The following is a 222,541-nucleotide window of genomic DNA, read 5'->3' on the forward strand; positions in this document are numbered from 1 at the left end:
TCATCAAGGCCTGCGGCGAATACCTGGACGACGTGACCTTGTCGGACCCGACGGTGAAGGTCTTGAACACCCGGGAGCTGTCGGCCGGGATGGTCCTGGCGCGCAACCTCAATGCCGACAACGGCATGTTGCTGCTCAACGCCGGCAAGGTCCTGAGCGGTCCGCTGGTGGAAAAACTCATCGCCTTCGAAGCGATGGAGTGCGCCCGCTACAGCGTGTTCGTCAAGATTCCCGAAGACGCTTCGGCGCCCAGGCCGATCCTGGGGTGAACACAGCTCAACCTGTGGGAGCGGGCTTGCTCGCGAAGGCGGTGTGTCAGTTAAGGATGTATTCCCTGACACGCCGCCTTCGCGAGCAAGCCCGCTCCCACAAGAGACAGTGTTGATCTTGAGGCTTTGCTCCAACCGCTGCGATCTGTAATCTCCCGGGCATTTTTTGCCCGAGGCCAATTCCCATGACCGATTCGCTCATCCGCATCGCCGCCGCCCTGTTGATCGGGCCGGACGGTCGGACCCTGCTGGTGCGCAAGCGCGGCACCCTGGCCTTCATGCAGCCGGGGGGCAAGATCGAGCCCCATGAGCAACCGGTCGAGGCCCTGGCCCGGGAGCTGGAGGAAGAGCTGGGCCTGGTGATCGATCCTGCCCAGGCGCGCTACCTGGGCGCCTTCAGTGCGCCGGCCGCCAACGAGCCAGGCTTTACCGTCCAGGCGCAGGTGTTCCTGCTGGAAATCGACGCCGCTGTTTCACCGGCTGCCGAGATCGAGGAAGTGCGCTGGATCGATCCGGCCGGCGAGCACGACCTGCTGCTGGCGCCGTTGACAGGCGAGGTCATCCTGCCGTTTTATCGAGCGTCGCCTTCCGTGGCCTGCTGATTCCAGGAACAACGCCCATGATTGCACTGCCAGACCTGCTGATTTTCGCCGCCGCCGCGTTGCTGATGGTGCTCACGCCCGGTCCGAACATGATCTACCTGATTTCCCGTTCGATCTGCCAGGGCCGCAAGGCCGGCGTCACTTCCCTGCTGGGAGTGGTGGCGGGCTTTTTCGTGCACATGTTCGCGGCGGCAGCGGGGCTGACGGCGGTGTTCCTGGCGGTGCCTCTGGCCTATGAAATCCTGAAGTGGGCCGGTGCGCTGTACCTGCTGTGGCTGGCCTGGCAGGCCGTGAAGCCCGGTGCTCGCTCACCGTTCGAGGCGCAGCAGTTGCCGGCGGACTCTACGCGCAAGTTGATCACCATGGGCTTTCTCACCAGTGCCCTGAACCCCAAGATCGCGGTGTTCTACCTGTCGGTGTTCCCGCAGTTCATCAGCCCGGAGCACGGCTCGCTGTTCACCCAGAGCCTCATCCTCGGGCTGACCCAGATCAGCATCAGTTTCAGCGTCAACCTGCTGATCGCGCTGTTTGCCGCCGGGATTGCGTCCTGGTTCGCCCACAACCCGACCTGGCTGGCGGTGCAGCGTTATTTCATGGGCTTTGTGCTCGCTACGTTGGCGCTGCGCCTGATGCTTGAGCAACGGCGCGGGGCATGAACATCCGGCGGCTGCGGGCCGGCGATGCCAGCGCGTATCGCGAACTGATGCTCCAGGCCTACGCGCAGCATCCGCAGGCCTTCACTTCCAGCGTCAGTGAGCGGGCGGCGCTGCCGATCAATTGGTGGGAGTCGCGGCTGACCAGCCGGCTGGACGTGGTGCTGGGGGCGTTCGAGGCGGGGCAACTGGTGGGGATGGTCGGTCTGGCCCTGGAGCCTCGGGCCAAGGCCCGGCACAAGGCGACCCTGTTCGGCCTGTACGTCAGCGCCGCCCATGGCCGCCAGGGGCTGGGCCAGCAGTTGCTGCAAGCGGCCCTCGACGAAGCTCGCCGCCACCCTTTCCTGCGTCTGGTGCAGTTGACCGTCACCGCCGGCAACGATCCGGCGGTCAAGCTCTACCAGCGTTGCGGCTTTGTGCTGTATGGGCTGGAGCCGATGGCCATCCGGGTAGATGACGAATACTTCGACAAGATCCATATGTGGCTTGAACTGTAGGGCCCCTTCGCGGGCAAGCCCGCTCCCACAGGGGGTGGTGGTGTCCACAGAGTTGGGTTTTGCAGCAGATCTTCCCACAGGGGGGCACAAAATTGGCTTTGCTGCGGATCCTCTGTGGGAGCGGGCTTGCTCGCGAAGGGCTCGCCGCCATCAGCGCACCGCACTGACCCCATCGAGGGTGGAAAACGACGTGTCCTTCGCCGTCAGCAGGAAGTCGCGCATGTACGGTGCATCGAGCATGTCGGTGCGGACCGCTGCGTACAGGGTGGCGAACAGGCCTTTTTCGCCCAGGCGCTTGGCCTTCACGTAGCCCCGTGAGCTGTATTCATGCAGCGCCCAGTGGGGCATGCCGCAGACGCCGCGGCCGCTGGCCACCAGTTGCATCATCATCACCGTCAGTTCGGACGTGCGCACCTGGGCCGGTTCGATGTCGGCCGGCTCCAGGAAGCGGGTGAAGATGTCCAGCCGATCCCGTTCCACCGGGTAGGTGATCAGGGTTTCGCTGACCAGGTCCTCCGGCACGATGAACGGCTTGCCCGCCAGACGGTGCTGGTTGGCCACGGCGAGCATCGCTTCGTAGGTGAACAGCGGCACGTAGGTGATGCCGGCCAGTTCCAGCGGGTCGGACGTGACCACCAGGTCCAGGTCGCCCCGGGCCAGGGCCGGCAACGGCGCGAAGGCGAAGCCCGAGGCCAGGTCCAGTTCGACTTCGGGCCAGGCGTCGCGGAACTGGTCGATGGTGGGCATCAGCCACTGGAAGCAGCTGTGGCACTCGATCGCCATGTGCAGGCGCCCGGCGGTGCCGCCCGCCAGGCGCGCGATGTCCCGTTCGGCGCCGCGCAGCAGGGGCAGGGTGGCATCGGCCAGTTGCAGCAGGCGCAGGCCGGCGCTGGTGAACCGTACCGGTTTGGTCTTGCGCACGAACAACTGCATGCCCAGGCGTTCCTCCAGTTCCTTGAACTGGTGGGACAGCGCGGACTGGGTCAGGTGCAGGCGTTCGGCGGCTTCCACCAGGCTATCGGCTTCGCGCAGGGCATGCAGGGTCTTGAGGTGACGGAGTTCAAGCACCGGAGGCTCCATGAGAAAAACTTGTGATCAACACGAAAAGGTTGAGTTTGTCTCATGAAGGGTCGGCTGTCGACAATGGCGCCATCTTTTACAGGAGGACGCACACCATGGCCCTGGCCCACACCCTCGGTTTTCCCCGCATCGGCGCCGACCGCGAACTGAAAAAAGCCCTCGAAGCCTACTGGAAGGGCGACCTGGCACCGGACGCGCTGCAAGCGGTGGGACGTGAGCTGCGGGCCCGGCACTGGCAATTGCAGAAAGACGCCGGCATCGACCTGCTGCCCGTCGGCGACTTCGCCTGGTACGACCAGGTGCTCAGCCACACCCTGGCTTTGGGCGTGGTTCCATCGCGTTTCCACGACACCCTCAATGGCCAGGGCCGGCCTACCCTCGACACCTTGTTCGCCATGGCCCGTGGCGCCACCGCCAGCTGTTGCGCCGGTCACGGCCAGGCGCAACACGCCCAGGAGCTGACCAAGTGGTTCGACACCAACTACCACTACCTGGTCCCGGAGTTCTCCGCTGACCAAGCGTTCACTCTGAGCTGGGAACAGCTGTTCGACGAAGTGGACGAGGCCCACGCCCTGGGCCATCGGGTCAAGCCGGTGCTCATCGGCCCGCTGACCTACCTGTGGCTGGGCAAGGCCAAGGGCGAGGACTTCGACAAGCTGGACCTGCTGGAGCGGTTGCTGCCGGTCTACGGTGAAATCCTCAATCGTCTCCAGCGCCAGGGCGTGGAATGGGTGCAGATCGACGAGCCGATCCTGACCCTCGATTTGCCCCAGGCCTGGAAAAACGCCTTCGAGCGGGCCTATCACATCCTTCAGTATTCGCCGCTGAAAAAACTCGTGGCGACCTACTTCAGTGGCCTGGCCGACAACCTCGGCCTGGCGGTGAGCCTGCCGGTGGATGGCTTGCACATCGACGCGGTACGTGCGCCGGAGCAATTGGGCCAGGTGCTGGACCGGCTGCCGAGCTACAAGATCCTGTCGGTGGGCCTGGTCAATGGCCGCAACGTCTGGCGTTGTGAGCTGGAACAGGCGCTGGCGCAGTTGCAACCGGCCCAGGAACGTTTTGGCGACAACCTCTGGGTCAGCACGTCCTGCTCGTTGCTGCACAGCCCGGTGGACCTGGAGCGTGAAGACAAGCTCGATCCCGAACTCAAGAGCTGGCTGGCCTTCGCCGTGCAGAAGTGCGGTGAAGTAGCGGTGCTGCGCGACGCGTTGAATGACCCTCACGCCCCCGGCGTCCACCAGGCCTTGGCCGACAGCCGTGAAGTGCAGGCCCGTCGCGCCGCCTCGGCACGGATCCACAAGCCTGAGGTCCAGGCCCGACTCGACGCGATCAGTCCCCAGGACAGCCAGCGGCAATCGCCCTTCGCCCAGCGCATCGAACGGCAGCGTGCCAGGCTGAAGTTGCCGGCGTTTCCGACCACGTCCATCGGTTCTTTCCCACAGACGTCGGCGATTCGCCTGGCACGTCAGGCCTATAAACAGGGCAAGTTGTCGGCCAACGATTATCAGGACGCCATGCACACCGAGATCCGTCATGCCGTGAAGATCCAGGAGCGCCTGGGCCTGGATGTGCTGGTGCATGGCGAGGCCGAGCGCAACGACATGGTGGAGTATTTCGCCGAGCAACTGGACGGCTACGCCTTCACCCGTTTCGGCTGGGTGCAGAGCTATGGTTCGCGTTGCGTGAAGCCGGCGATCATCTACGGCGACATCAGCCGGCCCAAGCCCATGACCGTCGATTGGATCTGCTACGCCCAGCGCCTGACCGACAAGGTCATGAAGGGCATGCTCACCGGGCCCGTGACCATGTTGATGTGGTCGTTCCCCCGCGAAGATGTGTCGCGCCAGGTCCAGGCCCGCCAACTGGCCCTGGCCCTGCGGGACGAAGTGCTGGACCTGGAGAAAGCCGGCATCAGCATCGTGCAGATCGACGAGGCGGCGTTTCGCGAGGGTCTGCCGTTGCGCCGCGGCCAATGGCAGGAATACCTCGACTGGGCGGTGGAGGCCTTCCGCCTGTGCGCCTCGGGCGTGGGCGATGAAACCCAGATCCATACCCACATGTGCTACAGCGAGTTCAATGACGTGATCAAGGCCATCGCCGACATGGACGCCGACGTCATCACCATTGAAACCTCACGTTCGGACATGGAATTGCTGGAGGCTTTCGAAGCGTTCGATTACCCGAACGATATCGGCCCGGGCGTCTATGACATCCACTCGCCCCGGGTGCCGGACACGGCCGAGATGGTTTCGCTGATGAGCAAGGCGGTCAAGCGCATCGCTCCGGAGCGGTTGTGGGTCAACCCCGATTGCGGCTTGAAAACCCGGGCGTGGCCGGAGACGGAAGCGGCGTTGGTGAACATGGTGGCGGCGGCGCGGCAGTTGCGCAGTCAGTTGGCTTGACGCTGTAACGGATGAACGCAAGCGTCCCTGTGGCGAGGGAGCTTGCTCCCGCTGGAGTGCGAAGCACTCCCAAACATCTTTCGCCTGGAAGTAGGGTAAAGGCTCGAAGATCTGGGGCGGCTGCGCCGCCCAGCGGGAGCAAGCTCCCTCGCCACGGTGTTCGGTTGCAATACCACTCGGCAATCTTCATCAAACTGTCACGCAACTGTGGCAGCGCGCTTGAACAAACTTCATCAGACTCGCGCTCTACTGGGGTTCTGCGTTTTGGTGTTTCTTCATGCGTGTATTCATTTTCCTGGCCGCCTTGTTGTGCGGCCTGCCGTCGATTGCGGCTTCTCGTTGTGATGTGAATGTGCCGACCCAACGGGTCGATCTGGATCAGGTCAGCGTGGCGTACCAGAGCGTGGGCCGCCCCTCCGATCCTGCGCTGTTGCTGGTGATGGGGCTGGGTGGGCAATTGATCCACTGGCCGGACGAAGTGGTGGTGGCACTGTGCGAACAGGGTTTCCGGGTGATTCGCTACGACAACCGGGACGTCGGCCTGTCCACCTGGCGCCAGGCGCCCGGCAGCGCCAACCTGGCCTTTGAAGCGCTGCGCTATAAACTCGGCTTGCCCGTGGCATCGCCCTATACCTTGACCGACATGGCCGAGGATGGCCTGGGCTTGATGGATGCCTTGCAGGTGCAGCGTTTTCATGTGTTGGGTGTGAGCATGGGCGGGATGATCGCCCAGCACATGGCTGCCATGGCTCCGCAGCGGGTCGAAAGCCTGACGCTGATCATGACCAGTTCCGGCGCCGAAGGCCTGCCGGCACCCAGCGCAGCATTGGTCCAGCTGTTGTCGCGGCGCAGCGCGCCGAATCGCGAAGTGGCGCTGGAGCAACAGGCCGACCTGCTGGCCGCCTTGGGCAGCCCCATGGTGGTCGACGATCGGCAGGCGCTGCTGCACCAGGCCGCGGTGGCTTATGACCGGGCCTTCAACCCCGAAGGCGTGCAGCGCCAGATCATGGCGATCCTGGCGGAGCCCAGCCGCGTGGCGTTGCTCAATCAACTGCGGGTGCCAACCCTGGTCGTCCACGGCACCGCCGACCCGTTGCTGCCGGTGATGCACGGCGTGCACCTGGCCGCACACATCCAGGGCAGCCAATTGAGGCTGATCCCAGGCCTGGCCCATCGTTTCCAGGAGGCGTTCAAGGCGCCGTTGCTGGGCGCGGTGCTGCCTTACCTGCAGCAGCATCGTGACGATACTTCGCATTGGGCGCAGATCGAACCGGTGCAGGCGCCGAATGTGCTTTAACAAGCATGCAGTTTTCTCAAGTTTCGTAGAACCTGTGGCGAGGGGATTTATCCCCGTTGGGCTGCGTAGCAGCCCCATCTTGCCGACTCAATTTACCTGACACGGCGAGCGGCACTCTTAGGGGCTGCTGCGCAGCCCAACGGGGATAAATCCCCTCGCCACAGAGGCCTGCTGCTGTAGGCTCATCGCGCCTTGGCCTGCGCCACCAGCCATTCCATCAAGGCCTGCAACGGCGCCGCCACCTCGGCCTTGCGCGGGAACACCAGGTGATAACCCAACCCGGTTCCGACCTTCAGTTCGAACGGCATCACCAACCTTCCGGCGCTCAGGTCGTCGCCGATCAACGACCAGTCGCCAATCGCCACGCCGGTGCCTTGTGAGGCCATGGACATCGCCAGGTCGAGGGTTTCGAAGTGCTGGCCCTTGGCGGCGCTGCCCAGGTGCACCCCGGCGGCGTCCAGCCAGGTGGTCCAGTCGCGCCCGTCGGGGGTGGGGTGCAGCAACAGATGTTGTTGCAGGTCGTCGGGCGAGTGCAGCGGCACGGGGCCGTCCAGGAGCGGGCGCGAGCAGACCGGCGTCAGTTGTTCATCGAACAGGTGCAGGCTGGCCAGCGAGGCATCCGGCGGCGGGCCGTAGACCACGGCGGCGTCGAAGGCCTCGCGCTGGAAATCCACGCCGTGCTTGACCGTGGTGGTCAGCTCCACCGGCACATCCGGCCGCGCCTTCTGCCATTGCAGCAGGCGCGGCAACAACCAGCGCAGCACGCACGTCGGGGCCTTGAGTTGCAGAGCCCGGTGCTTGTCACCGATCTGCTCCACCGCCTCGCCGATCAGGTTGAACACCTGCTGCACCCGCGGCAGCCACGCCGCGCCTTGCGTCGTCAGGCTCAAACCCCGGGCCTGGCGCTGGAACAACGCATAGCCTAGATGAGCTTCCAGCCCGGCGATCTGCCGGCTCACCGCGCCCTGGGTGATGTGCAACTGTTCGGCGGCCCGGGTGAAGTTGCAGCACTGGGCGGTAACCAGGAAGGTGTGCAGGGCCGGAAGCGGCGGAAGGCGTTTCATCGGTGCGAGCCATGACGTGAGGACATGGCGAGTATGACTTTTTATCGATTGTTGCCGCCATGGCCTGACCGTTCAATGACGCCATTCCAAGAGAAAAAGGGCAGTGGCGATGGCAACGTGCGGCGAAGTGTTGGTCAAGTTACTCGAAGGCTATGGTGTGGAACAGGTGTTCGGCATTCCTGGCGTACACACCGTCGAGTTGTATCGCGGGCTGGCCCGTTCAAGCATTCGCCATGTGACGCCGCGCCATGAACAGGGCGCAGGTTTCATGGCCGACGGTTATGCGCGGGTCAGCGGCCAGCCTGGCGTGTGTTTCATCATCACCGGCCCCGGCATGACCAACATCACCACCGCCATGGGCCAGGCCTACGCCGATTCGATCCCGATGCTGGTGATCTCCAGCGTGCAGTCGCGCAGCCAGTTGGGGGGCGGGCGGGGCAAGTTGCATGAGCTGCCGAACCAGGCGGCGCTGGTGAGTGGCGTCGCGGCATTTTCCCACACGCTGCTGTCCGTCGCCGAGTTGCCCGGCGTGCTGGCGCGGGCGTTCGCGGTGTTCCAGGCCGGGCGCCCGCGGCCGGTGCACATCGAAATCCCGTTGGACGTGCTGGTCGAAAACGCCGACGCCTTGCTGGCCTGTGCACCGGTGAACATCAGCCGCGCCGGGGCCGCACCGGTTGCAGTGCAACAGATGGCGGCGATGCTGGCCACGGCCCGCCGGCCACTGATCCTGGCCGGTGGCGGCGCCATCGACGCTGGCGCCGAGGTGACCGCGTTGGCCGAACGCCTTGGCGCGCCGGTGGCGTTGACCATCAACGCCAAGGGCTTGTTGCCGTCCTGTCATCCGTTGCTGATCGGCTCGACCCAGAGCCTGGTCGCCACCCGCGCGTTGGTCGCCGAGGCGGATGTGGTGTTGGCCATCGGCACTGAACTGGCCGAGACCGACTATGACGTCACCTTCGCCGGTGGTTTCGAGATCCCTGGCGCGCTGCTGCGGATCGACATCGACCCGGACCAGACCGTGCGCAACTATCCCCCTCGGCTGGCGCTGGTGGCCGACGCCCGCAGCGCCGCCGCAGCCTTGCTCGATGCCTTGGGTCGGCAACCCATGGCTGAGCGCTACCAGGACTGGGGCGCGGCGCGGGCTGCCCGGTTGCGGGCCGACCTTTCGAAGCATTGGGACGCGGCGACCCGTGCCCAGACGGTTTTCCTCGACAGTGTCTTGCAGGCGCTGCCGGACGCAGTCTTCGTCGGTGATTCGACCCAACCGGTGTACACCGGCAACCTGACCTTCAACCCCGAACAGCCGCGCCGCTGGTTCAACTCGTCCACCGGCTACGGCACCCTGGGCTATGCGCTGCCGGCGGCCATCGGCGCCTGGCTCGGCGGCAAGGACCAAGGGCACGGACGCCCGCCGGTGGTGTGCCTGATCGGCGATGGCGGGTTGCAGTTCACCCTGCCGGAGCTGGTCAGCGCCGTGGAGGCACGTGTGCCGGTGATCGTGCTGCTGTGGAATAACCAGGGTTACGAAGAGATCAAGAAGTACATGCTCAACCGCGCCATCGAGCCGGTGGGCGTGGACATCTACACCCCCGATTTCATTGGCGTGGCCAAGGCTCTGGGCTGCTTTGCCCAGGCTGTGGAGAATACGGCGTCACTGCGCGCGGCGCTGCTTACGGCTCGTGAGCGGCAGGGGCCGACGCTGATCGAGATTGACCAGGAGGTTTGGACATCGAAGTGCTGAGGTGTTTTTTACTGGCCCTTTCGCGAGCAAGCCCGCTCCCACATTGATCGCTGGTGAACAGACATTCTGGTTCACTGGCATTCCTTGTGGGAGCGAGCTTGCTCGCGATGGGATCGGCCCAGTCAACGCAACACCGCCGGTCAAACCGTCAACCGCAACCGCGCCAGATCCCGCAACGGCGGCGCGCCAAACAGTCGGCTGTACTCGCGGCTGAACTGCGAAGGGCTTTCATAGCCCACCCGATAGCCCGCGGCGGAGGCTTCCAAGCCTTCGGCCAGCATCAGCCGCCGGGCTTCTTGCAGGCGCAGTTGCTTCTGGTATTGCAGCGGGCTCATCGCCGTCATGGCCTTGAACCGGTGGTGCAGGGTCGAGACGCTGAGGTTCACTTCCCGGGCCAGTTCGTCGATGCGCAGCGGTTGTTCGAAGTGGCGGTTGAGCCATTTGATCGCCTGGCTGATGCGATGGCTCTGACTGTTGGCGATGGCGATTTCGTACAGGCGATACCCCTGTGGACTGCGCAGCAGGCGATACAGGATCTCCCGGCGCACCAATGGCGCGAGCATGGCGATGTCTTTCGGGCTGTCCAGCAATCGGGTCAGGCGCAAGACGGCATCCAGCATTGGCGTGTCCAGGCGCTCGACATACAGGCCGCGTCCGGCCGGGCGGGTCGGCACGCCCAAGGGGCCTGCGTCGGCGATCAGCGCGGTGATTTCCGCCGGGTCGATGTCCAGGCGCAGTGCCAGGATCGGGTGCTCGGGCGACACGTTGGCGATGCAACCGCTCAATGGCATCGACACCGACACCACCAGGTAATGCAGCGGGTCGTAGTTGAACTGTTCGTCTGCCAGGCGCACCTGTTTGCTGCCCTGGGCCATGATGCACAGCGCCGGTTGCGCCAGCACGGGGGCAAACTCGTTGGGTTGGCTATGGCGCGACAGGTTCAGCGAGGCGATCGCCGTCGCGTAGGTGCCGTCCTCGCAGGTATTGCGCTGGATGATCGACGCCAGTTCGGCGCGCTGTTGTTCCAGGTACGTGTCCAGCGGGACGTGGGCGTGATCGAGTGGCGTCATGCCGGAATCCTCGGGAAATAGAGAGCGGTGGGCAAAAGCTTATGTTTGTGCAAGCCGCAGCGGTAGCCACATCCTGTTGAAAGCTTGCCTGATCCTGCACGGCGTGACAGGGGGCGGCCGGGCCATGCTGGCGAAACTTGCTTGAAACCTTTTGTTTCAAGTTCTCCGGATTCAGTCGACGACTCGGCGAATTTTGTAACGCTCTGGCGCAGGATTGTGCAATGGGTCGGCAGGAATCGACTAACGAGGCTGGTGCCGTGGCGCTTAACCTTTGATCCTGTCGCAGCCTGTCACCGGCTGCACCACGGATGACCTGGGAGGGTTGAACATGACGACACAGATCCCCGTCAGTCACATGGTTTTCGTGCGGGCCCGCAGCGGTTGCTCCAAGCAACTGGGGGCACGCCTGAGCACACTGGTCGCGCCCTCGCGCCAGTCCCCTGGTTGCCTGCACTTTGCGTTGCAGCAATCGCAATGCGACGCCGACTTGTGGCTGGTGTCGGGGCTGTGGACCCATCAGCAGGTGATGGAGGCCTACTTCAATTCCCCGGCCATGGCGATTTTTTCCGCATTGGTACAGGACTTGGTGGTCAGCAGCCTGGATTTCCACACCTTTCGCGAAGTGTCCGCCGCCCAGGCGACTGAAGGCTGCCTGGCGACGGTACACAAACTGGCCGGTTGAAGGTTTAATGACGGTTATTTTTCATCGCCAGGAAGCTTGAGCATGGCACGTAAAGCCTTTGAAACCTTTGAAGCTGTTTCCGCCGTCATGCCCCGGGAAGGGGGCGGCTATTTCGCGGCCATCGCCACCAAAGCCCTCGGTGGCTCGGGGGCGCCGCGTTTCAACAAGGTGCTTGAAGAGCAATCCTTCGACACCGCCGCCAAGGCCGATGAAGCGGCCGCCGTGGAACTGACCCGCCTGCAGGATGTGGATGAAGAGGGTGGGCTGGTGTGGCGAGTTGACTGATCATCGACACAGAGCGCCCTCGCCAAGGGTCGAATCGCTATTGCCTTACGTCGGGCGATGCATCTTGAACAGCGCCTCGGGGCCCAGCTGGAAATAGTCTGCCGGGCCGCCGCCGCGCAAGATCGGCTCGGCGGCAGCAGTGTCGTAGATCCCGTCCTTCAACAGCCATTTGGCGATGTGCACGGCAACCACTTCACCCAGGATCAGCCAGCTCGGCACCAATGCCTGGTCCGCCCGTTGCAGTTGAATGATCTGGGTGACCTTGCATTCGAAGGACACCGGGCTTTCAGCCACCCGCGGCACCTGGATCACCCGTGAGGCCGCGGGGGTCAAGCCTGCCAGTTCGAACTCGTCGACCTCAGGCGCGACCATCGCGCAGCTCTGGTTCATCTGCTCAGCCAGCGGGCGCGTGGCCAGGTTCCAGGCGAACTCGCCGGTCTGTTCAATGTTGTTCAGGCTGTCTTTGCGACCGACGCTGGAAAAACCAATGATCGGTGGGATGTAGTTGAAGGCGTTGAAGAAACTGTAGGGCGCCAGATTCAGGCGGCCCTCGGCATCCTGCGAAGAAATCCAGCCGATGGGGCGTGGGCCGACGATGGCGTTGAACGGGTCGTGGGGCAGGCCGTGGCCGTGGGCAGGTTCGTAGAAGTGGATCTCATCGGGCATGACAGCGTGTTCCTGGAAGGCATGGGTCGGCGACTCATAGTGCAAGGCCCGGCCTTTTAATTCCAGATGGATGAACGCAGAAAAATCGCAGCCTCCGGCATTGCCGAAGGCTGCGATCCTGTTTCCCGACCGTCAACCGATGGCTTCGGCGGTGCCAGTCTTGTCAAAACCGTCGGCCGCGATGGCGTCGGCGGTGCCGGTCTTGTCGAAACCGTCAGCCGCGATGGCGTCGGCGGTGCCGGTCTTGTCGAAGCCGTCAGCGGCGATGGCGTTGGCAGTGCCGGTCTTGTCGAAACCGTCGGCGGCGTAGCTGCCCGAGTGGCTGCGTTCGATGGCGGCGCTGGCACCGGCGCCGAAGGCGGCCGATCCGGTCTTTTCATAGCCGTCCGCGGCGAAGGTGTTGGCGGCCAGTACGGACAGGGTCAGGGCGAGCATCAGTTTGGTTTTCATGTCGGTTACTCCAGAGTCGTTGGCGATGTGTCTTGCATGGGTTAAATGCTACGCCAAATAAGTTGATTGAAAAGTTCAAAATAATGCTAAAAAAGATCGATTAAGTAGATGTTAAGAGCGGCGCATTTCAATCGCTCTCGTCGTCGGAGCGAACGTCGCGCAGGTCATCGATCAAGTGAGGTCAGGGTGAAGGGCGGGCATTAACGTGCGATTAATCGCTGATTTCCCGTGAGTGACAGATTTTTCATACATTCCCAACCTGTTTTTCACCGCCACAACGCCAGTCTGCCGTACGGCCAGAAGTACAAGAGCTGGCCGCCACACACTGGAGCGTTCCCCGCGATGAATAAATTGCCCCAAATCACCCTGGCCTTCTGGGTCATGAAAATCTGCGCGACCACCCTGGGGGAAACCGCCGGGGACCTGCTGTCGATGACCCTTAACGTCGGTTACGCCATCAGCTCGCTGATCCTGATCAGCGTGTTCGTCCTGACACTGGTCACGCAGCTCATGGCCAAGACCTACAAGCCCTTGCTGTACTGGATTGTCATCTTGTCCACCAGCACCGCGGGCACCACCATGTCCGATTTCATGGACCGCACCCTCGAACTGGGCTACGCCACCGGGTCGCTGATCCTGATTGCGATTCTGCTGGCGATCTTCGCCGCCTGGCGCCTGAGCGGTGATTCGCTCAACGTCACCAAGGTGCAGACCTTCCGCGGCGAGATGTTCTATTGGATGGCGATTCTGTTTTCCAACACCTTGGGCACGGCGCTCGGCGATTACCTGGCGGACGATTCGGGCCTAGGCTTTGGCGGCGGTGCGTTGTTGATCGGCTCGGCCATCGCCGTGGTCGTACTGCTCAAGTACCTCACCCGGATTTCCACGGTGGTGTTGTTCTGGATCGCCTTCGTACTGACGCGCCCCCTGGGTGCGACGCTGGGCGACTTGATGACCAAGTCCCATGAAAAAGGTGGCCTGGATTTCGGCACCATCGGCTCGTCGGCGGTGCTGGCAGGCATCTTGGTGGTGATGATCGCCGGGGCGGCGTATGCGCAGAATCGCTATGGCAACCGGGAGCGTGCAGCGCAGGTGAGCTAAACCGAGTCGTTCCCTTCGCAAGCAAGCCCGCTCCCACAGGTTCAGCGTAAATCCTGTGGGAGCGGGCTTGCTCGCGAAAGGGCCCTTGCAATCACCAGAGCAGTGACTGCCAAAACACCTGTCAGTCAGTCACGATCCGCGAATGCTTGCGGGTGTCTTTCATGGTGATGTACACCAGCAGCGAGACTGCGATGCAGCCCGTCACGTACCAGTAGTAGCCGGTTTCCATGCCGATGCTCTTGAACCACAGTGCGATGTACTCGGCGGTGCCGCCGAAGATCGACACGGTCAGTGCGTAGGGCAGGCCGACACCCAGGGCGCGGATTTCGGTGGGGAACAGTTCGGCTTTCACCACGGCGTTGATGGAGGTGTAGCCGCTGACGATGATCAGCGCCGCCATGATCAGGAAGAACGCGCCCCACCAGGTCTGGATGGTGTGCAGGGTGGTGAGGATCGGCACGGTGCACAACGTGCCCAGGATACCGAAGGCGATCAGGATCGGCCGGCGTCCGACCTTGTCCGACAGGCCGCCGATCAGCGGTTGCAGGCACATGAACAGGAACAGGGTGGCGGCGGAAATGGTGGTGGAGTCGGAGATGCTCATGCCGACGGTGTTCACCAGGTATTTCTGCATGTAGGTGGTGTAGGTGTAGAACGCCAGCGTACCGCCCATGGTCAGGCCGACCACGGTCATCAGTTCCTTGGGGTGGCGCAGCAAGGTGCGCATGGCGCTTTCCTTGGACTTTTCCTTCTTGGTGAACGACTCGGTTTCTTCCATGCCGCGTCGCAGGTACAGCGCGACGATCGCACACAGGGCGCCGATGGCGAACGGAATGCGCCAGCCCCAAGCGTACAGCTGTTCGCTGGTGAGGAATTGTTGCAGCACGATCAGCACGCCCAGGGCGATGAGCTGGCCGGAGATCAGGGTCACGTACTGGAAGCTGGAGAAGAAGCCGCGACGTTCCTTGGTCGCCATCTCGCTCAGGTAGGTAGCCGAGGTGCCGTACTCGCCACCCACCGACAGGCCCTGGAGCAGACGGGCGAACACCAGGAGGATCGGGGCGCCGACGCCGATGGTTTCATAGCCGGGGCTCAGGGCGATGATCAGCGAGCCGAAGCACATCAGGTAGACCGAGGCCATCAGCGCCCGCTTGCGGCCGGCGCGGTCAGCGTAGAGGCCCATCAACCAGCCGCCGATCGGGCGCATCAGGAAGCCCACGGCGAAAATCGCAGCGGTGTTGAGCAACTGGGCGGTGGTGTCGCCCTTGGGGAAGAAGACTTTGGCGAAGTACAACGAGAACGCGGCGTAGACGTACCAGTCATACCACTCGACCATGTTGCCGACCGAGCCGCTGAAAATCGATTTGATCCGGCTGGCGGTGGTCCTTTCACGGGCGGGCGCAGCAGCCGACCCAAGGGGCAGGGCGTTGGAGTTATCCATTGAAGGATCCTTCATTTAATTGTTGTTGTGGAGCGCGTGTGAACGCAGCCTGCCAGGGCTATAGCAGGAGCTGTGCCACGTAGCTCAGGGCCGTTCTAGAGGGGTTTGCTGCGCTGGATGAGCGGAAATCCGCTTATTTGCGGTGAGCGGTGAGCGAAAATTCGCTCATTGGGGGTGTTCGCGAGCAAGCTCGCTCACACAGGGGGAGTGGTGTGGCGCTGGTTTTTCGGTTGGCCCGGATCAATGAGGGGGCGGCTTGCTCGCGAAAGCGGCACCCCGATATCCAACTAACCCCGATACTCCGGCCGCTCGGCCAACCCTTCCTTAAGGAAATCCACCAGCTTGCGCACTTTCGGCGACAGGTGCCGCTGTTGCGGGTACAGCGCCCAGACGGCGGTGTTGGGCGGTTGATGGGCTTGCAGCAGCGAGATCAGCGCACCGCTGTGCAAGTGCTCCAGCACGTAATAGTCCGGCAACTGGCACAAGCCCATGCCTTGCAAGGCTGCGTCCAGTACCGCTTGCCCACTGTTGCAGCGCCAGTTGCCCTGCACCCGCTGGGAAAATTCCCGCCCGTTCTGTTCCAGTTGCCAGATGTCGGAACTGCCCACCAGGCAGTTGTGCCGGCTCAATTCCGACAGGCTATGGGGGCGGCCGTAGCGTTCCACGTAGGACGGCGACGCGCACAAGTACATCCGGCGCGGTGCGAGACGAGTGGCCACCAGGCGAGAGTCCTGCAGGCGACCCAGGCGAATCGCCAGGTCCAGGCCCTCGTGAACCAGGTCGAGGGGCCGGTTGCTCAACTCGATGTCCACCCGCAGTTGCGGGTAAAGGCTCATGAAACGGGTCACCAGCGGCACGATAAAGCGTTCGCCGTAGGCCACGGCGCAGGTCATGCGCAGCATGCCCTTGGGTTCGCTGGTGAGATCGCCCACCGCCCGAAGTGCTTCCTCACGCCCATCCTGAAGACGCTGGCAATGGTGCAGGAAGGTTTGTCCAGCCTCGGTGAGGGTGACCCGGCGGGTACTGCGATAGAGCAGTCGCGTCTGAAGACGCTCTTCAAGCCGTACGATTTGCCTGCTGATGTGGGAGGACGACACCCCCAGGCGTTCGGCCGCCGCCGTGAACTGGCTGCACTCGGCCACGGCGACGAACTCGTCGATCCCTTCCCAGCGGTTCTCGGACATGAAGGATTATCCCTGTACAGCAATAATGTTTTGCTTTTGGCTGGATTATTCATCGTCCGGTGGCGGATTACACTCCCCGTCTTGTTTTTATTTGCTGGAGAACCCGAATGATCAAGTCACGCGCTGCCGTTGCCTTCGAGGCCAAGAAACCCCTGGAAATCGTTGAAGTCGACGTTGCCATGCCCAAGGCGGGCGAAGTGCTGTTGCGCGTCGTGGCTTCCGGTGTCTGCCACACCGACGCCTACACCCTGTCGGGTGCCGACCCGGAAGGAATCTTCCCGGCGATCCTCGGCCACGAAGGCGGCGCCATCGTCGAAGCCGTTGGCGAGGGCGTGACCTCGGTGGCGGTGGGCGATCACGTGATCCCGCTGTACACGCCGGAATGCGGCCAGTGCAAATTCTGCAAGTCGGGCAAGACCAACCTCTGCCAGGCGATTCGCGCGACTCAGGGTAAAGGCCTGATGCCGGACGGCACTTCGCGTTTCTCCTACAAAGGCGAGACCATTTTCCACTACATGGGCACCTCGACGTTTTCCGAGTACACCGTGCTGCCGGAAATTTCCGTGGCCAAGATCGCCAAGGACGCCCCGCTGGAAAAAGTCTGCCTGCTGGGCTGCGGCGTGACCACCGGCATCGGCGCGGTGCTCAACACCGCCAAGGTCAAGCCGGGCGATACCGTGGCGATCTTCGGCCTGGGTGGCATCGGCCTGTCCGCGGTGATCGGTGCGGTGAAAGCCAAGGCGGCGCGGATCATCGCCATCGACATCAACCCGGCCAAGTTCGAGATCGCCAGGCAACTGGGCGCCACCGATTGCGTCAACCCGAAGGATTTCGACCGTCCGATCCAGGAAGTCATCGTCGACATGACCGACGGCGGCGTGGACTTTTCCTTCGAGTGCATCGGCAATGTCCAGTTGATGCGTGCCGCGCTGGAGTGCTGCCACAAGGGTTGGGGCGAGTCGGTGATCATCGGCGTGGCCGGGGCCGGGCAGGAAATCGCCACCCGTCCGTTCCAACTGGTGACGGGGCGCGTCTGGCGCGGTTCGGCCTTTGGCGGCGTGCGCGGTCGCAGCGAACTGCCAAGCTACGTGGAAATGGCCGAGAAGGGTGAAATCCCGCTGGATACCTTCATTACCCACACGATGGGCCTGGAAGATATCAACAAGGCGTTCGACCTGATGCATGAAGGCAAGAGCATCCGCACCGTCATTCATTTTTAAGAGCAGCGGCAAGCACCAAGCGGCAAGCTGCAAGTGAGGCGCGTGCGTTTTTCTTGCAACTTGAAGCTTGCTGCTTGTAGCTGAGGTGAAGCTATGAACCTCGAAAATCTCTCCTGCCAGAAAAGCTTCGGCGGCTGGCACAAGCGTTACCGGCACCGATCCGACGTGCTCGGCTGTGACATGGTGTTTGCCGTGTACCTGCCACCCCAGGCCGAGCAGGGTGCGAAGCTGCCGGTGCTGTACTGGCTGTCCGGGCTGACCTGCACCGACGAGAACTTCATGCAAAAGGCCGGCGCCCAGCGCATGGCCGCCGAACTGGGGCTGATCATCGTGGCCCCGGACACCAGTCCCCGTGGCTCTGACGTACCGGGTGATCCGGACGGTGCCTGGGATTTTGGCCTGGGGGCGGGGTTTTATCTGAATGCCACGCAGGATCCTTGGGCGCGGCACTATCGGATGCATGACTACGTGGTGCAGGAATTGCCGGCACTCATCGAGGCGCATTTCCCGGCGTCGGATCAACGCGGCATCAGCGGGCACTCCATGGGCGGTCATGGTGCGCTGGTCTGCGCGCTGCGCAACCCCGGGCGTTACCGTTCGGTGTCGGCCTTTTCCCCGATCAACAACCCGATGGATTGCCCCTGGGGTCAGAAGGCCTTCTCCCGTTACCTGGGGGAAGACCGCTCGAAATGGCGTGAATGGGACGCCTGCGCGTTGATCGCCGAGGCGGATGAGAAGCTGCCACTGCTGGTGGATCAGGGCGATCGCGATGATTTCCTCGCCAACCAGCTCAAGCCCGAAGCCCTGCAACAGGCTGCCAAGGCCGCCGCTCACCCGCTGACGCTGCGGCTGCAACCGGGCTACGACCACAGCTACTTTTTCATCGCCAGTTTCATTGACGACCACTTGCAGCATCATGCGCGCGCTCTGAACGCCTAATGCAGGTAGAATCACGCCCTGACAGAAATCAGGGCGTTTTTTTATGCGTATTGGCCACGGCTACGATGTTCACCGTTTCGCTGAAGGCGACTTCATTACCCTGGGCGGCGTGCGTATTGCGCACGGCTTCGGGCTGCTCGCGCATTCCGACGGTGATGTCCTGCTGCACGCCCTGAGCGATGCATTGCTCGGTGCGGCAGCCCTGGGTGACATCGGCAGGCATTTCCCCGACACCGATCCCCAGTTCAAGGGCGCCGACAGCCGCGTGCTGCTGCGTCACGTGGTCGCGCTGATCCACGCCAAGGGCTGGAAAGTCGGCAATGTCGATAACACCATCGTCGCCCAGGCGCCGAAAATGGCGCCGCACATCGAGTCGATGCGCCAGTTGATTGCCGAGGACCTCCAAGTTGAGCTGGACCAAGTGAACGTGAAAGCCACCACCACCGAAAAACTCGGTTTCGTCGGGCGCGAAGAAGGCATTGCGGTCCATAGCGTCGCCTTGTTGCTGCGCTCATGACCGAATTGGAACTGTTGGGGCCACGGGCCTATGGCGAGTCGCTGGGCAGTGCGGTGCTCAAGGCCACGGCGGAGGATTTCCAGGTTGATGAGGTGCTCGACATTCCGTTGACCGGCGACGGCGAGCACCTGTGGATCTGGGTGGAAAAACGTGGCTTGAACACTGAAGAGGCCGCTCGGCGAATCGCCAAGGCTGCCGGCGTGCCGTTGCGCACCGTCAGCTACGCCGGGCTCAAGGACCGCCAGGCCCTGACCCGCCAGTGGTTCAGCGTGCAGTTGCCGGGCAAGGCCGATCCGGACCTGTCGGTGGCCGAGAACGACACGTTGAAAGTCCTCAAGACGGGACGCCACAAGCGCAAGCTGCAACGCGGCGCGCATTCGGCCAATGGCTTCACCTTGCGCCTGACCCAATTGCAGGGCGATCGGGCGGCCATCGATGCGCGCCTGCAACAGATTGCCCAGCAGGGTATCCCCAACTATTTTGGTGCCCAGCGGTTTGGCCATGACGGCGGCAATGTCGTCGATGCCCGAGCCTGGGCCGCGCGCAAGGCCTTGCCGGAGCAGCGCAATGTACGTTCGCGGCTGTTGTCCGCGGCGCGCAGTTACCTGTTCAACCAGGTGCTGGCGGCCCGGGTGGCCGACGGCACATGGCAGCACGCTCAGGTCGGCGATTTGCTGGCGTTCACCGACAGTCGCAGCTTTTTCCCGGCCGGAGAGGCCGAGTGCAGCGACCCGCGCCTGGCCATCCTCGACCTGCACCCCACCGGCCCGCAGTGGGGCGAAGGCCCTTCGCCGGCCGCGGGGGCGACCCACGCGCTGGAACAGGCCGTTGCCGAGCGCGAGGCGGATCTGCGCGATTGGTTGATAAACGCACGAATGAGTCACGAACGTCGCATCCTGCGACTGCCCATTGGCGGGCTGTCGTGGCATTATCCCTCGCCTGACATTCTGCAACTGGAATTCGTCCTGCCGGCCGGATGCTTCGCCACTGTCTTGGTGCGCGAACTCGTCGATCTGGTGCCGGTAGGGCAGACGGACAGCCCATGCGTATTCTGATTTCTAACGACGACGGGGTGACAGCACCCGGTCTTGCCGCGCTTTATGCTGCGCTGGCGGATTTTGCCGAGTGCGTGGTGATCGCCCCGGACCAGGACAAAAGCGGCGCCAGCAGCTCGCTGACGCTCGACCGTCCGTTGCACCCCTGCTACCTGGATAACGGTTTCATCAGCCTCAACGGCACGCCGACCGATTGCGTGCACCTGGGCCTCAACGGCTTGCTGGAACGCGAGCCGGACATGGTGGTGTCGGGCATCAACCTGGGCGCCAACCTGGGGGATGACGTGCTGTATTCCGGCACGGTCGCCGCCGCCCTGGAAGGTCGTTTCCTGGGCAACACGTCGTTTGCCTTTTCGTTCGTTTCACGGCAAGTCGACAACCTGCCGACCGCCGCCTATTTCGCCCGCAAGCTGGTCGAGGCCCATGGCGCGCTGGACCTGCCGCCGCGCACGGTGCTGAACGTGAACATTCCGAACCTGCCGCTCGACCACATCCGTGGCATCCAGCTCACACGCCTGGGCCATCGGGCCCGCGCCGCCAGCCCCATGCACGTGGTCGACCCGCGCGGCAAGGCCGGCTACTGGATCGCCGCCGCCGGTGACGCCGAGGATGGCGGGCCGGGCACTGACTTCCATGCAGTGATGCAAGGTTATGTCTCGATCACGCCGCTGCAGCTCGACCGGACCTTCAACGAGGCCTTTCGAAGCCTCGATGGCTGGCTGGAGGGGCTGCATTGATGCGTGAGCAAGACGATATGTTGCGTCGCGGCATCGGCATGACGTCCCAGCGCACCCGGGAGCGACTGATCCAGCGGCTGTACGAAGAAGGCTTGTCCAATGCCCAGGTGCTGGAGGTGATCCGGCGTACTCCACGGCATTTGTTCGTCGACGAGGCCCTGGCCCATCGCGCCTATGAAGACACGGCGTTGCCGATCGGCCATAACCAGACCATTTCCCAGCCTTATATGGTGGCCCGCATGAGCGAGTTGCTGCTGGAGGCCGGGCCGCTGGACAAGGTACTGGAGATCGGCACCGGTTCGGGTTACCAGACCGCGGTGTTGTCACAGTTGGTGGAGCGGGTGTTCTCCGTCGAGCGGATCAAGGTGCTGCAAGACCGTGCCAAGGAACGCCTGGTCGAGCTGAATCTGCGCAACGTGGTGTTTCGTTGGGGCGATGGCTGGGAAGGCTGGCCGGCCCTGGCGCCGTACAACGGCATCATCGTGACCGCCGTGGCCACTGACGTTCCCCAGGCTTTGCTGGACCAACTCGCCCCTGGCGGGCGGCTGGTGATTCCAGTGGGAGCGGGGGAGGTCCAGCAACTGATGCTGATCGTGCGCGAAGAACATGGCTTTTCACGCCACGTGCTGGGCGCGGTGCGATTCGTGCCGTTACTCAACGGGCCATTGGCCTGAGCATTTATAAACAGACGCTGAATTCCTCGGCTGCGGTTGTGTCTTACAGCGGCAGCGATGGATTGAACGGCTTTCAACGGCGTCGAGCAAACGTGTGCGGAGACGCATCGCGCTTCATTAATAGAAGCGTGGTCGCGGCCAGCTATATTTGTATGACGTTTGCCAGGTCGGGCAGGCGTCGATTTTTCAGCCACCACAAAGGGAGCGGCGGGTGAGTCTCACAGTCATTGCGCAGCGTATGGGTATCACGAGCTTTCAGCGCCTGGTGACTGGCCTTGTCTTGAGTGTTTTGCTGGTCGGTTGTTCCAGTACGCCGTCAGGCAACGTGCGAGTGGTCGATCGCAACAATGCAACGCCCCAGCGTCCTACCGTCACCACCGGTCAGTATGTAGTCCGTCGCGGCGATACGCTGTTTTCCATCGCTTTTCGCTATGGCTGGGACTACAAGGCTCTCGCGGCACGCAACAACATTCCTGCGCCTTATACGATTCACCCCGGTCAGACGATTCGCTTCGATGGACGCAGCGGTTCAACGCCAACCGCCGTCGTGACACAGTCGGGATCGACGCCGTCGTCCTCGAGCAAAACCACGGTGATTCGCCGTCCGGCGGGCAACGAAACGGCCACGGTACCGTCCGTCGCGAGCAAACCTGCACCCGCGCCAATGCCTCCCGCAGGCCCCGCCCCGACAGGCTGGGGGTGGCCTTCTAATGGCGTTCTTATTGGAAAATTCTCTTCAAACGGTAGTTTGAATAAAGGAATTGATATCGCCGGGGATTTGGGACAGCCTGTTTTAGCTGCGTCTGATGGCACGGTTGTGTACGCCGGGAGTGGTTTGAGGGGCTACGGCGAACTCGTCATCATCAAGCACAGCGATACCTACGTCAGTGCCTACGGTCACAACCGCAGGCTGTTGGTTCGGGAGGGGCAGCAGGTCAAGGTCGGGCAGACAATTGCCGAGATGGGATCGACGGGAACAGACCGGGTGAAACTGCATTTTGAGATTCGCCGCCAAGGTAAGCCAGTCGATCCGCTGCAATTCCTGCCACGTCGTTGATGTGCTTGTCAGCCTGTTCCGTCACGTAGAGGGAACAGGCTCCAGCGTTGCCAAGGATAAAGGCGTCGCTTGAGCTTGAGGTCGAACTCACCAAAGGACTATAACAATGGCTCTCAGTAAAGAAGTGCCGGAGTTTGACATCGACGATGAGGTGCTCCTGATGGAGACCGGCATCGCTATGGATTCGATGTCGAATGATGAAGGGGCGACTCCACCTTCCGTTCGTGCCAAATCCAAACACTCCGCTTCGCTTAAACAACATAAGTACATTGATTACACCCGGGCGCTGGACGCCACTCAGCTGTACCTCAACGAAATCGGTTTCTCGCCACTGCTCTCCCCCGAGGAAGAAGTTCATTTTGCGCGTCTGTCGCAAAGTGGCGACCCGGCCGGTCGAAAACGCATGATTGAAAGCAACCTGCGCCTGGTGGTGAAGATCGCCCGACGCTATGTCAATCGTGGGCTTTCCCTGCTGGACCTGATCGAGGAGGGCAACCTGGGCCTGATTCGCGCTGTCGAGAAGTTCGACCCCGAGCGGGGCTTCCGGTTCTCGACCTACGCGACCTGGTGGATCCGCCAGACCATCGAACGGGCAATCATGAATCAGACCCGGACCATCCGGTTGCCGATTCATGTGGTCAAGGAGCTGAACGTCTACCTGCGGGCCGCCCGCGAGCTGACGCAAAAGCTCGACCATGAACCCTCACCCGAAGAAATCGCCAACCTGCTGGAAAAACCGGTGGGTGAGGTCAAGCGCATGCTGGGGCTCAACGAGCGGGTTTCCTCGGTGGACGTCTCGTTGGGGCCGGACTCGGATAAAACCCTGCTCGACACCCTCACCGATGATCGCCCCACCGACCCGTGCGAGCTGCTTCAGGACGACGACCTGTCGCAAAGCATCGACCAGTGGCTGTCCGAACTGACGGACAAGCAACGCGAAGTGGTGATTCGCCGCTTCGGCTTGCGTGGCCACGAAAGCAGCACCCTTGAAGATGTCGGCCTGGAGATTGGGTTGACCCGTGAACGGGTCAGGCAGATCCAGGTGGAGGGCCTCAAGCGCTTGCGGGAGATCCTGGAAAAGAACGGCCTGTCGAGCGAGTCGCTGTTCCAGTAGCACCTGCTCCACCCCGTGCATCGCAACGAATGAAAAAGGGCGCCAAACGGCGCCCTTTTTCAGTTTGTAGAGCCGAGATCTGTTCCCCTCTCAAGGCTGGCGAGTTATCCGTCGCGAGGGAGCTTGCCCCGTGCAGGTCCGTCCTTGCCCCATTTCCGGTTCAGTTTGTAAGCCTTTGCCTACTCTTGCGTAAGCGTTCGGTTCACCACCGTATCGACGCAAAACCATTTTTGTTGTTGGAATTTTTTATTCCATTGATTTAAATGGAATTTTTCATTTATGAACAGCCCGTGATAACCCTTTGGACCGGCATTGGGCGAATTGCACTTGTTCGGGAAAAAACTAATATCAGTCCTGTGTCGACGGACAGACACACCCGTCAAGGACGATGGGAATGGAAGGACATCGCAGGACGCGATTCATCAGGACGATGAAAAGGATTAAAGGGATTAGGGAAAAAATGTGGGCGGGTCAAACCGCCCCTTTTTTTTGCCTGGAGAAAAGCAAAAAGGCCCGCAAGGGCCTTTTCAATACAGCAGGGCGATCAGCGTTCGAGGTCGGCGATCTTGCCTGGCTTGCCATCCCACTCTTCAGCGTCTGGCAGTGCGTCTTTCTTCTCGGTGATGTTCGGCCAGATGTCCGCCAGCTCGGCGTTCAGCTCGATGAAGTTCTCCTGGCCAGCCGGCACTTCGTCTTCCGAGAAAATGGCGTTCGCCGGGCATTCCGGTTCACACAGGGCGCAGTCGATGCACTCGTCCGGGTGAATCACCAGGAAATTCGGGCCTTCGTAGAAGCAGTCCACCGGACAGACTTCTACGCAATCGGTGTATTTGCACTTGATGCAGTTGTCGGTGACGACGAAGGTCATTTCTAATTTTCTCCTCAGGCGCGGCGTGCTGCGCCCCTTCACGGTTAGGGGCGCCGGGTTCGGGAGCGATAGTCTGCGAACCAGGCTAATAGTTCGCAGCATCCCAAACCGCGCGAGATTCTAACAGCTTGAGCGCCCGTGCGTTAGATCCGTGTCTTCAATGTGTAGAGTAAATCCAGTGCCCGCCGTGGGGTCAGGTCGTCCAGGTCGAGTTTGGCCAGTTCGTCGAGGACCGGATGGGGCAGGCTGGCGAACAGGTCGCTTTGCTGTGGCGCGGCCGGTTTGCCCTTGGCAGGACGTGGCGCTTCGTGAGGCAGGCTGGTGGTTTCCAGGCGGCTCAGGTGCTCGCGGGCCCGGGTGATCACCTCGGTTGGCACTCCGGCCAGTTGCGCGACCGCCAGGCCATAGCTCTGGCTGGCCGGGCCGGGCAGCACGTGGTGCAGGAACACGATGCGCTCGTTGTGCTCGGTGGCGTTGAGGTGGACGTTGGCGACCAGCGGCTGGCTTTCTGGAAGCACGGTGAGTTCGAAGTAGTGGGTGGCGAACAGCGTGTAGGCTCGCAGGTGAGCCAGGCGCTCGGCTGCGGCCCAGGCCAGGGACAGGCCATCGAACGTACTGGTGCCGCGTCCGACTTCGTCCATCAGCACCAGGCTGCGCTCGGTGGCGTTGTGCAGGATGTTCGCGGTTTCGCTCATTTCCACCATGAAGGTCGAACGCCCGCCGGCCAGGTCGTCGCTGGAACCGATCCGGGTGAAGATCCGGTCCACCAGGGACAGCTCGCAGCTCGCCGCCGGGACGAAGCTGCCGATGTGAGCCAGCAATACGATCAACGCTGTTTGCCGCATGTAGGTGGACTTACCGCCCATGTTCGGCCCAGTGATCACCAGCATGCGGGTGTTGTCGTCCAGGCTCAGGTCGTTGGCCACGAACGGCGTCGTCAACACTTGCTCCACCACTGGGTGGCGACCCTGGCTGATACGCATGCACGGCTCGCTGACGAACCGTGGGCAGTTGAGGTCCAGGTTCAGCGCGCGCTCGGCCAGGTTGCTCAGCACGTCCAGTTCCGCCAGCGCGGCGGCGGTGTCCTGCAGCGGCGGCAGTTGGCTGATCAAGTCTTCGAGCAGCGCGTCGTAGAGCATCTTTTCCCGGGCCAGGGCACGGCTCTTGGCCGACAGCGCCTTGTCTTCGAACGCTTTGAGTTCCGGGGTGATGAAGCGCTCGGCGCCCTTGAGCGTCTGGCGGCGGATGTAGTCGGCTGGGGCCTGCTCGGCCTGCTTGCTCGGCAACTCGATGAAGTAACCGTGGATGCGGTTGTAGCCCACCTTCAGGTTGGCCAGACCGGTGCGGGCCTTTTCCCGGGCTTCGAGTTCGATCAGGAACTGACCCGCGTTCTCGCTCAATGACTGCAATTCGTCGAGTTCGGCGTCGTAGCCGGTTTTCAGCACGCCGCCGTCACGAATCACCGCCGGCGGGTTGTCGATAATGGCTTTTTCCAGCAGCGCGGCCAGTTCCGGGTGGGTGCTGGTGGTGCGCGCCAGTTGTTGCAGGTGCGGCGCGTCGAGGTCGGTCATCGCCTGCTGGAGTTCGGGGAGTGCGCCGAGGGCATCCCGCAGGCGGGCCAGGTCCCGTGGCCGGGCGTTGCGCAGGCCGATCCGCGCGAGGATCCGCTCGATGTCACCGATTTCCTTGAGCTGCGGTTGCAGTTGCTCGAAGCGATAACGGTCCAGCAGGCAGGTAATGGACGATTGGCGCGCCAACAGGACAGTCAGGTCGCGCAGCGGACGGTTCAGCCAGCGGGTCAGCAACCGGCTGCCCATGGCGGTCTGGCAACGGTCGACCACCGATTGCAGGGTGTTGTCACGGCCGCCGGCCAGGTTGGTGTCCAGTTCCAGGTTGCGGCGGCTGGCGCCATCCAGCACCACCGTGTCATCCAGGCGCTCGTGACGCAGGCTGCGCAAATGGGGCAGGGCGGTGCGCTGGGTTTCCTTGGCGTAGGCCAGCAGGCAGCCGGCGGCGCCGATGGCCAGGGTCAGGTTCTCGCACCCGAAGCCCTTGAGGTCCTGGGTGGAAAACTGCTGGCAGAGGCTTTTCAACGCCGAGTCGCGCTCGAAATCCCACGGCGCCCGACGCCGCACGCCACGGCGTTTTTCCGCCGGCAGGTCCTTGGGCCAGTCATCCGGGATCAGCAACTCCACCGGGTTGACGCGCTCCAGCTCGGCCAGCAGGTTCTCCCAGCCCTTGATCTCCAGCACCGAGAAATTGCCGCTGGTGATGTCCAGCACCGCCAGGCCGAACAGGCGCTCGTCTCCCAGCACCGCAGCGATCAGGTTGTCGCGACGCTCATCCAGCAACGCCTCGTCGCTGACCGTCCCGGGCGTGATGATGCGCACCACCTGGCGCTCCACCGGCCCTTTGCTGGTGGCCGGGTCGCCGACCTGCTCGCAAATCACCACCGACTCGCCAAGCTTGACCAGCTTCGCCAAGTAGCCTTCCGCCGCGTGGTAAGGAATCCCACACATCGGAATCGCCATGCCCGCCGATTGCCCACGCGCCGTCAGGGTGATGTCCAACAGCTTGGCGGCCTTCTTCGCATCCTCGTAAAAGATCTCGTAGAAGTCGCCCATGCGGTAGAACATCAGCTGATCGGGGTGCTGATTCTTCAGGCGCCAGTATTGCTGCATCATCGGCGTGTGGGAGGACAGGTCGTTCACGGCTGTATTCATCGGTGTCAGGCAAGCTCGTTGAAAGGTGTGGGGCAAAAGGAGGGGCATCGGCCCGGCTTTTCCGCGATGGGCGCAAGGTTAACATGGGCGGTCTGGTGGGACCCAGGGATGAGCGTCTTCCATCGCATTGGTAAAGCTGGTTTTCTGAGCCTGGGGTATTTCCTGCCAGCGGAGTGCTTGCAATCGCCTTACGGAGCATGAGCTGGGGATAATAAAAAACCCGACGCTTGGTCGGGCTTCTCTTAAAATCCGGATATTAGGTTCGTTTCGCCTCGGCTTGCATCATCAGCTGATTTTGCTGCTTGGTAGCTTCAATCAAAACCTCGCTGTAAACACGCTTCTTTTGGTCCGATTTTGCATTGCGAATGAAATCGGCAAAGGTGCTTTTGGCCCCTTTAGTCAAGCCTAGCTTGATCGAGATCATAGGTGCGCTCCTGATGGTGGCCCGAGCGTGGCCTTTAGGTCGGCCCGCGTGTGTCGCTCAGGGATATGGTAGTCAATTTTATCGACACCAGCTTTGTAAAGTCGTCCCGAGTTGTCGATATGCTTGAGCAATAGATCCACATGCACGTCGCCTTGGTACTCTAGCTTAAGCGCGTTCACTACGTCACGTGCGGCGAAGTAATGCTCGATGAAGTGTTCTTTGCGAATTCTCCGGCCTTCAGCCGCTTCACGAGCGTTGACGAATCCCCATGCAAGCACCGGAGATTGGTAGACATACAAAATCTGTACGAATCGGCCTTTTTTCAAGGAGCGATCTACGTTCCGTCTTGCTACGTCTATGTTGGAAAACGTTCCGTCGAGGATGAAGGATTGCCTTTGGTCTAACGCAAAATCTAATATTTTTTCGACCAGAATTGACACGCCACCCTGAAAAAGCCAGGAGTTTGCTCCCGTGTACGCGGGAAACTCGCTTCGCAACTCATCGGGATCTATGCGTAGGATGGCTGCATCCGCAAATAGATTCACCAAGGCTATGGAGGCCTCGGTTTTACCTGCGCCCGGAGAGCCTGCCATGAAAACTGATACTGGTGCCTCTTCTGGCGGATAAATCAGCTTATCTGTGAGTCTTCTCGCAATTATTTTTTTATTGGATCGAGCGAAGCGCAACGCGCTTTCACAAGCGTCTTGCTCCGCTGGTGTCATTATCTGGTTACGTGAATCGGCATCGTCCGTCATTAATCCAGCTCCTTCTCGATAATGCCTGCTGTCTGAGCCGAGCTAGGCGGCCTAGTGCTGTTTAATGATGTGGGCGAGCCCGTGGCGAGGGGCACGTCCCCCTCGCCGGGACTGCATCATGAATGCCTACCTCACCTCAACCACATCCAACGCCCGATTCGCCAGCAATTGCCCTAGCTCAATCATCTGCTGGACCCCCCAGCGCGATATGTCGCCGCGAGCCCTCCAGGTCGAACGCCAGGTCACTGACCATGACGTTGGCCGAGGCCAGGGTTTCGCTGAGGTTGGCGAGCAGGCACTCGGCATCGATGTTCGGGGCGATGATGAAAAGGGTGTCGAGGGTGTCGCAGGTTTCTTTGTCGGCTTTTGGTTCGAGGTAATAGTCCAGGGCGCGGGTGGCGGCTTCGTCGAGTTTCTTGGCGTTGGCCGATTGGCTGCGGGAGAAGTGATCGTCAGGGAGATTTGGAGTGTTCTTCGGCATTCTATGGATCCTTGGAGTTGAGCCACCACACACTCGCGACTAAACGAGGGGTGGCAGCTGTACGCAGGTTAGTCGACCGGGGATCCAAGGAACCGGCGCGCCCGAGGGCGCCCTGCGCACAGCCACCATCAAGTACAGGGATGGGATACCTGACTAATGGAGCAGTGAGCACCTTGGAGTACCGAGCGACTAAACCCGATCACTGATGGGCAGTGACGAGAACTAAAGTACCGATGGGATCCAAGGTGGACGAGCCGGCGGATTCTGGCGTAGTTGTAGGCCGAGGCGCAAGGCGATGTAGCCTGGTGCCGCGCATTTGAAGGACGGGGGCGGAGCCTTTTCCTAAGGGTATGTAGGGCGATTCCGTAGCGAGGGAGCTGAACTGGCCTAATGATTTTGGACACTTCAATCGGGCGCTATGATGGCGCCCAAATCTGAGGTGTTTGGCTATGCGTAAATCTTATTCCAGTGAGTTCAAGCTCAAAGCTGCCAGCATGGTGCTGGACGAAGGCCAGTCAGTTCCTGAGGTCTGTGCCACTCTGGATATTGGCCCTACTGCCTTGCGCCGTTGGGTCGACCAGGTTCGCAAAGAGCGCTTGGGTTCGACCCCGGAAGGGGCCAAGGCGATTACCGCCGATCAGCGAGAGATCCAGCAGCTCAAAGCGTTGCTCAGGCAAAAAGACCTGGACATTGAAATCCTAAAAAAGGCCAGTGCTCTCCTGCTTTTGGACTCCAAAGATCATTCTCGTTGATCAATGAGCTGGACGAGCAGTACGGCGTTAACAATTGCTGTCGGGCGTTTGGAGTCAACCGCAGCAGCTTTTACGCCTGGCGTCAGCGCCAAGGCAAGGTGAAGCCTGAGCGGGAGAAACTTAAAGCCGTGCTGGTCGAACATCACAAGGAATCCAGAGCGTCCGCAGGGTCTCGCACCCTTTCTAAGGAGTTGCAAGCAAAGGGGCATCGCGTCGGGCGACATATGGCTCGCAGCTTGATGCGCGAAGCCGGTGTTGCCAGTCATCAGCGGCGGCGGCACAAGTACAAATCTTCCGGCGTGGAGGCCCTGGTGGCGCCGCACGTGCTCAAGCGCAAGTTTGATGTCACGGCGATCAATCAGGTGTGGTGTGGTGATGTGACGTACATCAAGGTGGGTAAGCGCTGGATGTACTTCGCGGCAGTACTGGATTTGTTTGCTCGCAGGATCGTGGGGTGGTCGTTTTCAATGATTTCCGATGCCACGCTGACCTGCGAAGCGTTGCGGATGGCGGTGCAATTGCGAGGCCGTCCAAAAGAGGTGCTGTTTCATTCTGATCAAGGTTGCCAATACACCAGCCACAAATTCAGGAATGAGATGCGCAAGCATGGACTCCTGCAAAGCATGAGTCGCAAAGGTGAGTGCTGGGACAACGCCCCGATGGAGCGTTTCTTTGGGAGCCTGAAATCAGAGTGGGTGCCAGAAGATGGCTACAGCTCGGAGCATGACGCCCGCGTGGATGTGCAGCGTTATGTGATGCGTTACAACAACGTCAGGCTCCATAGCTACAACGACTATCGGTCGCCGGTAGCTATGGAGAAACTGGCGGCGTGAAACCTTAACTGGTGTCCAGAATTACTTGACCAGTTCAAGCTTGCTCCCGCTTGAGTGCGAAGCGCTCCCAAAAGGGGGGCTGCTTCGCAACCCAGCGGGAGCAAGCTCCCTCGCCACAATGAATGCAAAGGCTGCAATTGCATATTTATGCGAAACAGCATTTGTTTTCTGCAAAAAGAACAAGCACTATGCGCGTTATGCAAAAACGCAACGTTTCGACCGTATTAAGAGCACTGCTCGACCAGCACGGGATCTCCCCCACGGAGCTTCACCGGCGTACAGGCGTGCCCCAGTCCACCCTCTCGCGGATCCTCAGCGGCAAGATCGTCGATCCTTCGGATAAACACATCTCGAAGATCGCCGAGTACTTCGCCGTGAGTACCGACCAGTTGCGCGGGCGCGCGGATGTGGCCGCTGCCGGCGGCAGTCGTCGCGACGAGTCCCATGCCGAGCTCAAGGACATAAGCCTGTGGGACGACGAGACCCCCGTCGAGGAAGACGAGGTGTCGATCCCTTTTCTGCGTGAGGTTGAATTGGCTGCTGGATCAGGAAGATTCGTCATCGAAGAGAGCGAGCGCTCAAGCCTGCGCTTCGGCAAGCGCAGCCTGCGCCATAACGGCGTGCAGTTCGACCAGGCCAAATGCGTGACGGTACGCGGCAACAGCATGTTGCCGGTGCTGCGCGACGGCGCCACGGTCGGGGTGAATGTGGCTCGATGCAGCATCGGCGACATCGTCGACGGCGACCTCTACGCCATCAATCACAATGGCCAACTGCGGGTCAAACAGCTTTATCGACTGCCCACCGGTATCCGCTTGCGCAGCTTCAATCGCGATGAACATCCGGATGAGGACTACAGCTTCCAGGACATGCAGGAAGAGCAGATCGTCATCCTTGGCCATGTCTTCTGGTGGGGCATGTACGCCCGCTAACCCTTCCCCTGTCAGATAAAACCCGCCGTTGTGCGGGTTTTTTTTCGCTCCCGAAAACCCTCTGAGCCCTGCATTCGCTGGCCTTTGATGCGTTGGTGCATTTATGCTGCATAAATAAATGCATTTGTGCATTGACTGTATATGCATACATGCATAACCTGTGTCCAAGCCGCTCGACAAAGCGGCTGGCGACAACCGCTCTTTAGTTTCACCAAACAGGCAGCGATGAACCGGCCTCAACGGTTCAGAGGGTTGGCAACTGGCCCGGGTGTGCAGCGTAAAGCACCAGAAGCAGTTATCCGGCGGGCAGGGGCCGCGGTCGGAGGAACAATTTGAATGGATCCGTACCGCGCCAGTCGCGCCGAAAGATCAAGCGCATTACTGAAAAGCCTGGGCAACCGGGCTTTTTGGAATGCCTGCGCCGTGAGGCGCGTTCAACACATCACCGCCGCCAATGGAGGGCTTTCCATGCTGAAGGATTTCAGGTGCGGTCACTGCAAACGACTTCTGGCCCGTGTGGGCGAGAACACCGAACTCCAGATCAAATGTTCCCGATGCGGGACGTTGAATCATGTGAAGGCCGTGAGCCTCGAGTCATCGCCTTTGAGCGAAATGAATGCGCAATGCTGCGCGCAAAAACATCGACTCTTTGGGTGAAAGCATGAAAAAAATCAAACGTCTTATCGGTTCGCTCGTCTTGTCCACCGTGCTGTTGGCGGCGAGCGGTGCCGCCTTCGCGGCCAACCTGGTCGTGAACGGCAGTTTTGAAACCCCTGGTTGTGGCAATGATTGCGTACTCAATACCCCGGCCCAAGCCGACTTCGTGAACGGTTGGACCACGTTCCTGTCGGGCGTGGAATACATCAATGTCAGGGCTGCCATCGGCAGTTCGGTCGCCGCTGAAGGGGCCATGAGCGTCGACCTCGCCAACTACACCTATCAAAACGGCGGTGGTATCCAGCAAAACATCGACACGGTGGCAGGTGCACGATATCGCCTGACGTTCAGTGCCGGCAGTTCCAAGTACGTGGGCCGCACGGGGACCGGCATCATCAACGTCAAGGTAGCCGGCCAGACCACCCGTTTCGACACCCCTGTCGCCACCAGTGACGCGACCGTATGGGAAACCCGAACCTACGAGTTCACCGCGGTGAGCGCTCAAACCACATTGAGCTTCTGGAATGAGCAGGATCCGAATGCTCATTTCGCCTTTATCGACAACGTCATTGTCGAGCGGCTGTAAAACACCGTCCGCGCCGCAATTGCCCACCCCATCAACCATCACCCCCCGGAGGCGTGAATGACAAACGAGCAACAAGCGTTGCTGGACATGCCGATCTGGCTGGTCATCGTGCTCGCCCTGGTGGGCGGGGTGTCCGGCGAGATGTGGCGTGCCGACAAGGAGGGGGCCCGCGGCTGGTCGTTGCTGCGCCGCGTGGTCCTGCGCTCCGGCGCCTGCGTGGTGTGCGGCGTCTCGGCGACGATGCTGCTGTATGCCCTGGGCATGTCGATCTGGAGTGCCTGCGCCTTCGGCTGCCTGACCGCCATGGCCGGGGCCGATGTGGCCATCGGTCTTTATGAGCGTTGGGTAGCCAAGCGCATTGGGGTAGCGGGGCCTGCCGACCGCGACTCTCATCCCGATCAGCCGTAGACACAAAACACCTCCAACCTCTGCTCCAACTGCCCCACCGCTCGCGCAAGCAAGCCCTTCCACCGCGTTCTGACTTTACTTGCCTATCACTGGAGCACTCTCCATGAAGATCACGCCGATCCTCACGCAGTTGCGTGAGCAATGCCCGACGCTTGCCAATCGAGTGTTCGCGGCCCTGGACCTCGCCGCGCTGCAAACGGGCGCCGCCGTGCCGGTCCCTTGCGCCTATGTGCTGCCGACCACGGATGTGGCCAGCCCGAACACCGCGCAGAACGTCACGCTGCAAACGGTGCGTGATGGTTTCGATGTTGTGCTGGTGCTCGAGGCCAGTGACGTGGCGACCGCATTGGATGGCCAGCACGACCTGCGTGCCGAGTTGTGGCGTGCGCTGGTGGGGTTCAAGCCCGGCGCCGATTACACCGGCATCGAATACGACGGCAGCGAACTGATTTCCCCCATTGGCGGCCACGCGTTGTTCCGGCTGCGCTTTTTCGCGCAGTTCCAGCTGGGCCGCAACCTGACGAGCCAGCTTGCCGAAAGCTGGCACGAACGTGAACTGGACGGCTTGTCGTCCTTTACCGGGGCCACCGTGCGGGTCGATGCCATCGACCCGGCGGACCCCAACCTCAAACGTCCCGGCCCCGACGGGCGCCTGGAACTGACTTTCTCTGGAGACGTAACCCCATGAGCAAACGCATCACCGTGCTGCCGGCCCCGGGCCGTGCCGTACCGGACCCGGAAGCGGACGATCTGTTGCCCCTCGAGGGCCGTGAAGTGCCGGACAACGCCTGGTGGCGTCGACGTCTGGCCGATGGCGATATCACTACCAAAGCCGTGAAAGCGGCCAAACCACAGGGAGCCAAATAATGGCGATCGGATTCAGCAACATCCCCGCGGACATTCGTGTTCCGCTGTTCTACGCCGAGATGGACAACTCGGCCGCCAATAGCGCGTCGTCGTCCATGCGCCGATTGATCGTCGCCCAGGTCAACGACAACGTTGCCCCGGAGCAAGTCGGCAAGCTGGTGCTGGTCTCCAGCGTTGCCCTGGCCAAAAGCATCGGCGGGCAGGGCTCGATGCTCGCCTCGATGTACGAGACCTGGCGCAAGACCGACCCGCTCGGCGAAATCTGGTGCCTGCCGCTGCACAACGTCGAAGGCGCCATCGCCAAGGGCGTGCTGACCCTCACCGGCACCGCGACGCAAAGCGGTGTGCTCAACCTGTACGTGGGTGGCGTACGCGTCCAGGCGGCCATCGCCAACGGTGCCACCGCCGCCCAGGCTGCGACGGCGCTGGCCTTGAAAGTCAACGCGACGGCCGACCTGCCGGTGAGCGCTGCGGCCGTCGACGGTGTCGTGACCCTCAACGCCAAATGGACCGGCGACGGCGGCAACGATATCAGCCTGCAATTCAATCGCCTGGGCAAGAGCAATGGCGAAGATACCCCTGCGGGCCTGACCACTGCCGTCACCGCCATGACCGGCGGCGCTGGTGTGCCGGACCAGACCGCCGCCGTCGCGGCCCTGGGCGACGAGCCGTTCGAGTTCATCGCCATGCCGTGGTCCGATCTGTCGAGCCTGAATACCTGGCAAGCGGTCATGGACGACAGCACCGGTCGCTGGTCCTGGGCCAAGCAGTTGTTCGGCCATGTCTACAGCGCCAAGCGCGGGACCATCGGCACGCTCGTCGCCGCCGGCCAGGCGCGCAACGACCAGCACATGACCATCCAGGCCCTCGAGCCGGGCGTGCCGCAACCGTCGTGGGTCCAGGCCGCCGCGCTGGCCGCCCGTACCGCTGTGTTCATCTCGGCTGACGCCAGCCGTCCGACCCAGAGCGGCAGCTTGCCCGGCCTGGACCCGGCGCCGGCCAGCGAGCGTTTCACCCTGACCGAGCGCCAGTCGCTGCTCAACTACGGCATCGCGACGGCCTACTACGAAGGCGGCTACGTGCGCATCCAGCGCTCCATCACCACGTATCAGAAAAATGCCTTCGGCCAGGCTGACAATTCCTACCTGGACAGCGAAACCCTGCACCAGTCGGCCTTCATCGTGCGCCGTCTGCAAAGCGTGATCACCAGCAAGTACGGTCGCCACAAACTGGCCTCCGATGGCACGCGTTTCGGCGCCGGCCAGCCCATCGTGACCCCGAGCACGATTCGCGGCGAGCTGATCGCCCAGTACGCCAAGCTCGAACTGGAAGGCCATGTGGAGAACGCCGAGCTGTTCGCCGAGCACCTGATCGTCGAGCGCGACAGCCAGGATCCGAGCCGGGTCAATGTGCTGTTCCCGCCGGACTACATCAACGGCCTGCGGGTGTTCGCGCTGCTCAACCAGTTCCGTCTGCAGTACGACGCCGCCGCTTGAGTGTCGGGTTTGATTGGATGATTCCAGCCCACCGCGCGTGGGCTTTTTATTTGAAGGAGAAACACCATGGGTCAACTGATTGCGGGTACCTGCTACGTCAAAGTGGACGGTGCTCAACTGACCATCAACGGAGGCTGCGAAGCGCCACTGATGTTCACCAAACGCGAAACCGTCGTGCCGGGTTTCTACAAGGAAACCGACATTGCCCCGTCCTTCAAGGTGACGGCGCTGCACACCGCGGATTTCCCGCTCAAGCAACTGGTGGCCGGCACCGACATGACCGTCACCTGCGAGTTCAACAACGGCAAGGTCTACGTGCTGGCCGGCGCCTACCTGGTGGAAGAGCCGGTGTCCAAGGGTGACGACGCCACCCTTGAGCTGAAATTCGAAGGCATCAAGGGGACCTGGCAATGACCGATGTCATGACGTTGCACGTGGCCATCGAGGCCCACGGCGAACCGTTGAACGAACTGACCTTGCGCCGTCCGACGGTGCAGGAGGTCCGGGCGATCAAGGCGCTGCCGTACAAGATCGACAAGAGCGAGGAGGTGAGCCTGGACATGGATGTCGCGGCCAAATACATCGCAGTCTGCGCCGGTATCCCGCCGTCGTCGGTCAACCAGTTGGACCTGGCCGACCTCAACGCACTGAGCTGGGCCGTCGCGAGTTTTTTCATGAGTGCGGCGTCGCAGCCATCGGCGACCTGATCGCCGCCGCCTATGACCTGGCCTGGTTCTGGACGGTTGACCCCGAACAGATGATGGCCAGGCCACTGGATGTGCTCCGTGAGTCGTTGGAGCACGCGCAACGGATCAATGCGATGCAGCAGGTGCAGTGATGGCAGACACACAAAAGGTAGAGAAAAAAGCGTTGCTGCTGACCGGCATCGACGAGCTGTCGCCCAAGCTGGCCAGCCTGCGGGCGAAGGTCCAGGGCTTCAAGCAGAACCTCGATGCCACCGGCCTCGGCAGCCTGGATATTTCCGGACTGCTGCCGGACGGCGGGATCGCCAAGCCATTCATGGAAGGCCTCCGATCGGCGGCGGCTTTCAAGGGTGAAGTTGCTGGGGTGAACGCGGCGGTCGGCGCCGTCCAGGCGCCCGCCGCGCCTGGCGTGGCGGCACAGAGCCTGGATGGATTGAAGACTTCCATCAGCAATGTGTCGTTGCAGTTCGGCACGGCGCTGGGGCCGGCGGTCAATGCGATGACGGTCGGCCTGCAGCCGATGATCAGCGGCGTGACCCAGGTGCTGCAGGACAACCCGCAACTGGTACAAGGCCTGGCGGCGGGCGCCGTGGCGTTCAGCGCGATCCAGACCGCCGTCAACGGGGCGAGCCAGGCTTTCGAGGTGGTCAACCTGGCCTTGAAGATGAACCCCATCGGCCTGATCGCCATGGGTATCGCCTTGGCGGCCGGGATGATCATCGCCTACTGGGAGCCGATTTCGGCGTTCTTCGCCGGGCTCTGGCAACGGCTTGCGCCCATCGTCGTGCCGATGGCCGAGTTCTTCAAGACAATGTTCGCCTTCACCCCGCTAGGGCAGGTGATCAGCAACTGGGGGCCGATCAGCAGTTTCTTTGGCGCGCTGTGGAATGTGCTGGTGGCGGCGGCGACGCCGGTCATCGGTTTCATGCAGACGCTGTTCGCCTGGTCGCCCCTGGGCTTGATCGTCAACAACTGGGGGCCGCTGACCGGATTGTTCTCGGCCATCTGGGATCTGCTCAGGGCCTTGACGGTACCGGTGATGGACGCGCTCCAAGGGCTGTTCAACTGGACGCCGTTGGGCCTGATCATGGCCAACTGGGGCACCCTCGTGGACGTCTTCGCCGGGATCTGGGAAGGCCTGCGCAGCCAGGTGTCGATGATGCTGACGGTGTTCGGCGGGCTGTTCGACTGGTCGCCCATCGAGGGCCTCATGAAACAGTGGGGGCCGGTGGGGGAGTGGTTCAGCCAGTGGTGGGACCAGCTGCAGGGCGTGCTCGCGCCGATCAAAGCGTTTTTCAACACAGGTTTTGGCGAAGTCATCACCACGTTCACCGGTAAGGTTCAAGGGCTGACCGAAGCGCAACGCAAGACCAATGCCGAGGGCAAGGGCGAGCTGGCGCCGGCGTTTTTTGGTGGCGCCCGTGAACCGGCCCCGGGGCTGTCCTCCAGCCTGGCACCGGTGCCTGGCAACCTCCCGGCGAACGCCTCGCTGACGCCCGGCGCACTGGGGCAAACCTCCAGTGCGTTGGTGCAACAAAGCGCGGCGAACAACCGCACGCAACTCGAAGGCGGCTTGACCGTGCGCTTCGAAAATGCGCCGGCCGGGTTGCGCGCCGAGCCACCGCAAACCAATCAACCCGGCCTGGCGGTGAGCTCGCGCATCGGTTACCGCTCACTTTCCACAGGAGGCTCCAATGAGCTGGCGTGACCGTTTGTTGCCGGCGTCGTTTCGCGGCGTCGGATTCTGGGTCGACCAGGCGAAAACCCCGGTCGGCCACAAGGGCCAGTTGCATGAGTATCCACAGCGCGACCAGCCGTTTTTCGAAGGGCTGGGCCAGCAGGCGAAGATTCATGAGCTGACGGCGTTCATTGTCGGCGCCGATTGCCTGGAGCAGCGCGACAAGTTGCTCAAGGCTCTGGAGCAGGGCAGTGGCGAGCTGGTGCATCCGTGGTTGGGACGAATGCAGGTCAAGGTGGGCGAGTGCGACATGACCCAGACCCGCCAGGACGGTGGGCTGGTGACGTTTGCCTTGAAGTTCTATCCCGACCAGCCGCTGCAATTCCCTTCGGCGGCGATCAACAGCCAGAAACTGTTGCTGGTGTCCGCCGACAGCTTCCTGGGTTCGGCGGTGCGCCGTTTCGAAGACGCGATGAGCCTGATCAAGGCCGCGCGGATCGGCGTCGCCGACCTGCGCAACAGCCTCAAGGAGGTGTACGGCGTGATCGAGCAGGAACTCAAGCCGTTGATCGAGACCTATCGGCAGATCAACGACCTGGTCAAGGCCGTGAAAGCGTTGCCCAAGGAGGTGGTGGCCGAGTTCAAGGGGTTGTTGGGGGATGTTCGCCAGTTGAAGGATTTTGCCCGTGACGGCTACCGCGGCGTGATTGCCAGCGTGTCGCAACAGGTAGAAGCCATCCGCCAGGCGGACGCGCCCAAGCTCACCACCGGCAAGGACACCACGGCGGCGGCCCAGGCCCTGGCCGACCTGGTCCAGGACACGCTGCTGGTGCAGGCCGCGCAATGGATCGCGGCGATGCCCGTGGCGGCGCCGGTGGTCAAGCTGGGGGCCACCCCGTCGGTGGCGCAGCAGGCCGTGCAGCCGATCCAGCGGCGGGACGTGCCGGTGGCCGATGATGTGCTGGCCCTGCGCGATGCTCTCAACGAAGCGATCTGGCAGGCCTCTCTCAAGGCGGACCCGGAGCATTACCAGGCCCTCAACCAGCTGCGTCAGCAAATGGCCGCGCACCTGACGGCAGTGGCGTCGTCGGGCGTACGGCTGATCAATTTGTCGTTCAAGCAAAGCCTGCCGGCGCTGGTGGTGGCCTATCAGCAATTCGCCGATGCCACCCGGGTCACCGAAGTTATCCAGCGCAACGGCGTGGCCCACCCCGGTTTCCTGCCGCCCAACAACCTGAAAGTCTCGGGGGAGTAAGCCATGAGCGAGCTCGACAATAGCGTCACGCTCACCGTCGGCGGGCTGGACTACGGCGGTTGGAAAAGCGTGGAAATCAGCGCGGACCTGGAGCGTCAGTTCCGCACCTTCAAACTCGACATCACCTGGCAATGGCCGGGGCAGACCCAGGCGGTGCCGATTCGTCCCGGTGATGAATGCCAGGTGCGCATCGGTGCCGACCTGTTGCTCAGTGGCTATGTGTTCAAGGCCCCGATCAGTTATGACGGGCGCCAGATCACGCTGAGCATCGAAGGCGGGTCCAAGACCCAGGATCTGGTGGATTGCGCGGCGATCAACCGTCCGACCCAATGGCGCGGGCAGACGGTGCTGAGCATCGTCCAGGCCCTGGCGTCGCAATACGGCGTGGGCGTGGTGAGTGAAATCCCGGAAACCGCGCGGTTGAGCGAGCACAGCATCGTGCCGGGAGAAACCGTCTTCCAATCCATCGACCGCTTGCTGACGTTGTTCCGGGTGTTTTCCACCGACGACGCCGAGGGCCGCGTGCTGCTGGCCAAGCCCGGCAGCGGCGGGCGGGCCAGTGATGTGCTGGAGTTGGGCAAGAACATTCTCTCGGGCAACGCGCCGAGGGACTACAGCCAGGTGTTCTCCGAATACCGGGTCATCGGCCAGCACAAGGGCAATGACCAGCGCAGTGGAACCGCCGTGAGCGAGGTGTCGGGCACGGCCACTGACTTGAGTTTCAAACGTAAGCGGGTGACGGTGATCAGCGAAAGTGCCCAGTTGACCTTTGAATTGGCCCAGCAGCGGGCCGACTGGGAAAGCGCCATCCGTACCGGCCGGGCCCTGACCACCACCTACCGCGTGCAGGGCTGGCGCCAGGCCAATGGCGACCTGTGGCGGCACAATACCCTGGTGCGGGTGATCGATCCGGTGTTGGGGTTCGACGGCGACCTGCTGATTTCAAAGGTGACGTACTCACTGTCTGCCCAAGGCTCCGTCACCACCTTGCAAGTCGCCCCGCCCCATACCTTCGACGCGAACCCGGTCAAGCCCAAATCCTGAGCACAGTTTCCGTCCAGCACACCTCTTCTGTGGGAGCGGGCTTGCCCGCGAAGGCGGCGGTACAGCCACCGCCCACCCTGACCGGCGCCCAAGCCGCTCTCACCCGATTTCCGAAGGAACCCCAATGAGCCTACTGACCCGCCTCCTGGCGCGCGGCACTGTCGTGCTCGCCAATTCGGCTTCCAAGTTGCAGTCGCTGCAGATGCGCCTCACTGCCGGCGAAGTGAACGACGACATGGAGCACTTCGAACCCTACGGCTTCACCAGCAACCCCCTCGCCGGCGCGGAGGGCATTGCGACTTTCCTGGGCGGCGACCGGTCCCACGCGGTGGTATTGGTGGTTGCCGACCGCCGCTTTCGTCTCAAGGCGCTGGCCCCCGGCGAAGTGGCGATCTACACCGACGAGGGCGACAGGATTCACTTCAAGCGCGGCCGTGTGATCGACATCGACACCGCCACCCTGAACATCCGCGCCAGCCGCGCGGTGAACATCGACAGCCCCGTCATCAACCACACCGGCAAGATCGTTTCCCAGGGCGACCAGATCGCCGGTGGCATCAGCCAGATCAAGCATGTGCATGTCGGCGTACAGGCCGGCAATGGCCAGACCGGTGCGCCGGCGGGAGGCCAATGATGTTCATCAGCCAGAACCTGCACGCCGCGTTGACCCGCTCGGTGCTGATCAGCCTGTTCACCTGGCGCCGCGCCGCTGACGACGACGCCGTCGATGACGAGGAACGTTTCGGCTGGTGGGGCGACACTTTTCCCACGGTCGCCGATGACCGTATCGGCTCGCGGCTGTGGTTATTGCGACGGGTCAAGCTGACCCGCCAGACCCAGCTCGACGCCGAGTTCTATGCCCGCGAGGCGCTGCAATGGCTGATCGACGATGGCCATTGCAGCGCTGTCGAGCTCATCAGCGAACGCCTCGACGCCCAGCGCCTGAACCTGCGCACGGTCCTGACCCTGGCCAACGGCGAGCGCCTGGATATCAACCCCGATAACAGTTGGCAGGTGACTTATGCCGTTTGAAACCCCTTCGCTGCCGGTGCTGATCAAGCGCGCCCAAAGCGACCTGGCCAGCGATTCGCTGCGCCAGTCCGATGCTCAGGTGCTGGCCCGCACCCTCGGTGGCGCCGCCTATGGCCTGTATGGCTACCTGGACTGGATCGCCGAGCAGATTCTGCCGGACAAAGCCGACGAGTCGACCCTGGAGCGCATTGCCGCCCTGCGCCTGAACCAGGCGCGTAAAGCTGCCCAGGCGGCCAGCGGCACAGTCAGCTTCACGGCGAACGCCGGTGCGGTGCTGGATGCCGACACGCTGCTGCAAACCACCGATGGCCGCACCTACAAAGTGACCGCCGCCCGCACCACCGGCAATGGCCTGAACAGCACCACCGTTGTCGCACTGGAGGCCGGTAGCCTGGGCAATGCCGACGCCGGCCTGGTCCTTGCGCCGGTGCAGCCGATCCTCGGCATTGGCAGCAGCTTCACCGTGCTGGCGCCGGGGCTGACCGGCGGGGTCGCCCGGGAAAGCCTGGAGTCCCTGCGGGCGCGAGTGATCCGTTCCTACCGCATCATTCCCCACGGCGGCTCGGCGCAAGACTATGAAACCTGGGCCCTGGAGTGCCCCGGTATCACCCGCGCCTGGTGCCGCGGCAGTTATCTGGGACCCGGCACCGTCGGCCTGTTCGTCATGCGTGACGATGATCCGCAGCCGATTCCCAATGCCGAGCAACTGGAAGAGGTCCGGGCCCATATCGAACCGCTGCGCCCGGTGACCGCCGAAGTGCATGTGCTGGCGCCGACGCAGGTGCCGATGACCTACCGGCTGCGCATCACCCCTGACACCAGCGCGGTTCGCGCGGCGATCGAGGCTCAATTGCGCGACCTGCACAACCGCGAAGCCGGCCTCGGCGAAACGCTGTTGCTGACCCACATCGCCGAAGCCATCAGCAGCGCCACGGGCGAAACCGATCACAAGTTGAGCGCGCCAAGCGCCGATGTGACCGCGGCCAGCAATCAACTGCTGACGTTCGGGGGCTGCGTATGGCTGGAATAAGAACCGCCGGCGAGTACCAGGCCCAACTGCGCAGCCTGCTGCCCAGCGGCCCCGCCTGGGACCCGGAACGAGTGCCGGAACTGGAGCAGGTGCTTGACGGCATCGCCCAGGAACTGGCGCGTCTCGATGCGCGTGCTGCTGATCTGTTGCATGAAATGGACCCGGCGGGTGTGAGCGAACTGGTGCCGGATTGGGAGCGGGTGATGAACCTGCCAGACCCTTGCCTGGGCGCCACGCCGTTGTATGACGATCGCCGCCTGGCGGTGCGTCGACGCTTGCTGGCGGTTGGCAGCCAGGCCATTGCGTACTACGTGGAAATCGCCAGGAGCCAGGGCTACCCCAACGCCACCATCACCGAGCACAAGGCCCCTCGCATGGGCCGTGCACGGTTCGGCGAAGCCCATTTCGGCACCTGGCAGGCACAGTTCATGTGGACCCTCAACACCGGCGGTCGCCTGCTGCTCGGTCGGCGTTTTGGTGCCAGCTACTGGGGCGAGCGCTTTGGCGTCAACCCGGGCTCGGCCCTGGAGTGCCTGATCCACCGCAGTGCGCCAGCACACACGAAGGTTCACATCAATTATGACTAGGGAATAGAAAGATGGATTATCCAAAAAGTGTACCCAGCGCTGGGTTGGTCAATGGCAAGTTCGTTGATGAAAACCCGCTGACCGGCACGCCCGGCTCCTTGATTCCGGCAGCCTGGGGCAATGGCGTGACCCAGGAAATCGTGAATGTCATCAAGGCGGGGGATCTGACGCCAGATGAAACCCAGAATGATCAATTGCTCGAGGCGATTCAGTCGGTCACGGCCAAGGGCTGGAACCAGGACCTCGCTCTTCCGATCGCCGCTTTACCGCTGCCAACGATTGCCACGGCGGACGCCCGACTGGCCATAACCCCGGTAGCACTGTCTACCAGCGGCGGTCGTGTCTCGATTCCGGCGGGTACATACATCAGCCTCGGACAAGAGGTGCTGAGTGGGCGGTTGGGGCGAACACGTACCTACCTGACGGCAAACTGGAGCAGCGCCGATTTGTTGCCCAGCAGCAGTTATTTTCTACGAGCGCAGGTCATAGGCGGTGTGCTGACGTTCTATATGCAGCGTGGCAGCCTGTATGACCTTCCTCCGGAATCCTTGAAGGGCACTGTCAATGGCGCGTCCGGCGGCGGATTCGCGTCCACCCCCCTGGACATGTGCCTGGCGTGGGTCATGACCGGGACGCCAGGTTCCGCGCCGACTGTCCGCGCCATCTACAACCGCGCTCAATTGACCTGGACGCAAACGGTCAATGGCACGGGGGTGGTGTATCTGCCACTGGATCCGCATGCTCGTGCAGCGCGGCTCGTGGCCGGCAATCCGACCCCCGCGTCGAACGCCGTCACCTCGCTGGCGTTCGTCCAGACTGGATGGCTTGGGGGCAACTACAGCTACCTGTCTCCCGTTGCGACAACGCCTGGCAACAATGCCGTGGGTTGGGCAACCCCTTCAAGCCCGTACATGTGCGTGTTGTTCTCCAGCAACGTCGTCAATGATGTGAGTGTGTCCACGGTCACGGCCAGTTTTGACCATACCCAGTCGCGTTCGCTGTGGCAGTCGTACCAGGCCGAGCACACATTAGGCGCAACGATCGCTGACAGTGACGAGCTGCTATTGAGCATGGGGATCAAGGGACACCAGGCGCTGACGGATTACAGCGTGGGTATCGGCGTCAACTTCACCAACGCAGTCAATGTCCACCTGTCCTGGGAGATCATCCGATGAAAGTCATTCAAGAACTGCATGAGTACGAAGATGGGCTTCGTCCGCCTCCGCCTTCTCCCGCCCATGCCTGGGAGGACGGCAAGTGGGTGTTCAATGACGAGTGTGCGGCCGAGCTGTTGCGCCAGGAAGTCGAGCGCCTGAGCGCCTGTGTCGATGCCGCTGCCGACAGCGCACGGCGCACACTGGTCGGCGATCCGTTGCGGGCCTTGGAGTACCAACAAGCCGCCGTGCAAGCGCAGGCCTTCAAGGATGAAGGCTACCCGAAGAAAGCCGTCCCGTTGGCCGTTTCTGCGTGGGTTGTCAGAGGGCGCACCGCCAGGCAGGCGGCCGATCAGATACTCGCCAAAGCCACTGAATGTGAAGCGACCCTGCTGGCGCTACGTGAGGTGCGCCTCAAGGCCAAGGCGCGGATCCAAGGGCACCTTGCCAAAGGTCATGCGGATCTGGCCAACCAGGCCGCTGATGAGGTGCTGGCGGCTATCCGGGCGCTGACAGTCCGCGCCTGAGCCTGATCTTAGAGAGAGCAATAACATGGATTATCCAAAAAGTGTGCCCAGCGCGGGTTTGGTGGGCGGCAGGTTTGTCGATGAAAATCCCCTGACGGGTACACCGGGGTCCTTGATTCCGGCCAGTTGGGGGAATGGCGTCACGCAGGAAATAATCAATGTGATCGAGGCCGCGGGGATCACGCCATCGGAAGAAACCTACAATCAATTGCTATCCGCGCTGCGTGGCGGCGGGTTGTTTCTGACCGCCCCGCAGTTCGATAACGACAAGAGCGTGGCCACCACGGAGTTTGTCGTTCGCAATGGGGTACAGTATTGCGGTTTTGACGTGTATGCCGGCAGTACCACGCTGACGCTCAAGGATGTGGGGGGCGTCGCCAGCTTCGCCAGCGAAACCCCGGTGACTGCCAAGTTGCCAGCGACCGCGGGAATCCTGCAGGGCGCTACGGTCCTGATTGTCAACGCGGGCAATGGCGTCGTAACCGTTTCAACGTCTTCGGCGGCCGACAGATTGTCCGGGTCCAATGGCGCGGAGGGCGTCATCAGCATTGGGCTGGGAGAAACGGCAGCCTTCATCAAACTCAGCAACCAATGGCGCCTGATTGGCGGCACGGCGGCCCTGAAGTATTCGGCCATGTCGTCTTCATCGTTGCAGCCCAATGGCTGGAAGCGGATTCCCGATACCACCAGCCCGACGGGCTACGTGATCGAGCAATGGGGCGTTTCATCGAGCGGCGCGGATGCCAATGGTGTGCTGGTGACGTTTCCGATGTCGTTTCCCAACGCCGTCAGGAACATCACCGTGACCGACGGGGGCCCCACCTGTGCGGCCTTCGGTGTCTCCATCGCTTCGCTGAGTCAGTTCAGGCTGTATGGTCGGGACTATAACGGCGCCTACTCAAACTGGACTGGCCTCTGGCGGGCGATTGGCTACTGAAAAGGAGATCGTCATGTTGCTTTTTTACGCTCCATCCACGGGTGGCTTTTACAACTCCATCGACCATTTCGGGAAGCTTCCTGAAGATGCCGTCGAGATTTCGGAGCACACCTACAACGGGTTGTTCGCAGCGCCTTTTTTAAACAGGTCCATAGCGTCGGATACCAACGGGCATCCGGTCTTGTCCGAGCGTTTGGTCAACAAGGTCGAGGCACAAATCATCAGCGAGACACACTGGCGCGATGCTCAGCTCAACGCCACCGACCGGCTCGTGGCTCGCGATCGCGATGAGATGGATGACGGAGGCGGCACAACGCTGGACCAGGCCCAGTACACACAACTGCAGGCCTATCGACGTGCCCTGCGAGAGTGGCCGCAGGACGAGCTGTTTCCGGCGGCCGAGCACCGACCTGTTGCGCCGCCCTGGCTGGCGACGCCATTTCAGTAATGTTTTTTCGATGGTCAGGCTATGGACATCACACAAGCACAACTTGCCCTCATCATGCCCAACGCCCGCTCCCAAGCGGGCGTTTTCATTCCAGCCCTCAACACCGCCATGTCCCGCCACCGTATCGATACGCCTAAACGCATTGCTGCGTTTTTGGCGCAGATCGGCCATGAGTCGGGGCAGTTACGGTACGTGCGCGAACTCGGCAGCGAGGCCTATCTAAGGCAATACGACACTGGCGCGTTGGCCGCTCGCCTGGGCAATACGCCGGTGGCGGACGGCGACGGCCAGAAGTATCGCGGCCGAGGTCTGATCCAGATTACCGGCCATGACAATTATCTTCGCTGCAGTCAGGGGCTGTTTGGCGATGCACGTTTGCTGGCCTTGCCTGAGCTTCTTGAACAGCCGCAATGGGCCAGCGAATCCGCCGCCTGGTTCTGGGAGCAGAACGGCTTGAACGAGCTGGCCGATCGCGACCAGTTCAACAGCATTACCCGGCGCATCAACGGTGGTTTGAACGGCCTGCAGGATCGTCTGCAGCTCTGGGCACGGGCGAGGGCGGTGCTATGCCAGTCTTCGGCCTGATGCCGTTTTCCTTGCGCACCTTCGGCGTCGTTGCCTTGCTGGTGCTGCTGGCCGGTGGGCCGGCGGCCCTGGCATGGCGGCTCCAGGATTGGCGCTATGGCCGCCAGTTGGCGCAAATGGCCCAGTCCCGGGCCGAGACGCTGAATCAATTGGCCCAGGCGGCAGCGACGCAACACAAGGCCGAGCAAGACAAGCGCCTCGTCCTGGAACAACGGCTTGCCGCCAGCGAACAAACCCACTACCGAGCCTTGAGCGATGCCCAACGTGACCAGGATCGCCTGCGCGATCGCCTTGCTACTGCCGATGTCCGGCTGTCAGTCCTCCTCGACGCCAGCGATGCCCCCGGTGGCTGTGCGCTGCCTGCCGCCGCCGGCGCCAGCGGCATGGATCATGGCGCCCCACGCGCCCGACTTGACCCGGCGCATGCTCAACGAATTATCGCCATCACCGACGCCGGCGACCGCGGATTGATCGCCCTGCAGGCTTGCCAGGCCTACGTCAGGGCCCTGGGTCGGTAATTCGGCGAGCCTTGCAAGCGTCGACCGCTCGTGTACGGTAGACCTTCATCGCGTCGAATCTGGAGAGCACCGTGGACGACATTACCGAACTGGCCGCTGAATTGGGTCGGCGCTTGCAGTTGCTCAATGCCCATGTCACCACCGCCGAGTCCTGTACCGGGGGCGGGATTGCCGAGGCGATCACGCGGATCCCAGGGAGCTCGGCCTGGTTCGAGGCCGGTTACGTGACTTATTCCAATCGCCAGAAGACCCAGCAACTGAATGTACCCAGCGGCTTGTTCGAGACGGTGGGGGCGGTCAGCCGCGAGGTGGTCGAGGCCATGGCCCAGGGCGCCCAGCATAAAAGCCTGGCGCGGTTTGCCGTGGCGGTCAGCGGCGTGGCCGGGCCCGACGGGGGCTCACCGCACAAACCGGTGGGCACCGTATGGCTGGCCTGGGGCGTTGGCGCGACGGTGATCAGTGAGCAGCGCTTTTTCCCGGGCAACCGCGATGAGGTCCGCCGACAAACGGTGAAGGCCGCGCTAGAGGGGCTGCTGCAGCATGCCTCGGTAGAAATCTCAAATCAGGGGTAGGCGATCTTCAATCCCTGTGGAATAATACTGGCTACTTATACAGGTGTTGGCCGCCAGGCCTTATTGATTACGTGAGGACTTTAATGGACGACAACAAGAAGAAAGCCTTGGCTGCGGCCTTGGGTCAGATCGAACGTCAATTCGGCAAGGGTGCCGTAATGCGTATGGGCGATCAAGACCGTCAGGCTATTCCTTCCATCTCCACCGGCTCCCTGGGCCTGGACATTGCGCTGGGCATCGGCGGCCTGCCAAAAGGCCGGATCGTTGAAATCTACGGCCCTGAGTCGTCCGGTAAAACCACGCTGACCCTGTCCGTGATCGCCCAGGCCCAGAAAGCCGGCGCGACCTGCGCTTTCGTCGACGCCGAACACGCCCTGGACCCGGAATACGCCGGCAAGCTGGGCGTCAACGTCGACGACCTGCTGGTTTCCCAGCCGGACACCGGCGAACAGGCCCTGGAAATCACCGACATGCTGGTGCGTTCCAACGCGGTTGACGTGATCATCGTCGACTCCGTTGCCGCCCTGGTGCCAAAAGCTGAAATCGAAGGTGAAATGGGCGACATGCACGTGGGCCTCCAGGCTCGCCTGATGTCCCAGGCCCTGCGTAAGATCACCGGTAACATCAAGAACGCCAACTGCCTGGTGATCTTCATCAACCAGATCCGCATGAAGATCGGCGTGATGTTCGGCAGCCCGGAAACCACGACCGGCGGTAACGCGCTGAAATTCTACGCCTCGGTTCGCCTGGACATCCGCCGTACTGGCGCGGTGAAAGAAGGCGACGAAGTGGTCGGCAGCGAAACCCGCGTCAAGGTTGTGAAGAACAAGGTGGCTTCGCCGTTCCGTCAGGCCGAGTTCCAGATCCTCTACGGCAAGGGCATCTACCTCAATGGCGAAATGATCGACCTGGGTGTGTTGCACGGTTTCGTCGAGAAGTCCGGCGCCTGGTATGCCTACAACGGCACCAAGATCGGTCAGGGCAAGGCCAACTCGGCCAAGTTCCTGGCGGACAACCCGGAAGTCGCTGCGGCCCTCGAGAAGCAACTGCGCGACAAGCTGCTGAGCCCGGTTGCCGACGTCAAGGCAGTGGCCAGCCGCGAGACCGCTGACGACCTGGCTGACGCTGACATCTGATCGATTCGATGACCGTCGTACTCGATACCCTCGTCGCGGTGCGGCGAACGGCGATGGATCTGCTTGCCAGGCGCGAGCACGGGCGGGTCGAGCTGACGCGTAAGCTGCGTCAGCGCGGAGCGCCCGATGAATTGATCGACACGGCCCTCGACCGTTTGACCGAGGAAGGCCTGCTGTCGGAAGCTCGCTACCTTGAAAGCTTTGTCTCGTATCGCGCCCGCTCCGGTTACGGTCCGTTGCGAATTCGCGAGGAGCTGGGCCAACGGGGTTTGCAACGCCCCGATATCGAACTCGCCCTGCGCGAAAGCGGTATCGATTGGCAAGAGCAATTGACGGACACCTGGCGCCGCAAGTTTTCCGGGCATTTGCCCATCGATGCACGGGAACGCGCTAAGCAAGGGCGATTTCTGGCATATCGGGGGTATTCCATGGAGATGATCAACCGTTTGTTCAGCGGTCGCGGTCTGGATGATTGAACAAAAAGGCCCGCTATTTCGATAGCGGGCCTTTTTTTATGGGCTCAAGTCGCCTTGATCGGCTCCCATGTAAGGGGTTGGACCTTCTGGGTGGGTTCGGCCCAGTTCTCTGCCAGGTTGATGTAGTCCACCAGTTCCCTCAAACGACCGTGATCGCGGGCGTTGAAGGTAAAGGCCAGTCGCGTCAGATGGCTGAAGCGGGCCTCATCGTGTTCTTCGTCGCTGTAGTCATGCTGATGAAAGCAGTCATTGAGGCACAGGTCGGCGAAGGCCACCTGCATCTGTTGGAGCGCCTGTTCGCTGAGCTTGTGGTTCATGCGAATCACGAACTGGTGCTTGAGCCAGCGGCTGGAGTGGAAGTTGCGATAGAACTGGTTGATCTCCTCCACGGCGTCTTCGGCGTTGTACACCAGGCGCATCAGTTTCATGTCCGTGGGCAGGATGTAGCGGTTCTCCTCCAGTTGTTCACGGATGAAATCCAGGGCGCCTTGCCAGAACTTGCCGCCCGGCATGTCCAGCAGGACCACCGGCACCAGCGGGCTCTTGCCGGTCTGCACCAGCGTCAATACCTCAAGGGCTTCATCCAGTGTGCCGAAGCCGCCCGGGCAGAGCACCAGCGCGTCGGCTTCCTTGACGAAGAACAGTTTGCGGGTGAAGAAAAAGTGGAACGGCAGCAGGTTCGGCGTGCCTTCGACGGTCGGGTTGGCGTGCTGTTCGAAAGGCAGGGTGATGTTGAACCCCAGGCTGTGGTCGCGTCCCGCGCCTTCATGGGCCGCCGCCATGATGCCGCCGCCGGCACCGGTGATGACCATCATGTCCGAGCGCGCCAGCGCCATCCCGAGTTCCCGGGCCAGGCCGTACAGGGGATGCTCGATCGGCGTCCGAGCCGAGCCGAAGACGGTCACCTTGCGCCGTCCCTTGAACTGTTCGAGCGTGCGGAAGGCGTGTTCCAGTTCCCGCAGTGCCTGGAGGGTGATCTTGGCATTCCAGCGGTTGTGATCTTCCTGTGCCATACGCAGTACGGTCAGGATCATGTCGCGATAGATGGGAAGGTTCGGGCTGTTGGGTGAGACCAGGTTGAGTTGTTCTTCAACCTTGTGGATGAGGTCGTGGCCGTGGTTTTCAAAATGACGACTGAGCAGGTCATTCGGTTTATAAGGCATTCAACTTCTCCTTCTTGGCAGGACGAATCCAGATCCTCGCCCCGATCGTTGCTGTCTTGATCATGGCGCTCAAAAGTGACAGTTGGCAACCGCTGGATGCAGGCGTGGATGCGCTGCGCCGCTCGTCAGATGACCAGCCAGGCGTACAGGGCTCTGATTTACTGAATATCAAGCGTGCCCATGCAAGCAGATGCCCAGGGGTGGGTGCCACGCGGTGGATTGAGGACGGATCGTGCAGGGAGGCGTGAAAGATGAGGGTGACACTGGAACTCGACAGGCAGTTGTATCTGATGCTGCTGGAGTCGGCCCAGGCCAATCGAGTGAGCCTGGAGGAAGAGTGCTGCCGCCGGTTGGAAGGGCGGGCCTGGCGCTCGCGCTACCTACAGGCGCTGGTGGAGGAATTGCGCGCCGATGATGAGCAGCGGCGCGACAGTGGCCTGTGTGGTTGATGCCTACAGGCCACGGGGCCGGCAGGGTTACTTCTTCGGCTTGGTCGCTTTCGGGCAATCCGATTCCTGGAAGCGTTCCGTGGCGACCGGGCGGTTGGTCTTGACCTCGGTAAACTCGTAACGCATCGTCGCGCCCTTGGCCATCAGCTTACGGAAACCCGGGTTGGTGCACACCGTGGAACCCAGCTGGAAATACACGGCCTTGGGGTCTGCACGCATTTTCTGGGCGTGGCTGCTCTGCACACTGAGGTGGTTGATCAGCTCGGTGCCTTCGACGGTGTAGCCCTGGTCGAGAATATCTTCGTTGATCGCCCGCGGCGTACCGATGCTGCTTTCCTTGGCAACGTTCTGCAGCATCTTGTTCAGTTCGAGTTCTTTCAGCGAGGCAGCCTGAGCGCTGAAGGACGTCGCCAGCAGAACGGCAACGGTAGGGACGATAAGGCGCAGCATGAAACTCTCCTGGTTCAGTGACGGTTTGTTCGACCGATCACATGACTGTGCGTTCAGTGGCCGGGAATTATAGGGGAGCCAGGGTGGACGGTACAGGCTTGCGCGCTCTGGTAGACTGCCGGCCTTTATTGCCCTGCCGAGTGTTGTTCGTGTCCAGTTCCCTTGTACGTCGGTGTCGTCCCCGATGAAACATGCCCCCAACGCCGTCGCCTGCCTGCGCGACCAGCGTATCGATGAAGGCATCAAGCCGCTCCAGGCTCGTGGCTGGCGGGCTCCCCGTTGCAGCGCCTGCCGGGTGATCGAGAGTCATTGCCTGTGTGCCTGGCGGCCGACTGTCGAGACCCGTTCCGGGGTCTGCCTGATCATGACCAACAAGGAAGTGTTCAAGCCGAGTAACACCGGTTGGCTGATTGCCGACGTGGTGCGCGACAATCACGCGTTCATCTGGTCGCGTACCGAGGTCGACAAACAACTGCTGGCGCTGCTGAACGACCCGCAATGGCAACCCTACCTGGTGTTTCCGGGCGAGTACGTCGAGCCTTCCCGGGTGACCCACACAGTTGACCTCGATCACGCCAGGCGCCCGTTGTTCATCCTGCTGGACGCCACCTGGACGGAAGCGCGGAAGATTTTTCGCAAGAGCCCGTACTTCGACCGGCTGCCGATCCTGAGCCTGCTGCCCGACCGGTTGTCGCGCTACCGCTTGCGCCGTTCGACCCGCAGCGAGCACCTGTGCACCGCCGAGGTCGCGGCGTTGTGCCTGGAACTGGCAGGAGACAGCGATGCCGCGTCGGCCCTGGACGCTTATTTCGACGTGTTCAGCCAGCACTACCTGGGGGCCAAGCGCCAGCAGGCGGTGAATGTCTCGACCCCGGCCCACGCCGAGTTGCAGCCCTTCATTCGCACTGCACCTGCCGTGTTGGCGCAATAGTGGCCCATACTGGACGCAGGGGCGGCCGTGCTGCTTGACCACCCTGGCTTCGCTGGGCATGCTTGGCGCCGACCCGGGTGCGGCCAACGGCTAAGATGCTGTGTTTGGCGCTAAATGTGCCCCTGTGGACTTGAGTTGTTTTGGCAGGGCGCGAATGCATCGGCCCGCCATTAAAAACAGGATCATTGAAAAAATGGCCACATACGAAATCCTGATTGCCGACGACCACCCGCTCTTTCGCAGCGCGTTGCGTCAGGCAGTGACCCTGGGCCTCGGCCCGGATGTCCGGTTGACGGAGGTGGCCAGTATCGCGGAGCTGGAAGCCCGGCTGACTGAAAAGGCTGACTGGGATCTCGTCCTGCTGGACCTGAACATGCCAGGTGCCTATGGTTTTTCAGGCCTGGTGCTGTTGCGCGGCCAATACCCGCAGATTCCCGTGGTGATGGTTTCGGCCCAGGAAGAAGCTTCGGTGATGGTCAAGGCGCGCGAATTCGGGGCCAGTGGGTTCATTCCCAAGTCCAGTTCCCTGGAGATGATCCAGAAGGCCGTGAAGGCGGTGCTCGATGGCGATGTGTCCTGGCCATCGCAGGCATTCGAAGCCGTGAGTGTCTCCGAAGAGGCCAAGGCCGCCAGCGAGGGCCTGGCCAGCCTCACGCCACAGCAGTTCCGGGTATTGACCATGGTGTGCGAGGGGCTGCTGAACAAGCAGATCGCCTATGAGCTGAACGTGTCGGAGGCCACCATCAAGGCCCACGTCACGGCGATCTTTCGCAAGCTGAACGTGCGCACCCGGACCCAGGCGGCCTTGCTTTTGCAACAACTTGAGTCAATTTCGCCGCAGGCTTGAAGGACGGCTTCACGCTTTTTTGACCGGACTTGAATTAGCTTCTCCACTCCTTTTCGATCAGTGCCTACTCTATGTCACCTTTTAAAGGCCAAACCGGCCTGAAACGCATCCTCAACGCCTCCGGCTATTCCCTGGACGGGCTGCGCGCCGCGTTTGTCGGTGAAGCGGCTTTCCGTCAGTTGGTGCTGCTCAATGTCGTGCTGATCCCGTTGTCGTTCTTCCTGAACGTCAGCCGGGTCGAGCAGGCGCTGTTGATCGCGGTCTGCCTGTTGGCATTGATCGTGGAGCTGCTCAACTCGGCAGTGGAAGCGGCGATCGACCGCATTTCCCTGGAACTGCACCCCTTGTCGAAAAACGCCAAGGACATGGGCAGCGCTGCCCAACTCGTCGCCCTGACGATGATCGCCCTGGTGTGGGGCGTGATCCTGCTTTAACCCTTCAGGCAATGGCCGGCAGCACGATCTCGTCGCTGCGCTGGACCCCGGCGGTGAAGGCTCGGCACAGCTCCAGGAATTCACGCATGGCCGAGGTCTGGTACTTCTGCTTGTGCCAGATGAAGTAGAACTGCCTTGCCAGGTCCATGTCCGGGGTTTCCACGGCCACCAGGCTGCCACGGCGGAAGGCGTCGCGCAGGGCCAGGCGAGAAATGCAGCCGATGCCCAGGCCCGACTCCACGGCGCGCTTGATCGCCTCGGTGTGTTCCAGTTCCAGGCGAATGTTCAGCGCGCTGCGATGATGACGCATGGCCTGGTCGAAGGTCAGCCGCGTGCCCGACCCCTGTTCGCGCAATATCCACGCTTCGTGGGTCAGCTCCTCCATGCTCGCCTGACCGCGCTTGGCCAGGGGGTGCTGCGGCGCGCAGAACACCACCAGTTCATCCTCGACCCAGCTCTGCACCTCGATGTCCGGGTGGTTGCAATCGCCTTCGATTAGACCCAGATCAATTTCATAATGGGCCACTTGGTGCACGATATTGGCAGTGTTCTGCACATGCAGCTTCACCTGGCTTTCCGGATGACGCTGCATGAAGCCGCCGATCAGCAGGGTCGCCAGGTAATTGCCGATGGTCAGGGTCGCGCCGACCGCCAAGGAGCCGAAACCGGACTTGCCGTTGAGCAGGTCTTCGATCTCCTTGGCCTGGTCCAGCAGCGCTACGGCCTGGGGCAGCAGTTGTTTGCCGAGGGCGTTGAGGCTCAGGCGCTTGCCGGCACGGTCGAACAGTTGGCAGCTCGATTGCCGCTCCAGTTCGGTGATGGAAGTGCTGGCCGCCGATTGCGACAGGTTGAGCAGGCCCGCAGCGCGAGACACGCTCTCTTGCTGGGCGACGGCGACGAAGACTTGAAGTTGACGTAGAGTAAATCGCATATCTATATAACCGATAACCCTTATCTTAATAATTCAGTTAACAGATATTGTCGTCGCCATTAGAATGCGATGCAATTGCGCACCTTGACGACGCAGGCAACATTCCCAGGAGTCCCCGTACATGAGCAACATGAACCACGAGCGTGTCCTCAGTGTTCATCACTGGAACGACACACTGTTCAGCTTCAAGTGCACCCGCGATCCGGGCCTGCGCTTCGAGAACGGTCAGTTCGTGATGATCGGCCTGCAGCAGCCCAACGGCCGCCCGCTTATGCGCGCTTACTCGATCGCCAGCCCGAACTGGGAAGAGCATCTCGAATTCTTCAGCATCAAGGTTCCCGACGGTCCGCTGACTTCCCAGTTGCAGCACCTGAAGGAAGGCGACGAGATCATCATCAGCAAGAAACCCACCGGCACCCTGGTGCTGGACGATCTCAAGCCTGGCAAGCATCTGTACCTGCTCAGCACCGGTACCGGCCTGGCGCCGTTCATGAGCGTCATCCAGGATCCGGAAACCTACGAGCGTTTCGAAAAGGTGATCCTGTGCCACGGCGTTCGCTACGTCAATGAAGTCGCCTACCGCGAATTCATCACCGAGCACTTGCCGCAGAACGAGTTCTTCGGCGAAGCGCTGCGCGAGAAGCTGATCTACTACCCGACCGTGACCCGCGAGCCGTTCGAGAACGAAGGCCGCCTGACCGACCTGATGCGCAGCGGCAAGCTGTTCCGCGACATCGGCCTGCCGCCGATCAACCCGCAGGACGACCGCGCCATGCTGTGCGGCAGCCCGAGCATGCTCGACGAGACCAGCGAAGTGCTCAACAGCTTCGGCCTGACCGTTTCGCCGCGTATGCGCGAGCCGGGTGATTATTTGATCGAGCGGGCGTTTGTAGAGAAGTAAGCTGTATTTGTGGAGCCTGATAGATCGCTATCGCGAGCAAGCTCGCTCCCACAGGGTTTGTGTTGAGTCATATTTGGTGAACAACCCAGATCAAGTGTGGGAGCGAGCTTGCTCGCGATTGCAGCGACTCGATCCAACAGTTACCCGCAAAAAAGCCCGCGCCGCCTGATAAAGGCCGCGCGGGCTTTTTCGTTTCTGGTGTTTACGGTTCCGCCGGAACCACTTCCAACACCCGAATCAACCCCATCTGCGGGTAATGCCAACGAACGTCCAGGTCCCAGAATTGCGCGCCATATTCCCGTTCGGCGGTAGGCATCTGGTACGCCGGGCGCGGGTCTTGGGCCAGGCACTGCTCAATCAGCTCCACCAGGGGCTCTCCCAGACGCGTGGCGTGCTCGTGGGCTTGAAGCAGGGCAGTGTCCGCCCACTGCACTGGAATCAATTCAGGCGCCGCACTGGCGATGCCGTTGGACGCGCAGTCGATGATGTCGGCATAGGGCACGTAGGGCTTGATGTCCAGCACGGGAGTACCGTCCAGCAGGTCGATGCCCGAGATCCACAGGCGCCCGGCTTCTACCCGTTCCAGCTTCACCACCGACTGGCCGATGCCGTTGGGGCGATGGGTCGCACGGGTGGCGAACACGCCCATCGACTTGTTGCCACCCAGGCGCGGCGGGCGCACTTTCAATCGCGGCTTGTCTTCCAGGGCCTGGTGGAACAGGAACAGCAGCCAGACATGGCTGACCTGCTCCAGGCCCTGCACCGCATCCCCCAGGTCGAACGGCGCCACCAGCTCCAGCACGCCGCGTGCGGCGGGGGCCAGCTGCGGTTGCCGGGGGATGGCGAACTTCTCCTTGAAACAGGAGCGGACGAAGCCGATGGGGGAGACGTTATAGGTCATTGCGGCCTCAAGCTTCAAGTTCCAAGCTGCAAGTGAAAAGCTTGCAGCTTGAAGCTTGGAACTGTTGTTTAAGCTCTGACGCGCAGCGTCAGGCCCTTGAGGAAGTTGCGCAGCAACTGGTCGCCACACGGGCGGTAGTTGGTGTGGCCGAACTTGCGGAACAGCGCGCTCAGTTCCGGCTTGGAAACCGGGAAGTCGGCCGCCTTGAGGATGGCGTGCATGTCGTCTTCCTTCAGCTCGAAGGCCACTCGCAGCTTCTTGAGGATGATGTTGTTGGTCACCGGCACTTCGATCGGTTGCGGTGGACGGCTGTCGTCCTTGCCACGCTTGAAGATCACCAGGCCATCGAGGAAATGCGCCATGACCTCGTCAGGGCAGAACACGAAGCCTTCTTCCTCGTCTTTCTTGAGGTAGCCGGCCAGATCCGCCAGGGCCACTTCCAGGCCGCCGAGCTTGATGATCTCGATGACTTTCTTGTCGCTGATGTCGAGCATGTAGCGCACGCTGCGCAGTACGTCGTTGTGAATCATGTGTGCAATCCTGATCAATCGGCAGTGGGCGCCCGGCTCGGTGCGGCGCCGTAGAATTAGAACTTTTCTTTTGCGGACAGGTAACGCCATTGGCCCAGCGGCACCTTGCCGATGGACACGCCGCCGATGCGAATGCGGCGCATGGCGACCACCTTGAGGCCGACGGCCTGGCAGAACAGCGCGATCACGCCCGGTTGCGGGTTCTTCATGGCGAAGCGCAGACGGTTTTCGTTCTGCCAACTGGCCTTGACCGCCGGCAGCTCCTTGCCCTTGTAGGTCAGGCCATGGTTCAGGCGGTTGAGGCCGTGGGCGACCATCTCGCCTTCGACTTCCACTACGTATTCCTGTTCGATCTTGGCGGCATCGGCGGTGAGCTTGCGCAGGACTTTCCAATCCTGGGTGAACACCAGCAGCCCGCTGGCATTGGCTTGCAGGTCGGCGCTGGCGGTCAGGCGCAGGAAGTGGCCCTTGAGCGGCCGCTTGCCGAAGCGATGTTCTTCGCTCAGGGTCTGCGGCCCCAGGGATGCCATGGCGGTGTCGACGTCCAGGCCGGCGGGAACGTTCAGCAGCAGGGTGACCGGCTCCGGCGCGGTGGCCTTGGCCTCGGGGTCCAGTGCGACCTTTTCGGTGGTGACCTTGAACTGCGGTTCATCGATCACTTCACCGTCCACGGTGACCCAGCCGCCCTCGATGAACAGCTCAGCCTCGCGACGAGAACAGCCGACGAGTTCGATGAGGCGTTTGGAGAGACGAATCGGGTCAGTCATGACAGGGCCGTAACAAAAAGAGGGTGGGCATTGTACCTGCCTGGCGCCGGTTAATCGCGGGTCCATTTGCGCTGTGTGGCTTTTAGCCGCGTCGCGCCTTCAGGTCGGATTGCTTGTAGCGCATGTGCAGCAACGGGTAGGGCTGGTTCATGCCGTCCCGTTCCGAGCGGCCGATGACTTCGAAACCTTGCTTGAGATAGAAACCCAAGGCCTGGGGGTTCTGCTCGTTGACGTCCAGCTCGTCGGCGTTCAGGTGTTCCATGGCGTAGTGCAACAATTGCTTGCCCAGGCCCTGGCCGCGGTGTTGCGGGTCGATGAAGAGCATTTCGATCTTGCCGGCCGCCACGCCGGCGAAGCCGGTAATCCGTTGGCGGGTGTCCCGGGTGCAAATGAGCATCACCGCGTCCAGGTAGCGGGTGAGCACCAGGTTCTTGAGCAACTCGATGTAGCTGTCCGGCAGGAAGTCATGGGTCGCGCGCACCGATGCCTCCCATACCTGGGTCAGTTCCTGGTAATCGCTCGATTTCGGTGTATGGATGACCGAATGCTGCCGCATGCCCGCCTGTTCCTTGTGCTGGATGACCTGATGTTCTCCATACGATAGCCGTAAAAAAGCCCCGCATCTTGTCGCAAGGGCGGGGCTTTTCAATTTTTACCGGGTTTCAAAAAATTGTGGGAGCAGGCTTGCCCGCGAAGGCGGTGTGTCAGTCGAAATGACGGTTAACTGATACGCCGCTTTCGCGAGCAAGCCCGCTCCCACAAGGTATTGCAGTGGCTCGATCAGTTGATCTGCTCAGCCCACAAGTCGTACTCATCGGCGTCGGTCACCTTGCACCAGACCTTGTCGCCTGGCTTGAGGTGGCTGCCGTTGTCGATGAAGACGTTGCCGTCGATTTCCGGGGCGTCGAAGAAGCAGCGGCCCACGGCACCCTGTTCGTCGACTTCATCCACCAGCACTTCGATTTCACGGCCGATGCGCATTTGCAGGCGGGCCGAGCTGATGGCCTGCTGGTGCGCCATGAAGCGCTCCCAGCGGTCCTGCTTGACGTCGTCCGGCACCACGTCCAGGTTCAGGTCGTTGGCGGGCGCGCCTTCGACCGGGGAGTACTGGAAGCAGCCGACGCGGTCGAGCTGGGCTTCGGTCAGCCAATCCAGCAGGTACTGGAAGTCTTCTTCGGTTTCGCCGGGGAAGCCGACGATGAACGTGGAGCGGATGATCAGCTCCGGGCAGATTTCCCGCCAGTTCTTGATCCGGGCCAGGGTCTTGTCTTCGAACGCCGGGCGTTTCATGGCCTTGAGCACTTTCGGGCTGGCGTGCTGGAACGGGATGTCCAGGTACGGCAGGATCTTGCCGGCGGCCATCAGCGGGATCAGTTCGTCGACGTGCGGGTACGGGTAGACGTAATGCAGGCGAACCCAGACGCCGAGGGTGCTGAGGGCCTCGCACAGTTCGGTCATGCGGGTTTTCACCGGCGCGCCGTTCCAGAACCCGGTGCGGTACTTCACGTCGACGCCGTAGGCGCTGGTGTCCTGGGAAATCACCAGCAGTTCCTTGACGCCGGCCTTGACCAGGCGCTGGGCTTCATCGAGCACGTCGCCCACCGGGCGGCTCACCAGCTTGCCGCGCATCGACGGGATGATGCAGAAGCTGCAGCTGTGGTTGCAGCCTTCGGAAATCTTCAGGTAGGCATAGTGGCGCGGGGTCAGCTTGATGCCTTGCGGCGGCACCAGGTCGATCAGCGGGTTGTGGTCCTGTTTCGGGGGCACCACCTCGTGCACGGCGTTGACCACCTGCTCGTACTGCTGCGGGCCGGTCACCGCCAGCACGCTGGGGTGCACTTCGCGGATGTTGCCTTCTTCCACGCCCATGCAGCCGGTGACGATGACTTTGCCGTTTTCCTTGATGGCTTCGCCGATCACTTCCAGGGACTCGGCCTTGGCCGAATCGATGAAGCCACAAGTGTTGACCACTACCACGTCGGCGTCCTGGTACGTGGACACGACGTCATAGCCTTCCATGCGCAGCTGGGTCAGGATGCGCTCGGAGTCGACCAGAGCCTTCGGGCAACCCAGGGAAACGAAGCCAACCTTCGGGTTGGCTGGCGCGGTAGTGGTGGACATGTCTAACCTCGGTGTAGGGGGATCGTCTCTTGCCGAGACAGGACGCCTGACGCGCCTCTGATCAAAAAGTGAGCAATTCTAGCGGTGGACGAGGCCGTTGACCAGCTTTATACCGGGAAAAACGACGAGTGCTGCGCTATGCTTCGCGCCTTTGCGCTTTACCGGTTTTTACAGTCAACAAAACACCTGTTACGAGATGTTAAACAGTGCATGCTGCGTCAGGTAGCAGAGTGCTTTCGTTCAAGCAGACAGGTCTGGGAATCAGGAGTGTTGGATGGGTCATGCAAGTAGTCAGGCGGCGGGTGCCGAGCATTCGGCAGCGAAGCCGCTGAGCATGCTGGTGGCGGCGGTCGGAGTGGTTTATGGCGACATCGGCACAAGTCCCTTGTACACCCTCAAAGAAGTGTTTTCCGGCGGCTACGGCGTGGCGGTCAACCATGACGGCGTGCTGGGCATCCTGTCGTTGATCTTCTGGTCGCTGATCTGGGTCGTGTCGATCAAGTACATGATGTTCGTCCTGCGGGCCGACAACCAGGGCGAGGGCGGGATCATGGCGCTCACTGCCCTGGCACGGCGGGCCGCAGCGGGGCGGGCGCGGTTGCGGACCTTTCTGGTGATCTGCGGCCTGATCGGCGCAGCGCTGTTCTACGGCGACAGCATGATCACCCCGGCGATCTCCGTGCTCTCGGCGATCGAAGGCCTTGGCCTGGCGTTCGAGGGCATCGACCACTGGGTGGTGCCGCTGTCGTTGGTGGTGCTGGTGGGGCTTTTCATTATCCAGCGTCACGGTACGGCGCGGATCGGCATCCTGTTCGGCCCGATCATGGTGACCTGGTTCCTGGTGCTCGGCGCCCTGGGGGTCTATGGCATCAGCCAGCACCCGGAAGTGCTGCAGGCGGTTAACCCGGCCTGGGCCGTGCGTTTCTTTCTTGTGCATCCCGGCATGGGCGTGGCAATCCTCGGTGCCGTGGTGCTGGCGCTGACCGGCGCCGAAGCGCTGTACGCCGACATGGGCCATTTCGGTCGCAAACCGATCGCACGCGCCTGGTTCATCCTGGTGCTGCCGGCGCTGGTGCTCAACTACTTCGGTCAGGGTGCATTGCTGCTGGGCGACCCGGAAGCGGCGCGCAACCCGTTCTACCTGTTGGCGCCAAGCTGGGCGTTGATCCCGTTGGTGGGCCTGTCGACCCTGGCCACGGTGATCGCTTCGCAAGCCGTGATTTCCGGGGCGTTTTCCCTGACGCGCCAGGCGATCCAGCTCGGCTACATCCCGCGCATGTACATCCAGCACACCTCCAGCGCCGAACAAGGCCAGATCTACATCGGCGCGGTGAACTGGTCGCTGATGGTGGGCGTGGTCCTGCTGGTGCTGGGCTTCGAATCCTCCGGTGCCCTGGCGTCGGCCTATGGCGTGGCGGTGACCGGCACTATGTTGATGACCACGATCCTGGTCTCGGCCGTGATGCTGTTGTTGTGGAAGTGGCCACCGCTGTTGGCGGTGCCGGTGTTGCTCGGTTTTCTCCTGGTGGACGGCCTGTATTTTGCCGCCAACGTGCCGAAGATCATCCAGGGCGGCGCCTTCCCGGTTGTTGCCGGTATTGCCCTGTTCGTGCTGATGACCACCTGGAAGCGCGGCAAGCAGTTGCTGGTGGAGCGTCTGGACGAAGGCGCGCTGCCGTTGCCGATCTTCATCAGCAGCATCCGCGTGCAGCCACCGCACCGTGTGCAGGGCACCGCCGTGTTCCTGACCGCGCGGTCCGACGCGGTGCCCCATGCGCTGTTGCACAACCTGCTGCATAACCAGGTGCTGCACGAGCAGGTGGTGTTGCTGACGGTGGTCTACGAAGACATTCCCCGGGTTCCGCCGCAACGGCGCTTCGAGGTCGATGCCTATGGCGAAGGGTTCTTCCGGGTGATCCTGCACTTTGGCTTCACCGACGAGCCGGATGTGCCGCTGGCGCTCAAGCTCTGCCATCTGGATGACCTGGACTTCAGCCCGATGCGCACCACCTACTTCCTCAGCCGCGAGACGGTCATCGCCTCCAAGCTCGAGGGCATGGCCCGCTGGCGCGAGTTGCTGTTCGCCTTCTTGCTGAAGAATGCCAACGGCAACCTGCGCTTCTTCAACCTGCCGGTGAACCGGGTGATCGAGCTGGGGACGCAGGTCGAGATGTAGCTCCGATCCACAATAAGCCCCCGTTGTCTTGCGGCAGCGGGGGCTTTTTTGTGGACGCTGTGACGAACTGTTTTATCAGGACAAAGATGTACTTTTGTGGTGAGGAGGTTTATCTGTGGCGAGGGGATTTATCCCCGTTGGGTTGCGAAGCAACCCTCAATGTCGGCGAAAAACAAGCGAGTGCTTTGCACTCGGACGGGGATAAATCCCCTCGCCACAAAAGCATGCGCTATATATAAAAAGCCCTTGCGGTCCTAGGACGGCAAGGGCTTTTTTGTCGGGCTCGATCAGCTCACTGCTCGGACGTTGTCGCGTTCTGGCGCTTGTTGATCTCGTCGATCAGCCGCTTGGCCAGGGCCGGGTAGTTCTCGTCGAAGTGATGGCCACCAGGCAGCTTGATGGCTTCGCCCACGGCGGTCTTGTCGGTGCAGCCACTTTCGTCGGCTTCTTCGCCACCGTAGATGCACACCACTTTCTCGGCCGGCAGCTTGGCCATTTCCGGGCCGGTGGCGGCTTCGGTGCCGGCGTTGCCAAGCCAGCCCTCGACCTCGATCTCGAAACTGCCGGTGCGGGCGAAGGCCAGCAGGATAATCGCGTCGACCCGCTGCTGCTCGGTTGCTGGCAGACGATTGTAGATCGCCGGCAGCACGTCGGCGCCAAAGGAATAGCCGGTGAGGATGAAGCGCTTGGTGCCCCAGATCTGGCGGTAGTGCTGCATCAACTCGGCGAGGTCCACCGCGCTCTGCTCGGGGCTCTTGTGCTGCCAGTAGTAACGCAGGGTATCGATGCCGACCACCGGGTAGCCGATCTTGGCCATTTCATCGGCCACGTCGCGGTCCAGGTCGCGCCAGCCGCCGTCGCCGGAAAGGAACAGGGTCACGGTGTCCCGTGCCTGGCTGGCGGGCACTTCGACCACCGGAATGGCCAGGCCACCCTTGCCCTTGTCGGCGCCGACCAGGATCTTGCGCAGTTCGTTGTTCAGCACTTGCGGCAGGCTGATGTCGTAGTCGCTGATGCTGGTTTCGGCATTCTTCTGGTCCCGTACGAAACCGGCGCTGGTGTCGTCGGGGTTGTCGTTCCAGGCCACCAGCCAGTGACCGTGGGCCGCGCTTTTCGGCAGCAGGTGGGTGCAGCCGGGTTTTTCCAGGGCCAGGTCCACCGACACGGCCTTGACGTTGTCGTCCTTCTGCTCGGCCAGCCAGCGCCAGGCGAGCACGGCACCCGGGCCGATGCCGCTGACCAGCGTGGCCGGGCCTTGGAGCTCGCGCAGGCCCGCTTGCAAGGCACGCCCTTGCTGCATGCAGTCCTTGGGCAGGATCACCTGGACAATCTGGGCCGAGCCACTGCGGCTGAGGGTCGTCAGTTGGCTGTCGCTGAGCTTCTGGTCTTCGTTGACCGCCACCAGCACCTGGGCACGGGGCTTGGTACCGGGGATGACCCGGGTCATGGCGGCGCCCTCGGCGGGCGTCAGTTGTTCCAGGGTGGGTTGTGGGGCAGGGCGGTTCCAGTACCAGTAACCGCCACCGAGAGTCACCGCCAGCACCAGCAGGGCGGCCACTACGTATCGCCAGGAGCGTTGCATCATCAGCGTTTCACCAGTCCAGTCAGGCCGCCTGCAATCAGGGCGGCGGTATCGGCCAGGGCCACCAGCGGATCGAGTCCGGCGGGCACGGCCATGTAGCGAGGTTCCCAGTCAGGCTGGAATTTGTCTTTGAAGCGGCGCAGCCCCTGGAAGTTGTAGAGCTGCTCGCCGCGGCGGAACACCATCGAGCCCAGGCGCTGGGTCAGCGGCGCGCCACGACGCGGTTGCAGGCCCGACAGTGGGACCATGCCCAGGCTGAAACGGGCGAAATCATGGTTCTTATAATGCTGGATCAGGCCGACCATCATGAATTCCATGGTCAGTTTCGGTGCCTCGGGGTGAGCGCGCATCAGGTCGAGGCTGGCCAGTTCATGGCTGTGGGTTTCCAGCAGGTTGGCGAACGCCACCGGGCGACCCTCGAAGCGAATCACCGCGATGCGGAAATGCTTGAGGTAGTCGTCGCTGAAGCGACCCAGGGAGAAGCCCTTCTCGCGCACGTTCTTGCCGGTCAGCCAGGCATCGGAAATGACCTTGAGCTCATCCATCGGCGCCTGGCCCGGCTCGTGGATTTCCAGCGACAGGCCGTCGCGGCTGCCACGGTTCCAGGTGTAGCGCAGATCCTTCATCTCCTTGCCCTTGGCCTCGAGATCGAAGCGCTTGAGGTCGACCCGCGCTTCTTCACCGAGCTTGATCGCTGTCAGGCCGATGTCCATGTAGTAGGGCAGGTTTTCGGCGCGCACTTGGTAGAACACCGGGCGGGCGTGGTGGATGTCGCACAGGTCGCGAAACTGCCAGATCATCTCGGCCCGTTGCTGGGTGGGGCCGATCGGGTCATACAGCGCCACCAGGCTGCGGCCGCGGCGCGCGTACATCAGGAACGCCGCGTCGTTGGGATGGAACAGCAGCGCCTTGTCGCCGGTCAGTGCCAGGCCGCCGTCGGGCTGTGACGAGGCCATGAGGATCGTCCTGGCGCGCTCCAGTTCTTCCGGGGTCGGCAAGTGGATCACCGGCCGTGCGGTGCGCAGCAGCCAGGTCAGGGACACCACCACCAGCAGCACCGCGGCCCCCAGCAGGGAGCGCAAACCGCGCGGGGCGTCGGCGTCGAGGGTGAACTGCCACCACAGTTGGTGGCTGTAGGGCACGTCCTGGTAGGCAAACAGCAGCAGCCAGATCGAGGCGCCGAGCACGCAGAGGCTGGCGATCAGGAACAGTGGCGAGAAGGGCAGCTCAGTCAGGCGACTGGGGCGATAGAACGAGCGCCGGAACACTGCCAGCAGGGCGGCGGTCAGGGTCAGCAACGTGGCTTCTTCCCAGTCGAAGCCCTTGAGCAGCGAAAGCAGGGCACCCATCAGGAGCAACACGGTGGTCAGCATCCAGGCGGCGGACAGGCGCCGGCGCAGGCCTTGGGCGAGCAGCAGGCACAACACGCCCACCAGGCTGGCGCCAAAGTGCGAGGCATCCACCAGGCGATGGGGGATCAGGAAGCCGATGTGCTCCAGCCGGGTGTCGATCTCCGGGGTCACGCCGGAAAACAGCAGTACCACGCCCGACAGGAACACCAGCACCGCCAGGATCGGCGCGGCGAAGCCCGAGGCGGCGCGTAACGTCTGGCGCGTCTGGAACAGCCGTTGTGCCTCGTTGACCAGCAGCAGGACGCACGCCACCAGCATCGGCAGCAACACGTAGATCAGGCGATAGAGCAGCAGGGCGGCGGCCAGCGGCGCGGCCCCCAGCTTGTCGGCGAACGCGGCCAGCAGGATGGCCTCGAACACGCCGACGCCACCCGGTACATGGCTGAGCACGCCGGCCGCCAGGGCCAGCAGGTACACCAGCAGGAACGCGCCGAACGGTGGCGCCTCGGGCAGCAACAGATACAGCACGGTGGCGGCCGCCGCGACATCCAGTGCGGTGATGACCAGTTGCAGGAAGGTCAGGCGGCGGCCCGGCAGGCGCAGGGTGCGGCGCCCGGCCTTGACCAGCAGGCTGTCGCGATGGGGCTGGTCTGGCAGGCGCCGACGATAGATGCCGATGGCCAGCACGCTGGTGAGCAGCAACACCGCCACGGAAATCGCGCCGAGCAGGGTGGCAGGCAGGCGCAGCGCGGCCGAGGCGGAGGGCAGGTCGCTGAGGGTGGCCAAGGCTGCCAGAGGCGGCAGTGCGCAACCCAGGGACAGGCTGGCGAACAGCGTCATGTGGGCGACGTCCGCTGCGCCCAGGCCATGGCGTGCGTACAGGCGGTAGCGAACCGAACCGCCCGACAACAACGACAGGCCAATCGCATTGCCGATGGCGAATGCGCTGAACCCGCCCAGGATCAGCGTCTGTGGAGGCAGCGTCACTCCCGCGTAGCGGCTCGCCGACCATTCGTAGCCCAGCAAAATGACGAAGCCGACCGCCGTGGCGGCGAAGGCTCCGAGCAGGGCCGGGCGAGGCACGTCCAGGATCGAGTCGTGCAACGCGTACAGATCGAGCTCGCTAAGCAAGTGGCGGCAGGCAATCAATGCAATCGCAAACAACAGCAGCGTGATGGCGAGACCGATAGGCTGACGGTACTGGCTGATCCGATCCAGCCAGCGCAATCGCTCGGCCTTGATCGGTTGTGTCGCGGTAACAGAGTCTTGCGGGTCAGACGAGTGGGCGCGCATCAATCACCTCTTGAGCTATGCGCGACAGGATGGGGGTATCCAGCCAAGTTACCAATCCCTGCGGCAGAAAATAATTACAAAAAATTTGTAATGTAGCCTTTTATAGCAGACACAAAAAAGGCCGCTCTTTCGAGCAGCCTTTCTTGATATTTGGTTGCGGGAGCCGGATTTGAACCGACGACCTTCGGGTTATGAGCCCGACGAGCTACCAGACTGCTCCATCCCGCGTCTGTGTGGCGGCATTCTACAGGCGAACGCCTGAGTGTCAACCGTTAAACGAGGTTAGGGTCAAACAAGTGGCCAGTTCCCATGCGATGCAGGTAAATGCGCGAAATCAAAAAGGAAATTTTCCTGCAGCCTGGGTTTCCAGGTGAGCCCCAGTCCCTTGTGGGCGCGGGCTTGCTCGCGAAGGTAGCGTGTCAGTCAGCGATGATGTCAACTGACGGTCCGCTTTCGCGAGCAAGCCCGCTCCCACAGGGAAGAGTACCCGCCTGCAAAACTAACAGGCACAAAAAAGGCCATTCTTTCGAATGACCTTTTTTGATGTTTGGTTGCGGGAGCCGGATTTGAACCGACGACCTTCGGGTTATGAGCCCGACGAGCTACCAGGCTGCTCCATCCCGCGTCTGTGAGGCGGCATTCTACAGGGGAACGCGTAGGTGTCAACCCCGACGTTCAAAAAATCTCTTCAGCTTCAAGCGCTTAGCCAGGCTGCGCGGACGCCGACCGCGCTGTGACGCAGGCCTGGCAAGGGCTCGCGCTCTATCGAGGCGTTTGTTGCGATTAAAAAAACACATTTATGTAGGGCTTTTCGAGTTCCGGCGAACGATCTTTCCGTACTACTGGTGCTATATACAGGTATGGGTGCGATACTGGTGGCCCGACTCGTCCCACGCTCCGCTTCGCTATGACGCAACGTAAGATCATCCACGTCGACTGTGACTGTTTCTATGCCGCCATCGAAATGCGCGACGACCCGCGGCTGGCCGGAAAACCCCTGGCGGTGGGCGGCTCGGCGGATCGGCGTGGGGTGATTGCCACCTGCAACTACGAAGCGCGAGCCTATGGCGTGCGCTCGGCGATGTCGTCCGGGCATGCCTTGAAGCTCTGCCCGGACCTCACCATCGTCAAGCCGCGCATGGATGCCTATCGCGAAGCGTCGAAGGAGATCCATACGATCTTCAGCGACTACACCGACCTGATCGAACCACTGTCGCTGGATGAGGCCTATCTGGACGTTTCCGCCAGCGCCCATTTCGGCGGCAGTGCCACCCGCATCGCCCAGGACATCCGGCGGCGTGTTTCCAATCAGTTGCACATCACGGTCTCTGCCGGTGTGGCACCGAACAAGTTCCTGGCCAAGATCGCCAGCGACTGGAAAAAGCCCAACGGGCTGTTCGTGATCACCCCCGACCAGGTCGAGGACTTCGTGTCGGCCCTGCCGGTGAGCAAGCTCCACGGAGTCGGCAAGGTCACCGCCGACAAGTTGAACAGGCTTGGCATCATGGATTGCCTGCACTTGCGTCAGTGGGACAAGCTGGCGCTGGTGCGCGAATTTGGCAGTTTCGGCGAGCGACTCTGGAGCCTGGCCCGTGGGATCGACGAGCGCCTGGTGCACAATGACAGCCGGCGGCAGTCCATCAGTGTGGAAAACACCTACGATGTCGACCTGCCTGACCTGGCGAGCTGCCTGGACAAGCTGCCCGAGCTGATGCAAACCCTCAGCGGCCGAATGGCCCGGATCGACAGCAGTTACCGCCCGGGCAAGCCGTTCGTCAAAGTCAAATTCCACGACTTCACCCAGACCACCCTCGAACAGGCCGGGGCAGGGCGGGATCTGGGCAGCTATCAACTGCTGCTGACCCAGGCCTTCAACCGTGGCGGCAAGCCGGTGCGGTTATTGGGGATAGGGGTGCGGCTGGAAGATTTGCGTGGAGGGTTCGAGCAGTTGGAGTTGTTTGAGCGGTGAGGTTGCCGAACAGAGCGCAGAGGCGCTTTTGTGGTGAAGGAGCTTGGTCCCGCTGGGCCGCGTAGCGGCCCTCAACCCGATCACCGGGATGTTTCAGATAAGTTGGGTCATCTGTTTTAGGGCTGCTGCGCAGCCCAGCGGGAGCGAGCTCCCTCGCCAAAGAGAGGTCAATGGGCTCCGGGATCCGCCACCAGCCGGCCGCCATCCTTGGTCAGTGCCTTCATGAACTCGGTCTGCAGTTCCGGATCGTTGCGCGTCAGTTCGATCAGGCTCTGTTCCAGTTCGCTGGCTTCTTCTTCAAGCCCCAATTCCGACAGGCGCTTGACCCGATGCACCCACTGGCTCACCTCGTCGTCTTCCAGATCGTCGTAGATCAGGACATGAGCTTCCACCAGCTTGCTGCGCAACGTGCTGCTGATGCTCAGGGATGAGTCGGTATGGACCTCGTCCTGGGCGTCGGTCACGCTGATCTGCAACTTGCCGAACTGGCTCAGGTCCTGCTCGGCGAACGGGCTTTCCAGCAGGTTCAGGCGCAGCACGCCATTGCGGTCGGTGCTCAGCTCGAAGGTCTGCCGGGCGGCCTTGACCTCTACCGGACGTTCGCTCCAGGGCAGGCTCGAGTGCTCCGTGCGCTTGTCGCGCTGGACTTCGTCGATGCCCGCCAGGTTCTGCTGGGCGCGGCCGTGGGAGGGGACGTTCATGAACGGGTTGAGACCGGCGACACCGTAGCTGAGCCAGTCACGGGTCACGGTGTCCGGCAGGTTGCCCAGGGCGAACACGTTGACCACGTTCGCGCCGATACCAGCCACCACGGCCACCGCGCCCAGCGGGATCTCGTAGACCTCCCGCCAGGGTTGGTAAGGCGTATAGCGGTCGTAATGGCGCGTGACCTCGAACTCGGTGACTTCGAAGGTCTTCTGCTCATTGATGCGCACCCGACGCTGCGGCAGGTCGAGCACCTTGGGTTCGCCCACGTCGATCTGCAAGCTGTGGTCGAGCAATTTGCGCTCGACCCGCTCTTCGTGCTCGCTGCGTTGTGACATCTGGTTGGCACAGCCGCTGACCAGCAGGGCGCCGCACAGGGCGGCGCCACCGAGGCCTAAGGTGTTTCGCTTGAACATGACGTCTCTATCTGGTCTCAGCGGCGGATACGGGCCTGGAGGAAAGACAGCACGTCGGCGACCGGCAGCGCTTGCGGCTCGGCCTCGGTGCGGCTCTTGTATTCCAGGTTGCCTTCGGCCAGGCCGCGGTCGCTGACGACGATCCGGTGCGGGATGCCGATCAGTTCCATGTCCGCGAACTTGATGCCGGGGCTGGTTTTTTTGTCGCGATCATCCAGCAGCACTTCGAAGCCGGCAGCCGTCAGTTCGGCGTAGAGCTTGTCGGTGGCTTCGCGAACCAGGTCGGTCTCGTAGCGCAGCGGCACCAGGGCAATCTGGAAAGGCGCCAGTGTGTCGCTCCAGATGATCCCTTTGTCGTCGTTGTTCTGCTCGATGGCGGCGGCGACCACGCGGGACACGCCGATGCCGTAGCAACCCATTTCCAGGGTGACCGGCTTGCCGTTCTCGCCCAGCACTTCGCACTTCATCGCCTTGCTGTACTTGTTGCCCAGCTGGAAGATGTGCCCGACTTCGATGCCGCGCTTGATTTCCAGCGTGCCCTTGCCGTCCGGGCTCGGGTCGCCGGCCACGACGTTGCGCAGGTCGGCCACGGTGGGCACCGGCAGGTCGCGTTCCCAGTTCACGCCGAAATAGTGCTTGTCGTCCTGGTTGGCGCCGATGGCGAAGTCGCTCATCAGTTCAACCGAGCGGTCGATGATGATCGGCAGCGGCAGGTTCAGCGGGCCAAGGGAACCGGCACCGGCGCCGATGGCGTCGCGCAGTTCGGCCTCGGTGGCCATGACCAGCGGGCTGGCGACGCCTGGCTGGTTGGCTGCCTTGATTTCGTTCAGCTCGTGGTCGCCACGGACAATCAGGGCAATCAGCTTGCCGGCTTCTTCTGCCCGCACGATCAGGGTCTTGATGGTGCGTTCGATCGGCAGGTTGTAGCCTTCCACCAGTTGGGCGATGGTCTTGGCGTTCGGCGTGTCCACCAGGCGCAAGTCTTCGCTCGGCGCGGCGCGGGAGGTTTCCCGTGGCACGGCTTCGGCTTTCTCGATGTTGGCGGCGTAGTCGGAGCCATTGCTGAAGACGATGTCGTCTTCACCAGACTCGGCCAGCACGTGGAACTCGTGGGAGCCGGCGCCGCCGATCGAGCCGTTGTCGGCTTCCACTGGGCGGAATTTCAGGCCCAGGCGGGTGAACACGTTGCAGTAGGCCTGGTGCATGCGGTCGTAGGTGACTTGCAATGAAGCCAGGTCGGCGTGGAACGAATAGGCGTCCTTCATGATGAACTCGCGGCCGCGCATCAGGCCGAAGCGTGGGCGGATCTCATCGCGGAACTTGGTCTGGATCTGATACAGGTTGATGGGCAGCTGCTTGTAGCTGCTCAACTCGTTGCGCATCAGGTCGGTGATCACTTCTTCGTGGGTCGGGCCTGCACAGAAGTCGCGACCGTGACGGTCCTTGATGCGCAGCAGCTCAGGGCCATACTCTTCCCAGCGCCCCGATTCCTGCCACAGCTCGGCCGGTTGGGTGCTCGGCATCAACACTTCCAGAGAGCCGGCGGCGTCCATTTCTTCGCGGACGATGGCTTCGACCTTGCGCATGACCCGCAGGCCCATCGGCAGCCAGGTGTACAGGCCCGAGGCGAGTTTGCGGATCATGCCGGCACGCAGCATCAACTGATGGCTGATCACGACGGCGTCGGAAGGCGTTTCTTTCTGTGTGGCGAGCAAAAATTGACTGGTGCGCATGGTTGGCCGTTGTCGGTTGCTGAGACGAGAAGTGACGGAGCATTGTACGGGCGAGATGCCCTGGCGTACAGGCGCGTGGGCGGTCGCCGGGTGCAAACGCCGGTTTCAACGGCGTCTGCTGACGTTTCCTACGACTCTTGCGCCGGGCGGGTCGGCGTCGGCTCCGCGGCTGGCGCCGCCTGCTGGCGCCGGTTCTCCTGAAACCAGTGCAGGGCGATCAGCACCAGGGTTGGCACGCCGAGCAGGGCGGTGATCAGGAAGAAGGTGTGGTAGCCGAACTTCTCCACCATCACCCCCGAATAACCACCGATCAGGCGCGGCAGCAACAGCATGATCGAGCTGAGCAGGGCGTACTGGGTAGCGGAGAATTTCAGGTTGGTCAGGCTCGACAGGTAGGCGACGAAGGCCGAAGTCGCCAGGCCGGAACTGAAATTGTCCAGGGAGATGGTGACGATCAGCATCTTCAGGTTGGCGCCCATGTCGGTGAGCATCAGGAACAGGATGTTGGTGGCGGCCGACGCCACGCCGCCGATGAACAGGATCGGCAGGATGCCGAAACGGACGATCAGCAGGCCGCCCATGCCGGCGCCGACCAGGGTCATGATCAGGCCGAAGATCTTGCTGACGCTGGCGATCTGGTCCTTGGTGAAGCCTTGGTCGATGTAGAAGACGTTGGCCATGACCCCCATCACCGTGTCGGACATCCGATAGGTCGCGATCAAGCCCAGCAGCAGCAAGGCCTGCCAGCGGTAGCGCAGGATGAAGTCGTTGACCGGCGTGAGCACGGGCGCCAGCCCGCGTCGGCCCATGGCCGACAGGCACAGGGAGGTCAGGATGATATAGAGGATGGCCCGCAGGAAGGCGCGGTCTTCGAGCAGCAGGTCGAGCAGGCTGACGCCCTCGAACAGCACGCTGGCAAAATCGGTGTTGTAGAGCTGGGTGAACATCGCCGGCACCGACACCAGCAAGATGATCAGCACGAACACCGACGCCAGTTGATGGGCAAAGGTGTAGCGCCCGGCTTGCAACTGGGTGCGCAACGGCACCGGCGGTTCGCGCATGAACAGCGAGGTGAGCAGCGCCGGCACCATCAGCACGCCGAACAGCAGGTAGGTGCCGGCCCAGGCCGAGTGCTTGTAGCTGAAGCCGGTGGAACCGAAGCCTTCGGCGAAGAACAGCGCGCCAGCGGTGGCCAGCAGCGCGGCGACGCGGTAGCCGGACATGTAGCTGGCGGCGAGGGCCGCCTGGCGGGTGTCGTCGGCGATCTCCAGGCGGTAAGCGTCGACGGCGATGTCCTGGGTGGCCGAGGCAAAGGCGACCAGCACCGCGATCGCGATCAGCCAGGACAGGTGTTTTTGTGGGTCGCAGAAGCCCATGCCCACCAGGCCCAGGATCACCAGTGCCTGGGAGAGCACCAGCCAGGAGCGGCGGCGCCCGAGCTTGCCCAGGAGCGGCAGGCGCCATTGGTCGAGCAGCGGCGACCAGACCCATTTGAAGGCGTACGCCAGGCCGATCAGGCTCGCGTAACCGATGGTTTCGCGAGCCACGCCGGCCTCGCGCAACCAGACCGAAAGCGTGGAAAACACCAGCATGTACGGCAAGCCGGCAGCGAAGCCAAGCAGCAACAGCACGAGCGTCGAGGGACTGGCATAGGCGGCGAGGGCGGCGCGCCAGGTTTTACGGGGCATGGGCTGGAGTCTGCCTCAAAAATTGCGAAAACAAAGCGCGCACTCTAACCGCTGTGCTCTACCGGGCGCCAGCCATGGCGCTGAATATCAACACGATTGTTCAGGACACTGATCCCTTCCGTGCGCAGGCGCGCGCGTTGTTCGTCCCCTGACGCGCTGCCCACCGGCAGGCTGATCCGACCGCCGGCGCCCAGGACCCGGTGCCAGGGCAGCTTGGTGTCGTCCGGCAGTTGGCTGAGAGTGCGCCCCACCCAGCGCGCAGCCCGGCCCAGGCCCGCCATTTCAGCCAGTTGACCGTAGGTGACCACCTTGCCGGCGGGCACTTGGGCCAGGGTCAGGTACAGGGTGGTGCGGCGAATCTGGGCGGCATTCTCGGGCGCCGCTGGGGTATCGGTCACGGGTTGGATTCCTGATGAGGTAGTGCCCGTCTGTAGATTAATTCCTACAGGGACGATTGAGAAATGAACTCATTCGAAATACTCGGGTCAGTCGTTCCTAAGGTGTCGTCCTGGGGGATAATGCCGCCTTTTTATCGCAAACTTGAGCTCTTTATACGCTTATGTTGTCCAGAACCCTGCTATGCCTAGCTGTTACCAGCGCCTCCATGCCCTTGCTCGCCGACACTGTCTGGTTGAAGAACGGCGACAAGCTCAGCGGCAAGATCACCGTTTTCGATGGCGGCAAATTGCTGATCCAGACCGATTACGCCGGGGCGGTTCCCATTGATTGGAAACAGGTCAAGACCCTGGAGAGCGACCAGCAACTGCTGGTCAAACAGGATGCCTACACCGGCGAGAAGGCCAAGGCGCTGCACGCGGCCGAGGATGGCAAGGTGACGCTGGCCAATGGCGAGGCGCCCAAGACCGTCGAGCTGGCCAGTATCCAGCAGATCCTCAAGCCCAAGCCGGTGGTCGAAGACCTCGTCTGGAAAGGCAATATCGATGCCGCGCTGGATTACAAGCGCGCGGAAAACGATACCGACGATTACGACATCGACTTCAAGACCTCGGCGCGCCATGGCCGATGGCGGCATAACGCCGAAGGCGAATACAACCGCGAGTTCCAGGATGACGTGGTGTCGACCGACAACTGGCGCCTGGAATACTCCCTGGACCGGTTCCTGACGGATAAGTGGTTCTGGCAGGGGCGACTCAACTACAAGCGTGACAAGGTCGAGGACCTGGCCCGTCAACGCGTGGTGGGTACCGGTCCGGGCTACCAGTTCTGGGACGACGAGCTGGGGGCGTTCTCGCTGGGTTCGCTGCTCAACCGCACGGACTACGAGTACCGGGACGGTGGCAAGGACAACTTCTATTCCGTGGCCATGAAGTGGGACTACAACCGCTACCTGATTGGCAAGCGTGTCGAGTTCTTCACCAATGGCGAGGTGGGCAAGCCGCTGTCCGGCGTGGCCGAGTACGCCTACGACGCCGAGATGGGCCTGCGCTACAAGGTCACCGATTGGGCGTCGCTCAACCTCAAGGCCGAGAAGGATGTCATCGACGGGACCGAGGACAGCGACCTGAGCAAGACCCGCTATACAGCGGGGTTTGGCGTGACCTGGTAACGCCGGCCTGAAGCCATCCTCTCCTGTGGGGGCGGGCTTGCTCGCGAAAGCGTTCGATCAGTACCTTTTATGGTGGCTGGTACAACGCTTTCGCGAGCAAGCTCGCTCCCACAGGTTTTTTATGCGCTTGAACAAAACACTCGGGCACAAAAAAGCCCCGCTTTTGAGGGCGGGGCCTTTTACTAAAGCAAGGACAAGTTAGATAACTTGTACTTCTTCAGCTTGCATGCCTTTCTGACCGCGGGTAGCGATGAAAGAAACCTGTTGGCCTTCTTTCAGGCTTTTGAAGCCGTCGGATTGGATAGCTTTGAAGTGAACGAACAGGTCGTCACCGGATTGTGGAGTGATGAAGCCGAAGCCTTTTTCATCGTTGAACCACTTAACGGTACCGGTTTGGCGATTAGACATGGTGTAACTCCTTGAACAAAGATAACTGCGACTCAGGAAGAACCCTGGCCGAGACTGAGTGCAAAGAGCAGGAAAAATTCTTGTAGATGGTTGGATCGAAATTCAACATATCGTGTAGAGATTCTCAGTGACACAAGCAGCACAGTGACGCCACCTTAACCCTTTTTCCGGAACGTGCCAATGGTCTTTGCGAAGGTTTCTCGGTTTTGGTGACTGACGGCCAAGGCGCGGGGCGCCAGCCCTTGGAAATCCCGGCGGATCGGCGAGATTTGCGTCCCGCGCTTTGAACCCGGCCCCATGCCCCGGTAAGATGCCGGACGTCTTTTTTCCACCTCGCTATTCAGGAACCCGCCATGAGCATCAAATCGGACAAGTGGATTCGCCGCATGGCGCAAGAGCACGGCATGATCGAGCCCTTCGTCGAGCGCCAGATGCGTGGCGAAGGCCCCGACCGGCTGATTTCCTTCGGCGTCTCCAGCTATGGCTACGACGTGCGCTGCGCCGACGAATTCAAGGTGTTCACCAACATCAATTCGGCCACCGTCGATCCGAAGAACTTCGATGAGAAAAGCTTCGTCGACATCAAGAGCGACGTTTGCATCATCCCGCCGAACTCCTTCGCCCTGGCCCGTACCGTCGAGTACTTCCGCATTCCGCGCAATGTCCTGACCATCTGCCTGGGCAAGAGCACCTATGCTCGCTGCGGCATCATCGTCAACGTCACGCCGCTGGAACCCGAGTGGGAAGGCCACGTCACCCTGGAATTCTCCAACACCACGACCCTGCCGGCGAAAATCTATGCCAACGAGGGTGTGGCGCAGATGTTGTTCCTCGAATCCGATGAGGAGTGCGAAGTGTCCTACAAGGACCGTGGCGGCAAGTACCAGGGCCAGCGCGGCGTGACACTGCCGCGGACCTGATTCTGACGAACAGTGGGAATTCCTGGGCGGGCAGACACTCTATTGGGTGTACTGCCCGTTTTTGCGTCAGCGAAACGGGCCTTCGCTCAGGAGTTGCTCTATGAAGATCGATCCGCGAATCAGTGCCGAACTGGCAAGGCTTGAGCCCAATCAGATTGGCGTCATGGCCTGGTCATTGCTAGCCCATCCCGTTGAAGCGGCGGGTGGTATCCCCGGCCAGCCTGATCCCGATACTCCCAACGAACAGCCCACCGAGCCCGGCGAGCCCACCCTGCCGGATGAGCCGCCTCCAGCGCCCGTTGCCTGATCCGTATGGCCCGTCAATTGACGGGCCATACTTCGTTATCGCCAATGACGAAAATCCTGCAATCGTTGTCCTGCTCGACCCGATAGCCCCCCGTGAACGCGCCGAAGGCCGGTAGCAGGCTGATGTCGCTGCCCAGCCGGAAGCAGGCCAGGCGCAAGCGTTGCCGGCCCTTGCCCCTCAAGTGATAGACCGGATGCACATGCCCGGCCAGGACGTGTCGGCTGGGATGGGGATCGGGTTCGTGCTGTACGGCGAAAGGGCCCAGCAGCAAAGGCTCCGGCACCACGCGGATGTTCAGCGCGGCGGGCGGGTCGCCGGCCCGCTTGTCATGGTTGCCGCGAATCAGCGTCATCGCCAGGTGCGGATGCTTGCCGCGCCAGTCGGCCAGGGCGTTGAGGGTGCCTGGCGCGTGGGAGCCCGGGCCGTGGAGAAAATCCCCGAGGAAGATCAACTGCCGGCAGGGCAGGCGCGCCAGCAGGTCATCCAGAACCTCGATGTTGCTGGCGGTGGTTCCATGGGGCACCGGCTGGCCGAGGCTGCGGTAGGCGGCGGCCTTGCCGAAATGCACGTCGGCCACCATCAGGGTTTCCTGGGCGGGCCAGTAGACGGCTTTTTCCGGCAGCAGCCAGAGTGCTTCACCGGCCAGGTTGACGGGGTAGGGCGCGGGCATCAGGCGTCACCGCGATCGGCGGTTTTTTCGAGTTCGCTCACCATCCGGCGGATGCGATCGGCGAGTTTTTCCGAGCTCATGCTTTCCCTGAAACGCTCCACCAACAGCGGGAATCCCAGCGGGGTAGGGCGCTTGATGACATGCAGGTCCAGCGTCAAGGCGTTGAGGCGTTCCAAGGTCTGCTCCAGTCGACGGATATCCAATTCTTCACGCAAGACTTCTTCCGCGGCCTGGGCCAGCAGCAGGTTGTCGGCGTCGTATTGCTTGAACACTTGAAAGAACAGGCCGCTGGAGGCCTGGACTTGGCGCGTGCTCTTGGGCGCGCCGGGGTAACCGGCGAATACCAGCCCGGCGATGCGGGCAATTTCACGAAAGCGGCGCAAGGCCAACTCGCCGGCGTTCAGGCTGGCGAGTACGTCGGCCAGCAGGTGATCAGTGCTCAACAGCCCAGGCGTCAGGCACACCGACCAGTCCACCGGCGTGGCACTGAGCAGTTCCAGGCCGTAATCGTTCACGGCAATGGAAAACGTCACCGGCTGTTGCCGGCTCACCCGCCAGGCCAGCAGGCTCGCCAGCCCCAGATGAACCTGGCGGCCGGCGAACGGGTACAGGAACAGGTGCCAGCCTTCCCGGGACTTGAGCGCCTCCGCCAGCAGCGAGCCCTGCGTGGGCAAGCCGGACCAGCGTTGTTGCGTCAATAGCAACGGCTTCACGGCTTGCATCTCCGGGCCTTCGAAACGGCCTTGGGCCGCTTCGCTCAGGCGGGCCACGACAGCAGCGGCCAGTTCACTGGAAAGCGGCATGCGCCCGCCGTTCCAGCGCGGCACGGCGGCTTTTTTTGCCTGGCTGCGGCGCACATAGGCGGTCATGTCTTCGACCCGGACCAGTTCCAGCAGGCGCCCGGCGAACAGAAAGCCGTCACCGGGCCGCAAGCGGGCGATGAAGCCTTCTTCCACGCTGCCCAGGGTCTTGCCGCCACCACCCTTGCTCCAGAATTTCAATTGCAGGCTGGCATCGCTGACGATGGTGCCGATGCTCATGCGATGGCGCCGGGCCAAGCGGGCGTCGGGGACCCGCCAGATGCCGTGCTCATCCGGTTCGACCCGACGGTAGTCGGGGTAGGCGGTCAACGACAGGCCGCCGTGGCGCACGAAGGCCAAGGCCCAGGCCCATTCGGCCGGGTTCAGGTCGCGATAGGCCCAGGCGCCGCGCACTTCCTCGAACAGCGCTTCGGGCACGAAACCGCCGCCCAGGGCTATGCTGACCAGGTGTTGCACCAGCACGTCCAGGGGTTTGTGGGGCGATTCGCGGGGCTCGATACGCCGTTGGGCCACGGCGTCCTGGGCGGCAGCGGCCTCGATCAACTCCAGGCTGTGGGTCGGCACCAGGGTGACCCGTGAGGTCCGTCCCGGCGCATGGCCGGAGCGTCCAGCCCGTTGCATCAGCCGGGCCACGCCCTTGGCCGAGCCGATCTGCAGCACCCGTTCCACCGGCAGGAAATCCACCCCCAGGTCGAGGCTGGAGGTGCAGACCACCGCCTTGAGCTGGCCTTCCTTCAGTGCGCGTTCCACCCAATCCCGGGTGTCGCGGGACAGCGAACTGTGGTGCAGGGCGATCAGCCCGGCCCAGTCGGGCCTGGTTTCAAGGATGGCCTGGTACCAGATTTCCGATTGGGCGCGGGTGTTGGTGAAGACCAGGCAACTGCTGCTGGCGTCGATCTCTGCCACCACTTGGGGCAGCATCTTCAGGCCGATATGCCCGGCCCAGGGAAAGCGTTCCAAGGTAGGCGGCAGCAGGGTGTCGACCCGCAGGGCCTTGCTGTCGGCGCCCTGCACGTTGATCCCATCGCCCCGGGGGATCAACACCTGCTCGGCGTGTTCCTGATTCCCCAGCGTGGCGGACACGCCCCAGACGATTAGGTCGGGATGCCAGTGGCGCAAACGGGCCAGCGCCAATTGCAACTGCACGCCACGCTTGTTGCCGATCAACTCGTGCCATTCATCCACCACCACCATGCGCAGCGTCGATGTGGCCGCCTGGGCATCGGCGCGGGCGAGCATCAGCGTCAGGCTCTCGGGCGTGGTGATCAGGGCCGTGGGCAGGCGCCGGCTTTGCCGGGCCCGCTCGCTGGCACCGGTGTCGCCGGTCCGCAGGCCGACGCTCCAGGGCAGTTGCAAATCCACCAACGGCGCTTCGAGGGCCTTGCCGGTGTCGGCGGCCAGGGCGCGCATCGGCGTGATCCACAGCACTGTCAGCGGTTCGGCCGGCGGTTTGCGCTTGCGCGGCTTGTCGGGCGGTGGCGCGGGGCGGGCGAAGCGGTTGAGGGCCGCGAACCAGACGGCGTAGGTCTTGCCGGCACCGGTGCTGGCGTGCAGCAACCCGGACTCCCCTCGCTTGACCGCGGTCCACACCTGTTTCTGAAAGGCGAACGGTTTCCAGCCCCGGGCACTGAACCACTGTCTTGCGAAGTCGTTGGATGTCGCCATGCCTGCCGCGCGCGCCCTGGAAGTCCTGTTTCAAAGACCACGGCGGCGGTGGAAAGGTTTAATGCTTCCTGCGTGGCGGAGAGCTCCGGCAATTTCCAGCCACAACAAAGGACCTGTGGCGAGGGGATTTATCCCCGTTGGATTGCGAAGCAATCCCAAACGCTTCGCGGCGGAGCGGTCCTGAAGCGAGTGCTTTGCACTCGAACGGGGACAAATCCCCTCGCCACAGGACTGTGTTCCAAACCAACAGAGTGAATTACTTCAGGTTGCCACTGAGAAACTGCTTGAGCCGTTCGCTCTTGGGGTTGCCCAGCACGTCTTCCGGCGCGCCTTCCTCTTCCACCAGGCCCTGGTGCAGGAACAGCACCTGGTTGGAGACTTTGCGGGCGAAGCTCATTTCGTGGGTCACCATGATCATGGTCCGGCCTTCCTCGGCCAGGCCCTGGATCACCTTCAGGACTTCACCCACCAGCTCCGGGTCCAGCGCCGAGGTGGGCTCGTCGAACAGCATCACCTCCGGCTCCATCGCCAGGGCGCGGGCGATGGCCACGCGCTGTTGCTGGCCGCCGGAGAGGAACGCCGGGTACTGCTCGGCGACTCGCGCGGGCAGGCCGACCTTGTCCAGGTAGCGACGGGCACGGGCCTCGGCTTCCTGCCGGTCGACCCCCAGCACCCGGCGTGGCGCCATGGTGATGTTTTCCAGCACGGTCATGTGGCTCCACAGGTTGAAGTGCTGGAACACCATGGCCAGGCGTGTGCGGATGCGCTGCAGTTCATCGGCATCGGCCACGTGCATGCCGTGGCGGTCCTTGATCATCTGGACTGCCTGGCCGTCCAGGCTCATGGCGCCGTCGTTGGGTTGCTCCAGGAAGTTGATGCAGCGCAGGAAGGTACTCTTGCCCGAGCCGCTGGCGCCTATCAGGCTGATGACGTCGCCGGTCTTGGCCTTGAGCGAAACGCCTTTGAGCACCTCGTGTTCGCCGTAGCTTTTGTGCAGGCCTTCGATGGTCAGTTTGTACATGGAACAGGCATCCTCAAGGCGAAAGTAGGTAGCCGCTGCGGTAGGCTTCGGCACCGGCGACATGGGCGATCACCATGCCGGCGGTGGCCATGCGGCGCAGCGAACGGGCGTACATGAGCCCGGCGTTACGGCAATGAACGGGGGTGACGGTGTCGTTGATCGGGTCGATGATTTCCGCGATCAACTGGCCCGCCTCCAGGTATTCGCCAGGCAGTGCGCTGTAGACCAGCAGGCCACCCACGGGCGTCGCCACCGGCTCGACACCGGCCAGCGGCGTGGCGGGATAGGGCAGCTCGGGCATGGGCATCGGTTCGCCGTCGATGGCGCCGAAGCGGATCAGGTATTCGATCAGCGCCTGGCAGTCGAGGCTCGCCAACCCATGGTTGACGTCGCCCTGGCCGCGCAATTCCACGGTGACCGAAAAGCTGCCCAGGGGGATCTCGAACCGCTCGCCGAAGCGTTCCTTGAGTTGCCACCAGAGCAGGGTGAAGCACTCGTCGAACGACTGGCCGCCCGAATCAGTGGCCAGCAGGCTGGCCTCGGCGCCGATGTAGCGGGCCAGCGGCTCGACCTGCGGCCAGGCTTGCGGGGTGGTGTACAGGTGGGCCACGGCTTCGAAGTCGCAGTGCAGGTCCAGCACCATGTCGGCGTCGCAGGCCAGCCGCTGCAGCGCCAGGCGCAGCGATTGCAACTGCGTGCCGGCGGTCTGCCGGGCGAGGGCATCGCGGAGGCTGGTGCGGATCAGCATCAGGTTGTGCTGCGGATCGTCGGTGAGCAGTTCTTCGATTTCGTTGCCGATCTCTTCGCTCAGGTCGACGAAGCGGCGGTTGAAGTTTTGCCCGCTCTCCGTTTCGTAGCGACCCAGCGGCACGTCCATCAGCACTTGTTCAAGGCCGACGGGGTTGGCGACCGGCACCAGCACGATCTCGTAGCGCAGGTGGCCCGACGCTTCGAGTTCCGCCAGGCGCTGCTTGAGGTGCCAGGCCACCAGCATGCCGGGCAGTTCATCGGCGTGCAGGGACGACTGGATGTAGATTTTGCCGGCGGCTTTTTCCGGGCCGAAGTGAAAGCTGTGGATCTTGCGTGCGGTCCCCGGTACGGGGGCCTGCAGGTCATGGATCTGGTGGCGCATGTGGGTGTATGTCCTGGAACAGGGCCCTAGTGGGTCGGCCCGAGAAAGGCCAGCCATCGGCGTTCGGCGAGGCGGAAGAGGCCTACCAGTGCGAAGGTGACCGTCAGGTAGATCAGTGCGGCGATCCCGAATGACTGGAACGTCAGGAACGTCGCCGAGTTGGCGTCCCGGGCCACTTTCAGCACGTCAGGAACGGTAGCGGTGAATGCCACGGTCGTCGAGTGCAGCATCAAAATCACTTCGTTGCTGTAGTACGGCAGCGAGCGCCGCAACGCCGACGGCATGATCACGTAGGTGTACAGCTTCCAGCCGGTCAGGCCGTAGGCCTTGGCCGCTTCCACTTCCCCGTGGTTCATGCTGCGAATCGCCCCGGCGAAGATCTCCGTGGTGTAGGCGCAGGTGTTCAGGGCGAAGGCAAGGATCGTGCAATTCATGGCGTCGCGAAAGAAGCTGTCGAGCACGGGCTGGGCGCGTACCGCCGCGATGCTGTAGATGCCGGTGTAGCAGATCAGCAACTGGATGTAGAGCGGCGTGCCCCGGAACAGGTACGTGTAGAACTGCACCGGCCAGCGTATGGACCGCTTGGGCGAAACCCGGGCGATGGACAGCGGGATCGACACCACGAAGCCGATCAGCAGCGAGGCGCTGAGCAACCACAGGGTCATCGCCAGGCCGGTGACGTTGACGCCGTCGCTGTAGAGGAACGGTCGCCAGTACTCCTGCAAGAGTTCGATCATCGCACGGCCTCCCGGGCTCCGGCGGCGTAGCGGCGTTCAAGCCGGCGCAGGATGAAGTTGGAGGCGCTGGTGATCAACAGGTAGATCAATGCCGCCAGTACCAGGAAATAGAACAGTTGGTAGGTGCTCTTGCCGGCATCCTGGGCCGCCTTGACCAGGTCGGCCAGGCCAATGATCGACACCAGGGCGGTGGCCTTGAGCATCACCATCCAGTTATTGCCGATACCCGGCAGGGCGAAGCGCATCATTTGTGGAAACACCACGAAGCGAAACCGCTGGCCTCGCTTGAGGCCGTACGCGGTGGCGGCTTCGACCTGGCCCCTGGGCACCGCGAGGATCGCGCCGCGAAAGGTCTCGGTGAAGTACGCGCCGTAAATGAAGCCCAGGGTAATCACCCCGGCGCCGAATGGGTTGATCTCGATGTATTCCCATTCCATGAAGTCGGTAAAGGAGGTCAGCCAGGTTTGCAGGCTGTAGAAAATCAGCAGCATCAACACCAGGTCCGGCACGCCGCGAATCAATGTGGTGTAGAGCTGGGCAGGAATTCGCAACAGTTTGACGCTGGACAGCTTGGCACTGGCGCCCAGCAACCCGAGCACGACGCTCAGCAGCAGGGACAGGGCCGCCAGCTTGATGGTCATCCAGGTGCCCTGCATCAGCAGCGGGCCAAAGCCCTGCAGGCTGAAGGCCGAGAGCCCCAGATTTTGTAGGAGTTGTTCGAACATGGAAAATTGCCTTTGGCAGGAAAAAAGCGCCCACCCGGAACCGGATGGGCGCAGCGCATTATTTGCCGCTGTACAGATTCAGATCGCCAAAGTGTTTTTTCTGGATTTCAGCGTATTTGCCGTCGTCGTGTAACGCTTTGATACCTTTATCCAAAAGCGCCTTCAGCTCGCTGTTACCTTTCTTGATACCGATGGCGGTCTTGGCCGGCAGCAGTTCGCTGTCCACCGGCTTGCTGATTTCATAGTCGGCGCCTTTAGGCGATTTCAGAAAGCCCAGCTCCGCCTGCAGCATGTCCTGGATGGCCGCATCGAGACGGCCGGAGGTCAGGTCGGCATAGACCTGGTCCTGGTTCTGGTAGGCCTGGGTCTTGACGCCGGCCTTGTCCAGCACGGCTTTGGCATAGGCTTCCTGGATGGTGCCTTGTTCGTAGCCGACGGTCTTGCCTTTGAGCGAGGCCTTGTCCTCGGTCAGGCCCGAGCCTTTCTTGAAGACATAGGCCGTTGGGCCGGAGAACAGTTCGCTGGAGAAGTCGATGACTTTCTCACGGGCCGGGGTCACGGTCATCGAAGAGATGACGCCGTCGAATTTATTGGCCTTGAGGCCCGGGATCATGCCGTCGAAATCGCTTTCGACCCATTTGCATTTGACCTTCAGCTCTTCGCAGATGGCATTGCCCAGGTCGATGTCGAAACCGACCAGGCTGCCGTCGGCGGCCTTGGATTCAAAGGGGGCGTAGGAAGGGTCGACACCAAAACGCAATTCCTTGTATTCCTTGGCGGTGGCGACGCCAGCAGCCATGCACAACGCCAGTGCAGAAAGGGTCAGCAGTGTTTTTTTCATTATTCAATCCCTAAAACCAATATGAGCGCCCATGGCGCGTAAGTATTGTTACCGGTGAAGGCGAGAACGGTATGACGGCATAAAGGTAGCAATTTCCGAACCAGAGTGCCGAACAAGTGTTTTAAAAGCTTTGGCAGCGGGAAGCGGAACGCGTTGGTGCGCGGGAGAGATCGTACAACAAAAAGGTGCACCGGGATGGGGCGTCAGTGGCATTGCGGTGCCTTTGTGGCGAGGGGATTTATCCCCGTTGGGCTGCGAAGTGGCCCTTAAAACAGACAACGCTTTGTATCAGGCAAATTGAGTTGTCTGGTTTGGGCCTGCTACGCAGGCCAACGGGGATAAATCCCTCGCCACATTGACAGTGGTTACCTTGGGAGTTTTTACAGGCCCGGCCCATTCAGGCTTACTTCAACAAATCCTGCAGCGTCGCCAGTGTGTCCGCTTCCTCGACAGGCTTGTCCTTGCGCCAGCGCAGCATTCTGGGGAACCGGACCGCGATTCCGCTTTTGTGGCGCTTGGACAGGGCAATGCCTTCGAAGCCCAGCTCGAACACCAGGGTCGGCGTGACGCTGCTCACCGGACCGTATTTTTCCAGGGTGGTCTTGCGCACAATGCTGTCGACCTGGCGCATTTCAGCGTCGGTCAAGCCTGAATAGGCCTTGGCGAACGGCACGAGGGTGCGGTCGCGACTGCCTGGCGGGTTGTCCCAGACCGCGAAGGTGTAGTCGCTGTAGAGGCTGGCGCGTCGACCGTGGCCGCGCTGGGCGTAGATCAGCACCGCATCGACACTGAACGGGTCGATCTTCCACTTCCACCACACCCCCATGTCCTTTGTGCGGCCGACGCCGTACAGCGCATCGCGTGCCTTGAGCATCATGCCTTCGACGCCCAGCCGGCGGGATGCTTCCCGCTGCCGGGCAAGGTCGGGCCAATCCTGGCCGGTAACCAGGGGCGAAGGCAGCAGCACCGGGCTATGGGCCCGCGCCAGCAATGCTTCCAGGCGCTCGCGGCGTTCGGCCTGGGGGCGACTGCGCCAGTCCTCGCCCTGCCACTCCAGCAGGTCGTAGGCCATCATCACCACCGGCGCGTCTTCGAGGATTTTCTTGCCCAGGGTCTTGCGGCCGATGCGTTGCTGCAACAGGGCGAACGGTTGCACCGAGGCGGACAGCGGCGCCTGCGGATCGAAGGCATCCTCGGTCAGCGGCTCCGAGGTTTTCCAGACGACGATTTCCCCGTCGATCACCGTGCCATCAGGCAAAGCCTGGGCCAATGAATGCAATTCGGGAAAACGCTCGGTCACCAGTTCTTCGCCCCGGGACCAGACCCACAGATGGCCATCGCGCTTAACCACCTGGGCGCGGATACCGTCCCACTTCCATTCCACTTGCCAGTCACTGGCCGGGCCCAGCAGGGCGTCGAATTGCTCCACCGGTGCAGACAACGCGTGGGCCAGGAAGAACGGATAAGGCTGGCCGCCGCGCTGGGCATGTTCATCGGCGGATTCGGCGGCGATCAGCTTGAGGTAAGCCGCGGCGGTCGGGCGGTGGGCCAGATCGGTGTAGCCCACCAGGCGCTGGGCCACCCGCTTGCTGTCCAGCCCGGCCAAGCCGGCCAGGGCGCGGGTGACCAACAGCTTGGACACGCCGACGCGAAAGCTGCCGGTGATGAGCTTGATGCACAGCATCAGGCTCGGTCGGTCCAGTTGCGCCCACAACGCCGGCAAGCGTTGCGCCAGCACCTCCGGGGTTTCGCCGCGCAATGGCAGCAGTTTGCGTTCGATCCACGAGGCCAGGCCTTCGTCGGAAAGGTGGGGCGACTCCGGCATGACCAACGAGATGGTTTCGGCCAGGTCGCCCACGGCCTGGTAGCTTTCCTCGAACAGCCAGGCGGACAACCCCGAGACCTGCACCGCCAACTCCCGCAGGACCTTGACCGGGACCAACTGCCGCGGGCGTCCGCCGGACAGGAAGTACACGGCCCAGGCCGCGTCCTGGGGTGAGGCCTTGGCGAAGTAGTCCTGCATGGCCGCCAGCTTGGCATTGCTGGAGGTGGTGGCGTCCAGGTCGGCATACAGCTCGGCAAAGGCTTTCATGACGCGTCCTCGTCGGCGTCGGCGGTGCTGGCCACGTCTTCCTCGTCGTCGCCGTATTCCGTGGTGAAGCCCTGGGCGTCGAGACCTTGCTCGCGCAGATGACGAACCAGTACGCCCACCGAGCCGTGCGTCACCATGACCCGTTCGGCGCCGGTCTGCTCGATGGCCCAGAGCAGGCCTGGCCAGTCGGCGTGGTCGGAGAGCACGAAGCCGCGGTCGACGCCGCGCCGCCGGCGGGTGCCGCGCAGGCGCATCCAGCCGCTGGCGAAGGCATCGCTATAGTCGCCAAAACGGCGCATCCAGGTACTGCCGCCGGCCGACGGCGGGGCGATGACCAGCGCCTGGCCCATGAGTGGATCGTTCTTTTTCACGTCGCCGGCATAGAGGGTCGGCGGCAGGTGGACGCCGGCCTCGCGGTAGACGCGGTTCAACGGTTCCACCGCGCCATGGGCGAGGATCGGCCCGAGGCTCGCATCGATGCCGTGGAGAATTCGCTGGGCCTTGCCGAAGGAATAGCAGAACAGCACGCTGGCGCGCCCCGCGGCAATGTTGGCTCGCCACCACTGGTTGATCTCGTCGAAGATCTGCGCCTGGGGTTGCCAGCGATAAATGGGCAGGCCGAAGGTCGACTCGGTGATGAAGGTGTGGCATTTCACCGGTTCGAACGGCGCGCAGGTGCCGTCGGGTTCGACCTTGTAGTCCCCTGAGGCGACCCAGACTTCGCCCCGGTGTTCCAGCCGCACCTGGGCCGACCCCAACACATGGCCGGCGGGATGAAAGCTCAGGGTCACGCCGTGATGCACCAGGCGTTCGCCATAGGGCAGGGTGTGCAGGTTGATGTCCTGGCCCAACCGCGAACGCAGGATGCCTTCGCCGGGGGCCGCGGCCAGGTAGTGCTGGTTGCCGCCGCGGGCGTGGTCGCCATGGGCGTGGGTGATGACCGAGCGTTCCACTGGACGCCAGGGGTCGATGTAGAAATCCCCGGGCGGGCAATACAGTCCTTCAGGGCGAGCAATGACAAGATCCATGCAATCACCGGGGTGATGGGCTTGTCAGGTAGAGGCGAGCGCGGGGTGAGAAGTTCTATCGGGTTTGGCGGGGCAGGCTCTTCTGTAAGGTTGAGCAAATGTGGCGAGGGGATTTATCCCCGTTGGGTTGCGCAGCGACCCTGAAAACAGACAACTCTTTGTATCAGGCAAATTGAGTTGTCTGGTTTGGGCCTGCTGCGCAGTCCAACGGGGATAAATCCCCTCGCCACAGTGAGGTGCAGTGCCGCTATTTGCCCGGCACCAAGGTCAACCGCGTCTTGCCGTACGCCCGGTCGAAGTTCTGCGGTTGCAGCGGCAGGTTCTGGTACTGGCCCTTGATCCACGGGTCGATGCCATTGAGGTAGTTCGGGCTCGCCGGGTTGCCGGATTGACCGGCGCCGTCCTGGACCATCAACGGTTCAGGCTGGCCGAAGTCCACGATCAGCCTCATGGCTGGGGCCACGGCGGTGTTGAAGTCCTGTCCCCAGGCGAACGCCGCGGTGTTGAGCGTGGTGGCATCGCCGCCTGCCGCTACCGGGCCACGCACGACCTGGCCGCTGCTGTTTTTCCACGCGTAGCTGTGCAGCTTGCCCCACTGCCAGGCCTGGTGAGCACCGCCCAGTTGGCTGTCACCGGCGCTGATGGCCGCCGCCAGGCTGCGGGCGAGGATGAGCGCCTTGTCTTCTTTCTGCGGTGTGCGCACGTCGTCCCAGAACGGACTGTCCTCGCGCCCCAGCAGGTGATCGGCCTGGGCGGCGTAGGACAGTTGGCCGTTGGCAATCAGCGCTTTCCACGCCGGGCTGCTGTCCGGGCCCAGTTCGTCGAGGAAGATCTGCTTCATGCTTTCCTGCAGGAACAGCTCATAGATCGCAGCGTCAGCGGACGTCGGGCTGAGGCGGCCATCGAACGCCATCAGGCGAGTGCAGGCTTCGCGGGCCTTGGCCCGGTCGGCCACCGGCAGGGCGTCGATCGCCTGCTTGAGCGGCAGGGCCATGCCGGGGGCTTCGAAGACTTTCTTGAGCTTGGCCGCAAACGGGGTGGTCTGGTCATACTGCATGGCGCTCAGGCTACGGGCGTCGTGCTTGCCCGCGCCGGCCAGCTCGGCCAGGCGCTCGCCACGCTCCGGCGCGGCCCAGGAGTTGGACAACTGCATGCCGTAGCCATGGGGGATGACCCGCTGGTTGGCGGTGCCCAGCCAGCCTTGGGCCGGGTCCTGGTCGTAGGGGTGCAGCATCGGGTCGGCGTAACCGTCCCAGTCGTAGCGCCCGTCCCAGCCTGGCGACGGCAGCAGGCCTTCACCTTCGCGGCGGTTCGGATAACGCCCGGTGACTTGCCAGCCGATATGGCTGGCGTCGGCGAAGACCAGGTTCGCGGCCATGGCCCGGATTTCCCGGCTGGCATCGGAGGCTTTCTCGGCGCTCTGCGCCCGGGACAGGTCGAAGAACGCGTCCAGGGTCTTGTCGTCGGTGAAGCTCGGCGTCTGCAAGGCCAGGCCGAAGCCATTGGCCAGGGCCGGGCCCTGGGCGCTGTTGAGCAGCGGGCCATGCCGGGTCTCGTAGACGGCTTCACGAATCGATCGCTGGCCTTTGATGAAGTAGGTTTCGTTGCGCACGGTCGCCGGCTGCCATTTGCCGTTGACCTCGTAGGACAGACCATTGCCCTGGCGTCGGATTTTTTCCAGGAACAAATCCTGGTTATCCCCCTGCACGCTGCTCATGCTCCAGGCCACCTTGCCGTTGAAACCGGCCAGGATCATCGGAATGCCCGCCACCGACAGCCCGGCTGCCTGGTACTTGGGCGCGCGGATCTGTACCGGGCTCCACAGCGCCGGCACGCCCAACGGCCCATGGCTGTCGCTGGCCAGCAGGCTCTTGCCGCTGCGGCTGCGTTGCGGGGCGATGGCCCAGTTGCTCGACGACGCAGCGCCCAGCAGGTTCATCGCGGCCAACTGGCTGCTGGCCTTGCTGATCTCGCCGAGGCCGGGCACCTGGCCATTGAGGCGGATGCCCTGGAGTTTGTCGGCCTCGGCCAGGGGCAGCGGCTCGTCCGGGTAGGACGGGCTCAGCCAGGCGAGCTTGTCGTGGCTGACCGTCTGGGCCAGCACCAGGCTGGCGATCTCTTCCGGCAGGTTGGCCGACTGGCTGAAGTTCAACAGGCAGAACATCAACGCCGAATCTTCCGGCTTCCAGTATTCGGGTTTGTAGCCGGTGGCCGCCAGGTCCGCCGGCAACTTGTCGCGGTAGCGGAACAGGTAGGCGTTGACGCCCCGGGCATAGACTTCGAAGAAGCGCTTGAGCCGCGGCGACGAGGCCTTGTACAGCTCATCGGCGTTTTTCTTCAGGTTGACGGCGCGCATGTAGCGGTCGACGTCCAGCCGCTCGGCACCGGACATCTCCGCCAGGCGCCCCTGGGCCAGCAGGCGCAGGGTCACCATCTGGCCGATGCGGTCGCTGGCGTGGACGTAGCCGAGGGAGAACAGCGCGTCGTGGAAGCTGTTGCTCTCGATCAGCGGCATGCCCATGGCATTGCGCCGAATCGAAACATTCTGTGCCAGCCCCTTGAGCGGCTGCACCCCGGAGGTGGGCGGGACAGTGTCCTGGGTGTTCCAGGACTGGCATCCGCTCAAACCGAGCACACTGGCCACTGCGGCGGCAACGCCGAGCCGGGGGATGAAGGAAATAGAGGCTGGCGAGGCCATGGCAAAGCTCCTGCGGGAGGGGGTGTCGTCAATAAAGGCGCTACGTTAGTGAGCAGGAGGGGGCCGCGCAAGCGGGGGCGAGGGTTATTTGTTGATTTGGCGATGAAAGCCCCTGCGCGGATGGAACCTTGGTGATTTCAGGGCTGGAGCGGATTGATCTTGTCTGGCGTTGCAGGTAGGAAGGGAGGACGCGCAAGGTGGGAAAGCCCAAATGACCGAGCCAGGGAGACATGGCATGGAACTACGCAACAACGCAGCCTTGATCCTCATCGATCAACAAAAAGGCATCCTCCATCCCAGGCTCGGGCCTCGCAACAACCCCGAGGCTGAGTTGCGCATGCTGGAACTGCTGGGGTTCTGGCGAGCGTCGGCGCGGCCGGTGGTGCACGTTCATCATCTGTCCCGTTCGCCGGACTCGGTGTTCTGGCCGGGGCAATCGGGCGTGGAGGTGCAGCAGCGCTTCGAGCCATTGGCGGGGGAGTGGGTGATCCACAAGGATGTGCCAGACGCTTTCTGCGCCACTCACCTGGAGGCGGATCTGCGTCGGGCGGGTGTCGAGCAACTGGTCATCGTGGGGGTGGCGACGAACAATTCGGTGGAGTCCACGGCGCGCACGGCCGGCAATCTGGGGTTCGACACCTGGGTGGCCGAAGACGCCTGCTTCACTTTCGACAAGCCCGATTATTTCGGCAACCCGCGCTCGGCCGGCGAGGTGCATGGCATGTCCCTAGGCAACCTGCATGGCGAGTATGCGACGGTGGTCAGTGTGCGGCGGATTCTGGACGCAGGCTGACCAAGGGAGGTTGGATGTGCCGGCCTCATCGCGAGCAAGCTCGCTCCCACACTGATTCTGCGGCGATCACCGGATATCGTTTCACTGCAAGATCCTGTGGGAGCGAGCTTGCTCGCGAAGAGGGCAGGCCAGGTCAAACAATGCTGGCTGACCTAGCGCTATCGCGAGCAGCTCGCACACAGGGGTCAACAGGCGAAGAAGTTCTTCGCCCGAACCCTCAAGCCCCGTGGCACTTCTTGAACTTCTTGCCATTGCCGCACGGGCACGGGTCGTTGCGACCGACGTCCTTCAGGGCGTTGCGCACCGGTTCCTGGTGAGCGTGGCCGCAGTTCGGGCCGTGGACGTGGCCGTGGTCATGATCGTGATGATGGTCGTGATCGTGGTTGCAATCAGGGCCGTGGACATGGGGTTGCTGGGTCATCGGGGTTACTCCGCAATTAAATCGGCGGCGATTATCACGCCATTGCGTTCCAGGTGCACGTAGTGGGCGATGAATAGGCCGGTTTCCAGCTCGCCCTCCAGCCGGTAGGGGATCTGTTCCCGGGGTTTTTGAAGCAGTTTCACCACGTCTCGTACCTGGGGCCACAGATTGGTGCGGATCGGCACCTTGAAATAGGCACTGTGCCTGGGTGCTACGGTGAACCAGTGCTCATGCTCGCCTTCGGTCAGCAACAGGTCGCCCAAGTGGATGCGATACGTCAGGCCGCGCACGGTCAGGTCGCTGTCGCCGGGGTTGTCGACGCGAAAGTGCAAAGTGAACTTCTGCTCCAGCAGCCGCGCCCGCACCACCTCGACCTTGGCCAGGTGCACCTGGGGTTCGGGCGCCTGTTCACCTCGCCAGGACGCACAGCCGCCGAGCCCGATGAACAACAACAGGCAAGTGATGCGTAGCAGGTGCGTTGTCTGGGTCATGTCCGCGCCTCTGGTTTATTCCAGTCTAGCCCGCTGGCGAGAGGGGGCATGTCGGACGCTCGTGAAATCAGCGGCCGAAGTAGCCCGCACAGCACTTCTTGAACTTATGCCCACTGCCACACGGACAGCTGTCGTTGCGGCCGGCCTTGACCGGCACGGAGGGATCGATGAAGTACCAGCGCCCATCGTTCTGCACGAACGAGGATTGTTCCCGGTGGCTGTGCTCGCCCTGGCCATCGTGCCAGCGCGCGGTGAAGGTGACAAAGGCGTGTTCCGGCTGCCCGCCGAACACTTCGCTGCTTTCCACCTCCAGGCCCAGCCAGGTGCTGTTGGCGCTCCAGTCGCTGATGGCCTGGCGGTCGAGACCGTCCTGCTGGGCGGGCAGGGTGGTGCTCACCAGATAGTCCACCAACCCCAGCACGTAGGCGCTGTAGCGCGAGCGCATCAGGGCTTGCGCACAAGGTGCCGGGTGGCCGTCGTGGTAGTGGCCGCAGCAGGCGTCCAGCAAGTTGCCGCTGCCGCAAGGGCAAATGGGTGTGTGTGGGCTCATGTTCACGGCTACCACCAGTATTTTCCAAAGTTTTCCGGGTTGGCCCAAAAGCGTGAGTTGAGCCAGTCGGGGACTTGCTTGTATTCAAGCAGATCGTAGGTGAACAGGGTCAGCACCTGTTCCTCGCGCTGGAATCGCTCATTGGCTTGCAGGGCCAGGGAAAAGAAGTCTGTCTCTTGCCAGCCGCAGGCGTTCAGGTCCGCGAGCACGGCGATACGGCTGGCGTTCAGGTTACGGATGCCACCCAACAGGTTCAGACCGTCGCGCTTGGGCAAATGCTCCAGGCAATCGAGCGCCAGGGCCAGGTCAAAACGCCGCGCCGCCACGTCCGCCGGCAAGGGGCCGGGGCCGGCGTGCACCACTTGCGTGGCGGGGTGCGCCTGCTGGAACGCCTCGAGCGCGGGGAAGCCGCTGGCGCCGATCAGCAGCAGTTTTTGCGGGGCATAACGCTCAAGCACGGCCGCCAAGGCTTGCTGGGGCGTGCGCGAAGAAATGGCAACGGTCATCGAAGTTCCTCTGTCAGGGGCACCACGATAGCCTGCCCGGACATCATGGCCTAGAGCGGTTTGCGCTTAACCGTGTCGAACGGTCGCAAACACGGGGCAAAAGTCGCGATTGCGTGAAGCTGGCGCAGATCCGAACTCGGGTCTTTACTCCCCTGAATCGGCGCCATGCCGATCCCTCAAGGAGAACACCCGATGAGCATAGTTCGGACAGCGTTACCCCTGGTTCTGCTAACCAGTGTGTTGACTGGTTGCGCAGGTTTGCAGAAAACCGACTGGCCGATCTGTGCGGCCACCGGTGGCGTCGTCGGCGCGGGGTTGGGCGCCATCGAAAGCAGTTCCTGGATCGGCCCAGGCGCACTGGTGGCCGGTACCGTGGCGGGCGCCTGGTGCTGGGCCCATGGCGACGGCGACGAAGATGGCGACGGCGTGCCGGACAGCCGCGACAAGTGCCCGGGCACGCCGAAGGGCGTGCAAGTCGACGCCGATGGCTGCCCGCCACCTGCACCGGCGCCGGTGGTCGAAGCCCCCGTGGTGGTCAAGGAAGAAACCATCGTGATCCGCGACGTGCACTTTGAATTCAACAAGGCCACGCTGACCCCGACCGACAAAGAGGTCCTGAGCACCGTTGCGACCCGGTTGAAGCAGGAAACGTCCACGACGCAACTGCGGGTCACCGGCCACACCGACAGCGTCGGCAGCGATGCGTATAACCAACGGTTGTCGGAGAAACGGGCCAATTCGGTGGTGCAATACCTGGTCGAGCAGGGCGTGCCGCGCGCCAGTTTCGTTTCGGTGTCCGGTGCCGGGGAAAGCCAACCGGTGGCCGGCAACAAAACCGCCGACGGACGTGCGCTGAACCGCCGGACCGAAATCAGGATAAACCGCTGAAGCCCTTGCCATCCGCGGCTTGTAGAGTTGCCGATGGCAGTCTTTACTCCTGTGTGACCGGTATGGGCCGGTGACACAGGAGCCTTCACCATGAACGTTCTAATCAGGGCCGCCTTACCGGTACTGCTGGCCAGCAGTCTGTTGTCCGGTTGCGCCACCCACAGCGATGGCAGCGCCTCTCTCAATCAACGTACCTGGCCGATCTGCAGTTTGATCGGTGGCCTGGCTGGCGGTGGCCTGGGCGCCATCCAAAGCAGTGGCTGGGCCGCCGGCGGTGCCGCGCTGGGCCTGCTGGGCGGTGGGTTGATCTGTTACGCCCAGGATGGCGATGAAGACGGCGACGGCGTGTTCGACCGCCGTGACCGTTGCCCCGACACGCCGGCCAACACCCCGGTCGAACATCACGGGTGCCCGTTGCCGCAGTACCCGGCCAGCGCGCCTGTGGCCGAGCCCGAGGCACCGGCGACGGAGGTCATCACCCTCAACGATGCCGGCAAGGTGTTGTTCGATTTCGACAAGTCCGACCTCACGCCCGCCGCTCGAAGCCAGCTCGATGGGTTGATGGGCAAGCTGGGCCATGCCAACGTCGCCAGTATCCGCGTGGTCGGCCACACCGACAGCGTCGGGACCGAGGCCTATAACCAAGGGTTGTCCGAGCGCCGGGCCAGCAGCGTCGTGGAGTACCTGCTGACCCAGGGGTTGGCGCCGGACAAGCTCACCAGCGAAGGCAAGGGCGAAAGCGAGCCGGTGGCCGACAACGAGACTGATGAAGGGCGGGCGCAGAACCGTCGGGTGGACCTGCACATCCAGCGTTGAGTGCGCTTCGCTTCAGTGGGCCCGGGGCCGCCGGCTCGCCATGGCGCGATCCGGCGGCCATCGAGCCGCGTTAAATTAAATTTGCCCCCGCCTCTGGCTTATCGCGCGCGCTAGCCGTTACTGTGCGCCCAAAGAATAATGTTCGTCGGGGAGGACGTATGAAGGTGTTCTGGGGGCTGGGCCGCTTGTTGACCCTGCTGTTCTGGCTGGTGGTGCTGGTCAACCTGATCATGCCGCTCGTCCATCCGCTGCATCTGCTGGTCAACCTCGCCGGTGCCGTGTTGCTGGTGCTCCATGTGCTCGAACTGCTGCTGTTCAGGGCCAGTTTTCGGGGCCGGCCTGCACCGGGCCGTGATCGCCTTCGCGTGCTGCTGTTCGGCATCTTCCACCTGCAAACCCTCCCGACCGCGCCAGAGGCTTCCCATGCGTAAATTGTGTCTGCTCGTCGCCCTTGTCAGCCCTTGGGCCTCGGCCCAGGTGCTCCAGGTAGAAAGCCATTCGCTGATGCGTTTGCCCAATACCACCAGCACCTTGACCCTGGAGCGGTTGGACGTGGCCGACTACGGCACGTTGCTGGTGCCATCCAATGTCACCGAGTTGTCCGTTGGCCAACTGCACCTGGGACGCGAAGCCCGGATCGCCATCGTGCCCGCGCAACAGGCATTGGACATGAAGGTGGTCCAGGCAGAGTTGGCCGAGGGCAGCCAGATCACCTCCCGCGGCGCCCCGGGCACCTACACGAAGGCGGCACGGCCGGGACGTGATCTGAATCTGCGTTTCAATGCCTTGACGGCGCCGCAGTTGTCCGTGGATGCCCGTGGGGGTGCCGGTGCGCCGGGTTACGTAGGCCTGGACGGTGCGAACGGCCAGGCGCCGGGTTGTACGTGGGGCGCGGCGGGGCGTGGCGCCGACGGCAGCAATGGCAGCGACGGCCTGCCGGGTGCGGCCGGTGCACGGGTACGCCTCGAATTGCCGAGCGCCTACCCGGCCGAGCAGATCAAGGTGACCGTGGACGGTGGTGCCGGCGGCGCTCCCGGCCCGGGCGGCAAGCCCGGCCACGGCGGCAAGGCCAAGGGTTGCCTGGTCTATACCGCCGACGGTGGCAAGAGCGGCCGCCCCGGCGCCGAGGGCCAGCCTGGGCCTGCGGGAGCGGCCGGCGTGGTGACGGTGCAGCGCTTCTAAGCACGCTACGGATCAAATGTGGGAGCGGGCTTGCTACCACAGGATTTCGTATCCCGGCAGGGATCGCGTTAAAACATCGGTCGCGCCGCGCCGATCGCCACCACCAGCAAACCGATCAGCAGGTTGATGCCCACCAGCCTGCGAATCTTCCCCAGGGCCGCTGCGCCCGTCGGCCAGTCCTGCGCGGCCACGGCGTTGCGCAGCGGTGGCAACTGCAGGGCCTGGATGCGGATGAACAGTGCCGTCATCACCACGTACAAGCCCATCATCACCTGCACATAGCGCGGCGCGGTTTCAAAACCGGCGAAGCGCAGGTGGATCAGGCCTACACCGCTTATCGGCAAAAGTAGCACCGCGACCCAGACCCAAATGAAAAAACGCTGAAACACTTCTACCCACAACGTCAGCCTGGCAGGGCCCTCAAGTGCCGTCATTGCGGCGGGTCGCAGGATCATCCAGGCGAAGAACATGCCGCCGACCCAGACCAGGGCCGCCAGTAAATGCAGGGTGTAGACGAGGGCAAAGGGTGTCATCGGGTTACTCCGTTCTGCGCAGGATTCATTAGCGGGGTATGATAGCCGCCGATCCGAACCACTGAAAATTTATCCAGCGTTTTTTAGCGCCCGACATTCATGATCAGCACCGAACTCAAAACCACGATCCAGGGCGCCTATTCGCGTTTTCTCGAAGCCAAGAGCCTGAAGCCGCGCTATGGCCAGCGCCTGATGATCGCCGAAGTGGCGAAAGTCCTCGGCGATATCGACACCGACGATGAAGGCCGGCGCAGTGGCGAGCCCGCCGTCGTGGCGGTGGAGGCCGGCACCGGTACCGGCAAGACCGTGGCCTACAGCCTGGCGGCGATTCCCAGTGCCAAGGCCGCCGGCAAGCGCCTGGTGATCGCCACGGCCACGGTCGCCCTGCAGGAGCAGATCGTCTACAAGGACCTGCCCGACCTGATGCGCAACAGCGGGCTGAACTTTACCTTCGCCCTGGCCAAGGGCCGTGGGCGCTACATGTGCCTGTCCAAGCTCGACATGTTGCTCCAGGAAGGCCAGGCGCAGACCGCCACGGCCCAGCTGTTCGAAGAAGAAGGCTTCAAGATCGAAGTCGATGAGGCCAGCCAGAAGCTGTTCACCAGCATGATCGAGAAGCTCGCCGGCAATAAGTGGGACGGCGACCGTGACAGCTGGTCCACCGCGCTGGAAGACGCCGACTGGGCCCGCCTGACCACCGATCACAGCCAGTGCACCAACCGTCATTGCCCCAACTTCGGCCAGTGCGCCTTCTACAAGGCCCGCGAAGGCATGGGCAAGGTCGATGTGATCGTCACCAACCACGACATGGTCCTGGCCGATCTGGCCCTGGGCGGCGGCGCGGTATTGCCGGACCCGCGAGACACCGTCTACGTGTTCGACGAGGGCCATCACCTGCCGGACAAGGCCATCGGTCATTTCGCCCATTACACCCGGCTGCGCTCCACCGCCGACTGGTTGGAAACCACCGCCAAGAACCTCACCAAGCTGTTGGCCCAGCATCCATTGCCGGGCGACCTGGGCAAGCTGATCGAGCAAGTGCCTGAGCTGGCGCGGGAGATCAAGACGAACCAGCAGTTCATGTTCACCGCTTGCGAGCAGGTGGCCGATTTCAAGCCGGGCGAAGACGTCGAGGGCCGTGAGCGACCCCGCCATCGGTTTGTGGGTGGGGTGATCCCCGAGCACATGCGCGAAATGGGCATCGAGCTCAAGAAAGGCTTCGCGCGCCTGACCGACCTGTTCACCCGCCTGACCGACCTGCTCAAGGAAGGCATGGATGGCGAAGTGAACATCGGCATCGCCAGCAACCAGGCCGAGGAGTGGTACCCGCTGTTCGGCAGCCTGTTGTCGCGTTCCCAGGGCAACTGGGAGCTGTGGACGGCCTTCACCGTCGAAGACCCGGAAGACAACCCACCGATGGCCCGGTGGCTGACCCTGGCCGAAAGCGGCTCGCTGTTCGACATCGAGGTCAACGCCAGCCCGATCCTGGCGGCGGACATGCTGCGGCGCAACCTGTGGAACGTCGCCTATGGCGCGCTGGTGACGTCCGCCACGCTGACGGCGCTGGGCACGTTCGACCGCTTCCGCATGCGTGCCGGGTTGCCCAAGAAAGCCGTGACCGCCGTGGTCCCGAGTCCTTTCCATCATGCCGATGCCGGTGTATTGCGGGTGCCGGACCTCAACGCCGACCCGCGGGATGCCGCCGGCCATACCGCGGCGATCATCCGCGACCTGCCGGCACTGGTGGAAGGTTCGCGGGGCACCCTGGTGCTGTTTTCCTCGCGCAAGCAGATGCAGGACGTGTTCGACGGCCTTGACCGCGACTGGCGCAAGCAGGTGTTCATCCAGGGCAACCTGTCGAAACAGGAAACCCTGAACAAGCACAAGGCGCGGGTCGACGGTGGGGATAGCAGCGTGCTGTTCGGCCTCGCCAGCTTTGCCGAAGGCGTCGACTTGCCCGGCGCCTACTGCGAACACGTGGTGATCGCCAAGATCCCGTTCTCGGTGCCCGACGACCCGGTGGAAGCCGCGCTGGCGGAGTGGATCGAGGCGCGGGGCGGTAATCCGTTCATGGAGATCTCCGTGCCGGATGCGTCGCTGAAACTGGTCCAGGCCTGTGGTCGACTGCTGCGCACCGAGGAAGACCGCGGCACCATCACCTTGCTCGACCGCAGGCTGGTGACCCAGCGCTATGGCAAGGCGATCCTGAATGCGCTGCCACCGTTTCGGCGGGAGATTTCCTGACGCCCCGTCATTTTTATGGTCAGCGAGCCATCTGTGGCGAGGGGATTTATCCCCGTTGGGGCGCGAAGCGGCCCTGAAGCCAGGCGACTCGGAGTGCCAGGATAAACAGAATTGGCTGTTCGGGGGCTGCTTCGCAACCCAGCGGGGATAAATCCCCTCGCCACCAGGGCGGTGTCCAGCCAGCCGTCCTGTGGCGGTTCCCAAATGACCTAATGCCTGAAACAATGCCAGCCAATCTGAAAAGTCTTTGTTTCGAGGGAGTTGCGGGTGCAGATTCAAGGTCATTATGAACTTCAGTTCGAAGCCGTACGTGAGGCTTTCGCGGCGCTGTTCGACGACCCCCAGGAGCGCGGCGCCGCGTTGTGCATCCAGGTCGGCGGCCGGACGGTGATCGACCTGTGGGCCGGCACGGCGGACAAGGACGGCCATGAAGCCTGGCACAGCGACACCCTCGCCAATCTGTTCTCCTGCACCAAGACCTTCACCGCCGTCACGGCCCTGCAATTGGTGGCCGAAGGCAAGCTGCAGCTCGATGCCCCGGTAGCGCGCTACTGGCCTGAGTTTGCCGCCGCCGGCAAAGCCGCCATCACCCTGCGCCAGTTGCTCTGCCATCAGGCCGGGCTGCCCGCGCTGCGCGAACTGCTGCCACCTGAAGCGCTGTATGACTGGCAGGCCATGGTCGATGCGCTGGCCGCCGAAAGCCCCTGGTGGACGCCCGGCGAGGGCCATGGTTACGCCGCGATCACCTATGGCTGGTTGGTCGGCGAACTGTTGCGCAGGGCGGACGGTCGTGGTCCCGGGGAGTCCATCGTGGCCCGCGTGGCCAAGCCGTTGGGCCTGGATTTTCACGTGGGCCTGGCCGATGCCGAGTTCCATCGCGTGGCCCACATCGCCCGGGGCAAGGGCAACGTCGGCGACGCGGCGGCCCAGCGCCTGTTGCAAGTGACGATGCGCGAACCCACGGCCATGACCACCCGGGCCTTCACCAATCCGCCGTCGATCATGACCAGCACCAACAAGCCGCAATGGCGGCGCATGCAGCAACCCGCCGCCAACGGCCATGGCAATGCCCGCAGCGTGGCCGGTTTCTATGCCGGCCTGCTGGACGGCAGCCTGTTGGAAGGTGAAATGCTCGACGAACTGACTCGCCAGCACAGCTTTGGCGACGACAAGACATTGCTGACCCAGACCCGTTTCGGCCTGGGTTGCATGCTGGACCAGCCCGATGTACCGAACGCGACCTACGGCCTCGGCCCTCGGGCGTTCGGGCATCCGGGGGCAGGGGGCTCCATCGGTTTTGCCGATCCGGAACACGATGTCGCGTTCGGCTTCGTGACCAACACGCTGGGCCCGTACGTGCTGATGGACCCGCGCGCGCAGAACCTGGCGAGGGTCCTTGCCACTTGTCTGTAAACGCCATTGAAGGCAATGGGCATAGGAACCTCATGCCCTTTTCAGTTTCCAAGCGTCTGTTTATGTGGCCTGAACACGGCCTTTAATTTTTTCATTTACATCATTTTGTGGATATCCAATGTCATCGAATAAAACCCTCGCTCTGGCGCTGTGCTTCGCTATCACCGGTTGCGCACAAACTCCACAAAATGATGCCGAAGGCGGCGGTAGCTGGTGGTCCTTCGGTTCCTCCGACAAGGTCGCGGCCAAGGACCCTGCACCCGCTGCACCGGCTGCGCCCCTGAAGCCCGCTGCCGTCGCGCCGCAGGCCAAGGCCGAGAGCGCCACGCACTGGTGGTGGCCGTTCTCCTCCGATGACAGCGCCGACGTGGCCAGTAAAGAGCCCGTGAAGCCCGAAGCCAAGGCGCCGGCCACGGTGGCCAAGGCCGAAGCCGAGAGCAATGGCAAGTGGTGGTGGCCGTTCGGCGGCAAGGAACAGGAAACCGCCAAGGCCGTGCCGATGCCCGATCCGAAGGTGACCCAAGCCTGGCTCGACGACTACGAGCCGAAGCTGCGCACGGCGATCCAGGACAGCAAGCTCGAACTTGAGCGTCGCGACAACGTGCTGGTGGTCACCGCGCCGGTGGACAGTTCATTCAACCCGGATCGCCCGGCCATGCTGCTGCCCGTGACCCTCGGCCCGTTCACTCGGGTGGCGAAGATCCTCGAAGCCGACCCGAAGACCGCCGTGCTGGTCCTCGGCCACGCCGACACCTCGGGCGCCGCGCCGGCCAACCTGAAGCTCAGCCAGGAGCGTGCCCAGGCCGTGGCGGCGATTTTCCGTCTCAGTGGTCTGCAGCGTGATCGCCTGATGCTGCGTGGCATGGGGGCGGTATCGCCCCGTGCCGCCAACGACAGCGCTGAAGGCCGCGCCTTGAACCGTCGCGTGGAGCTGCTGGTGACCCCGCAGAACACCATGGTGGCGCTGCTGAGCAAGTACAACATGCCGGCCCCGGCGCCCGTGACGATGGTGGCCGCCCAGGACGCGAAGCCTGCCGCCCCGGCACCTGCCCCTGTGGCCAAGAAAGCCGCAGCGCCAGCGACCAAGAAAGCGCCTGCGAAAAAAGCCGCGGCCAAGGCTCCTGCCAAGAAAGCGCCAGCCAAGACCGCGACCCCAGCGAAGAAAACCCAACCGGCCAAAGCCGCCACGGACACCAAGAAAGTCGCGGCCGCCGATACGCCCAAGCAGTGATGGGCTCACCACAAGGAACGCGCCATGACCCAATCGCTGGCTGATATGCGCCGCGACTACACCCGTGATGGCTTGACCGAGGCCCTGGCCCCGGCCGAGCCGTTTGCACTGTTCCACCAATGGTTCGCCGAGGCGGTCAAGACCGAACAGGCGCCGGTGGAGGCCAACGCCATGACCCTGGCAACGGTGGATGCCGACGGCCGCCCCCATTGCCGCGTCCTGTTGCTCAAGGGGCTGGATGCCCAGGGCTTCACGTTCTTCACCAACTACGACAGTGCCAAGGGCCAGCAACTGGCGGCGAACCCGTTCGCGGCCATGACGTTTTTCTGGCCAGGCCTGGAGCGCCAGGTGCGCATCGAGGGCACGGTGGTGAAGGTCACAGCGCAGGAGTCTGACGCCTATTACCAGGTGCGCCCGTTGGGCAGCCGTCTCGGCGCGTGGGCGTCACCCCAGAGCCGGGTGATCGCCGGGCGCGGTGAGCTGGAAGATCTGCTCAAGGCCACCGAGCAGCGCTTCAGTGACAGCCAACCCCACTGCCCGGAGCATTGGGGCGGCTATCGCTTGCTGCCCGAGCGCATCGAATTCTGGCAGGGCCGCCCGAGCCGTTTGCACGATCGCCTCAACTACCGCCTGCAAGGGGCGAGCTGGACGCGCGAGCGTCTGGCGCCTTAGCATCGGGGTAGTCTGCCGCGGCGGTTTTAAGCCACTGCGGCAGGTCCCGGCGCTTGATTCCTTGCTCCCGCGCACGAGCCAGCTGTTGCAGCATGTAGGCTTTTTTCTGCTCATCCCCTGCTGCCAGCGACAACGCCAGGTCGCGGTCCACCCAGCGTTTGATCCGCACGTACAGCCACCAGTGGAAGTACAAACCGGCCACGGTGGTTGCGACGATGATGAAGTAATCCATGAAAAATCCCAGGTTGATGACGCAGGTTTTGGAAATAGACGCTACTGTTTGGTGAATTTTTCGGGCGCGCCTGTATCCCACCTGAATGAAAGCAATTTTATCCCGGCGAGGCCGTGACAGGCGTCAAGTTGGGGAGTTTAATGAATTCCTGTCTTTTGGAGCTGATGCTATGCGTAAGTCTGTTCTACTGGTTGCTTCCTTTTCTACGATGGCGATGTTGCTCACTGGCTGTCAGTCGAGCCTGACCGGTGACTCCTACTCCCGTGACGAGGCGCGTCGCGTGCAGACGATTCGCATGGGCACCATCGAATCCTTGCGTCCAGTCAAGATCGAAGGCACCAAGACCCCGATCGGCGGCGCGGCCGGTGCCGTGGTGGGTGGCGTGGGTGGCAGCGCCATCGGCGGCGGCCGTGGCAGCATCGTTGCTGCGGTCATCGGTGCCGTGGCGGGTGGGCTGATCGGCTCTGCCACCGAAGAAGGCCTGACCCGTACCCAGGGCGTGGAAATTACCGTTCGTGAGGACGACGGCAGCATGCGTGCCTATGTGCAGCAGGTTCAGGAGAACGAGGTGTTCCGTGTGGGTGAGCGGGTGCGTATTTCCACTGTCGATGGGACGAGTCGCGTATCGCACTGATGGGGTTGTTCTGATGGGGAAACGGCGCTTGGTCCTGGAGGGGAGAGCGCCGTTTTTCGTTGAGGGTGCCTGACACAGGCATTGCCCTGTGCCAGTAATCTCTGCCGGGGTTAGCCCAACCCCGGCGTGGAAGCGGGCTTCCGGCTGGCGGCGGCGGTGACTGCGTAGCCCAGTAACGCCGCCAGGATCGAGCCGGTGAGGATGCCCATGCGGTCCATACCGGCGTAGTCGCTGACGCCGGGCTCGAAGGCCAGGGAACCGACGAACAGGCTCATGGTGAAGCCGATGCCACACAGGATGGCCACGCCCAGCACCTGGCCCCAGTTGGCGCCGGCGGGCAGGTTGGCGATGCCGATCTTCACGGCCAGCCAGGTCAAGCCAAAGACGCCCACGGTCTTACCCAGCAGCAGGCCGATGGCGATGCCCATCGGTACGTGGTGGGTGAAGCTTTCGAGCGTCACGCCGCTCAGGGACAGTCCGGCGTTGGCGAAAGCGAACAGCGGCAGGATGCCGTAGGCCACCCAGGGATGCAGGGCATGTTCCAGGGTCTGCAGGGGCGAGGTCTCGGCGTTTTTCGTGCGCAATGGGATGCAGAACGCCAGGGTGACCCCGGCCAGGGTGGCGTGGACACCGCTCTTGAGTACGCAGACCCAGAGAATCAGGCCCACGACCATGTACGGCCCGAGCTTGACCACACCCATCCGGTTCATCGCCACCAGCGCGGCGATGCAGGCGGCTGCCAGTATCAGGGACAAGGTGGACAGGGCGCCGGAATAGAAGATGGCGATGATGATAATGGCCCCGAGGTCGTCGATGATTGCCAGGGTCATCAGGAACAGCTTGAGCGACACCGGCACCCGCTTGCCCAGCAGTGCCAGGACCCCCAGGGCGAAGGCGATATCGGTGGCGGTTGGAATCGCCCAGCCGGCGAGGGCGGCCGGGTTATCGCGGTTGAGGAACCAGTAGATCAGCGCCGGGACCAGCATGCCGCCAATCGCCGCCGCGCCGGGCAGGACGATCTGCGAAGGGTTGGACAACTGGCCATCGAGGACCTCGCGTTTGACTTCCAGGCCGATCAGCAGGAAGAACAGGGCCATCAGGCCGTCGTTGATCCACAACAGCAGCGGCTTGGCGATCTTCAACGCGCCGACCTGGGCGACCACCGGGGTGTCCAGCAAGCCGTTGTACAGCCAGGACAGCGGTGAGTTGTTGATGACCAGCGCCAGTATGGCGGCGGCGATCAGCAGCAGGCCACTGGCGGCCTCCAGTTGGAAGAAGCGTGTCAGGGAATTACGTAGAGCCAAGATTTGCTCTCCATTCATCGAATCAAAAAGTCGCCACACCCTAACCCGTACTGTTAGTTGTTAAAACAAAAGTTATATTCTTTTTTGTTATATGTCGTTACAACGACCCTGTCACGCGGTTGGGCAGTTACGGGCCATATTGGACCTTAGCTGTACCTGTGCGCGATGTCGGTTTTTTCCTAAGCTGGCGACTGGTTTTTCCGAATCAATCCGTGCCTGCCTGACCGCGGGGGATATCCCCGTGTGAACCGATCCTGTGAGAAAACACCATGAACGACCATCGCCAGTGGGCGCGCGAAGCGATCCGCATCATCGAGGCTGATTTCCAGCGCAGCGCCGATACCCACCTGATTCCACTGCCGTTGCCGGGCCTGCCGGGCATCGAGCTGTATTTCAAGGATGAATCCAGCCATCCCACTGGCAGCCTCAAGCACCGGCTGGCGCGTTCGTTGTTTCTCTATGCGTTGTGTAACGGCTGGCTCAAGCCCGGCGCGCCGGTGATCGAGGCGTCCAGTGGCTCGACGGCGATTTCCGAGGCGTATTTCGCCAGGCTCCTGGGGCTGCCATTTATCGCGGTGATGCCGGCGACCACCTCCAGGGAAAAAATCGCCCAGATCGCTTTCTACGGTGGCCAGAGCCATCTGGTGGAGGATCCTACGCAGATCTACGCCGAATCCGAACGCCTGGCCCGTGAGCACGACGGCCACTTCATTGACCAGTTCACTTATGCCGAACGCGCGACGGACTGGCGGGCCAACAACAACATTGCCGAATCGATCTTCCAGCAGATGCGCTTCGAGCATTACCCGGAGCCGAGCTGGCTGATCTCCAGCCCTGGCACGGGGGGCACCACAGCCACCCTCGGACGCTATGTGCGTTATCGCCAGCACCACACGCGCGTGCTATGCGCCGATGCCGAGCGCTCGGTGTTCTTTGACTATTACCGCAGCGGCGACGCCAGCCTGCGCCTGGATTGCGGCTCGCGCATCGAGGGTATTGGCCGGCCACGGGTCGAGGCGTCGTTCCTGCCGAAAGTCATTGATGCGATGGTCAAGGTTCCGGATGCCCTGTCGCTGGCGGCCATGCACTACTTGGCCCAGCGCCTGGGGCGACGGGTCGGTGGCTCCAGCGGCACCAACCTGATCGGGGCGCTGATTGCCGCACGGCGAATGGTCGACGGGGGCGAGTCTGGGTCGATCGTGGCGATCTTGTGCGATGGCGGTGAGCGTTATGCGACCACTTATTACGACCCCGCCTGGCTCAACGCCCAAGGCTATGAGCTGGACGGATTGATCGCGGTCGTTGCGGCGAGTGTGGAGCGGGGAGAGGCGCTGCCCGAGAGCGTATTGCGGGCCAATATCTGAGCCACGCACCTGCTTTGTGGGAGCGAGCAAGCTCGCTCCCACAAAGCAGGTTTTTCGTCAGGCTTGGAGGCCGAGCATGTCTCGCGCCACGGCCTCGGCAATCCGGATCCCGTCCACGCCCGCCGAGAGAATCCCGCCCGCGTAACCGGCGCCTTCACCTGCCGGGAACAGGCCTTTGACGTTCAAGCTCTGCAGCGATTCATCACGGGTGATGCGCAGCGGCGACGAGGTGCGGGTCTCGATCCCGGTCAGTACGGCATCGTGCAGCGAATATCCGCGAATCTGCTTCTCGAATGCCGGCAGGGCCTCACGGATGGCTTCGATGGCGAAGTCCGGCAGGGCCAGGGCCAGGTCGCCCAGGGAGACGCCGGGCTTGTAGGACGGTTCGACGCTGCCCAAGGCCGTCGACGGCTTGCCGGCGATGAAGTCGCCCACCAGTTGCGCCGGGGCTTCGTAGTTGCTGCCGCCGAGCACGAACGCGTGGGATTCCAGGCGCTCCTGCAACTCGATGCCCGCCAGCGGGCCACCGGGGTAATCCACTTCCGGGGTAATGCCGACGACGATGCCGGAGTTGGCATTGCGTTCGTTGCGTGAGTACTGGCTCATACCGTTGGTCACGACGCGATTCGGCTCGGACGTCGCGGCCACCACGGTGCCGCCCGGGCACATGCAGAAACTGTAGACCGAGCGGCCATTCTTGGCGTGGTGCACCAGCTTGTAGTCAGCTGCACCGAGTTTCGGGTGCCCGGCGTACTTGCCCAGGCGCGCGTTATCGATCAGCGATTGCGGGTGTTCGATACGGAAACCCACCGAAAACGGCTTGGCTTCCATGTACACGCCACGACCGTGGAGCATGCGGAAGGTGTCCCGCGCGCTGTGGCCCAAGGCCAGGATCACATGCCTGGAGTGGAGGCGTTCACCGCTGGCCAGTTCGACGCCGACCAGTTGGCCGTCCTCGATGAGCACGTCGGTAACCCGCTGCTGGAAACGCACCTCGCCACCCAGGGCGCGAATTTCCTCACGCATGTTTTCCACTACGCCTGTCAGGCGGAACGTACCGATATGGGGCTTGCTGACATAGAGGATTTCTTCCGGCGCACCGGCCTTGACGAACTCGTGCAAGACCTTGCGGCCGAGGAATTTCGGATCCTTGATCTGGCTGTAGAGCTTGCCATCGGAGAATGTCCCCGCGCCGCCTTCGCCGAATTGCACGTTGGATTCGGGGTTGAGCACGCTTTTGCGCCACAGGCCCCAGGTGTCCTTGGTGCGCTGGCGCACTTCCGGGCCGCGTTCGAGGATGATCGGCTTGAAGCCCATCTGCGCCAGCAGCAGAGCGGCGAAGATCCCGCAGGGACCGAAGCCGACCACGATCGGCCGTTCACTCAGTTCGCTCGGAGCCTGGCCCACTGCTTTGTAGCTGACGTCGGGCGCTTCGTTGATGTTGCGGTCATCGGCGAACTTGCGCAGCAGGCCGGCTTCGTCGCGCACCGTCAGATCGATGGTGTAGATGAAGCACAGCTCGGAAGACTTCTTGCGTGCGTCGTAGCTGCGCTTGAACAATGTGAAGTCGAGCAGTTCATCGCTGGCGATGCCCAGGCGCTGCAGGATGGCAGCGCGCAGGTCTTCTTCGGGATGGTCGAGCGGCAGCTTGAGTTCGGTGATTCGTAACATGGCGGGGTCCGGTTCGCGGGGCGCACAACTGCGCCAGGGCGTTCTTCAAACCGGCGATTATAAGCTGCAATCCCTTGCCGCAGTGAATCAGTCGTCGCGAGCGCCACCGAAATAGGCGCAGCCGCGCTGAACCTGGCCGTTGACCCGCACTTCGGCGCTCATGTGCTGGACACTGCCGGTGACGCTGTCGACGCAGCGCTGGGGCGCGACCCAGAGTTCGACCTTCTGGCCGTTGGCTTCGGTGCTGAGGTTGAAGCGGCCGTCCCCCAGTTGTTCCTCCAGGTAGGGCACCGCCAGGGCTGGCTGGCCTTCACGTTCGAGCACCAGGCCCTTGCCGTTGGCCTTCAGGTCCCATTGCGGACCATGCCCGGAGGCACGCAGGACCAGCCGCTTGAAATTGCCGTCGTCGCACGCGCTGCCCGAGCGTTCGAGGCGATACAACTGCTCCAGGTCCAACTGGCTGTCGGCCCCCGCCGTGGCGCTGGACACAATGCGACCTCGCACATCGGCAAACAGCTTGCCCTGGTTGTCGGCCAGGCTCGCGGCCTGTTGCAACACGCTGGTGCCGCCGCTGTCGTTGACGATATAGCGGCGCTGTTCCTGGCAGGGCTGGAACACCAGTTTGCCATCGGCGGCCGTCAGTTCGCCTTGCATGCGCGTTTGCCCGGCGTGGGAAACGCTTTGGCGTGGCGCGTCGAGCAACTGGCAGCCGGCGAACAGCGGCAGGAGGGCGATAAACAGCAGGGAGCGGGCGGCACGCATCATTGGGTCTCCAGACAGGTGCCGCCACGTTACTCAGACTGATCCCGCATCACAAGCAGGAGCGTAGGCAAGATGCTGTTTAGCCCACGTGAAAGGTCTGACCGGTTTGTAGGCCTTCGACGCTTTTGGCGTAGGCCAATGCCACGTCGGCGGCGGGCACTGGCTTGTATCCGCGAAAGTACGGGGCGTACTTGTCCATCGCCTCCAGCAGCACGTTCGGGCTCACCGAATTGACTCTCAAGCCCCTTGGCAACTCGATGGCCGCCGCGCGGACAAAACTGTCCAGGGCCCCGTTGACCAAGGCCGCCGACGCGCCGCTCTTGATCGGGTCGTGGCTGAGCACCCCGGTGGTGAAGGTGAAAGAGGCGCCGTCGTTGGCGAATTCGCGGCCGATGAGCAGCAGGTTGACCTGGCCCATCAGCTTGTCTTTCAAGCCCAGGGCGAAGCTTTCTTCGCTCATGTCGCCCAAGGGCGCGAAGGTGACATTGCCGGCGGCGCAGACCAGGGCATCGAAGCGCCCGGTCTTTTCGAACAGGGCGCGGATCGAGGCGCTGTCGCTGATGTCCACTTGCAACTCGCCGCTGTTGCGGCCGATGCGAATGATGTCGTGGCGCGGCGACAGTTCGTGGTCGATGGCCGAACCGATGGTGCCGTTGGCGCCGATCAACAGGATTTTCATGGGCTGTTCCTCTATGGATGGGAAGAGGTTGCAGTCTAGAAGGGTTCCTTTTGTTGATAATCGTGCTAATAGGCAACCTTTGGTTTTCAATTGGAAACAATCCAATGAGCGAGATGGATGACCTGGCGGCGTTTGCCGTATTGATGGAGGCCGGCAGCTTTACTCTGGCGGCGCAGCAGTTGGGCTGTAGCAAGGGCCAGTTGTCCAAGCGCATCAGCCTGTTGGAAAGCCGCTTCAGCGTGGTGCTGCTGCAACGCACCACCCGGCGCCTGAGCCTCACGGCGGCGGGGGCGGCGTTGTTGCCCCAGGCCCAGGCGCTGCTGGTGCAGGTGGAAAAGGCGCGTCAGGCATTGGCCCGATTGAAGGACGACGTGGCCGGGCCGGTGCGTATGACAGTTCCGGTGTCGTTGGGCGAAACCTTTTTTGAGGGTTTGCTGGTGGAGTTCGCTCACACGTATCCCCATGTGCAGATTGAACTGGAACTCAGCAACGGCTACCGCGACCTGGCCCGCGAAGGCTTCGACCTGGCGATCCGCTCGGACGCCGCCATCGACGAGCGACTGGTGGCTCGGCCGTTGTTGGCGTGGCACGAAATGACCTGCGCCAGCCCGGCTTATCTCGACCGTCATGGCGAACCGGACACGCCCCAGGCCCTGGCGGAGCACCGCTGCCTGCTCAACAGCCATTACAGCGGCCGGGAGGAATGGTTGTACCACCAGCAGCACGAACTGCTGCGGGTCCGGGTGTCGGGGCCGTTCGCCAGCAACCACTACAGCCTGTTGAAAAAAGCCGCCCTGGCCGGTGCCGGAATCGCCCGGCTGCCGTCGTACCTGTTGCACGAAGAATTGGCTGACGGGCGCTTGCGACGGATCCTGAGCGGTTTTCAGACTCGGCGCATGCCGATGTACTTGGTGCATCCCTATCAAGGTGGCCTGCCCAAGCGGACGCAGGTGCTGGCCGACTATCTGATCGACTGGTTCAAGCGCAGCGGTGAAGCGTTGGACCGTCTCCAGGGATAGCGCCACACAGGCCCTGGTGGGAAGGCGCCTGCTCGCGAAAACAGTGGATCAGTCGCCAGTGCTGTTTTTGACACCGCGCTTCTGTGAGCAGGCTCGCTCCCACACAGCGACCCAGTGGTCAATTGACAGTTTGCCGGGCCCGCGTGCCATCAAGTAGAGCAGCACGGCGGCCCAGGTGCCATGGGTCGGATAGGCATCCGGGTAGACGAAGGTCTGGATGGTCAGGGTCATGCCCAGCAGCGCCAGCGCCGAGAAACGCGTGGCAAGCCCCAGCAGGATCAGCACGGGGAAAAAGTGCTCGGCGAATGCCGCCAGGTGAGCCGCGACCTCTGCCGACAACAACGGCACAGGGTATTCACTCTTGAACAGTGGAACGGTCGAGTCGGCCAGGTGCGGCCAACCGAGCTGGAAGGTGCCGTCGATCAGGTCGATGGCCAGCCCTTCAACCTTGGTCTGCCCGGATTTCCAGAACACCGCGGCAATGGAGAACCGCGCAATGAAGGCGATCAGGCTGTGTGGAATCTGTTCCAACAGGGCGATAGCGCGTGTGACGAGCGTGTTCATGGCAAGACCTTGTCGTGATGCAAGCAAGTGATGGCGTGGTGGTTGATCAGCAGCGCCAGGGTGTGGCCCGGGTCGGCGTCCGGCGCAAAGGCCCACGCCTGGTCCAACGACAGGCCGTTTTGCAGGTGCTGGATGAAGGTGTATGTCGCGTGGTCGATAGCGAACACTTCGACGTCGAGCCCATTGCGCAGGACCAGGGCTTGTTGTGCCTGGCCCGGATCGATGCCGGCGAGTGTCTCCCCGGCCTGATGAGCGGCCCAGATCGCCACGACCGCGAAGGCTGAGGCGAGCAGGTGCACGGACGGATGAAGCATCACGCGCAGCGTGCCCAGCGAGGGCGGGGCGGCGAGTGCCGCGGCCAGGAGCCCAAGGTCCGCGGCCTGGGCGTCAGCGGCGTGGTAGGCCAGTGTGCGCAGTCGTTCCAGCCGGGCCACATCCGCCAGGTACGGCACGGAGGACGCCGGTTCGAAACGCTCGATGAAATCCGCCAGGCCGGCGCCGTAGCGATTCATCAGTGGGCTGTCGGGTGCGCAGGCTTGCGCGTGAACGCCCGCCATGGCCTGGAAGAACTCATCGCCAACCAATTGCCGAACCACCGGGTAGCCGTCCGCCAATGCGTTGATCAATGAGCCCAGGACGTTGTTGCGATACACCGCGAAGCGGCTCGCCGGGTCGGCGCCGTTGGCGCAGCACAAACCGGGTGGGCACGCCTGCCGGGGGTCGAGCAGGGCGGCGGCGAATGTGGCCTGGCTGCTCATATCAGCCTCCGCGCGCCGTGCAGCAGTTCGTCGGCCTGGCGGGCTTCCTCCTGCAAGACGCTGAAGGCCGGTACTTGGTTATCTCGCTCGATCAGGGTTGCCACCGGACCGATGCGCTTCAGCACTTGCCGATACAACGCCCAGACCGCCAGGTCGATGGGGGCGCCATGGTCGTCGATCAGTAAACGGTCACCCAGGCTGTCGGCATCTTCGGCAAACCCGGCCAGGTGTATCTCGCCCACGGCGTGCAGCGGCAAGGCATCGAGATAAGCCAGGGGATCGCGCTGGTGGTTGACGCAGGACACGTAGAGGTTGTTGACGTCCAGTAGCAGGCCGCAACCGGTGCGGCGGATGACATCGCCGAGGAAGTCGGGCTCGTCAATGGTCGAGCGTTCGAATGCCAGGTAGGTCGCCGGGTTTTCCAGCAACATCGGGCGCTTGAGGGTTTCCTGCACGTGTTCGATGTGGGCGCAGACGCGGTCCAGCGTTTGCGCGTCGTAGGCCAGGGGCAGCAGGTCGTTGAGAAACACCGGGCCATGGCTCGACCAGGCCAGGTGTTCGGAAAAGGCTTGGGGTTGATAGCGTTCGATCAGTTCGGCGAGGCGCTTGAGGTGCACCTCATCCAGCTTGCCCTCGGTGCCGATGGACAGGCCGACACCGTGCAGCGACAGCGGATAGTGTTCGCGGATCAAACTCAGGTAATGATGAAACGGGCCGCCGGCCACCATGTAGTTTTCGGCGTGGACTTCAAAGAAACCGATATCGGGCCTTGAACCGAGCACTGCTTGGAAGTGCCCGGTCTTGAGCCCCAGCCCGGCACGGGGCGGGAGCTCGACGTGGGCTGCCTGGGCGCCGGGGACAGCAGGTTTGCAAGACGTGGTCATGATCGACACTCAGGCAGCCAGGGGATCAGGACTTGGCTTTGAAGGCTTCGAGCTGGCCGAAACCGGTCGGCGACGTTTTGCTTTCGGTGGTCATGCAAGTGCCTTTCGGGACGAGTTTCCAGGCGTTGCCCTGGTAGTCCATCTTGGCGGTGCCGGCACAGGTCGTGCCCGCCCCGGCGGCGCAGTTGTTTTGCCCTTTCATGGCGACGCCAAAGCATTTTTCCATGTTGTCGTCAGCGGCGTGGGCGGTCGATACGGCGGCGATGCTCAGCGCGGAACCCAGGGCCAGGACCAGGGCGGAAGCGGACAGGGTGCGGGTGGTAGCGGACATGATGTTCTCCAGTTCTTCTTGGGAAATGAACCGGCGTGAGCGCCGGTCTGCTGAACTAGAGACGGGACGTGGGGAAGTGTTACAGCGAGTGCTTGAATTTTTTCCCAGCGGGAGCAAGCGCCCTCGCCACGTAGCGGTGCAGGTGTGCAAAAAAAACGGCCCGAAGGCCGTTTTCTGTTGGCTGCAACCGTTAACCGCCCAGGTACGCCTCGCGCACTTTTGGGTCGGTCAGCAAGGCTTCACCGCTGCCTTGCATCACCACGCGGCCGTTTTCCAGCACGTAGGCCCGGTCGGCGATCTTCAGGGCCTGGTTGGCGTTCTGCTCCACCAGGAACACCGTCACGCCATCCTTGCGCAGCTGTTCGATGATGTCGAAGATCTGCTGGATGATGATCGGCGCCAACCCCAGGGACGGCTCGTCGAGCAGCAGCAGCTTGGGCTTGCTCATCAGCGCACGGCCGATGGCGAGCATTTGCTGTTCGCCGCCGGACATGGTGCCGCCGCGTTGGGTAAAACGCTCTTTCAGGCGTGGGAAAAGGTGCAGGACCTTGTCCATCTGTTCCTGATAGTCGCCCTTGTCGGTGAAGAACCCGCCCATGGCGAGGTTTTCTTCCACGGTCAGTCGGGCAAACACCCGACGACCTTCCGGCACCACCGCGATGCTCTTGCGCATGATCTGCGAGGAGTCCTGGCCCACCAGTTCCTCGCCCATGTAGCGGATGCTGCCGCTGCGGGCCTGGGGCGAACCGCAGAGGGTCATCAGCAGCGTGGACTTGCCGGCGCCGTTGGCACCGATCAGCGTCACGATTTCGCCCTGTCGGACGTCGACGTTGACACTGTGCAGGGCCTGGATCTTGCCGTAGAAGGTGGAAACGTTTTCGAACTGCAGCATTTACGCTTCCCCCAGGTAGGCTTTGATCACTTCAGGATTGTCGCGGATCTGGTCCGGCGTGCCGTCGGCCAGGGGCGTGCCCTGGTTGATCACCACGATGTGGTCGGAAATGCTCATGACCAGTTTCATGTCGTGCTCGATCAGCAGCACCGTGACGTTGTGCTCCTCGCGCAGCACGCTGATCAGTGCCTTCAGGTCTTCGGTTTCCTTGGGGTTCAGGCCGGCGGCCGGTTCGTCGAGCATGAGGATCCGCGGACGGGTCATCATGCAGCGGGCGATTTCCAGGCGCCGTTGCTGACCGTAGGCCAGGGTGCCGGCGGTCCGGTTGGCGAACTCCTTGAGGTTGACCTTCTCCAGCCAGTACTCGGCGTATTCCATGGCCTCGCGTTCGCTCTTGCGGAACGACGGGGTCTTGAACAGGCCGGCAAAGAAGTTGGTGTTCAGGTGACGGTGCTGGGCGATCAGCAGGTTCTCGATCGCCGTCATGTCCTTGAACAACCGCACGTTCTGGAAGGTGCGCACCACGCCCTTGAGGGCGATCTTGTGCCCCGGCAGGCCCTGGATCGGCTCGCCGTCCAGCAGGATGCTACCGCCGGTTGGCTGGTAGAAGCCGGTCAGGCAATTGAACACCGTGGTCTTGCCCGCGCCGTTCGGCCCGATCAAGGCAACCACCTGTTTCTCTTTCACGGTCAGGGCCACGCCATTGACCGCCAGCAAGCCGCCGAAGCGCATGCTCAAATTTTCAACCTTGAGGATCTCGCGGCTCATTTGCGCAGCTCCATGTGAGGGCGTTGCATAGGCAGCAGACCTTGGGGACGCCAGATCATCATCAGCACCATCAGGGCGCCGAACATCAACATGCGGTATTCGCTGAATTCACGCATCATTTCAGGCAACAGGATCATCACCACGGCGGCCAGGATCACCCCCAACTGCGAGCCCATCCCGCCCAGCACCACGATGGCGAGGATGATCGCCGACTCGATGAAGGTGAAGGACTCCGGCGTCACCAGGCCCTGGCGGGCGGCGAAGAAGCTGCCGGCGAAACCGGCGAAGGCGGCGCCCAGGGTGAAGGCCGAGAGCTTGATCACGGTCGGGTTGAGCCCCAGCGCGCGGCAGGCGATCTCGTCTTCGCGCAGCGCTTCCCACGCACGGCCGATCGGCATGCGCAGCAGGCGGTTGATCACGAACAGCGCGGCCAGGGCCAGCAACAGGGCAACGAGGTAGAGGAAGATGACCTTGTTGATCGAGTTGTATTCCAGGCCGAAGTATTCGTGGAACGTCTGCAGGCCTTCGGCGGCCTTGCGCTCGAAGGTCAGGCCGAAGAACGTCGGCTTCTCGATGTTGCTGATGCCGTTCGGACCACCGGTGATGTCGGTCAGGTTGCGCAGGAACAGACGGATGATCTCGCCGAAGCCCAGGGTCACGATGGCCAGGTAGTCACCCCGCAGGCGCAGCACGGGGAAGCCCAGCAGGAAACCGAAGGTGGCGGCCATCATCCCGGCGATCGGCAGGCAGATCCAGAAGCTCAGGCCGAAGTAATGGGACAGCAGCGCATAGCTGTAGGCCCCGACGGCGTAGAAGCCCACGTAGCCCAGGTCCAGCAGGCCGGCCAGGCCCACCACGATGTTCAGGCCGAGGCCGAGCATCACGTAGATCAGGATCAACGTGGCGATGTCCACCGCGCCGCGCGAACCGAAGAACGGCCACACCAGCGCGCCGACGATCAGGGCCAGGATGATCCAACGCTGGGTGGTCGGCAGGGTCAGGAAGTGGCTGGCCTTGGCCGGGATCACCGGCAGGCCGGGCGAGGACTTCCAGGCCGCGCTGATCTGGGTGCTGAACAGCACGCGCAGGAACATCAACAGCGAGCACGCGGCGATGGTCATCAGGATGGCCGGGCTGGTGCCGTGCACTTCCAGGTTGATGCCGACGATGGTCAGTTTGAGACCGAGTACCGGGTAGGCCACGGCCCAGACCAGCAGGGCGCTGAAAAGCGCCGATTTGAGATGCCTAGTCATACTTTTTCAACCTCCGGACGGCCCAGGATGCCGGTCGGCCGGAATAACAGGACCAGAACCAACAAGCCGAACGCCACGACGTCCTTGTACTGGTCGCCGAAGATATCGGCGCCAAAGGCTTCCGCTACGCCCAGCACCAACCCGCCGAGCATGGCGCCGGGGATGCTGCCGATACCACCCAGCACCGCGGCGGTGAAGGCCTTGAGGCCGACGAGGAAACCGGCGTTGGGGTTGATCACGCCGTATTGCATGCTCAACAGCACCGCGGCGACGGCCGCCAGGGCCGCACCGATGACGAAGGTCAGGGCGATGATGTTGTTGGTGTTGATGCCCAGCAGGTTGGCCATCTTGATGTCTTCGGCACAGGCGCGGCAGGCGCGGCCCAGGCGGGAGCGGGAGATGAACAGCGTGAGGCCGAGCATGGCGAGCAGGGTCACCACGAACACCACGATTTGCATGTACGAAATCAGCACTTCATGTGCGCCACCTGGCCCGATGGCGAAGTTGCCCGGAATCAGGTTGGGAATGGATTTGTCCTTGGAGTCTTGCGAAAGCAGAACCGTGTTCTGCAGGAAGATCGACATGCCGATGGCGGAAATCAGCGGGATCAGACGGTTGCTGCCGCGCAAGGGGCGGTAGGCGATCCGTTCGATGCTGTAGCCATAGGAACTGGTGACCACGATGCTCGCGATGAAAGCCGCGGTCATCAACAGCGGGACACTGTCGAGTCCCATCATGCTCAGCCCGGCGATGGCGATGAACGCCACGTAGGAGCCGATCATGTACACCTCGCCGTGGGCGAAGTTGATCATTCCAATGATGCCGTAGACCATCGTATAGCCGATGGCGATCAGGGCATACGTGCTGCCAACGGTCAGGCCGTTAACCAGCTGCTGGAAGAAGTGATAGATGTCAGGCATTACAGCGCTCCTAAAAACCTGATACGCATTTCACTGGTGGAGTCATTTTCCCGCCCGGCCCCGTGGATCTGCATCCACTTCGAGCACGAGGTTGGCCAGCGAACCGCTGATGACGGTTTTGAGATTTTCAGGTGGGGAGACTGGCGGATCACGCCAGCGCGGCCCAATACATTCAAAACAAAGCCCACGGCACGCCGTGGGCTTTATTGGCAGTCAGTCAGGCCAGGCCTTACTGAGGCGAAACTTCGGTTTTAGGTTTGCCGAAGTGCCACTCGTAGACCACGAACTTGAAGTCCTTCAGGTCGCCCTTGGCGTCGAAGCTCAGGTCGCCGGTTGGGGTCTTGAAGGTGCCGGCGTGGATGGCTTCGGCCACTTTGGTCGGGTCTTCGCTCTTGGTTTCGGTGATGGCCTGGGCAATCACCTGGACGGCGGAGTAGGACGGGAACACGAACGGACCGCTCGGGTCTTCCTTCTTGGCCTTGAAGGCGTCAGCCAGGGCGATGTTGGCCGGATCCTGGTCGAAGGACTTCGGCAGGGTCACCAGCAGGCCTTCGGAGGATTCCTTGGCGATCTGCGAGATGGAGTCGTTGCCCACGCCTTCCGGGCCCATGAACTTGGCCTTCAGGCCCTTTTCCTCGGACTGACGCAGGATCAGGCCCAGTTCCGGGTGGTAGCCGCCGTAGTAGACGAAGTCGACGTTGGCTTGCTTGAGCTTGGCGATCATCGAGGAGAAGTCTTTGTCGCCGGCGTTCACGCCTTCGAAGACGGCCACTTTCACGCCTTTCTTCTCGAGGGTCGATTTCACCGCGCTGGCGATGCCTTCACCGTACTGCTGCTTGTCGTGCAGGACCGCAACGACCTTCGGCTTGACGTGGTCGGCGATGTAGTTGCCGGCCGCCGGGCCCTGGGCGCTGTCCAGGCCGATGGTGCGGAAGATCATCTTGTAGCCGCGAGCGGTGATGTCCGGGCTGGTGGCCGCCGGGGTGATCATGATCACGCCTTCGTCTTCGTAGATGTCCGAAGCCGGCTGGGTGGAGCTGGAGCACAGGTGGCCGACCACGAACTTGACGCCGTCGTTGACGACCTTGTTCGCAACGGCAACCGCTTGTTTTGGATCGCAGGCATCATCGTATTCAACGGCGACGAGTTGCTTGCCGTTCACGCCGCCCTTGGCGTTGATTTGCTCGATGGCCATCTTGGAGCCACTGAACTGCATGTCGCCGTATTGGGCTACAGGGCCGGTTTTCGGGCCGGCGATGCCGATCTTGATGGTGTCTGCGGCGAACGAATGGCTGGCCACCCCGGCCAGAACCATAGCGGCAAACAGTTTGGAAATCTGCTTAGTAGCCTTAGTCATAGTGCTCCACTCATGCTGTTGTAGTTTTTATAGTCCTGGCGCCGTAGCAGCAGAACCGGGTCAGATATCTTGGATATCCTCGCGGAAAATGCCCCCGGCAACTGTACCGGTACAGTGTAGAGCGCCGATTGTTGGCAAGGGAAGCTGGCGCTTGGGGGCAAATCCTGAGGGTGTCGCTTTATTGAAAGAAAAAGACAGAATAGCGGCGGGGTTTCTCCGGTCAAATCGGCATTCCCTGGCACCTGCTGCACTTTTCAATCGGCCCTCCAATTACTACCGGGTTTTTCTGCCGGACCACCGACGTTATCATTCGCGCCGATTTCTTTTCCGGACAGGCCCATGAACCAAGAACCTAGCACCCTCTATGCCAAGCTGCTCGGTGAAACCGCATCCATCACCTGGAAGGAGCTGGAACCGTTCTTCGCCAAGGGTGCCCTATTATGGGTCGACCCGGCACTGGATTTGATCGCCGCCGCCGAAGCCGTGGCACAGGACGAAGGCGAGAAAGTCTTCGCCTGGTTGGCCGGCGAGCAGCTCGCGAAACTGTCTGAAACGCGGGCGCTGGATTTTCTGGAGCGTGATCCGCAGCTCTGGGCGGTGGTGGTTTCGCCTTGGATCCTGATCCAGGAAAGGGCGTCGAAGTGATCGATGCACCAACTTGGGTCGCTGCGCGCGCGGTACAAAAGTGTGTAGGTGAGTAGCGTGATGGCATCCTGCCGTGGTGAAACGCCACAGGGCAGGGTGACGTATACGTCACGGGAACAGTTTATTGAGCAGCCTTAGGGCTGCTTAATTGTTTCTGGATGTTGTTCATGCGCAGGATTCAGGACCGCTATCGCGAGCAAGCTCGCTCCCACAGTGGGTCTGTGTACACAAAACCCTGTGGGAGCGAGCTTGCTCGCGATTGGAGGCAACACGGTGCTGCGCCGGACTCAGTAAGTCCTGCCTGTATGGTTGTTAAGGGAAATAACCTTGGTCTTGCCAATGCGATGACGGTAGATCTCGCGCAGGTACTTGATGGCCTTCTTCACGCAGTCGCGGGACAGGCGGATGTCATTGATCGAGACGAACTTCTCTTTGTCGTTGATCAGTTCGCGGTACTTCTTCTCGTACATCGGCTTGATGGCGTACCAGTTGGTGTCGAGGATCTTCGCTGGGTTCTCGAACTCGTTGAGCAGGTCGTCGATGCGTTCTTCGTCGAAGTCTTCGTTGATGATGAAGTCCAGGATCGAGTTGTCCAGGGTGTCGTCGAAGCGGTACGGCGTGCGGGCGAAGCAGCGCTTGATGAACGCCACGATCAGGGTCAGGAAGTCATCCGACAGGCACGGGCTCTTGGCGATCAGGGTGGTCAGCGACAGGTTGGCCGAGGCGCCAATCACCAGTGCGTAACGCTTGAGTGTGGTGTTGGGGAACAGGCTGTTGAGGTGGGTCTTGAGCCGGTTCAGGTCCATGTAGGACAGCTTGTAGTCCTTGGGCAAGGACACGATCGACACCACCGACGAGCAGTTCTTGAAGAAATGCAGGTCATGCAGGGCCGCGGCGTCGTAGCCGGAGTTCTTGTACTGCTCCAGCGACGCCCGGTAGCGCTTGGATTCGATCGGCAACAGGCTGATGCCTTCGATGGCCTGGGTGACCTTGTTGAAGTGCGGCAGGTCGATGGAGCGGAAGAACAGGTCGTCGATGTTCAGGCGTGGCGGCTCTTTCTCGAACACCTTGAACTTGTCACCGCTCGGCGCCGGGGTTTCCGGGACCACCGATTCGGCGTAGGCAATGGCCACCGGGCCGGCCAGGCTCATGAACAGGTCGTTGGCGTCCAGGCGAATGGTTTCGCCGATGTCGATGCCGGCCCGACGGAAATAGTTCTGGTCGTAATCGGTGGTGACCGCCTGGGCGGTCAGGATGTTGAAAATCTGCTGGGAGATGTACTGGTTGGCGTGTTTCTCCATGGCGTTGACATCGATGTTCTGGATGTTGCCGTCGTCGCTTTCCTCGGCATAACGCATGATGTCGTTGGAGATCAGCATCATCGCGTTCCATGGGCGGATCCGGCCCATGACGCTGGCTTCGCTGCTGTCTTCATTGGCGAAGTTGTATGAAAAATCCCATTCTTCCGAGAGGTATTTGCACAGCAGCCGCCCGGCGTTGATGTGCAGCGCCTCGGACATTTCACTGCGGTGGTCGGAAATGTTCGGCAGCACGCAGATGCCGCTGGTGAAGATCGGCTCGAAGACGAAGGAGTGGCCGCTCTTGCTGTCGTGTTCGTCCATCGGCTTGGTGTCGAACGTCTTGTTCATGTACGAGTACTGCTGGGCCAGGCCGAACTCCGAGGCCATGCCCGAACCGGTGCCGCCGCCGGCACTGAAGATCGAGAAATATAGGCGCGATTGGTTAGCCTTGATGCCGCAGCTGTCGATCAGGTACGAGTGGATCATTTTCCAGTCGGGGCTGGAGAAACGCTGGGTGTCCTTGTTCAGGATGATCTTGGCCAGGTACTGGCCCAGGATCGGCGCGTTACCGGCGCCGCCGGCGTGGACCTCCGACAAGTCCATGATTTTCATCTTGCTGTAGTCGCGCAAAAAGCCGCTCTTTTCGCCCTTGCGTGAGAAGCGGATGCGCCCGGCGATGTCCTTGTCCAGGTCGCCGAGCATGACCAGCGGTTCCACCAGGAACACCGGCTTGCTGGCCTTGCCGGTGCCCAGGCGCAGGTTGTGACGGATCCACTGCGCGGGGCTGTAGCCCTTGTCGTAGTGTTTGTCTTCGGCGTTGAACTCGTTGAGGTAGAACTTGCGCGCGTTGTAGACCAGCTCCGCCACGTCCAGGGCGATGTTGGAGCCGCAGCGGCCCAGGCCGATCAGGCACACCGACGGGAATTCCTGCTGGTTGCGGTCGTATTCGTCATCCACCAGGTGCGGTGGGCGCGGGAACACGGTGTCGCGCAGGCCGTCGAGGTTGTCGAGGATGCGGTCGGTATTGGTCTCGGTGAAGTACAGGTACTGCTGGGTCGACAAGGGGCGTGAGGCGCTCGACACCGTCGACGTTTCAAAGCCGTTGGCGGCCGGGCCCAGGGTCAGATCGGATACCGCAGTGGCTGTTTTTTTGGAAGTCATTGTGCGCCGTACGCCTGAACTGGTGGGTTGGACGACCGCTGTCATCGAACCATAGCGGATGAAAGAAGCTTCATGATGGATCGGCCATCGGGACATGATCTTTAATCGAGAACCGGCAAAATGATGGCAATTGTTACGGTATGTTGACCGCCATCAAGAAAGGCCTTGGCCGCCATGGTCGGGTATCAGCCTGGCGAATGATCGCAGACATCCCGCACGCCGCTGTCTAGATTGCAAATTCAGGGCTCGGATGCTCGCCGTTGCCCAAAAACAATAAGAGACGGACCCATGCAGAACTCGACCCAAGCGGCGAATGCCTGGCGCATTCTGTTCCTGCTGTTCCTCGCCAATCTGTTCAACTTCTTCGACCGCACCATCCCGGCGATCATCATCGAGCCGATCCGCATGGAGTGGAGCCTCAGCGACTTCCAGATCGGCATCATCGGCACCGCCTTCACCATCGTCTACGCCATTGCCGGGCTGCCGCTGGGGCGCATGGCCGACACCGGCTCGCGCAGCAAACTGATGGGCTGGGGCCTGGCCACCTGGAGTGCGCTTACGGCGGTCAATGGCCTGGTGGGCAGTTTCTGGGCATTCCTGGTGGTGCGCATGGGCATCGGCATCGGCGAGGCCAGTTACGCGCCGGCGGCCAACTCGCTGATCGGCGACCTGTTCCCGGCCCATCGCCGGGCGCGAGCCATGGGCATCTTCATGCTCGGCCTGCCGATCGGGTTGCTGCTGGCCTTCTTCACCATCGGCGCGATGGTCAAGGCGTTCGACAGCTGGCGCGCGCCGTTCTTCATCGCGGCCGTGCCGGGGCTGGTGCTGGCGGTGTTCATGTTCTTCATCAAGGAACCCAAGCGCGGCGCGGCGGAAACCGTGCAGGTGTCCCAGGACAAGATCGACCGGCCGATCCGCCGGGTCCTGGCCATTCCGACGTTCCTGTGGCTGGTGCTGGCGGGGCTGTGCTTCAACTTCGCCACCTACGCCTGCAACTCCTTCCTGGTGCCGATGCTGCAACGCTATTTCCAGTTGTCGCTGCCTGATGCGGCGGTGGCCACCGGGATCATGGTCGGTGTGACGGGGCTGTTCGGGCTGACCCTGGGCGGCTGGGTCGCCGACAAGATCCATCAGCGGGTGGCCAGTGGTCGCCTGCTGTTCGCGGCGTTCAGCCTGGTCATCTCGACGGTCACCACCGCCTGGGCCTTGCACGCCGGGCGGATCGAAATCGGTGTGTTCGTCGCGGTGTTCAGTGTCGGTTGGCTGTTTGCCTATAACTTCTACACCTGCGTGTACACGGCGATCCAGGACGTGGTCGAGCCGCGCTTGCGGGCCACGGCGATGGCGCTGTTCTTTGCCGGGTTGTACCTGCTCGGTGGCGGGCTGGGGCCGGTGGTGGTGGGTGGGCTATCGGACTACTTCGCCCGCACCGCCATGGCGGCGGCCGGCGCCCCGCAGATGACCGAGGCCTTCAAGGCCATCGGCTTGCACGACGCGATGTACCTGATTCCGGTGGCCCTGTTCATGACCATGGTGTTCCTGTTCCTGGCCTCGCGCTGTTTCGTGCGCGATGCCAAGCGGATGAAGGATGGCATGAGTGCGGTGGTGGAGCCGGGGATCGTGGCCGCGACGGCCTAGTAGATTCAGGTGCGGTCTTTTGTGGCGAGGGGATTTATCCCCTCGCCACAGGGTTATGGTTAGCGAACCTTGTCATCCCGCCCACGCAACAAATGGTTCGGCATCGCGGCGGCGGCCGCCAAACCCAGCAGCGACACCGCCGCGCTGATCAGCAACAGGTGCCGGAACGTCGCCTGCAGTTCCTGGCGCAGGGCGTCCTGTGCCTCACCCGGCGCGGCGTTCAGGCCGTCCAGCAGCACGTTGCCGGAGTGCCCTTCGCCGATCAGCGAGGTCCCGGCGAATTGGGCGAAGCTGGAGTCCTGCAGCAAGGCCAGCAGCAACGCCGACATCAAGGCCACGCCCACCGCCCCGCCAAGGGAGCGGAACAGGTTGGTGGTGCTGGTGGCGACCCCGATGTCCTGTTGCTGCACCGAGTTCTGCGAGCCCACCAGGGACGTGGGAAATTGCATCCCCGAGGCGATGCCGCTGAGCAGCATGAACAGGCTGCTCAGCCAAAAGGCGCCGGGGGGCGTGAAGGCCATGCCGAGGATGGCAAAGGGGAAGAGCAGGGCGCCGCTTAAGATCATCGGTTTGTAGCGCCCTGTCACCGAGGTCCGGCGCCCGGCGCAATAGGCGCCGATCGGCAGCCCCATGGCCAGGGGCAACAGGTGCAGCGCCGCGCTGTCGGCCCCGGCGCCGGTCACGCTCTGGAAGCGCAGCGGCACCAACACCGTCAGGGAAATTGCCTGGAAGCTGGTGAAGAACACCGTGCACCAGCACAGCACCGCGCTGCGGTTGGCAAACAGGTGCATCGGCAGCAGCGGTTCCCGGGCCCGGCGCTCGTGCCAGACGAAAATCCCCAGGCCCACCACCGCGCAACCGAGCAAGCCCAGCACGTCGCGGCTGTACCAGGCGTAACCCTGGCCGATCTGGGTAATGCCCAGCAGCAGGGCCGTCAGGCCGATGATCAGCAACACCGTGCCAAGGTAGTCGATGATCGGCGTGCGCTGCGGCACCGGCAGCCCGACCAGGGTGCGCCGGGCCACCCACCAGGCCGCCAGGCCCAGCGGCAGGTTGATCAGGAACACCCAGCGCCACGACAGGTATTCGGTCATGTAGCCGCCCAGCACCGGCCCGGCCACGCTGGCCACGGCGTACATGCTGCTGAAGTAACCCTGGTAGCGGCCGCGCTCGCGGGGCGGGATGATGTCGCCGATGATCGCCTGGCTCACGGAGATCATGCCGCCGGCGCCGATGCCTTGGACAATCCGCGCCAGCACCAATTGCTCCATGTCCTGGGCCAGGCCGCAGAACAGCGAAGCCAGGGTGAACAGGCCCATGCCGAACAGCATCAGCGGCCGTCGCCCGTAGAGGTCGCCGAGCTTGCCGTAGATCGGCACCGCCACGGTCATGGCGACCATGTAGCCGGAGATCACCCAGGCCAGCAGGCTGACGTCCTTGAATTGCGCAGAGATGGCCGGCATCGACACGGCGACGATGGTCTGGTCCAGGGCGCTGAGGAAAATCGCCAGCATCAGCGCGACCAGGATGCTGCGGATGGCCGGCTTCTGGGCTTGCGGGGTGTTGAGCTGGGTCACGGCAAAACCTGCGGGCGTCACGCCGGTAGGGCGAAGGGACGGAGTCCGCAGTTTATGTCGATAGCCGGCTATTCGATAGCCTCATAAGGAAGTCCGACGTAATTTTCCGCGATGGTTTTTCGACCGGCCTCGGAGTCGACGAAATACTCCAGTTCCGCTTCGCTGATGCGCTGGTTGAAGGCGTCATCGTCGAAACGGTGCAGCATCGAGGTCATCCACCAGGAGAACCGTTCGGCTTTCCAGATCCGGCGCAGGCAGATGGCGGAATAGCGTTCGAGCAAGTCCACGCGGCCGTCGCGATAGACCTTGAGCAGGATGTTGAACAGTGTGCTGACGTCGCTGGCCGCCAGGTTCAGGCCCTTGGCCCCGGTGGGTGGGACGATGTGCGCGGCATCGCCCACCAGGAACAGGCGGCCGTACTGCATGGGTTCGACAACGAAGCTGCGCAGCGGCGCGATGCTTTTCTCGATGGACGGGCCGGTCACCAGGGCCTCGGCCAGGTCGGCGGGAAGACGGTTCTTCAGTTCGGCCCAGAAGCGCGCGTCCGGCCAGTCGGCCAGTGGTTCTTCAGCCGGCACTTGCAGGTAGTAACGGCTGCGGGTCTTGGAACGCATGCTGCACAGGGCGAAACCGTGGGGGTGGCGGGCGTAGACCAGTTCGTCGTGCACCGGCGGGGTGTCGGCCAGCACGCCGAGCCAGCCGAACGGGTAGACCCGCTCGAACACCTTCAGTGTGTCCGCCGGGATCGACTGTCGCGCCACGCCATGGAAGCCGTCGCAGCCCGCCACGTAGTCGCAGTCCAGGCGCCAGGTTTGCCCGTCGCACTCGAACGTCACGTAGGGCTGGTCGGTCTGCAGGTCGTGGGGCTGGGCGTTGCCGGTCTGATAGAACGTCCGGGCGCCGGCGGCTTCGCGGGCGGCCATCAGGTCGCGGGTCACTTCGGTCTGGCCGTAGATCATGACGTTTTTGCCGCCGGTCAGCGCCTTGAGATCGATGTGCACCCGACGCTCGTTGAGCGCCAGCTCGAAACCGTCGTGGGGCAGGCCTTCGGCGTCCATGCGCTGACTGACGCCGGCCTGGCGGAGCAGGTCGACCATGCCTTGTTCCAGCACACCGGCGCGGATGCGGCCCAGTACGTAGTCCGGGGCCTGGCGTTCGACAATGACGGTGTCGATGCCGGCGTTGTGCAACAACTGGCCGAGCAGCAGGCCAGAGGGGCCGGCACCGATAATCGCAACTTGGGTCTTGAGGGTTTTCATTGTTGTTATGACTCGCACGAAGTACGCGGCCAGGGTCCGCGTTAATTGTTATGGACCTGAGTGCCTGCATTTTTCGCTTGCGGAGCTGTCAGTTGAAGGGGAAAACTGAGCCGATACCTGTTCTTTCTGCCAATTGGTGCGATTATCGCCCGCAACCCCAGGCCCGGATCCGCGTTATGAAAAAACCTGAGCTGCCTTCGATCCCGGTGTTCAAGCTCTATGGCGAGAGCCAGGATTGGCCGACACCGGACCTGCTGCACTGTGAAACCATTTCCAAGCGCAGCAGCGAGCATCAATGGGAAATCAAGCCCCACCGGCATGCTGACCTGTGCCAGTTGCTGTTTGTGTTCAAGGGGTGGGCGGAGCTGGAAATCGAAGGCCAACGCACGCAATTCGACGAGCCGACGGTGCAGATCCTGCCGCCGTTGTCGGTGCATGGGTTCCGGTTTTCCGAGGATGTGGACGGCTACGTGGTGACCCTGGCGGCGCCACTGGTGACGCATCTGCAATCGCAGCTGGGGCATTCGGTCAACGTGCTGGCCCAGGCCGAAAGCTACCCGGCCGGTGAGAACGCCGATTACCTGAACAGCCTGTTCAGTGCCTTGCAGAGCGAGTACATGGGCCACCAACCGGCCCGGGAAATGCTGATGCACGCGCTGGTCAGCGTGATCATGGTCTGGGTCAGCCGCCAGGTCATGCAGCGCCGCACCCAGACCCAGCGCCCGCAACGGGCGCGGGAATACCTCAACGGGTTCATCCAGTTGGTGGAGGAAACCTATCGCCAGCACGTCAAGGTCGAAGACCTGGCCCATCGCCTGGGCATATCGGTGTCGCACCTCAACGGCACCTGCCGCGAGCTGGCGGGTCAGCCGGCGTTGCAGATCATGCATGAGCGGCAGTTGCTGGAAGCCAAGCGACTGCTGACCTACACCGGCATGACGATCTACGAGATTTCCGAGATGCTCGGGTTTTCCGATCCGACCAACTTCACCCGTCTGTTCCGCCGCCGCGTCGGTATCTCGCCCAAGGCGTTCCGCGACCGGCTCAAGACCGATCAGCAGGACGACTGAAACGCCTCAGCGCAGGGCGTTCAGGGAGCCGTTATGGGGGATGCAGCGTTCCAGGTTGCAGCTGGCGAATTCGCGGGGCAGTTGCCTGGCCTGTTCCACCCGGTAGGCTGCCGTGCCATACAGCGCAAGCGTGGCGGCGCAGGTGACGAATATGACGAAGCGTCTTCTTGTTTTGATGTTCATGGCGATGACCTCTGAACGAATACCCGGGGGTACTGTTTCAAGCATAGGTCAGCGCGGGTGAGTTGCCAGTGGGGCGGGCGTGGCAACTGTCCGGACATTCAGAACACTGATACCGCCAATGTGGGAGCGGGCTTGCTCGCGAAAGCGGTGTGTCAGCCGACATCATCGTTGACTGATACGACGCTTTCGCGAGCAAGCCCGCTCCCACCGGGTGATGGGGGGCGGGTGGATCAGGTTACGCCAGGTGTTCCGGCTTCATCGGGTCTCCCGGTTTCACATCCAGTTGCTTTCGCACGTCTTCGAACATGTCGTCGTAGTACTTGTGCAAGGAGCCGATGTTGGCGCTCTTGGGCAGGCCGTGTTTCTGCGCGATGTGTGTGGCGGGACGGGCGAAGTCGAAGGCCTGGTCCTTGGCCAGGAAAAACGTCTCGTCCACGGGCTTGTCCTCTATCGTGCCGTGCAGCCGGAACGACATGCCCTGGCCTTCCGTGGGGTCCTGGGCAAGCTCGTAGTCGATGCACAGATCGTAGCTGTGGTCATCCTTGTTCAGCGCGTGGCGCTCCATGTGCAGGTGACCGGGTCGGAACAGGGCCATGAGCGACTCTCCTGGAAAAAGGCGTAGAAGTAAGGCAGACCCCGGATCTGCCCCGGGAGTTTCCGATTACCGATAAGTGATGCCGGTTGTCGCGGTGCTGATGCGAGTACCGGCGGTGCCTTGGACGATAGCATCGATGTCCGAAAGCGACCCGATCACCGCGACCTTGCCGGTATTGCGCGCAAATTCGCAGGCGGCCTGCACCTTGGGGCCCATGGATCCGACGGCGAAGTCGAGTGTTTCCAGGGCGTCGGGGTGGGCGCTGGCGATGGCCTTGCAGGTCGGCTTGCCGAAATCGATGAAGGCGGCGTTGACGTCGGTGGCGATCACCAGCAGATCGCTCTCCAGTTGTTCGGCCAGCAGCGCCGAGCACAGGTCCTTGTCGATGACCGCTTCAACGCCCTGCAGCTTGCCATCGGCGTCGTACATCGTCGGGATGCCGCCACCGCCGGCGCAGATCACGATACTGCCCTTTTCCAGCAGCCACTTGATCGGACGGATTTCAAAGATGCGCTTGGGCCTGGGGCTGGCGACCACCCGACGAAACCTGTCGCCGTCCGGGGCGATGGCCCAGCCTTTTTCAGCGGCCAGTGCCTGCGCCTCCTGCTGGCTGTAGACCGGGCCGATGGGCTTGGTGGGGTGTTGGAAGGCCGGGTCGTCGGCGTCCACTTCCACTTGGGTCAGCAGCGTGGCGAAGGGGACGTCGGCGTCCAGCAGGTTGCCCAGCTCCTGCTCGATGATGTAGCCGATCATGCCTTCGGTCTCGGCACCCAACACGTCCAGCGGGTACGGGGTGACCGAGGGGTAGGCGGCCGCTTGCAACGACAGCAGGCCGACCTGCGGTCCATTGCCGTGGGCGATCACCAGTTGGTTGCCGGGGTGGATCCTGGCGATCTGTTCAGTCGCGGTGCGGATGTTGCCGCGTTGGTTGTCGGCGGTCATGGGTTCCCCCCGACGCAGGAGGGCGTTACCGCCCAGGGCAACGACGATTCGCATGGTGCTGTCCTTTACAAAAAGTGGAACGAACAACGCAAGGGCCCCTTGTGGGAGCGGGTTTGCTCGCCAAAGCGATGTCACAGACAACATGGATGTTGGCTGACAGGCCGCCTTCACGAGCAAGCCCGCCCACAGGGCCTTACAGGTCTGCCAGCGTCGACACCAAAATGGCCTTGATGGTGTGCATGCGGTTTTCCGCTTGCTCGAAGGCGATGCATGCCGGCGATTCGAACACGTCGTCGGTGACTTCGATGCCGTTGGCCAGGTGCGGGTACTGCTCGGCGATCTGTTTGCCGATCTTGGTGTCGCTGTTATGGAACGCCGGCAGGCAATGCATGAAGCGGGTGCGCGGGTTGCCGGTGGCTTTCATCAGGTCGGCGTTGACCTGGTAAGGCAGCAACAGTTCGATTCGCTCGGCCCAGGCTTCGACCGGCTCGCCCATGGAGACCCAGACATCGGTGTGGATGAAGTCCACGCCCTTGACCGCCGCCTTCGGGTCCGCGGTAAGGGTGATGCGCGCGCCGCTTTCCTCGGCGTACTGATGGCAGCGCTGCACCAGGTCGTCGTGGGGCCACAGGGCCTTGGGCGCGCAGATGCGCACGTCCATGCCCAGTTTGGCGCCGATCAGCAACAACGAGTTGCCCATGTTGTTACGGGCATCGCCCAGGTACGCATAGCTGATCTCATGGATCGGTTTGTCGGCGTGCTCACGCATGGTTAGCACATCGGCAATCATCTGCGTCGGGTGGTATTCATCGGTCAGGCCGTTGAACACCGGCACGCCGGCGAACTTCGCCAGTTCCTCGACGATCTCCTGCTTGAAGCCACGGTACTCGATGGCGTCGTACATGCGCCCGAGCACCCGGGCGGTGTCCTTCATGCTCTCCTTGTGGCCGATCTGCGAGGAGTTGGGGTCGATGTAGGTGACATAGGCGCCCTGGTCGTAGGCCGCCACTTCGAACGCGCAACGGGTGCGCGTCGACGTTTTCTCGAAGATCAGCGCGATGTTGTTGCCCTTGAGGTGCTGCTGCTCGGTGCCGGTGTACTTGGCTCGCTTGAGGTCCCGGGACAGGTCCAGCAAGTAACGCAGTTCACGGGGTGTGTGGTGCTCGAGGCTGAGCAGGTTACGGTTGTGGGTGTTGAACGCCATGGTGCATCTCCTTGGGTTTCAGCGGGCCCTGGCACGTATTCGGTCAGCCAGGGCGCGGGCACGAAGGTCAGTAGTCGATCGGGTCGCGAATGATCGGGCAGGTCATGCAATGGCCGCCGCCGCGACCTCGGCCCAGCTCGCTGGCGCTGATGGTGATGACTTCCACCCCGGTCTTGCGCAGCAGCGTGTTGGTGTAGGTGTTGCGGTCGTAGCCGATCACCACGCCCGGTTCCAGGGCCACCACGTTGTTGCCGTCGTCCCACTGTTCGCGTTCGGCGGCAAAGCTGTTGCCGCCGGTTTCCACCACGCGCAGGGCCGGGAGCTTGAGGGCGGCCGCCACCGTGTCGAGGAAACTGCCTTGCTCGCGGCGCACGTCGATGCCGCCGGGTTTGCTCTCGTCGGGGCGCAGGGAGAAGGCCACGATCTGGCTCACCACCTCTGGGAAAACGGTCACCAGGTCGCGGTCGCAGAAACTGAACACAGTGTCCAGGTGCATGGCGGCCCGGGACTTCGGCAAGCCGGCGACGATGACCCGTTCCACGGCCTTGTGCTTGAACAGGTTCAGCGCCAGTTGGCCAATGGCCTGGCGGGATGAGCGTTCGCCCATGCCGATCAGTACCACGCCGTTGCCAATCGGCATCACGTCACCGCCTTCGAGGGTGGCGCTGCCATGGTCCTGGTCGGGGTCGCCGTACCAGACCTGGAAGTCGGCGTGGGTGAACGCGGGATGGAACTTGTAAATGGCGCTGGCCAGCAGGGTTTCCTGGCGACGCGCCGGCCAGTACATCGGGTTCAGGGTCACGCCGCCGTAGATCCAGCAGGTGGTGTCGCGTGTGAACTGGGTGTTGGGCAGCGGCGGCAGGATGAAGCTGGAGTGCCCGAGGAAATCACGAAACATCTGCAGGGTCTTGCCGCCGAAGCTGTCGGGCAAGTCATCGGCCGAGACGCCGCCGATGAGGTATTCGGCGATCCGGCGCGGTTCCAGGCTGCGCAACCACGAACCGACTTCATTCACCAGACCCAGGCCCACCGAGTTGGCGGTGATCTTGCGTTGCAGGATCCAGTCCAGGGCTTCGGGAATGGCGACGACGTCGGTCAGCAGGTTGTGCATTTCCAGCACATCGATGCCCCGCTCGCGCATCTTGGTGACGAAGTCGAAATGGTCGCGCTTGGCCTGGTTGACCCACAGCACGTCATCGAACAGCAGTTCATCGCAGTTGTTCGGAGTCAGCCGCTGATGGGCCAGGCCTGGGGAACACACCATGACTTTGCGCAATCTCCCGGCTTCGGAATGAACGCCGTACTGCATTTTTTCCGTGGTCATTACACATCCTCCCATTAAAACGTTCAGCGATCACAAGGTCAGAAAGCCGGCGTAAAGCCCGTAGGCCGCCACCAGGGCGCCTGCGACCACAGCGGTGAAAATCAGCTTCTCGACCGCGGTGAAAACCGCTTGGCCGACTTCGTGCCTGGCCTTGGCGAACAGCACCGCGCCCGGGGCGTAGAGCAAGGCGGAAAGCAGCAGGTACTTGATGCCGCCGGCGTACAGCAGCCACACCGCGTAGACCAGGGCGACGGCGGCGATGAACAGGTCCTTGCGGCGCTCGGCGAGGGCGTTCTGATAGGTCTCGCCGCGCACCGCCAGCAGCAGCGCATAGGCCACCGACCACAGGTAGGGCACCAGGATCATCGAGGTGGCGAGGTAGATCAGCGACAGGTAGGTACTGGCCGAGAACAGGGTGACGACCAGAAACAGCTGGACCATGGCGTTGGTCAGCCACAGGGCATTGGCCGGTACGTGGTTGGCATTCTCGCGCCGCAGGAAGGCCGGCATGGTGTGGTCCTTGGCGGCGGCGAACAGGATCTCGGCGCACAGCAGCACCCAGGACAACAGGGCACCGAGCAGCGAAATGATCAGGCCGACGCTGATCAGCACCGCGCCCCAGTGGCCCACGACGTGCTCCAGCACCGCCGCCATGGACGGGTTCTGCAGCTTCGCCAGCTCCGGCTGGGTCATGATCCCCAGGGACAGCACGTTCACCAGGACCAGGAACAGCAGTACGGTGATGAAGCCGATCACCGTGGCTTTGCCCACGTCCGAGCGTCGTTCGGCGCGGGCGGAAAAAATGCTCGCCCCTTCGATGCCGATGAACACCCACACGGTGACCAGCATCATGCTGCGCACCTGGTTCATCACGCTGCCCAGTTGCGGGTTCTTCGCGCCCCAGATGTCGCTGGTGAAAATGTCGAGCCTGAAGGCGAAGACGGCGATCAGCACGAACAAGGCCAGCGGCACGACCTTGGCAACCGTGGTGACCAGGTTGATGAAGGCGGCCTCCTTGATGCCGCGCAGCACCAGAAAATGCACGGCCCACAGCAGCACCGACGCGCCGACCACCGCGGCAACCGTGTTGCCCTCACCAAACATCGGGAAGAAGTAACCCAAGGTGCTGAACAGCAAGACGAAGTAGCCGACGTTGCCCAGCCAGGCGCTGATCCAGTAGCCCCAGGCCGATGAGAAACCCATGTAGTCGCCGAACCCGGCCTTGGCGTAGGCGTATACGCCGCCGTCCAGGTCGGGCTTGCGGTTGGCCAGGGTCTGGAACACGAAGGCGAGGGTCAGCATGCCCACCGCGGTGATCGCCCAGCCAATCAGGACGGCGCCGACGTCGGCACTGGCGGCCATGTTCTGGGGCAAGGAAAAAATCCCCCCGCCGATCATCGAGCCCACTACCAGCGCGACCAACGCACCCAAACGAAGTTTTCCGGGGGTATCAGACATTGCATGACTCCGAGGCAGCCGAGGAGAGTCACAGCGTATGTCGATTCAACGCGTCGATAGCTGACCCAGGTCAGGGGGCGAGGCTGCTTACCATTGCGCTCGATGGGCGCCGAGGTTCGTCGCCGCGAGCGTCCACTGCCAGGGCGTGCCGGTGATCTTCAGCGGCACCTGCAACCGTTGCGCCGGTCCCCATGGCGTCTGCTCGACCAGCATGCCCAGGTCGTCTGCGTCCTCGGGCCGTAGCGCGGCCGAGTCCCCCGCGCCGCGCTCGATCAGCAGTTTGGCGGTCCGCGCCAGAGACAGGCGTGCCGAGCCGCCTTGTCCGTTTGCCAGGCGCCGGGCCAACAGCACCACGGCGCTGGCAGCCATCAGGTAGCCCGTGCCATGGTCCAGTGCCTGGACGGGCAGCGGCGTCGGGGTGTCGGCCTGTTTCCAGGCCATGCCGGCCGCGGCGATGCCAGTGCTCATCTGCACCAGGCTGTCGAAGCCGCGCCGGTTCTGCCACGGGCCGCTCCAACCGTAGGCGTTGAGGCTGACATCGATCAGGCCCGGGGCGATCCTGTGCCGTTGCTCGGCGCCGTAGCCGAGGCGTTCGAGGGCGTCGGCGCGGTAGCCGTGGAGCAGGATGTCGGTGTTTTCAAGCAAGGCTTCGAACACCGCGCGGTCGTCGGGCTGGTGCAGGTCCAGACGCGCGCAGCGTTTGCCCAGGGTGACCTCCGGCACGACGCCGGGCTCGTCCCAGGTCGCAGGGTCGATGCGCAAGACATCGGCGCCGAGGCCGGCGAGGAAGCGGCTGGCCACGGGACCGGCCAGCACCCGGGTCAGGTCCAGCACCTTGAGGCCGGCCAGTGGCTGGGACACGGAACCCGGCCAGGGCCTGGGGGACACACCGCTGGTGTGGGCGAACTGCACCAGCGGCTCGGCGTTCACTGCCAGGCCTTGGGGATGCGCTTGCCAGGCCGGCCACGAACGCATCTCGGCGGCGCAGCCACCGGCGTCGACGACGGCCTGTTCGAGTTCGGTCTTGCTCCAGCGGGCTACCTGGGCGGCCATGGCGGCGCGATCAGCGCAGGGCCCGAGGACTTTTTCCGCTGCCTGTCGATGATGCGGCGCATTGGTGTGCAGGCGGATCCAGCCGTCGGCCGTGGCATAGTCGCCAGCCACCGGGTCCCACATTGGCGGCACGCTCCAGCCGGTGGGGCGCAGGGACGTGGAAAACCAGAAGGAGGCCAGGCGACGGTCGACTTCAAGCGGCGGCAGGCGTCCGGTTTGCCGGTGGATGAGTTCGGCGATGGCCTGGCCGGCTGCGGCGAGGCTGGCGCTGGCCAGTTCGGTGACCGCGAATGCCGAAGGCAGGGCGCCTTCGCCCGTGAAGGCGATGGGCGTCGTGGGCAAGCCGAGGGAAGCTTGGACGGTTGTGAGCAGGTCAGTCATCGTGGGCCCTCCGGAATGAGAGGACGAGCATAGATCAAATGGGTTTATTCGGGGGGCAGGGCTGTCGAGGGGCGCGCTTGCGCCCTCGCCACCGGGCGCGACCAGATCCACAGGTTGCCCAGGCCCATGCCGACGAGGGCCAGGTAGACCGGCCAGCCGTGGTCGAGCATCACCAGCATCAAGCCGGCGCAGAGCAGCATGCTGGCCGTGGCGGCGACCTTGGCCCGGCGCGGGATGACCTTGCCGTTGCGCCAGTTGTGCAACATCGGCCCGAACAGCCGGTGCTGCTCCAACCAGGCGCTCAGGCGCGGCGAACTGCGGGTCGCGGCCCAGGCAGCGAGCAGGATGAATTCGGTCGTCGGCAGGCCGGGCACGACGATGGCGATCAGGCCGATGGCCAGGCTGGTGTAGGCGAGCAGGCCGAAGAGCAGTTGGGCGAGTCTTGAAGGGCGGTTCATAACTTTCTTTCAGGCATACACTTTCCCAGATAGACGGCGTGAGTCAGGCCGGTTCAGTGGCGTAAGCCTGCTCCAGCAACACCGTAAACCGATTGAACGCATTCAGCGCGCCTTTATCCGCCTCGGCTTCCTGCTCTGGGGTGAAGACCAGGTTGTAGAGGGTGCGGGTGAAGGTTTTCCAGCCTTCGGCCCGCCCGCCGGCCGGTTCGGCCAGGTGCCGGGCGCCGAAGGTTTCGCTCAGGCCCAGGCCCACGGCGCGCTTGATCAGGAAGGCGGCGCCGAGCTTGGAGCCTTCGGAGACGAACAGCCAGCCGAGGGCCTCGGCCTGGGTCGGTTTGTGCACCGCGCCGGCCACCGGCGCCGGTACTTCGGTGGCCAGGTCCGCCAGGTCGGCCCGCGCGGCCTCGGCCCGGCAGCGGTCGGGCAGGTCGGGGATCAGGCGGGCCAACGCGGCATCGTTGTACAAAGCCACCAGTTCCGACTGGAACAGGTATTGGGCGACGACGAAGCGGGCATAGCTGGCCGTGGTTTCGAACGGTGCGTGCGCCTTGACCAGGGCGTCGAGCCTGGCGTGGGGTTCGTGGGTGATCTGGTTGAGGCGCTGGGCGCGGGAAGTGGGGCGTTGGGTGTTCATGAGTAGGCCTTCCTGTTAAACGGGTCGCTGTGGTGGCGAGGGAGCTTGCTCCCGCTCGGTCGCGCAGCGACCGTGAAATTGCGGGGCCGCTGCGCAGCCCAGCGGGAGCAAGCTCCCTCGCCACAAGGGTGAATCCATGCCGCAGTGATCGAATCAGATATCCCAGATCAGGTTCACCGCGAAATTGCGTCCGGGCGCGGTCAGGCGGTCGAGGTTAGCGGGGCTCAATACCGCCGCTTCGCCGACGCTGTCGTAGCCGCGTACGTCATCCCATAGCCAGTATTTCTTGTCGGTGAGGTTGTAGAGGCCGCCGCTGACGGTGATGTCCTGGGTCACTTTGTAGAAACCGCTCAGGTCGAGGAGGCCGAAACCCGGGGTCTTGAACTGGCTGCTCACGCCATCGGGCGAGTTGAAGTTGCTGTCGTCGACACGGTCTTTTTTCTTGACCAGGGTCCAACTGAGCAAGGTGCCGTAGTGGTCCTGCTCATAGCCGAGGCCGAACACGCCGGTCAGTGGATTGACGCTGTTGAGCGGCTGGCCGGTGTCGTTGTTGCGACCGTAGGCATACGCCACCGAGCCCTGGGTATACAGGCCCTTCGGCGCGCCCAGGACATCCAGGTCCAGGCGTCCCTTGATCTCCGCGCCCTTGATCGTGGCGTGCTTGATGTTGTTGCTCTGGAAGGTCAACTGGTCGGCGCCGGGGGTGATGGCGTCTTCGTTGATGAAGTCGCGGTACTTGTTGTAGAACACCGCCACGTCGAACGAGCCTGAGTCGAAGCGGCCACGCAGGCCGGTCTCGTAGCTCTGGCTTTTTTCCGGCTCCAGGTTGGGGTTGGGCTCCACGCTGTAGCCAACGCCCGCGTTGTCGAAGCGACCGTACAAGGCCTTGGCGGTTGGGGTGCGGAAACCTTCGGCGTACTGGCCGTAGCCGGTGTACTGGTCGCTGAAGGCATAGGTCAGGCCGAACTTGGGCGAGACGCGGTGCCAGGTCTTCTCACTGTCGCTGACGGTGCCGGCGCCGGTCGGGTCGGCGGTGTTCAGGAAGGCCTGGGTGACGTGCGGCTTGAGCTGGGTGTAGTCGTAGCGCAGCCCCGGGGTGAAGGTCCACTGGTTCCAACTGATCTGGTCCTGGGCGAACACGCTGTAGGTGTTGATGGTCGGGTCCGGGAAGTCACTGGCCTTGGCCAGTACATCCGCTGCGCTGATGGCGCCCACGGCGGTGCAGCCGCGGCCCACGGCCAGGCACACGCCATTGCCGCTGCGCGAGCCGGTGACCTTCTGTTGCTTGAGCGTGGTGCCGTAGGTCAGGGCGTGGTCGGTGTCGGCGAGGCTGAAGGCCTTGTCCAGTTGCGCGTCGAAGACCCACTGCTTTTCTTCGTAGAGGGTGTCGCGGGTGCGCAGCACCTGGCGGGTGATCGGGAAATAGAACTCCTCGGTGCTCTCGTTCGTCTTGGCGACCTGATGGTTCAGGCTCCACTTCATGTGGTCGGCCAGCAGGCTGTCGAGGGCGAAGCTGTGTTCCAGGCCGAAACGCTCGCGGGTGATGGTGTCGTTGCCGGTGCGCCACTGGTACATGCCGCCCGGCAGCAAAGTGACGGGAATGGCCGGCCCGCCGTTGGAGTAAGGGCCGCCGTAGGCGCTTTTCAGGTCGGTGTCGCGATCGTCCTTGTACTTCTCGTAGACCAGGCCCAGGCGCGCATCATCGTCGTAGTTCCAGCCGAGCTTGGCGAGCACGTTGCTGGCGCGCACGTCTTCCGGGTTGGCGGCGGTGCGGTCCAGACCGGTGCCGTTGTGGCTGCCGTAGGATTCGGTTTCGTGGCCGTCGCGCTGGCTGTAGTGCAACAGGCCGTCGAAGGCTGCGCTGCGCCCGGCGACGGTGGCGGACTTGAGCCAACTGTCGTCGGCGGAGCTGTAGCCGGTCTTCAGGCGCGCGCCGACGTCCTGGCCCGGCTTGATGATGTCGTCCGGGTCCAGGGTGAAGTAGCTGACGGCGCCGCCAATGGCATTGCTGCCATACAGCACCGAGGCCGGGCCGCGGAGGATTTCCACGCGCTTGACGATTTCCGGGTCGAGGTAGTTGCGCTGGGTCTTGGCGTAGGGACCGTTGAAGAAACCGTCGGGTATGGCCACGCCGTCGACCTGGGTCAGGATCCGGTTGCCGTCGATGCCGCGGATGTTGTAGCCGCTGATGCCGCCGCGCTGGCCGGCACCGCCCACCGAAACGCCCGGCTCGTAGCGCGCCAGGTCCTTGATGGTGTTGACGTTGCCGCGATCCAGTGCCTCGCGGTCGTGGACGGTGACGGTGCTCGGCACGCCGGTGATGTCCTGTTCCTGGCGAGTGGCGCTGATGGTCACCTGTGGCAGGTTCATCGCGCTGGCGGTGCTGCGTTTTTCCAGGACGATGCTGTGGTCGCCCAGTTTGCGATAGCTCAGGTTGGTCCCCAGCAACAGTCGCTCCAGGGCTTTTTCCGCGGGCAGCGAGCCGTTCACCCCCGGTGAGGCGACACCGTCGGCCAGTTCCGCCGGCAGGCCGACCTGCCAGCCCGTGACGGCGGTGAAGGCGTTCAGGGCCGAGACCAGTGGTTGCCGGGCGATGGCGAACGTATAGTCGCCCATGTTCCGTGCAGGCGCTTGTGCAGCAGTGGCCGCGAAGGCGGCCGGCACCGTGCCGGCCACCAGGAGGGCGGCGGTCAACAGCGACAGCGTGCAAGAAGGGGCGAGGAACCGGCAAGTAAGGCGAGAGGACATCGATAGCGCTCCGTGTCGCATCTGTTATAGGTGCAGATCCGCATGGCTGGATGCGAATCAATTGCATTGGCTATAACGAGACGAACCAGCGAAGCCTATCGAGTAAAAATAATTCTCATTTAGTTGAAAATCACCAGCGCCGGGAATTCCTGCAGGCGCGCCGAGGTGATGTGGGCCAGGGAACGAACCACATCCAGCGGTTGATCGAGGCGGTAGTTACCTGTCACCGCGACGCCGGCCAGGCGATCATTGGTGTTGATGATCCAACCAGGGTAATAGCGTTGCAGTTCGGCCAGTACCTGGCCCAATGGCCGGTTCTCGAACACCAGCCGGCCCTGGACCCAGGCCAGGTCGGTGGCGCTGTCGAGCCGGGATGGGCGGTCGAAGCCGTTGGGACCGATGCGGATGCTTTCCCCGGCCGACAGCCGTACGTGGCTGTCGTTGCGACTGGCCCGCAGGTCGACGTCGCCACGCTGCACCTGAACCTGGGCCACGCCGTCGAGGTAGCGCACCGCGAACGTGGTGTCGCTGACGCTGGCCGTAACCGGGCCGGCGTCGATTTCCAGCGGCAGGTTGCGGTTGGCCGGCACCTCGAAAAACGCCTCGCCCTTGTACAGGCGGGCCACGTGCCGCTGCTCGTTGAACGTGCTGGAGAACGCCGAATCGGTGTTGAGCAGCACCTTGGAACCGTCCTCCAGTTGCAGGCGCTGGCGCTCACCGACCACGGTCAGGTGGTCGGCCTGCCAGCGCACAGGCAGGTCGCTGAAGTTGAACAGGCCCAGCAAAAGTACCGCGGCGGTCGCCAGGGGTTTCCAATGGGCGCGCAGGCGTGAGCGGCGGGTGAGCCTGGGAGCGACGGCGAGCCGCCGGGCACTTTCCAGCACCTGCGGGCCGTCCCAGATCGCCTTCGCCCGGGCGAACGCCTCGCCATGGCGCGGATCGGCCGCCAGCCATGCCTGGAACTGCCGGGTCTGCTCCTCGCTGGGGTGCTCCAGCAGGATCAGCCAGTCGAGTGCCTGCTCCATGGCATGGGCGGTGTACGCCGTAGCGGTGTCTGAGGTGTGAGGGTTGTCCGTCACGTTGGCTACTCGGTGTGGGTGGCAGGAGGCAAGCTACAAGCGGCAAGCGGCGGATGGCAAGCCCAGCGCCACGGTGGGCGTGTCGCTCACGGCTGACAGCTTCCCACACAGATCGCCATGATCAGCTTCAGTTCCTTTTGCACCGTGCTCGACGACACGCCCAGTTGCCCGGCAATGTCCTGATAACTGTGGCCGTGCAGGCGGCTGAGGATGAAGATCCGCTGCTGGCGTGGGCTCAGCGCTTGCAGGCTGACATTGAGGCGTTCGAGCATCTGCCCGGCATGGACGGCGTCCTCGGCGTTGCCTTGGGGCGCGACCACGTTGTGGACCACCTCCAGGGGGACGTCGTCCAGCACGGTGCGCGACTGCACGCGGCGGGCGCGCAGGTGATCCCGCGCCAGGTTGCGGGCGGTCTGGAAAACAAACGGTTCAAGGTGCTCGACCGGCCGCTCGGCCAGTGCGCGGGAGACGCGCAGGTAGGTTTCCTGGAGCAGGTCTTCGGCGGTGCTGGGGTTGTTGACCATGCGCTCGAGGGTGCGCAGCAGCGGCATGCGCTGGGCGAGAAAGACGTGATGAAAGCGCGATTGACTCACGGTAGGGCCCGATCCGGTTCGAGTAGATGATAATGATTGTCATCTGCATGATGGGTCAAGCCTTGATTCATTCTGGCTGTTTTACAACCTTGTGGGAGCGGGCTTGCTCGCGAAAGCGGTGTGTCAGTTGGTTGAAGTCTGACTGATCCGCCGCCTTCGCGAGCAAGCCCGCTCCCACAGGAACTCAACTGCCGTTTCCAATCACTCCGCGTTGCACAACGCCAGGCAGTTATCGAGCATGCGGTTGGAGAAGCCCCATTCGTTGTCATACCAGGCCAGTACCTTGAGCAGCTTGCCGCTGACCTTGGTGTGGTTGGCGTCGAAGATCGACGACAGCGGGTTATGGTTGAAGTCGCTGGAGACCAGCGGCAGGCTGTTGTAGCCGAGGATCCTGGAGTGCTGGCTGGCCTGGCGCAGCAGGTCGTTGACTTCTTCGGCCGAGGCTTCGCGCTTGAGCTGCACGGTGAGGTCCACCAGGGACACGTTGATCACCGGCACGCGCACGGCCATGCCGGTCAGCTTGCCGGCCAGTTCCGGCAACACCAGGCCAACCGCTTCGGCGGCGCCGGTCTTGCTCGGGATCATGTTCTGGGTAGCAGAACGGGCGCGGTACGGGTCGGTGTGGTAGACGTCGGTCAGGTTCTGGTCGTTGGTGTAGGCGTGGATGGTGGTCATCAGGCCACTTTCGATGCCCAGCTCGCGGTGCAGCACCTGGGCTACCGGGGCCAGGCAGTTGGTGGTGCACGACGCGTTGGAAATGATCTGGTGCGACTGGCGCAGGATGTCGTGGTTCACGCCATACACCACGGTGGCGTCGGCACCCTTGGCCGGGGCCGAAATGATCACCTTACGGGCGCCGGCGCTGAGGTGGGCGGCGGCCTTGGCACGGTCGGTGAACAGACCGGTGCACTCGAACACCACGTCGATCTTTTCAGCGGCCCAAGGCAGGTCGGCCGGGTTACGGATGGCGCTGACCGAGATGCGGTCGCCATTGACCGTCAGGCTTTCATGATCGTGCTGTACATCGGCATCGAATGTGCCGTGGACGGTGTCGTACTTGAGCAGATGAGCGTTGATCGCACTGTCGCCCAAGTCGTTGATGGCGACGATCTGCAAGTCGCGACGGTAGCCTTGGGTATACAGTGCACGGAGGACGTTGCGGCCGATGCGGCCAAAACCATTGATTGCGATTCGAAGAGTCATTAACTGCGCCGCCGTCGATTTGTTGTTGGAATTACAAGATTATTCGCATAAAAATAGAAAACAAGCCTTTTTAGTGGCAATATTTTGTTTTATCTACAACGAGTGACCTGAATCAACTGGTCCGAATGGTCAACAATCCCCCTGGCGCCCATTGCGTCGCGGGCTTTTGACCAGCATAGACAATCAGGTCGCCACACCCGTTAGCCTGGAGTTCTACACATGCATCCCCGCGTTCTTGAGGTCACCGAACGGCTTATCGCCCGCAGCCGCGCCACGCGTCAGGCTTACCTTGCATTGATCCGCGGTGCAGCCAGCGACGGGCCGATGCGCGGCAAATTGCAGTGCGCCAACTTCGCCCACGGCGTGGCCGGTTGCGGCACGGAAGACAAGCACCACCTGCGGATGATGAACGCCGCCAACATCGCCATCGTGTCGTCCTATAACGACATGCTCTCGGCCCACCAGCCCTATGAAACCTTTCCGCAACAGATCAAGCAGGCGCTGCGCGAGATCGGCTCGGTCGGCCAGTTCGCCGGGGGCACGCCGGCGATGTGCGACGGCGTGACCCAGGGCGAGGCCGGGATGGAACTGAGCCTGCCGAGCCGCGAGGTGATCGCGTTGTCCACCGCGGTGGCGTTGTCGCACAACATGTTCGACGGCGCGCTGATGCTGGGCATCTGCGACAAGATCGTGCCGGGCCTGATGATGGGCGCGCTGCGCTTCGGTCATTTGCCGATGATCTTCGTGCCTGGCGGGCCGATGGTCTCGGGTATTTCCAACAAGGAAAAAGCCGACGTGCGCCAGCGCTATGCCGAAGGCAAGGCGAGCCGCGAAGAGCTGCTGGAATCGGAGATGAAGTCCTACCACAGCCCGGGCACCTGCACTTTCTACGGCACCGCCAACACCAACCAGCTGCTGATGGAAGTGATGGGCCTGCACCTGCCGGGCGCTTCGTTCGTCAACCCGAACACGCCACTGCGCGACGCCCTGACCCGCGAAGCGGCGTTCCAAGTCACGCGCATAACCAAGCAAAGCGGCAACTTCATGCCCATCGGCGAAATCGTCGACGAGCGCTCGCTGGTCAACTCCATCGTCGCCCTGCATGCCACCGGCGGCTCGACCAACCACACCTTGCACATGCCGGCCATCGCCATGGCGGCGGGCATCCAGCTGACCTGGCAGGACATGGCCGACCTCTCCGAGGTGGTACCGACCCTCAGCCACGTCTACCCGAACGGCAAGGCCGACATCAACCACTTCCAGGCGGCGGGCGGCATGTCGTTCCTGATCCGCGAACTGCTCGAAGCCGGCCTGCTCCACGAGAACGTCAACACCGTGCTCGGCCACGGCCTGAGCCGCTACACCCAGGAGCCGTTCCTCGAAGACGGCAAACTGGTGTGGCGCGACGGCCCGATCGAAAGTCTCGACGAAAACATCCTGCGCCCGGTGGCCCGCGCGTTCTCGCCGGAAGGCGGGTTGCGGGTCATGGAGGGCAATCTGGGCCGTGGCGTGATGAAAGTCTCGGCGGTGGCCCTGGAAAACCAGATCGTCGAAGCGCCGGCCATGGTGTTCCAGGACCAGCAGGACCTGGCGGACGCGTTCAAGGCCGGTTTGCTGGAGAAGGATTTCGTCGCGGTGATGCGCTTCCAGGGGCCGCGTTCCAACGGCATGCCGGAACTGCACAAGATGACCCCGTACCTCGGCTCGCTGCAGGACCGCGGCTTCAAGGTGGCTTTGGTTACCGACGGGCGCATGTCCGGCGCCTCGGGGAAAATCCCGGCGGCCATCCATGTCAGCCCCGAAGCCTACGTCGGTGGTGCATTGGCCCGGGTGCAGGAGGGCGATATCATCCGCGTCGATGGCGTCAAAGGCACCCTGGAACTGAAGGTGGACGCCGAGGAATTTGCCGCGCGCGAGCCGGCCAAGGGCCTGTTGGGCAACAACATCGGCACCGGTCGCGAGCTGTTCGGCTTCATGCGCATGGCCTTCAGCTCGGCAGAGCAGGGCGCCAGCGCCTTCACTGCTGCCCTGGAGACGATTAATTGAAACTGGCTTTGGTCGGTGACATCGGTGGGACCAACGCACGCTTCGCGTTGTGGAAGAACCACAACCTGGAAAACATCCAGGTGCTGGCCACCGCGGACTACGCCTGCCCGGAGGATGCCATCAAGGTCTACCTGGCCGGCCTGGGCATGGCGCCGGGGGCTATCGGCTCGGTGTGCCTGTCGGTGGCGGGGCCGGTGGGAGGCGACACTTTTCGCTTCACCAACAACCACTGGCGCCTGAGCAACCGGGCGTTCTGCGAGACCTTGCAGGTGGAGAAGCTGTTGCTGGTCAACGACTTCTCGGCCATGGCCCTGGGCATGACCTGCCTGCGTCCCGATGAATACCGCGTCGTGTGCGAGGGCACCCCGGAGCCGATGCGCCCGGCGGTGGTGATCGGGCCGGGCACCGGGCTGGGCGTGGGGACCCTATTGGACCTCGGCGAAGGTCGGTTCGCGGCCTTGCCGGGGGAAGGCGGCCATGTCGACCTGCCGATGAGCAGCCCGCGGGAAACCCAGCTCTGGCAGCACATCTACAACGAAATCGGCCACGTCAGCGCCGAAACCGCCCTGAGCGGCAGCGGCTTGCCGCGGGTGTACCGGGCCATCTGTGCGGTGGACGGCCATGAGCCGGTGCTCGATACGCCCGAATCCATCACCGCCGCGGGCCTGGCGGGCGATCCCGTGGCCCTGGAAGTGCTCGAACAGTTCTGCCGCTGGCTGGGACGCGTGGCCGGCAACAATGTGTTGACGGTCGGTGGGCGCGGTGGCGTCTTCATCGTTGGCGGGGTGGTCCCGCGGTTTGCCGATTTCTTCCTGGAAAGCGGTTTTGCCCGTTGCTTCGCCGACAAGGGGTGCATGAGCGATTACTTCAAGGGCATTCCGGTCTGGCTGGTCACCGCGCCGTACTCCGGCCTGATGGGGGCGGGCGTGGCGTTGGAGCAGTCGGTACAAGTTTAAAATTTGTAAGGCCCTGTGGGAGCGGGCTTGCTCGCGAAAGCGGTGTGTCAGTCGACGAAAATGTTGAATGAAACCCTGCATTCGCGAGCAAGCCCGCTCCCACAAGGGGTAGTGGTGTTTATAGATCCGGCTCATCAGGCATAATCCGCCAATCCCACCAGCAAGGACGAGGCCCTGTGAGTTCAGTGAACAAATCGATTTTGTTGGTCGATGACGACCAGGAGATTCGCGAGCTGCTGGACACCTACCTCAGCCGCGCGGGTTTCCAGGTGCGCACCACGCCGGACGGCGCCGGCTTTCGCCAGGCGCTGAACGAAGCACCGAGCGACCTGGTGATCCTCGACGTGATGCTCCCGGACGAGGACGGCTTCAGCCTGTGCCGCTGGGTTCGCCAGCACCCGCGCCAGGCGCATGTGCCGATCATCATGCTGACGGCCAGTTCCGACGAGGCCGACCGGGTCATCGGCCTTGAACTGGGCGCCGATGACTACCTGGGCAAGCCGTTCAGCCCACGCGAGTTGCAGGCGCGCATCAAGGCGTTGCTGCGCCGGGCGCAATTCGGCCAGGAACGGTCCGGCGGTGAAGTGCTGGCGTTCGATGAATGGCGGCTGGACATGGTCAGCCATCGGCTGTTCCACGCCGACGGCGAAGAAGTGATTCTTTCCGGCGCCGATTTCGCCTTGCTCAAGCTGTTCCTCGATCATCCCCAGGAAATCCTCGACCGCGACACCATCGGCAACGCCACCCGTGGCCGCGAGCTGATGCCCCTGGACCGGATCGTCGACATGGCCGTCAGTCGCCTGCGCCAGCGCCTGCGCGACACCGACAAGCCACCGCGGCTGATCCGCACGGTACGCGGCAGTGGTTACCAGTTGGCAGCCAGTGTGGTTGCCAGCAATGGTCATTGATGGGGTCAAAAAGGTCATAGGACGGGTGCCGGTGCCGCGTTCGCTGCTCGGCCGGATGCTGTTACTGACCTTGCTGGTGGTGCTGTTCGCGCAAACGCTGTCCAGCCTGATCTGGGTTTCGCAACTGCGTGCCACGCAGCTCGAAGGCCTGGTCACCAGCGCCCGCAGCCTCGCCCATTCGATGACCGCCAGCGTCAGCTACCTGCGTTCGTTGCCGGTGGCCTACCGGCCCCTGGTCCTCGATCAGTTGCGCAGCATGGGCGGTACCCGGTTCGTCGTCACCCTCAATGACAAACCCCTGGGCATGGACGTGCTGCCGGTGACGCCGCGCAAGCTGGCGGTGCTCAAGGCGGTGGACGAGGTATTGCGCCGCTCCCTGGGCAATAACGCCGACATCTCGGTGAAGTTTGTCAGCCCCGAAGACCTGCGGATCTTCAACGGCGGGCTGAAGCTCGATGAGCTGCCACGTTCCTGGGCCCATTACGCGTTGACGCTCGAACCGGTGAACCCGCCGGTGCTGGTCACGCAGATCCAGATGGCGCCGGGCGAATGGCTGTACATCGCTTCGTTGCTGCCCGAACCCTACACCAGCCTCGAAGAGCAGGACCTGCCCAAGCAGCAGGTCGGTTTCATCGTGCTCACCAGCAGCCTGCTGTTGCTGTTCATCGGCCTGCTGGTGCACTGGCAGAGCCGTCCCCTCAAGCGTTTGGCCCGCGCGGCGCGGGACATGTCCCTGGGCGCCGAAGTGGAACCGGTGGCGGAGGGAGGGGGCAGCGAAGTGGTGGAAGTAGGGCGGGCGTTCAACGCCATGCGTGAACGCATCAGCCGCTACCTGACCGAGCGCAGCCAGTTGTTCAGCGCGATCTCCCATGACCTGCGCACACCGATCACCCGGTTGCGCCTGCGGGTCGAATTGCTGGAAGACGAAAACCTGCAAGCCAAGTTCGGTCGCGACCTCGATGAGCTGGAACTGCTGGTCAAGGGCGCGTTGCAGTGCGTCAAGGACACCGATATCCACGAGAACATCGAGCCGGTGGACCTCAACCACGTGCTCGATTGCCTGGTCGAGCCTTACCTGGCGCCCAACGGCAATGGCCGGGTGACCCAGGACGGACGCGCGCTGGCGCCGTATCACGGCAAGCCGCTGGCGCTCAAGCGCTGCATCGGCAACCTGATCGACAACGCGCTCAAGTACGGGCAGAACGCCCACCTGCACATCGAGGACGATGAAAGTGCGTTCGTCCTGCACGTCGATGACGAAGGGCCTGGCGTGCCGGAACAGCGCCTCGAGCAAGTCTTCGAGCCGCACTTCCGCTTGGCCGGGCAGCAGCAGGGGTATGGGCTGGGGCTGGGCATCGCCCGCAACATTGCCCATAGCCACGGCGGCGAAGTGAGCCTGCAGAACCTGCGCGAGGGCGGGCTGCGGGTGACGTTGCAGTTGCCGCGCAGTGTGGATTGATCAGACCGCGTTATCGTTCATCGCGAGCAAGCTCGCTCCCACAAGGAGACCGGTGCTCCATGACGTCCACTGTGGGAGCGAGCTTGCTCGCGATGGCGCCAGTAACCTCAACGCCTCTCCCAGGTAAATGTCACAACTCAGTGACATAACTCGCCCCTTTCGTTACCTGCCCGCCGTCCGCCCTTGTTTAGACTCCCTGCGTCAAAACAACAAAAAAGGGACCTGCGATGGACACCTTCCTCCCGGCTTTCAGCAGTTGGCTGAACGCGCCTGCCCACCAGCACTGGCTCGCTGCCGAAGGCTTGCGATTGCTGGCGTTCGCCAAAGCGTCGAAGCTGCCGGACGGCTTTGGCAACCTCGACGACCAGGGACGCCTCCCGGCCGGGGCGCGGGCCGAGACCATGAACACCGCCCGCATGACCCACAGCTTCGCCATGGCCCACATCCAAGGTCTGCCCGGCTTTGCCGAACTGGTGGACCACGGCGTCCAGGCCCTCAGCGGGCCGTTGCGCGACGCCGAGCACGGCGGCTGGTTCGCCACCGCGCAGCCCCATGACGAACAAACCGGCAAGGCCGCCTACCTGCATGCCTTCGTCGCGTTGGCCGCCAGCTCCGCCGTGGTGGCCCAGCGTCCCGGTGCCCAGGCGTTGCTCGACGAAGCGGTGCGGGTCATCGACACGCATTTCTGGAGCGAAGAAGAAGGTGCCCTGCGCGAGTCCTTCAGTCGTGACTGGCGCGACGAAGAGGCGTACCGCGGTGCCAACAGCAACATGCACGCCACCGAAGCGTTCCTGGCCCTGGCCGACGCCACCGACGACCCGCGCTGGCTGGTCCGCGCCCTGCGCATCGTCGAGCGGGTGATTCACGGCCATGCCGCGGCCAACGATTACCTGGTGGTGGAACACTTCGACCGTGACTGGCAGCCGCTGCGCGACTACAACCACGACAACCCCGCCGACGGCTTTCGTCCGTACGGCACCACCCCCGGCCATGGGTTCGAATGGGCGCGGTTGTTGCTGCACCTCGAGGCGGCGCGGGTCCAGATCGGCATGCTGACGCCGGGTTGGCTGGCCCAGGATGCACAGAAACTCTTCGACCAGAACTGCCGCCACGGCTGGGACGTCGACGGCGCGCCCGGCCTTGTCTACACCCTGGACTGGGACAACCGCGCGGTGGTTCGCCACCGCCTGCACTGGGTGCACGCCGAGGCTGCCGCCGCCGCCAGTGCCTTGCTCAAACGGACCGATGAAGCGAAATACGAAGCCTGGTACCGAACTTTCTGGGAATTCTGTGACAAACACTTCATCGACCGCTGCAATGGGAGCTGGCATCACGAACTCGACCCACAAAACCGCCCCAGCGCCGATATCTGGCCGGGCAAGCCGGACCTGTACCACGCCTGGCAGGCGGTGCTGATTCCGCGCCTGCCCCTGGCACCCAGCATGGCGACGGCTCTGGCACGGCTCTCCAGCCCTTCACCCGTGTAACCATGTCGTGACATTTGCACGTCCCTTCGTTACCTGCGAAGGGATTCCCTCTGATTAGAATCCATGCAGCGCAAGCACCGACTTGCATGCATAACAACAAGAAAGGTACTTCTAGATGAATGCGATTTCTCGCCTCGCTACTGTCATTTCTCTTGCTTCCCTGCTTCCCGTCGCAGCGTTCCCTGTCAGCACCCTTGCCGCCGAATCCAAAGGCACCGTGGAAGTCGTCCACTGGTGGACGTCGGGTGGTGAAAAAGCCGCGGTCGATGTGCTCAAGGCCCAGGTCGAGAAAGACGGTTTTACCTGGAAGGACGGCGCTGTCGCCGGTGGTGGCGGTTCCACGGCCATGACCGTGCTCAAGAGCCGCGCCGTGGCTGGCAACCCGCCAGGCGTGGCCCAGATCAAGGGCCCGGACATCCAGGAATGGGCTTCCACCGGCCTGCTCGACAGCGACGTGCTCAAGGACGTGGCCAAGGAAGAGAAGTGGGACAGCCTGCTCGACAAGAAAGTCTCCGATACCGTGAAGTACGAAGGTGACTACGTGGCCGTGCCGGTGAATATCCACCGCGTCAACTGGCTGTGGATCAACCCGGAAGTCTTCAAGAAAGCCGGCATCACCAAGAACCCGACCACCCTCGAAGAATTCTACGCCGCCGGCGACAAGCTCAAGGCCGCGGGCTTCATCCCGCTCGCCCATGGCGGCCAGCCTTGGCAGGACAGCACCGTGTTTGAAGCCGTGGTGCTTTCGGTGATGGGCGCTGATGGCTACAAGAAAGCCCTGGTCGACCTGGACAACAAGGCCCTGACCGGTCCGGAAATGGTCAAGGCGCTGACTGAGCTGAAGAAAGTCGCGACCTACATGGACGCCGACGGCAAGGGCCAGGACTGGAACCTGGAAGCGGCCAAGGTCATCAACGGCAAGGCCGGCATGCAGATCATGGGTGACTGGGCCAAGAGTGAATGGACCGCCGCCAAGAAAGTCGCTGGCAAGGATTACGAGTGCGTAGCCTTCCCGGGCACCGACAAGGCCTTCACCTATAACATCGACTCCCTGGCGGTGTTCAAGCAGAAAGACAAGGGCACCGCGGCCGGCCAGCAGGACATCGCCAAGGTCGTGCTGGGCGAGAACTTCCAGAAAGTCTTCAGCATCAACAAGGGCTCGATCCCGGTGCGCAACGACATGCTGGGCGACATGGCCAAGTACGGTTTCGATTCCTGCGCCCAGACCGCGGCCAAGGACTTCCTGGCGGATGCCAAGTCCGGTGGGCTGCAGCCGAGCATGGCGCACAATATGGCGACCACGCTGGCGGTGCAGGGCGCGTTCTTTGACGTGGTGACCAACTACATCAACGACCCGAAAGCCGACCCGACCGATGCCGCCAAGAAACTGGGTGCTGCGGTTCAGTCTGCCAAGTAACGGTTAATACCGCTGTCCCTGTGGGAGCGGGCTTTTGTGGTGAGGGGATTTATCCCCGATGGGGCGCGCAGCGGCCCCGGAAAGTTGCAATGGCGGAGTCGAGTAACACCGCATGCAACGGCTTTGCGACTGCTTCGCAGTCGATCGGGGATAAATCCCCTCGCCACAAAAGCCCGCTCCCACAAGGGATGTCACTGTAGTTTTCAATACTGGATTTCCCCATGAGTTCTGTTGCTGTGTTCAGCAAGGCCTCGCCGTTCGATGCGCTGCAACGCTGGCTGCCCAAACTGGTGCTGGCGCCGAGCATGTTCATCGTCCTGGTGGGCTTCTATGGCTATATCGTGTGGACGTTCGTCCTGTCGTTCACCACCTCGACCTTCCTGCCGACCTACAAATGGGCCGGCCTGGCGCAATACGCGCGGTTGATGGACAACGACCGCTGGTGGGTGGCGAGCAAGAACCTGGCGCTCTTCGGCGGCCTGTTCATTGGCGTAACCCTGGTGATTGGCGTGCTGCTGGCGGTGTTCCTCGACCAGCGCATCCGTCGCGAAGGCTTCATCCGCACCATTTACCTGTACCCGATGGCCCTGTCGATGATCGTCACCGGCACGGCCTGGAAATGGTTGCTCAACCCGGGCATGGGCCTGGACAAATTGCTGCGTGACTGGGGCTGGGAAGGCTTCCGTCTCGACTGGCTGATCGACCCGGACCGCGTTGTGTACTGCCTGGTGATCGCTGCCGTCTGGCAGGCTTCGGGTTTCATCATGGCGATGTTCCTGGCCGGGCTGCGAGGTGTCGACCAGTCGATCATCCGCGCCGCGCAGATCGACGGCGCGAGCATGCCGCGCATCTACTGGAAAGTGGTGCTGCCAAGCCTGCGGCCGGTGTTCTTCAGTGCCGTGATGATCCTGGCGCATATCGCGATCAAGAGCTTCGACCTGGTGGCGGCCATGACCGCCGGCGGCCCCGGCTATTCCTCCGACCTGCCGGCCATGTTCATGTATTCCTTCACGTTCAGCCGCGGCCAGATGGGCATGGGCTCGGCCAGCGCAATCCTGATGCTCGGTGCGATTCTCGCAATCATCGTGCCTTACCTGTACTCCGAGCTGAGGACCAAGCGCCATGACTAGTCTCGCTGCCAAACCCGCCATCAGCCTGAGTCGCATCGCGATTTACGCGGTGCTGATCCTCGCCGTATTGCTCTACCTGGTGCCGTTGGTGGTCATGCTGTTGACCAGCTTCAAGACCCCGGAAGACATCAGCACCGGCAACCTGCTGAGCTGGCCGACCGTGGTCAGCGGCATCGGCTGGATCAAGGCCTGGGCGACGGTCAACGGCTACTTCTGGAACTCGATCAAGATCACCATTCCGGCCGTCCTGATCTCCACCGCCATCGGTGCATTGAACGGCTACGTGCTGTCGATGTGGCGCTTTCGCGGTTCGCAGTTGTTCTTCGGCCTGTTGCTGTTCGGCTGCTTCCTGCCGTTCCAGACCGTCCTGCTGCCGGCTTCGTTCACCCTCGGCAAGATGGGCCTGGCCAGCACCACCACCGGCCTGGTGTTCGTGCACGTGGTCTACGGCCTGGCCTTCACCACGCTGTTCTTTCGCAACTACTACGTCAGCATTCCCGATGCGCTGGTGAAGGCTGCGCGCCTGGACGGCGCGGGGTTCTTCACGATCTTCCGGCGGATCATCCTGCCGATGTCCACCCCGATCATCATGGTCTGCCTGATCTGGCAGTTCACCCAGATCTGGAACGACTTCCTGTTCGGCGTGGTGTTCTCCAGCGGCGATTCCCAGCCGATCACGGTGGCGCTGAACAACCTGGTCAATACCAGCACCGGGGCCAAGGAATACAACGTTGATATGGCGGCGGCGATGATCGCCGGGCTGCCGACCCTGCTGGTCTATGTAGTGGCAGGCAAGTATTTCGTGCGCGGCCTGACGGCCGGCGCAGTCAAGGGGTAATCATGGCAACGCTTGAACTTCGCAATGTAAACAAGACCTACGGTGCCGGCCTGCCGGACACCCTGAAGAACATCGAGTTGTCGATCAAGGACGGTGAGTTCCTGATCCTCGTCGGCCCTTCGGGTTGCGGCAAGTCGACGCTGATGAACTGCATCGCCGGCCTCGAAACCATCACCGGCGGCGCGATCATGATCGGCGACCAGGATGTCAGCGGCATGAGCCCCAAGGACCGTGACATCGCCATGGTGTTCCAGTCCTACGCGCTGTACCCGACCATGAGCGTGCGCGAGAACATCGAGTTCGGCCTCAAGATCCGCAAGATGCCCCAGGCGGCCATCGACGAGGAAGTCACCCGCGTGGCCAAGCTGTTGCAGATCGAGCACCTGCTCAATCGCAAGCCCGGCCAGCTCTCCGGTGGCCAGCAACAGCGCGTGGCCATGGGCCGGGCACTGGCGCGGCGGCCGAAGATCTACCTGTTTGACGAACCGCTGTCCAACCTCGACGCCAAGCTGCGGGTCGAGATGCGGACCGAAATGAAGCTGATGCACCAGCGCCTGAAAACCACCACCGTCTACGTCACCCACGACCAGATCGAGGCCATGACCCTGGGCGACAAAGTGGCGGTGATGAAGGACGGGATCATCCAGCAGTTCGGCACGCCGAAGGACATCTACAACAACCCGGCCAACCTGTTCGTGGCGAGCTTCATCGGTTCGCCGCCGATGAACTTCATCCCATTGCGCCTGCAACGCAAGGACGGTCGCCTGCTGGCGCTGCTCGACAGCGGCCAGGCCCGTTGCGAGCTGCCGCTGGGCATGCAGGACGCCGGCCTTGAAGACCGTGAAGTGATTCTCGGCTTGCGTCCGGAACAGATCGTGCTGGCCGGCAGCGAGCCCAACGGCTTGCCGACCATCCGGGCGGAGGTTCAGGTGACCGAGCCGACGGGGCCGGACACCCTGGTATTTGTCAGTCTAAATGACACCAAGGTTTGCTGCCGCCTGGCGCCGGACCTTGCTCCGCAAGCAGGGGAAAATCTGACGCTTCAATTTGATCCTCAAAAAGTATTACTATTTGATGCGCAGACGGGTGAGCGCCTGGGTGTGGCGGGTCAGCCACAAGGCGAAGCTCGGGCGGCGAACGTGGCTCAGTTCAAGGGCCGCTGAGAAAGCAGTGTGGGAGCGGGCTTGCTCGCGAATGCAGTGTGCCATTTGGCATTTCTGGCGACTGATACAGCGCATTCGCGAGCAAGCCCGTTCCCACAGCAGAGCATGCGGTGGGTGGGGGACCATTCGCCGCAATCGTTGTAAACCGCGTTAGATAAAAACAGTTAATAACAATAAAGACGAGGATGTAGGGATGAAGAAGAAAAACAACACCCAGCTTATCTGCCAGTTGTCAGCCGTTGCGGCGATGATGCTGGCCGGTAGCGCACATGCGGCCGACGCGTTCAGCGCCGATTCGCAGTGGATGACGGGTGACTGGGGTGGTGAACGGACCAAGCTGATCGAGCAGGGTATCGACATCAAGGCTGACTACGTCGGTGAAGTGGGTGGCAACCTGCACGGTGGCTACAACAACGACAAGACAGCGCGCTACTCCGACCAGTTCGGTCTGGGCGTGGCGTTGGACCTGCAAAAGCTGTGGGGCTGGGATAACACCCAGGCCAAGATCCAGCTGACCAATCGTAACGGGCAAAACATCTCCAATGACCGTGTCGGCGATCCGCGTGCCGGCACCTTGAGTTCTTCCCAGGAAGTCTACGGCCGTGGCCACATGGTCCGTCTGACCCAACTGTGGATCAAGCACCAGTTCCTCGACGGCAAGCTGGACGTGAAGGCCGGTTACTTCGGCGAAGGCGAAGACTTCAACACCTTCCCTTGCGAATTCCAGAACCTGGCTTTCTGCGGTTCCCAGGTGGGTAACTGGGCGACCAACATCTGGTACAACTGGCCCGTCAGCCAGGCGGCGATCCGCGTGAAGTACAACCTCACGCCTGAGTTCTATGCGCAGATCGGTGCCTACAACCAGAACCCTTCGCAACTGGAGCACGGCAACGGCTTCAAGCTCAGCGGCAGTGGCACCAAGGGCACCGTCATCCCGGTCGAGCTGGTCTGGTCGCCGAAGGTCAACAACCTGCCAGGCGAATACCGGGTCGGTTACTACAAGAGCACGGCCGATGCCAATGACGTCCGTGAGGATGACAACGGTAACGACGCCGCGACCACCGGCAATGCCTATCGCAGCCATGACAGCAAGCACGGCTACTGGTTCGTGGCGCAGCAACAGCTCACCACTCACAACGGTGACGCGTCCCGCGGCCTGAACATCGCCGCCAACGCGACCTTCCACGACAAGGACACCAACGTCGTCGACAACTACCAGTCGTTGATGTTCGTGTACAAGGGGCCGTTCGATGCACGTCCCAAAGATGACATCGGGATCGGCTTCTCGCGTATCCATGTCAACGATGACGTGAAGAAAAACGCCGAGCTGACCAACGCTGCCAATGGCGTCAACGACTACAACGACCCGTTGTTCGCACCGCTGCGCAGCACCGAGTACAACTACGAGCTCAACTACGGTGTTCACGTCACCAACTGGCTGACCGTACGTCCCAACCTGCAGTACATCACCCACCCAGGTGGCGTGGATGAAGTCGACAACGCCCTGGTGGCCGGCCTGAAAATTCAGTCGGTGTTCTAACGTTGTTGCGATAAGCTCCTCTCTATGTGCGCATATTTGCGGACAGCCAAGGCTGTCCGCTTTTTTTTGGGGAGCACTCAATCGTTTGGTTGGACACCGAGCGTTGTGGCGAGGGAGCTAGCTCCCTCGCCACAAAAGAGCGCGTCGCGAACAGATGAGCAATTCAATGATTTCCAGGACCGCGGCCCATGCATGAGCATCCGCTACAACGCTTTTTCAGATCCTTGCGCGAGCGCCCGGTGTTTGCCTGGGAGCGCTATCGGCAGCGCGATGTGCTGGTGATCGACCATCCGCTGTGCCAGGCGGTGTTCAGCCGCCAGGGCGCGCAGTTGCTGCATTTCCAACCCCGTGGCCAGAAACCCTGGTTGTGGTGTGCGGCCAAGTGGCCGCAAGTCGGTGCGATACGCGGCGGGGTGCCGGTGTGTTGGCCGTGGTATGGCCGCCATCCCAGTGAAAACGCCTGGCCGTCCCATGGCTGGGCGCGACTGATCGACTGGAAACTGCTCGACAGCCGCAGCGATGACGACGGCGTGCACCTGCACTGGCAGTTGCAACTGTGCGACTGGCAGGTGGACCTGCATGCCGACCTGGGTGAACGCATGGAGCTGCGCTTGAGCACCGAGCACCAGGACAGCCTGCCGTGCCAGTTGAGTCAGGCTTTGCATGCCTACTGGCGTATTGGCGATGTTGGTGAGATAGCGCTGTCTGGGCTGGAAGGTGCTCAAGGTTACGACCAGTTGAGTCGCGAGGTTTGCCAGCAGGAAGGTGAGTTGCGAGTCGACGGCGGTTGCCAGCGGGTGTTCCAGCATGAGGGCGAATTGCAGCTCAAGGATCGCGCCTGGCAGCGCGAACTGTGCATCGACACGGGCGACAGCGCCGACACCGTGGTGTGGCACCCGGGTGCCCGGCCATTGCTGGGGGTGAGCTGGGATGAGATCAGCGAGTTTGTCTGCGTCGAGGCCGCCAGTGGCGGCACCGACAGCCTGTGCCTGGCGCCGGGGGAGCGGGCTCACCTGAGTTTGCAGGCGCGGGTGGGGGCTTGATTCTGGAGGGTGGGTGAGGCTGCCGGCCCCATCGCGAGCAAGCTCGCTCCCACAGGGGTTGTGAACGCCAAAGATCCAGTGTGGGAGCGAGCTTGCTCGCGATGACGGCTTGTCAGGCCATAAAGCATTCAAGCCGAATCAGTTGAACTCATCCCCCACCGGATACCGGCTGGCGTTCAGGCTTTCCTTGATCTTGCGCAGGTGCGGCTGGAAATCCACGCCTCGGCGCAAGGTCATGCCGGTGGCGAGCACGTCCAGCACGGTGAGTTGGATGATCCGCGACGTCATCGGCATGTAGATGTCGGTGTCTTCGGGCAGCGGAATGTTCAGGCTCAAGGTGCTGGCCTTCGCCAGGGGCGAATTTTCAGCGGTCAGGCCGAGCACGGACGCTCCGTTTTCCCGGGCGATGCGTGCCACTTCCACCAGCTCGCGGGTGCGCCCGGTGTAGGAAATGATCACGAACAGTTCGCCGGTATGGGCCACCGACGCGATCATGCGCTGCATCAATACGTCGGCGTGGGCGGTCACCGCCAGGTTGAATCGGAAGAACTTGTGCTGGGCATCCAGGGCCACCGGAGCCGAGGCGCCGAGGCCGAAGAAGTGGATCTGTCGGGCCTGGATCAGCAGGTCCACGGCACGACTGATCAAATTTGGATCAAGGGCCTGGCAGGCGCTGTCCAATGAAGCAATGGCACTGCCGAAGATCTTGCGGGTGTAGGCTTCCGGGTTGTCGTCGGCTTCCACGGCGCGGCTGACATAGGCTGCGCCGCTCGCCAGGCTCTGGGCCAGTTGCAGTTTGAGTTCTGGGTAGCCGCTGACGCCGAACGAGCGGCAGAAGCGGTTGACGGTCGGTTCGCTGACCGAAGCGGCCTGGGCGAGGGCAGCGATGCTGAAGCGGGTCGCCTGCTGTGGGTTGAGCAGGATGATCTCGGCCACCTTGCGTTCTGCCTTGTTGAGTTCTTCAAGGCGAGTCTGGATCTGTTCCAGTAAATTTCGCACGCGGTCCATACAAGATTCCTAGAAAGACGGGTCTTTGGTACGACCCTTTGCGGTGGCCTATCCTACTGTTGGCTCCGACGGACCACCACTCGGAAACGGTATTTTCGGAAAATGTTGTGGTTATTACTACATTTTTCCTTGAGTGATGCCTTGAAAAAAGGTATTTGTAGCTTAACTTGATAAAAGAACAAACATCATGCATTCGATTACGGTTGAACCGTGCACCTTTGCCTTGTTCGGCGCGTTGGGCGACCTGGCCCTGCGCAAGCTTTTTCCTGCCCTTTATCAACTCGATGGCGCGCAATTGCTGCACGAGGACACGCGAATCATCGCGCTGGCCCGTGAACCCGGCAGCGAGCAGCAGCACCTGGCTTTCATTGCCACCGAACTGCGCCGCTACGTGGGCGACAAGGACCTGGACGAAGCCGTGGTCGAGCGCTTCCTGGCGCGACTGACGTACCTGCATGTGGACTTTCTCAAGGCTGACGATTACGTCGCCCTGGCCGAGCAGGCCGGTTCGGCCCAGCAGGTCATCGCCTATTTCGCCACCCCGGCGGCGGTGTACGGCGCGATCTGCGAGAACCTGGCCAAGGTTGGCCTGAGCGAAAACACCCGCGTCGTGCTGGAAAAACCCATCGGCTCGGACCTGGAGTCGTCGCGCAAGGTCAACGACGCGGTGGCGCAGTTCTTCCCCGAAAACCGCACCTACCGCATCGACCACTACCTGGGCAAGGAAACGGTCCAGAACCTGATTGCGTTGCGGTTCGCCAACAGCCTGTTCGAAACCCAGTGGAACCAGAACTACATCTCCCACGTGGAAATCACCGTGGCCGAGAAGGTCGGTATCGAAGGCCGCTGGGGCTATTTCGACAAGGCCGGCCAACTGCGGGACATGATCCAGAACCACTTGCTCCAACTGTTGTGCCTGATTGCCATGGACCCGCCGGCCGACCTGTCGGCCGACAGCATCCGTGACGAGAAGGTCAAGGTGCTCAAGGCCCTGGCGCCGATCAGCCCGGAAGGCCTGACCACCCAGGTGGTGCGCGGCCAGTACATCGCCGGCCACAGCGAAGGCAAGGCTGTGCCGGGTTACCTGGAAGAGCCCAATTCCAACACCCAGAGCGACACCGAAACCTTCGTCGCCCTGCGTGCCGACATCCGCAACTGGCGCTGGGCCGGCGTGCCGTTCTACTTGCGTACCGGCAAGCGCATGCCGCAGAAGCTGTCGCAGATCGTCATCCACTTCAAGGAACCGTCCCACTACATTTTCGCCCCTGAGCAGCGCTTGCAGATCAGCAACAAACTGATCATCCGCCTGCAACCGGACGAAGGGATCTCCTTGCGGGTGATGACCAAGGAGCAGGGCCTGGACAAGGGCATGCAATTGCGCAGCGGTCCGTTGCAACTCAACTTCTCCGACACCTGGCGCAGCGCACGGATTCCCGATGCCTACGAGCGGTTGTTGCTGGAAGTCATGAATGGCAATCAGAACCTGTTTGTCCGTAAAGATGAAATCGAAGCCGCGTGGACGTGGTGTGACCAGTTGATCGCCGGGTGGAAGAAGTCTGGCGATGCGCCCAAGCCGTACGCGGCCGGGTCCTGGGGGCCGATGAGCTCCATTGCACTGATCACGCGGGATGGGAGGTCATGGTATGGCGATATCTGAAGTGAAACTGCCCCAGGGCGTCAGCGCCCTCGAATTCAAGAGCCCGGTGTTGTTGGCCGAAGGCTTGGCCCTGAAGGTGGCCGAGCAACTGCGCGAGGCGATCGACGCGCGCGGCACGGCCGTGCTGGTGGTGTCGGGCGGTCGTAGCCCGGTGGCGTTTTTCCAGAGCCTGGCCAAGCAGACCCTGGACTGGTCGAAGGTGCTGGTGAGCCTGGCGGACGAGCGCTGGGTGCCGGTTGAACATGCCGACAGCAATGCCGGCCTGCTCAAGCGCTACCTGCTGCAAGGCGCTGCGGCCAAGGCCCAGTTCCTGAGCCTCTATAGCCCAAGCGCCAACCTGGAGGCGGCCGCCGAACAGGCCGATCGCCTGCTGGGCGAACTGCCGTCCATCGACGTGCTGGTTTTGGGCATGGGCGACGACGGGCACACCGCGTCGTTGTTCCCCGACAGCCCGAACCTGGCTCAAGCCCTTGATGCCCAGGGCACGCGTCGCTGCTGGCCGATGCTGGCGCCGACGGTGCCGCATCAGCGCCTGACCATGAGCCGTGCCTTGCTGGCCTCTGCGAAACACAAAGTGCTGTCGATTTCCGGTCAGTCGAAATTGACCACCCTGAGCGCCGCGGTGGCTGGTGACAACGTCGCCGAAATGCCGATCCGTGCGTTTTTGCAACCTACGTTAGAGATTTACTGGTGCCCATGAACCAAGGATCAGCCGCTATGACAAACCCATCCCCGACCGTTTCCATGGCGGACAAAGTTGCCCTGATCGACAGCCTCTGCGCCAAGGCGCGGATCCTGCCGGTGATCACCATCGCCCGCGAACAGGACATCCTGCCGCTGGCCGACGCCTTGGCTGCCGGTGGCCTGACGGCGTTGGAAGTGACCTTGCGTTCCCAGTTCGGCCTCAAGGCCATCCAGGTCCTGCGCGAGCAGCGTCCAGAGTTGGTGACCGGTGCCGGTACGGTGCTCGATCGCCATATGCTGGAGGCCGCCGAAGCGGCCGGTTCGCAGTTCATCGTGACCCCAGGCATTACTCGTGACCTGCTTGAAGCCAGCGTGTACAGCTCGATCCCGTTGTTGCCGGGCATCAGCAACGCCTCGGGCATCATGGAAGGCTATGGCCTGGGCTACCGCCGCTTCAAGTTGTTCCCGGCGGAAGTCAGTGGCGGCGTCGCGGCCATCAAGGCCCTGGGCGGCCCCTTCGGCGAAGTGAAATTCTGCCCGACCGGCGGCGTCGGTCCGGCCAATATCAAGAGTTACATGGCATTGAAGAACGTGATGTGCGTGGGCGGCAGTTGGATGCTCGATCCGGAGTGGATCAAGAACGGCGACTGGGCCCGCATTCAGGAATGCACCGCCGAGGCCTTGGCGCTGCTGGACTGATTCGACCGAACCTCGTTGGGTGCTCTACGGTTTTACGGTGCGCTTGGTCGGCGCACCGTTTTTTTTTGCCTGAAGTTCGCCACATCGTGCCAGCTGAACACCGACCACAATTATGTTCGGCTCAATTCGATCAGCGCTTGGGTCAACCGTTCGATATCACTCGCCAAGGTAATCAGCCCTGGGGTAATGCGGATGCAAGGCCCGGCGCTGGTTTGGCGCACCACGGTGAAGATCCCGTACTCGTCGAGCAATCGATCGGCCATCGCCTGCTGGTCGGTGTGGGCGGTGAAGCGCATGGCGGTGATGCCGCAATACAGGCGCCGATCGTCCGGTGTCATGACTTCGATGCCTGGCAGGTCGCGCACCGCCGTCACCCACAGGTCGCGCAAGTGGCACAGGCGCGCGCCCTTGGCCGAGGCGCCGCCCAGGGCGCGGTGCTCCTCGAACACCAGGGGCAGGGTGAGCAACGCCGGGATGTTGGGCGTGCTGTGGGGCGTGCGCGAGCGGATGTCACTGGCCGGATAGCTCCCTTCGTCCATGTCCGGGTCGATGTCGGCCAGCCGATGGGGGGCGATGTACAGGAACCCCAGGGCCAGCGGACCGCCGATCCACTTCTGCAAATTGAACCCGGCAAACTCGATTCCGAGCTTCTGCAGGTCGAAGTTGATCTGGCCCAGGGCGTGGGCGCCGTCGAGGATGATGTCGACCCCGAACTCCCGGGCGGTCTCGGCAATTGCCTGGACCGGCATCACCAGCCCGGTGAGGTGGTTGACATAGGTCAGCGCCATCAATTTGAGGCGAGGGTGCTGGGTGAACGCTTGGCGGTAAGTGCCCACCAGGCTCTCGTAGCTGGCGGGGTGCGGGTGGACGATTTCAATCAGTTCCACGCCGCGCTGGCGCGCCAGCCAGCGCATCGCGCTTTTGACCGAGGCATATTCCACGTCACTGATCAGCACCTGGTCGCCCGGTTTCAGGCCGTTGTAATTGCGAATCAACGTCTGCAGGGCGTCCACTGCGCTGGTGGCCAATGCCACGGCCTGGGGCGCAGCGTGGATCAACTGCGCGATCTGGCGGCGAATGGCTTCGCTGTGTTCAAGGTCGAAATGCTGGCGTACATACACCGAGTTTGTGCGGTTGATGAATTCGATGTTGCGTTGGTATTCCTCGACAACGGTGCGGGACATGCGCCCGAAGTAACCGTTTTCCAGGTTGAGCGGTGCACCAGGATCGACATCGTAGCGACCGACAAAGGTCTGCCAGAAAGCTTCATCGTGGGCGCGCAGCGTATTCTCGGGCATGGGAGACTCGGTCAATGGCGGGGCTTGGGTTTGCCGTGTTTGGCGCGCAACGGGTCGAGCAGGTCGGACAAACCGTTGTGGTCGATTTCCTGCATCAACGCCAGCAGGCCGCCCAGTTCGCCGTGGGGAAAACCTTCGCGGGCGAACCAATTCAGGTAAGGGCCGGGCAGGTCGGCCAGGATGCGACCCTTGTATTTGCCGAAGGGCATCTGGCGGGTGACCAGCAGTTCGAGCATTTGCGGGTTCATGGCATTCGTCTTCCTTCAACCAGCCTGGAAAATACAGGCATTCTGCATGCAGGCCAATTGACAGATCATGCAAATAACGCGGATACAGATTTCCGGTTAAATATTAACTGATTGATTTTATTGAATATTTATCTTGTTTTTGGCCTGGCACGGCCGATGCAATAGTCCTTGCAGGTTTTATTCACCAGCAAAGGAACTGAAAAATGACTGACATCAACAAAGAATCCATCTCCGTCCTGAACGACCTGATCGAGACCAGCAAAGATGGCCAGGAAGGGTTCAAGACCTGCGCAGAAGACATCAAGCACCCCGAACTCAAGGCGCTGTTCGTGAAGCGTTCGACTGACTGCGCGACGGCTGCTGCCGAACTGCAAGCGGCTGTACGTTCCCTGGGCGGCGATCCGGAAACCTCCACCAGCGTAGCCGGTGACCTGCACCGCCGTTGGGTCGACGTGAAGTCGATGTTCACTGGCAAGGACGAAGAGGCAGTGCTCAACGAAGCCGAGCGCGGCGAAGACCATGCCTTGAAGGCTTATCGCGAAGCCATCGAGAAAATCAACAAGCACAACCTGGTGGGCATTCGTGATCTGGTCGAGCGCCAGTACCACGGTGTGCAACGCAACCATGATCAGGTCAAGGCGCTGCGTAACCAGGCGCGTGCTGCCAGCTAACGCGCACGCCTGACCCAAAAAAACGCCAGCTTGCCTGGCGTTTTTTTGTGGGCGTCGTTTGGCGACAAGGGATCTCTTGCGCAGCGTCGCCGGTCAGAGAAAGTGTGTTGTGAAAATCAACGGTAATCGCCTATGGACTGAAGTAGTTAGCCAGCTAATAATTGCGCCTGCCGATTACCTGCATTCCATCTATCGTTACAACGTTCCCCCAGAAGAGTCTTTTGCGTGCCCATTACCTTCCAGGCCCTGTTCGCTCCCGACCGCCTCGCGTTGCAGTTCGCCATCAAGACCGTGCTCGGCGCCGGACTGGCCCTGTGGCTGGCGTTGCGCTTCGGGCTGGAGCAGCCGTCGTGGGCATTGATGACGGCGATCATCGTCGCGCAGCCGTTGTCCGGCATGGTCGTCCAGAAAGGCCTGGCACGCCTGCTCGGCACGCTGGTGGGCACGGTCATGTCCGTGGTGTTCATGGCCCTGTTCGCCCAGACACCGTGGTTGTTCCTGCTGGCCCTGGCGGTGTGGCTGGGCTTGTGCACGGCCTGTTCGACGTTGCTGCGCAGTGCCTGGTCTTACTCATTCGTGCTCGCCGGGTACACCGTGGCGATCATCGCCTTGCCGGCCATTTCCCATCCTTTGACCGTGTTCGACCAGGCGGTGGCGCGCTGCACCGAGATCAGCCTGGGGATCATCTGCGCCACGGCCGCCAGTGCCTTGCTCTGGCCGCTGCGGGTCGAGCGGCAACTGGCCGGGCAGGCTCGCGCCGCCTGGCAGAGCGGCATGCAGGCGGCCCGTGCCACCCTGGCGGGCGATGCCCAGGCGCGCAAGGGCTTGCTGGAAATCCTCGGCAAGATTGTCGCGGTCGACGCCCAGCGTGAACACGCCTGGTTCGAGGGCCGCCTGGGGCGGCAGCGGGCCCGGGCCATCAGCGGCTTGAGCCAGAAACTGTTGATGCTGCTGCGCATTTCCCGCTCGGTGCGTCGGCAGTGGAGGCAACTCGATCCCGTCGAAGCCCAGGCGCTCCAGCCGTGGATGGACGACGTGCAGCAAGCCCTCGACGGCGACAGCGCCACGTTGCAAGCGCTGCGCCCCCGGGTGTGGGATGCGTCCCACGATCCGCAGATCAGTTCGGCACAGAGTTACTGCCTGGCCAGGATCGCGTTGTTGCTCGACACCGCCCTGGCCGCCTGCGCGGCCCTGACGGCTGTGCAGGAGGGCAAGGCGGCGGTGGATCCGCCGCGCACCCTGGCGCCTCATCGCGACCTGTCCCTGGCGATGGTGTTTGGCGCGCGCAGTGCCCTGGCGTTCCTCGCCGTGGCCAGTTTCTGGCTGGCCACGGCCTGGCCTGCGGCCTCGGGCGCCCTGGTGCTCACGTGTGTGGTGTGCAGCCTGTTCGCCAGCCGCGAAAACGGTGCGCAGATTGGCATGAGCTTCCTGCGCGGTATTTGCCTGGCCGTGCCCACGGCGTTCGTGATCGGCGAGATCGTACTGCCGCAGTGGAGCAGTTTCGCCCTGCTCAGCCTGGCCATGGGCGTGCCTTTGTTTTTCGGCGCACTGGGCATGGCCAAGCCGCCGATCTTCGCCACCGCTACCTCGTTCTGCCTGCATTTCGTGGTGTTGGTCTCGCCGCTCAACACCATGAAGTACGACGTCGCGGCGTTCTTCAACAACGCCCAGGCGATGATGATCGGCGTGGGCGCGGCGGTGCTGGCGTTCAACCTGCTGATGCTGCGTGACCCGGCCTGGCACAGCCGGCGCTTGCTGGCGGCGACGCTCGATGATCTGGTGCGTCTGACCCATCGCAGCCTGCGTGGCGCCGAGAGCTGGTTCGGCGGGCGCATGGCTGACCGACTGTTGCAACTGGCGCGGCATTACCCGGAGTTGCCGGTGCAGGCCCGCAGCCGTTGGGACGACGGCTTGCTGGGCCTGGACATTGGCGATGAGCTGTTGCACCTGCGCCTGAGCCTGGCCGTCGCCCAGGTGTCCGAGCAGCAGGCGCAGCAACGTTACTTCGCTGCCTTGGAGCACACGCTCGAACGCGGGCCGGCCGGCGATCGGGCCGACGCCCTGGCGACGGCGAGCGCCGAATTTCTTGAGGTGTTGGCGGCCCAACCCGCCAGTGATGCGCTGAAACTGGCCCAGGGCGCGGTGGTGCAATTGCAGAACAGCTGGCGCGCCTGGTGCCGCCAGCATGAACCTGAACGACGGGAGCACAGCCATGGGCTTGCGTGAGTGGACGATTGGCGGGGTGTTGCTCAGTCCGTTCCTGATTTACCTGGTGTTGGCGCTGCTGGTGACCGGCGCGCTGCGCCTGTTGCTCGGCCTGCTGCCGGTCGGGCGCTGGATCTGGCATGAAGCCTTGTTCGACTGCGCCCTCTATGTCTGTGTCCTGACTGTCATTACCGTGGTCCTCGGGCCGCTATAGGAGTTGAACATGCGTACCTCCGTACGTGTCGCCGTCACGCTGTGCGTGGTTGCCGTGGCGATCTTCGCCGGGTTCCACCTGTGGCAGTACTACATGCTCACCCCCTGGACCCGCGATGCGCGGATCCGTGCCGACGTGGTGGTGATTGCGCCCGACGTGTCGGGTTGGGTGCGCGAGCTCAAGGCGGTGGATAACCAGCAGGTCAAGGCCGGCGATCTCTTGCTGAGCATCGACCGCGAGCGTTTCGAGGCGGCGGTGGAAAAAGCCCATGCGGTGGTCCAGACCCGCCAGCAGCAACTGAGCCTGCGCGAACACGAAGCCAGCCGCCGCGCCGCCCTGGGGCCACAGGCCATCAGCGCCGAGCTGCGGGAAAACGCCCAGATCAACGCCGGCATCGCCCGCGGCGAATTGCGCGAAGCCCAGGCCGAAGCCAAGGTTGCCGAGCTCAACCTGGCCCGCAGCCAGGTCCTGGCCCCCCGCAGCGGCCACATCACCAACCTGCGCCTGGCCGAGGGCAACTACGTGAACGCCGGGCAGCCGGTCATGGCGTTGATCGATGACTCGACCTTCTATGTGCAGGCTTACTTTGAAGAAACCAAACTGCCGAGGATTCGCGTCGGTGATCTGGTCAAGGTCTGGCTGATGAGCACCGACCATGCATTGCAAGGCCACGTCGAGAGCATCAGCCGGGGCATCACCGACCGCAACACCAACCCCGATGCGCAACTGCTGGCGGAGGTCGAGCCGACGTTCAACTGGGTGCGCCTGGCCCAGCGGATCCCGGTGCGGATCAAGTTGGACAAGGTACCGGAAGGGGTGAACCTGAGTGCAGGGATGACGGCGAGCGTGCAAGTGCGCGAAGACCTGCCATAGTCCGTCGCGCACGAACCTTGTGGCGAGGGAGCTTGCTACCTCGCCACAAGAGATGCGGTGCTTCATTCAATCCGCTGGGGCTGATCGCTTCAGCGAATCAACCGACAGTAATCGCCGGCAGCGTCGGCAAGGTCACGGTCTGTTGCTTGCGCGGGGCGAGGATTTCGGCTTCGCCGTCCACCACCAGCTCATCACGCTGATTGAACACGCGGGTCGCGATGCGCACGCGGAATTTCGGCAGTTTCTCGAGGATCTCCAGGCGCACGGTCAGGGTGTCGCCGATCTTCACCGGTTTCTGGAAGCTCATCTGCTGGCCGATGTAGATGGTGCCCGGCCCAGGCAGCTCGCAGGCCACCGCCGCGCTGATCAGCGCACCGCTGAACATGCCGTGGGCGATGCGTTCCTTGAACATGCTGGCCGCGGCGAATTCGGCGTCCAGGTGCACCGGGTTGTGGTCGCCCGACATCGCGGCGAACAGCTGGATATCGCGTTCTTCCACGGTCTTGCTGTAGCTGGCGGTCTGGCCGACTTCAAGGGCTTCGTAAGGGATGTTGGTAACCTGGGTCATGTGTCTTGAATCCTGTGACGGGTAAAGGAAAACGCTGGAGACCTACTCGCTGCGTGGCGGCCGCTTGTGGCTGAGGGCCTGGGCAATCCAGGCCAGTACGTCGGCGGTCACTTCATCGCGGTTGGTTTCATTGAACAGTTCGTGCCGGGCCTGCGGGTAGATCGTCAGTTGCAGGTGCTGGCTGCCTGCGGCGCGCAAAGCGTCGGCCAGATCCTTCAGACGCTTGCCTTGGCTCACCGGATCACATTCACCACCGATCACCAGCAGCGGCAAGCCCGGATCGATCTGGGCGAGATTGGACGCTTTGCTGATTTGCTGCAACCCGCCGAGCAGATCGACCCACAGCTGGTTGGTGCAGCGAAAGCCGCACAGGGGGTCGTGCACGTACTTGTCGACTTCCGCCGGGTCCCGGCTGAGCCAGTCGAAAGCGGTGCGCGTGGGCTTGAAAGGCTTGTTGAAACTGCCGAACGACAGCCACTCGATCAACGCACTGCGCCCGGTGGCACCCTGGCGCCGACGCTCGAAACGCGCGATCAGGCGCGCGGCGCGGTAGAGCGCCACGGGCTGGAAGTTGGAACCGCTGAGGATCGCCCCATGCAGGCTGGCGCTGTGGTGCAGCAGGTAGCCCTGGGCGATGTAGCTGCCCATGCTATGGCCGAGCAGCACGATTGGTGTGTCTGGATGTTGCTGGCCGATGTGATGGTTGAGGCTCGCCAGGTCGCCCACGACCTTGGCCCAGCCGTCCTGATCCGCGTAATGCCCGAGGGTCGCTCCGTCGGCGGTGCGTCCGTGGCCGCGCAGGTCCGGGGCGTAGACGCCATAGCCCTCATCGCACAGCGCCTGGGCCAGGCGCGCATAGCGGCCGCTGTGCTCGGCCATGCCGTGGGCCAGCAGGATGACCGCCACCGGCGCGGCGTCGGGCAGCCACTGGTTGACGAACAGACGGCTGTGGTCGGTTGCGGTCAGCCAGAACGTTTGGTGGATCATGGCGGTTCCTTGGCACGATGTTGCTCAATGGTATAGCCCATCCGTTGCGTCTCGCCTGATCAGACGACGCTTTCGTGTCTATGTGGTCAGTTCTGTCAGTCACTTCGGCGCCAGAAGCTGAACTCACCACACAAACCACTAGGCAGGAAGATTCACACGATCTATGACGCAGGTTGCCATATTTGCCTGATTGACCATAGCTGCTAGTGTCCCAGAAGCTCCGCCTCTGCAAGCGATACAGATGCGGTCCCGGATACGCTCAGGTAAAGAGGACAAAAACAATGCAGCCTGATTTCTGGAATGACAAGCGCCCGGCCGGCGTGCCCCAGGACGTCGACCTCGACGCCTACAAGTCGGTCATCGAGGTGTTCGAGCGTTCCTGCAAGAAGTTCGCCGACCGCCCGGCGTTCAGCAACATGGGGGTGACCCTCACGTATGCCGAGCTCGAGCGCTACAGCGCGGCGTTTGCCGGCTACCTGCAAGCCCATACCGACCTGGCGCCGGGCGATCGCATCGCGGTGCAGATGCCCAATGTCCTGCATTATCCGATTGCCGTGTTCGGCGCTTTGCGGGCCGGTCTGATCGTGGTCAACACCAACCCGTTGTACACCCCGCGGGAAATGCGCCATCAGTTCAAAGACTCCGGTGCCCGCGCGCTGGTGTACATGAACCTGTTCGGGCAGAAAGTCCAGGAGGTGCTGCCCGATACCGACCTGCAGTACCTGATCGAAGCCAGGATGGGCGACCTGATGCCTGCCGCCAAGGGCTGGCTGGTCAACCTGATGGTGAACAAGGTCAAGAAAATGGTCCCGGACTATTCGCTGCCCCAGGCCATTTCGTTCAAGAGTGCGTTGCGCCTGGGACGCGGCCAGCCGATCAAGCCGCTGAAGGTCAGCCTCGATGATGTGGCCGTACTGCAATACACCGGCGGTACCACCGGGCTGGCGAAAGGCGCGATGCTGACCCACGGCAACCTGGTGGCGAACATGCAGCAGGCCCGGGCGTGCCTGGGGCAGTTCGGCGACGATGGCCATCCGCTGATGCGCGAAGGCCAGGAGGTGATGATCGCGCCGCTGCCGCTGTACCACATCTATGCCTTCACGGCCAATTGCATGTGCATGATGGTCACCGGCAATCACAACGTCCTGATCACCAATCCGCGGGACATCGGCGGCTTCATCAAGGAGCTGAAGCACTGGCGATTCTCGGCGCTGCTGGGGCTCAACACGCTGTTTGTGGCGTTGATGGACCACCCGGACTTCAAGACCCTGGATTTCTCCCACCTCAAGGTCACCAATTCCGGTGGCACCGCGCTGGTCAAGGCCACCGCAGAGCGTTGGGCGCAGCTCACCGGATGCCGCATCACCGAAGGCTACGGCCTGACCGAGACCTCGCCCGTGGCCTGCACCAACCCTTATGGCGACAAGTCGCGACTGGGCACGGTGGGCTTGCCGGTGCCCGGCACGCTGATGAAGGTGATCAGCGACGACGGCATCGAGCAGCCCTTGGGCGAACGTGGCGAGTTGTGCATCAAGGGCCCGCAGATCATGAAGGGCTATTGGAACAAGCCCGAAGCCACGGCCGAAGTGCTGGACAGCGAAGGCTGGTTCAAGTCCGGCGATATCGCGGTGATCGACCCGGACGGATTCGTGCGCATCGTCGACCGCAAGAAGGACATGATCATCGTCTCCGGTTTCAACGTGTACCCCAACGAGATCGAAGACGTGGTGATGGCCCATCCGAAGGTGGCCAACTGCGCGGTGATCGGCGTGCCGGACGAACGTTCGGGGGAGGCGGTGAAACTGTTCGTGGTGGCGCGCGAAGCGGGCGTCAGCCTGGAAGAGCTCAAGGCCTACTGCAAGGAGAACTTCACCGGCTACAAGATCCCCAAGCACATCGTGCTGCGTGAGTCGTTGCCGATGACGCCGGTGGGCAAGATCCTGCGTCGTGAGTTACGCGACATCGCCTGAGGCCCGAGAAGCCCAGTAGCCCTCTGTGGGAGCGAGCCTGCTCGCGATGGCGATATATCAGTGACAGAGATGCTGACTGATACACCGCCATCGCGAGCAAGCTCGCTCCCATCGTTTTTTGGGTATTCAGGGCGATTCAGATCAGGCTAGAATTTTTACTCTAAAAATGACCATTGAATATTCTTGAGTCATGTTTGTGACTGTGGGGGCCACTTTTGGCCCTAGGCGACCCTCGGCAAAGCTGCTACTCTCGGCGCGCTTTTGTGACTTCTCGGCCTTGATTCAAGCCAGATTCACCAACAAACACACACCAATAATAATCGCATCAAATGCGGTGAGAATTCGCGTTGCTGAGGAGTGGGCTTCCATGATCGAAGACTTTTGGAAGGATAAGTACCCAGCTGGGATTGCTGCCGACATCAATCCAGACGAGTATCCGAATATTCAGGCGGTGTTGAAGCAGTCCTGCCAACGCTTCGCCAACAAGCCGGCATTCAGCAACCTCGGCAAGACGATCACCTACGGTGAACTCTACGAGTTGTCCGGGGCCTTTGCCGCGTACCTGCAACAGCATACCGATTTGCAGCCCGGTGATCGAATCGCCGTGCAGTTGCCCAACGTCCTCCAGTACCCGGTGGCCGTGTTCGGTGCGATCCGCGCCGGGCTCATCGTGGTCAATACCAACCCGCTGTACACCGCGCGGGAGATGGAACACCAGTTCAACGACTCCGGCGCCAAGGCGCTGGTGTGCCTGGCGAACATGGCGCACCTGGCCGAGGCCGTGGTCCCCAAGACGAGTGTCAAGCACGTCATCGTCACCGAAGTGGCCGACCTGTTGCCGCCGCTCAAGCGCCTGTTGATCAACAGCGTGATCAAGTACGTCAAGAAGATGGTCCCGGCCTATCACTTGCCCAAGGCCGTCAAGTTCAACGATGTGCTGAGCAAGGGCCACGGCCAGCCGGTGAGCGAAGCCAACCCTTCCAGCGATGAGGTGGCGGTGCTGCAATACACCGGCGGCACCACCGGCGTGGCCAAGGGCGCGATGCTGAGCCACCGCAACCTGGTGGCGAACATGCTGCAATGCAAGGCGCTCATGGGCTCGAACCTCAACGAAGGTTGCGAAGTGCTGATCACGCCGCTGCCGCTGTATCACATCTATGCCTTCACCTTCCATTGCATGGCGATGATGCTGATCGGCAACCACAACATCCTGATCAGCAACCCGCGCGACCTTCCGGCGATGGTCAAGGAACTGTCCAAGTGGAAGTTCAGCGGCTTCGTCGGCCTCAACACCCTGTTCGTGGCGCTGTGCAACAACGAGGCGTTCCGCAAGCTGGACTTCTCGGCCCTCAAGGTCACCTTGTCCGGCGGCATGGCCCTGCAACTGGCGGCGGCCGAGCGCTGGAAAGCGGTGACCGGATGCCCGATCTGCGAAGGCTATGGCATGACCGAGACCAGCCCGGTCGCCACGGTGAATCCGATCCAGAACATCCAGGTCGGCACCATCGGTATTCCGGTGCCTTCGACCTTGTGCAAGGTGATCAACGACGCGGGCGTCGAACAGCCGTTGGGCGAAATCGGCGAATTGTGCGTGAAGGGGCCGCAGGTGATGAAGGGCTACTGGCAGCGCCAGGAAGCCACCGACGAAATCCTCGACAGCGAAGGCTGGCTCAAGACCGGTGACATCGCGCTGATCCAGCCCGACGGCTACATGCGCATCGTCGATCGCAAGAAGGACATGATCCTGATCTCCGGTTTCAACGTGTACCCCAACGAGCTGGAAGACGTGCTGGCGACGCTGCCGGGCGTGCTGCAATGCGCGGCCATCGGCATTCCGGACGAGAAGTCCGGTGAAGCGATCAAGATCTTCATCGTTGCACGACCGGGCGTCACCTTGACCAAGGAGCAGGTCATGGAGCACATGCGCGCCAACGTCACCGGCTACAAAGTGCCCAGGGCCGTGGAGTTCCGCGATGCCTTGCCGACCACCAACGTGGGCAAGATCCTGCGGCGCGAGCTGCGTGATGAAGAGCTCAGGAAACTGGGTGTGAAGAAGTAAAAAGCTTGTACACAAAAAGCCCCGCATGAGCGGGGTTTTTTATTGGGCGGTGATCTGGAGTCGACCGCCGTTGTGGCGAGGGGATTTATCCCCGCTGGGCTGCGAAGCAGACCCAAAAAGCGAGGGCCGCTTCGCGCCCCAGCGGGGATAAATCCCCTCGCCACAATGGGTTGTTCGTCAGCAGTTGGCTACACCCTGAACTGCGCAAAATCCAGGTTGGTGCCCCCCGGCCGCATGTCTTGCAGGTACGAATCCTTGTCCGCGCTCAACTCCAGGCTCAGGGCTGCCTTGCGCTTGCCTTGGTTGCGTACTTCCAGGCCTTCCATTTTTTCGCGCAGGAACACCGTCGGCACTTTCAGGTGCAGCAACTGGTCGGTGGCCGGGGTGTGCAGCAGCAGGTGGATCCATTCGTATTGCCCGATGGCCAGGCGCGTCACCGGGAGGTTGAACCAGAAAATGTTGCGGTTGCGGTTCAATTCGCTGAAGTGGCAGTTGTTGACGCCCAGTACGGCGCCGCCCAGTTCCTGGTTCCTGCGGGCAATGGCCTGCTTTTTATCGAGTTTCATAACGTTCCTACGGGGTTGGAGCTTCAAGCCGCAGCCTGAATACGTGGGGCATTCTCGGGGGTTGCTCGGCAAACATAAAGCGCAACCTGCATTTGCCGATCAAATGTGCCGTTGAAAAAAATGAAACTCCCCGCAAACGGCCCCGGTCAACCCTATGTAATGACTTTTCGTAGCGTTGTTCACAGGAGACACATCATGGGTAGCACGAGCGATAAAGTGAAGGGCGTTGCCAACGAAGCCGTCGGCAATATCAAGCAAGGCGTCGGCAAGGCCACCGACAATGACCGCCTGCGCGCCGAGGGCGTGGTCCAGGAGAAGAAGGGCGAGGTCCAGCAAAACGTGGGCAAGGCCAAGGACGCGCTCAAGAAAGGCGTCGATAAAGCGTAACCGGCCCGCTGGAAAAACGATTGGAACGGCCATCTGCGGGTGGCCGTTTTCGTGTCGGCTCGAACTTGCGCCGGGGAAATTGTTCCAAAAGTCGCCAAACAGGTTACTTTGTCTGGCATAACAACCCATGAGTCGCCAAGCGACCTTCCTTTTTTGCGGCGAAAGGAGACGCACATGATGTTCCCGGCCATGAAAGGCTTGCCCTTGCATCGTGTGATGATGCGCACCGTGACCGAGTTTCTCGACGACGAGATGTCCACCTATGCGTCGGCATTGGCCTATCAGATGCTGTTTTCGCTGTTTCCCTTCATCCTCTTCCTGATCGCGCTGATCGGTTTCCTGCACCTGCCGGACTTCTTTTCCTGGCTGCGCCTGCAGTCGGAACTGGTGCTGCCGCCCCAGGCCCTGGAGCAGGTCAACCCGGTGATCGACCAGCTCCAGCAATCCAAGGGTGGGTTGCTGTCGGTGGGTATTGTCATTGCCTTGTGGACCGCCTCGGCGGGCGTGCGGCTGATGATGAGCGCCATGAACGCTGCCTACGACGTGGTGGAAGGCCGTCCGGCCTGGAAGCGTTTCCCGCTGTCGATCTTCTACACCGTGGGCATCGCCGGCATGTTGCTTATTGCGGCGGCGCTGATGGTTCTCGGGCCACAGGTGATGGAGTGGATCGCGGCCCAGGTCGGGCTGGAGGAATTCATCGTCACGCTCTGGACGATCGTGCGCTGGCCGGTGATCGTGATTTTGCTGATGGTGGCGGTGGCGTTGATCTATTACGTGATGCCTGACGTCAAGCAGGAGTTTCGCTTCATCACGCCGGGGTCGGTGCTGGCGGTGGTGGTGTGGATCATCGCTTCGCTGGGCTTTGCGTTCTACGTCAAGACCTTCGCCAACTACAACGCCATGTACGGCAGCATCGGCGCGATCATCGTGCTGTTGCTGTACTTCTACATTTCTTCGGCGGTGCTGTTGCTTGGGGCGGAAATGAATGCCGTCATCGAGCACATGTCCACCGAGGGCAAGGACCCGGGTGAAAAACACCCTGGCGAGCACGAGAAACAGCATGTGTCGGGCCTGGGCCGCGACCATTCAATCCCTCACCCCCACCCCGATGAAGCCCGACCATGATTCGCGAAATCCTGAAGATGGGGGACGAGCGCCTGCTGCGCATTGCCCCGCCCGTGCCACCGGAGATGTTCGACTCGCCGCAGCTGTGGCAGTTGATCGATGACATGTTCCAGACCATGGAAAGTGTCGGCGGCGTTGGCCTGGCGGCGCCGCAGATCGGCGTGGACCTGCAGTTGGTGATCTTCGGCTTCGAGCACAGCGAGCGATACCCCGACGCCGAGGCCGTGCCGCAAACGATCCTGATCAACCCGCTGATCACCCCGCTGGACCCGCAGATGGAGGAAGGCTTCGAAGGTTGCCTGTCCGTGCCGGGCCTGCGCGGCGCCGTGGAGCGCTATCGGCACATTCGCTACGAAGGATTCGACCCCAAGGGCCAGCCCATCGTGCGCACGGCCTCGGGGTTTCACGCGCGGGTAGTCCAGCATGAGTGCGATCACCTGATCGGGCGCCTGTACCCGTCGCGCATCAGCGACTTCAGCAAGTTCGGCTTCACCGAGGTGATGTTCCCGGACCTGGACCCTGCGGCCGACGACTGACTGGAACCGACACAGTCCCTCTGTGGGAGCGAGCTTGCTCGCGATAGCGATGTGTCGGTCACAGTCGAATCACAGACCCGACGCCATCGCGAGCAAGCTCGCTCCCACATTGGCCTGTGTTGCCATTAAGAAGGAGGCACCAACCCCATCGCAATCATCGGCTTGCTGCGGGCATACCGGCTCAATCGCTCCGCCATCGCATAGGGCAGGGCCGGGTCGAAGCTGAATCCGCGTCGTTCATAAAATTCACGCAGGTCCGGATGGCAGAACAACCACACCGGCGCTTGCACGGCCTTCACCGCCTCGGCGATCAACCGCGCCGCGATGCCTTGGGCGCGGTAGGCCGGGTCGACAAACAATCCGGTCAACCAATGCCCACCTGCTACCTGCCGCAGGCACAGGGCGGCGACGATGTCGTCCTGGCGCGCTACCCACAGCTGTGCGTCACGCACCGCCTTCATCGAGGATTGGTGGGCGCGGTAGAACTTGTTCATCAGCGGCCATAGCGGTTCGTCGAGCAACGTGTAGTGGATTTCAGGCATGGCAGGGGCGGGGGGAGGGAATCAGGGGCCGCCAGTATAGCTGGCCGCCCCGGCGCATCATCAAGCTTAGAGAGAGGCGAGGAACACATCAGCCAATGGGGTTTTGCCATCGGTACGGTTTTCCTGGGCCTTTTCAACCTGGGCTATCGCTGATTTGTCCTGCATGCGTTGCGCGATCTCCTGGCTGACGGCTGCCTGCTTCTCGGGCGGCATTGCCTGGAACTCTTCTTCGGTGATGCCCAGCTCCGCAAGAATGCTGTCGCGCAGGCGTTGCTCCGGCGTCTTGCTCATGTAGTCCTTGAAGGCTTCCATTGCGGAACTGCCGGCCGCGGCCGTGTCTTTGGACGACGAGCTCTGCAATTGCACGCGGGTCTTGGCGAATGCCTCGTCCACCTTGTCGCTGATGGCGATGGCTGCGTTGACCTGCTGGGTGGCGCGGCGGGTGAACGAATCCTGGACCTGGGTGCTGGCCTGGCTGGCTTGGGCCTGGACGTTATCGCGCAGCGCCTGCAATGCGGCGCTTTGCAGGCCGCTGGCCGCCTCGGCGGTAAGGTCCTCGCCGGGGCGTTTGAGGGGCAGATTGATCGCTTGCTGTTTGGCACTGACCAACATGATGGACACCTGTAGGTAATGGCTGGGCCATGGGCCAGAGCAATTCCCATGCCTGGCCTGCGACCCCAGGTTTTACAGGGGGCGGCGCCATCGGACGCTAGGAAGGGCGGCCAACCCTTGCCGCTGGACGGCATCGATCGACCGCCTGGGCCTTCAGGTGCTTTCGCGCACTTTGAGTTCGAACCCCATGTCCACCACCGGTTGCGCGATGCGGTTGCCCGCCATCAGCGTCAGCATCTGCTCAGCGGCGCGCTGGCCGATGGCTTCCCGTGGGGTGCTGATGCTGCTCAGGCGCGGCACCATGTGGGCGGAGGCGGGCAGGTCGTTGAAGCCCAGGACCGAGATCTGCTCGGGGATCCTGATGCCGCAGCGCAGGGCCTCGAACAAGGCGCCGTGGGCCAGGTCGTCGTTGCCAAAGAAGATCGCGTCGACATCCGGGTGGCTGTCGAGCAATTGCAGGAACAGCTCGCCGCCCAGCCCCACCGAGGACGGGCGTGGCGTCAGCAGTTCCAGATCCGGGTCGTACAGCCCGGCCTTCTGCAACGCGCGGCGGAAGCCTTCGCCGCGCGCCAGGGTGCGCTGGTCCAGCTGGGCGCCGATGTAGGCCAGGCGCTTGCGGCCCTTGGAAATCAGGTGCGCGGCGGCCGTCTCGCCAGCCTTGAGTTGGGAAAAGCCCACGCAATTGAGGCCCGCGCCGGGGTCCAGTTCCATCATGTACACACAGGGAATGTTGCTGGCCTCGATCATGCGCCGGGCGCTCTCGGTGCGGTCGAAACCGGTCAGCAGCAAGCCTCGTGGCTGATAGGCCATGTAGTTGCGCAACAGGTCTTCTTCTTCGTCCCGGGAATAGTGGTAGTTGCCGATCACCACTTCGAAGCCCTTGGGCCGCAGCACACGATGGATCGCCTCCAGGGTGTCGATGAACAGCAGGTTGGACAGCGACGGGACCAGCACTACCACCGAATGGCTCTGGGCCGATGCCAGCGCGCGGGCGGCCGGGTTGACCACGTAGTTGAGTTCCAGCGCGGCCTGGCGGACTTTTTCCACCAGTTCCGTGGCCACGGTGCTGACGCCGCGCAAGGCGCGGGAAGCGGTGATGGGGCTGACACCGGCCAGGTGTGCTACTTCGTTGAGGGTAGGGCGGCCGGTGGTGCGAGGATTCTTATCGTTTTTAGGGGCGGTCATCAGGGCGGCTTGCCAAACAAAAATCAAGGCACTAAGGTAGCGCTGTCTCGACGCGGCTGCAAATGCGTGAGCGGGGTTTGCCTGAACCTCGTGCGTGGGTGTCGTGAACGAACATGCTGCAACCACAAAAATGACAAGAAGGCGTCGGCAACTTCTGCTTTTGCTGCGGTGTCATAACTGGCAAAGGTAGCGCTGTCTGCGCGCTGAGGTGTTACATGAACAATCCCATCACCGCCCTGGTCATCATGGGCGTTGCCGGTTGCGGCAAAACCTGTGTCAGCCAGGCCCTGTGCCAGTTGAGCGGCGCCACCGCCATCGAAGGCGACACCTTCCACCCTGCGGCCAACATCCAGAAGATGAGCGCCGGTATTCCCCTGAACGACGACGACCGTGCCGGCTGGCTCGACAGCCTGTGCGACGAGTTGCGCCGCGTCGATGCCACCGGCGAACGCCCGGTGCTGACCTGTTCGGCCCTCAAGCGCAGTTATCGCGAACGTCTGCGCAGCGCCTTGCCGGGCCTGGGCTTCGTATTCCTCGAACTGACCCCCGAAGTGGCCGCCGACCGCGTGTCCCATCGTCCGGGCCATTTCATGCCGTCGACCCTGATCGACAGCCAGTTTGCCACCCTCCAGTCCCCTGTCGGCGAGCCCCTGACCCTGGCTCTGGACGCGTCCAGCCACAGCGTCGACGAACTGGCCCAGCAAGCCTACGCCTGGTGGTTGGAACACGGCTTGAAGCTGGCGAGCTGAGCCCCACTGTTTTTGCGTCAGAAAGATAGCGCTGTCCCGACGGCTTACAACTAACTGCTTCAATAACAACAACAAATCAGGAGACACCCCTCATGTTTGGCATGTCCCACGAGACGTTCCTACTGCTCGATGCAGTGGTCACGGTGATCGGACTTATCCTCCTCATCACCCAGTTCAAACTCCATCCGTTCATTGCCCTGACCATCGCCGCCGCGTTTCTCGGCCTGACCTCGGGCATGCCGATCGGCACCATCATCAAGGCGTTCCAGGACGGCTTCGGGGGGGTGCTGGGCTTTGTCGGGATCATCCTGGCGCTGGGCACGATGCTCGGCAAGATGATGGCCGAGTCGGGCGGGGCCGACCAAATCGCCCAGACCTTGATCCGCGCGTTCGGCAAGGACAAGGTGCAGTGGGCCATGATGTTCGCCGCGTTCCTGGTGGGGATTCCGCTGTTCTTCGAAATCGGCTTCGTGCTGTTGATCCCGCTGGTGTTCATCGTGGCCCGGCGCACCGGCGTGTCGATCATCAAGATCGGCATCCCGCTGCTCGCCGGCCTGTCCGCCGTGCACGGCCTGGTACCGCCACACCCGGGGCCGCTGCTGGCCATCGGGGTGTTCGGCGCCGACATCGGCAAGACCATCCTCTATGGGCTGATCGTTGCCTTGCCGACCGCCATCATTGCCGGTCCGATTTTCGGTACGTTCATCGCCAAGCACATTCCAGGTCACGCCAATCAGGAGCTGGTTGACCAACTGGCCCGCGAACCCGATGCCAAGGAATTGCCGAGCTTCAGCATCACCCTGGTCACCGTGCTGCTGCCGGTGTTCCTGATGCTGCTCAAGACTTTTGCCGATGTGGTGCTGCCGGACGGTAACGTCTTTCGCACGTTCATGGACCTGATCGGCCACCCGATCTCGGCGTTGCTGCTGGCGCTGTTGCTGTCGCTGTACACCTTCGGGCATCGCCAGGGCATCGGTTCGAACCAGATCCTGAAATTGCTCGACGCCAGCCTGGCGCCCACCGCCGCGATCATCCTGATCATCGGTGCCGGTGGTGGCTTCAAGCAGATGCTGGTGACCAGCGGCGTGGGTGATGTCATCGGCCATATGGCGGTGAATGCGCAGATCTCGCCGATCCTGCTGGCCTGGCTGGTGGCCGCGGTGATTCGTATCGCCACGGGTTCGGCCACCGTCGCGACCATCACCGGTGCTGGCATTGTGGTCCCCGTGGTGGGGATGATCCCGGGTGTGAACCGCGAGTTGCTGGTGCTGGCAACCGGCGCCGGTTCGTTGATCCTGTCCCACGTCAACGATGCAGGCTTCTGGCTGGTCAAGCAGTACTTCAACATGACCGTGGCCGAGACGTTCAAGACCTGGACCGCGATGGAGACCATCCTGTCCGTGGTGGGCCTGGGCTTTATCCTGTTGTTGTCGCTGGTGGTTTAAGCCGCGCATAAGCAATGTGGGAGCGGGCTTGCTCGCGAAGGCGGTAGAACATCAACATCTTCGTTGATGGTCAGTGCGCTTTCGCGAGCAAGCCCGCTCCCACATTTTGGTTGTGTGTCAGGCGTTAGGTTTGCCGACCCACCCATCGGCCCGGAACATCGCCCGAATGCCCCGCACCGCCTGACGAATCCGGTCCTGGTTCTCGATCAGTGCGAAGCGCACGTGATCATCCCCGTATTCACCGAACCCCACCCCTGGCGAGACGCAGACCTTGGCTTCGGCCAGCAGCTTCTTGGCGAACTCCAGCGAGCCCAGGTGCGCATACGCCTCTGGAATCTTGGCCCAGACGTACATCGAGGCCTTGGGGTTTTCCACCATCCAACCCAGTTCATGCAGGCCCTTGACCAGCACGTTGCGGCGTTGGCGGTACTGCTCGGCGATGTCGCGCACGCATTGCTGGTCGCCTTCCAGCGCGGCGATGGCGGCCACCTGCAACGGCGTGAAGGTGCCGTAGTCGTGGTAGCTCTTGATCCGCGCCAGGGCGCTGACCAGTTCCGGGTTGCCGACCATGAAGCCGATGCGCCAGCCGGCCATGTTGTAGCTCTTGGACAGGGTGAAGAACTCCACCGCGATGTCCTTCGCGCCCGGCACCTGCATGATCGACGGGGCTTTCCAGCCGTCGTAGACGATGTCGGCGTAGGCCAGGTCGTGGATTACCAGCACGTCGTACTGCTTGGCGAGGGCGATGACCCGCTCGAAGAAATCCAGCTCGACGCATTGCGCCGTGGGGTTGGACGGGAAGCCCAGGATCATCATCTTCGGCTTCGGGATCGAGCCGCGAATGGCCCGTTCCAGTTCGTCGAAGAAGTCCACGCCCGGCACCAGTGGCACCGAGCGCACCTGGGCGCCGGCGATCACCGCGCCGTAGATGTGGATCGGGTAGCTGGGGTTGGGCACCAGCACGGTGTCGCCCTGGTCCAGGGTCGCCAGCATCAGGTGGGCCAGGCCCTCCTTGGAACCGATGGTGACGATGGCTTCGCTTTCCGGGTCGATGTCCACCTCGTAGCGGTCCTTGTACCAGCGCGAAATGGCGCGGCGCAGGCGCGGGATGCCCTTGGAGGTGGAGTAGCCGTGGGTGTCTTCCCGCTGGGCGACGGTCACCAGTTTCTCCACGATGTGGGGAGGCGTGGCGCCGTCGGGGTTACCCATGCTCAAGTCGATGATGTCTTCGCCGCGCCGACGCGCAGCCATCTTCAGCTCGGCAGTGATATTGAAAACGTAAGGGGGGAGTCGATCGATGCGCGCAAAGCGGCGCGGCGAACCTTGTTCGGCCATTGTTGCCTCGAGATACGTGAGCGCCCGGAACCGTCCGAGCGACGTTGGCCACTGCGGTGGCCTGCGGCGCAAGATAATGGCCGCCGTGGCCGCTTGTCCAGTGGCGCCCCACAACTATTTTCGACGACACTGTCGACCCGCCCGCCGCACGCGTGCGGACAGTCGCAATTCGCCATACCTACTCGAACGGAACGATGATGGAATTTTCCAGCGGTTTTTTGCTGAGCCTCTCCCTGTGCCTGGACATCGGCGTCGCCAACATCGCGATGATCACCCTGGCCATGCAGCGCGGTTATTCCCAGGGGTTTGCCCTGGGCCTGGGCACATGCGTGGGGGACCTGATCTATGCGGTGCTGGCCCTGGCGGGCATGACCGTGCTGTTGCAATACGAAACGGTGCGCTGGGTGCTGTGGATCGGCGGTTCGGCGTTATTGCTGTATTTCTCGGCGAAGATGATCCACGCGGCGATGTATCACAGTGCCGTCTTGGCCGAGGCCGGCGAAGTGCGTGGTCAATCCTCCCGGCAGGCGTTCCTGCGCGGGATCTTCCTGGCCATGTCGTCACCCAGCGCCATTTTGTGGTTCGCGGCGGTGGGGGGCACGCTCATTGCTCGTGCGGGCGGCGGGACGGTGCTCAGTTCGGCGCTGTTTCTCAGTGGTTTTCTCTGCGCCGGGTTGCTATGGAGTGCGGGCCTGTGCCTGGCGGCGACCCAGGGCGGCAAATTGCTGGGGGATAAGCTGTTGCGCTACTCCTACTTGGCATCCGCGGCGATCTTCTGCTATTTCGCCGTATACGTAATTGTTTCTGGCTACGACGAGTTCGTTGCAAAAACCGCCATGCCGGCCTTGCCGGGGTTCTGACAAGCGAAACGGTGCTGGCAATCACGTGTTGGCTTTCTATACTGCCAAGCCCGACTTCACGTTTTTCCGGAGTGTTGACGCATGGAAAAGCACGCACGCGATTACGCCGCCGAGCCACGCCTCGAACAAGGTCGCTTTCTACTGATTGCCGGTTTTGGCGCACGTTTTACCGCGTGCACGATGCAGGACATCCCGCTGGTCTGGGAGAAATTCCTGCCTTGGCTCGGCAAGGTGCCGGGGGAGAAGGATGAAGTCACCTACGGCGTGGGTTGCAACCCGGACGGGGAGGGCGGGTTCGAATACATCGCCGGCGTGGAAATCAGCCGGCTCGACGACTTGCCCGAACAATTCCGCTGGATCGAGATCCAGCCGGCCCGTTACGCGGTGTTCGAACACAAGGGGCCTTTGAAACAACTGCCGGAGACGTTCCGCTACATCTGGGATGTCTGGTTGCCCCAGTCAGGCCATACCGCGGCGGATGCCCCGGAATTCGAACGCTACAGCGAAGATTTCAACCCAAAGACCGGCGAGGGCAGCCTGGAGATCTGGATACCGCTCCAGCCGTGACCGGCGGCTAGAACATCAACCCCATCCGCCGCTCATAACCGATACGGCCCCTGTACGCCTCGCCGCTGTCGACCCAGCCCAGTCGGGTGTACAGGCCGATGGCCGCTGCATTATCGGCATCGACCGAAAGCTCCAGCCCCCTGATTTCCGGCCAGGCCGCCCGTGCCACGGCGGGCAGCGCCTCCAGGCAGGCCTTGCCGTAGCCCTGGCCCTGGACCCGATGATCAACCTGCAGGGCGTGCAGGGTGGCGCTGTGTTCATTGGCCCAGGCGGGCAGTACCGGCGGACGCTTGAGCAGCAGGAAGGCCACGGGCACGTCGTTGGCCACCAGGGCAAAGCCCTTGACCCCGGGGCCGGGCCTGGACAGCAACGTGTGCAGTGCACCGTGGATATCACCGGCGTACTGCACCTGTGCGGGATGGATTTCGATGGCTTCGACCTGTTCGCGTTGCTGCGGGGTCAGGGCTTCGTAGGGTACGAGTTGGGCGGTCACAAAAACGTCCTTGGTTTGCCGGCAGTGTAGGGGCGCGATTCTAACGAATTTTTTGCCTCGAATTATTTTTGCCAGGGTTGTCGATTCGCCGTTTCTCCAGACGACAAAGGGTGTCTTCCACAAAAAACTGCGGAGAATCACCATGAATACCCAAGCCACCGAAACCCAGATCCAGGCTTTGATCGACACCTATCGCGAAGCGGTCATAAGCAAGGATGTCGAAAAAGTCATGGCCCTCTATGACGAGGACATCGTCTCGTTCGATGCCATTCAGGCCCTGCAATTCAAGGGCAAGGCCGCCTACCGGGCGCACTGGCAGGCGTGCATGGAAATGTGCCCCGGGCCGCACAAGTTCGACTTCCATCAGGTCCGGATCACGCCCGCCGACGCCATTGCCTTCGCCCACTGGCTGGCCTACTGCGGCGGCACCAACGACAAGGGCGAGGAACAGGCCTGCTGGATGCGCGTGACGGCCTGCTACCGGCGCGTGGCCGGGCAATGGAAGATCGTCCACGAGCACTGGTCGGCACCGTTCGACCCGATGGCCGGCACGGCGATCTTCGATTTGCAGCCCTGATCGTCGGTTTTTTCGCCAACGGTCTTTCTGCCGTCCATAGTTGATCCGTTCGATCGCGGAGTTTGTCATGAAGTACTTATGCCTGGTCTACAGCAACGAACACACGCTGCACAACGCCCCCGACAGTCCTGAGGATGCCGAGTGCATGGCCTACGCCGAGTCGATCCAGGGCAGCGGGCGGATGCTCGCCGCCGAGGCCCTGGCGTCGGTGCAGACGGCCACCACGGTGCGCATGCGCGGCGGCAAGCTGTCGATCACCGACGGCCCGTTCGCCGAGACCAAGGAGCAACTGGCGGGCTTCTACCTGATCGACGCGAAGGACTTGAACGAAGCCATCCAGGTCGCCGGCCATATCCCGGCGGCCCGGGTCGGCTGCGTCGAAGTGCGACCGGTACGCCAACTGAACCCCTGAACAACAATCACAAGACAGGATTTGACCCATGAACCTCAAGCCAGCCCCTCATGCGTTGTCCATCAGCCGAATGATCGACGCGCCGTGCCAGAAGATTTTCCGCGCCTGGACCGAGCCGGCCTTGCTGGTGCAGTGGTGGGGCCCCCACGGCATGACGACGCCGGAGTGCGAAATGGACCTGTGGGTCGGTGGCCAGTTTCGCACCTTGATGCGCGCGCCGGACGGCAGTGAGTACCCGACCATGGGCGTGTTCCTGGAAATCCTTGCACCTCGACGGCTGGTGTTCACCGATGCATTCGTGCCGGGCTGGATACCGTCGGGCAAGGCTTTCATGACCGCTGAAGTGGTGCTCGAAGAGGTCGGTGACAAAACCCGCTACACCGCCCGGGCATTGCACTGGAGCGAGGAGGATCGCCAGGCGCACGAGGCGATGGGTTTCCATGACGGTTGGGGCCAGAGCCTGGACCGCCTGGAAACGCTAGTCACCCAAGGCATGCCCGACTGATGCCGGCCGAGGCGGTTCGGGCGCGGGTCGAGCAGGTATACCGGCAAGATTCGCGGCGCATCCTCGCCACGCTGATTCGCCTGCTGGGAGACTTCGACCTGGCGGAAGAGGCCTTGCACGACGCCTTTTTCATCGCCGTCGAACGCTGGCAGCGCGACGGCGTACCGGACAATCCGCGGGCCTGGCTGGTGTCAGCCGGGCGGTTCAAGGCCATCGACAGCTTGCGCAGGCGCGCGCGCTTTGCCGCGTCCCGGCCGCTGTTGATCGCTCAACTGGAGGCGCTGGAGCAGGCCGACTGGAGTGATGAAGACGTGGAAGACGATCGCTTGCGGCTGATTTTCACCTGCTGCCATCCGGCCCTGGCCGCCGATGCACAGGTGCCGTTGACGCTGCGAGAAGTCTGCGACCTGACCACCGAGCAAATCGCTCGCGCCTTTCTTGCCGCCCCGGCGGCCATTGCCCAGCGCATCGTGCGGGCCAAGGCGAAGATCCGTGACGCGAAGATCCCCTATCAGGTGCCGTCCCGCGCGGAGTTGCCCGAGCGGCTGGACAGCGTGCTGCGGGTGATTTACCTGGTGTTCAACGAGGGTTATTCGGCCTCGATGGGCGCCGAATTGACCCGTGAAGACCTGACCCGCGAGGCCATCCGGCTCGGGCGATTGCTCCTGCAATTGTTGCCCGAGGCCGAGGTCATGGGCCTGTTGGCGTTAATGCTGCTGCACGAATCCCGGCGCCTGGCGCGCACGTCGTCGACCGGGGAGTTGATCCTGTTGGACGAGCAGGACCGCACGGTGTGGGATGCCGAACTGATTGCCGAAGGCTGTGCCCTGGTGGAAGCGGCGCTGGGCACCCGACGGTTCGGGCCGTATTGCCTGCAAGCGGCGATAGCGGCGGTACACGCCGAAGCGCCGACGGCCCGGGAAACCGACTGGCCGCAGATCGTCGGGCTCTATGACGTGCTGTTGCGCGCCATGCCGTCCCCCGTGATCGAACTCAACCGCGCCGCCGCCCTGGCCCAGCGCGATGGCCCGCTGGCAGGCTTGTGCTTGATCGACGCGATCCTGGGCCGTGGCGAACTGCAGGACTACCACCTTGCCCACTCGGCGCGGGCCGAATTCTGCCGCCAACTGGGGCGGGACGACGAGGCCAGGGCCGCGTACGAGCGCGCCCTCGAACTGACGCAGCAATTACCGGAGCGGCGGTTTATCGAAGGGCGACTTGCGAAATTAGCCAAGCCATAGCCGGCCCGGTAAAAGTCGGGTTTAACTCGGTCATTGTGGGAGCGGTGATCACCAATGCCAGCCCCGCCTTGGAACCCTGTGGGAGAGCTTGCTCGCGAAAGCACAGTACCAGTCACCATCGATGTCGAATGTGCCACCGCCTTCGCGAGCAAGCCCGCTCCCACAGTTGGCGTTGCGGTGATCACCAATGCCAGGTCCACCTTGGAACCCTGTGGGAGAGCTTGCTCGCGAAAGCACAGTATCAGTCACCATCGATGTCGAATGTGCCACCGCCTTCGCGAGCAAGCCCGCTCCCACAGTTGGCGTTGCGGTGATCACCAATGCCAGGTCCACCTTGGAACCCTGTGGGAGCGGGCTTGCTCGCGAAGGCGGTGGTCCAGCCGACCGAGATGTTGACTGGCATACCGCAGTCGCAAGCAAGTCCCCCAAGTCGCTCCGATTTCTCCAGGTGCAAAAAAGGCGACCCGAAGGTCGCCTTTTCAGTTTGCCGGCGTCGATCAGAACTCGTGATCGGCGTTGTCCGGGTTCAGGTCGCTGATGCCCAGTTTGCCGGCCGCTTGTTCGATCGAACCGGTCTGCTTGACCAGTGCGGCGATGGCGTCGCGCACGATCTGGTTACCGGCGGTGTTGCCGGCGGCGATCAGTTGATCGTAGTGCTCGCCCTTGTTGGCGTGATCGACCATGACCTGGATCTTGGCCTCGGTGTCGGCCAGGTCGGCCTTCAGCGCGGTGTCCGCCGCCGGGTCGGCCTTGGCGACCAGGGACGACAGGCTGGCGCCAGTCATCTTGGTGCCGTCGACGCGGGTGTATTCGCCCAGGTACACGTTACGCACGCCCTTGGCGTCGTAGAAGTGCGAGTTGTGGGTGTTGTCGCTGAAGCAGTCCTGCTCGTCTTCTGGCGAGTTGGCTTCCAGGGACACCTTCATGCGCTCGCCCGCCAGTTCACCGAGGGACAGGCTGCCCATGCCGAACAGCATCTTGCGCAGGCCGCTCTCGGCCGGTTCCGCTTCCAGGGTGGCGCGGTAGTTGTCAGCCACGTTCGGCTTCCAGTTGCCGACCATTTCTTCCAGGTCGCTGACCAGCAGTTGGGTCACGGACTTGAGGTAGGCACGACGGCGGTCGTTGTGGCCACCGGTGGTGCCGGCGCCTTGCAGGTAGTCGGACGCCGGACGGTTGCCCGCACCCGGGCCGGTGCCGTTGAGGTCCTGGCCCCAGAGCAGGAATTCGATGGCGTGGTAGCCGGTGGCGACGTTGGCCTCGGAACCGCCCAGCTCGTTCAGGCTGGCGAGTTTTTCCGGGGTGATGTCCTTGACGTCGACCTTGTCTTCACCCACCTGGACTTGAGTGTTGGCGATGATGTTGGCGGTGGCGCCCGGGTTGCCCAGGGCGTGCTCGTAGGACTTGTCGACGTAGTCGATCAGGCCTTCGTCCAGGGGCCAGGCGTTCACCTGGCCTTCCCAGTCGTCGATGATGGTATTGCCGAAGCGGAACACTTCGCTCTGCAGGTACGGCACGCGTGCCGCGATCCAGGCAGTGCGGGCGGCGCCCAGGGTCTCGGCGTTCGGCTTGGCCAGGAACGCGTCGACGGCGGTTTGCAGGGTCTTGGCCGTGGATTCGGCATCGCTGTAGACGGCGTAGACGATGTCGGCGTAGTGCGCGACAACGGCCTTGGCGGCGGCTTCATCGACTTTGCCGGCGGCAGCAGGGGCGACCGGTGCCGCAGTGCTGGCGGCAGGCGCTGGCGCTTGCGGCGCGGCGGCCTTGTCTTTGCCTTCGCCGCAACCGGCGAGGGAAATAGCGATGGCCAGCAGACTGGCGGTAGCCAGAGGCATACGAATCATGGCGAACATCCTGCTTCGGAAATGGATGGGACAGGCGCGAGGGTGCGCAAAAACTGCGACATAATGCGAAAGATTTGCATTATGTGTAAAGGGTTGCGGCTGTAAATATTTCTTATTTAATCAATGCCGATCGCAGTCTCGGACCACTCCGACAGAACGGCGCGGAACCGTTGTAGGAAATGTTGAAGGCTGTGATGGATCAAGGAATCAGAGGATGGAGGCCTTGCTGCGCTCCGCCTGCTTCAGGTAAGCGCCCAGTTCCCGTGCCGGCAGCGGCTTGCTGTAGTAGTAGCCCTGACCTTCGTGGCAGCCCTCGGCGATGATGTAGGCTTCCTGCTCGACCGTCTCGACGCCTTCGGCGATCACTTGCATGCCCAGGCTCTTGCCGAGCTGGATGATCGCCCGGACGATGGTTGCGTCGTCTTCGTCTTCGAGCAGGTCCTGGACGAAGCTCTTGTCGATCTTGATCTTGTCCAGCGGCAGGCTCTTGAGGTAGCTCAGGGACGAATAGCCGGTCCCGAAGTCGTCGATGGCAATCAGTGCGCCGGAGCGGCGCAGGCTCAGCAGGTGTTGGGCCGCGGTGGTGATGTCTTCCATCAGGCCGGTCTCGGTGACTTCCAGCTCAAGGCTGCGAGGCGGCAGCCGGTACATCTGCAGGAGGTTGTTGACCACCCGCGGCAGCTCCGCGTGGTGCAACTGCACCGTCGACAGGTTGACCGCCATGCGCAGCTGGGTGAAGCCCTGGTCATGCCATTCGCGCAGTTGCCGGCATGCCTGGTCCAGCACCCATTCGCCGATGGCGATGATGGTGCCGTTCTGTTCGGCCAGCGGGATGAACAGGTCCGGCGGCACCAGGCCGTGCTCGGGATGGTGCCAGCGAATCAGGGCCTCGGTGCCCACTACCCGCAGGTCGCGGTAGCTGATTTGCGGTTGGTACACGAGGGTGAACTGCTCGCGGATCAGGGCCTCGCGCAGGTCTTTCTCCAGTTCGCGGCGGCGGCGCATCTCGCTGTCGACGCTGGCGATGTAGAACTGATAGCGATTGCGCGAGCGGCTCTTGGCCAGAGTCATAGTCTGCTCGGCTTTTTGCAGCAGTTTCTCGGTGCTGTCGCCGTCTTCGGGGAAGAGGGTGATGCCGATGGTCGCCCGCAGCCGGATCCCGTGGTCATCGAGGGCGAACGGCGCCTCCAGGTCGTCGAGGATGCTCTGGGCCAGTTCGGCAGCCTCGTAGGGCTGTTCGATGTCGGCCTGGACCAGGGCGAACTGGTCGCCCCCCAGTCGCGCCAGGGCACCGAGACGACCACTGTGGGCGCGCAGCCGGTCGGCGAGGGCGAGCAGCAACTGGTCGCCGGTCTGATAGCTGAACTGCTCGTTGATGCCCTTGAAATCATCCAGCCCGACACACAGCACCGCCACCCGGCGTTGCAGACGGCCGGCATCCACCAGGATCTTGTCCAGTTGCTGTTGCAATTGCTGGCGATTGGGCAGACCGGTGAGAAAGTCGTACTGGGCCATGCGCAACAGGCTGTCTTCCGCTTCGTGGCGCAGGTGCGTGTTGCGCTCGATGGATTCGAGCAACTGGTTGGCGGTATTGATCCACAGCCCCAGCTCGTTATGTTCGTGACCGCGCAGTTGCGGGATCTTGTGGGCGCTGGGGCGATCAGGGTTGATTTCGGTCAGGTGCTCGATGATCCGCGACAACGGCTTGGTCAGCAGCCAGTGGTAGACCAGGTACAGCACCAGGCCCATGGCCAGGGCCCGAAGCATGCCGGAGATGAAGATGATCACCGAGCTGACGATGAAGCTCTCGCCATAGGTGGCGGTGTCGAGGGTAATGCTCAGGTCACCGTAGTATTCGCTGTAGGGCCCGCGCCCCACCAGTTGCGTGGTGAAGGTGCGCTCCTTGCCCAGGATCAGGTCGGTCAGCCATCGGCTTTCGGACGCCTGCAGGGCACGGCTTTTTTCGGCGAGCATGGTTTCGCGGGGATGGCCTATGGAGGCCATGCGTACGGCTTTGTCCTGGAACAGGCCTTCGATCACCTGCATGCCCATTTCCCGGTCCAGGCTGTAGACGGCCTGGGTCGACGGATCGCGGAACATGTCGAGGATACGCTGGGCGTCGTTGGCGACGGCCTGGTTGGTTTTGTAGGCATCGAACACGATCTGGGCGCAGCTCAAGAGCACGCCAACGATCAATGCCGAGAGGAGCACGACCCGGAGCAACTTCACAGACAAGCTGTTCTTGAGTTCCAGCTTCAAAGAGTGGTTCCTTGTTCCGTGCGGTAGCGTCAAGTTGCCATGAGTATTGGCAATCCTGTGATGTCAGTCAAAGGGACAATCAAACACCAGGGTTTTCGCCGATAAACATGGCCGATGGACGGTTCTTTCAGAGTGATTGCTCTATGCCCATTGTGTCGGTTGCAAGGGAGCGCAACTTGAGGCCTGGCGGGAATTTTTATTGGTGCTCAAGGCGCACGGTGTCCCCGGCACCGATCGATACCCGGCCATTGGCGCCGGGCACAAAAAACCCGGCAAGGTGCCGGGTTCTTTGGTCTGGCTACGGGCTTAGGCGGTGAAGGTCTTGCCTTCGAACTGCTCGGCCACGAATTTCCAGTTGACCAGGTTCCAGAACGCTTCGACGTATTTCGGACGAACGTTGCGGTAGTCGATGTAGTAGGCGTGTTCCCAGACGTCGCAGGTCAGCAGCGGGGTGTCGCCGCTGGTCAGCGGGTTGCCGGCGCCGATGGTGCTGGCCAGGGCCAGGGAACCGTCAGCCTTTTTCACCAGCCAGCCCCAGCCGGAGCCGAAGGTGCCGATGGACGTCTTGCTGAACTCTTCCTTGAACTTGTCGAACGAACCGAAGGCCTTGTTGATGGCTTCGGCCAGTGCGCCGGTAGGTTCGCCGCCGGCGTTTGGCGCCAGGCAGTTCCAGTAGAAGGTGTGGTTCCAGACCTGAGCGGCGTTGTTGAAGATACCACCCGAGGAGGTCTTGACGATTTCTTCCAGGGTCTTGCCTTCGAACTCGGTGCCAGGTACCAGGTTGTTCAGGTTCACGACATAGGTGTTGTGGTGCTTGTCGTGGTGGTATTCCAGAGTTTCTTTGGAGATGTGCGGCTGCAGTGCATCGTGTGGGTAAGGCAGCGGCGGCAATTCGAAAGCCATGGTGATTCTCCTAATCAGGTCAGTTGCGGTGAGCGCAAGGCCGATCACGGGCGGCCCGACTTGCGCCGGGGAGTTTGTACTCTTTGCGGCGCAGGAGTCGGATCATAGCACCGGGGGTGCGGCATAACCACGCAACAACTGTGTGGGATAGAGGTTCCAGAGCGGTTTGGAATAATCAGCCACTGACGATCAATTGCCCGGCCACGGTGAACATCATCGCCGCGACCAGCAGGTCGAGGATCCGCCAGGTGGCGGGGCGAGCCAGCCACGGGGCCAGCCGTGCGGCGCCGAAGGCGAGGGTGAGGAACCACAACAGCGACGCACTCGCCGCGCCGATCACGTAGGCACCGGGCATGCTCTGCTGGGCACCGAGGGAGCCGATCAACAGCACGGTGTCGAGATACACGTGGGGGTTGAGCAGCGTCACCGCCAGGGCGCTGAGCAATACCGCCCGCAAGGAGCGCACGGCCTGGTTCTCACCGTGTTGCAGGCTTTGTTTCGAACAGGCCCGGCGCAACGCCAGGCTGCCATACCAGAGCAGGAAGGCGGCGCCGCCCCAGCGGGCGATCGACAGCAGCAAGGGGCTTTGGGCCAGCAGCGTTGCCAGGCCGAAGACGCCTGCCGCGACCAGCAGCGCATCGCAGGTAATGCACAGGGCGGCCACCGGCAAGTGGTGCTCGCGGCGCAGGCTCTGGGCCAGGACGAATGCATTCTGGGCACCGATGGCCATGATCAGCCCGAGGGCCATCAACAATCCGTTCACATAGCTTTGCCACATGTTCGTCACTCCCCGCTGGCGGCCAGTTGCCTAAGCACGTCCATGACCCGTGCGGCGTCGTCACGGCCGACGAACAGATGGTCGTGGTAGTAGCCGGCAATCACGTTGCAACTGATCCCGGCGTTGCCCAGGGCCGTGGCGAAGGCGGCGGTCAGGCCTACGGCTTGCAGCGCCGAGTGCACGTTGAGGGTGATCCAGGCGGCGACGTAGTCCCAGGCCAGGCCGGCCTGCTGTGCCTGGGATTTTTCCAGGATGACGGTCAGCCCCTCGCGTTCGAGAAAGCTGCCGATGATCTCGATGCCGGCCGGCACCTGGCCGTCGGGCAGGCAGCAGAACACGTAGTCGCCGTGATTGAGCTGCGGGCTCAGGCTGCGGATCAGGGTGGTCAATGATGTTTCGCCAGGCATGGCTCGCTCCTTCAAATGATGCTGGCCATTGTCCGGTGGGGCGCTGTATAAGAAAAACCAATCCTGCTGATTGCTCATTAGGAAAACTGATGTTCGACTACAAGTTGCTTTCCGCCCTCGCCGCTGTGGTCGAGCAGGCCGGTTTCGAGCGGGCGGCCCAGGTGCTGGGCTTGTCGCAATCGGCCATTTCCCAAAGGATCAAGTTACTGGAGGCACGCGTCGGCCAACCGGTCCTGGTGCGTGCCACGCCACCGGCGCCGACGGAGATCGGCCGGCGCCTGCTCAACCACGTGCAGCAAGTGCGTCTGTTGGAGCGAGACCTGCAAAGCCTGGTGCCGGCGCTGGATGAAGAAGGCCTGCCCGAGCGCTTGCGCATCGCCTTGAACGCCGACAGCCTGGCGACCTGGTGGGCGGCGGCGCTGGGCGATTTCTGCGCCCGGCAGCATGTGCTGCTCGACCTGGTGGTGGAGGACCAGACTGTCGGCCTCAAGCGCATGCGTGCGGGCGAAGTGGCGGCGTGCGTCTGCGCCAGCGAGCGTCCGGTGGCCGGTGCACGCAGCGTGCTGCTGGGTGCCATGCGTTACCGCGCGCTGGCCAGCCCGGCGTTCATCGCCCGGTACTTCCCCGACGGCGTGCGCGCCGATCAACTGGCCCACACCCCAGCTCTGGTGTTCGGCCCGGACGACTTCCTGCAACACCGCTACCTCGCGTCCCTGGGCGTCGAAGGCGGTTTCGAACACCATTTGTGCCCGTCGTCCGAAGGGTTCATTCGCCTTGCCGAAGCCGGTCTCGGCTGGGGCCTGGTGCCGGAATTGCAGGTGCGTGAACAACTGGCCCAGGGCACGCTGGTGAACTTGCTGGCAGATAAACCGATCGATGTGCCGTTGTACTGGCATCATTGGCGCAATGGTGGGCAGTTGCTCGGTGCGTTGACCGAACAATTGATCCGTTCCTCCCGGCAGTGGCTGGTGCCTTGGGCACCGTCCTAGACGTCAAGCAACAGGTCGCAAGCGACGCACAGTTAAATTGGCAGGTTGTTGTAGCTTGACGCTCGTAACCGCCCTTCCAAGGAGCATTCATGAAAATTCTGGTTACCGGCGCGAGCGGCTTCATCGGCGGGCGCTTTGCGCGTTTCGCCCTGGAGCAGGGCCTGGATGTACGGGTCAACGGTCGCCGGGCCGAGAGCGTGGAGCACCTGGTGCGTCGCGGTGCGCAGTTTGTCCAGGGAGACCTGAGCGATCCGCTGCTGGCGCGTGACCTGTGCGTGGATGTCGAGGCCGTGGTGCATTGCGCCGGCTCTGTGGGGCTGTGGGGGCGTTACCAGGATTTTCACCAGGGCAATGTCGAGGTCACGGAAAATGTCGTCGAGGCTTGCCTCAAGCAGAAGGTCCGGCGGTTGGTCCACCTGTCGTCGCCGTCCATCTACTTCGACGGCCGTGACCACCTCGGGTTGACGGAAGAGCAAGTGCCCAAGCGCTTCAAGCACCCGTATGCCGCCACCAAGTACCTGGCCGAGCAGAAGGTGTTCGGTGCCCAGGAGTTCGGCCTCGAAGTGCTGGCCCTGCGCCCGCGTTTTGTCACCGGTGCCGGCGACATGAGCATCTTCCCGCGCCTGCTGAAGATGCAGCGCAAGGGGCGGCTGGCCATTGTGGGCAACGGGTTGAACAAAGTGGATTTCACCAGCGTGCAGAACCTCAATGAGGCGTTGCTCAGCAGCCTGCTCGTCACCGGTTCGGCCTTGGGCAAGGCCTACAACATCAGCAACGGCGCGCCGGTGCCGCTGTGGGATGTGGTCAATTACGTGATGCGCCAGATGCAAGTCCCACAGGTCAGGCGTTACCGTTCCTACGGGTTGGCTTATAGTGTCGCCGCCCTGAACGAAGGGGTCTGTGCGTTATGGCCGGGCCGTCCCGAACCGACGCTGTCACGTCTGGGGATGCAGGTCATGAACAAGCACTTCACCCTGGACATCAGCCGGGCTCGGCAGTATCTCGATTACGACCCCCAGGTCAGCCTGTGGGCCGCGCTCGATGAGTTCTGTGCCTGGTACAAAGCCCAGGATGCCCGCTGATCGGCCCGTCATGAACCGAGTGCCGGGTTCGGGGTCAATCGGTGCGGCGGGCGAGGGGGTTATACTCGCCGCACCCAGTCATCACCGGTTTCCCAAAGGTTGAACCATGCCCATGCGTAACGATGCCAACGACGACTTCGACGATGTACCGAGCCTGCGGATGCGCGCCGACATCCCCGATGACGATGACTTCCCGACCCACCGCCCGGCCCACGCGCAGGCGCGGCCGGCAGCCGTTGCCGCAGCCAAGGTCAAGGGCCCCAGTACCGGGCCGTTGTGGGCGTTGATCGGCGCCTTGGTGTGTGCGTTCGGCTTCCTGGCCTGGTGGAGCTTCCAGCAGATTTCCCTGATGGAACAGCAGCTGGTGGCGACCCAGGAAAGTTTTGCGCGCATCAGCGAGGATGCGGCAGGGCGGCTGCAGGATATTTCCGGCAAGGTGGTGGCTGGGCAATCCAATGTCATGAGCGACAGCGAAGCCTTGAAGCTGCAGATCAAGCAGCTGGAAGGCAAGCTCCAGGACCAGGCTCGGCAGTTCGACAGCAAGTTGCAGGAGCAGTACAAACTCCAGCAGGCCACGTTCGGTCCGTCCGCCGACCTGGACAAGGAGCTGGCCCAGCTCATTGCCCAGGCCACTGAGCAGCAGAACACCAGTACCCAGTTGCAGGCTGCCAACAAGGAGCTCCAGGCCCAGGTCAAGGCGTTGTCGACTGAAATGACGGCCCTGAAGAACCAAGGCGAGGGCGGAGCGCTGGATGCCCAGCTCAAGAGTATCGGCGCCGACATCACGGCGCTCAAGCGAGCCACCTCCAACTCGGCCCTCGAACGGCTGGAACAGGACGTGATCGTTCTCAAGAGCCAGCAGGACAACGGCGGCAACACCGCCGAATTCGACGCCTTCCGCGGCCAGGTCACCCGCAACATCAACACCCTGCAAGCGCAGATCCAACACCTGCAACAGCAACTCAGCGCTCGCGCCCAGTAAAGCCTTCGCGAGCAAGCCCGCTCCCACAGTGGTCTTGTGGTGCTGGCCGGAATCAGGTCCACCTCCATCCCTTGTGGGAGCGGGCTTGCCCGCGAAAGTGCCGGATCAGTCACGAAGAAGTTGGCTGGCCCGACGCCTTCGCGAGCGAGCTCGCTCCCACAGTGGTCTTGTGGTGCTGGCGGGAATCAGGTCCACCTTCCATCCCTTGTGGGAGCGGGCTTGCCCGCGAAAGTGCCGGATCAGTCACGAAGAAGTTGGCTGGCCCGACGCCTTCGCGAGCGAGCTCGCTCCCACAGTGGTCTTGTGGTGCTGGCGGGAATCAGGTCCACCTTCCATCCCTTGTGGGAGCGGGCTTGCCCGCGAAAGCGTTGGATCAGTCACGAAGATGCTGGCTGGGATGACGCTTTCGCGAGCGAGCTCGCTCCCGCACGGTGTCGTGTTTGCACCGTGTTTTGCTGAATGCTTCCACATCAGCTCATGCCAGCTACTCTCTTGAAATACCCACAAGAACGAGGGCGCGCGTATGGGGTGTTTCCGCAAGATGGCCTGGCTGGGCGCAGTGTTGTTACTGGGGCTGACGCAAGTGCATGCCGCGACGCAAGATGACGGCCAGGCGGCCCGGGCGTTGCTGGAAAAGGCCTTGGCCTATTACCACGATAACGGCGACAAGGCTTTTGCGGCATTCAGCCGCCAGGGAGAGTTCGTCGATCAGGACCGCTACGTCTTTGTGGTGGACACTCGGGGCGTGATGCTCGCCAGTGGCGGACCTTCCTCGGCGCTGATCGGGCGGGACGTTTCCGAAATGCTCGGGCCGGACCTGCGCAAAGCGTTCAAGGATGCCCTGAAGACCCCCGAGGCCAGTGGTATCCAGCAGGCCGAGTATCGCTGGCAGAACTGGGCGGACGGCAAGGTCGAGCGCAAGCACGTGTACTTCCAGCGGGTTGGCGAGCGAATCCTTGCGGTCGGCTATTACTTGCCACGGGCCTCGGCCGAACAGGCCAGGGCGTTACTGGACAAGGCCTCCACCGACCTGCAGAAGAACGAGAAAGCCACGCTGACGGCGATCAACGCACTCAAGGGTGGGTACTTGCAGGATGACCTGTATGTCTTCGTGGTGGATTTGGTAACCCAGCGCTATGTCGCCCACGGCACCAATCTGCGGTTGGTCAACACCGATTTCGCCAAGGTCAGGGATCCAGCAGGCAAGCCGGTGGGCGAACCGATCCTGGCCATGATCGGCAAGCAGCCGACCGGGGAGTACGCCTATCGCTGGAAGAACCCGGTCACGGGCAAGGTCGAGGACAAGCACGCGTACCTGAGGAAGGTCGGGCATTTCCTGGTGGCGGTGGGGTACTACAGCCCGTGAGGCGAGGCGCTGGATATCGTGGCGAGAGCAAGCGCCCTCGCCACAGGTGAATCCAGGCAACCTTCAGCCAGTGGCAATCAGCCTGCCACCAGCACCCGGATCGCTTCCAGGCGCAACGCCGCCTTTTCCAGCATCGCCAGGCCCTGTTCGCGCTGTTGGCGCAGCGCAACCAGCTCGCTGTCGCGTACGGTCGGGTTGACCGCTTGCAGGGCGGTCAGGCGTGCCAATTCTTCGTCGGTATCGGCCGCCAGGCGGCGTTGGGCCTCGGCCACGCGCTCGGCGTGACGCGGGGCGACTTTCTCTTCCCCGGCGTTGATCCGCGGTGAGAGCTGGTCGCGCTGGGCCTGGATGAACTTGTTGGCGCTGGCACGAGGCACGCTTTCGAGCTGGTCGTTCAGCGTGTCGAACGAAACCCGGGCAGCCAGGTCGTTGCCGTTGGTATCCAGCAGGCAGCGCAGGGCGGCCGGGGGCAGGTAGCGGCCCAGTTGCAGCGAACGCGGGGCGACCACTTCGCTGACGTAGAGCAGCTCCAGCAGCACCGTGCCAGGCTTGAGCGCCTTGTTCTTGATCAGCGCCACGGCGGTGTTGCCCATGGAGCCCGACAGCACCAGGTCCATGCCGCCTTGCACCATCGGGTGCTCCCAGGTGATGAACTGCATGTCTTCGCGCGACAGCGCCTGGTTGCGATCGTAGGTGATGGTCACGCCTTCGTCGTCGCCGAGCGGGAAGCTGGCGTCGAGCATCTTTTCACTCGGCTTGAGGATCAGCGCGTTTTCCGAATGGTCCTCGCTGTCGATGCCAAAGGCGTCGAACAGGGTTTCCATGTAGATCGGCAGGGCGAACTGGTCGTCCTGTTCGAGAATGGCCTCCACCAGCGCGTCGCCTTCACCGGCACCACCGGAGTTGAGTTCCAGCAAGCGGTCACGACCGGTGTGCAGCTCGGTTTCCAGGCGCTCGCGTTCGGCGCGGGCCTCGTCGATCAGCGCTTGCCACTGGCCATCGTCGGCCTCTTCCAGCAGCGGCAGCAGGCGCGGGCCGAACTGGTGCTGCAGGGCGTTGCCGGTCGGGCAGGTGTTGAGGAACGCGTTCAGCGCCTCGTGGTACCACTGGAACAAGCGCTCCTGCGGACTGGTTTCCAGGTAGGGCACGTGCAGCTCGATGGTGTGCTTCTGGCCGATCCGGTCGAGACGGCCGATCCGCTGTTCCAGCAGGTCAGGGTGGGAAGGCAGGTCGAACAGCACCAGGTGGTGAGCGAACTGGAAGTTGCGCCCTTCGCTGCCGATTTCCGAGCAGATCAGTACCTGCGCGCCAAACTCTTCGTCGGCGAAGTAAGCGGCGGCGCGGTCGCGCTCAAGGATGTTCATGCCTTCGTGGAACACCGTGGCCGGGATCCCGGAACGCACGCGCAGGGCGTCTTCCAGGTCCATGGCGGTTTCGGCGTGGGCGCAGATCACCAGCACCTTGGTGCGCTTGAGCATTTTCAGCTGGTCGATCAGCCACTCCACGCGCGGGTCGAATTTCCACCAGCGTTCTTCGTCACTGGCGTCCGGCTGCGCCTGGAAGCTGACTTCCGGGTACAGGTCGGCGTGATCGCCCAGCGGCAACTCGAGGTATTCGTCCGGGCACGGCAGCGGGTAGGCGTGCAGCTTGCGCTCCGGGAAACCCTGCACCGCGGCGCGGGTGTTGCGAAACAGCACGCGGCCGGTGCCGTGGCGGTCCAGCAGTTCGCGCACCAGGCGGGCACTGGCTTGGACATCGCCATCGTTGACGGCGGTCAGCAAGGCTTCGCCTTCGTTGCCCAGGAAACCGAGGATGGTCTGGTGGGCTTGCGGCGAGAGACGGCCCTTGTCCAGCAGCTCCTGCACGGCTTCGGCCACCGGACGATAGTTCTCGCTCTCGGCGCGGAAGGCCTTGAGGTCATGGAAGCGGTTCGGGTCTAGCAGGCGCAGACGGGCGAAGTGGCTGTCCTGGCCCAGTTGTTCCGGGGTCGCGGTGAGCAGCAGCACGCCGGGGATGGTTTCGGCCAGTTGCTCGACCAACGCGTACTGCGGGCTGACCTGATCCTCGTGCCACACCAGGTGATGCGCTTCGTCGACCACCATCAGGTCCCAGCCAGCGGCGAACAGCGCGTCCTGGGCCTTCTCGTCGTCCACCAGCCATTCCAGCGCCACCAGGGCCAGCTGGGTGTCTTCGAACGGGTTGCTGGCATCGCTTTCGATAAAGCGTTCTTCGTCGAACAACGCGACCTGCAGGTTGAAGCGCCGGCGCATTTCCACCAGCCATTGGTGCTGGAGGTTTTCCGGCACCAGGATCAGGACACGGCTGGCACGGCCGGACAGCAGTTGACGGTGGATGACCAGGCCGGCTTCGATGGTCTTGCCCAGCCCCACTTCGTCCGCCAGCAAGACGCGCGGTGCAATGCGGTCGGCCACTTCGCGAGCGATGTGCAGTTGGTGGGCGATCGGCTGGGCGCGCACGCCGCCAAGGCCCCAGAGCGAAGACTGCAACTGGCGGCTGGTGTGTTCCAGGGTGTGGTAGCGCAGGGAGAACCAGGCCAGCGGGTCGATCTGGCCGGCGAACAGGCGGTCGCTGGCGAGGCGGAACTGGATGAAGTTCGACAGTTGGGTTTCCGGCAGGGTCACGACTTCGTTCTGCCCGTTGAGGCCGTGGTAGACCAGCAATCCATCGACATCGTCGACTTCACGCACGGTCATCTTCCAACCTTCGAAGTGAGTGATCACGTCGCCCGGCGAAAACCGTACGCGAGTGAGGGGCGCATTCCGTAGCGCGTACTGGCGAGTGTCGCCAGTGGCCGGATAGAGCACGGTCAACAAGCGGCCATCCTGTGCCAGAACGGTGCCTAAACCCAGCTCGGCTTCGCTGTCACTGATCCAGCGTTGCCCCGGTTGATACTGCTGCGCCATGCTGCCTGACTCCCGCCTTGAAAAAGCCGGTTATCTTAACGGAATGATCCTTCAGACCAAAGGATTTACGTACACGGCCCCTCGACAGCAAGGCGATTGGTCACCCGACGGGTAGGGAACTTAAGCGCGCTCAACGATCAAACAGGCTCGGCCCCGGCTTTTTGTTGCAATGCCAACTGGGTCACAAGTTTCGGACCGGCGGTTCAAGCTGCGACGTCCGCCGCCGACAACCTGAAGACAGGAGACCTTTATGTTGCTACCTACGCTCCCTTTGAGCACCGTGCCCGTCACCGCGCAGCAGGATCCGGTTCGTCCACGACCGGACATACCGCCCGTGGTCCCGGTGCAGCAGAGCTCCAGCGAGAGCACCATCGACCTGCAAAAGCGCGATCCGGAAGAGGGGGCGCTGCTGCTGCGCGAGGAGCAACGTCGCCAGCAGGAACGCGACCGCCGTCGCCGCGAAGCCGACGAAGACCCCGAGGAACACCTGGCCGTACCGGGCACCGAGCTCAACGCCGATAACACCGTGCCCGTGGTGCCGCTGATGGAAGAAGAATCGCGCCAGGGCCTGTGGGTCGATATCCAGATCTGACCCAGCCATTGGCCGACGTACGCAGGCTGGTCAACGCCGCCAACAGCCCGCATCATGGGCGCATCCGACTTTCACTGCACGATGCCGACACGCCATGAGCCAAGACGCCAAACTGATCGACCTCAGCGCTGAGCGCGCCAAGCGCGTTCATGACCTCAACGACAAGCGCCTCAACGAAGTCCGCCAGGCTTTCGAGCAAGCGATGCCTTTGGCCAAGCCGAAGAAAAAGCCGAAAAACAAACCGAAAAAGCGCTGAACCCCCTCGATCCATTGATGCAGATCAGTTATTTCCCCACCTTTTCGCCCCGTTGCGGGCGTTATTGACCCCGGTCAATTTCCATCCAGGCCTGATTGGTTAACTTGAACCCATCGCAACAGGGACGAGACCAGGAGGCCAGTCATGTTTTTCGATAATGTGGTGTTTGCCGGTGTGTTGACGGTCGGCCTCATGTTCGTGTTCTTCGCAGGGTTTGGATTATTCATCTGGAAAGACGCCCACAAGCGCAAGAAACCATAGGTCTTTCCGGTTACAACGAGCACGCAAGGCATTTTGGGCGACTTCGGTCGCCCTTTTTTTTGCGCAAAATTCCCGCCCCATGCACCCGCTTTCACAGGGGATAATGTTTTGGGCAAAAAAAAGGTGCGACCCGCGAGGGTCGCACCTTTTTTTCAAGCCGCTGGAATCAGCTGCCCAAGGCTTTCGACGCCAGCCAGAACAACCCGGCCGACAGTGCCACCGTCGCAGGCAGGGTCAGCACCCAGGCCAGGAGGATGTTGCGCACCGTGCCACCTTGCAGGCCGCTCTTGTTGGCGACCATGGTGCCGGCCACGCCCGAGGACAGCACGTGGGTGGTGGAAACCGGCAGGCTGAAGATGTTCGCCATGCCGATCATGCACGCGGCGGTGATCTGTGCCGACATGCCCTGGGCGTAGGTCATGCCTTGCTTGCCGATCTTCTCGCCGATGGTCAGTACCACGCGCTTCCAGCCGACCATGGTACCCAGGCCCAACGCCAGGGCCACCGCCAGGATCACCCAGAACGGGGCGTATTCGGTGGTGGTCGTAAGGTCCTTGCGCAGCTTGTTCAGGTCGTCTTTCTCACGTGCCGCCAGGTTAGGCAACTTGCCCACCTTCTTCGCCGTGTCGTCCAGGCAGAGCAGGTAGCGACGTACTTCAATGCGGCTTTCCGACGGCAGCGAATGGTAGTCCGACACGCCTTTGAGAGTGTCGAGCAGCGCGTTGATGGTCGGTTCGGTCTGCTGCGGGTTGCAGCGGAATTTCTCCGGCAGGTCGCCTTCCACGCTCTTGCCCAGGGCCAGGAATTCGCCCAGCGACTCACTGTTGCGTGTGTAGAACTGGCTCAGGTGCAAGGTCGCGTCGCGGGTCCGTTCGATCTGGTAGGTGGTGCTGCCCAGGTCGAGGACGAATTGCGCGGGCACGATGCCGATCAGTACCAGCATGATCAGGCCGATGCCTTTCTGGCCATCGTTGGAGCCGTGGACGAAGCTGACGGCCATGGCCGAGATCACCAGCACCAGGCGGTTCCAGAACGGCGGGTGCTTCTTGTCGTCGATCTTGCGGCGCTGTTCCGGCGTCTTGTGCATCTTCGACAGCGGGCGCCACCATTTCAGGCCGATCAGCACCAGGGCGGCTATCAGGAAGCCGGCCATGGGTGAGAACACCAGGGACGCGGCGATATCGATCGCCTTCTGCCAGTTCACGCCGTCGGCCAGCGGGATATCGTTGATCAGCGCGTTGGCCAGGCCCACGCCGAGGATCGAGCCGATCAGGGTGTGGGAGCTGGAAGCCGGGATACCGAAGTACCAGGTGCCCAGGTTCCAGGTGATGGCCGCCGCGAGCAGCGAGAACACCATGGCCAACCCGTGGCCGGTGTTCACGTTGATCAGCAGTTCCACGGGCAGCAAGTGGACGATGGCGTACGCCACCCCCACGCCGCCCAGCAACACACCGAGAAAATTGAACACCCCGGAAAAGAACACCGCCAGGTGCGGCGGCATCGCTTTGGTGTAGATAACAGTGGCAACCGCGTTAGCGGTGTCATGAAAGCCGTTGATGAACTCGAAGGCGAGGACAAAAGCCAGGGCGAGCAAGAGGCTCACAAGCACCCAAGCATCCAGTCCGCTGAATAAATCGATCATGAAGGTTTTCTGACCCGGTCGTAAGGGGGCGCGATTATGCCAGAAAACCTCGGTAATCGATGCACTGCCTGCTCATCGGTAACATTCTTCAACGAAATAATTTGTAGGAAACCCTCCGGGACGAAGGGCCCGATGGGGCGCTCAACCCTTTGATTTCGGGGCGCAAAGCGCAGCAGCAGGGGTGACCGGAGTGGTGAAACTCACCCCCAGCGGCTGTATGAAATTTCTGAAAGAAGGTCGGCCTCAACCGCTCACGACCGGCGGTCGCGAGGCGCTGGCAGCCTGCTCGTGGCGGGCGTGCGGTATCAGCCTGCAGCCTGGGTGTGGGCCGCTATCCTTCGACAAACCCCTCAGACGTCGGGCATCAAATGCTCTTCGGCCTTGAGTTCCTTTTCCATCTTTTGAAGTTCCTGGGTAAAAGCCTGGTCTTGAACGGTGGCGCGTTTACGCCAGGGTTTGCGTTCCGGTTCAGGTTGCGCGGCGTAGGTGGTGATTTCTCCGCCGTAAACTTCCTTGTAACGTTGTTCCTGGCGCTCAAGTTCCGCGCGCAGTTCGTCTTTCGTCACAGTTGTACCTAATTAATTGAAATTTATTCTGGTGATACGCACTGCATGTCGTCATGCAGACGGCCACGGCACCAGAGCTGACAGCTGACGTAGCATCAGGGGTTCGTGTTGTTGCCGTTACGGGGAAGCGGCCATCAGGCGCCTCGGGCACCGCAGCTTGGCTACAGTGCCGGCGGACGATAGCGGTTGAAAGCCGTACCGTCACTGAAGCGCATTATAGCGGTCCCGTCGAATAACACTACCGGCAAAAGTTAAAGAGGTCTGTTCTAGGCTATGTACGAAATAGCTTGAAACTTGGTTATGCGGCGTTAAAAACCGGCTCGGAATGCTCATTGACAACCAGTCAAGTCGAGCGCGACCCCGGTCGTTCCTCGCCGGTTTTTGCCTTGCCTAACCTGCGTTTCAAACTATTTCGTACACAGCCTAGTGTGAATCAATATTTGTAGAGGCAACTTAAACACCGCGGGTTTTCCACAGTCGTCGATATCCTGACGCTGGCGGGTTCGACAAGTTCAATAACCCCCCTGCCTGGAGAACGGCCCGCGTTGTTTGCCAAGTTTGTATTGGATCCGAAATGAAAGTACCGATCGACGACCGCGCATTGCGATTATCGATCGTCGGTTCGATAATCGCACGTTGTTGGCGGCCGGCGCTTGCCGGCCCGTTGAGCCGCTGCTTGTAATAGCCCTCCACCCGGGAAGGATCAGACATGAACGACCAATTGCGCAACGCCTTCACTTCAGTCGCGCCACCGATCGTGGCCTCTGCGGCCAAGCGGATCCAGGCCCTGACCGGTGACCCGGACTTCATGACCTCCCTGGCCCGTGGGCTGGCCGTGGTGCAGGCCTTCCAGGAGCGCAAGCGGCATCTGACCATCGCTCAGATCAGCCACCGTACGGAAATTCCCCGGGCGGCCGTCCGCCGCTGCCTGCATACCTTGATCAAGCTTGGCTACGCCACCACGGACGGGCGCACCTATTCACTGCTGCCCAAAGTGCTCACCCTCGGGCACGCCTACTTGTCCTCGACGCCCCTGGCGGTTTCCGCGCAGCCGTACCTGGACCGCATGAGCGAGCAACTGCATGAAGCCTGCAACATGGCCACCCTCGAGGGCGACGACATCCTCTACATCGCCCGGTCGGCCACCACTCAGCGATTGATCTCGGTGGACCTGTCGGTCGGCGGGCGGCTGCCGGCCTATTGCACGTCCATGGGCCGGATTCTGCTGGCGGCGCTGGACGATGCGTCGCTGCGCGATTACCTCGATCATGCCGACCTGCAAGCCAAGACCAGCCGCACCCTGCACACCCCCCAGGCCCTGCTCGAATGCCTGCAACAGGTGCGGCAACAGGGCTGGTGCATCGTCGACCAGGAATTGGAGCAGGGCCTGCGCTCGATTGCCGTGCCGGTGTACGACGCTTCCGGCCAGGTGGTGGCGGCGTTGAACGTCAGCACCCATGCCGGGCGCGTCAGCCGTAACGAGCTGGAGCAGCGGTTCCTGCCCGGCCTGTTGGGGGCCAGTCGCGACCTGAGCGCGCAGTTGTTCACCTAAGTGTTCGATAAACGCACACAGTCGCTTGCGGTGAATTGACGGTGTTTGTCCGGCCTCATTAATGTCGCGCCAGCGTCATCCGGCGTGCTGGAGCCTCCTGGCCCGGCCATGGGTGGGCGACTCGACACAATAATAATGAGAGACACGATGAACCAACCCCAGACCTCCGTAGGCCACTGCCTCGACGTGCAGTCCTTCATCAATGCCCAGCCCATCTCGCGCTACCAGTGGCGGGTAGTGATCCTCTGTTTCCTGATTGTTTTCCTCGACGGACTCGACACGGCAGCCATGGGCTTCATTGCCCCGGCCCTGTCCCAGGATTGGGGGATCGACCGCGCCAGCCTGGGCCCGGTGATGAGTGCCGCGCTGATCGGCATGGTTTTCGGCGCACTCGGTTCCGGGCCCTTGGCTGACCGCTTCGGGCGCAAAGTGGTCCTGGTGGGCGCGGTCCTGCTGTTTGGCGCGTTCAGCCTGGCTTCGGCCTACAGCACCAACGTCGACCAACTGCTGGTGCTGCGCTTCCTCACCGGCCTGGGATTGGGGGCCGGGATGCCCAACGCCACCACCTTGCTGTCCGAATACACCCCCGAACGCAAGAAATCGCTGTTAGTGACCAGCATGTTCTGCGGCTTCAACCTGGGCATGGCCGGCGGCGGGTTCATTTCCGCCAAGCTGATCCCGGCGTTCGGCTGGCACAGCCTGTTGCTGATCGGCGGGATCCTGCCGTTGCTGCTGACGGTCGTGCTGGTGTTCTGGCTGCCGGAGTCGGCGCGTTACCTAGTGGCGCGCAACCGCGGCACCGATAAAGTGCGCAAGACCCTGGCACCCATCGACCCGCACACTGTTGCCCAGGCCGCGAGCTTCAGTGTGCCGGAACAGAAAACCGTGAAGGCGCGCAACGTGCTGGCGGTGATTTTTTCCGGGACCTACAGCGCCGGCACGCTGTTGCTGTGGCTGACCTATTTCATGGGGCTGGTGATCGTCTACCTGCTGACCAGTTGGCTGCCGACACTGATGCGCGACAGCGGCGCGAGCATGGAGCAGGCCGCGTTCATCGGCGCGTTGTTCCAGTTTGGCGGGGTGTTGAGTGCGGTGGGCGTGGGCTGGGCGATGGACCGGTTCAACCCGCACAAGGTCATCGGCCTGTTCTACCTGATGGCCGGGGTGTTTGCCTACGCGGTAGGGCAGAGCCTGGGCCACATCACATTGCTCGCGACGCTGGTGCTGGTGGCCGGCATGTGCGTCAACGGCGCGCAATCGGCGATGCCGTCCCTGGCGGCGCGTTTCTATCCGACCCAAGGCCGCGCCACCGGGGTGTCGTGGATGCTCGGCATCGGTCGCTTCGGCGCGATCCTCGGAGCCTGGATGGGGGCGACCTTGCTGGGCCTGGGCTGGAACTTCGAACAGGTGCTGACCGCCCTGGTCATTCCCGCCGCACTGGCCACCACGGCGGTGGTGATCAAGGGGTTGGTCAGCCATGCGGATGCGACTTGAGCGGCTGACACAAATTCCCTTGGGATAAATCCCATCCCCTGTGGGAGCGAGCTCGCGATTGCGGTGTGTCAGTCTCCGAGTCTGGGGCTGACGGAACGTCATCGCGAGCAAGCTCGCTCCCACAGAATGCGTGGCACAGGAACCAATCGTTAGCCAAACAACAATCTGTTCGATAAACGAACACTCAGTCGATTATCGGATTGTTTGGCGTTTTGCCGCGGCTTACTCTTGGGTCACTCCGGCGCTGAACCTCGCGCCTTTTTCTTCATGTCGCTCTACTGGAATACGGGAGCCTGCACCATGGCTGAAATCCTTTCGCTGCACGATGCGGTGAAGCAGTTCGTCAACGACGGCGATACCGTCGCGCTCGAAGGCTTCACTCACCTGATCCCGACCGCAGCGGGTCACGAAATCATTCGTCAGGGCAAGAAAGACCTGACCCTGGTGCGGATGACCCCTGACCTGATCTACGACCAGTTGATCGGTGCCGGTTGTGCGCGCAAGTTGATTTTCTCATGGGGCGGCAACCCGGGCGTGGGCTCGCTGCACCGGCTGCGCGATGCGGTGGAGAAGCAGTGGCCGCAACCGTTGGAGATCGAGGAACACAGCCACGCCGACCTGGCCAATGCCTACGTCGCCGGTGCCTCCGGCCTACCGTTCGCGGTCCTGCGGGCCTACGCGGGTTCCGACCTGCCCAAGGTCAACCCGCTGATCAAGAGCGTCACGTGTCCGTTTACCGGGGAGGTGCTGGCCGCCGTGCCGTCGGTGCGCCCGGACATCACCGTGATCCACGCCCAGAAAGCCGACCGCAAGGGCAACGTGTTGTTGTGGGGCATCCTCGGCGTGCAGAAGGAAGCGGCCCTGGCTGCCAAGCGTTGCATCGTCACCGTGGAAGAAATCGTCGACGACCTGAACGCGCCGATGAACGCCTGCGTGCTGCCCACCTGGGCCCTCAGTGCGGTATGCCTCGTACCGGGCGGCGCGCATCCTTCCTACGCCCATGGCTACACCGAACGTGACAACCGTTTCTATCAGGCGTGGGACCCCATCGCCCGCGACCGTGAGACGTTTACCGCCTGGATCGACGAATTCATCCGTGGCACCCAGGATTTCACCGAATTCCAGGCCCGACTGGCTGCCGCTTCGGAGGCGAAACAATGACGTACTCCACCAACGAGATGATGACCGTGGCCGCGGCCCGTCGCTTGAAGAACAACGCCGTGTGCTTTGTCGGCATCGGCCTGCCGTCGAAAGCGGCCAATCTGGCGCGGCTGACGTCGGCACCGGATGTAGTGTTGATCTACGAGTCCGGCCCGATCGGTGCCAAGCCTGGCGTGCTGCCGCTGTCCATTGGCGACGGCGAGCTGGCGGAAACCGCCGACACTGTGGTGCCGACCGGTGAGATCTTTCGCTACTGGTTGCAGGGCGGGCGTATCGACGTCGGCTTCCTGGGCGCTGCCCAGGTCGACCGTTTCGGTAACATCAACACCACGGTGGTGGGGGATTACCACCAGCCCAAAGTCCGTCTGCCAGGTGCCGGTGGCGCACCGGAAATTGCCGGCTCGGCCAAGAGCGTGTTGATTATCCTCAAGCAGTCGGCGCGTTCGTTCGTCGACAAGCTGGACTTCGTCACCTCGGTCGGCCACGGTGAGGGCGGTGATTCACGCAAGCGCCTGGGCCTGCCGGGTGCGGGCCCCGTGGGCATCATTACCGACCTGTGCATCATGGAACCGGAAGCCGGCAGCCATGAGTTCGTGGTCACGGCCTTGCACCCTGGCGTCACCCGTGAGCAGGTCATTGCCGCGACCGGGTGGGCAATCCGCTTCGCCGACCAGGTGCACACCACCGCCGAGCCGACCGACGTGGAGCTGCGCGCCCTGCGCGATCTTGAAGCTCGCACGGCGGCGGCCCACGGCCAGGCACCGGGAGAAGCCTGATGCGCGACGTCTATCTCTGTGATGCGATTCGTACCCCCATCGGCCGCTTCGGCGGTGGCCTGGCAGCCGTGCGCGCCGATGACCTGGCGGCCGTGCCGATCAAGGCACTGATGGCGCGCAACCCGTCGGTGGACTGGGAGGCGGTGGACGAGGTCTTCCTCGGCTGCGCCAACCAGGCCGGCGAGGACAACCGCAACGTCGCGCGCATGGCGCTGTTGCTGGCAGGCCTGCCGGAGAGCATTCCCGGCGTAACCCTCAACCGCCTTTGCGCCTCGGGCATGGACGCCATCGGCACAGCGTTCCGCGCCATTGCCAGCGGCGAGATGGAGCTGGCGATCGCCGGCGGGGTGGAGTCGATGTCTCGCGCTCCTTTCGTGATGGGCAAGGCTGACGCGGCGTTCTCCCGCAACATGAAGCTGGAAGACACCACCATCGGTTGGCGCTTCATCAACCCGTTGATGAAAGCCCAGTACGGCGTGGACGCGATGCCGCAGACCGCAGACAACGTGGCCGATGACTACGCGGTGTCCCGCGAAGACCAGGATGCCTTCGCCCTGCGCAGTCAACAGCGCACGGCGGCGGCCCAAGCGGCGGGCTTTTTTGCCGAAGAGATCGTGCCGGTACGGATCGCCCACAAGAAGGGCGAAACCGTGGTCGAGCAGGATGAACACCCGCGCGCCGACACCACGCTTGACGCCTTGGCCAGACTCAAGCCGGTCAACGGCCCGGACAAGACCGTCACCGCCGGCAATGCCTCTGGGGTGAACGACGGTGCGGCGGCGCTGATCCTGGCGTCCGCCGACGCGGTGAAAAAACATGGCCTGACCCCGCGCGCCAAGGTCCTGGGCATGGCCAGCGCCGGCGTGGCACCGCGGGTCATGGGCATCGGTCCGGTGCCGGCGGTGCGCAAGCTCACCGAGCGCCTGGGCCTGGCGGTCGCCGACTTCGATGTGATCGAACTCAATGAGGCCTTCGCTAGCCAGGGCCTGGCGGTGCTGCGCGAATTGGGGCTGGCGGACGATGCGCCTCAGGTCAACCCGAACGGCGGCGCCATCGCGCTCGGTCATCCGTTGGGCATGAGCGGGGCGCGGCTGGTGCTGACGGCATTGCACCACTTGGAAAAGACCGGCGGCAAGAAAGGCTTGGCGACCATGTGTGTCGGCGTCGGCCAGGGCCTGGCATTGGCTATCGAACGCGTCTGACGCGTCGCACTACTAATAAGAAACCGAGGAATGCTTCATGACTGACAAGCCTGGTTATCGTCGCCCTCAAGCGGGCACCCAGCCGCAATACCTGCACCCGCCGTACCAGTCCACCAACTTGCGCTCGCCGTCCAAGCCGCTGGTGTTCCTGCCTCATTCGCTGTCGGAAATCACCGGCCCGACCGTCGGCGCCGACCGCGTGCAGGAGAAGGACAACGACCTCACCGCCCAGCATGCCGGCGAGCCATTGGGGGAGCGGATTATCATTCACGGGCGGGTGCTGGATGAGAACGGCCAGCCGGTGCCGGGCATCCTGGTGGAGATCTGGCAGGCCAACGCCGCCGGTCGCTACCACCATGACCGCGACAAGCACGATGCGCCGCTGGACCCGAACTTCACCGGCACCGGTCGCGCCATCACCGACGCCGACGGCTGGTACCAGTTCCAGACCATCAAGCCCGGCGCGTACCCCTGGGGCAACCACCACAACGCCTGGCGCCCGGCCCATATCCATTTCTCGCTGTTCGGGCCCAGCATCCTCACGCGCCTGGTGACGCAGATGTATTTCCCCGGCGACCCGCTGCTGGCCTACGATCCGATCTACAACTGCGTGCCGGACACCCGCGCCAAGGAACGTTTGATCGCCAGCTTCGACCTGGAAAAAACCATCCCTCACTACGCCCTCGGTTATCGCTGGGACATCGTCTTGCGCGGCCGCGATGCCACGCCGATGGAGAAATAAGATGACGCTCACCGCCACCACATCCCATACCGTCGGCCCTTACTACCACATCGGCCTGACCTGGCTGAACCGCGAAGACTTGACCGTCGCCGAAACCCTCGGCCAGCGCGTGGCGATCACCGGGCAGGTGATCGACGGCAATGGCGAGTTCGTCAACGACGCCATGCTGGAAGTCTGGCAAGCCAACGCCGCCGGCAAATATGCCCACCCGGAAGACGATCAGGACAGGCCTCTGGACCCCAGCTTCGAAGGCTTCGGCCGGGTGCCGGTGGACGCTGAGGGGCGCTTTCGCTTCACCACCATCAAGCCGGGCACCGTACCGGGGCTGGGGGGCACGACCCAGGCGCCGCACCTGGTGGTGCTGGTGTTTGCCCGCGGCCTGGTCAAGCACCTGCTGACGCGCATCTACTTCGACGGCGAGCAGGCCAACGAAACCGATCCGCTGCTGGCTTGCGTACCCGAAGAGCGTCGCGCCACCCTCGTGACCAAGCCCGATGCGTCGGGGGTGTACCAATGGAATGTGGTGTTGCAGGGGACGGATGCCGAGACGGTGTTTTTCGATTATTGAAGAGCTCCTGTGGCCAGATACCTCAGGCTATCTAACTCACTGTGGCGAGGGAGCTTGCTCCCGCTGGCTTGCGCAGCAAGCCCAAAAGCTGGCGACTCGGTATGGCTGACGTCGATTTGCGGCTGCTTCGCAGCCGAGCGGGAGCAAGCTCCCTCGCCACGGGGATGTGAAGCTACTGTGGAACGGGACTGTTACGAAGTGTGTCTAGACTTTGTCAGTCCCTAACGAGTGAATAACCCATGACCACCCCAACCAGCCACTACACCGGCGAAGAACGCAGCAAGCGCATTTTCGCTATTGTCGGCGCTTCGTCCGGCAACCTGGTCGAATGGTTCGACTTCTACGTCTACGCGTTCTGCGCGATCTATTTCGCGTCGGCGTTCTTTCCCTCGGACAACCCCACGGTGCAACTGGTCAACACGGCCGGGGTCTTCGCCGCCGGGTTCCTGATGCGACCCATTGGCGGCTGGATATTCGGCCGAGTGGCGGACCGTCATGGGCGTAAGAACTCGATGATGATCTCGGTGCTGATGATGTGCTTCGGCTCGTTGCTCATCGCCTGCTTGCCCACCTACAAGGACATCGGCGTCTGGGCGCCGGTGCTGCTGTTGTTCGCGCGTTTGCTGCAAGGCCTGTCGGTGGGGGGCGAGTATGGCACCACGGCCACCTACATGAGTGAAGTCGCTCTCAAGGGCCAGCGTGGCTTCTTCGCTTCGTTCCAGTACGTGACGCTGATCGGCGGGCAACTGCTGGCGGTGTCGCTGGTGGTGATCCTGCAGCAGTTCCTCAGTGAAGAAGAATTGCGTGCCTATGGCTGGCGGATCCCGTTCGTGGTCGGCGCCGTGGCCGCGCTGATCTCGCTGTTCCTGCGGCGTTCCCTCAAGGAAACCAGCAGCAAGGAAATGCGCGAGAACAAGGACGCCGGCAGCATCGCCGCGCTGTTTCGCAGCCACAAGGCCGCGTTCATCACCGTGCTGGGCTACACCGCCGGCGGCTCGTTGATTTTCTACACCTTCACCACCTACATGCAGAAGTACCTAGTGAACACCGCCGGCCTGCCGGCCAAGACCGCCAGCTACATCATGACCGGTGCGCTGTTCCTGTACATGTGCATGCAGCCGCTGTTCGGCATCCTGGCTGACAAGATCGGCCGACGTAATTCCATGCTCTGGTTCGGCGCCCTGGGGGCGTTGTGCACAGTGCCGATCCTGTTGACCCTCAAGAGCATCAGCAGTCCGTTCCTGGCGTTTATCCTGATTACCCTGGCCCTGGCGATCGTCAGCTTCTACACCTCCATCAGCGGCCTGGTGAAAGCCGAAATGTTTCCACCCGAGGTGCGCGCGCTGGGAGTAGGGTTGGCCTACGCGGTGGCGAATGCGATTTTTGGCGGTTCGGCCGAGTACGTGGCCTTGAGCCTGAAGGCCCAGGGTATGGAGAACGCCTTTTACTGGTATGTCACGGTCATGATGGTGGTGGCGTTCCTGTTCAGCCTGCGCCTGCCCAAGCAACCGACGTATTTGCATCACGACCTTTGACTCATCCCTATTGATCCAACCGCGCCGGCCTCAAGGTCGGCGCACCCAAGGACTGTCTATGAGCGAACGACCGGGCAATCAGCTGTTCGATGCCTATTTCACTGCCCGCGACATGCGCGAGGTGTTCTGCGATGCGGGCCGGGTCCAGGCCATGCTCGACGTCGAGGCGGCACTGGCCCGGGCCGAGGCGTGGGTGGGGGTGATTCCCGCCAGTGCGGTGGCGCCGATCGAGCAGGCCTGTCGCGCCCAGTGCTATGACTTTTCGGCGCTGGGTGAGGCCATTGCCAGTGCTGGCAACTCGGCCATCCCGTTGGTCAAGGCGTTGGGCAAGCGCATCGCCGCCACCGACGCCGAGGCTGAGCGCTATGTGCACCTGGGCGCCACCAGCCAGGACGTGATGGACAGCGGGCTGGTGCTGCAGCTGCGCCAGGCGCTGGCGTTGATCGAAGACGAACTGGCGCAGTTGGCCGACACCCTGGCCCGTCAAGCCGAGCACTACGCCGCCACGCCGCTGGCCGGCCGTACTTGGCTGCAGCATGCAACGCCGGTGACCCTGGGCATGAAATTCGCCGGTTGGCTGGGGGCGATCACCCGCAGCCGCCAACGGTTGAAAGAGCTGAAGCCGCGCTTGCTGGTGCTGCAATTCGGCGGCGCCTCGGGGACTCTTGCTGCGCTCGGCGAGCAAGCGTTGCCCGTCGCCCAGGCCCTGGCCGCCGAGCTGCAACTGAGCCTGCCGGAGCAACCGTGGCACACCCAGCGCGATCGCCTGGTGGAGTTCGCCGCGGTGCTCGGGCTGATCGCCGGCAGCCTTGGCAAGCTGGGCCGCGACATCAGCCTGCTGATGCAGACCGAGGCTGGCGAGGCGTTCGAGCCATCTGCACCCGGCAAGGGCGGTTCATCGACCATGCCCCACAAACGCAACCCGGTGGGCGCGGCGGTGTTGATCGGCGCGGCGACGCGGGTGCCTGGCCTGGTCTCGACGCTGTTCAGCGCCATGCCCCAGGAACATGAGCGCAGCCTCGGTCTGTGGCACGCCGAATGGGAAACCTTGCCGGAGATCTGCTGCCTGGTGTCCGGCGCCCTGCAACAGGCTCGGTTGCTGGCCGAGGGGCTGGAAGTGGACGCGGCGCGCATGGCCCGCAACCTCGAACTGACCCAGGGCCTGGTGCTGGCCGAAGCAGTGAGCATCGTCCTGGCCCAGCGGGTCGGGCGCGACACTGCCCATCATCTGCTGGAGCAATGCTGCAAGCGCGCTGTCGCCCAACAGCGGCATTTGCGCGAGGTGCTGGGGGACGAACCCCAGGTCGCCGCGCAGTTGTCCGCCGCCGAACTCGATCATTTGCTCAACCCCGCCCACTACCTCGGCCAGGCCCGCACCTGGGTTGCCCGAGCGGTGGCCGAACACCATGCCTTGAAGGCCTGAAAGGAGACTGTTGTGGGATTCGTCAAACTCGCCGACGGCGAACTGAATTACCGTTTCGACGGGCGGCAAGACGCCCCGGTGCTGGTGCTCTCCAACTCCCTGGGCACTGATTTGCACATGTGGGACGACCAAGTGGCGGCGTTCGGCGAACATTTTCGCGTGCTGCGTTTCGACACCCGGGGTCACGGTCAGTCGTTGGTCACCGAAGGCCCCTACAGCATCGAGCAGTTAGGCCGCGACGTGCTGGCGATGCTCGATGCGCTGGACCTCGACCAGGTGCATTTCTGCGGATTGTCCATGGGCGGGCTGATCGGCCAGTGGCTGGGGATCAACGCGGGTGAGCGCCTGCGCAAGCTGGTGGTGTGCAACACCGCCGCCAAGATCGGCGATCCGTCGGTGTGGAATCCGCGAATCGAAACCGTGCTGCGTGACGGCAAGGCGGCAATGGTGGCGTTGCGTGACGCCTCGATCGCCCGCTGGTTCACCCCGGACTTCGCCGAGGCTTATCCAGAGAAAGCCAGAAAAATCACCGACATGCTCGCCGCCACCTCGCCCCAGGGCTACGCCGCCAACTGTGCGGCGGTGCGTGATGCGGATTTTCGTGAGCAGTTGTCGTCGATCCGCGTGCCGCTGCTGGTGATCGCCGGCGCCGAGGATGCAGTCACGCCGCCGTCGGGTGGGCACTTTATCCAGGAGCGGGTCAGTGGCGCGCAATACGCCGAGTTCCGTGCCGCACACCTTTCCAATGTCCAGGCCGGTGCCGCATTCAGCGCTCGGGTGCTGGATTTCCTGCTCGGGGCCTGAGGAGTTTTCTGTGGACGAGAAACAACGTTACGACGAAGGCATGCAGGTACGCCGCGCGGTGCTGGGCGATGCCCACGTCGACCGCAGCCTCAATGCCCTGAGTGAATTCAACAGCGAATTCCAGGAGATGATTACCCGCCACGCCTGGGGCGACATCTGGACCCGCCCGGGCCTGCCGCGCCACACCCGCAGCCTGATTACCATTGCCATGCTGATCGGCATGAACCGCAACGAAGAGCTCAAGTTGCACCTGCGCGCCGCGGCCAACAACGGCGTGAGCCGCAGCGAGATCAAGGAAGTGATCATGCAGAGTGCCATCTACTGCGGCATCCCGGCGGCCAACGCCACCTTCCACCTGGCCGAGTCGGTGTGGGACGAGCTGGGCGTCGAGTCACGGGAGTAGATTCACCGCAACCCCTGTGGGCGTGGGCTTGCTCGCGAAAGCGGTGGGGCAGCTTGCATCGATGTTGAATGTGATAACGCCTTCGCGAGCAAGCCCGCTCCCACACTGATCTTCAGCGGCCACAGGGATTTGCGTACAGCACAAATCCCTGTGGGAGCGGGCTTGCTCGCGAAAGCGTTGGGTCAGCTTGAGGTGGTCAATTTTTTCCGGACACCTCAATCGGTGTTTTTCAGGCTGCTTGCCGCTCATACTGATTGGGCGGCAAGTAGCCCAAGGATGAATGGATTCGCCTTCCGTTATAGAACCGCACGATGTAGTCCGTGATGTCTTTGATCGCTTCGCCATGGTTGGCGTAATCCTTGCGCCAAACACGCTCCATCTTCAGATTCAAGAAGAAGCGCTCCATGACCGCATTGTCCCAGCAGTTGCCCTTGCGACTCATGCTGCAACGCATTCCATGTCGCGTCAGCAAGTTCTGGTAATCCGTACCGGCATACTGGCTGCCTCGATCCGAATGAGCGATCAAGCCCGGTTCAGGTTGTCTCTGCGCGATGGCCAGTTGCATCGCACTGCATACCAACTCTGCTCGCATGTGGGGTGCCATGGCCCAGCCCACGATTTTGCGTGAGTACAGGTCCATGACGGCCGCCAGGTACAGCCAGCCGCTGCGGGTACGGATGTAGGTGATGTCAGCGACCCACGACTGGTTGATGCGCTCGGGATTGAACTGGCGATTGAGCAGGTTCTCAGCCACCGGAAAATTGTGATTGCTGTCAGTGGTATGAACGAACTTGCGCTTCCAAATCGGACGCAAATCCTGTTGTTTCATCAGGCGGCGGACCTTGTTCCGTCCAACGGAGACGCCAGTGTCACGCAGCGCTTTCACCAAACGACGGCTGCCATAACAGTGTTCATTGGACACGAAGGCAGCCTTGAGCTGAGCGGAAACCGAGCACACAGGTTTTGGCTTCAAACGCCGCTGACGAGCTTCGTAAAACCCCGAACGACTGATCCGCAACACCCGGCAGATACGCGCCACCGGGTAGGCCTTGCATTGGACTTGGTGAACCAACTGGTGGATCACTTCAACTCGCGGGCAAAGAAGGCCGTAGCTTTTTTTAATATGTCATTATCCGTCTTCAGTTCGCGGACTTGCTGTTCAAGCTGGCGAATACGCTGCTGGTCGCTGGTCAATGGTTTGCCAATCCCCGTACCGCCCGACTGCTCGGTTTGATACTGCTGAACCCAGCGGCGCACGGCGGTATCGCTCAGGCCTAAATCGGTACAAACCGAGTTCACGCTCAGACCTTGATCAACAACCATCTTGCAGACCTTCAGCTTGAACTCGGCGTCGAATTTTCTGTACTTCTTAGTCATGGAATATTCCTCAATGAGTGTAGTTTCACCCATTGAGGTGTCCGGGGCTATTAGACCAGCTCAGCTTGCATCGATGTTGAATGTGACGATGCCTTCGCGAGCAAGCTCGCTCCCACAGGGATCTTCAGTGGCCACAGGGATTTGCGTACAGCACAAACCCCCTGTGGGAGCGGGCTTGCTCGCGAAAGCGGTGGGGCAGCTTGCATCGATGTTGAATGTGATAACGCCTTCGCGAGCAAGCCCGCTCCCACACTGATCTTCAGCGGCCACAGGGATTTGCGTACAGCACAAACCCCCTGTGGGAGCGGGCTTGCCCGCGAAAGCGGTGGTACAGCCTCCATCCATGTTTGGCTTTTACAGCAGGCTGATCGGGTAGCTGATGAAAATGCGGTTCTCATCGAACTCATTGGTGCTGAAATCCCGCCGCATCGTCGAGTTGCGCCATTTCACGTTGAGGCTTTTCAGCGCGCCGCTCTGCACGGTGTAGGCCAGTTCGGTTTCGCGGCCCCATTCCTTGCCATCGTCGACGGTGGCGGTGTGCACATTGTCGCCGCTGATGTAGCGGTTCATCAGGGTCAGGCCCGGCACGCCGACGGCGGCGAAGTTGAAGTCGTGGCGCAGTTGCCAGGATTTTTCCTTGGCATTGTCATAACTGGAGTTGTAGCTGTCGTTGGCCAGGGTGCCGCCGCTGGTGCCGTTGACGCGCATCCACGCGTCATCGCCGCCGACTTTCTGCAGGCCGACGTAAAAGGTGTTGCCGCCGTACTTGGCCGAGAGCATGGCGAACGCGGTTTTGTTGTCCAGGTCACCGGCCAGTGCGCTGCCGTCTTCCTTGCCGATGAAGTAACCGAGGTTGGCGCCCAGGGTCCAGTCGCCGATGGGCTGGCTGTGGGTCAGGTTGAAATACTGCTGCTGGTAGATGTCGGACAGCTCGGCGTACCAAACCCCGACCTGGGTGCGCTTTTCATTGAAGGCGTATTCGCCGCCGCCGAAGTTGAAACGGTCGGAGGTGAAGGCGCCGCGGCCGTTCATCGACATGTCTTCCATGCTCGCGTCGTTGCGCGGGCTGTTGCCGCGGAACTGACCGCCGTAGAGGCTCAGGCCGTTGATCTCGGTGGAGGTCACCTGGCCGCCACGGAAGGTCTGCGGCAGGGAGCGGCCGTCGTCGGAACGCAGGATCGGCAGCACCGGCATCCATTCGCCGACCTTCAATTCGGTCTTCGACACCTTGGCTTTCAGTGCCACACCCAGGCGCCCGAAATCATTGGCCGGACGACCGTCGTCATGCACCGGTAGCAACTGCGTACCCGCCGTGCCGCGACCGCCGTCGAGCTTGACCGAGTACAGGCCCAGCACGTCCACGCCGAAACCGACCACGCCCTGGGTGAAACCGGACTTGGCGTCGAGGATGAAGTTCTGGGTCCATTCCTCGGCTTTGCCCTGGGCGTTGTTCGGGTTGGTGAAGTTGCGGTTGAAATAGGCGTTGCGCAGGGTCAGCGTGGCCTTGGCATCGTCGATAAACCCTGGTTCTGCCGCCAGGACGGGCAGGGCGACGCTGGTCAGGGTGATGGCAATGAGGCTGGGGAACAAATGCTGTGTGGGCTTCATGGGGCGTTGTCTCTTATTTTTTCTGGACGAAGCGGATCGTTGCCGCACTTTTTTTAGGTGCAAGCGGTAAGGGGGTAGCCAGGGTTATTAGGGCGATTGGGGATCAGCCGGGCGAGGCGGGGCGCAGGGGCATGGCGTCGAACCTGTTGTTATTGGTTTTGTGGCAGCGATGGTGAAGGTCTGGGCTGGATCGATTCAATTACCGGTGGCGGGTTTTGGGCGATTATCGAACGGCAAAACCAATCGATAGACGCCATTCCTGTGGGAGCGAGCTTGCTCGCGATGGCTGTGTCATAGTCGACCTGGATTTCGGGTACATATCCATTTTTGCGGTAACGGCTGCTTAGGGTTCCGCCCTTACGGCGGGTCACTTTTGGCAAACGCCCGGAATGCCGGCCCAGCCAAAAGTAACCAAAAGGTCTGTGCCCCACCACTGGGCACCTCGCCGAGGCGAGGTGTTCCCTCACTCCGGCATTGCTCCGTGGGGCCCGCCGCGAAGGGCCATCCATGGCCCTGCGCGGCTAACCCGGCATCCATGCCGGGTTGCCCACTACGCAATGCCTGCGTTCGGCCCTTGTGGTTAATGGGGCGCTCAAGATCAAAAGCCAAAGCCAAAGCCAAAGCCAAAGCCAAAGCCAAAGCCATCGCCAGCAGGTTCCCTCCCACAGAATTCGGGGGCGGTCTGACAGACGCGGGGATTTTTCCGACGAGGTTTTAAGGTTGCCCTTCGGAAGCTGTATCTCTAGCTTGTTCGTGTCGCTGCACATTCAGCGATCGGGACTGCAAGCCCGCCGAATTTGTTAGGCGCCTAGCCGCGCCCCTATAATCCATGGCGCTTTTTGGTGCCATCGTTTTATGGTGGCTGTGTGCGGGAGACCTTCGGGTCTGCCGAGGTTGCCTAACGACTCGGTCTTGCAGACCCGCATACAGCTGCCTCCTATCATCTGCAAGTGATGCTGGCAGCTCTCATTTTCGTTAGGAGCACCATCATGATCAAAGAAACACCCAATCCCCCTGTGCCTGGTTCCACCTTCCCCTACAACGACCCCGATCCGAACAAGCTCCAAGAGGCGGCAGATCGAGCACTCGATTTCCATCTGGGCACCCACGCTGATCCCAAGCCCAAAACCTCAACTCAAGTTTTCACCGTCGTCGATACCCTCGACACCGAGTGCCTACTGGCGAATCTCAGCGAAACCCTGGCCTCGGCCAATGCCATGGTCAATGACCTGGCGTTCGATCTGGAAGGCTCGCGGCGGCATGTCGCATTGGGCGTGGCGCAGATGATTGAATTGAGTGAGCTGTTGGCTAATCGTGCCTTGGATATCGTCGACCCGCGTTAGCCAGGTGGTGTTTATCCCCAAGCTGGGCTGTGGGAGCAAAGCTCGCTCGCGATGGCAGTACGTCAGTTAATCACCGTGCTTTGGCTTTGGCGGCTTTGGCTTTTGATCTTCAATGCCCCATTAACCACGCTGGCCGAACGCAGGCATTGCGCAGTGGGCACCTCGGCATGGATGCCGAGGTAGCCGCGCTGGGCCATGGATGGCCCTTCGCGGCGGGCCCACGGAGCAATGCCGGAGTGAGGGAACACCTCGCCTTAGGCGAGGTGCCGAGTGGTGGGGCTGAGACCTTTTGGTTACTTTTGGGGCGTTTGCCAAAAGTAACCCGCCGTAAGGGCGGAACCGCCAGCAGCCGTTACCGCAGCAATGGATATGTACTCTATCCAAACCCTAAACCGCCTTCGCGAGCAAGCCCGCTCCCACACACCCCTGTAGAAACCCAAACAAAAAGCCCACCTTTCGGTGGGCTTCGTGTTTCAGCGTTCAAACATCAAGTCAGAACAACTTCATCTTCGGCGCTTCTTCCTTCACCGGCTCGTTCTTGCCCGTCTCGGCATTCCAGCCACCACCCAACGCCTTGTACAGATTGACCTCACTGGTCAACTGCGCAAGGCGGTCAGTGATCAGCGATTGTTGCGCGCTGAACAGCTGGCGCTGGGCGTCGAGGAAGGTCAGGTTGCTGTCGACACCAATGCGGTAGCGACGCTCGGCCAGGCGGTAGTAATCCTGGTTGGCGGCGACGAAGTCGGTCTGGGCCTGCAACTGTTCGTTGTAGGTCTGACGCGCCGCCAGGCCGTCGGAGACTTCCTGGAACGCGGTCTGAATCGACTTCTCGTATTGCGCGACGTTGATGTCTTTCTGGATCTTCGCGTAGTCCAGGCTCGCCCGCAGGCTGCCGGCGTTGAAGATCGGCAGGTTGATCTGCGGGGCGAAGGTCCAGGTGCCCGAGCCGCCCTTGAACAGGCCGGACAGGTCCGGGCTCAGGGTGCCGGCGTTGGCCGTCAGGCTGATGCTGGGGAAGAACGCGGCCCGTGCGGCGCCGATGTTGGCGTTGGCGGCGAGCAGGTTGCGTTCGGCCTGGAGGATGTCCGGACGACGTTGCAAGAGGTCCGACGGCAAACCGGCCGGCACTTCGCTCAGCAGGTCATCGCTCAGCGGTCGCGAGGCCAGGTTGGCCGGCAGGCCGGTGCCCAGCAGCAGGGTCAGGCTGTTTTCGTCCTGGGCGACCTGGCGGGTGTAGCGCGCCAGTTGCACGCGGGCGTTTTCCACGGCGGTGCGCGCCTGGCTCAGGTCCAGGGCCGAGGCCACGCCGACTTCGGCGCTGCGCGAGGTCAGCTTGAAGCTCTGCTCGTAGGCGCCCAGGGTTTCCTGGGTCAGCTTGAGCAGTTCCTTGTCGGCCTGCCAGGTCAGGTAGGCGTTGGCCACGTTGGCCACCAGGCTGATCTGGGTACTGCGGCGGGCTTCTTCGGTGGCGAAGTAGCTCTGCAATGCTTGTTCGCTCAGGCTGCGAACCCGACCGAACAGGTCCAGTTCATAGGCGCTGACGCCCAGGGTGGCCGAATACGAACTGCTGATGGACGCTTCACCGGTCTGCGACGCCCGTGCCGGCACCCGCTGGCGGCTGCCCGAGCCGGTGGCCGAGACCGCCGGGAACAGGTCCGCCCGCTGGATGCGGTACTGCGCGGCGTAGGCATCGATGTTCAGCGCCGCGACCCGCAGGTCGCGGTTGTTTTCCAGGGCCACCTGGATCAGTTGCTGCAACGCCGGGTCATGGAAGAACTGCTTCCAGCCTTGCTCGGCGGCGGCCTGGCCGGGGGCATTGGCCGCCTCGTAGGCCGGCCCCTGCGGGTATTGCGCCGCGACCGGTGCTTCGGGTCGCTGATAGTCGGGGATCAGCGAGCAACCGCTGAGCACGACGGCAGCGATGGTCAGGGAAAGTAGCGACTTGCTCATTGGCCAGCCTCTTTAGAAGTTTCAGGAGTATCGTCCTGGTCGGCCTGTTTGCGGCGGCCTATCGACGACACGGTCACAAAGAACAACGGCACCCAGAAAATCGCCAGGACGGTGGCGGTCAACATGCCGCCGATCACACCGGTACCGATGGCGTGCTGGCTGCCCGAGCCGGCGCCCGTGGAAATCGCCAGCGGGACCACACCGAGGACGAACGCCAGGGACGTCATGATGATCGGTCGCAGACGCATCCGACAAGCTTCAATGGCGGCATCCATCAAGCTGCGACCCTGTTCGTGGAGTTCCTTGGCGAACTCGACGATCAGGATGGCGTTTTTCGCCGCCAGGCCGATGGTGGTCAGCAGCCCCACCTGGAAGTACACGTCGTTGGACAGGCCGCGCAGGCTGGTCGCCAGCAGGGCACCGATGATCCCCAACGGCACCACGAGCATGACCGCGATCGGAATCGACCAGCTTTCATACAGGGCCGCCAGGCACAGGAACACCATCAGCAGCGACAGGGCGTACAAGGCCGGGGCCTGGGAACCGGACAAGCGTTCCTCGTAGGACAGGCCCGTCCAGGAAATCCCCACGCCGGATGGCAGTTTCTTGGCGATGGCCTCGACTTCGGCCATGGCTTCACCGGTGGAATAACCGGGCGCTGGCGAGCCAAGGATTTCCATCGCTTCCACGCCGTTGTAGCGGGCCAGTTTCGGCGAACCGAAGACCCACTCACCCTTGGCGAAGGCGCTGAACGGCACCATGGTCCCGGCGCTGTTGCGCACATACCACTTCTTCAGGTCCTCGGGGTTCATGCGCGCGCCTGGCTGGCCTTGCACGTACACCTTCTTCACCCGACCACGGTCGATGAAGTCGTTGACGTAGCTACTGCCCAGGGCAATCGACAGGGTGTTGTTGATGTCCGACAGGGTGATGCCCAACGCGCTGGCTTTTTCGTCATCGATTTCCAGTTGGTACTGCGGCTCGTCGTTCAGGCCGTTGGGACGTACCTGAGCCAGGACCTTGCTCTGGGACGCCATGCCCAGGAACTGGTTGCGGGCTTCCATCAGTTTCTCGTGACCGATACCGGCGCGGTCCTGCAGGAACACGTCGAAACCGGTGGCGTTACCCAACTCCATCACCGCCGGCGGGGCGAAGGCGAACACCATCGCGTCGCGGAAGGTGAAGAAGTGTTGCTGGGCACGGGCCGAGATCTTGAACACGGTGTTGTCGGCGTTACGTTCTTCCCACGGCTTGAGCATGATGAACGCCAGGCCGGAGCTCTGGCCACGACCGGCGAAGTTGAAGCCGGTCACGGTAAACACCGAGGCCACGCCATCGCCTTCGCCGCCGTCCTTGCCCGGACGCAGCAGGAATTCACGCATGTTGTCCACCACCACCTGGGTTCGCTCGGCGCTGGAACCGGCCGGGGTCTGCACCTGGGCAAACAGCACGCCCTGGTCTTCTTCCGGCAGGAAGGCGGTCGGGATGCGGGTGAACAGCCAGACCATGCCGACCACGATGATCAGGTAGGCCAGCAGGAACGGGGCCTTGTGCCTGAGCATGTTGCCCACGCCGCGCTCGTAGCTCCTGACGCCACGGTCGAACGTGCGGTTGAACCAGCCGAAGAAACCGCGCTTGGGCGTACCGTGCTCACCTTTGGGAATCGCCTTGAGCATGGTGGCGCACAGGGCTGGGGTGAAGATCAGTGCGACCAGCACCGACAGGGCCATGGCCGAGACGATGGTGATGGAGAACTGCTTGTAGATCACACCGGTGGAACCACCGAAGAACGCCATGGGCAGCAATACCGCCGACAGCACCAGGGCGATACCCACCAGGGCACCTTGGATCTGGCCCATGGACTTCTTGGTGGCCTCCTTGGGCGACAGGCCTTCCTCGCTCATCACCCGCTCGACGTTTTCCACCACGACGATGGCGTCGTCCACCAGCAAGCCGATGGCCAGCACCATGCCGAACATGGTCAGGGTGTTGATGCTGAAACCGAACGCCGCGAGGATCCCGAACGTACCGAGCAACACCACCGGCACCGTCATCGTGGTGATGATGGTGGCGCGGAAGTTCTGCAGGAACAGGAACATCACCAGGAACACCAGCACGATCGCTTCGACCAGGGTTTCAACCACGCCCTTGATCGACTCGCTCACCACCGGCGTGGTGTCGTAGGGGAACACCACTTCCATGCCTGGCGGGAAGAACGGCTTGAGGTCATCCACGGTCTTGCGCAGGGCCTTGGCCGTGTCGAGGGCGTTGGCACCGGTGGCCAGGCGCACGGCCAGGCCGGAAGCCGGGGCACCGTTGAACTGGGCGTTGATGCTGTAGTTCTCTCCGCCCAGGCCGACGTCGGCGACGTCGCCGACGCGCACCTGCGAGCCGTCCGGGTTGACCTTGAGCAGGATGTTCTTGAACTGCTCGGCGGTCTGCAGGCGGGTCTTGCCGATGATCGTGGCGTTCAACTGCTGGCCGGGCAGGGCGGGCAGGCCGCCGAGCTGGCCGGACGAGACCTGGACGTTCTGCGCGGCGATCGCCGTGCGCACGTCCACCGGGGTCAGGTTGAAGTTGTTCAGCTTGGCCGGGTCGAGCCAGATCCGCATCGCGTACTGGGCACCGAAGACCTGGAAGTCACCAACACCGGCGGTCCGCGAGATCGGGTCCTGCATGTTCGACACGATGTAGTTGGACAAGTCCTCACGGGTCATGCCGCCGTCGCGCGACACCACGCCGATCACCATCAGGAAGTTGCGCACCGACTTGGTCACGCGGATGCCCTGTTGCTGCACTTCTTGGGGCAGCAGCGGGGTGGCCAGGTTCAGCTTGTTCTGGACCTGGACCTGCGCGGTGTCGGAGTTGGTGCCTTGCTCGAAGGTCGCCGTGATGGTCATGCTGCCGTCGGAGTTACTTTCCGAGGACACATAACGCAGGTTGTCGATACCGTTGAGCTGCTGCTCGATGACCTGCACCACGGTGTCCTGCACGGTCTGCGCGGACGCACCCGGGTAGGTCACCTGGATCGCAATGGCCGGCGGGGCGATGCTCGGGTATTGGTTGATCGGCAACTTGAGGATCGACAAGGCCCCGACCAGCATGATCACCAGGGCGATTACCCAGGCGAAAATCGGACGGTCGATAAAGAATTTCGACATGGTTTACTCCCCTTTGCCGCCGGCTGCTTTATCAGCTGCCTGAGCGGGGGCCGGGTTCTTGTTGGCGACGTTGGTGGCTTCGGCGACCTTGACTTCCACCCCTGGCCGTATGAATTGCAGGCCTTCGGTGATCAGGCGATCGCCGGCCTTGAGGCCGTCTTCGATCAGCCACTGGCTGCCGACGGTGCGGGTGGCCTTGAGCTGGCGCAGCTCGACCTTGTTGTCCGGGCCCACCACCAATGCGGTTGGCGTGCCCTTGAGGTCGCGCGTCACGCCTTGTTGCGGGGCGAGGATCGCGGCGCTGTTCACACCAGCCTGCAACTGCGCGTGGACGAACATGCCCGGCAGCAGGGTGTGGTCAGGGTTGGGGAACACGGCGCGCAAGGTCACCGAGCCGGTGGTCTGGTCGACCGACACTTCGGAGAACTCCAGCTTACCCTCGTGTGGATACTGGCTGCCGTCTTCCAGGGTCAGCTTGACCGCGGCGGCGTTGTCGCCGGCCTTCTGCAAGCGGCCGCTTTCCAGCTCGCGGCGCAGTTGCAGCAGTTCCACCGAGCTCTGGGTGACGTCGACGTAGATCGGGTCCAGTTGCTGGATGGTCGCCAGCGCGTCGGCCTGGCCGTTGCTCACCAGCGCCCCCTCGGTGACCGAGGAACGGCCGATGCGCCCGGAGATCGGCGCGTAGACCTTGGTGTAGCGCACGTTGATCTGGGCGGTCTGCAGGTTGGCTTCCGACTCCAGGCGATTGGCCACGGCGGTGTCGTATTCCTGACGGCTGACGGCCTGTTCGTCCACCAATTGCTTGTAGCGGTCGGCAATCGACTTGGTGGAGCGCAGGTTGGCTTCGGCGCTCTTGAGGGTTGCCTCATACACGGCCGGATCGATCTGGTAGAGCTGCTGGCCGGCCTTGACGTCGGCGCCTTCCTTGAACAGGCGCTTGAGAATGATGCCGTTGACCTGCGGGCGAACTTCCGCGACACGGAAGGCGCTGGTGCGGCCTGGCAGCTCCGATGTCAGGGTGAAGGGTTGGGTCTTGAGGGTTACGACGCCGACCTGAGGGATAGGGGCAGGAGGTGCCGCTTCTTCCTTCTTGCATCCGCTGAGCAGCGATGCCAGGGCGATGGCGGTAACCAGAGCGGTAACAGCTGGCTTGAATTGCATGGAAATCCTCGGGTCCAGGCGCGCAACAGGCGCACTCGAAAGTGGAAGGTTAAAAAGGCAGCGTTATTCAATTAGTAGGATGCTAAGAAATATACTTACGTACATGGTTGTTTGTAAACAGCCAAATTGCGTACCATCCGACTTTACAAAAGCCTGACAAAGGCCGTGTAGGTCGGGGACGCGTTCCAAGGAAACGTGGCCCCCTTTTTTATAGTCGATCCTTTAGCACTGCTGATGCGTCCTGATTGAGGTGTTTACTGCCATGGTTCGTCGTACCAAAGAGGAAGCCCTGGAGACTCGCAGCCAGATACTCGAAGCGGCCGAGAAAGCCTTTTTCGAACGCGGCGTCGCCCGCACGACGCTGGCCGATATCGCCACCCTGGCCGGTGTGACACGCGGCGCCATCTATTGGCATTTCAGCAACAAGGCGGACTTGCTCCAGGCGATGCTCGATACGTTGCATGAGCCTCTCGATGACTTGGCCCGGGCCAGTGAGAGTGAGCAAGAGCTTGATCCCCTAGGTTGCGTACGCAAGCTGTTGGTGCGCCTGTTCCAGCAGGTGGCCCTGGATCCGAAGACCCGACGCATTAATGAAATCCTGTTCCATAAGTGTGAATTCACCGATGAGATGTGCGACCTGCGCCAGCAGCGGCGCCAGGTCAGCCTGGACTGCAACGTGCGTATCGCGTTGTCGCTGCGCAACGCGGTGAATCGCGGCCAGTTGCCGGATGACCTGGATCCGGAGAGAGCGGCGGTCGCAATCCACGCTTACATCGACGGCATTCTGTACCAATGGCTGTTGGCGCCCGACAGCTTCGCCCTGGCAGGTGATGCCGAGCGTTGGGTCGAGATTGGGCTGGACATGCTGCGCCTGAGCCCTAGCCTGCGCAAATGAAACAAAATGCGGAATTGCTTCGGTTTGTTTCATCCCAAGTGGTCGAAGCCGCTTTTATAAACTGAATGCCGTCGTGGTTGATAGGCGATCGTGAACAAAATTTGTAGGGGATTTGTTTCAGGATCACCGGTACTGCGCCGGCCCCCAGGCCCGTGACGTCATCATGCCGGGCAATGATGACGTGTCCATGTACAACGCCTGCTCTCTCCGGCCTGTTACCGACCGGGTTCGACGATGAGACGCACGGTGTAATGGAAGGGCGGCTCGAGCATCTTCCGGGAAACATCAGACCGGCACGTGTATTCGCCATTGCCGGTGTAAGTGGTCCTGCTCTTCCAGTCCGGCTTATAACTGGGTTCCAAGGCGCCCGGAACGATCGAGGCCTTGAATCGCGTCTGCATTTGGCATTCGAAGTTGAAGTTGCTCATTTCATAGTTGAGGACTATTTCAATCGGCTTGATTTTCTTTAATGTCGGTTGCCAGCCTGCACCGGGGTAAGTGTAGTTTCTGATGTGGCCGATACGAAGTTGGTAAGTTGATTGGGGGGCGATCTCATGGGCGCCCGGGGAAAATTCCTCGGCCTGGGGTGGGTCGGTTAGCAGGCTGTTCATTTTCAAGGTGCCGCGGGTGTGGTTGGCAATCTCCACGGTCACTTCGGTGTTCGCCAGGCTGTGGGTAACCAGCGCGGGGCCCAGCAGTAAGGCAAGTGTGAAGCTTTTCAGCGTATTCATGGTCCTTCATCTCGCATAGGTGTAAGGCTTGCCGGGATGGCCTGCAAGCGGAGTGTGTTGGGTTGGTAGTGATAAGGTTGTTAATAAAGAATTGTCGTCATGTGCAAGTAACCCGTCCGTTGGTTAAATGAGTGATGTGTGCGGGAGGGATTATTAGCGCTGTCGGGCGGTTGAAGCCATGCTCGATAAGTGTCGTCTTGTTATTTGATGTTGCGGCTCAAGTTGCTTGAGTCACACTTGGCGTTTTGCGGGCATGAAAAAGCCCCGGCTCTTTCGAGTCGGGGCTTTTTTTCAATCAAGTGTTTTTGAACTTACATCACAGGGTAATCAATGTAGCCCACCGGGCCTTTTCCGTAGAAGGTTTCAGGGTGCGGCTCGTTCAGCGGGGCGTCGGCTTTCAAGCGTGCCGGCAGGTCCGGGTTGGCAATGAACGGGACCCCGAACGCGACCGCATCGGCCTTGCCTTCGGCCAGCCAGGCATTGGCGCTGTCCTTGGTGAAGCGTTCGTTGGCAATGTAGGGGCCGCCGAAGGCTTGCTTGAGTTGCGGGCCGATGCTGTCGTCGCCTTCCTTCTCGCGGGAGCAGATGAAGGCGATGCCGCGCTTGCCCAACTCGCGAGCGACGTAGCTGAAGGTTTCCAGGCGGTTTTCGTCGCCCATGTCATGGGA

219 protein-coding genes, 2 tRNA genes and 2 pseudogenes (2 of these 223 cut by a window edge) are annotated in these 222,541 nt (G+C 62.6%); 121 read left to right on the forward strand and 102 right to left on the reverse strand.

Features of this window, described 5'->3' with window-relative positions; genetic code table 11:
* The 4 genes from V5F23_RS05370 to V5F23_RS05385 all read left to right on the forward strand — a co-directional run.
* On the forward strand, positions 1-269 hold the 3' portion of the coding sequence (locus V5F23_RS05370) for an HD domain-containing phosphohydrolase (RefSeq protein WP_042731624.1). It extends 1,090 nt beyond the left edge of the window; the window shows 269 of its 1,359 coding nt (coding positions 1,091-1,359); its start codon lies beyond the left edge, outside the window; the stop codon is at positions 267-269.
* Positions 270-454: 185 nt separating this feature from the next.
* Positions 455-871 (forward strand): NUDIX domain-containing protein, encoded by a 417-nt coding sequence (locus V5F23_RS05375; RefSeq protein WP_042731625.1) that lies wholly within the window; start codon positions 455-457, stop codon positions 869-871.
* A 17-nt stretch (positions 872-888) separates the two neighbouring features.
* On the forward strand, positions 889-1,527 hold the full coding sequence (locus V5F23_RS05380; protein ID WP_042731626.1) for a LysE family translocator: 639 nt from the start codon (positions 889-891) through the stop codon (positions 1,525-1,527).
* Positions 1,524-2,021 carry a GNAT family N-acetyltransferase gene (locus V5F23_RS05385; protein ID WP_042731627.1) on the forward strand — a complete coding sequence of 166 codons (498 nt, stop codon included), beginning with the start codon at positions 1,524-1,526 and terminating at the stop codon, positions 2,019-2,021. Before V5F23_RS05380 ends, V5F23_RS05385 begins: the two co-directional genes overlap by 4 nt.
* 150 nt (positions 2,022-2,171) lie before the next feature.
* On the opposite strand, the gene metR is transcribed toward V5F23_RS05385, so the two are convergent.
* Complete coding sequence (gene metR / locus V5F23_RS05390; protein ID WP_042731628.1) at positions 2,172-3,089, reverse strand: transcriptional regulator MetR; 918 nt, start codon at positions 3,087-3,089, stop codon at positions 2,172-2,174.
* 107 nt (positions 3,090-3,196) lie between these two features.
* On the opposite strand from metR, the gene metE reads away from it, so the two are divergent.
* The gene (metE, locus tag V5F23_RS05395) at positions 3,197-5,506 is read left to right on the forward strand and encodes a 5-methyltetrahydropteroyltriglutamate--homocysteine S-methyltransferase (protein WP_042731629.1); all 2,310 of its coding nucleotides are present in this window, start codon (positions 3,197-3,199) and stop codon (positions 5,504-5,506) included.
* Between the two features lie 277 nt (positions 5,507-5,783).
* Positions 5,784-6,803, forward strand: coding sequence for an alpha/beta hydrolase (locus tag V5F23_RS05400; protein ID WP_338497730.1), 1,020 nt, complete (start codon positions 5,784-5,786; stop codon positions 6,801-6,803).
* A gap of 182 nt (positions 6,804-6,985) precedes the next feature.
* Here the strand turns inward: V5F23_RS05400 and V5F23_RS05405 are convergent, their stop codons facing one another.
* On the reverse strand, positions 6,986-7,867 hold the full coding sequence (locus V5F23_RS05405; protein WP_042732266.1) for a LysR substrate-binding domain-containing protein: 882 nt from the start codon (positions 7,865-7,867) through the stop codon (positions 6,986-6,988).
* A 109-nt stretch (positions 7,868-7,976) separates the two neighbouring features.
* Here V5F23_RS05405 and V5F23_RS05410 point away from each other — a divergent pair, with 109 nt between their 5' ends.
* Positions 7,977-9,608, forward strand: a complete 1,632-nt coding sequence (locus V5F23_RS05410; RefSeq protein ID WP_338497732.1) for a 5-guanidino-2-oxopentanoate decarboxylase — start codon at positions 7,977-7,979, stop codon at positions 9,606-9,608.
* 140 nt (positions 9,609-9,748) lie between these two features.
* Here V5F23_RS05410 and V5F23_RS05415 read toward each other — a convergent pair whose 3' ends face one another.
* The gene (locus V5F23_RS05415) at positions 9,749-10,678 is read right to left on the reverse strand and encodes an AraC family transcriptional regulator (protein ID WP_042732268.1); all 930 of its coding nucleotides are present in this window, start codon (positions 10,676-10,678) and stop codon (positions 9,749-9,751) included.
* Positions 10,679-11,006: 328 nt separating this feature from the next.
* Here V5F23_RS05415 and V5F23_RS05420 point away from each other — a divergent pair, with 328 nt between their 5' ends.
* Complete coding sequence (locus V5F23_RS05420; protein ID WP_042732272.1) at positions 11,007-11,360, forward strand: putative quinol monooxygenase; 354 nt, start codon at positions 11,007-11,009, stop codon at positions 11,358-11,360.
* 42 nt (positions 11,361-11,402) lie between these two features.
* Complete coding sequence (locus tag V5F23_RS05425; RefSeq protein WP_042732269.1) at positions 11,403-11,645, forward strand: hypothetical protein; 243 nt, start codon at positions 11,403-11,405, stop codon at positions 11,643-11,645.
* Positions 11,646-11,690: 45 nt separating this feature from the next.
* Here the strand turns inward: V5F23_RS05425 and V5F23_RS05430 are convergent, their stop codons facing one another.
* Both V5F23_RS05430 and V5F23_RS05435 read right to left on the reverse strand, forming a co-directional pair.
* Positions 11,691-12,311 (reverse strand): flavin reductase family protein, encoded by a 621-nt coding sequence (locus V5F23_RS05430; RefSeq protein ID WP_042732270.1) that lies wholly within the window; start codon positions 12,309-12,311, stop codon positions 11,691-11,693.
* A gap of 132 nt (positions 12,312-12,443) precedes the next feature.
* On the reverse strand, positions 12,444-12,761 hold the full coding sequence (locus tag V5F23_RS05435; protein ID WP_338474285.1) for a hypothetical protein: 318 nt from the start codon (positions 12,759-12,761) through the stop codon (positions 12,444-12,446).
* A 342-nt stretch (positions 12,762-13,103) separates the two neighbouring features.
* Here V5F23_RS05435 and V5F23_RS05440 point away from each other — a divergent pair, with 342 nt between their 5' ends.
* Positions 13,104-13,862 (forward strand): hypothetical protein, encoded by a 759-nt coding sequence (locus V5F23_RS05440; RefSeq protein ID WP_338474286.1) that lies wholly within the window; start codon positions 13,104-13,106, stop codon positions 13,860-13,862.
* Between the two features lie 121 nt (positions 13,863-13,983).
* On the opposite strand, the gene V5F23_RS05445 is transcribed toward V5F23_RS05440, so the two are convergent.
* Entirely contained in the window at positions 13,984-15,303 is a 1,320-nt protein-coding gene (locus V5F23_RS05445; protein ID WP_042729831.1) for an MFS transporter, read from the reverse strand.
* Between the two features lie 287 nt (positions 15,304-15,590).
* A complete protein-coding gene (locus V5F23_RS05450; RefSeq protein WP_042729832.1) occupies positions 15,591-16,487 on the reverse strand; it encodes a LysR substrate-binding domain-containing protein in 897 nt (298 codons plus the stop codon).
* Positions 16,488-16,594: 107 nt separating this feature from the next.
* Between V5F23_RS05450 and V5F23_RS05455 the strand changes: the two genes are divergently transcribed.
* The 8 genes from V5F23_RS05455 to rpoS all read left to right on the forward strand — a co-directional run bounded on the left by V5F23_RS05455 (position 16,595) and on the right by rpoS (position 23,800).
* On the forward strand, positions 16,595-17,707 hold the full coding sequence (locus V5F23_RS05455) for an S-(hydroxymethyl)glutathione dehydrogenase/class III alcohol dehydrogenase (RefSeq protein ID WP_042729833.1): 1,113 nt from the start codon (positions 16,595-16,597) through the stop codon (positions 17,705-17,707).
* Between the two features lie 93 nt (positions 17,708-17,800).
* Positions 17,801-18,646, forward strand: a complete 846-nt coding sequence (fghA, locus tag V5F23_RS05460; RefSeq protein WP_042729834.1) for an S-formylglutathione hydrolase — start codon at positions 17,801-17,803, stop codon at positions 18,644-18,646.
* 43 nt (positions 18,647-18,689) lie between these two features.
* The gene (ispF, locus tag V5F23_RS05465) at positions 18,690-19,163 is read left to right on the forward strand and encodes a 2-C-methyl-D-erythritol 2,4-cyclodiphosphate synthase (RefSeq protein WP_042729835.1); all 474 of its coding nucleotides are present in this window, start codon (positions 18,690-18,692) and stop codon (positions 19,161-19,163) included.
* On the forward strand, positions 19,160-20,218 hold the full coding sequence (truD, locus tag V5F23_RS05470; protein ID WP_042729836.1) for a tRNA pseudouridine(13) synthase TruD: 1,059 nt from the start codon (positions 19,160-19,162) through the stop codon (positions 20,216-20,218). The genes ispF and truD overlap by 4 nt, the downstream gene beginning before the upstream one ends.
* A complete protein-coding gene (gene surE / locus V5F23_RS05475; RefSeq protein ID WP_042729837.1) occupies positions 20,206-20,955 on the forward strand; it encodes a 5'/3'-nucleotidase SurE in 750 nt (249 codons plus the stop codon). The genes truD and surE overlap by 13 nt, the downstream gene beginning before the upstream one ends.
* A gap of 38 nt (positions 20,956-20,993) precedes the next feature.
* Positions 20,994-21,629 carry a protein-L-isoaspartate(D-aspartate) O-methyltransferase gene (locus tag V5F23_RS05480; RefSeq protein ID WP_161796107.1) on the forward strand — a complete coding sequence of 212 codons (636 nt, stop codon included), beginning with the start codon at positions 20,994-20,996 and terminating at the stop codon, positions 21,627-21,629.
* 211 nt (positions 21,630-21,840) lie between these two features.
* A complete protein-coding gene (locus V5F23_RS05485; protein WP_042729838.1) occupies positions 21,841-22,686 on the forward strand; it encodes a peptidoglycan DD-metalloendopeptidase family protein in 846 nt (281 codons plus the stop codon).
* A gap of 106 nt (positions 22,687-22,792) precedes the next feature.
* Positions 22,793-23,800, forward strand: a complete 1,008-nt coding sequence (rpoS, locus tag V5F23_RS05490) for an RNA polymerase sigma factor RpoS (RefSeq protein WP_003198289.1) — start codon at positions 22,793-22,795, stop codon at positions 23,798-23,800.
* A gap of 544 nt (positions 23,801-24,344) precedes the next feature.
* Here rpoS and fdxA read toward each other — a convergent pair.
* From fdxA to V5F23_RS05515, 5 genes and pseudogenes are all read right to left on the reverse strand, one after another.
* A complete protein-coding gene (gene fdxA, locus V5F23_RS05495) occupies positions 24,345-24,668 on the reverse strand; it encodes a ferredoxin FdxA (protein WP_042729839.1) in 324 nt (107 codons plus the stop codon).
* Between the two features lie 143 nt (positions 24,669-24,811).
* The gene (mutS, locus tag V5F23_RS05500; RefSeq protein WP_185057634.1) at positions 24,812-27,379 is read right to left on the reverse strand and encodes a DNA mismatch repair protein MutS; all 2,568 of its coding nucleotides are present in this window, start codon (positions 27,377-27,379) and stop codon (positions 24,812-24,814) included.
* A gap of 268 nt (positions 27,380-27,647) precedes the next feature.
* A complete protein-coding gene (locus tag V5F23_RS05505; RefSeq protein WP_168199556.1) occupies positions 27,648-27,815 on the reverse strand; it encodes a hypothetical protein in 168 nt (55 codons plus the stop codon).
* Entirely contained in the window at positions 27,812-28,537 is a 726-nt protein-coding gene (locus tag V5F23_RS05510) for a zeta toxin family protein (RefSeq protein ID WP_042729846.1), read from the reverse strand. The genes V5F23_RS05505 and V5F23_RS05510 overlap by 4 nt, the downstream gene beginning before the upstream one ends.
* Positions 28,538-28,696: 159 nt before the next feature.
* Positions 28,697-29,051: pseudogene (locus tag V5F23_RS05515) on the reverse strand (DUF6124 family protein).
* 449 nt (positions 29,052-29,500) lie between these two features.
* On the opposite strand from V5F23_RS05515, the gene V5F23_RS05520 reads away from it, so the two are divergent.
* The 27 genes from V5F23_RS05520 to recX all read left to right on the forward strand — a co-directional run bounded on the left by V5F23_RS05520 (position 29,501) and on the right by recX (position 49,265).
* Complete coding sequence (locus V5F23_RS05520; protein ID WP_053143627.1) at positions 29,501-29,803, forward strand: transposase; 303 nt, start codon at positions 29,501-29,503, stop codon at positions 29,801-29,803.
* Complete coding sequence (locus tag V5F23_RS05525; protein WP_042730720.1) at positions 29,800-30,636, forward strand: IS3 family transposase; 837 nt, start codon at positions 29,800-29,802, stop codon at positions 30,634-30,636. The genes V5F23_RS05520 and V5F23_RS05525 overlap by 4 nt, the downstream gene beginning before the upstream one ends.
* Before the next feature lie 197 nt (positions 30,637-30,833).
* Entirely contained in the window at positions 30,834-31,568 is a 735-nt protein-coding gene (locus V5F23_RS05530) for an XRE family transcriptional regulator (RefSeq protein ID WP_212803860.1), read from the forward strand.
* A gap of 468 nt (positions 31,569-32,036) precedes the next feature.
* Positions 32,037-32,225, forward strand: coding sequence for a Com family DNA-binding transcriptional regulator (locus V5F23_RS05535; RefSeq protein WP_080964315.1), 189 nt, complete (start codon positions 32,037-32,039; stop codon positions 32,223-32,225).
* Positions 32,226-32,229: 4 nt separating this feature from the next.
* A complete protein-coding gene (locus tag V5F23_RS05540) occupies positions 32,230-32,811 on the forward strand; it encodes a DUF642 domain-containing protein (protein WP_042729847.1) in 582 nt (193 codons plus the stop codon).
* Positions 32,812-32,868: 57 nt separating this feature from the next.
* Positions 32,869-33,219 carry a phage holin family protein gene (locus tag V5F23_RS05545; protein WP_042729842.1) on the forward strand — a complete coding sequence of 117 codons (351 nt, stop codon included), beginning with the start codon at positions 32,869-32,871 and terminating at the stop codon, positions 33,217-33,219.
* A 103-nt stretch (positions 33,220-33,322) separates the two neighbouring features.
* On the forward strand, positions 33,323-33,907 hold the full coding sequence (locus tag V5F23_RS05550; protein ID WP_047737023.1) for a hypothetical protein: 585 nt from the start codon (positions 33,323-33,325) through the stop codon (positions 33,905-33,907).
* A complete protein-coding gene (locus V5F23_RS05555; RefSeq protein WP_042729844.1) occupies positions 33,904-34,086 on the forward strand; it encodes a DUF2635 domain-containing protein in 183 nt (60 codons plus the stop codon). The genes V5F23_RS05550 and V5F23_RS05555 overlap by 4 nt, the downstream gene beginning before the upstream one ends.
* Positions 34,086-35,582, forward strand: a complete 1,497-nt coding sequence (locus V5F23_RS05560; RefSeq protein WP_047737021.1) for a phage tail sheath subtilisin-like domain-containing protein — start codon at positions 34,086-34,088, stop codon at positions 35,580-35,582. Before V5F23_RS05555 ends, V5F23_RS05560 begins: the two co-directional genes overlap by 1 nt.
* Before the next feature lie 66 nt (positions 35,583-35,648).
* Entirely contained in the window at positions 35,649-35,996 is a 348-nt protein-coding gene (locus V5F23_RS05565) for a phage tail tube protein (protein WP_042732987.1), read from the forward strand.
* Positions 35,993-36,289, forward strand: a complete 297-nt coding sequence (locus V5F23_RS05570; RefSeq protein WP_123579582.1) for a phage tail assembly protein — start codon at positions 35,993-35,995, stop codon at positions 36,287-36,289. Before V5F23_RS05565 ends, V5F23_RS05570 begins: the two co-directional genes overlap by 4 nt.
* A 130-nt stretch (positions 36,290-36,419) precedes the next feature.
* Positions 36,420-37,994, forward strand: coding sequence for a phage tail protein (locus V5F23_RS05575; protein WP_212803446.1), 1,575 nt, complete (start codon positions 36,420-36,422; stop codon positions 37,992-37,994).
* Entirely contained in the window at positions 37,981-39,219 is a 1,239-nt protein-coding gene (locus V5F23_RS05580; protein WP_212803447.1) for a DNA circularization N-terminal domain-containing protein, read from the forward strand. The genes V5F23_RS05575 and V5F23_RS05580 overlap by 14 nt, the downstream gene beginning before the upstream one ends.
* Before the next feature lie 3 nt (positions 39,220-39,222).
* Complete coding sequence (locus V5F23_RS05585; RefSeq protein ID WP_042732292.1) at positions 39,223-40,263, forward strand: phage baseplate assembly protein; 1,041 nt, start codon at positions 39,223-39,225, stop codon at positions 40,261-40,263.
* A gap of 124 nt (positions 40,264-40,387) precedes the next feature.
* Entirely contained in the window at positions 40,388-40,897 is a 510-nt protein-coding gene (locus V5F23_RS05590) for a phage baseplate assembly protein (protein WP_042732291.1), read from the forward strand.
* Positions 40,897-41,295, forward strand: a complete 399-nt coding sequence (locus V5F23_RS05595) for a phage GP46 family protein (protein WP_042732290.1) — start codon at positions 40,897-40,899, stop codon at positions 41,293-41,295. Before V5F23_RS05590 ends, V5F23_RS05595 begins: the two co-directional genes overlap by 1 nt.
* Positions 41,285-42,325: a baseplate J/gp47 family protein gene (locus tag V5F23_RS05600; protein ID WP_212803449.1), complete on the forward strand. Its 1,041-nt coding sequence runs from the start codon at positions 41,285-41,287 to the stop codon at positions 42,323-42,325. Before V5F23_RS05595 ends, V5F23_RS05600 begins: the two co-directional genes overlap by 11 nt.
* Complete coding sequence (locus V5F23_RS05605; protein WP_047737009.1) at positions 42,313-42,912, forward strand: putative phage tail protein; 600 nt, start codon at positions 42,313-42,315, stop codon at positions 42,910-42,912. Before V5F23_RS05600 ends, V5F23_RS05605 begins: the two co-directional genes overlap by 13 nt.
* Before the next feature lie 11 nt (positions 42,913-42,923).
* Positions 42,924-44,087 carry a phage tail protein gene (locus tag V5F23_RS05610; protein WP_123579577.1) on the forward strand — a complete coding sequence of 388 codons (1,164 nt, stop codon included), beginning with the start codon at positions 42,924-42,926 and terminating at the stop codon, positions 44,085-44,087.
* Complete coding sequence (locus tag V5F23_RS05615; RefSeq protein WP_212803450.1) at positions 44,084-44,593, forward strand: phage tail protein; 510 nt, start codon at positions 44,084-44,086, stop codon at positions 44,591-44,593. Before V5F23_RS05610 ends, V5F23_RS05615 begins: the two co-directional genes overlap by 4 nt.
* A 25-nt stretch (positions 44,594-44,618) precedes the next feature.
* Positions 44,619-45,530 (forward strand): phage tail protein, encoded by a 912-nt coding sequence (locus V5F23_RS05620; RefSeq protein WP_123579576.1) that lies wholly within the window; start codon positions 44,619-44,621, stop codon positions 45,528-45,530.
* 13 nt (positions 45,531-45,543) lie between these two features.
* A complete protein-coding gene (locus tag V5F23_RS05625) occupies positions 45,544-45,978 on the forward strand; it encodes a phage tail assembly chaperone (RefSeq protein ID WP_047737003.1) in 435 nt (144 codons plus the stop codon).
* A gap of 21 nt (positions 45,979-45,999) precedes the next feature.
* On the forward strand, positions 46,000-46,563 hold the full coding sequence (locus V5F23_RS05630; RefSeq protein ID WP_212803451.1) for a glycoside hydrolase family 19 protein: 564 nt from the start codon (positions 46,000-46,002) through the stop codon (positions 46,561-46,563).
* Positions 46,545-47,081: a lysis system i-spanin subunit Rz gene (locus tag V5F23_RS05635; protein ID WP_123579574.1), complete on the forward strand. Its 537-nt coding sequence runs from the start codon at positions 46,545-46,547 to the stop codon at positions 47,079-47,081. Before V5F23_RS05630 ends, V5F23_RS05635 begins: the two co-directional genes overlap by 19 nt.
* A 71-nt stretch (positions 47,082-47,152) precedes the next feature.
* Complete coding sequence (locus tag V5F23_RS05640) at positions 47,153-47,653, forward strand: CinA family protein (RefSeq protein ID WP_042730772.1); 501 nt, start codon at positions 47,153-47,155, stop codon at positions 47,651-47,653.
* A gap of 83 nt (positions 47,654-47,736) precedes the next feature.
* A complete protein-coding gene (gene recA, locus V5F23_RS05645) occupies positions 47,737-48,789 on the forward strand; it encodes a recombinase RecA (protein WP_042730773.1) in 1,053 nt (350 codons plus the stop codon).
* A gap of 8 nt (positions 48,790-48,797) precedes the next feature.
* Entirely contained in the window at positions 48,798-49,265 is a 468-nt protein-coding gene (recX, locus tag V5F23_RS05650; RefSeq protein WP_047736997.1) for a recombination regulator RecX, read from the forward strand.
* 44 nt (positions 49,266-49,309) lie between these two features.
* Here the strand turns inward: recX and V5F23_RS05655 are convergent, their stop codons facing one another.
* Positions 49,310-50,428, reverse strand: coding sequence for a TIGR00730 family Rossman fold protein (locus tag V5F23_RS05655; RefSeq protein WP_212803452.1), 1,119 nt, complete (start codon positions 50,426-50,428; stop codon positions 49,310-49,312).
* A 251-nt stretch (positions 50,429-50,679) separates the two neighbouring features.
* Between V5F23_RS05655 and V5F23_RS05660 the strand changes: the two genes are divergently transcribed.
* A complete protein-coding gene (locus V5F23_RS05660) occupies positions 50,680-50,877 on the forward strand; it encodes a hypothetical protein (RefSeq protein ID WP_042730776.1) in 198 nt (65 codons plus the stop codon).
* Positions 50,878-50,904: 27 nt separating this feature from the next.
* Here V5F23_RS05660 and V5F23_RS05665 read toward each other — a convergent pair whose 3' ends face one another.
* A complete protein-coding gene (locus tag V5F23_RS05665) occupies positions 50,905-51,327 on the reverse strand; it encodes a quorum-sensing-regulated virulence factor family protein (RefSeq protein WP_042730777.1) in 423 nt (140 codons plus the stop codon).
* 184 nt (positions 51,328-51,511) lie between these two features.
* On the opposite strand from V5F23_RS05665, the gene V5F23_RS05670 reads away from it, so the two are divergent.
* From V5F23_RS05670 to V5F23_RS05680, 3 genes are all read left to right on the forward strand, one after another.
* A complete protein-coding gene (locus tag V5F23_RS05670) occupies positions 51,512-52,258 on the forward strand; it encodes a tRNA-uridine aminocarboxypropyltransferase (protein WP_042730778.1) in 747 nt (248 codons plus the stop codon).
* 193 nt (positions 52,259-52,451) lie between these two features.
* Positions 52,452-53,105: a response regulator transcription factor ErdR gene (erdR, locus tag V5F23_RS05675; protein WP_042730779.1), complete on the forward strand. Its 654-nt coding sequence runs from the start codon at positions 52,452-52,454 to the stop codon at positions 53,103-53,105.
* Positions 53,106-53,176: 71 nt separating this feature from the next.
* Positions 53,177-53,539, forward strand: a complete 363-nt coding sequence (locus V5F23_RS05680) for a diacylglycerol kinase (protein WP_042730780.1) — start codon at positions 53,177-53,179, stop codon at positions 53,537-53,539.
* A gap of 4 nt (positions 53,540-53,543) precedes the next feature.
* Here the strand turns inward: V5F23_RS05680 and V5F23_RS05685 are convergent, their stop codons facing one another.
* Entirely contained in the window at positions 53,544-54,470 is a 927-nt protein-coding gene (locus V5F23_RS05685; protein WP_042730781.1) for a LysR family transcriptional regulator, read from the reverse strand.
* Positions 54,471-54,591: 121 nt separating this feature from the next.
* On the opposite strand from V5F23_RS05685, the gene fpr reads away from it, so the two are divergent.
* Positions 54,592-55,371 (forward strand): ferredoxin-NADP reductase, encoded by a 780-nt coding sequence (fpr, locus tag V5F23_RS05690; protein WP_003198368.1) that lies wholly within the window; start codon positions 54,592-54,594, stop codon positions 55,369-55,371.
* A 202-nt stretch (positions 55,372-55,573) separates the two neighbouring features.
* On the opposite strand, the gene tsaA is transcribed toward fpr, so the two are convergent.
* From tsaA to rimO, 5 genes are all read right to left on the reverse strand, one after another.
* Positions 55,574-56,272, reverse strand: a complete 699-nt coding sequence (gene tsaA, locus V5F23_RS05695) for a tRNA (N6-threonylcarbamoyladenosine(37)-N6)-methyltransferase TrmO (protein WP_042730782.1) — start codon at positions 56,270-56,272, stop codon at positions 55,574-55,576.
* Between the two features lie 68 nt (positions 56,273-56,340).
* Complete coding sequence (locus tag V5F23_RS05700) at positions 56,341-56,802, reverse strand: DUF1456 family protein (protein ID WP_042730783.1); 462 nt, start codon at positions 56,800-56,802, stop codon at positions 56,341-56,343.
* A gap of 56 nt (positions 56,803-56,858) precedes the next feature.
* Positions 56,859-57,569: an rRNA pseudouridine synthase gene (locus V5F23_RS05705; protein ID WP_047736992.1), complete on the reverse strand. Its 711-nt coding sequence runs from the start codon at positions 57,567-57,569 to the stop codon at positions 56,859-56,861.
* 82 nt (positions 57,570-57,651) lie between these two features.
* Positions 57,652-58,125 (reverse strand): GNAT family N-acetyltransferase, encoded by a 474-nt coding sequence (locus tag V5F23_RS05710; protein WP_047736990.1) that lies wholly within the window; start codon positions 58,123-58,125, stop codon positions 57,652-57,654.
* 224 nt (positions 58,126-58,349) lie between these two features.
* Positions 58,350-59,690, reverse strand: a complete 1,341-nt coding sequence (rimO, locus tag V5F23_RS05715; RefSeq protein ID WP_042731513.1) for a 30S ribosomal protein S12 methylthiotransferase RimO — start codon at positions 59,688-59,690, stop codon at positions 58,350-58,352.
* 274 nt (positions 59,691-59,964) lie between these two features.
* On the opposite strand from rimO, the gene V5F23_RS05720 reads away from it, so the two are divergent.
* Positions 59,965-61,866: a potassium transporter Kup gene (locus tag V5F23_RS05720; RefSeq protein WP_047736988.1), complete on the forward strand. Its 1,902-nt coding sequence runs from the start codon at positions 59,965-59,967 to the stop codon at positions 61,864-61,866.
* A gap of 292 nt (positions 61,867-62,158) precedes the next feature.
* Here V5F23_RS05720 and V5F23_RS05725 read toward each other — a convergent pair whose 3' ends face one another.
* The 4 genes from V5F23_RS05725 to V5F23_RS05740 all read right to left on the reverse strand — a co-directional run bounded on the left by V5F23_RS05725 (position 62,159) and on the right by V5F23_RS05740 (position 66,718).
* On the reverse strand, positions 62,159-63,451 hold the full coding sequence (locus V5F23_RS05725; protein ID WP_123579570.1) for an AcvB/VirJ family lysyl-phosphatidylglycerol hydrolase: 1,293 nt from the start codon (positions 63,449-63,451) through the stop codon (positions 62,159-62,161).
* On the reverse strand, positions 63,451-66,093 hold the full coding sequence (gene mprF, locus V5F23_RS05730; protein WP_042731516.1) for a bifunctional lysylphosphatidylglycerol flippase/synthetase MprF: 2,643 nt from the start codon (positions 66,091-66,093) through the stop codon (positions 63,451-63,453). The genes V5F23_RS05725 and mprF overlap by 1 nt, the downstream gene beginning before the upstream one ends.
* Positions 66,094-66,244: 151 nt before the next feature.
* A tRNA-Met gene (locus tag V5F23_RS05735) sits at positions 66,245-66,321 on the reverse strand.
* A 320-nt stretch (positions 66,322-66,641) separates the two neighbouring features.
* Positions 66,642-66,718: transfer RNA gene (locus tag V5F23_RS05740), tRNA-Met, on the reverse strand.
* 282 nt (positions 66,719-67,000) lie between these two features.
* Here V5F23_RS05740 and dinB point away from each other — a divergent pair.
* On the forward strand, positions 67,001-68,062 hold the full coding sequence (gene dinB, locus V5F23_RS05745; protein ID WP_042731517.1) for a DNA polymerase IV: 1,062 nt from the start codon (positions 67,001-67,003) through the stop codon (positions 68,060-68,062).
* A 167-nt stretch (positions 68,063-68,229) separates the two neighbouring features.
* Here the strand turns inward: dinB and V5F23_RS05750 are convergent, their stop codons facing one another.
* The 4 genes from V5F23_RS05750 to V5F23_RS05765 form a co-directional block, all read right to left on the reverse strand.
* Entirely contained in the window at positions 68,230-69,183 is a 954-nt protein-coding gene (locus V5F23_RS05750) for a hypothetical protein (protein WP_338497746.1), read from the reverse strand.
* 17 nt (positions 69,184-69,200) lie between these two features.
* Entirely contained in the window at positions 69,201-70,916 is a 1,716-nt protein-coding gene (locus V5F23_RS05755; RefSeq protein ID WP_042732363.1) for a proline--tRNA ligase, read from the reverse strand.
* Positions 70,917-71,044: 128 nt separating this feature from the next.
* Complete coding sequence (locus V5F23_RS05760) at positions 71,045-72,604, reverse strand: AmpG family muropeptide MFS transporter (protein ID WP_042732364.1); 1,560 nt, start codon at positions 72,602-72,604, stop codon at positions 71,045-71,047.
* Between the two features lie 44 nt (positions 72,605-72,648).
* Positions 72,649-73,002 (reverse strand): MGMT family protein, encoded by a 354-nt coding sequence (locus V5F23_RS05765; RefSeq protein ID WP_042732365.1) that lies wholly within the window; start codon positions 73,000-73,002, stop codon positions 72,649-72,651.
* 161 nt (positions 73,003-73,163) lie between these two features.
* Between V5F23_RS05765 and V5F23_RS05770 the strand changes: the two genes are divergently transcribed.
* Entirely contained in the window at positions 73,164-74,171 is a 1,008-nt protein-coding gene (locus V5F23_RS05770; RefSeq protein ID WP_042732366.1) for a DUF481 domain-containing protein, read from the forward strand.
* A 198-nt stretch (positions 74,172-74,369) separates the two neighbouring features.
* Here V5F23_RS05770 and V5F23_RS05775 read toward each other — a convergent pair whose 3' ends face one another.
* Positions 74,370-74,579, reverse strand: coding sequence for a cold-shock protein (locus V5F23_RS05775; protein WP_002554837.1), 210 nt, complete (start codon positions 74,577-74,579; stop codon positions 74,370-74,372).
* A gap of 353 nt (positions 74,580-74,932) precedes the next feature.
* Between V5F23_RS05775 and dcd the strand changes: the two genes are divergently transcribed.
* Both dcd and V5F23_RS05785 read left to right on the forward strand, forming a co-directional pair.
* Positions 74,933-75,499, forward strand: a complete 567-nt coding sequence (gene dcd, locus V5F23_RS05780) for a dCTP deaminase (RefSeq protein ID WP_016965530.1) — start codon at positions 74,933-74,935, stop codon at positions 75,497-75,499.
* 100 nt (positions 75,500-75,599) lie between these two features.
* Complete coding sequence (locus V5F23_RS05785) at positions 75,600-75,806, forward strand: hypothetical protein (RefSeq protein ID WP_003184748.1); 207 nt, start codon at positions 75,600-75,602, stop codon at positions 75,804-75,806.
* A 13-nt stretch (positions 75,807-75,819) separates the two neighbouring features.
* Here V5F23_RS05785 and pdeM read toward each other — a convergent pair whose 3' ends face one another.
* From pdeM to V5F23_RS05835, 10 genes are all read right to left on the reverse strand, one after another.
* Complete coding sequence (pdeM, locus tag V5F23_RS05790; protein ID WP_042731526.1) at positions 75,820-76,476, reverse strand: ligase-associated DNA damage response endonuclease PdeM; 657 nt, start codon at positions 76,474-76,476, stop codon at positions 75,820-75,822.
* Entirely contained in the window at positions 76,476-78,962 is a 2,487-nt protein-coding gene (locus V5F23_RS05795) for a ligase-associated DNA damage response DEXH box helicase (protein ID WP_338497749.1), read from the reverse strand. The genes pdeM and V5F23_RS05795 overlap by 1 nt, the downstream gene beginning before the upstream one ends.
* A 256-nt stretch (positions 78,963-79,218) precedes the next feature.
* Positions 79,219-79,983 carry an ATP-binding cassette domain-containing protein gene (locus tag V5F23_RS05800; RefSeq protein WP_042731524.1) on the reverse strand — a complete coding sequence of 255 codons (765 nt, stop codon included), beginning with the start codon at positions 79,981-79,983 and terminating at the stop codon, positions 79,219-79,221.
* A 13-nt stretch (positions 79,984-79,996) separates the two neighbouring features.
* The gene (locus tag V5F23_RS05805) at positions 79,997-81,115 is read right to left on the reverse strand and encodes a succinylglutamate desuccinylase/aspartoacylase family protein (RefSeq protein ID WP_042731523.1); all 1,119 of its coding nucleotides are present in this window, start codon (positions 81,113-81,115) and stop codon (positions 79,997-79,999) included.
* A gap of 26 nt (positions 81,116-81,141) precedes the next feature.
* The gene (locus V5F23_RS05810) at positions 81,142-81,852 is read right to left on the reverse strand and encodes an ABC transporter permease (protein WP_042731522.1); all 711 of its coding nucleotides are present in this window, start codon (positions 81,850-81,852) and stop codon (positions 81,142-81,144) included.
* Positions 81,849-82,577: an ABC transporter permease gene (locus V5F23_RS05815; protein ID WP_042731521.1), complete on the reverse strand. Its 729-nt coding sequence runs from the start codon at positions 82,575-82,577 to the stop codon at positions 81,849-81,851. The genes V5F23_RS05810 and V5F23_RS05815 overlap by 4 nt, the downstream gene beginning before the upstream one ends.
* Before the next feature lie 58 nt (positions 82,578-82,635).
* Positions 82,636-83,418: a transporter substrate-binding domain-containing protein gene (locus tag V5F23_RS05820; protein ID WP_042731520.1), complete on the reverse strand. Its 783-nt coding sequence runs from the start codon at positions 83,416-83,418 to the stop codon at positions 82,636-82,638.
* Between the two features lie 403 nt (positions 83,419-83,821).
* Positions 83,822-85,510, reverse strand: coding sequence for an ATP-dependent DNA ligase (locus tag V5F23_RS05825; protein WP_338497751.1), 1,689 nt, complete (start codon positions 85,508-85,510; stop codon positions 83,822-83,824).
* Positions 85,507-86,538 carry a ligase-associated DNA damage response exonuclease gene (locus V5F23_RS05830; RefSeq protein WP_042731518.1) on the reverse strand — a complete coding sequence of 344 codons (1,032 nt, stop codon included), beginning with the start codon at positions 86,536-86,538 and terminating at the stop codon, positions 85,507-85,509. The genes V5F23_RS05825 and V5F23_RS05830 overlap by 4 nt, the downstream gene beginning before the upstream one ends.
* Before the next feature lie 247 nt (positions 86,539-86,785).
* Positions 86,786-89,236 carry a penicillin acylase family protein gene (locus V5F23_RS05835; protein WP_123579565.1) on the reverse strand — a complete coding sequence of 817 codons (2,451 nt, stop codon included), beginning with the start codon at positions 89,234-89,236 and terminating at the stop codon, positions 86,786-86,788.
* 235 nt (positions 89,237-89,471) lie between these two features.
* On the opposite strand from V5F23_RS05835, the gene V5F23_RS05840 reads away from it, so the two are divergent.
* Entirely contained in the window at positions 89,472-90,029 is a 558-nt protein-coding gene (locus tag V5F23_RS05840) for a cysteine hydrolase family protein (protein WP_123579564.1), read from the forward strand.
* A gap of 217 nt (positions 90,030-90,246) precedes the next feature.
* Here the strand turns inward: V5F23_RS05840 and V5F23_RS05845 are convergent, their stop codons facing one another.
* The 4 genes from V5F23_RS05845 to V5F23_RS05860 form a co-directional block, all read right to left on the reverse strand.
* Complete coding sequence (locus V5F23_RS05845) at positions 90,247-90,450, reverse strand: SEC-C metal-binding domain-containing protein (protein WP_003198420.1); 204 nt, start codon at positions 90,448-90,450, stop codon at positions 90,247-90,249.
* Positions 90,451-90,455: 5 nt separating this feature from the next.
* Complete coding sequence (locus tag V5F23_RS05850) at positions 90,456-90,941, reverse strand: LEA type 2 family protein (protein WP_042732785.1); 486 nt, start codon at positions 90,939-90,941, stop codon at positions 90,456-90,458.
* Positions 90,942-91,008: 67 nt separating this feature from the next.
* The gene (locus V5F23_RS05855) at positions 91,009-91,491 is read right to left on the reverse strand and encodes a YchJ family protein (RefSeq protein ID WP_042732787.1); all 483 of its coding nucleotides are present in this window, start codon (positions 91,489-91,491) and stop codon (positions 91,009-91,011) included.
* An 8-nt stretch (positions 91,492-91,499) separates the two neighbouring features.
* Positions 91,500-91,997: a DUF6231 family protein gene (locus tag V5F23_RS05860; RefSeq protein ID WP_042732784.1), complete on the reverse strand. Its 498-nt coding sequence runs from the start codon at positions 91,995-91,997 to the stop codon at positions 91,500-91,502.
* A 192-nt stretch (positions 91,998-92,189) separates the two neighbouring features.
* On the opposite strand from V5F23_RS05860, the gene V5F23_RS05865 reads away from it, so the two are divergent.
* The 4 genes from V5F23_RS05865 to V5F23_RS05880 all read left to right on the forward strand — a co-directional run bounded on the left by V5F23_RS05865 (position 92,190) and on the right by V5F23_RS05880 (position 94,883).
* Positions 92,190-92,885 carry an OmpA family protein gene (locus V5F23_RS05865; RefSeq protein WP_042732783.1) on the forward strand — a complete coding sequence of 232 codons (696 nt, stop codon included), beginning with the start codon at positions 92,190-92,192 and terminating at the stop codon, positions 92,883-92,885.
* A gap of 90 nt (positions 92,886-92,975) precedes the next feature.
* Positions 92,976-93,701, forward strand: a complete 726-nt coding sequence (locus V5F23_RS05870; RefSeq protein ID WP_047736972.1) for an OmpA family protein — start codon at positions 92,976-92,978, stop codon at positions 93,699-93,701.
* 158 nt (positions 93,702-93,859) lie between these two features.
* Positions 93,860-94,132 (forward strand): DUF1145 domain-containing protein, encoded by a 273-nt coding sequence (locus V5F23_RS05875; protein ID WP_042731893.1) that lies wholly within the window; start codon positions 93,860-93,862, stop codon positions 94,130-94,132.
* On the forward strand, positions 94,125-94,883 hold the full coding sequence (locus tag V5F23_RS05880; RefSeq protein ID WP_123579562.1) for a collagen-like protein: 759 nt from the start codon (positions 94,125-94,127) through the stop codon (positions 94,881-94,883). The genes V5F23_RS05875 and V5F23_RS05880 overlap by 8 nt, the downstream gene beginning before the upstream one ends.
* Before the next feature lie 68 nt (positions 94,884-94,951).
* Here the strand turns inward: V5F23_RS05880 and V5F23_RS05885 are convergent, their stop codons facing one another.
* A complete protein-coding gene (locus V5F23_RS05885) occupies positions 94,952-95,416 on the reverse strand; it encodes a DUF2269 family protein (RefSeq protein WP_042731891.1) in 465 nt (154 codons plus the stop codon).
* A 99-nt stretch (positions 95,417-95,515) separates the two neighbouring features.
* On the opposite strand from V5F23_RS05885, the gene dinG reads away from it, so the two are divergent.
* The 4 genes from dinG to pdxH all read left to right on the forward strand — a co-directional run bounded on the left by dinG (position 95,516) and on the right by pdxH (position 100,976).
* Positions 95,516-97,660 (forward strand): ATP-dependent DNA helicase DinG, encoded by a 2,145-nt coding sequence (gene dinG, locus V5F23_RS05890; protein ID WP_042731890.1) that lies wholly within the window; start codon positions 95,516-95,518, stop codon positions 97,658-97,660.
* A 267-nt stretch (positions 97,661-97,927) separates the two neighbouring features.
* Positions 97,928-99,073 (forward strand): serine hydrolase domain-containing protein, encoded by a 1,146-nt coding sequence (locus V5F23_RS05895; RefSeq protein ID WP_053147513.1) that lies wholly within the window; start codon positions 97,928-97,930, stop codon positions 99,071-99,073.
* Between the two features lie 118 nt (positions 99,074-99,191).
* Positions 99,192-100,304 (forward strand): OmpA family protein, encoded by a 1,113-nt coding sequence (locus V5F23_RS05900; RefSeq protein ID WP_042731888.1) that lies wholly within the window; start codon positions 99,192-99,194, stop codon positions 100,302-100,304.
* 24 nt (positions 100,305-100,328) lie between these two features.
* The gene (pdxH, locus tag V5F23_RS05905) at positions 100,329-100,976 is read left to right on the forward strand and encodes a pyridoxamine 5'-phosphate oxidase (protein WP_042731887.1); all 648 of its coding nucleotides are present in this window, start codon (positions 100,329-100,331) and stop codon (positions 100,974-100,976) included.
* On the opposite strand, the gene V5F23_RS05910 is transcribed toward pdxH, so the two are convergent.
* The gene (locus V5F23_RS05910; protein ID WP_042731886.1) at positions 100,924-101,208 is read right to left on the reverse strand and encodes a hypothetical protein; all 285 of its coding nucleotides are present in this window, start codon (positions 101,206-101,208) and stop codon (positions 100,924-100,926) included. The two genes, pdxH and V5F23_RS05910, sit on opposite strands and share 53 nt — an antisense overlap.
* Positions 101,209-101,377: 169 nt before the next feature.
* Here V5F23_RS05910 and V5F23_RS05915 point away from each other — a divergent pair, with 169 nt between their 5' ends.
* Positions 101,378-101,842, forward strand: coding sequence for a glycine zipper 2TM domain-containing protein (locus tag V5F23_RS05915; protein WP_003184697.1), 465 nt, complete (start codon positions 101,378-101,380; stop codon positions 101,840-101,842).
* A 110-nt stretch (positions 101,843-101,952) separates the two neighbouring features.
* On the opposite strand, the gene nhaA is transcribed toward V5F23_RS05915, so the two are convergent.
* Positions 101,953-103,146 carry a Na+/H+ antiporter NhaA gene (gene nhaA, locus V5F23_RS05920; protein ID WP_042730104.1) on the reverse strand — a complete coding sequence of 398 codons (1,194 nt, stop codon included), beginning with the start codon at positions 103,144-103,146 and terminating at the stop codon, positions 101,953-101,955.
* A gap of 269 nt (positions 103,147-103,415) precedes the next feature.
* On the opposite strand from nhaA, the gene V5F23_RS05925 reads away from it, so the two are divergent.
* The gene (locus tag V5F23_RS05925) at positions 103,416-104,510 is read left to right on the forward strand and encodes a PLP-dependent cysteine synthase family protein (protein WP_047736959.1); all 1,095 of its coding nucleotides are present in this window, start codon (positions 103,416-103,418) and stop codon (positions 104,508-104,510) included.
* Between the two features lie 57 nt (positions 104,511-104,567).
* On the opposite strand, the gene V5F23_RS05930 is transcribed toward V5F23_RS05925, so the two are convergent.
* From V5F23_RS05930 to V5F23_RS05940, 3 genes are all read right to left on the reverse strand, one after another.
* Positions 104,568-106,181: an NAD(P)/FAD-dependent oxidoreductase gene (locus tag V5F23_RS05930; RefSeq protein WP_047736955.1), complete on the reverse strand. Its 1,614-nt coding sequence runs from the start codon at positions 106,179-106,181 to the stop codon at positions 104,568-104,570.
* Between the two features lie 87 nt (positions 106,182-106,268).
* On the reverse strand, positions 106,269-106,943 hold the full coding sequence (locus V5F23_RS05935) for a hypothetical protein (RefSeq protein ID WP_123579583.1): 675 nt from the start codon (positions 106,941-106,943) through the stop codon (positions 106,269-106,271).
* 79 nt (positions 106,944-107,022) lie between these two features.
* Complete coding sequence (locus V5F23_RS05940) at positions 107,023-107,622, reverse strand: short chain dehydrogenase (RefSeq protein ID WP_042730101.1); 600 nt, start codon at positions 107,620-107,622, stop codon at positions 107,023-107,025.
* A gap of 104 nt (positions 107,623-107,726) precedes the next feature.
* Between V5F23_RS05940 and V5F23_RS05945 the strand changes: the two genes are divergently transcribed.
* Positions 107,727-108,641 carry a LysR family transcriptional regulator gene (locus V5F23_RS05945; RefSeq protein WP_042730100.1) on the forward strand — a complete coding sequence of 305 codons (915 nt, stop codon included), beginning with the start codon at positions 107,727-107,729 and terminating at the stop codon, positions 108,639-108,641.
* 48 nt (positions 108,642-108,689) lie between these two features.
* Here V5F23_RS05945 and V5F23_RS05950 read toward each other — a convergent pair whose 3' ends face one another.
* The 9 genes from V5F23_RS05950 to V5F23_RS05990 all read right to left on the reverse strand — a co-directional run bounded on the left by V5F23_RS05950 (position 108,690) and on the right by V5F23_RS05990 (position 116,368).
* Positions 108,690-109,205: a DoxX family protein gene (locus V5F23_RS05950; RefSeq protein ID WP_042730099.1), complete on the reverse strand. Its 516-nt coding sequence runs from the start codon at positions 109,203-109,205 to the stop codon at positions 108,690-108,692.
* On the reverse strand, positions 109,202-109,963 hold the full coding sequence (locus V5F23_RS05955; RefSeq protein ID WP_047736951.1) for a DNA-binding domain-containing protein: 762 nt from the start codon (positions 109,961-109,963) through the stop codon (positions 109,202-109,204). Before V5F23_RS05955 ends, V5F23_RS05950 begins: the two co-directional genes overlap by 4 nt.
* Complete coding sequence (locus tag V5F23_RS05960) at positions 109,960-110,847, reverse strand: DUF692 domain-containing protein (RefSeq protein WP_338497759.1); 888 nt, start codon at positions 110,845-110,847, stop codon at positions 109,960-109,962. The genes V5F23_RS05955 and V5F23_RS05960 overlap by 4 nt, the downstream gene beginning before the upstream one ends.
* A gap of 25 nt (positions 110,848-110,872) precedes the next feature.
* Entirely contained in the window at positions 110,873-111,178 is a 306-nt protein-coding gene (locus V5F23_RS05965) for a DUF2282 domain-containing protein (RefSeq protein WP_042730096.1), read from the reverse strand.
* A 190-nt stretch (positions 111,179-111,368) separates the two neighbouring features.
* Positions 111,369-112,070, reverse strand: a complete 702-nt coding sequence (locus V5F23_RS05970) for an ABC transporter ATP-binding protein (protein WP_042730095.1) — start codon at positions 112,068-112,070, stop codon at positions 111,369-111,371.
* Positions 112,071-112,838 carry a high-affinity branched-chain amino acid ABC transporter ATP-binding protein LivG gene (gene livG / locus V5F23_RS05975; RefSeq protein WP_042730094.1) on the reverse strand — a complete coding sequence of 256 codons (768 nt, stop codon included), beginning with the start codon at positions 112,836-112,838 and terminating at the stop codon, positions 112,071-112,073.
* Complete coding sequence (locus V5F23_RS05980; protein ID WP_042730093.1) at positions 112,835-114,091, reverse strand: high-affinity branched-chain amino acid ABC transporter permease LivM; 1,257 nt, start codon at positions 114,089-114,091, stop codon at positions 112,835-112,837. The genes livG and V5F23_RS05980 overlap by 4 nt, the downstream gene beginning before the upstream one ends.
* The gene (gene livH / locus V5F23_RS05985; protein WP_042730092.1) at positions 114,088-115,011 is read right to left on the reverse strand and encodes a high-affinity branched-chain amino acid ABC transporter permease LivH; all 924 of its coding nucleotides are present in this window, start codon (positions 115,009-115,011) and stop codon (positions 114,088-114,090) included. Before livH ends, V5F23_RS05980 begins: the two co-directional genes overlap by 4 nt.
* Before the next feature lie 229 nt (positions 115,012-115,240).
* Positions 115,241-116,368, reverse strand: a complete 1,128-nt coding sequence (locus V5F23_RS05990; protein ID WP_042730091.1) for a branched-chain amino acid ABC transporter substrate-binding protein — start codon at positions 116,366-116,368, stop codon at positions 115,241-115,243.
* Positions 116,369-116,707: 339 nt separating this feature from the next.
* Between V5F23_RS05990 and V5F23_RS05995 the strand changes: the two genes are divergently transcribed.
* Positions 116,708-117,013 carry a DUF2288 domain-containing protein gene (locus V5F23_RS05995; RefSeq protein WP_042730090.1) on the forward strand — a complete coding sequence of 102 codons (306 nt, stop codon included), beginning with the start codon at positions 116,708-116,710 and terminating at the stop codon, positions 117,011-117,013.
* Between the two features lie 287 nt (positions 117,014-117,300).
* Here the strand turns inward: V5F23_RS05995 and V5F23_RS06000 are convergent, their stop codons facing one another.
* Positions 117,301-119,475, reverse strand: coding sequence for a hypothetical protein (locus tag V5F23_RS06000; protein ID WP_042730089.1), 2,175 nt, complete (start codon positions 119,473-119,475; stop codon positions 117,301-117,303).
* 288 nt (positions 119,476-119,763) lie between these two features.
* Here V5F23_RS06000 and V5F23_RS06005 point away from each other — a divergent pair, with 288 nt between their 5' ends.
* Positions 119,764-121,113 (forward strand): MFS transporter, encoded by a 1,350-nt coding sequence (locus V5F23_RS06005; protein ID WP_123579557.1) that lies wholly within the window; start codon positions 119,764-119,766, stop codon positions 121,111-121,113.
* A gap of 59 nt (positions 121,114-121,172) precedes the next feature.
* Here V5F23_RS06005 and V5F23_RS06010 read toward each other — a convergent pair whose 3' ends face one another.
* Entirely contained in the window at positions 121,173-122,690 is a 1,518-nt protein-coding gene (locus V5F23_RS06010; protein ID WP_042731065.1) for an MDR family MFS transporter, read from the reverse strand.
* Between the two features lie 68 nt (positions 122,691-122,758).
* A complete protein-coding gene (gene pobA / locus V5F23_RS06015) occupies positions 122,759-123,949 on the reverse strand; it encodes a 4-hydroxybenzoate 3-monooxygenase (RefSeq protein ID WP_338497763.1) in 1,191 nt (396 codons plus the stop codon).
* A 176-nt stretch (positions 123,950-124,125) separates the two neighbouring features.
* On the opposite strand from pobA, the gene V5F23_RS06020 reads away from it, so the two are divergent.
* Positions 124,126-125,019, forward strand: coding sequence for a helix-turn-helix domain-containing protein (locus V5F23_RS06020; RefSeq protein WP_042731067.1), 894 nt, complete (start codon positions 124,126-124,128; stop codon positions 125,017-125,019).
* Positions 125,020-125,025: 6 nt separating this feature from the next.
* Here V5F23_RS06020 and V5F23_RS06025 read toward each other — a convergent pair whose 3' ends face one another.
* The 14 genes and pseudogenes from V5F23_RS06025 to gap all read right to left on the reverse strand — a co-directional run bounded on the left by V5F23_RS06025 (position 125,026) and on the right by gap (position 138,874).
* Entirely contained in the window at positions 125,026-125,202 is a 177-nt protein-coding gene (locus V5F23_RS06025; RefSeq protein WP_172679727.1) for a hypothetical protein, read from the reverse strand.
* Positions 125,203-125,323: 121 nt separating this feature from the next.
* Positions 125,324-125,410: pseudogene (locus tag V5F23_RS06030) on the reverse strand (metal ABC transporter ATP-binding protein); the annotation flags it as partial.
* Between the two features lie 27 nt (positions 125,411-125,437).
* On the reverse strand, positions 125,438-125,797 hold the full coding sequence (locus tag V5F23_RS06035; RefSeq protein ID WP_042731068.1) for a DUF5064 family protein: 360 nt from the start codon (positions 125,795-125,797) through the stop codon (positions 125,438-125,440).
* 66 nt (positions 125,798-125,863) lie between these two features.
* Complete coding sequence (gene arcC / locus V5F23_RS06040; RefSeq protein WP_042731069.1) at positions 125,864-126,793, reverse strand: carbamate kinase; 930 nt, start codon at positions 126,791-126,793, stop codon at positions 125,864-125,866.
* Between the two features lie 139 nt (positions 126,794-126,932).
* Positions 126,933-127,943 (reverse strand): ornithine carbamoyltransferase, encoded by a 1,011-nt coding sequence (locus V5F23_RS06045; protein WP_338497766.1) that lies wholly within the window; start codon positions 127,941-127,943, stop codon positions 126,933-126,935.
* Between the two features lie 67 nt (positions 127,944-128,010).
* The gene (arcA, locus tag V5F23_RS06050; RefSeq protein WP_338497768.1) at positions 128,011-129,267 is read right to left on the reverse strand and encodes an arginine deiminase; all 1,257 of its coding nucleotides are present in this window, start codon (positions 129,265-129,267) and stop codon (positions 128,011-128,013) included.
* A 30-nt stretch (positions 129,268-129,297) separates the two neighbouring features.
* Complete coding sequence (gene arcD / locus V5F23_RS06055) at positions 129,298-130,725, reverse strand: arginine-ornithine antiporter (RefSeq protein ID WP_123579555.1); 1,428 nt, start codon at positions 130,723-130,725, stop codon at positions 129,298-129,300.
* Between the two features lie 87 nt (positions 130,726-130,812).
* Positions 130,813-132,159, reverse strand: a complete 1,347-nt coding sequence (locus V5F23_RS06060; protein WP_338497769.1) for a CoA transferase — start codon at positions 132,157-132,159, stop codon at positions 130,813-130,815.
* Between the two features lie 44 nt (positions 132,160-132,203).
* The gene (locus V5F23_RS06065; protein ID WP_042731074.1) at positions 132,204-132,617 is read right to left on the reverse strand and encodes a YbaN family protein; all 414 of its coding nucleotides are present in this window, start codon (positions 132,615-132,617) and stop codon (positions 132,204-132,206) included.
* Positions 132,618-132,660: 43 nt separating this feature from the next.
* Entirely contained in the window at positions 132,661-133,251 is a 591-nt protein-coding gene (locus V5F23_RS06070) for a biliverdin-producing heme oxygenase (RefSeq protein WP_338497770.1), read from the reverse strand.
* 153 nt (positions 133,252-133,404) lie between these two features.
* Positions 133,405-135,999: a TonB-dependent receptor gene (locus V5F23_RS06075; protein WP_042730795.1), complete on the reverse strand. Its 2,595-nt coding sequence runs from the start codon at positions 135,997-135,999 to the stop codon at positions 133,405-133,407.
* A 119-nt stretch (positions 136,000-136,118) separates the two neighbouring features.
* The gene (locus tag V5F23_RS06080) at positions 136,119-137,024 is read right to left on the reverse strand and encodes a FecR domain-containing protein (RefSeq protein ID WP_152622937.1); all 906 of its coding nucleotides are present in this window, start codon (positions 137,022-137,024) and stop codon (positions 136,119-136,121) included.
* A gap of 140 nt (positions 137,025-137,164) precedes the next feature.
* On the reverse strand, positions 137,165-137,671 hold the full coding sequence (locus tag V5F23_RS06085; protein ID WP_338497771.1) for a sigma-70 family RNA polymerase sigma factor: 507 nt from the start codon (positions 137,669-137,671) through the stop codon (positions 137,165-137,167).
* A gap of 201 nt (positions 137,672-137,872) precedes the next feature.
* Positions 137,873-138,874, reverse strand: a complete 1,002-nt coding sequence (gap, locus tag V5F23_RS06090) for a type I glyceraldehyde-3-phosphate dehydrogenase (protein ID WP_053147465.1) — start codon at positions 138,872-138,874, stop codon at positions 137,873-137,875.
* Between the two features lie 219 nt (positions 138,875-139,093).
* On the opposite strand from gap, the gene edd reads away from it, so the two are divergent.
* The 11 genes from edd to V5F23_RS06145 all read left to right on the forward strand — a co-directional run bounded on the left by edd (position 139,094) and on the right by V5F23_RS06145 (position 152,861).
* Complete coding sequence (edd, locus tag V5F23_RS06095) at positions 139,094-140,920, forward strand: phosphogluconate dehydratase (RefSeq protein ID WP_042730799.1); 1,827 nt, start codon at positions 139,094-139,096, stop codon at positions 140,918-140,920.
* Positions 140,917-141,876 (forward strand): glucokinase, encoded by a 960-nt coding sequence (locus V5F23_RS06100; RefSeq protein ID WP_042730800.1) that lies wholly within the window; start codon positions 140,917-140,919, stop codon positions 141,874-141,876. The genes edd and V5F23_RS06100 overlap by 4 nt, the downstream gene beginning before the upstream one ends.
* Positions 141,877-142,052: 176 nt before the next feature.
* A complete protein-coding gene (locus V5F23_RS06105) occupies positions 142,053-142,784 on the forward strand; it encodes a response regulator transcription factor (protein WP_042730801.1) in 732 nt (243 codons plus the stop codon).
* A complete protein-coding gene (locus V5F23_RS06110; protein WP_042730802.1) occupies positions 142,774-144,243 on the forward strand; it encodes an ATP-binding protein in 1,470 nt (489 codons plus the stop codon). Before V5F23_RS06105 ends, V5F23_RS06110 begins: the two co-directional genes overlap by 11 nt.
* A gap of 227 nt (positions 144,244-144,470) precedes the next feature.
* Complete coding sequence (locus tag V5F23_RS06115) at positions 144,471-145,730, forward strand: AGE family epimerase/isomerase (protein WP_042730803.1); 1,260 nt, start codon at positions 144,471-144,473, stop codon at positions 145,728-145,730.
* Between the two features lie 115 nt (positions 145,731-145,845).
* Positions 145,846-147,147, forward strand: a complete 1,302-nt coding sequence (locus V5F23_RS06120; protein WP_042730804.1) for an ABC transporter substrate-binding protein — start codon at positions 145,846-145,848, stop codon at positions 147,145-147,147.
* Between the two features lie 221 nt (positions 147,148-147,368).
* Positions 147,369-148,277 (forward strand): sugar ABC transporter permease, encoded by a 909-nt coding sequence (locus tag V5F23_RS06125; RefSeq protein ID WP_047736912.1) that lies wholly within the window; start codon positions 147,369-147,371, stop codon positions 148,275-148,277.
* Entirely contained in the window at positions 148,270-149,115 is an 846-nt protein-coding gene (locus tag V5F23_RS06130) for a carbohydrate ABC transporter permease (protein ID WP_042732854.1), read from the forward strand. The genes V5F23_RS06125 and V5F23_RS06130 overlap by 8 nt, the downstream gene beginning before the upstream one ends.
* A 2-nt stretch (positions 149,116-149,117) precedes the next feature.
* Entirely contained in the window at positions 149,118-150,278 is a 1,161-nt protein-coding gene (gene ugpC / locus V5F23_RS06135; protein ID WP_042732855.1) for a sn-glycerol-3-phosphate ABC transporter ATP-binding protein UgpC, read from the forward strand.
* A gap of 193 nt (positions 150,279-150,471) precedes the next feature.
* Positions 150,472-151,818 (forward strand): carbohydrate porin, encoded by a 1,347-nt coding sequence (locus V5F23_RS06140; protein WP_042731273.1) that lies wholly within the window; start codon positions 150,472-150,474, stop codon positions 151,816-151,818.
* 188 nt (positions 151,819-152,006) lie between these two features.
* The gene (locus tag V5F23_RS06145; RefSeq protein WP_042731274.1) at positions 152,007-152,861 is read left to right on the forward strand and encodes a D-hexose-6-phosphate mutarotase; all 855 of its coding nucleotides are present in this window, start codon (positions 152,007-152,009) and stop codon (positions 152,859-152,861) included.
* A gap of 138 nt (positions 152,862-152,999) precedes the next feature.
* Here V5F23_RS06145 and V5F23_RS06150 read toward each other — a convergent pair whose 3' ends face one another.
* Positions 153,000-153,860, reverse strand: a complete 861-nt coding sequence (locus V5F23_RS06150; protein ID WP_172679730.1) for a MurR/RpiR family transcriptional regulator — start codon at positions 153,858-153,860, stop codon at positions 153,000-153,002.
* A gap of 196 nt (positions 153,861-154,056) precedes the next feature.
* Between V5F23_RS06150 and zwf the strand changes: the two genes are divergently transcribed.
* From zwf to V5F23_RS06165, 3 genes are read left to right on the forward strand one after another with little or no spacing between them, the layout of a single operon-like run.
* On the forward strand, positions 154,057-155,526 hold the full coding sequence (gene zwf, locus V5F23_RS06155; RefSeq protein WP_042731276.1) for a glucose-6-phosphate dehydrogenase: 1,470 nt from the start codon (positions 154,057-154,059) through the stop codon (positions 155,524-155,526).
* Positions 155,513-156,226, forward strand: a complete 714-nt coding sequence (gene pgl, locus V5F23_RS06160; protein WP_042731277.1) for a 6-phosphogluconolactonase — start codon at positions 155,513-155,515, stop codon at positions 156,224-156,226. The genes zwf and pgl overlap by 14 nt, the downstream gene beginning before the upstream one ends.
* Before the next feature lie 17 nt (positions 156,227-156,243).
* On the forward strand, positions 156,244-156,909 hold the full coding sequence (locus V5F23_RS06165) for a bifunctional 4-hydroxy-2-oxoglutarate aldolase/2-dehydro-3-deoxy-phosphogluconate aldolase (protein WP_042731278.1): 666 nt from the start codon (positions 156,244-156,246) through the stop codon (positions 156,907-156,909).
* A 110-nt stretch (positions 156,910-157,019) separates the two neighbouring features.
* On the opposite strand, the gene V5F23_RS06170 is transcribed toward V5F23_RS06165, so the two are convergent.
* Both V5F23_RS06170 and V5F23_RS06175 read right to left on the reverse strand, forming a co-directional pair.
* Positions 157,020-158,207 (reverse strand): aminotransferase class V-fold PLP-dependent enzyme, encoded by a 1,188-nt coding sequence (locus V5F23_RS06170; RefSeq protein WP_042731279.1) that lies wholly within the window; start codon positions 158,205-158,207, stop codon positions 157,020-157,022.
* An 11-nt stretch (positions 158,208-158,218) separates the two neighbouring features.
* A complete protein-coding gene (locus V5F23_RS06175) occupies positions 158,219-158,455 on the reverse strand; it encodes a DUF3820 family protein (protein ID WP_047736908.1) in 237 nt (78 codons plus the stop codon).
* Between the two features lie 203 nt (positions 158,456-158,658).
* On the opposite strand from V5F23_RS06175, the gene V5F23_RS06180 reads away from it, so the two are divergent.
* The 4 genes from V5F23_RS06180 (at position 158,659) to V5F23_RS06195 (ending at position 162,418) form a co-directional block, all read left to right on the forward strand.
* Positions 158,659-159,126, forward strand: a complete 468-nt coding sequence (locus V5F23_RS06180; RefSeq protein WP_042731281.1) for a PA2169 family four-helix-bundle protein — start codon at positions 158,659-158,661, stop codon at positions 159,124-159,126.
* A 225-nt stretch (positions 159,127-159,351) separates the two neighbouring features.
* Positions 159,352-161,352 carry an FUSC family protein gene (locus tag V5F23_RS06185; protein ID WP_042731282.1) on the forward strand — a complete coding sequence of 667 codons (2,001 nt, stop codon included), beginning with the start codon at positions 159,352-159,354 and terminating at the stop codon, positions 161,350-161,352.
* A complete protein-coding gene (locus V5F23_RS06190; RefSeq protein ID WP_047736905.1) occupies positions 161,339-161,545 on the forward strand; it encodes a DUF1656 domain-containing protein in 207 nt (68 codons plus the stop codon). Before V5F23_RS06185 ends, V5F23_RS06190 begins: the two co-directional genes overlap by 14 nt.
* A 9-nt stretch (positions 161,546-161,554) precedes the next feature.
* Entirely contained in the window at positions 161,555-162,418 is an 864-nt protein-coding gene (locus tag V5F23_RS06195; RefSeq protein WP_047736904.1) for an HlyD family secretion protein, read from the forward strand.
* Positions 162,419-162,515: 97 nt separating this feature from the next.
* Here the strand turns inward: V5F23_RS06195 and V5F23_RS06200 are convergent, their stop codons facing one another.
* Both V5F23_RS06200 and V5F23_RS06205 read right to left on the reverse strand, forming a co-directional pair.
* Positions 162,516-162,986 carry a MaoC family dehydratase gene (locus V5F23_RS06200; protein ID WP_003184579.1) on the reverse strand — a complete coding sequence of 157 codons (471 nt, stop codon included), beginning with the start codon at positions 162,984-162,986 and terminating at the stop codon, positions 162,516-162,518.
* Positions 162,987-163,028: 42 nt separating this feature from the next.
* On the reverse strand, positions 163,029-163,973 hold the full coding sequence (locus V5F23_RS06205) for an alpha/beta hydrolase (RefSeq protein ID WP_042732213.1): 945 nt from the start codon (positions 163,971-163,973) through the stop codon (positions 163,029-163,031).
* Positions 163,974-164,254: 281 nt separating this feature from the next.
* On the opposite strand from V5F23_RS06205, the gene fadD2 reads away from it, so the two are divergent.
* Together fadD2 and fadD1 are read left to right on the forward strand one after the other, a co-directional pair.
* Positions 164,255-165,943 carry a long-chain-fatty-acid--CoA ligase FadD2 gene (gene fadD2 / locus V5F23_RS06210; RefSeq protein WP_042732214.1) on the forward strand — a complete coding sequence of 563 codons (1,689 nt, stop codon included), beginning with the start codon at positions 164,255-164,257 and terminating at the stop codon, positions 165,941-165,943.
* Positions 165,944-166,310: 367 nt separating this feature from the next.
* Positions 166,311-168,002 (forward strand): long-chain-fatty-acid--CoA ligase FadD1, encoded by a 1,692-nt coding sequence (gene fadD1 / locus V5F23_RS06215; protein WP_047736900.1) that lies wholly within the window; start codon positions 166,311-166,313, stop codon positions 168,000-168,002.
* A 188-nt stretch (positions 168,003-168,190) separates the two neighbouring features.
* Here the strand turns inward: fadD1 and V5F23_RS06220 are convergent, their stop codons facing one another.
* Positions 168,191-168,568 carry a hypothetical protein gene (locus V5F23_RS06220; RefSeq protein WP_047736898.1) on the reverse strand — a complete coding sequence of 126 codons (378 nt, stop codon included), beginning with the start codon at positions 168,566-168,568 and terminating at the stop codon, positions 168,191-168,193.
* Between the two features lie 195 nt (positions 168,569-168,763).
* On the opposite strand from V5F23_RS06220, the gene V5F23_RS06225 reads away from it, so the two are divergent.
* From V5F23_RS06225 to def, 3 genes are all read left to right on the forward strand, one after another.
* Complete coding sequence (locus tag V5F23_RS06225; protein ID WP_042729868.1) at positions 168,764-168,955, forward strand: CsbD family protein; 192 nt, start codon at positions 168,764-168,766, stop codon at positions 168,953-168,955.
* Between the two features lie 174 nt (positions 168,956-169,129).
* The gene (locus tag V5F23_RS06230) at positions 169,130-170,080 is read left to right on the forward strand and encodes a YihY/virulence factor BrkB family protein (RefSeq protein WP_042729867.1); all 951 of its coding nucleotides are present in this window, start codon (positions 169,130-169,132) and stop codon (positions 170,078-170,080) included.
* Positions 170,077-170,616 carry a peptide deformylase gene (gene def, locus V5F23_RS06235; RefSeq protein ID WP_212803467.1) on the forward strand — a complete coding sequence of 180 codons (540 nt, stop codon included), beginning with the start codon at positions 170,077-170,079 and terminating at the stop codon, positions 170,614-170,616. Before V5F23_RS06230 ends, def begins: the two co-directional genes overlap by 4 nt.
* A 125-nt stretch (positions 170,617-170,741) precedes the next feature.
* Here def and V5F23_RS06240 read toward each other — a convergent pair whose 3' ends face one another.
* The 3 genes from V5F23_RS06240 to V5F23_RS06250 form a co-directional block, all read right to left on the reverse strand.
* Positions 170,742-171,158: a GNAT family N-acetyltransferase gene (locus V5F23_RS06240; RefSeq protein ID WP_042729865.1), complete on the reverse strand. Its 417-nt coding sequence runs from the start codon at positions 171,156-171,158 to the stop codon at positions 170,742-170,744.
* 66 nt (positions 171,159-171,224) lie between these two features.
* Positions 171,225-171,770, reverse strand: coding sequence for a hypothetical protein (locus tag V5F23_RS06245; protein ID WP_212803468.1), 546 nt, complete (start codon positions 171,768-171,770; stop codon positions 171,225-171,227).
* A 153-nt stretch (positions 171,771-171,923) separates the two neighbouring features.
* Complete coding sequence (locus V5F23_RS06250) at positions 171,924-172,955, reverse strand: LacI family DNA-binding transcriptional regulator (protein ID WP_042729863.1); 1,032 nt, start codon at positions 172,953-172,955, stop codon at positions 171,924-171,926.
* A gap of 215 nt (positions 172,956-173,170) precedes the next feature.
* On the opposite strand from V5F23_RS06250, the gene V5F23_RS06255 reads away from it, so the two are divergent.
* Together V5F23_RS06255 and V5F23_RS06260 are read left to right on the forward strand one after the other, a co-directional pair.
* Positions 173,171-173,704, forward strand: coding sequence for a gluconokinase (locus V5F23_RS06255; RefSeq protein WP_042729862.1), 534 nt, complete (start codon positions 173,171-173,173; stop codon positions 173,702-173,704).
* 92 nt (positions 173,705-173,796) lie between these two features.
* Positions 173,797-175,149 carry a GntP family permease gene (locus V5F23_RS06260; protein ID WP_042729861.1) on the forward strand — a complete coding sequence of 451 codons (1,353 nt, stop codon included), beginning with the start codon at positions 173,797-173,799 and terminating at the stop codon, positions 175,147-175,149.
* 117 nt (positions 175,150-175,266) lie between these two features.
* Here the strand turns inward: V5F23_RS06260 and alaC are convergent, their stop codons facing one another.
* Positions 175,267-176,484, reverse strand: coding sequence for an alanine transaminase (alaC, locus tag V5F23_RS06265; protein ID WP_042729860.1), 1,218 nt, complete (start codon positions 176,482-176,484; stop codon positions 175,267-175,269).
* A 197-nt stretch (positions 176,485-176,681) separates the two neighbouring features.
* Here alaC and V5F23_RS06270 point away from each other — a divergent pair, with 197 nt between their 5' ends.
* Together V5F23_RS06270 and V5F23_RS06275 are read left to right on the forward strand one after the other, a co-directional pair.
* Positions 176,682-177,344: a LysE family transporter gene (locus V5F23_RS06270; protein WP_212803469.1), complete on the forward strand. Its 663-nt coding sequence runs from the start codon at positions 176,682-176,684 to the stop codon at positions 177,342-177,344.
* Between the two features lie 81 nt (positions 177,345-177,425).
* A complete protein-coding gene (locus V5F23_RS06275; RefSeq protein ID WP_123579543.1) occupies positions 177,426-177,911 on the forward strand; it encodes a GyrI-like domain-containing protein in 486 nt (161 codons plus the stop codon).
* Between the two features lie 7 nt (positions 177,912-177,918).
* Here the strand turns inward: V5F23_RS06275 and V5F23_RS06280 are convergent, their stop codons facing one another.
* Positions 177,919-178,404: a GNAT family N-acetyltransferase gene (locus V5F23_RS06280; RefSeq protein ID WP_047736892.1), complete on the reverse strand. Its 486-nt coding sequence runs from the start codon at positions 178,402-178,404 to the stop codon at positions 177,919-177,921.
* Positions 178,405-178,546: 142 nt separating this feature from the next.
* Between V5F23_RS06280 and V5F23_RS06285 the strand changes: the two genes are divergently transcribed.
* The 4 genes from V5F23_RS06285 to V5F23_RS06300 all read left to right on the forward strand — a co-directional run bounded on the left by V5F23_RS06285 (position 178,547) and on the right by V5F23_RS06300 (position 181,139).
* On the forward strand, positions 178,547-178,981 hold the full coding sequence (locus V5F23_RS06285; RefSeq protein ID WP_212803470.1) for an SgcJ/EcaC family oxidoreductase: 435 nt from the start codon (positions 178,547-178,549) through the stop codon (positions 178,979-178,981).
* A gap of 67 nt (positions 178,982-179,048) precedes the next feature.
* Entirely contained in the window at positions 179,049-179,393 is a 345-nt protein-coding gene (locus V5F23_RS06290) for a YciI family protein (RefSeq protein ID WP_042729855.1), read from the forward strand.
* Positions 179,394-179,421: 28 nt separating this feature from the next.
* The gene (locus V5F23_RS06295; RefSeq protein ID WP_042729854.1) at positions 179,422-179,898 is read left to right on the forward strand and encodes an SRPBCC family protein; all 477 of its coding nucleotides are present in this window, start codon (positions 179,422-179,424) and stop codon (positions 179,896-179,898) included.
* A complete protein-coding gene (locus tag V5F23_RS06300) occupies positions 179,898-181,139 on the forward strand; it encodes an RNA polymerase sigma factor (RefSeq protein WP_212803471.1) in 1,242 nt (413 codons plus the stop codon). Before V5F23_RS06295 ends, V5F23_RS06300 begins: the two co-directional genes overlap by 1 nt.
* Before the next feature lie 497 nt (positions 181,140-181,636).
* Here the strand turns inward: V5F23_RS06300 and V5F23_RS06305 are convergent, their stop codons facing one another.
* The 5 genes from V5F23_RS06305 to V5F23_RS06325 form a co-directional block, all read right to left on the reverse strand.
* Positions 181,637-182,980, reverse strand: coding sequence for an imelysin family protein (locus V5F23_RS06305; RefSeq protein ID WP_042729853.1), 1,344 nt, complete (start codon positions 182,978-182,980; stop codon positions 181,637-181,639).
* 207 nt (positions 182,981-183,187) lie between these two features.
* Complete coding sequence (locus V5F23_RS06310) at positions 183,188-185,239, reverse strand: GGDEF domain-containing phosphodiesterase (RefSeq protein WP_047736886.1); 2,052 nt, start codon at positions 185,237-185,239, stop codon at positions 183,188-183,190.
* Positions 185,240-185,545: 306 nt separating this feature from the next.
* A complete protein-coding gene (locus V5F23_RS06315) occupies positions 185,546-186,142 on the reverse strand; it encodes a Fe-Mn family superoxide dismutase (RefSeq protein WP_042729851.1) in 597 nt (198 codons plus the stop codon).
* A 175-nt stretch (positions 186,143-186,317) separates the two neighbouring features.
* Entirely contained in the window at positions 186,318-186,920 is a 603-nt protein-coding gene (locus tag V5F23_RS06320) for a LysE/ArgO family amino acid transporter (protein WP_042729850.1), read from the reverse strand.
* Positions 186,921-186,925: 5 nt separating this feature from the next.
* On the reverse strand, positions 186,926-187,327 hold the full coding sequence (locus V5F23_RS06325) for an ACT domain-containing protein (RefSeq protein WP_338497787.1): 402 nt from the start codon (positions 187,325-187,327) through the stop codon (positions 186,926-186,928).
* Between the two features lie 89 nt (positions 187,328-187,416).
* Here V5F23_RS06325 and V5F23_RS06330 point away from each other — a divergent pair, with 89 nt between their 5' ends.
* The 4 genes from V5F23_RS06330 to V5F23_RS06345 all read left to right on the forward strand — a co-directional run bounded on the left by V5F23_RS06330 (position 187,417) and on the right by V5F23_RS06345 (position 191,746).
* Positions 187,417-188,316 carry a LysR family transcriptional regulator ArgP gene (locus tag V5F23_RS06330; protein WP_042729848.1) on the forward strand — a complete coding sequence of 300 codons (900 nt, stop codon included), beginning with the start codon at positions 187,417-187,419 and terminating at the stop codon, positions 188,314-188,316.
* 89 nt (positions 188,317-188,405) lie between these two features.
* The gene (locus tag V5F23_RS06335; RefSeq protein WP_123579539.1) at positions 188,406-189,398 is read left to right on the forward strand and encodes an NAD-dependent epimerase/dehydratase family protein; all 993 of its coding nucleotides are present in this window, start codon (positions 188,406-188,408) and stop codon (positions 189,396-189,398) included.
* A gap of 106 nt (positions 189,399-189,504) precedes the next feature.
* Entirely contained in the window at positions 189,505-190,380 is an 876-nt protein-coding gene (locus tag V5F23_RS06340) for an ATPase (RefSeq protein ID WP_123579538.1), read from the forward strand.
* A gap of 523 nt (positions 190,381-190,903) precedes the next feature.
* Complete coding sequence (locus V5F23_RS06345) at positions 190,904-191,746, forward strand: cache domain-containing protein (RefSeq protein ID WP_042731792.1); 843 nt, start codon at positions 190,904-190,906, stop codon at positions 191,744-191,746.
* A 77-nt stretch (positions 191,747-191,823) separates the two neighbouring features.
* On the opposite strand, the gene rapA is transcribed toward V5F23_RS06345, so the two are convergent.
* The gene (gene rapA / locus V5F23_RS06350) at positions 191,824-194,670 is read right to left on the reverse strand and encodes an RNA polymerase-associated protein RapA (protein WP_042731791.1); all 2,847 of its coding nucleotides are present in this window, start codon (positions 194,668-194,670) and stop codon (positions 191,824-191,826) included.
* A gap of 250 nt (positions 194,671-194,920) precedes the next feature.
* Here rapA and V5F23_RS06355 point away from each other — a divergent pair, with 250 nt between their 5' ends.
* From V5F23_RS06355 to ccoM, 3 genes are all read left to right on the forward strand, one after another.
* On the forward strand, positions 194,921-195,262 hold the full coding sequence (locus tag V5F23_RS06355) for a hypothetical protein (RefSeq protein WP_042731790.1): 342 nt from the start codon (positions 194,921-194,923) through the stop codon (positions 195,260-195,262).
* A gap of 94 nt (positions 195,263-195,356) precedes the next feature.
* Positions 195,357-195,518: a hypothetical protein gene (locus tag V5F23_RS06360; RefSeq protein WP_172679726.1), complete on the forward strand. Its 162-nt coding sequence runs from the start codon at positions 195,357-195,359 to the stop codon at positions 195,516-195,518.
* 144 nt (positions 195,519-195,662) lie between these two features.
* Positions 195,663-195,779, forward strand: coding sequence for a cytochrome c oxidase subunit CcoM (gene ccoM, locus V5F23_RS06365; protein ID WP_025212288.1), 117 nt, complete (start codon positions 195,663-195,665; stop codon positions 195,777-195,779).
* Between the two features lie 166 nt (positions 195,780-195,945).
* Here ccoM and V5F23_RS06370 read toward each other — a convergent pair whose 3' ends face one another.
* On the reverse strand, positions 195,946-197,421 hold the full coding sequence (locus V5F23_RS06370; RefSeq protein ID WP_042731789.1) for an inorganic phosphate transporter: 1,476 nt from the start codon (positions 197,419-197,421) through the stop codon (positions 195,946-195,948).
* Positions 197,422-197,771: 350 nt separating this feature from the next.
* On the reverse strand, positions 197,772-197,987 hold the full coding sequence (locus tag V5F23_RS06375) for a hypothetical protein (protein WP_042731788.1): 216 nt from the start codon (positions 197,985-197,987) through the stop codon (positions 197,772-197,774).
* Positions 197,988-198,696: 709 nt separating this feature from the next.
* Here V5F23_RS06375 and pcaR point away from each other — a divergent pair.
* From pcaR to pcaC, 11 genes are all read left to right on the forward strand, one after another.
* A complete protein-coding gene (gene pcaR / locus V5F23_RS06380) occupies positions 198,697-199,539 on the forward strand; it encodes a pca regulon transcriptional regulator PcaR (protein WP_042731787.1) in 843 nt (280 codons plus the stop codon).
* Between the two features lie 147 nt (positions 199,540-199,686).
* Positions 199,687-201,033: an MFS transporter gene (locus tag V5F23_RS06385; protein ID WP_338497790.1), complete on the forward strand. Its 1,347-nt coding sequence runs from the start codon at positions 199,687-199,689 to the stop codon at positions 201,031-201,033.
* 300 nt (positions 201,034-201,333) lie between these two features.
* Positions 201,334-202,194, forward strand: coding sequence for a CoA transferase subunit A (locus tag V5F23_RS06390; protein WP_047738474.1), 861 nt, complete (start codon positions 201,334-201,336; stop codon positions 202,192-202,194).
* Positions 202,191-202,970, forward strand: a complete 780-nt coding sequence (locus tag V5F23_RS06395) for a CoA-transferase subunit beta (protein WP_047738476.1) — start codon at positions 202,191-202,193, stop codon at positions 202,968-202,970. The genes V5F23_RS06390 and V5F23_RS06395 overlap by 4 nt, the downstream gene beginning before the upstream one ends.
* A complete protein-coding gene (pcaF, locus tag V5F23_RS06400; RefSeq protein WP_199925100.1) occupies positions 202,967-204,172 on the forward strand; it encodes a 3-oxoadipyl-CoA thiolase in 1,206 nt (401 codons plus the stop codon). Before V5F23_RS06395 ends, pcaF begins: the two co-directional genes overlap by 4 nt.
* Positions 204,173-204,209: 37 nt before the next feature.
* Entirely contained in the window at positions 204,210-204,914 is a 705-nt protein-coding gene (gene pcaH / locus V5F23_RS06405; protein WP_047738478.1) for a protocatechuate 3,4-dioxygenase subunit beta, read from the forward strand.
* 1 nt (position 204,915) lies between these two features.
* On the forward strand, positions 204,916-205,482 hold the full coding sequence (gene pcaG / locus V5F23_RS06410) for a protocatechuate 3,4-dioxygenase subunit alpha (protein WP_123579536.1): 567 nt from the start codon (positions 204,916-204,918) through the stop codon (positions 205,480-205,482).
* Positions 205,483-205,721: 239 nt separating this feature from the next.
* Entirely contained in the window at positions 205,722-207,017 is a 1,296-nt protein-coding gene (locus V5F23_RS06415; protein WP_042732687.1) for an MFS family transporter, read from the forward strand.
* A gap of 58 nt (positions 207,018-207,075) precedes the next feature.
* Positions 207,076-208,440 (forward strand): 3-carboxy-cis,cis-muconate cycloisomerase, encoded by a 1,365-nt coding sequence (locus tag V5F23_RS06420; RefSeq protein WP_338497793.1) that lies wholly within the window; start codon positions 207,076-207,078, stop codon positions 208,438-208,440.
* 12 nt (positions 208,441-208,452) lie between these two features.
* The gene (gene pcaD / locus V5F23_RS06425; RefSeq protein ID WP_338497796.1) at positions 208,453-209,244 is read left to right on the forward strand and encodes a 3-oxoadipate enol-lactonase; all 792 of its coding nucleotides are present in this window, start codon (positions 208,453-208,455) and stop codon (positions 209,242-209,244) included.
* A 10-nt stretch (positions 209,245-209,254) separates the two neighbouring features.
* Positions 209,255-209,647: a 4-carboxymuconolactone decarboxylase gene (gene pcaC / locus V5F23_RS06430; RefSeq protein ID WP_042732684.1), complete on the forward strand. Its 393-nt coding sequence runs from the start codon at positions 209,255-209,257 to the stop codon at positions 209,645-209,647.
* A gap of 229 nt (positions 209,648-209,876) precedes the next feature.
* On the opposite strand, the gene V5F23_RS06435 is transcribed toward pcaC, so the two are convergent.
* Both V5F23_RS06435 and V5F23_RS06440 read right to left on the reverse strand, forming a co-directional pair.
* A protein-coding gene (locus V5F23_RS06435) for an IS3 family transposase (RefSeq protein ID WP_144419424.1) occupies positions 209,877-211,024 on the reverse strand; the annotation gives its coding sequence in 2 pieces (ribosomal slippage) (positions 209,877-210,769 and positions 210,769-211,024; 1,149 coding nt in all).
* 354 nt (positions 211,025-211,378) lie between these two features.
* Positions 211,379-212,632, reverse strand: a complete 1,254-nt coding sequence (locus tag V5F23_RS06440) for an OprD family porin (protein ID WP_338497798.1) — start codon at positions 212,630-212,632, stop codon at positions 211,379-211,381.
* A gap of 989 nt (positions 212,633-213,621) precedes the next feature.
* Here V5F23_RS06440 and V5F23_RS06445 point away from each other — a divergent pair.
* The gene (locus tag V5F23_RS06445; RefSeq protein WP_047738485.1) at positions 213,622-213,975 is read left to right on the forward strand and encodes a DUF6124 family protein; all 354 of its coding nucleotides are present in this window, start codon (positions 213,622-213,624) and stop codon (positions 213,973-213,975) included.
* Positions 213,976-214,037: 62 nt separating this feature from the next.
* Here V5F23_RS06445 and V5F23_RS06450 read toward each other — a convergent pair whose 3' ends face one another.
* From V5F23_RS06450 to V5F23_RS06465, 4 genes are all read right to left on the reverse strand, one after another.
* On the reverse strand, positions 214,038-214,172 hold the full coding sequence (locus V5F23_RS06450) for a hypothetical protein (protein ID WP_280529462.1): 135 nt from the start codon (positions 214,170-214,172) through the stop codon (positions 214,038-214,040).
* Between the two features lie 295 nt (positions 214,173-214,467).
* Positions 214,468-215,925, reverse strand: coding sequence for an AdeC/AdeK/OprM family multidrug efflux complex outer membrane factor (gene adeC / locus V5F23_RS06455; RefSeq protein WP_123579530.1), 1,458 nt, complete (start codon positions 215,923-215,925; stop codon positions 214,468-214,470).
* Positions 215,922-219,086, reverse strand: a complete 3,165-nt coding sequence (gene emhB, locus V5F23_RS06460; protein ID WP_042730863.1) for an efflux RND transporter permease subunit EmhB — start codon at positions 219,084-219,086, stop codon at positions 215,922-215,924. Before emhB ends, adeC begins: the two co-directional genes overlap by 4 nt.
* Positions 219,087-219,089: 3 nt before the next feature.
* Positions 219,090-220,247, reverse strand: a complete 1,158-nt coding sequence (locus V5F23_RS06465) for an efflux RND transporter periplasmic adaptor subunit (RefSeq protein WP_042730864.1) — start codon at positions 220,245-220,247, stop codon at positions 219,090-219,092.
* Positions 220,248-220,509: 262 nt separating this feature from the next.
* Here V5F23_RS06465 and V5F23_RS06470 point away from each other — a divergent pair, with 262 nt between their 5' ends.
* The gene (locus V5F23_RS06470; RefSeq protein ID WP_042730865.1) at positions 220,510-221,142 is read left to right on the forward strand and encodes a TetR family transcriptional regulator; all 633 of its coding nucleotides are present in this window, start codon (positions 220,510-220,512) and stop codon (positions 221,140-221,142) included.
* Between the two features lie 215 nt (positions 221,143-221,357).
* On the opposite strand, the gene V5F23_RS06475 is transcribed toward V5F23_RS06470, so the two are convergent.
* On the reverse strand, positions 221,358-221,873 hold the full coding sequence (locus V5F23_RS06475; RefSeq protein WP_042730866.1) for a hypothetical protein: 516 nt from the start codon (positions 221,871-221,873) through the stop codon (positions 221,358-221,360).
* A 311-nt stretch (positions 221,874-222,184) separates the two neighbouring features.
* Positions 222,185-222,541, reverse strand: the 3' portion of a protein-coding gene (locus V5F23_RS06480; protein ID WP_042730867.1) for an alkene reductase. The gene runs 693 nt beyond the window's last position; 357 of the gene's 1,050 nt are visible here — the last part of the coding sequence; its start codon lies off the right edge, out of view — the gene reads right to left on this strand; its stop codon occupies positions 222,185-222,187.

This window comes from Pseudomonas sp. WP18, from assembly GCF_036689585.1.
In the GTDB taxonomy this organism is placed as follows: domain Bacteria; phylum Pseudomonadota; class Gammaproteobacteria; order Pseudomonadales; family Pseudomonadaceae; genus Aquipseudomonas; species Aquipseudomonas chlororaphis_E.

Excerpts from the sequence above, each read along its gene's own strand:
- V5F23_RS05750 (WP_338497746.1), bottom strand. The coding sequence starts at position 69,183 with ATGTTCAAGCGAAACACCTTAGGCCTCGGTGGCGCCGCCCTGTGCGGC.
- V5F23_RS05595 (WP_042732290.1), top strand. The coding sequence starts at position 40,897 with ATGTTCATCAGCCAGAACCTGCACGCCGCGTTGACCCGCTCGGTGCTG.
- V5F23_RS05720 (WP_047736988.1), top strand. The coding sequence starts at position 59,965 with ATGGGTCATGCAAGTAGTCAGGCGGCGGGTGCCGAGCATTCGGCAGCG.
- livG (WP_042730094.1), bottom strand. The coding sequence starts at position 112,838 with ATGAGCCGCGAGATCCTCAAGGTTGAAAATTTGAGCATGCGCTTCGGC.
- V5F23_RS06070 (WP_338497770.1), bottom strand. The coding sequence starts at position 133,251 with ATGAACACCCAACGCCCCACTTCCCGCGCCCAGCGCCTCAACCAGATC.
- V5F23_RS06420 (WP_338497793.1), top strand. The coding sequence starts at position 207,076 with ATGAGCGAACGACCGGGCAATCAGCTGTTCGATGCCTATTTCACTGCC.
- V5F23_RS06065 (WP_042731074.1), bottom strand. The coding sequence starts at position 132,617 with ATGAACCGCCCTTCAAGACTCGCCCAACTGCTCTTCGGCCTGCTCGCC.
- metE (WP_042731629.1), top strand. The coding sequence starts at position 3,197 with ATGGCCCTGGCCCACACCCTCGGTTTTCCCCGCATCGGCGCCGACCGC.
- V5F23_RS06205 (WP_042732213.1), bottom strand. The coding sequence starts at position 163,973 with ATGATCCACCAAACGTTCTGGCTGACCGCAACCGACCACAGCCGTCTG.
- V5F23_RS05990 (WP_042730091.1), bottom strand. The coding sequence starts at position 116,368 with ATGACTAAGGCTACTAAGCAGATTTCCAAACTGTTTGCCGCTATGGTT.
- V5F23_RS05400 (WP_338497730.1), top strand. The coding sequence starts at position 5,784 with ATGCGTGTATTCATTTTCCTGGCCGCCTTGTTGTGCGGCCTGCCGTCG.
- V5F23_RS05845 (WP_003198420.1), bottom strand. The coding sequence starts at position 90,450 with ATGACCCAGCAACCCCATGTCCACGGCCCTGATTGCAACCACGATCAC.
- V5F23_RS06110 (WP_042730802.1), top strand. The coding sequence starts at position 142,774 with ATGGTCATTGATGGGGTCAAAAAGGTCATAGGACGGGTGCCGGTGCCG.
- V5F23_RS05900 (WP_042731888.1), top strand. The coding sequence starts at position 99,192 with ATGTCATCGAATAAAACCCTCGCTCTGGCGCTGTGCTTCGCTATCACC.
- V5F23_RS05950 (WP_042730099.1), bottom strand. The coding sequence starts at position 109,205 with ATGAACACGCTCGTCACACGCGCTATCGCCCTGTTGGAACAGATTCCA.
- V5F23_RS05440 (WP_338474286.1), top strand. The coding sequence starts at position 13,104 with ATGAATAAATTGCCCCAAATCACCCTGGCCTTCTGGGTCATGAAAATC.
- V5F23_RS06450 (WP_280529462.1), bottom strand. The coding sequence starts at position 214,172 with ATGGCCCAGCGCGGCTACCTCGGCATCCATGCCGAGGTGCCCACTGCG.
- V5F23_RS06335 (WP_123579539.1), top strand. The coding sequence starts at position 188,406 with ATGAAAATTCTGGTTACCGGCGCGAGCGGCTTCATCGGCGGGCGCTTT.
- V5F23_RS05855 (WP_042732787.1), bottom strand. The coding sequence starts at position 91,491 with ATGAGCCCACACACACCCATTTGCCCTTGCGGCAGCGGCAACTTGCTG.
- rimO (WP_042731513.1), bottom strand. The coding sequence starts at position 59,690 with ATGTCCACCACTACCGCGCCAGCCAACCCGAAGGTTGGCTTCGTTTCC.
- V5F23_RS05940 (WP_042730101.1), bottom strand. The coding sequence starts at position 107,622 with ATGAAAATCCTGTTGATCGGCGCCAACGGCACCATCGGTTCGGCCATC.
- pgl (WP_042731277.1), top strand. The coding sequence starts at position 155,513 with ATGGCGATATCTGAAGTGAAACTGCCCCAGGGCGTCAGCGCCCTCGAA.
- V5F23_RS06200 (WP_003184579.1), bottom strand. The coding sequence starts at position 162,986 with ATGACCCAGGTTACCAACATCCCTTACGAAGCCCTTGAAGTCGGCCAG.
- V5F23_RS06255 (WP_042729862.1), top strand. The coding sequence starts at position 173,171 with ATGAACAATCCCATCACCGCCCTGGTCATCATGGGCGTTGCCGGTTGC.
- V5F23_RS06250 (WP_042729863.1), bottom strand. The coding sequence starts at position 172,955 with ATGACCGCCCCTAAAAACGATAAGAATCCTCGCACCACCGGCCGCCCT.
- rpoS (WP_003198289.1), top strand. The coding sequence starts at position 22,793 with ATGGCTCTCAGTAAAGAAGTGCCGGAGTTTGACATCGACGATGAGGTG.
- V5F23_RS06415 (WP_042732687.1), top strand. The coding sequence starts at position 205,722 with ATGACCACCCCAACCAGCCACTACACCGGCGAAGAACGCAGCAAGCGC.
- def (WP_212803467.1), top strand. The coding sequence starts at position 170,077 with ATGATTCGCGAAATCCTGAAGATGGGGGACGAGCGCCTGCTGCGCATT.
- V5F23_RS05620 (WP_123579576.1), top strand. The coding sequence starts at position 44,619 with ATGGATTATCCAAAAAGTGTGCCCAGCGCGGGTTTGGTGGGCGGCAGG.
- surE (WP_042729837.1), top strand. The coding sequence starts at position 20,206 with ATGCGTATTCTGATTTCTAACGACGACGGGGTGACAGCACCCGGTCTT.
- V5F23_RS06440 (WP_338497798.1), bottom strand. The coding sequence starts at position 212,632 with ATGAAGCCCACACAGCATTTGTTCCCCAGCCTCATTGCCATCACCCTG.
- alaC (WP_042729860.1), bottom strand. The coding sequence starts at position 176,484 with ATGGCCGAACAAGGTTCGCCGCGCCGCTTTGCGCGCATCGATCGACTC.
- V5F23_RS06465 (WP_042730864.1), bottom strand. The coding sequence starts at position 220,247 with ATGCAATTCAAGCCAGCTGTTACCGCTCTGGTTACCGCCATCGCCCTG.
- adeC (WP_123579530.1), bottom strand. The coding sequence starts at position 215,925 with ATGAGCAAGTCGCTACTTTCCCTGACCATCGCTGCCGTCGTGCTCAGC.
- V5F23_RS05835 (WP_123579565.1), bottom strand. The coding sequence starts at position 89,236 with ATGGCCTCGCCAGCCTCTATTTCCTTCATCCCCCGGCTCGGCGTTGCC.
- dinB (WP_042731517.1), top strand. The coding sequence starts at position 67,001 with ATGACGCAACGTAAGATCATCCACGTCGACTGTGACTGTTTCTATGCC.
- tsaA (WP_042730782.1), bottom strand. The coding sequence starts at position 56,272 with ATGACCTATAACGTCTCCCCCATCGGCTTCGTCCGCTCCTGTTTCAAG.
- V5F23_RS05530 (WP_212803860.1), top strand. The coding sequence starts at position 30,834 with ATGCAAAAACGCAACGTTTCGACCGTATTAAGAGCACTGCTCGACCAG.
- V5F23_RS05520 (WP_053143627.1), top strand. The coding sequence starts at position 29,501 with ATGCGTAAATCTTATTCCAGTGAGTTCAAGCTCAAAGCTGCCAGCATG.
- V5F23_RS05610 (WP_123579577.1), top strand. The coding sequence starts at position 42,924 with ATGGATTATCCAAAAAGTGTACCCAGCGCTGGGTTGGTCAATGGCAAG.
- V5F23_RS06320 (WP_042729850.1), bottom strand. The coding sequence starts at position 186,920 with ATGTGGCAAAGCTATGTGAACGGATTGTTGATGGCCCTCGGGCTGATC.
- V5F23_RS05860 (WP_042732784.1), bottom strand. The coding sequence starts at position 91,997 with ATGACCGTTGCCATTTCTTCGCGCACGCCCCAGCAAGCCTTGGCGGCC.
- V5F23_RS06445 (WP_047738485.1), top strand. The coding sequence starts at position 213,622 with ATGATCAAAGAAACACCCAATCCCCCTGTGCCTGGTTCCACCTTCCCC.
- V5F23_RS06305 (WP_042729853.1), bottom strand. The coding sequence starts at position 182,980 with ATGATTCGTATGCCTCTGGCTACCGCCAGTCTGCTGGCCATCGCTATT.
- V5F23_RS06170 (WP_042731279.1), bottom strand. The coding sequence starts at position 158,207 with ATGCCCGAGAATACGCTGCGCGCCCACGATGAAGCTTTCTGGCAGACC.
- V5F23_RS06025 (WP_172679727.1), bottom strand. The coding sequence starts at position 125,202 with ATGAACATCAAAACAAGAAGACGCTTCGTCATATTCGTCACCTGCGCC.
- V5F23_RS06325 (WP_338497787.1), bottom strand. The coding sequence starts at position 187,327 with ATGCCTGGCGAAACATCATTGACCACCCTGATCCGCAGCCTGAGCCCG.
- V5F23_RS05875 (WP_042731893.1), top strand. The coding sequence starts at position 93,860 with ATGAAGGTGTTCTGGGGGCTGGGCCGCTTGTTGACCCTGCTGTTCTGG.
- V5F23_RS05820 (WP_042731520.1), bottom strand. The coding sequence starts at position 83,418 with ATGAAAAAAACACTGCTGACCCTTTCTGCACTGGCGTTGTGCATGGCT.
- V5F23_RS05825 (WP_338497751.1), bottom strand. The coding sequence starts at position 85,510 with ATGAAAGCCTTTGCCGAGCTGTATGCCGACCTGGACGCCACCACCTCC.
- V5F23_RS06340 (WP_123579538.1), top strand. The coding sequence starts at position 189,505 with ATGCCCATGCGTAACGATGCCAACGACGACTTCGACGATGTACCGAGC.
- arcD (WP_123579555.1), bottom strand. The coding sequence starts at position 130,725 with ATGTCTGATACCCCCGGAAAACTTCGTTTGGGTGCGTTGGTCGCGCTG.
- V5F23_RS06355 (WP_042731790.1), top strand. The coding sequence starts at position 194,921 with ATGTTGCTACCTACGCTCCCTTTGAGCACCGTGCCCGTCACCGCGCAG.
- V5F23_RS05770 (WP_042732366.1), top strand. The coding sequence starts at position 73,164 with ATGTTGTCCAGAACCCTGCTATGCCTAGCTGTTACCAGCGCCTCCATG.
- V5F23_RS05850 (WP_042732785.1), bottom strand. The coding sequence starts at position 90,941 with ATGACCCAGACAACGCACCTGCTACGCATCACTTGCCTGTTGTTGTTC.
- V5F23_RS06260 (WP_042729861.1), top strand. The coding sequence starts at position 173,797 with ATGTTTGGCATGTCCCACGAGACGTTCCTACTGCTCGATGCAGTGGTC.
- V5F23_RS05935 (WP_123579583.1), bottom strand. The coding sequence starts at position 106,943 with ATGCGTGCCGCCCGCTCCCTGCTGTTTATCGCCCTCCTGCCGCTGTTC.
- V5F23_RS06390 (WP_047738474.1), top strand. The coding sequence starts at position 201,334 with ATGGCTGAAATCCTTTCGCTGCACGATGCGGTGAAGCAGTTCGTCAAC.
- V5F23_RS05915 (WP_003184697.1), top strand. The coding sequence starts at position 101,378 with ATGCGTAAGTCTGTTCTACTGGTTGCTTCCTTTTCTACGATGGCGATG.
- V5F23_RS05670 (WP_042730778.1), top strand. The coding sequence starts at position 51,512 with ATGAAACATGCCCCCAACGCCGTCGCCTGCCTGCGCGACCAGCGTATC.
- erdR (WP_042730779.1), top strand. The coding sequence starts at position 52,452 with ATGGCCACATACGAAATCCTGATTGCCGACGACCACCCGCTCTTTCGC.
- V5F23_RS05965 (WP_042730096.1), bottom strand. The coding sequence starts at position 111,178 with ATGTCCGCTACCACCCGCACCCTGTCCGCTTCCGCCCTGGTCCTGGCC.
- recA (WP_042730773.1), top strand. The coding sequence starts at position 47,737 with ATGGACGACAACAAGAAGAAAGCCTTGGCTGCGGCCTTGGGTCAGATC.
- V5F23_RS06220 (WP_047736898.1), bottom strand. The coding sequence starts at position 168,568 with ATGAAACTCGATAAAAAGCAGGCCATTGCCCGCAGGAACCAGGAACTG.
- V5F23_RS05455 (WP_042729833.1), top strand. The coding sequence starts at position 16,595 with ATGATCAAGTCACGCGCTGCCGTTGCCTTCGAGGCCAAGAAACCCCTG.
- V5F23_RS05570 (WP_123579582.1), top strand. The coding sequence starts at position 35,993 with ATGACCGATGTCATGACGTTGCACGTGGCCATCGAGGCCCACGGCGAA.
- V5F23_RS06000 (WP_042730089.1), bottom strand. The coding sequence starts at position 119,475 with ATGACTTCCAAAAAAACAGCCACTGCGGTATCCGATCTGACCCTGGGC.
- V5F23_RS06345 (WP_042731792.1), top strand. The coding sequence starts at position 190,904 with ATGGGGTGTTTCCGCAAGATGGCCTGGCTGGGCGCAGTGTTGTTACTG.
- V5F23_RS05600 (WP_212803449.1), top strand. The coding sequence starts at position 41,285 with ATGCCGTTTGAAACCCCTTCGCTGCCGGTGCTGATCAAGCGCGCCCAA.
- V5F23_RS05450 (WP_042729832.1), bottom strand. The coding sequence starts at position 16,487 with ATGTCCGAGAACCGCTGGGAAGGGATCGACGAGTTCGTCGCCGTGGCC.
- V5F23_RS05775 (WP_002554837.1), bottom strand. The coding sequence starts at position 74,579 with ATGTCTAATCGCCAAACCGGTACCGTTAAGTGGTTCAACGATGAAAAA.
- V5F23_RS05540 (WP_042729847.1), top strand. The coding sequence starts at position 32,230 with ATGAAAAAAATCAAACGTCTTATCGGTTCGCTCGTCTTGTCCACCGTG.
- V5F23_RS05830 (WP_042731518.1), bottom strand. The coding sequence starts at position 86,538 with ATGGATCTTGTCATTGCTCGCCCTGAAGGACTGTATTGCCCGCCCGGG.
- mprF (WP_042731516.1), bottom strand. The coding sequence starts at position 66,093 with ATGCGCGCCCACTCGTCTGACCCGCAAGACTCTGTTACCGCGACACAA.
- V5F23_RS05505 (WP_168199556.1), bottom strand. The coding sequence starts at position 27,815 with ATGATCTCGATCAAGCTAGGCTTGACTAAAGGGGCCAAAAGCACCTTT.
- V5F23_RS05710 (WP_047736990.1), bottom strand. The coding sequence starts at position 58,125 with ATGCGGCAGCATTCGGTCATCCATACACCGAAATCGAGCGATTACCAG.
- V5F23_RS05580 (WP_212803447.1), top strand. The coding sequence starts at position 37,981 with ATGAGCTGGCGTGACCGTTTGTTGCCGGCGTCGTTTCGCGGCGTCGGA.
- V5F23_RS05755 (WP_042732363.1), bottom strand. The coding sequence starts at position 70,916 with ATGCGCACCAGTCAATTTTTGCTCGCCACACAGAAAGAAACGCCTTCC.
- pcaH (WP_047738478.1), top strand. The coding sequence starts at position 204,210 with ATGACTGACAAGCCTGGTTATCGTCGCCCTCAAGCGGGCACCCAGCCG.
- V5F23_RS05925 (WP_047736959.1), top strand. The coding sequence starts at position 103,416 with ATGAACGACCATCGCCAGTGGGCGCGCGAAGCGATCCGCATCATCGAG.
- V5F23_RS05545 (WP_042729842.1), top strand. The coding sequence starts at position 32,869 with ATGACAAACGAGCAACAAGCGTTGCTGGACATGCCGATCTGGCTGGTC.
- arcC (WP_042731069.1), bottom strand. The coding sequence starts at position 126,793 with ATGCGAATCGTCGTTGCCCTGGGCGGTAACGCCCTCCTGCGTCGGGGG.
- pdxH (WP_042731887.1), top strand. The coding sequence starts at position 100,329 with ATGACCCAATCGCTGGCTGATATGCGCCGCGACTACACCCGTGATGGC.
- V5F23_RS05615 (WP_212803450.1), top strand. The coding sequence starts at position 44,084 with ATGAAAGTCATTCAAGAACTGCATGAGTACGAAGATGGGCTTCGTCCG.
- V5F23_RS05605 (WP_047737009.1), top strand. The coding sequence starts at position 42,313 with ATGGCTGGAATAAGAACCGCCGGCGAGTACCAGGCCCAACTGCGCAGC.
- V5F23_RS05970 (WP_042730095.1), bottom strand. The coding sequence starts at position 112,070 with ATGCTGCAGTTCGAAAACGTTTCCACCTTCTACGGCAAGATCCAGGCC.
- V5F23_RS06175 (WP_047736908.1), bottom strand. The coding sequence starts at position 158,455 with ATGAACCCGCAAATGCTCGAACTGCTGGTCACCCGCCAGATGCCCTTC.
- V5F23_RS06035 (WP_042731068.1), bottom strand. The coding sequence starts at position 125,797 with ATGGCCCTGTTCCGACCCGGTCACCTGCACATGGAGCGCCACGCGCTG.
- V5F23_RS05760 (WP_042732364.1), bottom strand. The coding sequence starts at position 72,604 with ATGCCCCGTAAAACCTGGCGCGCCGCCCTCGCCGCCTATGCCAGTCCC.
- V5F23_RS05510 (WP_042729846.1), bottom strand. The coding sequence starts at position 28,537 with ATGACACCAGCGGAGCAAGACGCTTGTGAAAGCGCGTTGCGCTTCGCT.
- V5F23_RS06140 (WP_042731273.1), top strand. The coding sequence starts at position 150,472 with ATGAAGAAGAAAAACAACACCCAGCTTATCTGCCAGTTGTCAGCCGTT.
- V5F23_RS05560 (WP_047737021.1), top strand. The coding sequence starts at position 34,086 with ATGGCGATCGGATTCAGCAACATCCCCGCGGACATTCGTGTTCCGCTG.
- V5F23_RS05630 (WP_212803451.1), top strand. The coding sequence starts at position 46,000 with ATGGACATCACACAAGCACAACTTGCCCTCATCATGCCCAACGCCCGC.
- V5F23_RS06285 (WP_212803470.1), top strand. The coding sequence starts at position 178,547 with ATGAATACCCAAGCCACCGAAACCCAGATCCAGGCTTTGATCGACACC.
- V5F23_RS05445 (WP_042729831.1), bottom strand. The coding sequence starts at position 15,303 with ATGGATAACTCCAACGCCCTGCCCCTTGGGTCGGCTGCTGCGCCCGCC.
- pcaG (WP_123579536.1), top strand. The coding sequence starts at position 204,916 with ATGACGCTCACCGCCACCACATCCCATACCGTCGGCCCTTACTACCAC.
- V5F23_RS05865 (WP_042732783.1), top strand. The coding sequence starts at position 92,190 with ATGAGCATAGTTCGGACAGCGTTACCCCTGGTTCTGCTAACCAGTGTG.
- V5F23_RS06300 (WP_212803471.1), top strand. The coding sequence starts at position 179,898 with ATGCCGGCCGAGGCGGTTCGGGCGCGGGTCGAGCAGGTATACCGGCAA.
- V5F23_RS06075 (WP_042730795.1), bottom strand. The coding sequence starts at position 135,999 with ATGTCCTCTCGCCTTACTTGCCGGTTCCTCGCCCCTTCTTGCACGCTG.
- V5F23_RS06125 (WP_047736912.1), top strand. The coding sequence starts at position 147,369 with ATGAGTTCTGTTGCTGTGTTCAGCAAGGCCTCGCCGTTCGATGCGCTG.
- recX (WP_047736997.1), top strand. The coding sequence starts at position 48,798 with ATGACCGTCGTACTCGATACCCTCGTCGCGGTGCGGCGAACGGCGATG.
- rapA (WP_042731791.1), bottom strand. The coding sequence starts at position 194,670 with ATGGCGCAGCAGTATCAACCGGGGCAACGCTGGATCAGTGACAGCGAA.
- V5F23_RS06240 (WP_042729865.1), bottom strand. The coding sequence starts at position 171,158 with ATGCCTGAAATCCACTACACGTTGCTCGACGAACCGCTATGGCCGCTG.
- pcaR (WP_042731787.1), top strand. The coding sequence starts at position 198,697 with ATGAACGACCAATTGCGCAACGCCTTCACTTCAGTCGCGCCACCGATC.
- V5F23_RS06130 (WP_042732854.1), top strand. The coding sequence starts at position 148,270 with ATGACTAGTCTCGCTGCCAAACCCGCCATCAGCCTGAGTCGCATCGCG.
- V5F23_RS06330 (WP_042729848.1), top strand. The coding sequence starts at position 187,417 with ATGTTCGACTACAAGTTGCTTTCCGCCCTCGCCGCTGTGGTCGAGCAG.
- V5F23_RS06275 (WP_123579543.1), top strand. The coding sequence starts at position 177,426 with ATGGAAAAGCACGCACGCGATTACGCCGCCGAGCCACGCCTCGAACAA.
- V5F23_RS05840 (WP_123579564.1), top strand. The coding sequence starts at position 89,472 with ATGGAACTACGCAACAACGCAGCCTTGATCCTCATCGATCAACAAAAA.
- V5F23_RS06005 (WP_123579557.1), top strand. The coding sequence starts at position 119,764 with ATGCAGAACTCGACCCAAGCGGCGAATGCCTGGCGCATTCTGTTCCTG.
- V5F23_RS06120 (WP_042730804.1), top strand. The coding sequence starts at position 145,846 with ATGAATGCGATTTCTCGCCTCGCTACTGTCATTTCTCTTGCTTCCCTG.
- V5F23_RS05685 (WP_042730781.1), bottom strand. The coding sequence starts at position 54,470 with ATGCGATTTACTCTACGTCAACTTCAAGTCTTCGTCGCCGTCGCCCAG.
- V5F23_RS05425 (WP_042732269.1), top strand. The coding sequence starts at position 11,403 with ATGGCACGTAAAGCCTTTGAAACCTTTGAAGCTGTTTCCGCCGTCATG.
- V5F23_RS06315 (WP_042729851.1), bottom strand. The coding sequence starts at position 186,142 with ATGGCTTTCGAATTGCCGCCGCTGCCTTACCCACACGATGCACTGCAG.
- V5F23_RS05945 (WP_042730100.1), top strand. The coding sequence starts at position 107,727 with ATGAGCGAGATGGATGACCTGGCGGCGTTTGCCGTATTGATGGAGGCC.
- V5F23_RS05725 (WP_123579570.1), bottom strand. The coding sequence starts at position 63,451 with ATGATGCAACGCTCCTGGCGATACGTAGTGGCCGCCCTGCTGGTGCTG.
- V5F23_RS05810 (WP_042731522.1), bottom strand. The coding sequence starts at position 81,852 with ATGATCGAACTCTTGCAGGAGTACTGGCGACCGTTCCTCTACAGCGAC.
- V5F23_RS05410 (WP_338497732.1), top strand. The coding sequence starts at position 7,977 with ATGGCAACGTGCGGCGAAGTGTTGGTCAAGTTACTCGAAGGCTATGGT.
- V5F23_RS05995 (WP_042730090.1), top strand. The coding sequence starts at position 116,708 with ATGAACCAAGAACCTAGCACCCTCTATGCCAAGCTGCTCGGTGAAACC.
- V5F23_RS05375 (WP_042731625.1), top strand. The coding sequence starts at position 455 with ATGACCGATTCGCTCATCCGCATCGCCGCCGCCCTGTTGATCGGGCCG.
- truD (WP_042729836.1), top strand. The coding sequence starts at position 19,160 with ATGACCGAATTGGAACTGTTGGGGCCACGGGCCTATGGCGAGTCGCTG.
- V5F23_RS05625 (WP_047737003.1), top strand. The coding sequence starts at position 45,544 with ATGTTGCTTTTTTACGCTCCATCCACGGGTGGCTTTTACAACTCCATC.
- V5F23_RS05635 (WP_123579574.1), top strand. The coding sequence starts at position 46,545 with ATGCCAGTCTTCGGCCTGATGCCGTTTTCCTTGCGCACCTTCGGCGTC.
- V5F23_RS05575 (WP_212803446.1), top strand. The coding sequence starts at position 36,420 with ATGGCAGACACACAAAAGGTAGAGAAAAAAGCGTTGCTGCTGACCGGC.
- V5F23_RS05815 (WP_042731521.1), bottom strand. The coding sequence starts at position 82,577 with ATGTTCGAACAACTCCTACAAAATCTGGGGCTCTCGGCCTTCAGCCTG.
- V5F23_RS05385 (WP_042731627.1), top strand. The coding sequence starts at position 1,524 with ATGAACATCCGGCGGCTGCGGGCCGGCGATGCCAGCGCGTATCGCGAA.
- ispF (WP_042729835.1), top strand. The coding sequence starts at position 18,690 with ATGCGTATTGGCCACGGCTACGATGTTCACCGTTTCGCTGAAGGCGAC.
- V5F23_RS06180 (WP_042731281.1), top strand. The coding sequence starts at position 158,659 with ATGACTGACATCAACAAAGAATCCATCTCCGTCCTGAACGACCTGATC.
- V5F23_RS06370 (WP_042731789.1), bottom strand. The coding sequence starts at position 197,421 with ATGATCGATTTATTCAGCGGACTGGATGCTTGGGTGCTTGTGAGCCTC.
- V5F23_RS05655 (WP_212803452.1), bottom strand. The coding sequence starts at position 50,428 with ATGCCTTATAAACCGAATGACCTGCTCAGTCGTCATTTTGAAAACCAC.
- V5F23_RS05785 (WP_003184748.1), top strand. The coding sequence starts at position 75,600 with ATGAAGATCGATCCGCGAATCAGTGCCGAACTGGCAAGGCTTGAGCCC.
- V5F23_RS06195 (WP_047736904.1), top strand. The coding sequence starts at position 161,555 with ATGCGTACCTCCGTACGTGTCGCCGTCACGCTGTGCGTGGTTGCCGTG.
- arcA (WP_338497768.1), bottom strand. The coding sequence starts at position 129,267 with ATGACCACGGAAAAAATGCAGTACGGCGTTCATTCCGAAGCCGGGAGA.
- V5F23_RS05660 (WP_042730776.1), top strand. The coding sequence starts at position 50,680 with ATGAGGGTGACACTGGAACTCGACAGGCAGTTGTATCTGATGCTGCTG.
- V5F23_RS06270 (WP_212803469.1), top strand. The coding sequence starts at position 176,682 with ATGGAATTTTCCAGCGGTTTTTTGCTGAGCCTCTCCCTGTGCCTGGAC.
- V5F23_RS05420 (WP_042732272.1), top strand. The coding sequence starts at position 11,007 with ATGACGACACAGATCCCCGTCAGTCACATGGTTTTCGTGCGGGCCCGC.
- edd (WP_042730799.1), top strand. The coding sequence starts at position 139,094 with ATGCATCCCCGCGTTCTTGAGGTCACCGAACGGCTTATCGCCCGCAGC.
- ccoM (WP_025212288.1), top strand. The coding sequence starts at position 195,663 with ATGTTTTTCGATAATGTGGTGTTTGCCGGTGTGTTGACGGTCGGCCTC.
- V5F23_RS05955 (WP_047736951.1), bottom strand. The coding sequence starts at position 109,963 with ATGAGCAGCCAGGCCACATTCGCCGCCGCCCTGCTCGACCCCCGGCAG.
- V5F23_RS05870 (WP_047736972.1), top strand. The coding sequence starts at position 92,976 with ATGAACGTTCTAATCAGGGCCGCCTTACCGGTACTGCTGGCCAGCAGT.
- V5F23_RS05980 (WP_042730093.1), bottom strand. The coding sequence starts at position 114,091 with ATGACTAGGCATCTCAAATCGGCGCTTTTCAGCGCCCTGCTGGTCTGG.
- V5F23_RS05800 (WP_042731524.1), bottom strand. The coding sequence starts at position 79,983 with ATGTACAAACTGACCATCGAAGGCCTGCACAAAAGCTACGGCGAACAC.
- V5F23_RS05555 (WP_042729844.1), top strand. The coding sequence starts at position 33,904 with ATGAGCAAACGCATCACCGTGCTGCCGGCCCCGGGCCGTGCCGTACCG.
- V5F23_RS05705 (WP_047736992.1), bottom strand. The coding sequence starts at position 57,569 with ATGACTGACCCGATTCGTCTCTCCAAACGCCTCATCGAACTCGTCGGC.
- V5F23_RS06020 (WP_042731067.1), top strand. The coding sequence starts at position 124,126 with ATGAAAAAACCTGAGCTGCCTTCGATCCCGGTGTTCAAGCTCTATGGC.
- V5F23_RS05700 (WP_042730783.1), bottom strand. The coding sequence starts at position 56,802 with ATGATTCACAACGACGTACTGCGCAGCGTGCGCTACATGCTCGACATC.
- gap (WP_053147465.1), bottom strand. The coding sequence starts at position 138,874 with ATGACTCTTCGAATCGCAATCAATGGTTTTGGCCGCATCGGCCGCAAC.
- V5F23_RS06245 (WP_212803468.1), bottom strand. The coding sequence starts at position 171,770 with ATGTTGGTCAGTGCCAAACAGCAAGCGATCAATCTGCCCCTCAAACGC.
- zwf (WP_042731276.1), top strand. The coding sequence starts at position 154,057 with ATGCATTCGATTACGGTTGAACCGTGCACCTTTGCCTTGTTCGGCGCG.
- V5F23_RS06475 (WP_042730866.1), bottom strand. The coding sequence starts at position 221,873 with ATGAATACGCTGAAAAGCTTCACACTTGCCTTACTGCTGGGCCCCGCG.
- V5F23_RS05880 (WP_123579562.1), top strand. The coding sequence starts at position 94,125 with ATGCGTAAATTGTGTCTGCTCGTCGCCCTTGTCAGCCCTTGGGCCTCG.
- fadD2 (WP_042732214.1), top strand. The coding sequence starts at position 164,255 with ATGCAGCCTGATTTCTGGAATGACAAGCGCCCGGCCGGCGTGCCCCAG.
- pdeM (WP_042731526.1), bottom strand. The coding sequence starts at position 76,476 with ATGCCCGCGCCCTACCCCGTCAACCTGGCCGGTGAAGCACTCTGGCTG.
- V5F23_RS06295 (WP_042729854.1), top strand. The coding sequence starts at position 179,422 with ATGAACCTCAAGCCAGCCCCTCATGCGTTGTCCATCAGCCGAATGATC.
- V5F23_RS05910 (WP_042731886.1), bottom strand. The coding sequence starts at position 101,208 with ATGGATTACTTCATCATCGTCGCAACCACCGTGGCCGGTTTGTACTTC.
- V5F23_RS06190 (WP_047736905.1), top strand. The coding sequence starts at position 161,339 with ATGGGCTTGCGTGAGTGGACGATTGGCGGGGTGTTGCTCAGTCCGTTC.
- V5F23_RS05585 (WP_042732292.1), top strand. The coding sequence starts at position 39,223 with ATGAGCGAGCTCGACAATAGCGTCACGCTCACCGTCGGCGGGCTGGAC.
- V5F23_RS06115 (WP_042730803.1), top strand. The coding sequence starts at position 144,471 with ATGGACACCTTCCTCCCGGCTTTCAGCAGTTGGCTGAACGCGCCTGCC.
- fpr (WP_003198368.1), top strand. The coding sequence starts at position 54,592 with ATGAGCAACATGAACCACGAGCGTGTCCTCAGTGTTCATCACTGGAAC.
- V5F23_RS05550 (WP_047737023.1), top strand. The coding sequence starts at position 33,323 with ATGAAGATCACGCCGATCCTCACGCAGTTGCGTGAGCAATGCCCGACG.
- V5F23_RS06080 (WP_152622937.1), bottom strand. The coding sequence starts at position 137,024 with ATGGAGCAGGCACTCGACTGGCTGATCCTGCTGGAGCACCCCAGCGAG.
- V5F23_RS05590 (WP_042732291.1), top strand. The coding sequence starts at position 40,388 with ATGAGCCTACTGACCCGCCTCCTGGCGCGCGGCACTGTCGTGCTCGCC.
- fdxA (WP_042729839.1), bottom strand. The coding sequence starts at position 24,668 with ATGACCTTCGTCGTCACCGACAACTGCATCAAGTGCAAATACACCGAT.
- emhB (WP_042730863.1), bottom strand. The coding sequence starts at position 219,086 with ATGTCGAAATTCTTTATCGACCGTCCGATTTTCGCCTGGGTAATCGCC.
- V5F23_RS06360 (WP_172679726.1), top strand. The coding sequence starts at position 195,357 with ATGAGCCAAGACGCCAAACTGATCGACCTCAGCGCTGAGCGCGCCAAG.
- V5F23_RS05435 (WP_338474285.1), bottom strand. The coding sequence starts at position 12,761 with ATGAAAACCAAACTGATGCTCGCCCTGACCCTGTCCGTACTGGCCGCC.
- V5F23_RS05565 (WP_042732987.1), top strand. The coding sequence starts at position 35,649 with ATGGGTCAACTGATTGCGGGTACCTGCTACGTCAAAGTGGACGGTGCT.
- V5F23_RS05430 (WP_042732270.1), bottom strand. The coding sequence starts at position 12,311 with ATGCCCGATGAGATCCACTTCTACGAACCTGCCCACGGCCACGGCCTG.
- V5F23_RS06385 (WP_338497790.1), top strand. The coding sequence starts at position 199,687 with ATGAACCAACCCCAGACCTCCGTAGGCCACTGCCTCGACGTGCAGTCC.
- V5F23_RS06145 (WP_042731274.1), top strand. The coding sequence starts at position 152,007 with ATGCATGAGCATCCGCTACAACGCTTTTTCAGATCCTTGCGCGAGCGC.
- V5F23_RS06230 (WP_042729867.1), top strand. The coding sequence starts at position 169,130 with ATGATGTTCCCGGCCATGAAAGGCTTGCCCTTGCATCGTGTGATGATG.
- V5F23_RS05805 (WP_042731523.1), bottom strand. The coding sequence starts at position 81,115 with ATGCGCCACCAGATCCATGACCTGCAGGCCCCCGTACCGGGGACCGCA.
- V5F23_RS06395 (WP_047738476.1), top strand. The coding sequence starts at position 202,191 with ATGACGTACTCCACCAACGAGATGATGACCGTGGCCGCGGCCCGTCGC.
- V5F23_RS06470 (WP_042730865.1), top strand. The coding sequence starts at position 220,510 with ATGGTTCGTCGTACCAAAGAGGAAGCCCTGGAGACTCGCAGCCAGATA.
- dinG (WP_042731890.1), top strand. The coding sequence starts at position 95,516 with ATGATCAGCACCGAACTCAAAACCACGATCCAGGGCGCCTATTCGCGT.
- V5F23_RS05405 (WP_042732266.1), bottom strand. The coding sequence starts at position 7,867 with ATGAAACGCCTTCCGCCGCTTCCGGCCCTGCACACCTTCCTGGTTACC.
- V5F23_RS05535 (WP_080964315.1), top strand. The coding sequence starts at position 32,037 with ATGCTGAAGGATTTCAGGTGCGGTCACTGCAAACGACTTCTGGCCCGT.
- V5F23_RS05680 (WP_042730780.1), top strand. The coding sequence starts at position 53,177 with ATGTCACCTTTTAAAGGCCAAACCGGCCTGAAACGCATCCTCAACGCC.
- livH (WP_042730092.1), bottom strand. The coding sequence starts at position 115,011 with ATGCCTGACATCTATCACTTCTTCCAGCAGCTGGTTAACGGCCTGACC.
- pobA (WP_338497763.1), bottom strand. The coding sequence starts at position 123,949 with ATGAAAACCCTCAAGACCCAAGTTGCGATTATCGGTGCCGGCCCCTCT.
- fghA (WP_042729834.1), top strand. The coding sequence starts at position 17,801 with ATGAACCTCGAAAATCTCTCCTGCCAGAAAAGCTTCGGCGGCTGGCAC.
- fadD1 (WP_047736900.1), top strand. The coding sequence starts at position 166,311 with ATGATCGAAGACTTTTGGAAGGATAAGTACCCAGCTGGGATTGCTGCC.
- V5F23_RS06165 (WP_042731278.1), top strand. The coding sequence starts at position 156,244 with ATGACAAACCCATCCCCGACCGTTTCCATGGCGGACAAAGTTGCCCTG.
- V5F23_RS05415 (WP_042732268.1), bottom strand. The coding sequence starts at position 10,678 with ATGACGCCACTCGATCACGCCCACGTCCCGCTGGACACGTACCTGGAA.
- V5F23_RS05930 (WP_047736955.1), bottom strand. The coding sequence starts at position 106,181 with ATGTTACGAATCACCGAACTCAAGCTGCCGCTCGACCATCCCGAAGAA.
- V5F23_RS05885 (WP_042731891.1), bottom strand. The coding sequence starts at position 95,416 with ATGACACCCTTTGCCCTCGTCTACACCCTGCATTTACTGGCGGCCCTG.
- V5F23_RS06225 (WP_042729868.1), top strand. The coding sequence starts at position 168,764 with ATGGGTAGCACGAGCGATAAAGTGAAGGGCGTTGCCAACGAAGCCGTC.
- V5F23_RS05795 (WP_338497749.1), bottom strand. The coding sequence starts at position 78,962 with ATGGCGACATCCAACGACTTCGCAAGACAGTGGTTCAGTGCCCGGGGC.
- V5F23_RS05960 (WP_338497759.1), bottom strand. The coding sequence starts at position 110,847 with ATGACCACGTCTTGCAAACCTGCTGTCCCCGGCGCCCAGGCAGCCCAC.
- ugpC (WP_042732855.1), top strand. The coding sequence starts at position 149,118 with ATGGCAACGCTTGAACTTCGCAATGTAAACAAGACCTACGGTGCCGGC.
- V5F23_RS06045 (WP_338497766.1), bottom strand. The coding sequence starts at position 127,943 with ATGGCGTTCAACACCCACAACCGTAACCTGCTCAGCCTCGAGCACCAC.
- V5F23_RS06060 (WP_338497769.1), bottom strand. The coding sequence starts at position 132,159 with ATGACTGACCTGCTCACAACCGTCCAAGCTTCCCTCGGCTTGCCCACG.
- V5F23_RS05665 (WP_042730777.1), bottom strand. The coding sequence starts at position 51,327 with ATGCTGCGCCTTATCGTCCCTACCGTTGCCGTTCTGCTGGCGACGTCC.
- V5F23_RS05380 (WP_042731626.1), top strand. The coding sequence starts at position 889 with ATGATTGCACTGCCAGACCTGCTGATTTTCGCCGCCGCCGCGTTGCTG.
- V5F23_RS06290 (WP_042729855.1), top strand. The coding sequence starts at position 179,049 with ATGAAGTACTTATGCCTGGTCTACAGCAACGAACACACGCTGCACAAC.
- dcd (WP_016965530.1), top strand. The coding sequence starts at position 74,933 with ATGAGCATCAAATCGGACAAGTGGATTCGCCGCATGGCGCAAGAGCAC.
- V5F23_RS05480 (WP_161796107.1), top strand. The coding sequence starts at position 20,994 with ATGACGTCCCAGCGCACCCGGGAGCGACTGATCCAGCGGCTGTACGAA.